General features: G+C 72.1%; 197 protein-coding genes, 1 tRNA gene, 4 pseudogenes and 1 riboswitch (2 of these 203 only partly in view). Of the genes and pseudogenes, 113 read left to right on the top strand and 89 right to left on the bottom strand.

From position 1 onward, the window contains the following. The 4 genes in view from ACIGXJ_RS01815 to ACIGXJ_RS01800 are tightly spaced (at most 57 nt apart) and all read left to right on the top strand, a layout consistent with a single transcriptional unit that may run on beyond the window. Positions 1-2,900: the 3' portion of a CHAT domain-containing protein gene (locus tag ACIGXJ_RS01815; RefSeq protein WP_399640211.1), read on the top strand. 832 nt of this gene lie to the left of the window's left edge; the window shows 2,900 of its 3,732 coding nt (coding positions 833-3,732); the start codon falls outside the window, past its left edge; the stop codon is at positions 2,898-2,900. A gap of 29 nt (positions 2,901-2,929) precedes the next feature. Continuing rightward, positions 2,930-3,286: a hypothetical protein gene (locus ACIGXJ_RS01810; RefSeq protein WP_399640208.1), complete on the top strand. Its 357-nt coding sequence runs from the start codon at positions 2,930-2,932 to the stop codon at positions 3,284-3,286. Positions 3,287-3,290: 4 nt separating this feature from the next. After that, positions 3,291-4,145 (top strand): hypothetical protein, encoded by an 855-nt coding sequence (locus ACIGXJ_RS01805; protein ID WP_399640206.1) that lies wholly within the window; start codon positions 3,291-3,293, stop codon positions 4,143-4,145. 57 nt (positions 4,146-4,202) lie between these two features. Continuing rightward, positions 4,203-5,198, top strand: a complete 996-nt coding sequence (locus tag ACIGXJ_RS01800) for a 2-hydroxyacid dehydrogenase (protein WP_399640203.1) — start codon at positions 4,203-4,205, stop codon at positions 5,196-5,198. On the opposite strand, the gene ACIGXJ_RS01795 is transcribed toward ACIGXJ_RS01800, so the two are convergent. Both ACIGXJ_RS01795 and ACIGXJ_RS01790 read right to left on the bottom strand, forming a co-directional pair. Continuing rightward, positions 5,150-7,030, bottom strand: a complete 1,881-nt coding sequence (locus tag ACIGXJ_RS01795) for an anthranilate synthase family protein (protein WP_399640201.1) — start codon at positions 7,028-7,030, stop codon at positions 5,150-5,152. The genes ACIGXJ_RS01800 and ACIGXJ_RS01795 overlap by 49 nt on opposite strands. A 104-nt stretch (positions 7,031-7,134) precedes the next feature. Then, positions 7,135-7,191 carry a trp operon leader peptide gene (locus ACIGXJ_RS01790; protein WP_399642122.1) on the bottom strand — a complete coding sequence of 19 codons (57 nt, stop codon included), beginning with the start codon at positions 7,189-7,191 and terminating at the stop codon, positions 7,135-7,137. A gap of 96 nt (positions 7,192-7,287) precedes the next feature. Between ACIGXJ_RS01790 and ACIGXJ_RS01785 the strand changes: the two genes are divergently transcribed. Then, the gene (locus tag ACIGXJ_RS01785) at positions 7,288-8,640 is read left to right on the top strand and encodes a class II 3-deoxy-7-phosphoheptulonate synthase (protein ID WP_399640199.1); all 1,353 of its coding nucleotides are present in this window, start codon (positions 7,288-7,290) and stop codon (positions 8,638-8,640) included. 153 nt (positions 8,641-8,793) lie between these two features. Then, positions 8,794-9,018, top strand: a complete 225-nt coding sequence (locus ACIGXJ_RS01780; RefSeq protein WP_399640196.1) for a bacterioferritin-associated ferredoxin — start codon at positions 8,794-8,796, stop codon at positions 9,016-9,018. 24 nt (positions 9,019-9,042) lie between these two features. Here ACIGXJ_RS01780 and bfr read toward each other — a convergent pair whose 3' ends face one another. After that, positions 9,043-9,519: a bacterioferritin gene (bfr, locus tag ACIGXJ_RS01775; protein WP_399640194.1), complete on the bottom strand. Its 477-nt coding sequence runs from the start codon at positions 9,517-9,519 to the stop codon at positions 9,043-9,045. A gap of 175 nt (positions 9,520-9,694) precedes the next feature. Between bfr and ACIGXJ_RS01770 the strand changes: the two genes are divergently transcribed. Continuing rightward, positions 9,695-10,327 carry a sulfite oxidase-like oxidoreductase gene (locus tag ACIGXJ_RS01770; RefSeq protein WP_399640191.1) on the top strand — a complete coding sequence of 211 codons (633 nt, stop codon included), beginning with the start codon at positions 9,695-9,697 and terminating at the stop codon, positions 10,325-10,327. A 31-nt stretch (positions 10,328-10,358) separates the two neighbouring features. Here ACIGXJ_RS01770 and ACIGXJ_RS01765 read toward each other — a convergent pair whose 3' ends face one another. The 6 genes from ACIGXJ_RS01765 to thiO all read right to left on the bottom strand — a co-directional run bounded on the left by ACIGXJ_RS01765 (position 10,359) and on the right by thiO (position 16,279). Further along, entirely contained in the window at positions 10,359-10,985 is a 627-nt protein-coding gene (locus ACIGXJ_RS01765) for a DUF4396 domain-containing protein (protein WP_399640188.1), read from the bottom strand. Positions 10,986-11,080: 95 nt separating this feature from the next. Further along, positions 11,081-11,965, bottom strand: coding sequence for a deoxyribonuclease IV (locus tag ACIGXJ_RS01760; RefSeq protein WP_399640185.1), 885 nt, complete (start codon positions 11,963-11,965; stop codon positions 11,081-11,083). Between the two features lie 62 nt (positions 11,966-12,027). Beyond that, positions 12,028-13,941, bottom strand: a complete 1,914-nt coding sequence (gene pknB / locus ACIGXJ_RS01755; RefSeq protein WP_399640182.1) for a Stk1 family PASTA domain-containing Ser/Thr kinase — start codon at positions 13,939-13,941, stop codon at positions 12,028-12,030. 173 nt (positions 13,942-14,114) lie between these two features. Then, positions 14,115-14,909, bottom strand: a complete 795-nt coding sequence (locus ACIGXJ_RS01750) for a thiazole synthase (RefSeq protein ID WP_399640179.1) — start codon at positions 14,907-14,909, stop codon at positions 14,115-14,117. Between the two features lie 3 nt (positions 14,910-14,912). Continuing rightward, positions 14,913-15,125, bottom strand: a complete 213-nt coding sequence (thiS, locus tag ACIGXJ_RS01745; RefSeq protein ID WP_399640176.1) for a sulfur carrier protein ThiS — start codon at positions 15,123-15,125, stop codon at positions 14,913-14,915. Continuing rightward, on the bottom strand, positions 15,122-16,279 hold the full coding sequence (thiO, locus tag ACIGXJ_RS01740; RefSeq protein WP_399640172.1) for a glycine oxidase ThiO: 1,158 nt from the start codon (positions 16,277-16,279) through the stop codon (positions 15,122-15,124). Before thiO ends, thiS begins: the two co-directional genes overlap by 4 nt. Beyond that, positions 16,277-16,388: riboswitch (TPP riboswitch) on the bottom strand. Its footprint overlaps the gene before it by 3 nt. Positions 16,389-16,442: 54 nt before the next feature. Here thiO and ACIGXJ_RS01735 point away from each other — a divergent pair. The 6 genes from ACIGXJ_RS01735 to ACIGXJ_RS01710 all read left to right on the top strand — a co-directional run bounded on the left by ACIGXJ_RS01735 (position 16,443) and on the right by ACIGXJ_RS01710 (position 21,483). Beyond that, positions 16,443-16,814 (top strand): hypothetical protein, encoded by a 372-nt coding sequence (locus ACIGXJ_RS01735; protein ID WP_399640169.1) that lies wholly within the window; start codon positions 16,443-16,445, stop codon positions 16,812-16,814. Between the two features lie 32 nt (positions 16,815-16,846). Beyond that, the gene (locus tag ACIGXJ_RS01730; RefSeq protein ID WP_399640167.1) at positions 16,847-18,097 is read left to right on the top strand and encodes an NAD(P)/FAD-dependent oxidoreductase; all 1,251 of its coding nucleotides are present in this window, start codon (positions 16,847-16,849) and stop codon (positions 18,095-18,097) included. 134 nt (positions 18,098-18,231) lie between these two features. Continuing rightward, a complete protein-coding gene (locus ACIGXJ_RS01725; RefSeq protein ID WP_399640164.1) occupies positions 18,232-18,597 on the top strand; it encodes an Rv2175c family DNA-binding protein in 366 nt (121 codons plus the stop codon). A 77-nt stretch (positions 18,598-18,674) separates the two neighbouring features. After that, complete coding sequence (gene thiE / locus ACIGXJ_RS01720; RefSeq protein ID WP_399640161.1) at positions 18,675-19,322, top strand: thiamine phosphate synthase; 648 nt, start codon at positions 18,675-18,677, stop codon at positions 19,320-19,322. A 227-nt stretch (positions 19,323-19,549) separates the two neighbouring features. Further along, positions 19,550-20,473 (top strand): methylenetetrahydrofolate reductase [NAD(P)H], encoded by a 924-nt coding sequence (gene metF / locus ACIGXJ_RS01715; protein ID WP_399640157.1) that lies wholly within the window; start codon positions 19,550-19,552, stop codon positions 20,471-20,473. Positions 20,474-20,529: 56 nt separating this feature from the next. Then, entirely contained in the window at positions 20,530-21,483 is a 954-nt protein-coding gene (locus tag ACIGXJ_RS01710) for a hypothetical protein (protein ID WP_399640154.1), read from the top strand. A gap of 10 nt (positions 21,484-21,493) precedes the next feature. Here the strand turns inward: ACIGXJ_RS01710 and ACIGXJ_RS01705 are convergent, their stop codons facing one another. From ACIGXJ_RS01705 to ACIGXJ_RS01690, 4 genes are all read right to left on the bottom strand, one after another. Continuing rightward, positions 21,494-23,002, bottom strand: a complete 1,509-nt coding sequence (locus tag ACIGXJ_RS01705; protein ID WP_399640151.1) for a phytoene desaturase family protein — start codon at positions 23,000-23,002, stop codon at positions 21,494-21,496. A gap of 431 nt (positions 23,003-23,433) precedes the next feature. Further along, positions 23,434-24,063 carry a TetR/AcrR family transcriptional regulator gene (locus ACIGXJ_RS01700; RefSeq protein ID WP_399640148.1) on the bottom strand — a complete coding sequence of 210 codons (630 nt, stop codon included), beginning with the start codon at positions 24,061-24,063 and terminating at the stop codon, positions 23,434-23,436. Between the two features lie 23 nt (positions 24,064-24,086). Further along, positions 24,087-26,219, bottom strand: a complete 2,133-nt coding sequence (locus tag ACIGXJ_RS01695) for a YhgE/Pip family protein (protein WP_399640145.1) — start codon at positions 26,217-26,219, stop codon at positions 24,087-24,089. Further along, positions 26,191-27,132 carry an ATP-binding cassette domain-containing protein gene (locus ACIGXJ_RS01690; RefSeq protein WP_399640142.1) on the bottom strand — a complete coding sequence of 314 codons (942 nt, stop codon included), beginning with the start codon at positions 27,130-27,132 and terminating at the stop codon, positions 26,191-26,193. Before ACIGXJ_RS01690 ends, ACIGXJ_RS01695 begins: the two co-directional genes overlap by 29 nt. Positions 27,133-27,333: 201 nt before the next feature. Here ACIGXJ_RS01690 and ACIGXJ_RS01685 point away from each other — a divergent pair, with 201 nt between their 5' ends. The 3 genes from ACIGXJ_RS01685 to ACIGXJ_RS01675 all read left to right on the top strand — a co-directional run bounded on the left by ACIGXJ_RS01685 (position 27,334) and on the right by ACIGXJ_RS01675 (position 29,542). Then, entirely contained in the window at positions 27,334-27,912 is a 579-nt protein-coding gene (locus ACIGXJ_RS01685; protein ID WP_399640139.1) for an SAV_6107 family HEPN domain-containing protein, read from the top strand. Positions 27,913-28,103: 191 nt separating this feature from the next. Next, positions 28,104-28,874, top strand: a complete 771-nt coding sequence (locus tag ACIGXJ_RS01680; protein ID WP_399640137.1) for a class I SAM-dependent methyltransferase — start codon at positions 28,104-28,106, stop codon at positions 28,872-28,874. Between the two features lie 278 nt (positions 28,875-29,152). Next, complete coding sequence (locus ACIGXJ_RS01675; protein WP_399640134.1) at positions 29,153-29,542, top strand: DUF3040 domain-containing protein; 390 nt, start codon at positions 29,153-29,155, stop codon at positions 29,540-29,542. 213 nt (positions 29,543-29,755) lie between these two features. Here the strand turns inward: ACIGXJ_RS01675 and ACIGXJ_RS01670 are convergent, their stop codons facing one another. The 4 genes from ACIGXJ_RS01670 to ACIGXJ_RS01655 all read right to left on the bottom strand — a co-directional run bounded on the left by ACIGXJ_RS01670 (position 29,756) and on the right by ACIGXJ_RS01655 (position 35,539). Next, the gene (locus ACIGXJ_RS01670) at positions 29,756-32,233 is read right to left on the bottom strand and encodes a DUF3488 and DUF4129 domain-containing transglutaminase family protein (RefSeq protein WP_399640132.1); all 2,478 of its coding nucleotides are present in this window, start codon (positions 32,231-32,233) and stop codon (positions 29,756-29,758) included. Beyond that, on the bottom strand, positions 32,230-33,657 hold the full coding sequence (locus tag ACIGXJ_RS01665; RefSeq protein WP_399640130.1) for a DUF58 domain-containing protein: 1,428 nt from the start codon (positions 33,655-33,657) through the stop codon (positions 32,230-32,232). Before ACIGXJ_RS01665 ends, ACIGXJ_RS01670 begins: the two co-directional genes overlap by 4 nt. After that, the gene (locus ACIGXJ_RS01660; protein WP_399640127.1) at positions 33,657-34,691 is read right to left on the bottom strand and encodes an AAA family ATPase; all 1,035 of its coding nucleotides are present in this window, start codon (positions 34,689-34,691) and stop codon (positions 33,657-33,659) included. Before ACIGXJ_RS01660 ends, ACIGXJ_RS01665 begins: the two co-directional genes overlap by 1 nt. Positions 34,692-34,987: 296 nt before the next feature. Next, positions 34,988-35,539 carry a beta-class carbonic anhydrase gene (locus ACIGXJ_RS01655; RefSeq protein ID WP_399640125.1) on the bottom strand — a complete coding sequence of 184 codons (552 nt, stop codon included), beginning with the start codon at positions 35,537-35,539 and terminating at the stop codon, positions 34,988-34,990. 269 nt (positions 35,540-35,808) lie between these two features. Between ACIGXJ_RS01655 and rsmH the strand changes: the two genes are divergently transcribed. The 16 genes from rsmH to ACIGXJ_RS01575 all read left to right on the top strand — a co-directional run bounded on the left by rsmH (position 35,809) and on the right by ACIGXJ_RS01575 (position 53,708). Next, a complete protein-coding gene (rsmH, locus tag ACIGXJ_RS01650) occupies positions 35,809-36,765 on the top strand; it encodes a 16S rRNA (cytosine(1402)-N(4))-methyltransferase RsmH (RefSeq protein ID WP_399640122.1) in 957 nt (318 codons plus the stop codon). 82 nt (positions 36,766-36,847) lie between these two features. Further along, the gene (locus ACIGXJ_RS01645) at positions 36,848-37,429 is read left to right on the top strand and encodes a hypothetical protein (RefSeq protein WP_399640119.1); all 582 of its coding nucleotides are present in this window, start codon (positions 36,848-36,850) and stop codon (positions 37,427-37,429) included. A gap of 163 nt (positions 37,430-37,592) precedes the next feature. Further along, positions 37,593-39,545, top strand: coding sequence for a peptidoglycan D,D-transpeptidase FtsI family protein (locus ACIGXJ_RS01640; RefSeq protein WP_399640117.1), 1,953 nt, complete (start codon positions 37,593-37,595; stop codon positions 39,543-39,545). A gap of 83 nt (positions 39,546-39,628) precedes the next feature. Next, entirely contained in the window at positions 39,629-41,284 is a 1,656-nt protein-coding gene (locus tag ACIGXJ_RS01635; RefSeq protein ID WP_399640114.1) for a UDP-N-acetylmuramoyl-L-alanyl-D-glutamate--2,6-diaminopimelate ligase, read from the top strand. A 4-nt stretch (positions 41,285-41,288) separates the two neighbouring features. After that, positions 41,289-42,704: a UDP-N-acetylmuramoyl-tripeptide--D-alanyl-D-alanine ligase gene (gene murF, locus ACIGXJ_RS01630; protein ID WP_399640112.1), complete on the top strand. Its 1,416-nt coding sequence runs from the start codon at positions 41,289-41,291 to the stop codon at positions 42,702-42,704. Continuing rightward, entirely contained in the window at positions 42,704-43,774 is a 1,071-nt protein-coding gene (gene mraY / locus ACIGXJ_RS01625) for a phospho-N-acetylmuramoyl-pentapeptide-transferase (protein ID WP_399642121.1), read from the top strand. The genes murF and mraY overlap by 1 nt, the downstream gene beginning before the upstream one ends. After that, a complete protein-coding gene (gene murD, locus ACIGXJ_RS01620; protein ID WP_399640109.1) occupies positions 43,756-45,174 on the top strand; it encodes a UDP-N-acetylmuramoyl-L-alanine--D-glutamate ligase in 1,419 nt (472 codons plus the stop codon). The genes mraY and murD overlap by 19 nt, the downstream gene beginning before the upstream one ends. A 20-nt stretch (positions 45,175-45,194) precedes the next feature. Next, positions 45,195-46,556 carry a putative lipid II flippase FtsW gene (gene ftsW / locus ACIGXJ_RS01615; protein WP_399640106.1) on the top strand — a complete coding sequence of 454 codons (1,362 nt, stop codon included), beginning with the start codon at positions 45,195-45,197 and terminating at the stop codon, positions 46,554-46,556. 6 nt (positions 46,557-46,562) lie between these two features. Continuing rightward, complete coding sequence (murG, locus tag ACIGXJ_RS01610; RefSeq protein ID WP_399640103.1) at positions 46,563-47,660, top strand: undecaprenyldiphospho-muramoylpentapeptide beta-N-acetylglucosaminyltransferase; 1,098 nt, start codon at positions 46,563-46,565, stop codon at positions 47,658-47,660. A 50-nt stretch (positions 47,661-47,710) separates the two neighbouring features. Continuing rightward, positions 47,711-48,502, top strand: a complete 792-nt coding sequence (locus tag ACIGXJ_RS01605) for a cell division protein FtsQ/DivIB (RefSeq protein WP_399640100.1) — start codon at positions 47,711-47,713, stop codon at positions 48,500-48,502. 288 nt (positions 48,503-48,790) lie between these two features. After that, positions 48,791-49,981 (top strand): cell division protein FtsZ, encoded by a 1,191-nt coding sequence (ftsZ, locus tag ACIGXJ_RS01600; protein WP_399640098.1) that lies wholly within the window; start codon positions 48,791-48,793, stop codon positions 49,979-49,981. Next, positions 49,978-50,709, top strand: a complete 732-nt coding sequence (pgeF, locus tag ACIGXJ_RS01595) for a peptidoglycan editing factor PgeF (protein ID WP_399640093.1) — start codon at positions 49,978-49,980, stop codon at positions 50,707-50,709. Before ftsZ ends, pgeF begins: the two co-directional genes overlap by 4 nt. A 6-nt stretch (positions 50,710-50,715) precedes the next feature. Beyond that, positions 50,716-51,435, top strand: coding sequence for a YggS family pyridoxal phosphate-dependent enzyme (locus ACIGXJ_RS01590; protein ID WP_399640091.1), 720 nt, complete (start codon positions 50,716-50,718; stop codon positions 51,433-51,435). A 128-nt stretch (positions 51,436-51,563) separates the two neighbouring features. Continuing rightward, positions 51,564-52,205: a cell division protein SepF gene (locus tag ACIGXJ_RS01585; RefSeq protein ID WP_399640089.1), complete on the top strand. Its 642-nt coding sequence runs from the start codon at positions 51,564-51,566 to the stop codon at positions 52,203-52,205. A 59-nt stretch (positions 52,206-52,264) separates the two neighbouring features. Continuing rightward, positions 52,265-52,552, top strand: a complete 288-nt coding sequence (locus ACIGXJ_RS01580) for a YggT family protein (protein ID WP_386380364.1) — start codon at positions 52,265-52,267, stop codon at positions 52,550-52,552. Between the two features lie 55 nt (positions 52,553-52,607). After that, positions 52,608-53,708 carry a DivIVA domain-containing protein gene (locus tag ACIGXJ_RS01575; protein ID WP_399640086.1) on the top strand — a complete coding sequence of 367 codons (1,101 nt, stop codon included), beginning with the start codon at positions 52,608-52,610 and terminating at the stop codon, positions 53,706-53,708. Between the two features lie 221 nt (positions 53,709-53,929). On the opposite strand, the gene ileS is transcribed toward ACIGXJ_RS01575, so the two are convergent. Beyond that, the gene (ileS, locus tag ACIGXJ_RS01570) at positions 53,930-57,073 is read right to left on the bottom strand and encodes an isoleucine--tRNA ligase (RefSeq protein WP_399640084.1); all 3,144 of its coding nucleotides are present in this window, start codon (positions 57,071-57,073) and stop codon (positions 53,930-53,932) included. Positions 57,074-57,658: 585 nt separating this feature from the next. On the opposite strand from ileS, the gene ACIGXJ_RS01565 reads away from it, so the two are divergent. The 6 genes from ACIGXJ_RS01565 (at position 57,659) to ACIGXJ_RS01540 (ending at position 63,392) form a co-directional block, all read left to right on the top strand. Beyond that, positions 57,659-58,744: a TraR/DksA family transcriptional regulator gene (locus ACIGXJ_RS01565; protein WP_399640082.1), complete on the top strand. Its 1,086-nt coding sequence runs from the start codon at positions 57,659-57,661 to the stop codon at positions 58,742-58,744. Between the two features lie 87 nt (positions 58,745-58,831). Further along, entirely contained in the window at positions 58,832-59,503 is a 672-nt protein-coding gene (lspA, locus tag ACIGXJ_RS01560) for a signal peptidase II (RefSeq protein ID WP_399640080.1), read from the top strand. A 50-nt stretch (positions 59,504-59,553) separates the two neighbouring features. Continuing rightward, a complete protein-coding gene (locus ACIGXJ_RS01555) occupies positions 59,554-60,498 on the top strand; it encodes an RluA family pseudouridine synthase (RefSeq protein ID WP_399640077.1) in 945 nt (314 codons plus the stop codon). Then, positions 60,495-60,959, top strand: a complete 465-nt coding sequence (locus ACIGXJ_RS01550; protein ID WP_399640074.1) for a GNAT family N-acetyltransferase — start codon at positions 60,495-60,497, stop codon at positions 60,957-60,959. Before ACIGXJ_RS01555 ends, ACIGXJ_RS01550 begins: the two co-directional genes overlap by 4 nt. Positions 60,960-61,037: 78 nt before the next feature. Further along, positions 61,038-62,612, top strand: coding sequence for a Na+/H+ antiporter (locus ACIGXJ_RS01545; protein WP_399640071.1), 1,575 nt, complete (start codon positions 61,038-61,040; stop codon positions 62,610-62,612). A gap of 39 nt (positions 62,613-62,651) precedes the next feature. Then, entirely contained in the window at positions 62,652-63,392 is a 741-nt protein-coding gene (locus ACIGXJ_RS01540) for an SDR family NAD(P)-dependent oxidoreductase (RefSeq protein WP_399640068.1), read from the top strand. 16 nt (positions 63,393-63,408) lie between these two features. Here the strand turns inward: ACIGXJ_RS01540 and ACIGXJ_RS01535 are convergent, their stop codons facing one another. Then, on the bottom strand, positions 63,409-64,509 hold the full coding sequence (locus ACIGXJ_RS01535) for a mechanosensitive ion channel family protein (RefSeq protein ID WP_399640066.1): 1,101 nt from the start codon (positions 64,507-64,509) through the stop codon (positions 63,409-63,411). Positions 64,510-64,602: 93 nt separating this feature from the next. On the opposite strand from ACIGXJ_RS01535, the gene ACIGXJ_RS01530 reads away from it, so the two are divergent. Next, entirely contained in the window at positions 64,603-65,190 is a 588-nt protein-coding gene (locus ACIGXJ_RS01530; RefSeq protein ID WP_399640063.1) for a dienelactone hydrolase family protein, read from the top strand. On the opposite strand, the gene ACIGXJ_RS01525 is transcribed toward ACIGXJ_RS01530, so the two are convergent. The 5 genes from ACIGXJ_RS01525 to ACIGXJ_RS01505 form a co-directional block, all read right to left on the bottom strand. After that, complete coding sequence (locus ACIGXJ_RS01525; RefSeq protein WP_399640060.1) at positions 65,175-66,161, bottom strand: zinc metalloprotease; 987 nt, start codon at positions 66,159-66,161, stop codon at positions 65,175-65,177. The two genes, ACIGXJ_RS01530 and ACIGXJ_RS01525, sit on opposite strands and share 16 nt — an antisense overlap. A gap of 322 nt (positions 66,162-66,483) precedes the next feature. Beyond that, positions 66,484-68,145 carry an alkaline phosphatase D family protein gene (locus ACIGXJ_RS01520; protein ID WP_399640057.1) on the bottom strand — a complete coding sequence of 554 codons (1,662 nt, stop codon included), beginning with the start codon at positions 68,143-68,145 and terminating at the stop codon, positions 66,484-66,486. A gap of 102 nt (positions 68,146-68,247) precedes the next feature. Next, the gene (locus ACIGXJ_RS01515) at positions 68,248-69,048 is read right to left on the bottom strand and encodes a thioredoxin domain-containing protein (RefSeq protein WP_399640054.1); all 801 of its coding nucleotides are present in this window, start codon (positions 69,046-69,048) and stop codon (positions 68,248-68,250) included. A 177-nt stretch (positions 69,049-69,225) separates the two neighbouring features. Further along, on the bottom strand, positions 69,226-69,921 hold the full coding sequence (locus ACIGXJ_RS01510; RefSeq protein ID WP_399640052.1) for a hypothetical protein: 696 nt from the start codon (positions 69,919-69,921) through the stop codon (positions 69,226-69,228). A gap of 69 nt (positions 69,922-69,990) precedes the next feature. Next, positions 69,991-71,340, bottom strand: coding sequence for a DUF2252 domain-containing protein (locus ACIGXJ_RS01505; RefSeq protein ID WP_399640050.1), 1,350 nt, complete (start codon positions 71,338-71,340; stop codon positions 69,991-69,993). 229 nt (positions 71,341-71,569) lie between these two features. On the opposite strand from ACIGXJ_RS01505, the gene dnaE reads away from it, so the two are divergent. Next, complete coding sequence (gene dnaE / locus ACIGXJ_RS01500) at positions 71,570-75,109, top strand: DNA polymerase III subunit alpha (RefSeq protein WP_399640048.1); 3,540 nt, start codon at positions 71,570-71,572, stop codon at positions 75,107-75,109. Between the two features lie 114 nt (positions 75,110-75,223). Here dnaE and ACIGXJ_RS01495 read toward each other — a convergent pair whose 3' ends face one another. Further along, on the bottom strand, positions 75,224-75,388 hold the full coding sequence (locus tag ACIGXJ_RS01495; protein ID WP_399640044.1) for a hypothetical protein: 165 nt from the start codon (positions 75,386-75,388) through the stop codon (positions 75,224-75,226). A 224-nt stretch (positions 75,389-75,612) separates the two neighbouring features. Here ACIGXJ_RS01495 and ACIGXJ_RS01490 point away from each other — a divergent pair, with 224 nt between their 5' ends. From ACIGXJ_RS01490 to ACIGXJ_RS01475, 4 genes are all read left to right on the top strand, one after another. Further along, positions 75,613-76,836 (top strand): NYN domain-containing protein, encoded by a 1,224-nt coding sequence (locus tag ACIGXJ_RS01490; RefSeq protein ID WP_399640041.1) that lies wholly within the window; start codon positions 75,613-75,615, stop codon positions 76,834-76,836. Positions 76,837-76,990: 154 nt separating this feature from the next. Next, positions 76,991-77,965, top strand: a complete 975-nt coding sequence (locus ACIGXJ_RS01485; RefSeq protein WP_399642120.1) for an ABC transporter ATP-binding protein — start codon at positions 76,991-76,993, stop codon at positions 77,963-77,965. Positions 77,966-78,047: 82 nt separating this feature from the next. Beyond that, a complete protein-coding gene (locus ACIGXJ_RS01480; protein ID WP_399640039.1) occupies positions 78,048-78,869 on the top strand; it encodes an ABC transporter permease in 822 nt (273 codons plus the stop codon). Positions 78,870-78,903: 34 nt separating this feature from the next. Next, complete coding sequence (locus tag ACIGXJ_RS01475) at positions 78,904-79,581, top strand: AAA family ATPase (RefSeq protein WP_399640037.1); 678 nt, start codon at positions 78,904-78,906, stop codon at positions 79,579-79,581. Positions 79,582-79,587: 6 nt separating this feature from the next. Here ACIGXJ_RS01475 and ybaK read toward each other — a convergent pair whose 3' ends face one another. The 4 genes from ybaK to ACIGXJ_RS01455 form a co-directional block, all read right to left on the bottom strand. Further along, complete coding sequence (gene ybaK, locus ACIGXJ_RS01470; protein ID WP_399640034.1) at positions 79,588-80,088, bottom strand: Cys-tRNA(Pro) deacylase; 501 nt, start codon at positions 80,086-80,088, stop codon at positions 79,588-79,590. 4 nt (positions 80,089-80,092) lie between these two features. Beyond that, positions 80,093-80,833, bottom strand: a complete 741-nt coding sequence (locus ACIGXJ_RS01465; protein WP_399640032.1) for an LON peptidase substrate-binding domain-containing protein — start codon at positions 80,831-80,833, stop codon at positions 80,093-80,095. Positions 80,834-80,844: 11 nt separating this feature from the next. Next, on the bottom strand, positions 80,845-81,894 hold the full coding sequence (locus ACIGXJ_RS01460; RefSeq protein ID WP_399640029.1) for a hypothetical protein: 1,050 nt from the start codon (positions 81,892-81,894) through the stop codon (positions 80,845-80,847). 99 nt (positions 81,895-81,993) lie between these two features. After that, entirely contained in the window at positions 81,994-83,562 is a 1,569-nt protein-coding gene (locus tag ACIGXJ_RS01455; RefSeq protein ID WP_399640026.1) for an oxidoreductase, read from the bottom strand. 161 nt (positions 83,563-83,723) lie between these two features. Between ACIGXJ_RS01455 and hisD the strand changes: the two genes are divergently transcribed. The 10 genes and pseudogenes from hisD (at position 83,724) to ACIGXJ_RS01405 (ending at position 91,436) form a co-directional block, all read left to right on the top strand. Beyond that, positions 83,724-85,049: a histidinol dehydrogenase gene (gene hisD, locus ACIGXJ_RS01450; protein WP_399640024.1), complete on the top strand. Its 1,326-nt coding sequence runs from the start codon at positions 83,724-83,726 to the stop codon at positions 85,047-85,049. Further along, a complete protein-coding gene (locus ACIGXJ_RS01445) occupies positions 85,046-86,164 on the top strand; it encodes a histidinol-phosphate transaminase (protein ID WP_399640021.1) in 1,119 nt (372 codons plus the stop codon). The genes hisD and ACIGXJ_RS01445 overlap by 4 nt, the downstream gene beginning before the upstream one ends. Beyond that, positions 86,161-86,754 (top strand): imidazoleglycerol-phosphate dehydratase HisB, encoded by a 594-nt coding sequence (gene hisB / locus ACIGXJ_RS01440; protein WP_062719038.1) that lies wholly within the window; start codon positions 86,161-86,163, stop codon positions 86,752-86,754. The genes ACIGXJ_RS01445 and hisB overlap by 4 nt, the downstream gene beginning before the upstream one ends. Next, positions 86,751-86,915, top strand: a complete 165-nt coding sequence (locus ACIGXJ_RS01435; RefSeq protein ID WP_399640019.1) for a hypothetical protein — start codon at positions 86,751-86,753, stop codon at positions 86,913-86,915. Before hisB ends, ACIGXJ_RS01435 begins: the two co-directional genes overlap by 4 nt. Continuing rightward, the gene (gene hisH / locus ACIGXJ_RS01430) at positions 86,906-87,556 is read left to right on the top strand and encodes an imidazole glycerol phosphate synthase subunit HisH (protein WP_399640016.1); all 651 of its coding nucleotides are present in this window, start codon (positions 86,906-86,908) and stop codon (positions 87,554-87,556) included. The genes ACIGXJ_RS01435 and hisH overlap by 10 nt, the downstream gene beginning before the upstream one ends. Positions 87,557-87,559: 3 nt before the next feature. Next, positions 87,560-88,285, top strand: coding sequence for a bifunctional 1-(5-phosphoribosyl)-5-((5-phosphoribosylamino)methylideneamino)imidazole-4-carboxamide isomerase/phosphoribosylanthranilate isomerase PriA (gene priA / locus ACIGXJ_RS01425; RefSeq protein ID WP_399640013.1), 726 nt, complete (start codon positions 87,560-87,562; stop codon positions 88,283-88,285). After that, on the top strand, positions 88,282-88,686 hold the full coding sequence (locus ACIGXJ_RS01420) for a Rid family hydrolase (RefSeq protein ID WP_399640010.1): 405 nt from the start codon (positions 88,282-88,284) through the stop codon (positions 88,684-88,686). Before priA ends, ACIGXJ_RS01420 begins: the two co-directional genes overlap by 4 nt. Beyond that, positions 88,683-89,438 (top strand): imidazole glycerol phosphate synthase subunit HisF, encoded by a 756-nt coding sequence (gene hisF, locus ACIGXJ_RS01415; RefSeq protein ID WP_399640007.1) that lies wholly within the window; start codon positions 88,683-88,685, stop codon positions 89,436-89,438. The genes ACIGXJ_RS01420 and hisF overlap by 4 nt, the downstream gene beginning before the upstream one ends. A 134-nt stretch (positions 89,439-89,572) precedes the next feature. Continuing rightward, the gene (locus ACIGXJ_RS01410) at positions 89,573-90,163 is read left to right on the top strand and encodes an ArsR/SmtB family transcription factor (RefSeq protein ID WP_399640004.1); all 591 of its coding nucleotides are present in this window, start codon (positions 89,573-89,575) and stop codon (positions 90,161-90,163) included. A gap of 10 nt (positions 90,164-90,173) precedes the next feature. Further along, positions 90,174-91,436 (top strand): annotated as a pseudogene (locus ACIGXJ_RS01405) (MFS transporter). A gap of 6 nt (positions 91,437-91,442) precedes the next feature. Here the strand turns inward: ACIGXJ_RS01405 and ACIGXJ_RS01400 are convergent. Further along, positions 91,443-92,078, bottom strand: coding sequence for a TIGR03085 family metal-binding protein (locus ACIGXJ_RS01400; RefSeq protein WP_399640002.1), 636 nt, complete (start codon positions 92,076-92,078; stop codon positions 91,443-91,445). Positions 92,079-92,177: 99 nt separating this feature from the next. On the opposite strand from ACIGXJ_RS01400, the gene hisI reads away from it, so the two are divergent. From hisI to lgt, 11 genes are all read left to right on the top strand, one after another. Continuing rightward, positions 92,178-92,558, top strand: a complete 381-nt coding sequence (hisI, locus tag ACIGXJ_RS01395; protein WP_399639999.1) for a phosphoribosyl-AMP cyclohydrolase — start codon at positions 92,178-92,180, stop codon at positions 92,556-92,558. Positions 92,559-92,569: 11 nt separating this feature from the next. Next, positions 92,570-94,063, top strand: coding sequence for an anthranilate synthase component I (locus tag ACIGXJ_RS01390; RefSeq protein WP_399639997.1), 1,494 nt, complete (start codon positions 92,570-92,572; stop codon positions 94,061-94,063). Positions 94,064-94,131: 68 nt separating this feature from the next. Beyond that, positions 94,132-94,773, top strand: a complete 642-nt coding sequence (locus ACIGXJ_RS01385) for a TIGR02234 family membrane protein (protein ID WP_399639994.1) — start codon at positions 94,132-94,134, stop codon at positions 94,771-94,773. Positions 94,774-94,922: 149 nt separating this feature from the next. After that, positions 94,923-95,204, top strand: coding sequence for an HGxxPAAW family protein (locus ACIGXJ_RS01380; RefSeq protein ID WP_399639991.1), 282 nt, complete (start codon positions 94,923-94,925; stop codon positions 95,202-95,204). A 197-nt stretch (positions 95,205-95,401) separates the two neighbouring features. Next, positions 95,402-95,869 (top strand): DUF2752 domain-containing protein, encoded by a 468-nt coding sequence (locus tag ACIGXJ_RS01375; RefSeq protein ID WP_399639988.1) that lies wholly within the window; start codon positions 95,402-95,404, stop codon positions 95,867-95,869. Positions 95,870-96,008: 139 nt separating this feature from the next. Then, positions 96,009-96,818 (top strand): indole-3-glycerol phosphate synthase TrpC, encoded by an 810-nt coding sequence (trpC, locus tag ACIGXJ_RS01370; RefSeq protein ID WP_399639985.1) that lies wholly within the window; start codon positions 96,009-96,011, stop codon positions 96,816-96,818. A gap of 25 nt (positions 96,819-96,843) precedes the next feature. Further along, the gene (gene trpM, locus ACIGXJ_RS01365) at positions 96,844-97,062 is read left to right on the top strand and encodes a tryptophan biosynthesis modulator TrpM (protein WP_399639982.1); all 219 of its coding nucleotides are present in this window, start codon (positions 96,844-96,846) and stop codon (positions 97,060-97,062) included. A 59-nt stretch (positions 97,063-97,121) separates the two neighbouring features. Then, a complete protein-coding gene (trpB, locus tag ACIGXJ_RS01360; RefSeq protein WP_399639980.1) occupies positions 97,122-98,405 on the top strand; it encodes a tryptophan synthase subunit beta in 1,284 nt (427 codons plus the stop codon). Further along, entirely contained in the window at positions 98,402-99,220 is an 819-nt protein-coding gene (trpA, locus tag ACIGXJ_RS01355; RefSeq protein WP_399639977.1) for a tryptophan synthase subunit alpha, read from the top strand. The genes trpB and trpA overlap by 4 nt, the downstream gene beginning before the upstream one ends. Positions 99,221-99,320: 100 nt before the next feature. Further along, positions 99,321-100,094 (top strand): DsbA family protein, encoded by a 774-nt coding sequence (locus ACIGXJ_RS01350; protein WP_399639974.1) that lies wholly within the window; start codon positions 99,321-99,323, stop codon positions 100,092-100,094. A gap of 82 nt (positions 100,095-100,176) precedes the next feature. Then, entirely contained in the window at positions 100,177-101,166 is a 990-nt protein-coding gene (gene lgt / locus ACIGXJ_RS01345; RefSeq protein WP_399639972.1) for a prolipoprotein diacylglyceryl transferase, read from the top strand. Between the two features lie 80 nt (positions 101,167-101,246). On the opposite strand, the gene ACIGXJ_RS01340 is transcribed toward lgt, so the two are convergent. From ACIGXJ_RS01340 to ACIGXJ_RS01310, 7 genes are read right to left on the bottom strand one after another with little or no spacing between them, the layout of a single operon-like run. Beyond that, positions 101,247-102,122 carry an HpcH/HpaI aldolase/citrate lyase family protein gene (locus tag ACIGXJ_RS01340; RefSeq protein ID WP_399639969.1) on the bottom strand — a complete coding sequence of 292 codons (876 nt, stop codon included), beginning with the start codon at positions 102,120-102,122 and terminating at the stop codon, positions 101,247-101,249. Continuing rightward, positions 102,119-103,336: a CaiB/BaiF CoA transferase family protein gene (locus tag ACIGXJ_RS01335; protein WP_399639966.1), complete on the bottom strand. Its 1,218-nt coding sequence runs from the start codon at positions 103,334-103,336 to the stop codon at positions 102,119-102,121. Before ACIGXJ_RS01335 ends, ACIGXJ_RS01340 begins: the two co-directional genes overlap by 4 nt. Next, positions 103,333-104,226, bottom strand: a complete 894-nt coding sequence (gene rbsK, locus ACIGXJ_RS01330; RefSeq protein ID WP_399639963.1) for a ribokinase — start codon at positions 104,224-104,226, stop codon at positions 103,333-103,335. Before rbsK ends, ACIGXJ_RS01335 begins: the two co-directional genes overlap by 4 nt. After that, complete coding sequence (locus ACIGXJ_RS01325) at positions 104,223-105,578, bottom strand: ADP-ribosylglycohydrolase family protein (protein ID WP_399639960.1); 1,356 nt, start codon at positions 105,576-105,578, stop codon at positions 104,223-104,225. The genes rbsK and ACIGXJ_RS01325 overlap by 4 nt, the downstream gene beginning before the upstream one ends. Beyond that, the gene (locus tag ACIGXJ_RS01320; protein ID WP_399639956.1) at positions 105,566-106,735 is read right to left on the bottom strand and encodes an ADP-ribosylglycohydrolase family protein; all 1,170 of its coding nucleotides are present in this window, start codon (positions 106,733-106,735) and stop codon (positions 105,566-105,568) included. The genes ACIGXJ_RS01325 and ACIGXJ_RS01320 overlap by 13 nt, the downstream gene beginning before the upstream one ends. Before the next feature lie 8 nt (positions 106,736-106,743). After that, positions 106,744-107,973, bottom strand: a complete 1,230-nt coding sequence (locus tag ACIGXJ_RS01315; RefSeq protein ID WP_399639954.1) for an ADP-ribosylglycohydrolase family protein — start codon at positions 107,971-107,973, stop codon at positions 106,744-106,746. Beyond that, the gene (locus ACIGXJ_RS01310; RefSeq protein ID WP_399639951.1) at positions 107,970-109,301 is read right to left on the bottom strand and encodes an ADP-ribosylglycohydrolase family protein; all 1,332 of its coding nucleotides are present in this window, start codon (positions 109,299-109,301) and stop codon (positions 107,970-107,972) included. The genes ACIGXJ_RS01315 and ACIGXJ_RS01310 overlap by 4 nt, the downstream gene beginning before the upstream one ends. A gap of 274 nt (positions 109,302-109,575) precedes the next feature. Between ACIGXJ_RS01310 and ACIGXJ_RS01305 the strand changes: the two genes are divergently transcribed. From ACIGXJ_RS01305 to ACIGXJ_RS01295, 3 genes are all read left to right on the top strand, one after another. Next, positions 109,576-110,307, top strand: coding sequence for a VIT1/CCC1 transporter family protein (locus ACIGXJ_RS01305; protein ID WP_399639949.1), 732 nt, complete (start codon positions 109,576-109,578; stop codon positions 110,305-110,307). A gap of 371 nt (positions 110,308-110,678) precedes the next feature. Further along, positions 110,679-115,271 carry a glutamate synthase large subunit gene (gene gltB / locus ACIGXJ_RS01300; protein ID WP_399639946.1) on the top strand — a complete coding sequence of 1,531 codons (4,593 nt, stop codon included), beginning with the start codon at positions 110,679-110,681 and terminating at the stop codon, positions 115,269-115,271. After that, positions 115,264-116,724, top strand: a complete 1,461-nt coding sequence (locus ACIGXJ_RS01295; protein WP_399639944.1) for a glutamate synthase subunit beta — start codon at positions 115,264-115,266, stop codon at positions 116,722-116,724. Before gltB ends, ACIGXJ_RS01295 begins: the two co-directional genes overlap by 8 nt. A 119-nt stretch (positions 116,725-116,843) precedes the next feature. Here ACIGXJ_RS01295 and ACIGXJ_RS01290 read toward each other — a convergent pair whose 3' ends face one another. After that, positions 116,844-117,743 (bottom strand): chitosanase, encoded by a 900-nt coding sequence (locus ACIGXJ_RS01290; protein ID WP_399639941.1) that lies wholly within the window; start codon positions 117,741-117,743, stop codon positions 116,844-116,846. Between the two features lie 22 nt (positions 117,744-117,765). Further along, the gene (locus ACIGXJ_RS01285) at positions 117,766-118,689 is read right to left on the bottom strand and encodes a rhomboid family intramembrane serine protease (protein WP_399639938.1); all 924 of its coding nucleotides are present in this window, start codon (positions 118,687-118,689) and stop codon (positions 117,766-117,768) included. A gap of 145 nt (positions 118,690-118,834) precedes the next feature. Here ACIGXJ_RS01285 and ACIGXJ_RS01280 point away from each other — a divergent pair, with 145 nt between their 5' ends. Further along, positions 118,835-119,563 carry a vWA domain-containing protein gene (locus tag ACIGXJ_RS01280; RefSeq protein ID WP_399639935.1) on the top strand — a complete coding sequence of 243 codons (729 nt, stop codon included), beginning with the start codon at positions 118,835-118,837 and terminating at the stop codon, positions 119,561-119,563. Between the two features lie 260 nt (positions 119,564-119,823). Here the strand turns inward: ACIGXJ_RS01280 and ACIGXJ_RS01275 are convergent, their stop codons facing one another. The 6 genes from ACIGXJ_RS01275 to ACIGXJ_RS01250 form a co-directional block, all read right to left on the bottom strand. Then, positions 119,824-120,804, bottom strand: coding sequence for a hydroxyacid dehydrogenase (locus ACIGXJ_RS01275; protein WP_399642119.1), 981 nt, complete (start codon positions 120,802-120,804; stop codon positions 119,824-119,826). A 38-nt stretch (positions 120,805-120,842) separates the two neighbouring features. Continuing rightward, positions 120,843-121,769, bottom strand: a complete 927-nt coding sequence (locus tag ACIGXJ_RS01270) for a carbohydrate ABC transporter permease (protein ID WP_399639932.1) — start codon at positions 121,767-121,769, stop codon at positions 120,843-120,845. Positions 121,770-121,771: 2 nt separating this feature from the next. Next, complete coding sequence (locus tag ACIGXJ_RS01265) at positions 121,772-122,770, bottom strand: carbohydrate ABC transporter permease (protein WP_399639929.1); 999 nt, start codon at positions 122,768-122,770, stop codon at positions 121,772-121,774. A 337-nt stretch (positions 122,771-123,107) separates the two neighbouring features. Beyond that, positions 123,108-124,418: an ABC transporter substrate-binding protein gene (locus ACIGXJ_RS01260; protein WP_399639926.1), complete on the bottom strand. Its 1,311-nt coding sequence runs from the start codon at positions 124,416-124,418 to the stop codon at positions 123,108-123,110. A 174-nt stretch (positions 124,419-124,592) separates the two neighbouring features. Then, positions 124,593-126,368 (bottom strand): beta-galactosidase family protein, encoded by a 1,776-nt coding sequence (locus tag ACIGXJ_RS01255; RefSeq protein ID WP_399639923.1) that lies wholly within the window; start codon positions 126,366-126,368, stop codon positions 124,593-124,595. Positions 126,369-126,414: 46 nt separating this feature from the next. Further along, positions 126,415-127,476 (bottom strand): LacI family DNA-binding transcriptional regulator, encoded by a 1,062-nt coding sequence (locus tag ACIGXJ_RS01250; protein ID WP_399639920.1) that lies wholly within the window; start codon positions 127,474-127,476, stop codon positions 126,415-126,417. Between the two features lie 221 nt (positions 127,477-127,697). Between ACIGXJ_RS01250 and ACIGXJ_RS01245 the strand changes: the two genes are divergently transcribed. After that, a complete protein-coding gene (locus ACIGXJ_RS01245; protein WP_399639918.1) occupies positions 127,698-130,112 on the top strand; it encodes a polysaccharide lyase 8 family protein in 2,415 nt (804 codons plus the stop codon). Positions 130,113-130,121: 9 nt separating this feature from the next. Here ACIGXJ_RS01245 and ACIGXJ_RS01240 read toward each other — a convergent pair whose 3' ends face one another. Next, entirely contained in the window at positions 130,122-131,033 is a 912-nt protein-coding gene (locus tag ACIGXJ_RS01240) for a hypothetical protein (protein ID WP_399639916.1), read from the bottom strand. Positions 131,034-131,137: 104 nt separating this feature from the next. Between ACIGXJ_RS01240 and ACIGXJ_RS01235 the strand changes: the two genes are divergently transcribed. The 6 genes from ACIGXJ_RS01235 (at position 131,138) to ACIGXJ_RS01210 (ending at position 138,553) form a co-directional block, all read left to right on the top strand. Next, the gene (locus ACIGXJ_RS01235) at positions 131,138-131,572 is read left to right on the top strand and encodes a GNAT family N-acetyltransferase (protein WP_399639914.1); all 435 of its coding nucleotides are present in this window, start codon (positions 131,138-131,140) and stop codon (positions 131,570-131,572) included. Positions 131,573-131,918: 346 nt separating this feature from the next. Next, positions 131,919-132,269 (top strand): chorismate mutase, encoded by a 351-nt coding sequence (locus tag ACIGXJ_RS01230; protein ID WP_399639911.1) that lies wholly within the window; start codon positions 131,919-131,921, stop codon positions 132,267-132,269. 42 nt (positions 132,270-132,311) lie between these two features. Beyond that, complete coding sequence (locus ACIGXJ_RS01225; protein WP_399639909.1) at positions 132,312-132,815, top strand: two-component system response regulator; 504 nt, start codon at positions 132,312-132,314, stop codon at positions 132,813-132,815. 155 nt (positions 132,816-132,970) lie between these two features. After that, positions 132,971-135,466: an aminopeptidase N gene (pepN, locus tag ACIGXJ_RS01220; RefSeq protein WP_399639906.1), complete on the top strand. Its 2,496-nt coding sequence runs from the start codon at positions 132,971-132,973 to the stop codon at positions 135,464-135,466. 301 nt (positions 135,467-135,767) lie between these two features. After that, a complete protein-coding gene (locus ACIGXJ_RS01215; RefSeq protein WP_399639904.1) occupies positions 135,768-137,135 on the top strand; it encodes a pyridoxal phosphate-dependent decarboxylase family protein in 1,368 nt (455 codons plus the stop codon). Further along, on the top strand, positions 137,132-138,553 hold the full coding sequence (locus ACIGXJ_RS01210) for a lysine N(6)-hydroxylase/L-ornithine N(5)-oxygenase family protein (protein WP_399639901.1): 1,422 nt from the start codon (positions 137,132-137,134) through the stop codon (positions 138,551-138,553). Before ACIGXJ_RS01215 ends, ACIGXJ_RS01210 begins: the two co-directional genes overlap by 4 nt. Positions 138,554-138,577: 24 nt before the next feature. On the opposite strand, the gene ACIGXJ_RS01205 is transcribed toward ACIGXJ_RS01210, so the two are convergent. Next, positions 138,578-140,389, bottom strand: coding sequence for a 5'-nucleotidase C-terminal domain-containing protein (locus ACIGXJ_RS01205; RefSeq protein WP_399639899.1), 1,812 nt, complete (start codon positions 140,387-140,389; stop codon positions 138,578-138,580). A gap of 169 nt (positions 140,390-140,558) precedes the next feature. Here ACIGXJ_RS01205 and ACIGXJ_RS01200 point away from each other — a divergent pair, with 169 nt between their 5' ends. Together ACIGXJ_RS01200 and pyk are read left to right on the top strand one after the other, a co-directional pair. Then, positions 140,559-141,302, top strand: coding sequence for an SIMPL domain-containing protein (locus ACIGXJ_RS01200; protein WP_399639896.1), 744 nt, complete (start codon positions 140,559-140,561; stop codon positions 141,300-141,302). A gap of 182 nt (positions 141,303-141,484) precedes the next feature. Beyond that, positions 141,485-142,915 carry a pyruvate kinase gene (gene pyk / locus ACIGXJ_RS01195; protein WP_399639893.1) on the top strand — a complete coding sequence of 477 codons (1,431 nt, stop codon included), beginning with the start codon at positions 141,485-141,487 and terminating at the stop codon, positions 142,913-142,915. Between the two features lie 7 nt (positions 142,916-142,922). On the opposite strand, the pseudogene ACIGXJ_RS01190 reads toward pyk, so the two are convergent. Then, positions 142,923-143,710, bottom strand: a pseudogene (locus ACIGXJ_RS01190) (helix-turn-helix domain-containing protein). Positions 143,711-143,789: 79 nt separating this feature from the next. Next, a tRNA-Leu gene (locus ACIGXJ_RS01185) sits at positions 143,790-143,872 on the bottom strand. A gap of 93 nt (positions 143,873-143,965) precedes the next feature. Between ACIGXJ_RS01185 and ACIGXJ_RS01180 the strand changes: the two genes are divergently transcribed. Continuing rightward, positions 143,966-144,634 carry an ANTAR domain-containing response regulator gene (locus ACIGXJ_RS01180; protein WP_399639891.1) on the top strand — a complete coding sequence of 223 codons (669 nt, stop codon included), beginning with the start codon at positions 143,966-143,968 and terminating at the stop codon, positions 144,632-144,634. 82 nt (positions 144,635-144,716) lie between these two features. Here the strand turns inward: ACIGXJ_RS01180 and ACIGXJ_RS01175 are convergent, their stop codons facing one another. From ACIGXJ_RS01175 to ACIGXJ_RS01145, 7 genes are all read right to left on the bottom strand, one after another. Continuing rightward, the gene (locus ACIGXJ_RS01175; RefSeq protein WP_399639888.1) at positions 144,717-145,433 is read right to left on the bottom strand and encodes an ABC transporter ATP-binding protein; all 717 of its coding nucleotides are present in this window, start codon (positions 145,431-145,433) and stop codon (positions 144,717-144,719) included. After that, entirely contained in the window at positions 145,430-146,296 is an 867-nt protein-coding gene (locus ACIGXJ_RS01170; RefSeq protein WP_399639886.1) for an ABC transporter ATP-binding protein, read from the bottom strand. The genes ACIGXJ_RS01175 and ACIGXJ_RS01170 overlap by 4 nt, the downstream gene beginning before the upstream one ends. 5 nt (positions 146,297-146,301) lie before the next feature. Further along, on the bottom strand, positions 146,302-148,116 hold the full coding sequence (locus ACIGXJ_RS01165; RefSeq protein WP_399639884.1) for a branched-chain amino acid ABC transporter permease: 1,815 nt from the start codon (positions 148,114-148,116) through the stop codon (positions 146,302-146,304). A gap of 4 nt (positions 148,117-148,120) precedes the next feature. Then, positions 148,121-149,050 carry a branched-chain amino acid ABC transporter permease gene (locus tag ACIGXJ_RS01160; protein WP_399639882.1) on the bottom strand — a complete coding sequence of 310 codons (930 nt, stop codon included), beginning with the start codon at positions 149,048-149,050 and terminating at the stop codon, positions 148,121-148,123. 112 nt (positions 149,051-149,162) lie between these two features. After that, positions 149,163-150,395, bottom strand: a complete 1,233-nt coding sequence (locus tag ACIGXJ_RS01155; RefSeq protein ID WP_399639879.1) for a branched-chain amino acid ABC transporter substrate-binding protein — start codon at positions 150,393-150,395, stop codon at positions 149,163-149,165. Positions 150,396-151,184: 789 nt separating this feature from the next. After that, entirely contained in the window at positions 151,185-151,673 is a 489-nt protein-coding gene (locus ACIGXJ_RS01150) for a hotdog fold thioesterase (RefSeq protein ID WP_399639877.1), read from the bottom strand. A gap of 106 nt (positions 151,674-151,779) precedes the next feature. After that, a complete protein-coding gene (locus ACIGXJ_RS01145; RefSeq protein WP_399639874.1) occupies positions 151,780-154,059 on the bottom strand; it encodes an FdhF/YdeP family oxidoreductase in 2,280 nt (759 codons plus the stop codon). 453 nt (positions 154,060-154,512) lie between these two features. Here ACIGXJ_RS01145 and polA point away from each other — a divergent pair, with 453 nt between their 5' ends. After that, positions 154,513-157,239 carry a DNA polymerase I gene (gene polA, locus ACIGXJ_RS01140; protein WP_399639871.1) on the top strand — a complete coding sequence of 909 codons (2,727 nt, stop codon included), beginning with the start codon at positions 154,513-154,515 and terminating at the stop codon, positions 157,237-157,239. A gap of 617 nt (positions 157,240-157,856) precedes the next feature. Beyond that, a complete protein-coding gene (locus tag ACIGXJ_RS01135; RefSeq protein WP_399639868.1) occupies positions 157,857-158,276 on the top strand; it encodes a hypothetical protein in 420 nt (139 codons plus the stop codon). Here the strand turns inward: ACIGXJ_RS01135 and ACIGXJ_RS01130 are convergent. After that, on the bottom strand, positions 158,206-159,051 hold the full coding sequence (locus ACIGXJ_RS01130) for a DUF4184 family protein (RefSeq protein WP_399639865.1): 846 nt from the start codon (positions 159,049-159,051) through the stop codon (positions 158,206-158,208). The genes ACIGXJ_RS01135 and ACIGXJ_RS01130 overlap by 71 nt on opposite strands. A gap of 374 nt (positions 159,052-159,425) precedes the next feature. Between ACIGXJ_RS01130 and ACIGXJ_RS01125 the strand changes: the two genes are divergently transcribed. Beyond that, entirely contained in the window at positions 159,426-161,174 is a 1,749-nt protein-coding gene (locus ACIGXJ_RS01125; RefSeq protein ID WP_399639862.1) for a lytic transglycosylase domain-containing protein, read from the top strand. Between the two features lie 208 nt (positions 161,175-161,382). Here the strand turns inward: ACIGXJ_RS01125 and ACIGXJ_RS01120 are convergent, their stop codons facing one another. After that, the gene (locus tag ACIGXJ_RS01120; RefSeq protein ID WP_399639859.1) at positions 161,383-164,109 is read right to left on the bottom strand and encodes an ATP-dependent RNA helicase; all 2,727 of its coding nucleotides are present in this window, start codon (positions 164,107-164,109) and stop codon (positions 161,383-161,385) included. A gap of 58 nt (positions 164,110-164,167) precedes the next feature. Next, the gene (locus tag ACIGXJ_RS01115) at positions 164,168-165,040 is read right to left on the bottom strand and encodes a class I SAM-dependent methyltransferase (protein WP_399639856.1); all 873 of its coding nucleotides are present in this window, start codon (positions 165,038-165,040) and stop codon (positions 164,168-164,170) included. A gap of 320 nt (positions 165,041-165,360) precedes the next feature. On the opposite strand from ACIGXJ_RS01115, the gene rpsA reads away from it, so the two are divergent. The 4 genes from rpsA (at position 165,361) to ACIGXJ_RS01095 (ending at position 169,228) form a co-directional block, all read left to right on the top strand. Next, positions 165,361-166,851 (top strand): 30S ribosomal protein S1, encoded by a 1,491-nt coding sequence (rpsA, locus tag ACIGXJ_RS01110; RefSeq protein ID WP_399639853.1) that lies wholly within the window; start codon positions 165,361-165,363, stop codon positions 166,849-166,851. Between the two features lie 239 nt (positions 166,852-167,090). Further along, a complete protein-coding gene (locus ACIGXJ_RS01105) occupies positions 167,091-168,029 on the top strand; it encodes a PAC2 family protein (RefSeq protein ID WP_399639850.1) in 939 nt (312 codons plus the stop codon). A 102-nt stretch (positions 168,030-168,131) separates the two neighbouring features. Next, a complete protein-coding gene (coaE, locus tag ACIGXJ_RS01100) occupies positions 168,132-168,746 on the top strand; it encodes a dephospho-CoA kinase (protein ID WP_399639847.1) in 615 nt (204 codons plus the stop codon). Between the two features lie 101 nt (positions 168,747-168,847). Further along, a complete protein-coding gene (locus tag ACIGXJ_RS01095; RefSeq protein WP_399639844.1) occupies positions 168,848-169,228 on the top strand; it encodes a tetratricopeptide repeat protein in 381 nt (126 codons plus the stop codon). Between the two features lie 43 nt (positions 169,229-169,271). Here the strand turns inward: ACIGXJ_RS01095 and ACIGXJ_RS01090 are convergent, their stop codons facing one another. Further along, the gene (locus ACIGXJ_RS01090) at positions 169,272-169,538 is read right to left on the bottom strand and encodes a DUF6343 family protein (RefSeq protein ID WP_399639842.1); all 267 of its coding nucleotides are present in this window, start codon (positions 169,536-169,538) and stop codon (positions 169,272-169,274) included. A gap of 200 nt (positions 169,539-169,738) precedes the next feature. Between ACIGXJ_RS01090 and ACIGXJ_RS01085 the strand changes: the two genes are divergently transcribed. Both ACIGXJ_RS01085 and ACIGXJ_RS01080 read left to right on the top strand, forming a co-directional pair. Beyond that, positions 169,739-170,449 carry a class I SAM-dependent methyltransferase gene (locus ACIGXJ_RS01085; protein WP_399639840.1) on the top strand — a complete coding sequence of 237 codons (711 nt, stop codon included), beginning with the start codon at positions 169,739-169,741 and terminating at the stop codon, positions 170,447-170,449. Positions 170,450-170,575: 126 nt separating this feature from the next. Continuing rightward, the gene (locus ACIGXJ_RS01080) at positions 170,576-171,049 is read left to right on the top strand and encodes a DoxX family protein (RefSeq protein ID WP_399639837.1); all 474 of its coding nucleotides are present in this window, start codon (positions 170,576-170,578) and stop codon (positions 171,047-171,049) included. Positions 171,050-171,084: 35 nt separating this feature from the next. Here the strand turns inward: ACIGXJ_RS01080 and ACIGXJ_RS01075 are convergent, their stop codons facing one another. Continuing rightward, positions 171,085-171,654, bottom strand: coding sequence for an RNA-binding S4 domain-containing protein (locus ACIGXJ_RS01075; protein WP_399639835.1), 570 nt, complete (start codon positions 171,652-171,654; stop codon positions 171,085-171,087). Positions 171,655-171,695: 41 nt separating this feature from the next. On the opposite strand from ACIGXJ_RS01075, the gene ACIGXJ_RS01070 reads away from it, so the two are divergent. Further along, entirely contained in the window at positions 171,696-172,595 is a 900-nt protein-coding gene (locus tag ACIGXJ_RS01070) for a uracil-DNA glycosylase (protein ID WP_399639833.1), read from the top strand. A 160-nt stretch (positions 172,596-172,755) separates the two neighbouring features. Here the strand turns inward: ACIGXJ_RS01070 and ACIGXJ_RS01065 are convergent, their stop codons facing one another. From ACIGXJ_RS01065 to ACIGXJ_RS01055, 3 genes and pseudogenes are all read right to left on the bottom strand, one after another. Next, entirely contained in the window at positions 172,756-173,190 is a 435-nt protein-coding gene (locus tag ACIGXJ_RS01065) for a GNAT family N-acetyltransferase (RefSeq protein ID WP_399642118.1), read from the bottom strand. A gap of 12 nt (positions 173,191-173,202) precedes the next feature. Beyond that, positions 173,203-173,604, bottom strand: a pseudogene (locus tag ACIGXJ_RS01060) (RidA family protein); the annotation flags it as partial. A 168-nt stretch (positions 173,605-173,772) separates the two neighbouring features. After that, positions 173,773-174,453, bottom strand: a complete 681-nt coding sequence (locus ACIGXJ_RS01055; RefSeq protein ID WP_399639830.1) for a hypothetical protein — start codon at positions 174,451-174,453, stop codon at positions 173,773-173,775. Between the two features lie 271 nt (positions 174,454-174,724). Between ACIGXJ_RS01055 and ACIGXJ_RS01050 the strand changes: the two genes are divergently transcribed. Both ACIGXJ_RS01050 and ACIGXJ_RS01045 read left to right on the top strand, forming a co-directional pair. After that, the gene (locus ACIGXJ_RS01050) at positions 174,725-175,510 is read left to right on the top strand and encodes a nucleotidyltransferase domain-containing protein (RefSeq protein ID WP_399639827.1); all 786 of its coding nucleotides are present in this window, start codon (positions 174,725-174,727) and stop codon (positions 175,508-175,510) included. A 217-nt stretch (positions 175,511-175,727) separates the two neighbouring features. Further along, entirely contained in the window at positions 175,728-177,545 is a 1,818-nt protein-coding gene (locus tag ACIGXJ_RS01045) for an FUSC family protein (protein WP_399639824.1), read from the top strand. Between the two features lie 101 nt (positions 177,546-177,646). On the opposite strand, the gene ACIGXJ_RS01040 is transcribed toward ACIGXJ_RS01045, so the two are convergent. Further along, positions 177,647-178,600, bottom strand: a complete 954-nt coding sequence (locus tag ACIGXJ_RS01040) for an endonuclease/exonuclease/phosphatase family protein (protein WP_399639822.1) — start codon at positions 178,598-178,600, stop codon at positions 177,647-177,649. Positions 178,601-178,687: 87 nt separating this feature from the next. Here ACIGXJ_RS01040 and ACIGXJ_RS01035 point away from each other — a divergent pair, with 87 nt between their 5' ends. From ACIGXJ_RS01035 to ACIGXJ_RS01025, 3 genes are all read left to right on the top strand, one after another. Beyond that, positions 178,688-180,061, top strand: coding sequence for an amidohydrolase (locus ACIGXJ_RS01035; RefSeq protein WP_399639820.1), 1,374 nt, complete (start codon positions 178,688-178,690; stop codon positions 180,059-180,061). Between the two features lie 67 nt (positions 180,062-180,128). Continuing rightward, complete coding sequence (locus ACIGXJ_RS01030) at positions 180,129-180,818, top strand: DUF899 domain-containing protein (protein ID WP_399639818.1); 690 nt, start codon at positions 180,129-180,131, stop codon at positions 180,816-180,818. 381 nt (positions 180,819-181,199) lie between these two features. Further along, a complete protein-coding gene (locus tag ACIGXJ_RS01025) occupies positions 181,200-181,373 on the top strand; it encodes a hypothetical protein (protein ID WP_399639816.1) in 174 nt (57 codons plus the stop codon). A 4-nt stretch (positions 181,374-181,377) separates the two neighbouring features. Here the strand turns inward: ACIGXJ_RS01025 and ACIGXJ_RS01020 are convergent, their stop codons facing one another. From ACIGXJ_RS01020 to ACIGXJ_RS01010, 3 genes and pseudogenes are all read right to left on the bottom strand, one after another. Continuing rightward, entirely contained in the window at positions 181,378-183,240 is a 1,863-nt protein-coding gene (locus ACIGXJ_RS01020; protein WP_399642117.1) for an ABC transporter ATP-binding protein, read from the bottom strand. Positions 183,241-183,483: 243 nt separating this feature from the next. Continuing rightward, positions 183,484-183,927: a hypothetical protein gene (locus ACIGXJ_RS01015; RefSeq protein ID WP_399639814.1), complete on the bottom strand. Its 444-nt coding sequence runs from the start codon at positions 183,925-183,927 to the stop codon at positions 183,484-183,486. Between the two features lie 395 nt (positions 183,928-184,322). Further along, a pseudogene (locus ACIGXJ_RS01010) lies at positions 184,323-184,841 on the bottom strand (ATP-binding protein); the annotation flags it as partial. Between the two features lie 279 nt (positions 184,842-185,120). On the opposite strand from ACIGXJ_RS01010, the gene ACIGXJ_RS01005 reads away from it, so the two are divergent. Further along, positions 185,121-185,981 carry a helix-turn-helix transcriptional regulator gene (locus ACIGXJ_RS01005; protein ID WP_399639812.1) on the top strand — a complete coding sequence of 287 codons (861 nt, stop codon included), beginning with the start codon at positions 185,121-185,123 and terminating at the stop codon, positions 185,979-185,981. Continuing rightward, entirely contained in the window at positions 185,982-186,257 is a 276-nt protein-coding gene (locus ACIGXJ_RS01000) for a DUF397 domain-containing protein (protein ID WP_399639810.1), read from the top strand. 181 nt (positions 186,258-186,438) lie between these two features. Here ACIGXJ_RS01000 and ACIGXJ_RS00995 read toward each other — a convergent pair whose 3' ends face one another. The 6 genes from ACIGXJ_RS00995 to ACIGXJ_RS00970 form a co-directional block, all read right to left on the bottom strand. Continuing rightward, on the bottom strand, positions 186,439-187,185 hold the full coding sequence (locus ACIGXJ_RS00995) for a dual specificity protein phosphatase family protein (RefSeq protein ID WP_399639808.1): 747 nt from the start codon (positions 187,183-187,185) through the stop codon (positions 186,439-186,441). Between the two features lie 151 nt (positions 187,186-187,336). After that, positions 187,337-188,263, bottom strand: coding sequence for a hypothetical protein (locus ACIGXJ_RS00990; protein ID WP_399639806.1), 927 nt, complete (start codon positions 188,261-188,263; stop codon positions 187,337-187,339). Further along, a complete protein-coding gene (locus ACIGXJ_RS00985; RefSeq protein WP_399639804.1) occupies positions 188,260-190,626 on the bottom strand; it encodes a PEP/pyruvate-binding domain-containing protein in 2,367 nt (788 codons plus the stop codon). Before ACIGXJ_RS00985 ends, ACIGXJ_RS00990 begins: the two co-directional genes overlap by 4 nt. Positions 190,627-190,889: 263 nt before the next feature. Beyond that, positions 190,890-192,380, bottom strand: a complete 1,491-nt coding sequence (locus ACIGXJ_RS00980; protein WP_399639800.1) for a glutamate synthase subunit beta — start codon at positions 192,378-192,380, stop codon at positions 190,890-190,892. A gap of 307 nt (positions 192,381-192,687) precedes the next feature. Next, positions 192,688-193,167 (bottom strand): DUF1772 domain-containing protein, encoded by a 480-nt coding sequence (locus ACIGXJ_RS00975; protein WP_399639798.1) that lies wholly within the window; start codon positions 193,165-193,167, stop codon positions 192,688-192,690. Positions 193,168-193,607: 440 nt separating this feature from the next. Next, complete coding sequence (locus ACIGXJ_RS00970; RefSeq protein WP_399639795.1) at positions 193,608-194,306, bottom strand: DUF2293 domain-containing protein; 699 nt, start codon at positions 194,304-194,306, stop codon at positions 193,608-193,610. 153 nt (positions 194,307-194,459) lie between these two features. Here ACIGXJ_RS00970 and ACIGXJ_RS00965 point away from each other — a divergent pair, with 153 nt between their 5' ends. Further along, positions 194,460-195,092 (top strand): uridine kinase, encoded by a 633-nt coding sequence (locus ACIGXJ_RS00965; protein ID WP_399639792.1) that lies wholly within the window; start codon positions 194,460-194,462, stop codon positions 195,090-195,092. Between the two features lie 260 nt (positions 195,093-195,352). Further along, positions 195,353-195,766 (top strand): CBS domain-containing protein, encoded by a 414-nt coding sequence (locus tag ACIGXJ_RS00960; RefSeq protein WP_399639790.1) that lies wholly within the window; start codon positions 195,353-195,355, stop codon positions 195,764-195,766. Between the two features lie 263 nt (positions 195,767-196,029). Here the strand turns inward: ACIGXJ_RS00960 and ACIGXJ_RS00955 are convergent, their stop codons facing one another. Continuing rightward, the gene (locus ACIGXJ_RS00955) at positions 196,030-197,157 is read right to left on the bottom strand and encodes a magnesium and cobalt transport protein CorA (protein ID WP_399639788.1); all 1,128 of its coding nucleotides are present in this window, start codon (positions 197,155-197,157) and stop codon (positions 196,030-196,032) included. 241 nt (positions 197,158-197,398) lie between these two features. Between ACIGXJ_RS00955 and ACIGXJ_RS00950 the strand changes: the two genes are divergently transcribed. Then, positions 197,399-198,337: a methyltransferase domain-containing protein gene (locus tag ACIGXJ_RS00950; protein WP_399639785.1), complete on the top strand. Its 939-nt coding sequence runs from the start codon at positions 197,399-197,401 to the stop codon at positions 198,335-198,337. Between the two features lie 136 nt (positions 198,338-198,473). Here the strand turns inward: ACIGXJ_RS00950 and ACIGXJ_RS00945 are convergent, their stop codons facing one another. The 3 genes from ACIGXJ_RS00945 to ACIGXJ_RS00935 all read right to left on the bottom strand — a co-directional run bounded on the left by ACIGXJ_RS00945 (position 198,474) and on the right by ACIGXJ_RS00935 (position 200,988). After that, positions 198,474-199,421, bottom strand: coding sequence for a carbohydrate kinase family protein (locus ACIGXJ_RS00945; protein WP_399639782.1), 948 nt, complete (start codon positions 199,419-199,421; stop codon positions 198,474-198,476). Beyond that, entirely contained in the window at positions 199,418-200,323 is a 906-nt protein-coding gene (locus tag ACIGXJ_RS00940) for a pseudouridine-5'-phosphate glycosidase (RefSeq protein ID WP_399642116.1), read from the bottom strand. The genes ACIGXJ_RS00945 and ACIGXJ_RS00940 overlap by 4 nt, the downstream gene beginning before the upstream one ends. A 110-nt stretch (positions 200,324-200,433) precedes the next feature. Further along, on the bottom strand, positions 200,434-200,988 hold the full coding sequence (locus ACIGXJ_RS00935; protein ID WP_399639779.1) for a methylated-DNA--[protein]-cysteine S-methyltransferase: 555 nt from the start codon (positions 200,986-200,988) through the stop codon (positions 200,434-200,436). Between the two features lie 239 nt (positions 200,989-201,227). Here ACIGXJ_RS00935 and ACIGXJ_RS00930 point away from each other — a divergent pair, with 239 nt between their 5' ends. From ACIGXJ_RS00930 to ACIGXJ_RS00900, 7 genes are all read left to right on the top strand, one after another. Then, a complete protein-coding gene (locus tag ACIGXJ_RS00930) occupies positions 201,228-202,064 on the top strand; it encodes an MHYT domain-containing protein (RefSeq protein ID WP_399639776.1) in 837 nt (278 codons plus the stop codon). 61 nt (positions 202,065-202,125) lie between these two features. Continuing rightward, positions 202,126-204,282 (top strand): excinuclease ABC subunit UvrB, encoded by a 2,157-nt coding sequence (gene uvrB / locus ACIGXJ_RS00925; protein ID WP_399639773.1) that lies wholly within the window; start codon positions 202,126-202,128, stop codon positions 204,280-204,282. A gap of 184 nt (positions 204,283-204,466) precedes the next feature. Next, on the top strand, positions 204,467-205,045 hold the full coding sequence (locus ACIGXJ_RS00920; protein ID WP_399639768.1) for a TerD family protein: 579 nt from the start codon (positions 204,467-204,469) through the stop codon (positions 205,043-205,045). A 56-nt stretch (positions 205,046-205,101) separates the two neighbouring features. After that, positions 205,102-207,240 carry a TerD family protein gene (locus tag ACIGXJ_RS00915; protein WP_399639765.1) on the top strand — a complete coding sequence of 713 codons (2,139 nt, stop codon included), beginning with the start codon at positions 205,102-205,104 and terminating at the stop codon, positions 207,238-207,240. Between the two features lie 279 nt (positions 207,241-207,519). Next, positions 207,520-208,509: a TerC/Alx family metal homeostasis membrane protein gene (locus tag ACIGXJ_RS00910; protein ID WP_399639762.1), complete on the top strand. Its 990-nt coding sequence runs from the start codon at positions 207,520-207,522 to the stop codon at positions 208,507-208,509. A 132-nt stretch (positions 208,510-208,641) separates the two neighbouring features. After that, a complete protein-coding gene (locus ACIGXJ_RS00905; RefSeq protein ID WP_399639759.1) occupies positions 208,642-208,947 on the top strand; it encodes a hypothetical protein in 306 nt (101 codons plus the stop codon). Between the two features lie 117 nt (positions 208,948-209,064). Next, complete coding sequence (locus ACIGXJ_RS00900; protein ID WP_399639756.1) at positions 209,065-210,165, top strand: calcium:proton antiporter; 1,101 nt, start codon at positions 209,065-209,067, stop codon at positions 210,163-210,165. A 91-nt stretch (positions 210,166-210,256) separates the two neighbouring features. Here ACIGXJ_RS00900 and ACIGXJ_RS00895 read toward each other — a convergent pair whose 3' ends face one another. Continuing rightward, positions 210,257-211,588, bottom strand: a complete 1,332-nt coding sequence (locus tag ACIGXJ_RS00895) for an MFS transporter (protein WP_399639753.1) — start codon at positions 211,586-211,588, stop codon at positions 210,257-210,259. 62 nt (positions 211,589-211,650) lie between these two features. Further along, positions 211,651-212,697, bottom strand: coding sequence for a S66 peptidase family protein (locus ACIGXJ_RS00890; RefSeq protein ID WP_399639750.1), 1,047 nt, complete (start codon positions 212,695-212,697; stop codon positions 211,651-211,653). A gap of 106 nt (positions 212,698-212,803) precedes the next feature. On the opposite strand from ACIGXJ_RS00890, the gene aroQ reads away from it, so the two are divergent. After that, a complete protein-coding gene (gene aroQ / locus ACIGXJ_RS00885; RefSeq protein WP_399639747.1) occupies positions 212,804-213,277 on the top strand; it encodes a type II 3-dehydroquinate dehydratase in 474 nt (157 codons plus the stop codon). A gap of 26 nt (positions 213,278-213,303) precedes the next feature. Here aroQ and ACIGXJ_RS00880 read toward each other — a convergent pair whose 3' ends face one another. From ACIGXJ_RS00880 to ACIGXJ_RS00860, 5 genes are all read right to left on the bottom strand, one after another. After that, positions 213,304-214,032, bottom strand: a complete 729-nt coding sequence (locus ACIGXJ_RS00880) for an amino acid ABC transporter ATP-binding protein (protein ID WP_399642115.1) — start codon at positions 214,030-214,032, stop codon at positions 213,304-213,306. Positions 214,033-214,055: 23 nt separating this feature from the next. Further along, entirely contained in the window at positions 214,056-214,985 is a 930-nt protein-coding gene (locus ACIGXJ_RS00875) for an amino acid ABC transporter permease (RefSeq protein ID WP_399639744.1), read from the bottom strand. Continuing rightward, entirely contained in the window at positions 214,982-215,866 is an 885-nt protein-coding gene (locus ACIGXJ_RS00870) for an ABC transporter substrate-binding protein (protein WP_399639741.1), read from the bottom strand. Before ACIGXJ_RS00870 ends, ACIGXJ_RS00875 begins: the two co-directional genes overlap by 4 nt. A gap of 356 nt (positions 215,867-216,222) precedes the next feature. Then, the gene (locus ACIGXJ_RS00865; RefSeq protein WP_399639738.1) at positions 216,223-216,879 is read right to left on the bottom strand and encodes an MBL fold metallo-hydrolase; all 657 of its coding nucleotides are present in this window, start codon (positions 216,877-216,879) and stop codon (positions 216,223-216,225) included. Positions 216,880-216,935: 56 nt separating this feature from the next. After that, the gene (locus tag ACIGXJ_RS00860) at positions 216,936-217,619 is read right to left on the bottom strand and encodes a maleylpyruvate isomerase family mycothiol-dependent enzyme (protein WP_399639736.1); all 684 of its coding nucleotides are present in this window, start codon (positions 217,617-217,619) and stop codon (positions 216,936-216,938) included. 222 nt (positions 217,620-217,841) lie between these two features. On the opposite strand from ACIGXJ_RS00860, the gene uvrA reads away from it, so the two are divergent. Continuing rightward, on the top strand, positions 217,842-220,898 hold the full coding sequence (gene uvrA / locus ACIGXJ_RS00855; RefSeq protein WP_399639733.1) for an excinuclease ABC subunit UvrA: 3,057 nt from the start codon (positions 217,842-217,844) through the stop codon (positions 220,896-220,898). Between the two features lie 63 nt (positions 220,899-220,961). Here uvrA and ACIGXJ_RS00850 read toward each other — a convergent pair whose 3' ends face one another. Next, positions 220,962-221,525, bottom strand: coding sequence for a YceI family protein (locus tag ACIGXJ_RS00850; protein ID WP_399639730.1), 564 nt, complete (start codon positions 221,523-221,525; stop codon positions 220,962-220,964). Positions 221,526-221,626: 101 nt separating this feature from the next. Here ACIGXJ_RS00850 and ACIGXJ_RS00845 point away from each other — a divergent pair, with 101 nt between their 5' ends. Further along, a complete protein-coding gene (locus ACIGXJ_RS00845) occupies positions 221,627-222,484 on the top strand; it encodes a helix-turn-helix domain-containing protein (RefSeq protein ID WP_399639728.1) in 858 nt (285 codons plus the stop codon). Between the two features lie 81 nt (positions 222,485-222,565). Here ACIGXJ_RS00845 and ACIGXJ_RS00840 read toward each other — a convergent pair whose 3' ends face one another. Continuing rightward, positions 222,566-223,483 carry a carbohydrate kinase gene (locus ACIGXJ_RS00840; protein ID WP_399639726.1) on the bottom strand — a complete coding sequence of 306 codons (918 nt, stop codon included), beginning with the start codon at positions 223,481-223,483 and terminating at the stop codon, positions 222,566-222,568. Continuing rightward, positions 223,480-224,559 (bottom strand): LacI family DNA-binding transcriptional regulator, encoded by a 1,080-nt coding sequence (locus ACIGXJ_RS00835; RefSeq protein ID WP_399639723.1) that lies wholly within the window; start codon positions 224,557-224,559, stop codon positions 223,480-223,482. The genes ACIGXJ_RS00840 and ACIGXJ_RS00835 overlap by 4 nt, the downstream gene beginning before the upstream one ends. Before the next feature lie 282 nt (positions 224,560-224,841). On the opposite strand from ACIGXJ_RS00835, the gene ACIGXJ_RS00830 reads away from it, so the two are divergent. Beyond that, positions 224,842-225,270 carry a Rieske (2Fe-2S) protein gene (locus tag ACIGXJ_RS00830; protein WP_399639721.1) on the top strand — a complete coding sequence of 143 codons (429 nt, stop codon included), beginning with the start codon at positions 224,842-224,844 and terminating at the stop codon, positions 225,268-225,270. A 17-nt stretch (positions 225,271-225,287) separates the two neighbouring features. On the opposite strand, the gene ACIGXJ_RS00825 is transcribed toward ACIGXJ_RS00830, so the two are convergent. Further along, positions 225,288-226,235: a hypothetical protein gene (locus tag ACIGXJ_RS00825; protein WP_399639718.1), complete on the bottom strand. Its 948-nt coding sequence runs from the start codon at positions 226,233-226,235 to the stop codon at positions 225,288-225,290. 599 nt (positions 226,236-226,834) lie between these two features. On the opposite strand from ACIGXJ_RS00825, the gene uvrC reads away from it, so the two are divergent. The 3 genes in view from uvrC to yvcK are tightly spaced (each overlapping or abutting the next) and all read left to right on the top strand, a layout consistent with a single transcriptional unit that may run on beyond the window. Beyond that, positions 226,835-228,919, top strand: coding sequence for an excinuclease ABC subunit UvrC (gene uvrC / locus ACIGXJ_RS00820; protein ID WP_399639716.1), 2,085 nt, complete (start codon positions 226,835-226,837; stop codon positions 228,917-228,919). Continuing rightward, positions 228,916-229,935 carry an RNase adapter RapZ gene (rapZ, locus tag ACIGXJ_RS00815; protein ID WP_399639712.1) on the top strand — a complete coding sequence of 340 codons (1,020 nt, stop codon included), beginning with the start codon at positions 228,916-228,918 and terminating at the stop codon, positions 229,933-229,935. The genes uvrC and rapZ overlap by 4 nt, the downstream gene beginning before the upstream one ends. After that, a protein-coding gene (gene yvcK, locus ACIGXJ_RS00810; protein WP_399639710.1) for a uridine diphosphate-N-acetylglucosamine-binding protein YvcK crosses the window boundary here: on the top strand, positions 229,932-230,010 show its beginning. The gene runs 989 nt beyond the window's last position; only the first 79 of its 1,068 coding nucleotides appear in the window; the start codon lies at positions 229,932-229,934; the stop codon falls past the right edge of the window. The genes rapZ and yvcK overlap by 4 nt, the downstream gene beginning before the upstream one ends.

Below are 230,010 nucleotides of genomic sequence, written 5' to 3'. Positions count from 1 at the left end.
TCGACGAGGCGCTCGCCCTCCAGCGGAGCATGCGCGAGCACCCCCTCTACCCGCGCATCGCGCCACAGGTCCACCACCTGCACGCCGACCTGCTCGCCCAGCGCTACGCCCGCCGCCGCGACGAGGAGATCCTCCAGCAGGCCGTCCAGGCCTATGCCGAGCTGTACGCCGGCGACCCCGCCCGCTACGCCGCCGACCTCGGACGGCACCTGCAGTACCGCTACCAGACGCACGGCGACCCGGCCGACCGGCGCCGGGCGCTGGAGCTGATGGCGCGGGGCCTCGCCGGACCGCACCCCTCGCACGAGGCCGCGACCTCCTTCTCGGCCGCCGCCATCCACGAGTACCGGGAGAGCGGCGACCCTGCCGGCATCCCGCACGCCCTGGCCCTGCTCACCCGGCTCACCGAGCCCGGCGCCCCCTACGCCGACGACTCCCGCGTGCTCGCCGCGCTCTTCGACCTGCACCTCGCGCACACCGAAGAGGACGCCCACGCCGACTACGGGCCGGCCGAGGCCGTGGCCCGGCGTGCCCTGGCGACCGCGGGCACCCCCGAGCACCGGGCCGCGGCGCTGGCCCGGCTCGGCGGTGTGCTGGTGTTCCGCTACCGCGCCACCGGCGACCTCGCCCTCCTCGACGAGGCCGTCGCCCGCTGCCGGGAGGGCCGGGCCGCGCTGCCGCCCGGTACCGAGGTGCCCGAGCAACTGCTCGGCAACCTGCTGCTCGCCCTCGGCGAGCGGCACTCGCGCACCCGGCACCGCGCCTCCCTGCGCGAGGCGGTCGACGCCGCCCAGCAACTGGCCGACCGCACCTCGCGGTTCGGCGCCGAGTTCCCCATCGCCCTGGCCAACCTCGTCACGCTGACCGTCGAGTACGCCCGCCGGACCGGCGACACGGCCGAACTCGACCGCGCCCGCACCCTGGTGGAGCGCGCCCTCGAAACCACCGCCCCGGGCCACGCCTGGCGGGCCGCCCTGCTCAACGCCCTCGGCTCGGTCCTGATCGCCCGCACCCGCCTCCCGGGCGCCCGGACCGAGGCCGCCGACACCGCCGTACGCCACTACGAACAGGCGCTGCGGGACGAGCCGGGGAACCCGCGGGCCAGGGTGATCCTGCGCGGCAACCACGCCTACGCCCTGTGGATGCGCCATCTGCTCGGCGGGGACCGGGCCGATCTGGACAGGGCGCTGGAGGAGGCGCGCGAGGTGCTGCGGACGCTGCCGCCCGGCGACCCGAGCCGGGGCGCCGCGCTGGCCGTGTTCTCCCGGCTCCTGACCGACGCGGCCCGCGCCGAGGGCGGTCACGACGGTCTGCGCGAGGAGGCCGTCGCCGTCAGCGCGGGCCTGGCCGCCGATGCGACCCAGCCCGTCACCCTGCGTACGGCCGCGGCGCTGCACATGGCCGTACTCGCCCAGGAGCACGGTGACTCCCGGCGGGCCCTGGACGCCGCCCGGCAGGCCGTCGAGCTGCTGCCGCTGCTCGCCTGGCGCGGTGCGGACCGCTCCGACCAGGAGGAACTGCTCGGCGGCTCGGCCCCGGCCGCGTCCTTCGCCGCGCAGCTCGCGCTGGCCGCGGGGGAGCCGGAGACCGCCCTGGAACTGCTGGAGGCGGGCCGCGGAGTGCTCGCCGCCCAGACCCTCGAACTGCGCGCCGAGGACCGGGAACTGACCGCCGCGCACCCGGCCCTCGCCGCCCGCCTGGACGAACTGCGCCGGGGCCTCGACGCGGCCGCCGCCGACGGCCTGTCCGGCGTGGAGGCCGACCGCCGCCACCGGCTGGCCCGCGAGTGGCAGGAGACCCTCGACGAGATCCGCGCCCACGACGGCTTCCACGACTTCCTGCGCCCGCCGCGCGCCGGCCGGCTGCTGCGGGCCGGCGCCGAGGGCTCGGTCGTGGTCGTCGTGGTCGGCCCCGCGTCGCACGGCGGCCACGCACTCCTGCTCGACGGCCCGGAGCTGAGGGTCTGCCCGCTGCCCGGCCTGAACGGAACCGAGGTCGAGGAACGCGGCGAGACGCTGTTCCGGGCGGCCGCGGCCGCGACCCGCTCCGGGCTGGCCCGCGCCTTCGCGGAACGCGCCGTCACCGATGTCCTGGACTGGCTGTGGCGGACGGTCGCGGAGCCGGTGCTGGACGCCCTCGGCATCACCGGCCCGCCCCCGCCGGGGGAGACGCCGCCCCGCCTGTGGTGGTGCCCCACCGGCGCGCTGGCCTTCCTGCCGCTGCACGCCGCCGGCGAGGTGCCCGACCGGGTCGTGGCGTCGTACACCCCGAGCGTCACGGCGCTGCTGCGCTCGAGGTCGGGCACCCCCGCCGCGGGCTCGGGCCCGCTGATCGTCGCCGTGCCCGAGGCGGCCAGCCTGACCCCGCTCCCCGGGGCCCTGCGGGAGGCCCGGCTCGCCCACGCCGCGGTCGGCGGCACGCTGCTCAGCGGCGAGGAGGCCGGGGCCGGCACCGTACGCGACGCACTGGCCCGCCACCCCTGGGTCCACTTCGCCTGCCACGGCGTCCAGGATCCGCGACGGCCCTCGCAGGGACGTCTGTTGCTGACGGGCGGCGCGCTGACCGTCCTCGACGTGGCCCGACTCGACCTGCCCGGCGCCGAGTTCGCCTACCTGTCGGCCTGCGAGACGGCCGTCGGCGGCACGGCCCTGCCCGACGAGGCGCTGCACCTGGCGGGCTCGCTCCAGCTCGCGGGCTTCTCCCAGGTGATCGGCACCCTGTGGCGGGCGGACGACACCGCCTCGGCGCTGATCGCGCAAGGGGTCTACGAGCAACTGGCCGCGTCCCGTGAGGGCCCGCCCCCGGCCGCCCGGGCCCTGCACAAGGCGGTCATGGCCCTGCGAGAACGCGACCCGGACCGCCCGCTGAGCTGGGCCGCGCATGTGCATTCGGGCGCGTGACCCGCGGACCGGGATCTACGATCGACGGCGTGGACTTACCTCAGGACGACGACCTGCACGCCCAGTTCTGCCGGGAGTTGGCGACCCTGCGGCTGCTGAGCGGACCGCGCCGGGCCGCCCTGGAACAGGCGGTACGGCGACTGCGCGAGGGCGCGGACATCGGCGAGGTGATCGCCGGGCTCGACGTCCCCCTCGTCGACCCGCTGCTGGCCCGGCAGGGCGAGGCCGGTCCCCCCACCGCGGTCGGCGCCCCCGGCCCACCGGTACGCGGCGCCTACCTCTGCCCGGTCGGCGCCTGCCGGCGCGTGGAGCGGCGCCGGGCCGGAGAGGGCCCGCCGGAGTGCCTGGTGCACGAACGGGTCCTGAGCTTCGTCCCGGACGCGTGAGCGGATGACGGGCTTCCTCGCCGAACTGGGCCGCAGACTGGCCGACCGCTGGTTCACCCTGCTGGTCCTGCCGGGCCTCGCCTACCTCCTGGTGACGGCGGCGGCCCTCCGCCTCGGCCACTCGGACTGGCACGACTGGCGGGACCTGTGGGACGGCTTCACCGCCCTCACCGAAGGCACCCGGGCCGCGGACCGGGACGCCCTGGTGGCCCGCACGGCCCTGCTGATCCTGGCGGCGGTCCCCGCCTCGGCCGCCCTCGGCGCCCTGGCCCAGTCCCTCGCGGCCCCGGTCGAACGCCTCCTCACCGGCGACTGGCCGTGGACGGGACTGGCCGGCCGTCTGACGGCCCGCCGGGCAGCGGCCTGGCGCGCGGCGAACGAGACCTACGAGCGCGACGACGACCCCGCCGGCGCCGCGCGCCGCAACGCCGTGTCCCTGATCCCCCCGCAGCACCCCACCTGGCTCGGCGACCGCCTCCACACCCCCGTGGTCCGGCTCTCCCAGGAGTACGGCATCGACCTCGCCGTCGTCTGGCCCCGCCTGTGGCTCCTCCTCCCGGCCCCGACGAGGGACACCCTCACGGCGGCCCGCACCCGCCTGGACACGGCGTTCACCTTGGGCGGCTGGGCGCTGCTGTACGCCGTACCGGCGGTGTTCTGGTGGCCGGCCGCGGTGATCGCGGTGGTGGTGGCCCTGACGGCCCGCCGCAAGGCGGCTCCCGCGGCGGAGGCGTACGCGGAACTGGTCGAGTCGGCGGTGGACCTGCACCTGGACCGCCTGCTGACCCGTCTGGCGGAGCCACGCCCGTCCCCCCAGCAGGGCCGCGCTCTCACGGAGCGTCTGCGCAGAGGGAGTTAGGGGCGCCCTACACTCGGCCGAAACCATCTCAGAGCAATACAGACCGGGAGGAACCCCTTGGAGATCTTGGCGCTGGGCGTGCAGGCGGACGAGAAACCCCTCCTGGAACGCGCCTTCACCGGCCACCACGCGCTCCGCTGCCTGGACGTCTTCCTGACGGAGGACACCGCCCCCATCGCCGCCGGCTACGAGGTGATCTCCACCAGCGTCAACGCCGACCTCGGCCCGCGCGTCCTCGAGACCCTCGCCGCAGGCGGCACGCGGATGGTCGCCCAGCGCTCCACCGGCTTCAACAACATCGACCTCGCGACGGCCGAGAGCCTGGGCCTGACCATCGCCAGGGTTTCGTACTACTCCCCGTACGCGGTGGCCGAGTTCGCCTGGACCCTCGCCATGGCCGTGAACCGCCGTATCGTCCGGGCCTCCACCCGGACCCGTGACTTCGACTTCCGCCTCGACGGCCTGATGGGCCGCGACATGCACGGCCGCACCGCCGGAGTCCTCGGCACCGGCAAGATCGGCACGGCCTTCGCCAGGATCGCGCACGGCTTCGGCATGCGTCTGCTCGGCTGGGACGTCGCCGAGAACCCGGCCTGCACCCAGCTCGGCATGCGCTACGTCTCCAAGGAGCAGCTGCTCGCCGAGTCCGACCTGGTCACCCTGCACGTGCCGCTGATGCCGGAGACCCGGCACCTCGTCGACGCGGCCGCACTGAAGGGGATGAAGGACGACGCGATCCTGGTCAACTCCAGCCGCGGCGGCCTCGTCGACACCGCCGCGCTGGTCACCGAGCTGCGCGCCGGCAGGTTCACGGGGGTCGGGCTGGACGTGTACGAGGCCGAGGCGGGCCTGTTCTTCCTCGACAAGTCCCTCTCGGCCGTCGAGGACGACACGCTGGCCCGCCTCGTCACGTTCCCGAACGTGCTGGTCACGTCCCACCAGGCGTACTACACCGTGGAGGCCGTCGGCCAGATCGTCGACGCCACGGTGAAGAACGTCCTCGACTACACGGCCGGCCGCCGCTCGGAGAACGTGCTGGTGCCGCGCAGCTGACCGACCAGCTCCCGCACGATCGCGGCGCCGTTCAGCGTGAGCACCGACTCGGGGTGGAACTGCACCCCCGCGAACCCGGGCCCGCGCAGCGCGTGCACCTCGCCCGACGTGCTGCGGCTGACCTCGACGCCGTGCGCGGCCAGCTCCTCGGCCGTCTCGGCGTCGCAGGCCGCCACGAAGCTGTTGTAGAAGCCGACGGTCTCCGGCCGCCCGAACAGGTCGACCGTCGTCTGCGCACCCTGGTAGGGCACGTCCTTCCGTACGATGTCCAGCCCCAGCTCCGCCGCGATCAGCTCGTGCCCCAGGCAGACCCCGAGGACGCCGTGCCGGTGCTCCCGGACGACCCGGGCGGTCAGCTCGCGCAGGAACCGCATCTTCGGGTCGGCCAGGTCCGACGGGTCGCCCGGACCCGGCCCGAGCACGAGCGGCCCCTCGTGCGCGAGCACCGCCTCACGCAGCCCCGGCTCGTCGTAGCGCCGCACGCTCACCTCCAGGCCGGCGGAGCGCAGCACATGGGCGAGCATCGCGGTGAAGGTGTCCTCCCCGTCGACCACCAGGGCGTGCCCCGCCAGCTCCGCCGAACGCTCCTGCATCCGCAGCCAGAACGGGGCGAGCCCGGCCCGGCGCCCGTCCAGCGCGGCCCGCACCCGCGGATCGTCGGCCAGCCGCGGCCGTACGGACCGCGCGCGCGGCCGTCCCGGACGTACGCCCAGGGCGGCCAGCACACCGGCCGCCTTCGCATGGGTCTCGGCGACCTCGCTCGCCGGGTCCGAGCCGCGCACGAGCGTGGCGCCGACGGGGACGCGCAGCCGGCCGTCGGCGGCGATGTCGGCCGTGCGGATGAGGATGGGGGAGTCCAGGGTCTGGGCCCCGCCGGAATCCCGGCCGAGCAGCGCGAGCGCGCCGGCGTAGTAGCCGCGGCCGCCGACCTCGTGGCGCTCGATCACCCGGCAGGCGTTCTGCACGGGCGAGCCGGTCACGGTCGCCGCGAACATGGTCTCCTTCAGCACCTCCCGCGCGTCCAGCGTGGACCTGCCGCGCAGCTCGTACTCGGTGTGCGCGAGGTGGGCCATCTCCTTCAGCCGGGGTCCGACCACGACCCCGCCCATGTCGCCGACCGTGCACATCATCTTGAGCTCCTCGTCGACGACCATCGACAGCTCCTCGATCTCCTTGCCGTCGGCGAGGAAGTCCAGCAGATGCTCCGGCGTCGGCCCCTCGTCCGGGTAGCGGTAGGTGCCGCTGATCGGGTTCATCACGACCGTGCCGCCGCTCATCCGCACATGCACCTCCGGGCTCGCGCCCACCAGCGTGCGGTCCCCGGTGTGCACGACGAACGTCCAGTACGCGCCCCGCTCGCCCTCCAGCAGCCGCCGGAACAGGGCCAGCGCGTCCGCCCGGCCGAAGCCCGGGACCACACCCTCGTACGTCCGCCGGATGACGAAGTTCGCGCCCTCGCCGCTGCCGATCTCCTCGCGCAGCACCCGCCCGACGATCCCGGCGTACTCCTCGTCCGCCACGTCGAAGCCGCCGCCCTCGACCCGCACGTCGTGCCCGGGGAGCCGGTCGAGGACCTCCGCCAGGGGCAGGGCGTGGGTCTCCTCGGGGACGAGTGCCGTCAGCGGCGTGCCGTCGTCGCGGACGTCGAAGCCCCGCTCGCGGATCTGCCGGAAGGGGATCAGGGCCAGGCCCTCGTCGGGCAGGTCGGCGAGACGGTCGTACGACGCCACCGGGCCGATCAGCAGCTCGACCGTGTCGTGGTCGTGGCCGGGGGTGCGGCGCCGGAGCAGGGCGAAGGGACGGGGATCGTGTAGGAGCTGCGCCAGGTCCATGGGTTCCTCTTCCGTCGAGTAAGTCGATGTCGGTGAGGAACGACCCCGGGAAACGCCGAAGGCCGCCCCTCGGGCGGCCTTCGCGAAGTCTTGCGTACGCGCAGTCAGTGGGCCGCCGGATGAGCGGGCCACCACCAGTTCTGGGTCGAGTGCGCGAACATGCCAGGCACCCTACCCCATGTCCGAGGCGTGTACCCCGTGTCTCAATTGCTGGGCATGGGGTAGGACGCCCGACACGACCCCGTAATGTTGAGGTCGTGACCGTGAACGCTAAGACCAGCGCGAGCGCTGGCAACACCTGGCGAAACCTGCCCGCGGCGCAGCAGCCCGAGTACCCCGACGCCGAGGCTCTGCGCGCAGCGATCGCGGACCTCGAGTCGTATCCGCCGCTCGTCTTCGCGGGCGAGTGCGACCAGCTGCGCGCCCGGATGGCGGCCGTCGCCAAGGGAGAGGCGTTCCTCCTCCAGGGCGGCGACTGCGCCGAGGCATTCGACGCGGTGTCCGCCGACCAGATCCGCAACAAGCTGAAGACGCTGCTGCAGATGGGCGCCGTCCTCACCTACGCGGCCTCCGTGCCCGTGGTGAAGGTCGGGCGCATCGCCGGCCAGTACTCCAAGCCGCGCTCCAAGCCGACCGAGACCCGTGACGGCGTCACCCTCCCGGTGTACCGGGGCGACTCCGTGAACGGCTTCGACTTCACCGAGGCCTCCCGCATCCCGGACCCGGAGCGGCTGAAGCGGATGTACCACGCGTCCGCCTCCACGCTGAACCTGGTGCGCGCCTTCACCACCGGCGGCTACGCCGACCTGCGCCAGGTGCACGCCTGGAACCAGGACTTCGTGAAGTCGTCCCCCTCCGGGCAGCGCTACGAGCAGCTCGCCCGCGAGATCGACCAGGCGCTGAACTTCATGCACGCCTGCGGGGCCGACCCGGAGGAGTTCAAGACCGTCGAGTTCTACTCCTCGCACGAGGCGCTGCTGCTCGACTACGAGTCGGCGCTCACCCGTGTCGACTCGCGCACGGGTCAGCTGTACGACGTCTCCGCGCACATGGTGTGGATCGGTGAGCGCACCCGGCAGCTGGACCACGCGCACATCGAGTTCGCCTCGAAGATCCGCAACCCGATCGGCATCAAGCTCGGCCCGACGACGACGGCCGAGGAGGCGCTGCAGTACATCGACCGCCTCGACCCGGACCGGGAGCCGGGCCGGCTGACCTTCATCGTCCGCATGGGCGCCGACAAGGTCCGCGACAAGCTCCCCGAGCTGATCGAGAAGGTCACGGCCTCCGGGGCCACGGTCGCCTGGGTGACCGACCCGATGCACGGCAACACCTTCGAGGCCGCCTCGGGCCACAAGACCCGACGCTTCGACGACGTGCTCGACGAGGTCAAGGGCTTCTTCGAGGTCCACAAGGCGCTCGGTACCCACCCGGGCGGCATCCACGTGGAGCTGACCGGCGACGACGTCACCGAGTGCGTGGGCGGCGGCGACGAGATCTTCGTCGACGACCTGCACCAGCGCTACGAGACGGCCTGCGACCCGCGGCTGAACCGCAGCCAGTCCCTCGACCTGGCGTTCCTCGTGGCGGAGATGTACAGGGACCAGTGACGGCTCTGCCCGGCACAGCGGCATGAGTGGGGCGCGGATCACATACGATCCGCGCCCCACTTCTCTTTTGCGGTTCCCGAGGGATGGGTAAGGTTAGGTTTGCCTCACCGATCAAGGGGAGGGCACTTTCGATCCCGGCGGGAGGTGAACCGCGTGTACGTCTGCTCCTGCTTCGGCGTCACCGAGCAGCAGGTCAAGCAGCACGCGGAGAACGGCGCCTGCACACCGCGCCAGATAGCCTCCGCCTGCAAGGCCGGCACCGACTGCGGTTCCTGCGTCCGCCGTATCCAGGCCCTCCTCGGCCGGGGCGCCTGCCCCCGCCGCGAGCTCGCCGACCAGGGCCGGCCGGTCCTCGCCGGGCTGGAGGAAGCCGCTTAGGTCCCGCTCCCGGCCCCTGCCGGATCAGCTGGGCTGCTCGATCTGCTGCGCGATGTAGAGCGCCTCGCCGATCTTGTCGATCAGCTCCAGCTGGGTGTCCAGGTAGTCGATGTGGTGCTCCTCGTCCTCGAGGATCGACTCGAAGAGGTTGGCCGACGTGATGTCGCCCTTGGAGCGCATCACCTCCACACCCCGCTTGAGGCGGTCGATCGCCTCCACCTCGATCTGCCGGTCGGCCTGGAACATCTCCGTGATCGTCTGGCCGACCCGCACATGGAACAGGCGCTGGTAGTTCGGCAGACCGTCCAGCATCAGGATGCGCTCGGTGATCTTGTCCGCGTGCTTCATCTCGTCGATGGACTCTTCACGCGTGTACTTGGCGAGCTTGGTCCAGCCCTTGTTGTCCTGGATCCGGTAGTGCAGCCAGTACTGGTTGATCGCCGTCAGCTCGCCGGTCAGCTGCTCGTTGAGGAATTCGAGGACCTCGGGGTCGCCCTGCATCGCAGAGGCTCCTTCCGCACGGGGGAACTGGCAGATAGCGCCGCATGATTGCACCGGCCGAGGAAGATCGTCCAGTAAGTGCGTACTTAGTAAGTAAGTGCATGCTTAGCGTCAGTTGTCCGAATACGGACCCACGTGGTCGGGTGCACCGTGCCGGGTCTGTCAGGATGGAGCCATGGGTCATCCGGTGGAGCGCGAATGGGGAGAAGCAGCACCGACCGAGCTCCCGCCGGGGCAGCGACTGCAGCGGGGCTGGCCGGTCACGCACTACGGGCCCGTGCCCAAGTTCCGCCCCGAGCGGTGGGAGTTCAGGGTCTTCGGGGCCACCGCCGACGGTGAGAAGCACTGCTGGAGCCACGAGGAGTTCACGGCCCTGCCGTACACCACCGTCGTGGCCGACCTGCACTGCGTGACGAAGTTCAGCATGCTCGGCGCGGAATGGGGCGGCATCCCCGCCCGGACCGTCCTGGAGATCGCCCCGCCCGCCGACGACGTCACCCATGTGATGGTGTGGGCGGAGTACGGGTTCAGCTCGAATCTGCGCCTCTCCGACTTCGCCTCCGAGCGCACCCTCTTCGCCACCCACAAGGACGGCGAACTGCTCACCGCCGAGCACGGCTTCCCGCTGCGCCTGATCGTCCCCCACCTGTACGCCTGGAAGGGCCCGAAGTGGGTGCGGGGCGTGGAGTACATGACCGCCGACCGCCGCGGCTTCTGGGAGGAGCGCGGCTACCACAACATCGGTGACCCCTGGAAGGAACAGCGCTACTCCTACCAGGAAGAGCCCGGGGAAGGCCCCGAGCTCTGAGTCCTGATCCCGTCCGCCGCTCCCGCCGGGGTCAGTGGTGGTACTGGTGCACCACCGCGTGGCCCTTGCCGCGGCCGATCATCCACTTGTTGACCGGAGTGGTGAGGATGAAGGCGGCCACGAGGGCGATGGCCAGCACCCACCAGAACTTCGCGTCGTCGAGGTGGGCGTCCATCGCGCCCGGCCACAGGGCGATCACGCCGTTGTCGATCAGCTCCATCACGGCGATCGAGAGGGTGTCGGCGGCCAGCGCGACCCGGATCGCGGCCTTGAGGTCGAGGCCCGCCTTGAGGACACCGCGCAGGGTGAGCGAGTAGCCGAAGAAGAAGGCCAGCACGATCGCCAGGATCATCGTGGGCATGTTGCCCCAGCCCAGCGCGGTGCCGATGATCATGCCGAGCACCTCGCCGATGGCGCAGCCGGTGAGGCAGTGCAGGGTGGCCTGCGCGGCCATCGCCCAGCTGGCGCCGCCGCCGGTGTGATGGGCGTGCCCCTGATGAGCGGTGTGGCCGGCGTGGTGACCCTCGTGGTGGCCTTCGTGGGCCGCGTGGCCCTCGTGCTGGTGGAGCTCGCCGTGGTGGCCCGCGTGCCCCTCGTGCGCCCCGTGACCTTCGTGATTGTCGTGCCGCGTGTGCGCCGCGTGTGCGTCGTGCTGCATCTCTGCCCCCAAAGCCGGACAACGGTTCCTGCGCGCTCTACAGGAACCGTATACCCCCCGGGGGTATTCCCGCCAGGGCTTTGTGGAGAGTGGATCTATCCGTCCCGGAGTTTCTTCAGCCGCTCCACGTCTCCCGCGTGCCCCTCTTTGCCGCCGGGAGTCTCGATGATCAACGGTACGCCCGCCGTCGCCGGGTGGGTCATGAGTTCCCGGAACGGGTCCTCCCCGATGTGACCGGCGCCGATGTTCGCGTGCCGGTCCTTGTGCGCGCCGGCCACGTCCTGGGAGTCGTTGGCGTGGATCAGCTTCAGCCGGCCCTCGCCGACGGTGTCCACCAGCAGGTCCAGCGTCCGGTGCGTGCCGCTCGGCCCGGTCAGATCGTGACCTGCGGCGAAGATGTGGCAGGTGTCCAGGCACACACCCAGCTTCGGATGGGCGTCCAGCGCCTCGAAGTACGGCCCGAAGTCCCAGGTCCGCGAGCACAGCGAGGAGCCCTGCCCGGCGGTCGACTCCAGCAGCAGGTACGGGTCGTCGTCATGGGTCAGCTCGTCCAGCAGCGGCAGCATGTGCTCCCGCACCTGCTTCAGCGCCACCGCCCGGTCCCGGCCGCCGGTCGCGCTGCCGGTGTGCACGACCACGCCGAGCGCGCCGATCTCCCGGCCCCGCCTGAGCGAGTGCCGCAGCGACTCCACCGACCTCTCGACGGTCGCCTCGGTGTGGGACCCGAAGTTGATCAGGTACGGCGCGTGCACGTACGCCGGGATCGACTCGGCCGCGCACGCCGCCCGGAACGCCTCGTCCTCGCGCGGGTTCCCGGCCGGGGTCGCCCACCCGCGCGGGTTGGCCACGAAGACCTGCACGGTCTCGGCCTTCAGATCACGGGCGTACGTCAGTCCTACGCGGCTCAGGCCCCCGGCGACGGGCACATGGCTGCCGACGGGGTTGCGGGACGGGCCGGGGAGGGGGTGTTCGACACTCACCCGTTCAGGGTGTCATGCCGTACGTCGTGCCCTGCCCGCCGGTGCCCGCCCCCTCCCGCCGCTCAGCGGATCTCGATGGTGATCGTCGAGCCCTTGGGGGCGGTCTCGCCGCCCTCCACGGACTGGCTCTTCACGGTGTCGCCGAAGAGACCGAGGAGACCGCGGTCCTCGTCGACCTCGAAGCCGGCGTCCTCCAGCTTGTCCCGGGCGTCGTCCACGCTGTCGCCGACCACGTCCGGCACCTCGACCATCACCGGGCCCTTGGACAGGGTCAGCGTCACCGTGTCGCCCTCGGCGGCCTCGCCGCCGGAGTCCGGCGACTGCAGGGCGACCTTGCCCTTGTCGATGTCGGAGTTGATCTGCGCCGACGCGACCTCGACCTTCAGGCCCGCCTCCAGCAGCTCCGCGCGGGCGTCCGCGAGGTCGTCCCCGACGACGTCCGGGATGTCCACCGGGCTGCCCTTGCTGACCACCAGGGCCACGGCGGAGCCCGCGCGGCGCTCCACACCGCCCTCCGGATCGGTGCGCAGCACCGCGCCCCTGGGCACCTCGTCGCTGAACTCGCGCGTGACCATGCCCGGCTCCAGGCCCTCGTCCTTCAGGGCCCGTCTCGCCTCGTCCAGCGGCTCGCCCCGCAGCGCCGGCACCCGCACGACCTCCGGGCCCCGGGAGATGGTGAGGGTCACCGAGTCGTTGGCCCGGATGCGGGCGCCCGGCTCCGGGTCGGTGCCCATCACCAGGCCGCGCTTGACGGTGTCGCTGTACGCCCGCTCGACCCCGCCGACCTCCAGACCGGCGTCGGACAGCCGGTCGCGGGCCTGCTCCTCGGTCTTCTCCAGCACCAGCGGCACCTTGGTGAACTGGCCGGAGTTGATGTACCAGACGCCCGCACCGACGCCGAGCACCAGCAGCACGGCCGCCACGATCGACAGCACCCCCCGCCGCGGCAGCGACCGGCGGCGCGGCGGCAGCGGAGGCGGGGAGGCCAGCCGGCTGGTGTGCCGGTCCTCGTCGTCGTTCACCGGCAGCGGCCGGGGCACGGTCAGCGAGCGCGGGATCACGCTCGTCCGGTCCTCCGCGTTGTCGTGCTCCGCCGCGATCGCCCGCGGCGGCACCGCGTCCAGCTCCGCCTCGGACAGCCCGGCGCGCGCCTCGCGGACCTGGGCGAGCAGCGCCACGGCGTCGTACGGCCGGATCTCCGGGGTGCGCGCGGTCGCCGAGGCGACCAGTTCGTCCAGCGCGTACGCCAGGCCCGGCACCGAGGCCGAGGGCGGCGGGACGTCGTCGTGGACGTGCTTGTAGAGGATCTGCGCGGGGGAGTCCCCGAAGTGCGGCTTGCCGCCGGTGAGCATCTCGAACAGCATCACCCCGCACGCGTACACGTCGACGCGCGGGTCGGCGGCGCCCCGCTCGATCTGCTCGGGGGCGAGATAGGCGGCCGTGCCGAGGACCGAGCCGGAGGTGCTGGTCACCGTGTCCACCGAGCGCACCAGCCCGAAGTCGGCGACCTTCACCCGGCCGTCGTCCCCTATGAGGACGTTCTCCGGCTTCATGTCGCGGTGCACGAACCCGGCCCGGTGGGCGGCGCCCAGCGCGGCCAGCACCGGCTCCAGGATGTCCAGCGCGGCCCGCGGCTGCAGCGCCCCGCGCTCGCGCAGCACGTCCCGCAGGGTGCAGCCGGCGATGTACTCCATCGCCAGATACACGTACGACCCGTCCGCGCCCTGGTCGAAGACCTGCACCACGTTCGGGTGCGCGAGGCGGGCCACGGACTTCGCCTCGCGGATGAACCGCTCGACGAAGGCCCCGTCGACGGCCAGCGCCTGGTGCATCACCTTCAGCGCGAGCACGCGGTCCAGACGGGTGTCCACGGCCCGGTAGACCGTGGCCATCCCGCCGACCGCGATCCGCGCCTCGACGCGATAACGCCCGTCGAGCACCTGCCCGACCAGAGGGTCCTGAAGGGTCGTGTCCACGCAGGTGAGTGTACGAGCCGGGACCGACAGCCCTGCCTCTTCCGACCGGATCGGGCAGGGACTGCAGCCGACCTGTGACGCACCCGACGACCGGACGGTCCGCCACCGTCGTGGCCACCGCCGTGGGCGGTCGGCCGGGGCGGGCGGCAACCCCCGCGCCGGCGAGCGGACCCTCAGAAGGCCGGCCGCTCCGGGTCCAGCCGTGCCAGCCCGTCCACCGGGGACGACGCCTCGGCAAAGTGCCGCTTCGGGATCCGCCCGGCCCGGAAGGCCAGCCGGCCCGCCTCCACGGCGCTCCTCATCGCGGAGGCCATCAGCACCGGCTCCTGCGCCCGCGTCACCGCCGAGGCGAGCATCACACCGGCGCAGCCCAGCTCCATCGCGAGCGCCGCGTCGGACGCCGTACCGGCACCCGCGTCCAGGATCACCGGCACCCGCGCCTGCTCGCAGATCAGCTGGAAGTTGTGCGGGTTGCGGATGCCGAGGCCCGAGCCGATCGGCGACCCCAGCGGCATGACCGCCGCGCAGCCCGCGTCCTCCAGCTTCCGGGCGAGGACGGGGTCGTCGTTGGTGTACGGCAGGACGGTGAAGCCGTCCTCCACCAGCGTCTCGGCCGCGTCCAGCAGCTCGATCGGGTCCGGCAGCAGGGTGCGCTCGTCGGCGATGACCTCCAGCTTGACCAGGTCGGTGCCGAGCGCCTCGCGGGCCAGCCGGGCCGTCAGCACGGCCTCCCCGGCGGTGAAACAGCCGGCCGTGTTGGGCAGGACGCGGATGCCGAGCCTGTCCAGCACGGACAGCACCGAGCCGTGCACCGAGGGGTCGACGCGCCGCATGGCGACGGTCGTCAGCTCCGTCCCGGACGCCACCAGCGCCCGCTCCAGCACCTCCAGGCTGGGCGCGCCCCCGGTCCCCATGATCAGCCGGGAGCTGAACGTCGTACCCCCGAGGACGAACGGATCGTCGGCCATGGGTCAGCCTCCCTGTACGGCGGTGAGGACTTCGACGCGGTCGCCCTCGGCGAGCGCGGTGGAGGACCACTGCGTGCGCGGCACGACGGTCTCGTTGAGCGCGGCGGCCACTCCGGAGGGCGCCGCGGTGAGGGAGCGCACGAGCGTGTCGAGAGCCGTCCCCGGCTCGATCTGCCGACGCTCGCCGTTGACCGAGATGGTGACCGAGAGGTTCATACGGGCTGCTCCGTGAGTGCGGTGGTGAAGCGCCGGGGCGTGAAGGGGCGGGCCTCGTCGGGCAGTTCACCGGTGGTCAGGACGTGGGCCATGGCGTCGCCGGTGACCGGCGTCAGCAGCACGCCGTTGCGGTAGTGGCCGGTGGCCAGCAGCAGGCCGTCCAGCTCGGTCGGGCCGAGCAGCGGCGCGTTGTCGGGTGAGCCGGGGCGCAGACCCGCGCGGGTCTCCGTCAGCGGCAGTTCGGTGATGCCGGGGACCAGTTCGTGGGCGTCGCGCAGCAGCTCGTACACGCCGCCCGCGGTCACCGTGGTGTCCCAGCCGAGTTCCTCGCTGGTGGCCCCGACGACCAGCTCGCCGTTCTCCCGCGGCACCAGATAGACCTGGCTGCCGCGCACCACCGCGCGGACGGTGCGGTGCAGGAAGGGCGCGTACCGCCCCGGCACGGTCAGCCGCAGCACCTGCCCCTTCACCGGCCTGACCGGCGGCAGTACGTCGTCCGGGACACCGGCGAGCCGCCCGCTGAGGCTGCCCGCCGCGAGGACCACCTGCCCGGCCCCCAGCAGCGCGCCCGCGCGCGTGACGACACCCGCGGCCCGCTCCCGTACGACGGTGAGCTGTTCGGCCCAGTCGCGGTGGAACACCACGCCCGCCTGCGCGCAGGCCGCCACCAGGGCCGCCGCGAGGCGCCGCGGGTCGATCTGGTGGTCGCCGTCCACCCGCAGCCCGCCGCGCACGCCCGGCGCCAGCATCGGCTCCAGGCGCCGGCACTCACGTCCGGACAGCCACTGCGAGTCCAGGCCCGACTGCTGCTGGAGCGCGTGCAGTTCGCGCAGGTGCGCGCGGTCGTCGGCGTCCAGCGCGACGGCGAGGGTGCCGCACTGCCGGTAGCCGAGGTCGTGCCCGGTGAGGCCGGTCAGCTCGGCGGCGAACTCCGGGTAGCGGCGCGCCGAGGCGAGGTTCAGGCCGAGCAGGGTCTGCTCGCCGTAGTGCAGTTCGGTGACGGCGGCCAGCATCCCGGCCGCCACCTGCGCGGCCCCGCCGCCCGGTTCCGGGTCCACGACAGCCGTGGCGAGACCGCGTTGCGCGGCCCGCCACGCCGTCACCAGACCGATGATGCCGCCCCCGACCACGAGGACGTCTGACGTACGCGACATGGGCGTCCAGCCCCTCCCTTCGCCGGCATGACCCGGATCAGGTTCGTACGGTCGGAGGCCGCCAGCCTCCCTCTCAGCCCGGTGCGTCCGGGCTCCCGCGAGTGCTTTACGTTTGCCCCACCCTAACCGCAGCCGCCACACCCTCGTAAGGGAGCCTTCAGCCGTGCCCCGTTCGCTCGACGGTCTCGTCCTCGCCCCGGTCGCCGACCAAGCCCCAGGTCAGGTGGGCACCCGCACCCGGTTCACGTACCACGAGAAGGACGGCGGGATCTGGGCCGAGTACGCGGGCGGCGATGTGGTGCGCGGCCGGCTGGTGGGAACCCGGGACGGAGACCGGCTGGACTTTCGGTATGTCCAGCTGCGGCTCGACGGCACGACGGCCTCCGGGCACTGCGTGTCACGGGTCGTGGAGCTGCCCGACGGGCGGCTCCGCCTGGAGGAGACCTGGGAGTGGGAGTCGCGGCCGGGCAGCGGGACCAGCGTGGTGGAGGAGGTCACGGACGTGGTGGGGGAGGTCACGGGACACGGCCGGTGACTGACGGATTGTCAGTTGTCTATGGTGATCAGGTGAGCGAGCAGACGCAGGAACGGGAAGCGCCGGGAGCGACCGTGCCGCGGCGTGTCGTCGTCGTGGGCGCGGGCATGGCCGGCGTGCAGACCGCGGTCGCCCTGCGCGAACAGGGCTTCACGGGCACCGTGACCCTGATCGGCGCCGAACCCCACCAGCCCTACGACCGGCCCCCGCTGTCCAAGGCCGTGCTGCTCGGCACCGCCGAGGGCTCCGCCTTCGACGTCGACTTCGAGGCGCTCGACATCGAGCTGCACCTCGGCCGCGAGGCCCTCGGCCTGCGCCCGGCCGACCATGAGCTGGACACCGAGCACGGCCCGGTGCCCTACGACGTCCTGGTCCTGGCCACCGGCGCCGAACCGGTGCATCTGGCCGGCGCCGAGGGCGTGCCCGGCGTGCATCTGCTGCGCACCCTGGACGACGCCGAGCGGCTGCGGCCCGTCCTGGCCCGCCAGCACGACATCGTGGTCGTCGGAGCCGGCTGGATCGGCGCCGAGTTCGCCACCGCCGCGCGCGAGGCGGGCTGCGCGGTGACCGTCGTGGAGGCCGCCGACCGGCCGCTCGCCGGGGCGCTGCCCGCCGAGGTCGCCGCCCCGATGGCCTCCTGGTACGCCGACGCCGGCGCCGATCTGCGCACCCACACGCGTGTGGCCCGCGTCGAGCCCGGCGAGGTCGTCCTCGACGACGGCACCCGGCTGCCCGCCGGCGCGGTCGTCGTCGGCATCGGCGCCCGCCCCGCCACCGCCTGGCTCACCGGCTCCGGCGTCGAGCTGGGCGCCCACGGCGAGGTCGTCGCCGACGCCCACCTGCACACCTCCGCCCCCGACGTCCACGCGGTCGGCGACTGCGCCTCCTTCCCCTCCGGCCGCTACGGCGAGCGACTGCTGGTCCACCACTGGGACAACGCCCTGCAGGGCCCGCGCACGGTCGCCGCCAACATCATCGGCGCCTCGACGGACGAGCCGCCGTCCGTCTACGACCCGGTGCCCTACTTCTGGTCCGAGCAGTTCGGCCGGTTCGTGCAGTACGCAGGCCACCACACCTCCGCCGACACGCTGCTGTGGCGCGGCGACCCGTCGGGTCCGGCCTGGTCGGTGTGCTGGCTGCGCGAGGGCCGCCTGGTGGCCCTGCTGGCGGTCGGCCGCCCGAGGGACCTGGCGCAGGGCAGGAAGCTGATCGAGTCGGGCGCCCGGATGGATCCGGACCTCCTGGCGGACCCGGCCCGCCCTCTGAAGGCGGCCGCGCTGTAGGGGGCGCGGAGCTGTCCCGATGTGCGGCTGCGCCGCGCGGGCGATCGGCCCGAAGGGCCCGGCAGACGTGATCACGCCCCCACCCGGGTGGCCTCGACTTCCGACTGTCAGTGCTGGATGGCAGGCTTGTCCCTGTGACCGAGATTGACGCAAAGATCGATGCTCTCGTCCCCGCCTGGCTCACCCTCCCCGACATCGCAGAAATGCTCGGTGTCGAGGTGACCCGCGTGCGGCAGCTGGTCAAGGAGGGCCAGCTCATCGCCGTACGCCGTGGTGAGAACCGCGCACTGCACGTCCCCGCCGCCTTCATCGACGGGGACAAGGTCGTCAAGGGCCTCACCGGCACCCTGACGCTCCTGCGGGACGACGGCTTCACCGACGAAGAGATGCTGGAGTGGCTCTTCACCCCCGACGACAGCCTGCCCGGCACCCCCGCGCAGGCGCTCAGCGAGAATCGCGGCACGGAGGTGAAGCGCCGCGCCCAGGCGCTCGCCGTCTGACCTGATCAGCACTCTGGAGGCACAGGGCCGGGGTACGTCCCCGGCCCGTGCGCCACCGACACCACGGGGGGACACGTATGCCCGCGACCGCACGCGCCCAGCTCGCCGACGCCCGGCTCTACCTCTGCACGGACGCCCGCAAGCGCCAGGGCGACCTGCCCGAGTTCCTGGACGCGGTCCTCGCCTCCGGCGTCGACATCGTGCAGCTGCGCGACAAGGGCATGGAGGCCGGCGAGGAGCTGGAGCACCTGAAGGTCTTCGCCGACGCCTGCGCCCGGCACGGCAAGCTCCTCGCGGTGAACGACCGCGCGGACGTCGCGCACGCCGCCGGGGCCGATGTCCTGCACCTCGGCCAGGGCGACCTGCCGGTGCCCGCGGCCCGCGCCATCCTCGGCGAGGACGTCCTGATCGGCCGCTCCACGCACGCCGAGGAGGAGGCCGCGGCGGCAGCGGTCCAGGAGGGCGTGGACTACTTCTGCACCGGCCCCTGCTGGCCCACCCCCACCAAGCCCGGCCGGTACGCACCCGGCCTGGACCTGGTGCGGTACACCGCCGCGCTCGGCACCGACCGGCCCTGGTTCGCCATCGGCGGCATCGACCTCGGCAACCTCGACGAGGTGCTGGAGGCGGGCGCCCGCCGGGTGGTGGTCGTACGGGCCGTCACCGAGGCCGACGACCCGGGAGCCGCCGCGGCCGAGCTCGCCAAGCGCCTGCGGTCCGCGTAGGACCGCGTGAGGCTCGCGTACGACCGTCCGGAGCCGTGTGGGTCCGCGGTGCGGGGGCTGGTGCGGCCGAGCGGCGAGACGCGTTCGGCCGCATGGCGAGACACTCATCCGCTCCAATCGGCTCATTTCGGGCACCCGCTGTCCACCCTTTGGACAGTAGCCGGGCAAATCGGGCAAATTTCCGTCATTCGGTTGGGGGACCGCCGACCCCTGGATAACCTGCGGGTATGGCCCTAGGAACCGCATCCACCAGGACTGATCGCGCACGCACCGTGCGTGACATCCTCGCCACCGGCAAGACGACGTACTCCTTCGAGTTCTCGGCGCCGAAGACCCCCAAGGGCGAGAAGAACCTGTGGAGCGCGCTCCGCCGGGTCGAGGCGGTCTCCCCGGACTTCGTCTCCGTCACCTACGGCGCCGGCGGCTCCACCCGCGCGGGCACCGTCAAGGAGACCCAGCAGATCGTCGTGGACACGACCCTCACACCGGTCGCCCACCTCACCGCCGTCAACCACTCCATCGCCGAACTGCGCAACATCATCGGCCAGTACGCCGACGCCGGCATCCGCAACATGCTCGCCGTGCGCGGCGACCCGCCCGGCGACCCCATGGGCGACTGGGTGCCCCACCCCAAGGGCCTGACCTACGCCGCCGAGCTCGTCCGGCTCATCAAGGAGTCGGGCGACTTCTGCGTCGGTGTCGCGGCCTTCCCCGAGATGCACCCGCGCTCCACCGACTGGGACACCGATGTCGAGCACTTCGTCGACAAGTGCCGGGCCGGCGCCGACTACGCCATCACGCAGATGTTCTTCCAGCCCGAGTCCTATCTGCGGCTGCGCGACCGGGTGGCGGCGGCCGGCTGCGACACCCCGGTGATCCCGGAGGTCATGCCCGTCACCAGTGTCCGGATGCTGGAACGGCTGCCCGCGCTCAGCAACGCCCACATCCCGTCCGAGCTGAAAGAGCGCATCCTCACAGCACAAGACGATCCCGCCGCTGTACGCTCCATCGGTATCGAGTTCGCCACCGAGTTCTGTGCGCGGCTGCTGGCCGAGGGAGTCCCCGGACTGCACTTCATCACGCTCAACAACTCCACGGCGACGCTGGAAATCTACGAGAACCTGGGCCTGCACCACCCCCCGCAGGCCTAGACCTGCCGCACCGGTATACGACACACTGCGTAGCGGTCACTGGGAGAGGGGCGTACATGGGCTGGGCGGTCCTCTACATCGCGTTCGGCGTCGTCGCACTGTGGCTGCTGGGCGAGGTGCTGCTGCAGTACAAGGCACGGCTGCGCTGGCGGCTGCTCGCCTTCGCGGGCTTCCTGGGCGTCGTCGCCGGTGTGCTGATCTCCTCGGTCGTCGTCATCGGCCTGGGCGCCTGTGCCTTCGCGGTCGGCCAGGTCTACGTCACGATGTCCTTCCGCCGCGGCTTCGCGGCGGGCTGGGCGGTCAAGCGGCCGGACGCCGGCGGAGGCGGTTCGCGCCGCGCCCGCGGTGAGCGCCGCGACCCCACCCTGGAGGTCTCCGGCCTGGAGGCGGCCGACGCGAGCGCCGACGACCACGGCACGGACGGTTACGACCGCCCCGGCTCCGCCTACGGCCAAGACGACGACTACGACCGCGACGACGTCTTCACCCCGGCCCGCGCCCACGACCCCGCCGCCGAGACCACCGCCGTCTACGAGCCCCAGCCCCTCCCCGAGGACACCGGCTCCTACGGCGTGTACGGCGACACCGGCGGCCACCCCCAGGCACCGCAGCCCCAGGACCAGTACGCGGCCACCGCCCAGAGCCCCGACCCGGCCTACGGCTACGACGCCTACTCCGGCTACGGCCAGCAGGGCTACGGCTACGACACCGGCGGCCAGCAGCAGTACGCCGCCTACTCCGACCCGTACATCGGCACCCAGACCTACGACGGAGCGTCCTACGACACCGGCTACGGCGGCCAGCAGCAGTTCGGCCAGCAGGCCTACGGTCAGGACCAGTACGGCACCGACGGCTACGGCCAGACCCCGGCCGGCGGTGTCTGGGTGCCGCAGCAGCGCACCGACGAGCAGTACGGAGAGTTTCCGCAGGAGCAGCCGTACCCGTACCAGGGCGACGGCCACGGCCAGGCCCAGGGCACCGGGTACGACGAGCAGCAGTACCGCTACTGAGCCGGGCTGCTCACTGCGAGCCCCGGAAGTCCGGCCCCTCCACGATCAGACCGGCCACCAGGGCGCCGGACATGCCCGCGTGGGGCAGGCCGCCGCCGGGGTGGGACCAGCCGCCGACGCGGTAGAGGCCGGGCAGCCGGGTGGCGTTCGCCGGGTGCAGGAAGCGGCCCTCGCCGGCGGCGAGCGCGGGTGCGGGCACGGAACCGGACCCTGTCTCCGCCGCCGTGTGCGCCGGGGTGCGCACCTCATGCCACAGCACCCGCTCCCGCAGCCCGGGTATCGCGGGTCCGGCCGCTTCGAGGAGCAGGCCCGCGTACTGCCGCAGCCTTTCCTCCTGCTCCCACCCGGCGTCGGCCGGGACGACCGCGGAGACCACCACGGCCTCGTGCCCGTCGTCCGGGACGAGGGCGGGGTCGTCGGGACGCAGCACGGTCACCGTGGGGCGCGGCGGCTCGTCGCCACCGGGGGACGCGAGGAAGTCCAGCTCTCTCTCGCGGTCCGGCGTGTGAACGACCGTGCGGTGCGCCACGCCCGGCTCGCGCCCGCCCACCAGGGCCAGCAGGAGGGTGAACCGGCCCGACGCGGCCGAGGCGGCGGGGCCGGGGCGCACATCGCCGTCCGCGTCCAGCGGATGCCCCGTCAGGGCGCGCAGCCGCGCCGGGTCGACGTCCGCCACGACATGGTCCGCCTCGGCGACGCTGCCGTCGGCCAGCTCCACCCCGGCCGCCCGGCCGTCCTTCTCCACGATGCCCGTGACCTCGGCGCCGAAGACGAACTCGACCCTGCGCCGCACACACCGCTCGTACACCGCGCGGGCCAGCTCCCGCAGGCCACCGCGCACGTACCAGGTGCCGAAGGCGTGCTCCATGTACGGCAGCACGGCCGCGCTCGCCGGAGCGGTCCGGGGATCGAGTCCGTAGGCGAGGACCTGGGTCTCCAGGAGGTCGGCCAGGCGCTCGTCGCGCAGCTCCCAGGCGCCGATCTCGCGCAGCGTGCCCGCGCGGCGGGTGCGCAGCAGCCTCTTGTGCGGGACGGACGGGTACGGCTCACGCTCCGCCAGCACCTCCCAGTCGGGCCACAGCGGCTCCTCCAGCAGAGGCCGGCGCGTGCGGTCCCAGGCCTCGCGGGCCCGCACCAGGAAGTCGCCCCAGCGGGCGCCCGTACCCGCGCCGAGAGCCTCGTCGAGCGCGGCGACCACGCCCGCGCGGGACGCGTTCGGCAGGGGCACGGTGGTGCCGTCCGGGAAGACATGGCAGGACGACGGGTCGATCTGGACCAGCTCGACGCAGGACTCCAGGGGCTCCTTGCCGGTCTTGATGAACAGGTCGCGCCACACGGCGGGCAGGGGCAGCAGACCCGGCCCGGTGTCGAAGCGGAAGCCGTCCCGCTCGAAGCGGCGCACCGCTCCGCCGTAGGTGTCCGTCCGCTCGTACACCGCCACCCGGTGGCCCGCGACGGCCAGCCGGGCGGCGGCCGCCATCGCGCCCATCCCGGCGCCGATCACCGCAATCCGTGCCATGCCTGCGACTTTATCGGCCACCGCTGACAATCCGGCCTCGGGGCCGTCCCGCACCGGGGGCGGGCACCCAGGCGTGAGTACCCGTACCTAGGCGCCGAGATGAGTACGCGCACGGATGGGGCACGCCCCGTCCGGACGGGAGAGTGGAGGCACGGAAAAGGGCAGGGCGCCGGCACCGCCGACACGGGGCGGCGGAACGGCGCCGCCCTGGACCGCTCCTTCCGCCGGCCCGGTCGGCGGGAGCGAGGCCCGGAGGAACCCGGGGGACGACCGGACGGGGGCCCGACGGGGGAGACACGGGGGAGACACGGGGGAACGGGGGGAAACACGGGGGAACGGGGGAGCACGGGGGGAGCGCCGGTTCAGGTCTGGCCCGCGGGGGACGCGGCCAGCCCGGACCGGCGCTTTCCTGTGTGTACGGCGGTGCCCGGTCAGCCCCGCCCGCTGACCCGCCCCTGGAGCAGCCGGGACAGCGCCGCGTGCACGTCGTCCAGGGAGCGCTCCGGCTGGAACGCCTGCCAGTCCAGGGCGGCCACCAGCACCATGCCGACGAGTGCGGCGGCCGTCAGCGGGATGTCGATCTCCTCGCTCAGCTCGCCGTTCGCCACGCCCTGGCGCAGCACGCCCTCGACGACGGCCACGGCCTGCTGCCGGACCACCATCAGCGTGGACTGCCAGGCCCGGTTGGTGCGCCACAGCTCGGCGACGTACAGCTGGGTGAAGGCCGGATAGCGGTCGATGAAGACCAGGCCCGCGCGGATCATCGCGTCCAGGGCGTCCACCGCGCCGCCGCCCTCCCGCGCGGTGTGCTCCGCGGCCTGACGCAGCGAGGCGGTGAGGAGCCCCACACCGTGCCTCAGCAGCTCCTCGAAGAGCACGGACTTGCTCGCGAAGTTGTAGTAGACGGTGCCCTTCGCGACCCCGGCCCGCTCGGCGATCTCGTCCACGGTGGTGGCGGAGAAGCCCTGCTCGGCGATCAGGGTGACGGCCGCCTCGTAGAGCTTCTGCCGGGTGGCCTCGCGGCGGGTGCGGGCGCCCGACGCGGCGCTGCTGCTTTCCATGGTCATGATTGTCCCGCGTCCGCTCACAGGCTCAGCTCCGGATGCAGCCGGTCCAGCGTCCACACCTGCCTGCGCCGAGCCGACAGGGCGGTCAGCGCGAGCGCCCCCAGCGTGAAGGCCGCCAGCACGGCACACGCCTGCCACACCGGGCCGAGCCCGCCGCCGGTGACGAGGCGCCGCAGCGCCTGGACGACGTAGCTCATGGGCAGGTACGGGTGGATCGCGTTGAAGAAGCCCGGGCTGGTCTGCACCGGGTAGGTGCCCCCCGCCGAGGTCAGCTGGAGCATCAGCACGGCGAGGACCAGGATGCGGCCGGCCGCGCCGAAGCGGGCGTTGAGCCACTGCACGATCGCCGCGAAGCAGGCCGCGACCAGGCACAGGAACGCCACCGTCCCGGCCGCCCGCACCGGCTGCAGGCCGACCCCCCAGCGCAGCACCGCCATCAGGGCGGCCGTCTGCAGCACCCCGATCGCGACGACCGGCAGCCAGCCCGCCAGCGCGATCCGCCACGCCGAGGCGCCCGCCGCCAGGGCCCGCCGGTTGAGCGGCGTGATCAGCATGTAGGCGACCATCGCGCCGACCCACAGCGACAGCGGGATGAAGTAGGGCGCGAATCCGGTGCCGTAGTTGGGCGCCTTGTGCAGAGCCTGGTCGGCGAGCTGCACGGGGTCGGCCATCACGGCGGTACGCGCGTGGCGCTCGTCCTCGTCGTAGTCGGGGATGCGCGCGGCGCCGTCGTGCAGGCCGTCCGCGAGCTTCCCCGACCCGTCGACCAGCTTGAACAGGCCGCCGTTGAGGTCGGTCGCGCCCGACTTCAGCTTGCCGACGCCCTCGTCCAGGTCCACCGCGCCGGTGCTGGCGGTGCCGAGCCCGGAGTGCAGCTTCTTGGCGCCTGCGGCGACCTTGGCGGCACCCGCGTTCAGCTTGTTGACCTTGCTGACGGCGTCGTCCAGGTCCTCCGACAGGTGCGGGGCCCGGTCGGCGAGCGCCTGCGCCTGCTTCTGCAGGGTCGCCAGGTGCCGGTCGAGCTCCTTCAGCGTGCCGTCCTGGTCGGCGGCCAGGGTCTCCAGATCCCCGGCGACCGCGGTGACCTCGGCGGCCGCCTCCTTCGCCAGCTTCAGATCCGGACAGGCCGGATCCGGCCCGGCCGTGGGCAGGACGTCGTCGAGGGGGCCGGAGGGGGAGGGCGCGGCCGTGGGGCTCTCGCAGCGCGCGTGGTAGACGCCGGCCAGCCGGTCGGAGGCGTCCCGGGCGTCCCGCGCGGCGGCGGGCGCGCGCTCCACCATGTCGTCCAGGTTGTCCCGTACGGCCCCCGCGGCGTCCGCGACGAACTGGGCCGTCTCCCCGATGGTCTTCTCGTTCTTCCTCAGGAAGGGGCCCACCTCGTCCGCGAAGCCGTTCACCTTGTCGGCCAGCGCCCGGGTGCCGTCGGCGACCTTCGCGGAGCCGTCCTCCAGGTCGCCCGCGCCCGTGTCGAGCTTCTTGACGCCCTTGGACAGCGAACCGCTGCCGCTCTTGGCCTCCTTCAGGCCGTCGGCGAGTGCCTTGGAGCCCTTCTCCGCCTTCCCGATGCCGCCCTTGAGCCGGTCGGCGCCGCCCGCGGCCTTCTCGGTCGCGCCGTGGATGTCGGAGAACGAGATGAAGATCTTGTCCAGGAACGACCGCGAGGTCTTCGTGGACGCCGCCGTGCGCACCTCGCTGAACACCGTCCGGGAGATCTGCCCGACGATGTAGTTGTTCGCGTCGTTGGTGTGCACCTGGAGGGCGCCGGTCTCCGGGGAGTCGCCCGCACTGGAGGCGACGCGCTCGCTGAAGTCGGCCGGCATGGTCAGCGACAGGTAGTACCTGCCGTTCTCCACGCCCGCGCGTGCCTCCTCGGCGCTCACCTCCTTCCAGTCGAAGACCTCGCTCTCGCGCAGCCCCTCGGTGATGTCGTCACCCGCGCGGATCTTCTTTCCGTCCGCGACCGCGCCCTTGTCGTCGTTCACCAACGCCACCGGGATGCGGTCGAGGCGGCCGTACGGGTCCCAGAACGACCACAGGTACAGCGCGCCGTAGAGCAGCGGCAGCAGCAGAAGCGCGACGAGCGCCGCGCGCGGCAGCTTGCCGCGGCCGAAGCGCCGCAGCTCAAGAGCGGCCAGTTTCGGCGAGCGCATCGGCCGCCTCCTTCGCGTCGTCGGGGCGGTCGTGGCCGTCGTGGCCGTCGTGGCCGTCGTCGTGGGCCTTCGCGTCTGCCCTCGCCTCGCTCGCCGTATCGGCCTTCGCGTCGGTCTTCGCGTCCGAGGTGACCCCGTCGTCGGTGGCCGTGTCCGCCGGGGCGCCCCCCGGAGCCGTCCCGGTGGACACGACCACCGCCCCCTCGGGGGCCTCGCTGCACACGGCCAGCACGGTCGTGCCGGACGCGGCCAGCGAGCCGAGCAGCGACCACACCTCGGCCCGCTCGGCGTCCGACAGCTTCAGGTCGGTGTCGTCGACGCCCAGCAGCCGCGGCCGGCCGAGCAGCGCCAGGGCGAGCGACAGGCGCAGCGCCTCCAGCCGTTCCAGATCGCGTACGGCGGTGCGGGAGCCCTTGGGCAGGGCCGCGAGGTCGAGCCCGGCGCGGGCCAGCGCCCTGTCGATGCTCAGCTTCCGCTCGGTGACGCGCTCCCGGCGCGGCCGCAGCAGGGCCCGTACGGAACCGGTGAAGCGGCGCTGCAGCAGCGCCCGCTCGTGCAGGTGCTCGCCGACGGTCAGCGCGGGGTCCAGGTCGGTGACCCCGGGGACGTGCGCGAGGGCGCTGATCCGGCGCACGGCCGCCATCCGCTTCGGCAGGTCCAGGCCGCCGACGGCGGCGGTGCCCTCCGTGGGCTTCATCCGGCCCGTCAGCGCGAGCAGCAGACAGGTGCGGCCCGAGCCGGACGGTCCCTGGACCGCGATCAGCGCACCGGGCGGCGCGTCGACGCCGACCCCGCGGAACGCCCATCCGCGGGGGCCTCGGAGGCCGAAGTCCCGGGCGACGACGGCGAGCCCCGTGCCGCCGCCCGCGTCCGACGTCCCGCCTCCCGTGGTGGCCGCCTTCGCTTCCCCCATGCCCTTCCCCTCGCCGCGCCCGGTTGCCGTGCGCCCCGGGCCGCCGTTTTTGAACTGACTGGTCAGTTTAAAAACTAGCCCGAACCTTCGATCAAAGCAAAAGCCCAGGTCAGAACGGATTGTCAGTGGCATACCTCACGATGGGGACATACGGCAGCCCGTATGCGGATGTGCCGTCACACAGACGACAGGAGGTTCGTCATGGCCAGCTACCCCGCAGCCGCCGCCCGTCGGCGCCGCGCCACCGGCCCTGCCCCCTCACTGACCGGCCCGGCGAGCGACGTGCACCCCGTGCTGCGCCGGTCCTCGGCCCCGCCCGCCGCCCTCGACCTGCTCGCCCAGGCCCGCGCCGGACTCGACGAGGCAGCCGTCCTGGAGACCCCGAACGAGCAGTACGCCACCGCGCACCTCGCCGCGCTGCGCACCGCCGCCGCCGTGCTCGCCGCCCGCGGCAGGCCCGAACCCACCCCCAGGCGCCGGGCCCGCATCCGGAGCGCCTGGGAAGTGCTCCCCGAGATCGCGCCCGAGCTCACCGAGTGGAGTGCCCTCTTCGCCTCGGGGGCCCGCCGCCGCGCCCGGGCCGAGGCGGGCATCCAGGGTGCGGCCAGCCGCCGCGACGCCGACGACCTGATACGCGACGTGGCCATGTTCATCCGCCTCGTCGAGCGCATGCTGCTCCTCCAGCCGGTGCTGCCCCAGCCCCGCGCGGACGCGGACCCGCCCGCCGCCGCGCCCGAGCCGCCGGGCCCGGCCCGCCGGGACATGCCGGACGCGGGGTGAGGGGGCGAGCGCCCATGCGCGAGGGCGGACGCACCTGAAACGGGCCGCGGACCGCGATGACCTGCCACGGCGTCCGAGGCAATAGGGTGGAGGCGCCTGATGTTCTCCCTCCCCGTCACCCCGGGGGCGCCGGGAGGACGACCGTTCGCCCCGCCGCGCAGAGGCGGTGCCACGCCGAGGAGTCAACTGCCGTGTCGGACCCGATGCGCCCCCGCGCTTCTCTCCGTACCGCCGTGGTCTGGGAGGTCCTGCGGGACGCCCTGGACCGCCGGGTCAAGGCCACGGGCCGGGAGTCGCTGGACGTCCTCGACACCGGGGGCGGCAGCGGCAACTTCGCGGTGCCCGCGGCACGCCTCGGCCATCGCGTCACCGTCGTCGACCCCAGCCCCAACGCCCTCTTCGCGCTGGAGCGCCGCGCCGCCGAGGCCGGCGTGGCCGACCGGGTGAAGGGCGTACAGGGCGACGCGCACGGCCTGTTCGACGTGGTCGAGCGGGGCGGCTACGACGTCGTGCTGTGCCACGGCGTGCTGGAGTACGTCGACGACCCGGCCGAGGGCGTCCGCAACGCGGTCGCGGCCCTGCGCTCCGAAGGCGTCCTCAGCGTGCTCGCGGCCGGAGTCGGCGGTGCCGTCCTGGCCCGCGCGCTCGCCGGTCACTTCAAGGAGGCCAAGCAGGCCCTTCAGAACCCGGACGGCCGCTGGGGCGAGGGCGACCCCATGCCGCGCCGGTTCACCGCCGAGCAGCTCACCGACCTCGTCACGGGCGCGGGCCTCACCATCGGGGCCGTGCACGGCGTGCGGGTCTTCGCCGACCTCGTGCCCGGCGTCCTCGTGGACACCGAGCCCGGCGCGCTGGAGGCGCTGCTGAAGCTGGAGGAGGCCGCGGCCGAGCTTCCGGCCTTCCACGCCGTGGCCACCCAGCTCCATGTGCTCGGTGAGACCGCAGGGGCCCACGAGGCCTGAGCGGCCGCCTGTGACACCGCGCTGATCAGCGGGGCGGCCCGCGCATGGAGTCCGCCACAGGCCACCCGATCGGGCGGTTCCCGCCGTATGATCGAGGGAGACCGCTCCGGCATGACGGGTCGGCCGCCGGGGAATGGAAGCCTCAGCGAGCCGGTACGCCCATGGCGGGACCGGTTGGCCAATTGGCGCAGAGGGGCGGGTTTCACGGGGGCGATTCCCTGCCTATCCTGAAGGGACCCCCCGGGTCGCCCCGGCGACTGCACGATGAGGAGGACTCCGTGCCGCTCTCGGAGCACGAGCAGCGCATGCTCGAGCAGATGGAGCGAGCGCTGTACGCCGAAGATCCCAAGTTCGCGACAGCGCTTGAGGGAAGCGGGCTGCGTACGTACACCCGGCGACGGGTCTACCAGGCGGTCGCGGGCTTCCTCGTAGGTATCGCGCTCCTCATGACCGGAATGGTCCTTCAGCAGGTATGGCTGAGCGTGGTGGGCTTCCTCGTCATGCTCGGCTGTGCGGTACTCGCGGTGACCGGCTGGCGCAAGGCCCCGAGGCCCGGCGAACAGCACGCGGCCGGCCCGCAGGGCCGTCGGCAGGGTCATCAGCGGCGTTCCATGATGGACCGCATCGAGCAGCGCTGGCAGCGGCGCCGTGACGAACAGGGCCACTGAGCCGCACCCTCGCTCCTCACACCGCATACACAGACACGCGTGAGGGGGTTGCCGCCCGGGCGGCAACCCCCTCACGCATGCGCTCGGCCCGAGCCCAGTGGCCCGCACCGGCGCGCAGACCGAAGAGCCGGCCCCGGCACGGACACTCCGTGCCGGGGCCGGCTCTGTCTCGCGACTCGGGCGCTGCCCCGACCGCGGTCGGCCGCCGGGCTGTCAGCCGCCGCGCTGTCCCGACGGCCTGCGGACCAGGGCCGTGAGGCGCTCGGCCAGCCGCTCCCGGAACGCCGCCCAGCGGTCGCCGAGCTCCCACACCGCCCGGACGGCCGAACGCGGCGCGACCACCGCACGCACCCGGGTCGACCGGCTGACCCGCGACCGCAGCGCGGCCCTCAGCCCACGCACCTCGTCGGCGAGCCCGGACACGGCCCGCGGCCGGGGCGCGAACAGCACCTGCTCCACCGCGCCCGCCACCCGGTGCACGCCCTGCGCCGCCGCCTCGTCCAGCTGCCCGAGCCGCACGATCCGCTCGGCCGCCTTGCGCGGGGTGAGCGCGTCGTCCGGCGGGATGCCGTAGTCCCAGGCGGTGTCCGTCAGCTCACGCCACACCGCCAGCACATGGCCGGCGGCCGCCTCGGCCGTCTGCGGCGGTGGCACCTGCCCGGGCGACGGCGCCGTCACATCCACGCCGTCGCCGGACGGCCCGGGCGCGGACGAGGCGGTGTGCCGGGCGGACGACAGCCGCACCGCACGCCGTCTGAGCCGGTACAGCATCGGCGCCAGTGGCAGCACGACCAGCGCGAGACCCAGCAGCACCCACCCGGTGACCTGGTACCAGAACGGCCCCTCGCCCTCGGTCGTGCCCGGGTCCAGCGGCAGTGCGCCCGCGCAGGCCTCCAGCCGCTTGTCCTCCGCCGAGCAGCTGGAGCTCTCCGACGGCTCCGCGGACGGCGCCGCGCCACTCGGCCGGGCGTTGTCCGGCAGCTCGGGGTCACTGCTGTCGGGCGCGTCCGGGACGGTGTACGGCGGGGTCGACCCACGGGTCGGGGTCGGCTCGAAGCGGGTCCAGCCCACGCCCTCGAAGTACAGCTCCGGCCAGGCGTGCGCGTCCCGCAGGCCCACCGTCACCGTCCGGTCGGCCTGCGGGGTGCCCGGCGCGAAACCGACCGCGACACGGGCCGGGATGCCCAGCGAGCGGGCCATCGTGGCCATCGCGAAGGAGTAGTGCACACAGAAGCCCCGCTTGTCCCGCAGGAAGCGGGCGAGGGCCTCCCGGTCGTCGCCGACCTCGACCTCGGTGTCGTACTGGAAGCCGCCCGTCAGGGCGAAGTACTCCTGGAGCGCGACCGCCTGCTCGTACGGGTTCCTCGCGTCCGCGGTGACCTCCTGGGCCGTGCTCTCCACCACCGACGGCAGCGAGTCGGGCAGCTCGGTGTACTGGCGCTCGATCGAGGACGGCGGCTCGGGGGACTCGGCCAGCTGGCGGGCCGTGGGACGCACCTCCAGGCTGCGCACCTCGTACGTCTTGCCCTGGGTGTTCTCGCTGCGGTCGCCGACCACCGTCATCCCGATCGGCTCGTAGCGCCAGCGCCCGTCGATGTCGACGCCGCTCGGCGGGTACGGCATCGGCAGCCAGTCCTGCGCGTACCAGTCGGCGGCGGCGATCCGGGTGCGCACCTCGGTGCGCGGGATGTCCGGGCGCAGACCGGTCGGAGCGGGGAACTCGTCGGGCACGTCGACGACCCGTCGCTTGGCGGGCCGCCAGGTGGTGCCGTCGAACTCGTCCAGGGACACGATCCGCAGATACATGCTGGACACGTCCTCGGAGTCGGTGCGCAGCACCAGTACCGTGCGGTCCTCGTCCACGTTCAGGCTGTCGCGCAGCGACACCAGGGGGTTGACCGCGGAGATGGTGCCGCCGCCCCCGCCGCCGGAGCCCACGCCCGCGCCGGCCGCGTCCAGCAGGCCGCCGTTCATCGCGGGCAGCGCCAGCGGCACCACCAGGGCGATGCCCAGCGCGACGGCGCCGATCCGCCGGCCGGTGCGCACCGGGGCCACCGCACCTCCGGCGTCGGTGAGGGTGCCGGGGGAGCGCGGGGCGCCGGTGAAGACCCGGCCCCACTGGGAGAGCCGGTCGCGGCCCTCGGCCAGCAGCAGCGTCAGATAGCCCAGCGCGGCGAGCACGAACCACACCCAGCCGCCGGCGCCGTCCGCGAGGCCCGCCGCCACCGAGTACAGCGCCAGCAGCGGAAGACCGGCCGGGGCCGCGCTGCGGAAGGTCACCGCCAGGGCGTCCACCATCAGGCCGATCAGCAGCACCCCGCCGACCAGCATCAGCTGGATGCCGTCCGACAGCGGCGCCGGGATCGCGTACCGCTCGACGTCCTGTGTGCCCTGCTCGAGGAGGTCGGCGAAGCGCTGGAACGCCTGCGGGCCCGGGACGAACCCGGCGAGGGCCTGGGCACTCGCGAAGGACAGGGTGAGCAGCAGCAGGGAGGCGAGTGCCTGCGCGGCGACGGTCAGCGCCCGCGCGAGCGGCACCCGCCGCGCGAGGGCGCCGACGCCCGACTGCACCGCCAGCAGCAGCGCCGCGTGCATCAGCCAGGCCGGTGTGTCGACCAGCGGCAGCAGGGCGCAGGACGTCAGCAGGGTCGCGGCGAGGGCGCACAGGGCCATGCGAGCGCGGCTGCTCATGAGCGCACCTCCCCGTGGGCGCTTCGCACCGGATGCGGGTCGTCGTGCGCTCGGCGCGCAGTTCCGGGTGTCCCCGGGGGCGCCGCCCCGAAGCCGCCCGAACGGGCCTGGTCGGCCTGGCGCCACAGGTCGGCCGGCGTCACGCCGCGCGGTACGGCGACGGCCGTCCAGCCGGACTCGCGCAGGAGGCGCAGGCGCTCCTCGGTGCGGTCGGCTGCGGCCGGGACGTCGTACGGCTCGCGGGTCCAGGTGCCGCTGTCCAGCACGAAGGCGAGGGCGCCGCCGCTGCGGCGGCTCATCTTGGCGGCGACGGCTGCCTGCGCCTCGTCCAGGTCGCCGAAGAACGCGACCAGCAGACCCTCGTTCCCGCCGCGCAGCACGTCGTAGGCGCGGGACAGGCCGGTGCCGTCGGAGTGGTCGATCACCGCGAGGGTGTCCATCATCAGCCCGGCCGCGTCCGCCGACTCCTGGCTGGCGCCCGCGAAGCCGTCGGCGCCCTCGCCCGGGACGGAGCTGCCGGTGTCCGTGAGCAGCCGGACCGAGAAGCCCCGCTCCAGCATGTGCACCAACACCGACGCGGTGCCCGATACGGCCCACTCGAACGCGGAGTCGGGGCCCGCGCCGCGGAAGGCGAGCGCGCGGGTGTCCAGCAGGACCGTGCAGCGGGAGCGCTGCGGCTGTTCCTCGCGGCGCACCATCAGCTCGCCGTAGCGGGCGGTGGAGCGCCAGTGGACGCGGCGCAGGTCGTCGCCGTAGCGGTAGCCGCGCGGGATGACGTCGTCCTCGCCGGCCAGCGCCAGCGAGCGCTGCCGCCCGTCGCCGTACCCGGTGGCCTCACCGGTGAGCCGCACAGGCGGCAGCGGCTCCACGCGCGGGATGACCGTGAGCGTGTCGTACGTCGAGAAGGAGCGGGTCAGTTCGCACATGCCGAACGGGTCGGTCAGGCGCAGCTGGAGCGGGCCCAGCGGGTAGCGGCCGCGCAGGTCGGAGCGGACCCGGTAGGACACCTCGCGGCGGCCACCCGCCTCGACCCGGTCGAGGACGAAACGCGGGCGCGGGCCGAGGACGTAGGGGACCCGGTCCTGGAGCATCAGCAGGCCGGTGGGCAGCCGCGAGACGTTGTCCATGCGCAGGTGGACGCGGGCCTCGGAGCCGGCCGGCACGCGTGCGGGGGAGAGCCGGCGGCTGCCGGCCACCCGGTAGCGGGTGCGGTAGAGGACGGTCGCGCACACCAGCGGCAGCACGGCGAGCAGCAAACCGACGCGCAGCAGGTCGCTCTGGCCGAGGACGTAGGCGCACACGGCGGCCGCGACACCGGCGGCCAGGAAGGACCGCCCGCGGGTGGTCAGCCCGGCCAGCGCGGTGCGCATCGCGCCCTTGCCGCCGTTCTCCGCCTCCGCGTGGCTCATCCCCGTCGCGGTCATCACAGCCTCCGCGGCGGCTGCTGCGGGTAGGCCGGAGCGGCGCCGCCCAGGCCGTAGCCGTGCTGCTGGGGAGCCTGGGGCACCGGGGTGTGCTGGAGGATCTCCTGGACGACCTGCTCGGCGGTACGGCGGTTCAGCTGGGCCTGCGCGGTCGGCAGCAGTCGGTGCGCCAGGACGGCGACGGCGAGGGCCTGGATGTCGTCCGGCAGCGCGTACTCCCGGCCACTCAGGGCGGCGGACGCCTTCGCCGCGCGCAGCAGATGCAGCGTGGCGCGCGGGGAGGCGCCGAGTCTGAGGTCGGGGTGGGTGCGGGTGGCGGCGACCAGGTCGACGGCGTAGCGCCGGACGGTGTCGGCGACGTGGACGCCGCGCACGGCTTCGACCAGCTTCACGATGTCGTGCGCGTGGGCGACCGGCTGGAGGTCGTCCAGCGGGCTCACCCCGCCGTGGATGTCGAGCATCTGCAGCTCGGCCTCGGGGCTGGGATAGCCGATGGAGACCCGGGCCATGAACCGGTCGCGCTGGGCCTCGGGCAGCGGGTAGGTGCCCTCCATCTCGACCGGGTTCTGGGTGGCCACCACCATGAAGGGGCTCGGCAGCTCGTAGGTCTGGCCGTCGATGGTGACCTGGCGCTCCTCCATGGACTCCAGGAGCGCCGACTGGGTCTTGGGCGAGGCGCGGTTGATCTCGTCGCCGATGACGATCTGCGCGAAGATCGCGCCCGGCTTGAACTCGAAGTCCCGGCGCTGCTGGTCCCAGATGGACACACCGGTGATGTCGGAGGGCAGCAGGTCGGGCGTGAACTGGATGCGCCGCACCGAGCAGTCGATGGACCGGGCCAGTGTCTTGGCCAGCATCGTCTTGCCCACGCCGGGGACATCCTCGATCAGCAGATGTCCCTCGGCGAGCAGCACGGTCAGCGAAAGCCGGACGACCTCGGGCTTGCCCTCGATCACCTCTTCCACCGAGCGGCGCACCCGATCCACGGTGGCAGTCAGATCAGTGAGGCTCGCTCGATCGTCATAGGTCGTCACCCGGCCCTCCTCGGCCCGTTTCTTTGCCCGGGCCGACGCTTCTCGACGCGAGACCGGCCCCACCCGAAACACGGACGGCGCGCTGGAAAAGTTCCGCGTGACGTCACAACGGCATTCTTGTTGCCGTTACCGGTTCGTGTCACTCGACTGTGGACAACTGGCCGCGATATGTCGGTTCTTAGGAGCTTTTGTGCCCGGAAGAACCTGGAATCGGCGAAGAACGGGCCTCCGGCTCCGGATCAGTGCGTCCGGCTCCGGATCAGCCCTCCGGCCGCGGATCAGGCATCCGTCCCGGATCAGGCCCCGGGGTCGATCTCGCGCAGCAGGCCCGTCTTCACGTCGAACACGAAACCGCGCACGTCGTCGGTGTGGAGCAGGAACGGCGAGGTGCGCACCTTCTGCATCGACTGACGGACGTCCTGGTCGACGTCGCGGAACGCCTCCACCGCCCACGCGGGACGCTGGCCGACCTCCATCTCCAGGTCGTGCCGGAACTCCTCGGTGAGGGTCTCCAGGCCGCACCCGGTGTGGTGGATCAGGACCACGCTGCGGGTGCCGAGGGCGCGCTGGCTGATGGTGAGCGAGCGGATCACGTCGTCGGTGACCACACCGCCGGCGTTGCGGATGGTGTGACAGTCACCGAGCTGCAGGCCGAGTGCCGCGTGGAGGTCGAGACGGGCGTCCATGCAGGCCACGACGGCGACCTTGAGGACGGGGCGGGCGTCCATCCCGGGGTCGGTGAAGGCGGCGGCGTACTGCTCGTTCGCCTCGACCAGACGGTCGGTGACCGTACCGACGCGGGTTATGGAGCCCTCGGAGCCGGCGGGGAGCGATGCAGAAGTCGTCATGGGGACGACGTTACTGGTCACCTGTGGCCGGGGCCTGTTGTGAGAGCGGACAAAGAACGCCATTGAGTTCTTGTTGTGAGGCAATGCACAGCCGGCGCGTGAGCCGGTCCGCAGGGCTCCGCCGCCACGCGCGGGCCGGTTGATTGACCGCCACACGGGGTGGACTAAAGTGACGCGAAGCGGGAGGCGAGTCTTTCCCTGCTTTTTTCCGTCACGAGAGGGCGGGGACCCGGCGGTGCGTACGGCCCCGCCGACCTGAGAGGGCCCCCTTGAGCAACAGTCGACACGTCCCGGTGATGCTCCAGCGGTGCCTGGACCTGTTGGCCCCCGCCCTGCAGCAGCCCGGAGCGGTGGTCGTCGACTGCACCCTCGGTCTCGGCGGCCACAGCGAGGCGCTCCTGACGCGGTTCCCCGAAGCCCGGCTCGTCGCGCTCGACCGCGACAAGGAGGCGCTGCGGCTGTCCGGCGAGCGCCTCGCGCCCTATGGGGAGCGCGCCACCCTGGTGCACGCCGTCTACGACGAGCTGCCCGAGGTGCTGGGCCGGCTCGGCATCCCGCGCGTGCAGGGCGTGCTGTTCGACCTCGGCGTCTCCTCCATGCAGCTCGACGAGGCCGACCGCGGCTTCGCCTACGCGCAGGACGCGCCGCTCGACATGCGCATGGACCAGACGACCGGGATCAGCGCCGCCGAGGTCCTCAACACCTACCCGGCCGGTGAACTCGTCCGGATCCTGCGGGCGTACGGCGAGGAGAAGCAGGCCAAGCGGATCGTGGCGGCCGTCGTGCGCGAGCGCGAGAAGGAGCCCTTCAGCAACAGCGCCCGGCTGGTGGAGGTCATCCGGGACGCGCTGCCGCAGGCCGCCAAGCGCACCGGCGGCAACCCGGCCAAGCGCACCTTCCAGGCGCTGCGCATCGAGGTCAACGGCGAGCTGTCCGTCCTGGAGCGGGCGATCCCGGCCGCGGTGAAGGCCCTCGCACTCGGCGGGCGTGTCGCCGTGCTGTCGTACCACTCGCTGGAGGACCGGCTGGTCAAGCAGGTCTTCGCGGCCGGCGCCGCCACCACCGCCCCGCCCGGACTGCCCGTCGTGCCCGAGCGCTACCAGCCCCGGCTCAAGCTGCTCACGCGCGGTGCCGAACTTCCCACCGAGGAGGAGGTCGCCGAGAACAAGCGGGCGGCCCCGGCGCGACTGCGCGGTGCCGAGCGCATCAGGGAGGACGTGGAGTGAGTCGGGCGAAGGGGCGGGCGCCTGGGTTGGAGAGTCCAACTCACCAGGCCGGCGGGGTCAGCACTGGCGGACGGGAGGCCCGGTGAGCAGGAAACCCGAGCTGAAGGGCCGGGCCGCCCGGCTCGCGCGGCTGCTGCCCTCCGGGTCCGGGCAGGCCGCGCGCACCCCCTTCGTCCTGCTGGTGGTGCTGCTGCTCGGCGGCGGCCTCATCGGCCTGCTCGTGCTGAACTCCGCGCTCAGCGAGGGCTCCTTCCGGCTGGACGACCTGCAGAAGGCCACCAAGGACCTCACCGACCAGGAGCAGGCCCTCCAGCGCGACATCGACGCCTACTCCGCCCCCGACGCGCTCCAGCGCCGCGCCCGTGAGCTGGGCATGGTCCCCGGCGGCGACCCGGCCTTCCTCAACCCCGACGGCACGGTCAAGGGCGTCCCGTCCCCGGCCCCCACCCCGGAGGAAGCCGTCGCCGGCAGCCCGCTGGTCCTGGCGCCGGAGGCCATGCCCGTGGCAGGCCCCTCCGTGTCCGGCACGTCCGCCGACACGGCCCCTGCGTCGGACCTCTCCGGCACGTCCGCCGACACGGCCCCTGCGTCGGACCTCTCCGGCACGTCCGCCGACACGGACGCGCCGTCGGACGCGCAGACCCCGGCAGGTGCGGGGTGGTGACGCGGAACGGGCCCTCGGCCCGCCGCACCCGGCCCGGACCGCCAAGCCCGGTGACGGCGGCGCCCGCCCGCCCGCCGCGGCGCCGCACCGCGCGCGGCACCCACGACCTCGGGGCCCCGCTCATCGGCCCCCTCACGCCCTCGACCCCCGGCAGGTGACGGAAGTGACCGACAGGGAACCGCCGCGTCGACGGGTGCCCGGGCCCGCACGGCCCGTACGGCCCGCGGGGCGCAGGCCGGCGGGTGCCGGAGCGCGCGCCGGGCGTCCCGTGCGCCGCCCGGCCGTGCCGCGGCCGCTGAGGCTCGGCAGCCCCCGGCCCCGGCTGCGGATGGTCGGGCTGGCGCTGACGCTGGTCATGGCCGCCTTCGTCGTACGGCTGCTGCAGGTGCAGGCCGTGGACGCGAGTACGTACGCCGCGAAGGCCGAGCAGAACCGGTATGTGGGGCAGGTGCTCGCCGCCGAGCGCGGCGAGATCACCGACCGGACCGGCGTGGCGCTCGCGACCAGCGTGGACGCGTACGACATCACGGCCGACCCCACGCTGTTCAACCGCGAGGCGCTCAAGATCGACGACGGGCCCGAGCAGGCGGCCGCGCTGCTCGCGCCGATCCTCGGCCAGGAGCAGGCGGACCTCGTCGCGAAGCTGCGGCCCGCGAACAAGGAGCTGCGCTACGCGCTGCTTGCCCACCGGCAGACCCCGCTGGTCTGGCAGCAGATCAAGGACCTGAAGTCGGCGCTGGCCACGAAGGCCGAGACCGACCCGGCCACCGTCAACGTGCTGGCCGGTGTCCTGGCCGTGCCCAGCAGCAAGCGCGTGTACCCCAACGGGGACCTCGCCGCCGGGATACTGGGCTGGGTCAACGCCGAGGGCAAGGGCGGCGGGGGCATCGAGCAGCAGCTGGACGAGCAGCTCGCCGGCAAGGACGGCAAGATCCGCTACGCCCAGTCCGGCGGCCGTCAGGTGCCCACGGCCGGCTCCACCGAGACCCCGGCCGTGCCCGGCTCGGACATCGAGCTGACCATCGACCGCGACATCCAGTGGGCCGCGCAGAACGCCATCAGCGAGCAGGTGAAGAAGTCCAAGGCCGACCGCGGCTACGTCATCGTCCAGGACACCCGCACCGGCGAGATCCTCGCCATGGCCAACGCGCCCGGCTTCGACCCCAATGACCTCAGCAAGGCCGACCCGGACGCCCTGGCCAACGCGGCCCTCCTCGACGCCTACGAGCCCGGCTCCACCGCGAAGGTCATCTCCATGGCCGCCGTACTGGAGGAGGGCGTGGCCACCCCCGAGACGCATGTGATCGTGCCGAACCGGCTGCACCGCGGCGACCGCCTGTTCAAGGACGACATCGACCACGAGACCTGGTACCTCACGCTGAACGGCGTGCTCGCCAAGTCCAGCAACATCGGCACCATCCTCGCCACCGGCCAGCTCGGCAAGACCCAGCCGGAGGCCAACGAGGTCCTCTACTCCTACCTGCGCAAGTTCGGCCTCGGCAGCTACACCGGGCTCGGCTTCCCCGGCGAGACCAAGGGCATCCTCGCCCCTCCGGACAAGTGGTCCACCTCGCAGCAGTACACGATTCCTTTCGGCCAGGGCGTGTCCATCAACGCCATGCAGGCCGCCTCCGTCTACTCGACCATCGCCAACGGCGGCGTCCGCGTCGAGCCGACACTGGTGCGCGGCACCAAGGGCGCGGACGGACGCTTCACGCCCGCTCCCGAGCCCGCGAAGAAGCGGGTCATCAGCGAGAAGACGGCGAAGACGCTCGCCCGGATGCTGGAGTCGGTCGTCGACGACGAGGAGGGCACCGGCAACAAGGCGCGCATCCCCGGCTACCGGGTGGCGGGCAAGACCGGCACGGCCAACCGCGTGGATCCGGCCACCGGCCAGTACCGCGGGTACACGTCCTCCTTCGCCGGGTTCGCGCCCGCCGACAAGCCTCGTATCACCGTCTACTGCGCGATCCAGAACGCCACCGAGGGCGACTACTTCGGCGGCCAGATCTGCGGACCGATCTACAAACAGGTCATGGAGTTCGCGCTGAAGACGCTCCAGGTGCCGCCCACCGGAGCCGCCCCCGCCAGACTGCCCGTCTCCTACGCGCCCTGACGGGCACCCGACCCGCATCCGACCCACGACCCGCCCCGCACCCGACGCCATCTGATCAGCACTGAACAGCCAGGAACGAGCTCGTGACAACGATCACCCCCGATCCCGGGAACCAGAGCGCCCCCCGCCCCTCGCTTCGCCCCGGAGCGGGTGAGCCCGGTACGCTCACCGCCGTGCCACACGCTGATCAGTCCCGAACCACCCAGAAGGGCGCTCCCGTGACCTACCCGGGACCGCCGCGACCGGCCCAGGTGCCCGCAACACCCCTCGCGGACCTCGCCGGCCGGCTGGGTGCCCCCGCGCCCGACGGCGCCGCCGAGGTCACGGGCATCACCCACGACTCGCGCGCCGTCCGCCCCGGCGACCTGTACGCCGCCCTGCCCGGGGCCCGGGCGCACGGCGCCGACTTCGTCGCGCAGGCGGCCGGGCTGGGCGCCGCGGCCGTGCTGACCGACCCGTCCGGCGCCGAGCGCGCCGCCGCGACGGGCCTGCCGGTGCTGGTGGTGGACGACCCGCGGGCCCGGATGGGCGAGCTGGCCGCCGAGATCTACGGCCGCCCCGGCGAGGACCTGCTCCAGATCGGCATCACCGGCACCTCCGGCAAGACCACCACCGCCTACCTCGTCGAGGGCGGTCTGCGCACGGCCCGCTCCACCGGCCTCATCGGCACGGTCGAGATGCGCATCGGCGACGAGCGCATCAAGTCCGAACGCACCACCCCCGAAGCCACCGACCTGCAGGCCCTGTTCGCGGTGATGCGCGAACGCGGCGTCGAGGCGGTCGCCATGGAGGTCTCCAGCCACGCCCTGGTGCTCGGCCGGGTCGACGGCTGCGTGTTCGACATCGCCGTGTTCACCAACCTCAGCCCGGAGCACATGGAGTTCCACTCCGACATGGAGGACTACTTCCGGGCCAAGGCGCAGCTGTTCACGCCGAAACGCAGCAAACGGGGCGTCGTCAACCTCGACGACGAGTACGGCCGCAGGCTCGCCGTGGAGGCGACCGTCCCGGTCGTCACCTACTCCGCCGAGGGCCACCCCGACGCCGACTGGCGCGCCGAGGGCGTCGAAGTCGGCCCCATGGACTCCACGTTCACCGTGACCGGCCCGAACGGCGAGCGCCTCACCGCCAGGTCGCCGCTGCCCGGCACCTTCAACGTCGCCAACACCCTCGCCGCGATCGTCGCCCTGGCCACCGCCGGCCTGGACCCGCAGACCGCCGCCGACGGCGTCGCCGCCGTGCCGGGCGTGCCCGGCCGCCTGGAGCGGGTGGACGCCGGACAGGGCTATCTCGCCGTCGTCGACTACGCCCACAAGACCGACGCCGTCGAGTCGGTGCTGAAGGCGCTGCGCAAGGTCACCAAGGGCCGGCTGCACGTCGTCCTCGGCTGCGGCGGCGACCGCGACACCACCAAGCGCGCCCCGATGGGCGCCGCCGCGGCCCGGTTCGCCGACACGGCCGTACTGACCTCCGACAATCCCCGCTCCGAGGACCCCCTCGCGATCCTCGCGACCATGCTCCAGGGCGCGGCGTCCGTGCCGGCGCACGAGCGCGGCGAGGTGCTCCTCTTCGAGGACCGCGCGGCCGCGATCGCCGCCGCCGTCCAGCGCGCGCACCCCGGGGACACCGTGCTCGTCGCGGGCAAGGGCCACGAGCAGGGCCAGGACATCGCCGGGGTGGTCCGTCCCTTCGACGACCGCCAGGTGCTTCGCGAAGCTATCCAGAAGACCCAGGGATGAACTTGTGATCGCCCTCTCTCTCGCCGAGATCGCAGAAGTCGTCGGCGGGCAGACGTACGACATACCGGATCCGGCCGTCCAGGTCACGGGACCCGTCGTCCGGGACTCCCGTGAGGTGGTGCCCGGCAGCCTGTTCGTCGCCTTCGTCGGCGAACGCGTCGACGGCCACGACTTCGCGGCCGCCGTCGTCGAGGCGGGCGCCGCCGCCGTACTGGCCTCCCGGCCGGTCGGGGTGCCCGCGATCGTCGTCGACGACGTGCAGGCCGCGCTCGGTGCTCTCGCCCGTCATGTCGTGACCCGCCTCGGCGCGACCCTCGTGGCCCTCACCGGCTCCGCGGGCAAGACCAGCACCAAGGACCTGATCGCCCAGGTGCTCCAGCACAGGGCGCCGACCGTGTGGACGCCGGGCTCGCTCAACAACGAGATCGGGCTGCCGCTGACGGCGCTGTCCGCCACCGAGGAGACGAAGTTCCTCGTGCTGGAGATGGGCGCCCGCGGCATCGGCCACATCCGCTACCTCACCGAGCTGACGCCCCCGAGGATCGGCCTGGTGCTCAACGTCGGCACCGCCCACATCGGCGAGTTCGGCGGCCGCGAGCAGATCGCCCAGGCCAAGGGCGAGTTGGTGGAGGCCCTGCCCACCGCCGAGGACGGCGGCACGGCCGTGCTCAACGCCGACGACCCGCTGGTGCGCGCCATGGCCTCCCGTACGAAGGCGAAGGTGCTCTTCTTCGGCGAGAGCGACGAAGCGGACGTACGCGCCGAGAACGTACGACTCACGGACACCGGACAGCCCTCCTTCACCCTTCACACACCCTCCGGGTGCAGCGATGTGACCATGCGCCTGTACGGTGAGCACCACGTGTCGAACGCGCTCGCCGCGGCCGCCGTCGCCCATGAGCTGGGCATGTCCGCGGAAGAGATCGCCACCGCGCTCTCCCAGGCGGGCTCCCTCTCCCGCTGGCGGATGGAGGTCACCGAGCGCCCGGACGGCGTGACGATCGTCAACGACGCCTACAACGCGAACCCCGAGTCCATGAAGGCCGCCCTGCGCGCGCTGGCGGCGATGGGCAGGGGGCGTCGCACGTGGGCGGTGCTCGGCAAGATGGCCGAGCTGGGGGACGAGGCGCTCGCCGAGCACGACGCGGTCGGACGGCTCGCCGTCCGGCTCAACGTCAGCAAGCTCGTCGCGGTCGGGGGGATCGAAGCCTCCTGGCTGCAACTGGGCGCATATAACGAGGGTTCGTGGGGTGAGGAGTCGGTGCACGTGTCCGACGCACAGGCGGCGGTCGACCTGTTGCGCAGCGAGCTGCGCCCGGGGGACGTCGTACTCGTGAAGGCGTCCCGTTCGGTCGGGCTCGAGAGCGTTGCCCAGGCGCTGCTCGAGACCGGTGCCGAGGGTGAGGTTGCCGCCCGATGATGAAGCAGATCCTGTTCGCCGGCGTCATCGGTCTGTTCCTGACGCTGGTCGGCACGCCGCTGCTGATCAAGCTGCTGGCCCGCAAGGGCTACGGCCAGTACATCCGTGACGACGGCCCGCGCGAGCACGCCAGCAAGCGCGGTACGCCGACCATGGGCGGTATCGCCTTCATCCTGGCCACGGTCGCCGCCTACTTCCTGTCCAAGGTCATCACGGGCTACTCGCCGACCTTCTCCGGTCTGCTGGTGCTCGGTCTGATGGTCGGCATGGGCCTGGTCGGCTTCCTGGACGACTACATCAAGATCGTGAAGCGGCGTTCGCTGGGTCTGCGGGCCAAGGCGAAGATGGCCGGACAGCTGATCGTCGGCATCGCCTTCGCGGTGCTGTCGCTGCAGTTCGCCGACAACCGCGGCAACACCCCGGCCTCCACCAAGCTGTCGTTCATCACCGACTTCGGCTGGACGATCGGCCCGGTGCTGTTCGTGGTCTGGGCGCTGTTCATGATCCTGGCGATGTCGAACGGTGTGAACCTGACGGACGGTCTGGACGGTCTGGCCACCGGCGCCTCGGTGCTCGTCTTCGGCGCCTACACGTTCATCGGCGTGTGGCAGTTCCAGGAGTCGTGCGCGAACGCCCAGACGCTCACGAACCCAGGTGCCTGTTACGAGGTGCGCGACCCGCTCGACCTCGCGGTGGTCGCCTCGGCGCTGATGGGCGCCTGCCTCGGCTTCCTGTGGTGGAACACGTCGCCGGCCAAGATCTTCATGGGTGACACCGGTTCGCTGGCGCTCGGCGGTGTGCTCGCCGGTCTGGCGATCTGCTCGCGCACCGAGCTTCTGATCGCGATCCTCGGTGGTCTGTTCGTCCTGATCACCATGTCGGTGGTCATCCAGGTCGGCTCGTTCCGCCTGACCGGCAAGCGCGTCTTCCGGATGGCGCCGCTTCAGCACCACTTCGAACTCAAGGGCTGGTCCGAGGTCCTCGTGGTGGTCCGTTTCTGGATCATCCAGGGCATCTGTGTGATCGTCGGACTGGGCCTCTTCTACGCGGGATGGGCAGCGGACAAGTGACCGACTGGCAGGGGAAGAACGTCACCGTCGCCGGGCTCGGCGTCTCCGGCGTCCCGGCGGCCAAGGTGCTGCACGGGCTCGGCGCGCAGGTCACCGTCGTCAACGACGGCGACGACGAGCGGGCCCGCGCCCAGGCCGCCGAGCTCCGGGCGCTGGGCGTCACCGTGCGGCTCGGTGACGGCGACACCCTGCCCGAGGGCGCCGAGCTGGTCGTCACCGCGCCCGGCTGGAAGCCGGACAAGCCGCTGTTCGCGGCGGCCCACGAGGCCGGCGTCGAGATCTGGGGCGACGTCGAGCTGGCCTGGCGGCTGCGCGGCCCGGACGCGGCGCCCTGGCTGTGCGTGACCGGCACCAACGGCAAGACCACCACCACGCAGATGCTGGCGTCGATCCTGAAGGCCGCCGGGCTGCGCACGGCCGCCGTCGGCAACATCGGTGTCTCCCTGCTGGACGCGGTCCTCGGCGAGGAGAAGTACGACGTGCTCGCCGTGGAGCTCTCCAGCTACCAGCTGCACTGGGCGCCCTCCCTGCGCGCCCACTCCGCCGCCGTCCTGAACCTCGCCCCGGACCACCTCGACTGGCACGGCTCGATGGAGGCGTACGCGCGCGACAAGGGCCGGATCTACGAGGGCAATCGCGTCGCCTGCGTCTACAACGTGGCCGACAAGGCCACCGAGGACCTGGTGCGCGAGGCCGACGTCGAGGAGGGCTGCCGGGCCATCGGCTTCGCCCTCGGCACGCCCGGCCCCTCCCAACTCGGCGTGGTGGACGGCATCCTGGTCGACCGCGCCTTCGTGGAGAACCGGCAGAAGAACGCCCAGGAGCTCGCCGAGGTCTCGGACGTCGACCCGCCGGCCCCGCACAACATCGCCAACGCCCTTGCCGCGGCGGCCCTCGCGCGCGCCTTCGGGGTGCCCGCCGGGGCCGTACGGGACGGTCTGCGGGCCTTCACCCCGGACGCCCACCGCATCGCGCACGTCGCCGACGTGGCCGGCGTGGCGTACGTCGACGACTCCAAGGCCACCAACACGCACGCCGCGCAAGCCTCGTTGGCGTCGTACCCGTCGATCGTGTGGATCGCGGGCGGCCTCGCGAAGGGCGCGACCTTCGACGAGCTGGTCGCGGGGGCGGCCGAGCGGCTGCGGGGCGTCGTGCTGATCGGTGCCGATCGGGCGCTGATCCGCGAGGCGCTGACGCGACACGCCCCGGAAGTACCCGTCGTCGACCTCGACCGGACCGACACTGGGGCGATGCTCCAGGCCGTCCAGGAGGCCCAGCGGCTCGCGCAGCCCGGCGACACCGTGCTCCTCGCCCCCGCCTGCGCCTCGATGGACATGTTCACCAACTACAACAAGCGCGGTGACGCGTTCGCGGAGGCGGTTCGCGAACTCGGCTCCTGACCGACGCAGCGGAGGCGCTGATGCCCAGTAGCCGTACCGGCCGCCGGCCCGCCCCCCGGGCCGCCGTGCGGCCCGCCGCCCCCCGCCCCCCGCGCGAGAACCCGGTCCTACGGCTCTACACGCGCGCGCGCAAGGCGTGGGACCGGCCGCTGACGGCGTACTACCTGATCCTCGGCGGCAGTCTGCTGATCATCGTGCTGGGTCTGGTGATGGTCTACTCGGCCTCCCAGATCAAGGCGCTGCAGATGGGCCTGACGGGCTCCTGGTTCTTCCGCAAGCAGCTGCTCGCCGCGGTGATCGGCGGGGGGCTGCTGCTCGCCGCCTCGCGGATGCCGGTGAAGCTGCACCGGGCGCTGGCCTATCCGATCCTCGCGGGCGCGGTCTTCCTGATGGCGCTGGTGCAGGTGCCGGGGATAGGGATGTCGGTCAACGGCAACCAGAACTGGATCTCCGTCGGCGGCCCCTTCCAGCTCCAGCCCAGCGAGTTCGGCAAGCTCGCGCTGGTGCTGTGGGGCGCCGATCTGCTGGCCCGCAAGCAGGACAAGAAGCTGCTGACGCAGTGGAAGCACATGCTGGTGCCGCTGGTGCCGGTCGCGTTCCTGCTGCTCGGGCTGATCATGCTCGGCGGGGACATGGGCACGGCGATCATCCTGACGGCGATCCTGTTCGGCCTGCTGTGGCTGGCCGGGGCGCCCACCCGGCTGTTCGTCGGGGTGCTGTCGGTGGCGGCCCTGATCGGTGTGGTGCTGATCAGGACCAGCCCCAACCGGATGGCCCGGCTGCAGTGCCTCGGTGCCACCGACCCCGGCCCGGGCGACGCGTGCTGGCAGGCCGTGCACGGCATCTACGCCCTCGCCTCCGGCGGAATCTTCGGGTCCGGGCTCGGCGCGAGTGTGGAGAAATGGGGCCAACTCCCCGAAGCGCACACCGACTTCATCTTCGCCGTCACCGGTGAGGAACTGGGCCTGGCGGGGACGCTGTCGGTGCTCGCCCTCTTCGCCGCTCTAGGCTATGCGGGTATCCGCGTGGCCGGACGCACGGAGGACCCCTTCGTGAGGTACGCCGCGGGAGGTGTGACCACCTGGATCACGGCCCAGGCCGTGATCAACATGGGTGCGGTGCTCGGTCTGCTGCCGATCGCCGGTGTCCCCCTCCCGCTGTTCTCCTACGGGGGTTCCGCCCTGCTGCCGACCATGTTCGCCATCGGGCTGCTGATCGCTTTCGCGCGCGACGAGCCCGCTGCGCGGGCGGCGCTTGCGATGCGGCAACCCCGCTTTGGTAGAAAGCGGGGGGCTGGGGGCACCCGTTCAGGTCGGAGTCCCCGGAGATGGAACACGATGCGACGGCGCACCTCGGCGGTGCGCTCGTCCGGAGAGCGGTGAATTTCGGTGCATGTCGTACTCGCCGGCGGGGGCACCGCGGGCCACATCGAGCCCGCGCTCGCCCTCGCGGACGCCCTGCGCAGGCAGGACCCGACCGTGGGCATCACGGCCCTGGGCACGGAGCGCGGCCTGGAGACCAGGCTGGTTCCCGAGCGCGGCTACGAGCTGGCGCTGATCCCTGCGGTACCGCTGCCCCGTAAGCCGACCCCCGAGCTGATCACCGTCCCGGGCCGGCTGCGCGGCACGATCAAGGCCGCCGAGCAGATCCTGGAGCGCACCAAGGCCGACTGCGTCGTCGGCTTCGGCGGCTACGTGGCGCTGCCCGGCTATCTGGCCGCCAAGCGGCTCGGCGTGCCGATCGTCATCCACGAGGCGAACGCCCGGCCCGGTCTGGCCAACAAGATCGGCTCGCGGTACGCCGCCCAGGTCGCCGTCTCCACGCCGGACAGCAAGCTGCGCGGCGCCCGCTACATCGGCATCCCGCTGCGCCGCTCCATCGCCACCCTGGACCGGGCCGCCATGCGCCCCGAGGCCCGCGCCGCCTTCGGGCTCGACCCGAACCTGCCGACCCTGCTCGTCACGGGCGGCTCGCAGGGCGCCCGGCGGCTGAACGAGGTCGTGCAGCAGGTCGCGCCGTGGCTGCAGCAGGCCGGAATCCAGATCCTGCACGCGGTCGGCCCGAAGAACGAACTGCCGCAGGTGCACCAGATGCCGGGGATGCCCCCGTACATCCCGGTAAGTTACCTGGACCGGATGGATCTCGCGTACGCCGCGGCCGACATGATGCTCTGCCGCGCGGGCGCGATGACCGTCGCCGAGCTCTCCGCCGTCGGACTGCCGGCCGCCTATGTCCCGCTGCCCATCGGCAACGGTGAACAGCGGCTGAACGCCCAGCCGGTGGTCAAGGCCGGCGGCGGTCTGCTGGTCGACGACGCGGACCTCACCCCGGAGTGGGTGCAGCAGAACGTGCTGCCCGTGCTCGCCGATCCGCACCGGCTGTACCAGATGTCCCGCGCCGCCGGTGAGTTCGGCCGGCGCGACGCCGACGACCTGCTCGTCGGCATGGTGTACGAGGCGATCGCCGCCAGTCGTGCACACCGGTAGGAACCGTAGGCCCGCGTAGGCGTTTCCGTGCGGGCGGGAAGGCAGGAAGCGTGGCCGGTACGACCACCGCCGAGCGCGGTGAACGCCAGCAGGAGTCGTCCGGCCCGCCCCCCGCTCGGCGGTTCGCCCGGCGCCGCCTGCGCCTCCTGCTCGCGGGCGCCGCCCTCGTGCTCGTCTCGGCGGGCGGCGTCTGGCTGTCGTACGGCTCGCCCTGGCTGCGCGTGGAACGGGTCGGCGTCCTCGGCACCGCGGTGCTGACGCCCGCTCAGGTGCGCGAGGCGGCCGACGTGCCCGTGGGGGACCCGCTGGTCTCGGTGGACACCGATGCGATCGAGGCGCGACTGCGCCGGGAACTGCCCCGGATCGACACGGTCGAAGTCAGTCGTTCCTGGCCGCATGGAATTGTCCTGAAAGTGGTTGAACGCACCCCTGTGCTCTTGGTGAAAAAGGGCGGAAAGTTCATCGAAGTGGACGATGAAGGCGTCCGTTTCGCCACGGTTTCCGAGGCCCCCAAAGGCGTGCCCGCACTGGAATTGACCGTTTCCCGAACCGGTTCGGCCGCTCCCAGTCTGCGCCGCTTCGGCGAGGGCCGGCTGACGCGCGAGGCGGTCCGGGTGGCGGGCGCGCTCCCGGCCGCCGTCGCCCGTGACACCCGGGTGGTCCGGGTGCGCTCCTACGACGCCGTCTCGCTGGAGTTGAACGACGGCCGGACCGTCGCCTGGGGCAGCTCCGAGAAGGGGCGCGCGAAGGCCCGTACGCTCACCGCTCTCATGAAAGCGGCCCCCGGTGCACGGCACTTCGACGTGAGCGTCCCCACGGCCCCTGCGTCATCGGGGAGTTGACGCACATACGCGCAGGCCAGCACCCTGGTTGGGCAGCGCTACGGCTGATCACATAGGGTGAAAAGAAAAACGGGAGGTTCGGCGTGTTCGTTGAACGCGCGCCACTTGTCGACTTAGTGTCTCGTTCAGAAGACTCCAAGGAACAGACATACTGGTAACCCTAAACTTGAGCTTTAGGGTTCGGGTCGGCGAAACGGACCGTCCCATTCGGCATCAGTCGTCTGATCGCGGGACGCGGCGCGTCCCGGTGATCCGTCGACACGTAACTCGAGGCGAGAGGCCTTCGACGTGGCAGCACCGCAGAACTACCTCGCAGTCATCAAAGTCATCGGTGTCGGCGGCGGTGGTGTCAATGCCATCAACCGGATGATCGAGGTCGGTCTCAAGGGCGTCGAGTTCATCGCCATCAACACCGACGCGCAAGCTCTGTTGATGAGCGACGCCGACGTCAAGCTCGACGTCGGCCGTGAACTCACCCGCGGACTCGGCGCCGGAGCCAACCCGGCCGTCGGCCGCAAGGCCGCCGAGGACCACCGCGAGGAGATCGAGGAGGTCCTCAAGGGGGCCGACATGGTCTTCGTGACAGCCGGTGAAGGCGGCGGCACCGGCACCGGCGGCGCGCCCGTCGTGGCCAACATCGCACGCTCGCTCGGCGCGCTCACCATCGGCGTGGTCACGCGCCCGTTCACCTTCGAGGGACGGCGCCGCGCGAACCAGGCCGAGGACGGCATCGCCGAACTCCGCGAAGAGGTCGACACCCTCATCGTCATCCCGAACGACCGGCTGCTGTCCATCTCGGACCGCCAGGTCTCGGTCCTGGACGCCTTCAAGTCCGCCGACCAGGTCCTGCTCTCCGGTGTTCAGGGCATCACCGACCTCATCACCACGCCCGGCCTGATCAACCTGGACTTCGCCGACGTCAAGTCGGTCATGTCCGAGGCCGGTTCGGCCCTCATGGGCATCGGCTCGGCCCGCGGCGACGACCGTGCGGTGGCCGCGGCCGAGATGGCGATCTCCTCCCCGCTGCTGGAAGCCTCCATCGACGGCGCCCGGGGGGTGCTGCTCTCCATCTCCGGCGGCTCCGACCTCGGCCTGTTCGAGATCAACGAGGCCGCCCAGCTGGTCAGCGAGGCCGCCCACCCCGAGGCCAACATCATCTTCGGCGCGGTCATCGACGACGCCCTCGGCGACGAGGTGCGCGTCACCGTCATCGCGGCCGGCTTCGACGGGGGCCAGCCCCCTGCCCGCCGGGACAACGTCCTCGGCTCGGCCTCGGCCAAGCGCGAGGAGCCGGCCCCGGCCCGGCAGACCGAGTCCCGCCCGACCTTCGGCTCGCTCGGCAGCGTCACGCCGAAGGAGGAGCCGGAGCCCGCGCCCGAGCCGGTGGCCGACCTCCCGGTCGCCCCGCCCGTACCGCCGTCGCGGACCTACGACAGCAGCGCGGCCGAGGAGCTGGACGTGCCGGACTTCCTCAAGTGATAGGACAGCGCGAGAGCGTGAGCGGCGCGCACTTCGCCTTCACCGACAGGTGGGGCGGGGTGAGCGCCGCTCCGTATGAGGAGCTCAACCTGGGCGGCGCCGTCGGCGACGACCCGGAGGCGGTCCGCACCAACCGGGAGCTGGCCGCCAAGTCGCTGGGGCTGGACCCCGCCTCGGTCGTCTGGATGAACCAGGTGCACAGCGCGGACGTGGCCGTCGTCGGCGGACCCTGGCCGGCCGGCGCCGAGATCCCGCAGGTCGACGCGGTGGTCACCGCCCGGCGCGGACTGGCCCTCGCCGTACTGACCGCGGACTGCGTGCCCGTACTGCTGGCCGACCCGGTCGCCGGTGTCGCCGCCGCCGCCCACGCGGGCCGGCCCGGCATGACCGCCGGGGTGGTCCCCGCCGCCGTACGGGCCATGACCGAACTCGGCGCCGATCCCGCTCGGATCGTCGCCCGCACCGGGCCGGCGGTGTGCGGCCGGTGCTACGAGGTGCCGCAGGCCATGCGCGCCGAGGTCGCCGCGGTCGAGCCGGCGGCGCACGCCGAGACGAGCTGGGGCACCCCCGCGGTGGACGTCGCCGCCGGAGTGCACGCGCAGCTGAACCGGCTCGGGGTCGCCGACCGGGCGCAGTCGCCGGTCTGCACGCTCGAGTCGGGGGACCACTTCTCGTACCGCCGGGACCGCTCCACAGGGCGGCTCGCCGGCTATGTCTGGCTGGACTGATGGGGCATGACGGACCGTAGGGACGAACTCGCCGCGAACCTGGCGAAGGTGGAGGAGCGCATCGCCGCGGCCTGCAAGGCCGCCGGGCGTGAGCGCGACGAGGTGACGCTGATCGTGGTCACCAAGACCTACCCGGCGAGCGATGTACGGATCCTGTCGGAACTCGGTGTGCGCCATGTCGCCGAGAACCGTGACCAGGACGCGGCACCCAAGGCCGCGGAATGTGCGGATCTGCCCCTGAATTGGCACTTCGTCGGTCAGTTGCAGACCAACAAGGTGCGTTCCGTGACCGGTTACGCGGACTTCGTGCAGTCCGTCGACCGGGCCCGGCTCGTGACGGCGCTCTCCAAGGAGGCCGTGCGGGCGGAGCGCGAACTGGGGTGTCTGATCCAGGTCGCGCTGGACGCGGGGGAGCGGGGCAGAGGGGAGCGGGGCGGTGTCGCCCCCGGCGGAATCGAAGAGTTGGCCGACCTCGTCGCCGGCTCGCCGGGACTGCGGCTCGACGGGCTGATGACCGTCGCTCCGCTGACCGGCGAGTACGCGGGGCGCCAACGGGCGGCGTTCGAGCGGTTGATGGATTTGTCGACTGACCTGCGCCGAGCCCATCCGGCTGCGAACATGGTCTCCGCAGGGATGAGTGCGGACCTCGAGGAGGCCGTGGCGGCCGGAGCGACACATGTACGCGTCGGCACCGCGGTACTCGGAGTCCGCGCCGGGCTCGGGTAACGTCGCCAGGAAGTCGGACCACAGCAGAAAATATGGTCATTGCCGCCGAAAGGGGGCACAAGGACCACGTGGATCGCGGGCACTTGGCGGTCGTCAGCGGATCCACCACAGAGCGGAGGACTCAGAGCATGGCCGGCGCGATGCGCAAGATGGCGGTCTACCTCGGCCTCGTGGAGGACGATGGGTACGACGGCCGGGGATTCGACCCCGATGACGACTTCGAGCCCGAACTCGACCCGGAGCCCGAGCGTGACCACCGACGGCACGAGCCGTCGCATCAGCAGCACATCGCACATCAGCCCGAAAGGGACGAAGAGGTGCGAATCGTGCAGGCGCCCATGCCTCGCGAGCCGGTCGCCCGATCCGCTTCGCCCGTCGCGGAATCCGGCCGTCCGGCGCGTATCGCGCCCGTGGCGTCCATCACACAAGAACGTCAGTCCCTGGAGAAGAACGCACCGGTGATCATGCCCAAGGTCGTGTCCGAACGAGAGCCTTACCGGATCACCACGCTTCACCCGCGGACCTACAACGAGGCCCGTACCATCGGGGAACACTTCCGTGAGGGCACCCCGGTGATCATGAATCTGACTGAGATGGACGACACAGACGCGAAGCGACTTGTCGACTTTGCGGCAGGTTTGGTGTTTGGTCTTCACGGCAGCATCGAGCGGGTGACGCAGAAGGTGTTTCTGTTGTCGCCTGCTAACGTCGATGTCACGGCGGAGGACAAGGCCCGCATCGCAGAGGGCGGGTTCTTCAACCAGAGCTGAGACGCACCACCGGCAAGAACAGCACGGAACAGGGAACAGGGGAGAGGGAAGCACCAGTCATGAGCGTGGCCTTGCAGGTTCTTTACATCGCGCTGATGGTGTTCCTCATCGTGCTGATCTTCCGACTGGTCATGGACTACGTCTTCCAGTTCGCCCGCTCGTGGCAACCCGGCAAGGCGATGGTGGTCGTTCTGGAGGCCACCTACACTGTCACCGATCCACCGCTCAAGCTTCTGCGGCGGGTGATCCCGCCGTTGCGTCTCGGGGGCGTGGCGCTCGACCTGTCCTTCTTCGTACTGATGATCATCGTCTACATCCTGATCACGCTCGTGCGGAGCGCGATGTGAGCGATGTGACAGATACGGTCTTGCCGACTGCCGACGACAACGTTGAGGTGAAGAGATGCCGTTGACCCCCGAGGACGTGCGGAACAAGCAGTTCACGACCGTCCGCCTCCGAGAAGGCTATGACGAGGACGAGGTCGATGCCTTCCTCGATGAGGTCGAAGCCGAACTGACGCGCCTGCTCCGCGAGAACGAGGACCTGCGCGCCAAGCTGGCCGCGGCCACGCGCGCTGCTGCGCAGAACCAGCAGAACATGCGCAAGCCGCCGGAGCAGCAGGACCAGCAGCAGCCGCCGCAGGGTATGCGAGGACCCGGCGCTCCGGTGCCGGCCGGCATATCGGGCCCGCCGCAGCAGCAGATGGGTGGCCCCATGGGTGGCCCGCCCCAGCTGCCGAGCGGTGCCCCGCAGCTGCCCGCCGGCCCCGGCGGTCAGGGTCCGCAGGGTCCCGGTCCGATGGGTCAGGGTCCCGGTCCGATGGGCCAGCCCCCGATGCCGCAGCAGATGGGCGGCCCCATGGGCGGTCCGATGGGCGGCCCCGGCCCGATGGGTCAGGGTCCCGGTGGTGACAGCGCCGCGCGTGTCCTCTCGCTGGCCCAGCAGACCGCCGACCAGGCGATCGCCGAGGCCCGCTCCGAGGCGAACAAGATCGTCGGTGAGGCCCGCAGCCGCGCCGAGGGTCTCGAGCGTGACGCCCGTGCCAAGGCCGACGCCCTGGAGCGGGACGCGCAGGAGAAGCACCGCGTCGCCATGGGCTCCCTGGAGTCCGCGCGCGCCACGCTGGAGCGCAAGGTCGAGGATCTGCGCGGCTTCGAGCGCGAGTACCGTACGCGCCTGAAGTCCTACCTGGAGTCCCAGCTGCGTCAGCTGGAGACCCAGGCCGACGACTCCCTCGCGCCGCCGCGCACCCCGGCGACCGCGTCGCTGCCGCCGTCCCCGGCGCCCTCCATGGCCCCGGCCGGCGCGAGCGCCCCGTCGTACGGCGGCAACCAGCCGATGGGCGGTGCCCCGGGTCCGTCCGCGCCGTCCTACGGTGGTCAGCAGCAGATGTCCCCGGCGATGACCCAGCCCATGGCTCCGGTCCGCCCGCAGGGCCCGTCCCCGATGGGTCAGGCGCCGTCGCCGATGCGTGGCTTCCTCATCGACGAGGACGACAACTGACGGCCGGTAGTACGCCTTAGGCGTCGGCAGCGTTCAATAGGGGCGGGCCCCGGATTCCAGATCCGGGGCCCGCCCCTTTTACGCGCGTTGCGGGCAGTGCCCTCGGGGCGCGGGGAACTGCGCAAGTAACTGCGCGAGGACACACGCACGACCCGCAGCCGGAGACGTCCGGACATGCCGACGGCGGCCGCCCGCGAGGACGGCCGCCGTCGGTGCGCGGGTTACGCCTTGCGCAGGCGGAACGTCAGCGACAGCCCCTCATCGGTGAACGGCGACCCGAACGTGTCGTCCGCCTCACCTTCGGCGAAGTCCGTCGCGAGGACCTCGTCGGCGATGAGCCCGGCGTGCTCGGTCAGCGCCGACGTCACCGCCGGGTCCGTGGACGACCACCGCAGCGCGATCCGGTCGGCCACGTCCAGCCCGCTGTTCTTACGGGCCTCCTGGATCAGCCGGATGGCGTCCCGCGCGAGGCCGGCCCGCCGCAGCTCCTCCGTGATCTCCAGGTCGAGCGCGACGGTGGCACCCGAGTCGGAGGCCACCGACCAGCCCTCGCGCGGCGTCTCGGTGATGATCACCTCGTCCGGGGCGAGGGAGACGGTCTCGCCGTCGACCTCCACCGAGGCCGTGCCCTCACGCAGGGCCAGCGACAGCGCTGCCGCGTCGGCGGCGGCCACGGCCTTGGCCACGTCCTGCACCCGCTTGCCGAACCGCTTGCCCAGCGCACGGAAGTTGGCCTTGGCGGTGGTGTCCACCAGCGACCCGCCGACCTCGGACAGCGAGGCGAGCGACGAGACGTTCAGCTCCTCGGTGATCTGCGTGTGCAGCTCCGGGTCGAGGCTCTCGAAACCCGCGGCCGCCACCAGGGCACGGGACAGCGGCTGACGGGTCTTGACGCCCGACTCCGCGCGCGTGGCACGCCCCAGCTCCACCAGGCGCCGCACCAGCACCATCTGCCTCGACAGCTCCGGGTCGATGGCGCCCATGTCCGCCTCCGGCCAGGAGGCGAGGTGCACCGACTCCGGGGCGCCCGGGGTGACCGGCACGACCAGGTCCTGCCAGACCCGCTCGGTGATGAACGGGGTCAGCGGGGCCATCAGCTTGGTGACCGTCTCGACGACCTCGTGCAGCGTGCGCAGCGCGGCCTTGTCGCCCTGCCAGAAGCGGCGCCGCGAGCGACGGACGTACCAGTTGGAGAGGTCGTCGACGAACGCGGACAGCAGCTTGCCGGCGCGCTGGGTGTCGTACGCCTCCAGCGCCTGCGTCACCTGGTCGGTGAGCGCGTGGAGTTCGGACAGCAGCCAGCGGTCGAGCAGCGGACGCTCGGCCGGGGCCGGGTCGGCCTCGGAGGGCGCCCAGTTCGACGTACGGGCGTACAGGGCCTGGAAGGCGACCGTGTTCCAGTAGGTGAGGAGTGTCTTGCGGACGACCTCCTGGATGGTGCCGTGGCCCACGCGGCGGGCCGCCCACGGGGAGCCGCCGGCCGCCATGAACCAGCGCACCGCGTCCGCGCCGTGCTGATCCATGAGCGGGATCGGCTGCAGGATGTTGCCCAGGTGCTTGGACATCTTGCGGCCGTCCTCGGCGAGGATGTGGCCGAGGCAGACGACGTTCTCGTAGGACGACTTGTCGAAGACCAGCGTGCCGACCGCCATCAGGGTGTAGAACCACCCGCGCGTCTGGTCGATGGCCTCGGAGATGAACTGCGCCGGGTAGCGGCTCTCGAACAGCTCCTTGTTCTTGTACGGGTAGCCCCACTGCGCGAACGGCATCGAGCCCGAGTCGTACCAGGCGTCGATGACCTCCGGCACGCGCACCGCTTCGAGGGAGCAGCCCTCGTGGGTGCAGGTGAACGTGACGTCGTCGATGTACGGGCGGTGCGGGTCCAGCTCCGACTGGTCGGTGCCGCTCAGCTCGGTCAGCTCCGCGCGGGAGCCGACGCAGGTGAGGTGGCCCTCCTCGCAGCGCCAGATGGGCAGCGGGGTGCCCCAGTAGCGGTTGCGGGAGAGCGCCCAGTCGATGTTGTTGCTCAGCCAGTCGCCGAAGCGGCCGTGCTTGACGGTGTCCGGGAACCAGTTGGTCTTCTCGTTCTCCTGGAGCATGCGGTCCTTGACCGCCGTCGTACGGATGTACCAGGAGGGCTGCGCGTAGTAGAGCAGCGCGGTGTGGCAGCGCCAGCAGTGCGGGTAGCTGTGCTCGTACGGCAGGTGCCGGAAGAGCAGGCCGCGCGCGCCGAGGTCCTCGGTGAGCTTCTCGTCGGCCTTCTTGAAGAAGACGCCGCCGACCAGGGGGACCTCGGGCGAGAAGGTGCCGTCCGGCAGGACCGGGTTGACCACCGGCAGGCCGTAGGCGCGGCAGACCTTGAGGTCGTCCTCACCGAAGGCGGGGGACTGGTGGACCAGACCGGTGCCGTCCTCGGTGGTGACGTACTCGGCGTTCACCACGAAGTGGGCCTCGGCCGGGAACTCGATGAGCTCGAAGGGGCGCTGGTACGTCCAGCGCTCCATCTCGGCGCCGGTGAAGGACTGGCCGGTGGTCTCCCAGCCCTCGCCGAGTGCCTTGGCGAGCAGCGGCTCGGCGACGACGAGCTTCTCCTCGCCGTCGGTGGCGACGACGTAGGTGACCTCGGGGTGCGCGGCGACGGCCGTGTTGGACACCAGCGTCCACGGGGTGGTCGTCCAGACCAGCAGCGCGGCCTCGCCGGCCAGCGGGCCGGAGGTCAGCGGGAAGCGGACGTACACCGACGGGTCGACGACCGTCTCGTAGCCCTGGGCCAGCTCGTGGTCGGACAGGCCGGTGCCGCAGCGGGGACACCAGGGGGCGACGCGGTGGTCCTGGACGAGGAGGCCCTTGTCGAAGATCTCCTTCAGCGACCACCAGACCGACTCCACGTACTCGGGGTCCATGGTCCGGTAGGCGTCGTCCAGGTCGACCCAGTAGCCCATGCGGGTCGTCAGCTCGGCGAAGGCGTCGGTGTGCCGGGTCACCGACTCGCGGCACTTGGCGTTGAACTCGGCGATGCCGTAGGCCTCGATGTCCTGCTTGCCGGAGAAGCCCAGCTCCTTCTCCACCGCCAGCTCCACGGGCAGGCCGTGGCAGTCCCAGCCGGCCTTGCGGGCGACGTGGTAGCCGCGCATGGTGCGGAAGCGGGGGAAGACGTCCTTGAAGACACGCGCCTCGATGTGGTGGGCGCCGGGCATGCCGTTGGCGGTGGGCGGGCCCTCGTAGAACACCCACTCGGGGCGTCCCTCGGACTGCTCCAGGCTCTTGGCGAAGATCTTCTGCTCGCGCCAGAAGTCGAGCACCGCGTGCTCGAGAGCGGGCAGGTCGACCTGGGCGGGTACCTGGCGGTACGTAGGCGATGTCATCAGCGAGCTTCCTCCGGCGGACTTGCTGCCTTCCGTCCGGAGGGACGAGAGCCCTGCGCCGGTTTCGGCGCGCTCCCGCGGTACCACCCTCCTTGGCCCTCCGGTGCCGGGTGCGGCGCCGGTGAGCCCCCTCATTGGGGTCGCGATGCCGGGTCTACTCGCCCGCTGGGGGCTTTCTTCCGGCGGCTCCGGGGTGATCTTCACGTCGCGCTCGCCCCCGGGCTCCCACCGTCCCCGGGTCGCTCTGGGCTGCGTACGCCGCTACTCGTCCCCATCCACGCTTTTCGCTCCGCCCAGTGTACGGCGCCCCGCCGACAGCGGCCGACCGGATTTCCGGGGTCCGCGGCGTGGCCCTGGGGGGTGTCCGGGATGACCCGAATGGTCAGGTGTGCCCGTTCGGATTCCGGGACGATCGACCGGTCGGATTACCCGGCGGGGAGCTGGGCACAACGCATGCATGCCGGCCTCGCGGCACGCGCGGGGTGGGCGAATCGGGCGGCGTGCCCCGTTGCCGCGGGACTCGAGTCGATTTATCGTCCCAGCACGATTCGCGAGCAAGATCACAATATGTGAAGGGGCCGCGGCATGGTGGCGAAGAAGACCGCCGAACAGTCGGCGTCCAGCGGGGCCACGCATGCCTCCGGCGGTGGCGCCAAGGACGTCGGGGGGAAGAAGAGCACGGCCTCGAAGCAGGCCGCGGCGAAGCGGACCGCGGCCGGGAAGGCCGCCGCGAAGAAGGCCACCTCATCCGTGGAGGCCGTCCCCCGGGAGGCGGGGGCAGCTCTCCAAGGGGCGGAGGCCGCTTCCCGCGAGGCGGAGGCCGCCTCCCGGAACGCGGTCGACGGGGAGGGGGCGGCAGCGGCGGCCGGGAAGGCCCCCGCCAGGAAAGCCCTGGCCAAGAAGGCACCTGCCGACAAGGCCCCGGCCGGCAAGGCCCCGGCCAAGAAGGCCGCCGCCGACAAGGGGAGTGCCGCCGGCAGGGCCGCCGCCAAGAAGGCGCCGGCCAAGAAGGCGCCGGCCAAGAAGGCCGCCCCCACCGGAAGCAGCACCACCTCCGCCAGGAGCGCGACGAGGAAGACCGAGACGGCGAAGAAGTCCGACGCGGCGAAGAGCACGGCCGCGGCGGCGAAGAGCACGAGCAGGGCGAAGAAGGCGGGCGCGGCCGAGGCCGCGGAGCAGACGGGAGCCACGACGGTGGTTGCGAAGAAGACTCCAGGCACGGCCACGGCGGCCACGACGGCCGTCCCCAAGGCGCGCGGCGCCGCGGTGGAGCCGGGTGAGCTCGCGGTACGCCCCGGCGAGGACCCCTGGACGACGGAGGAGGTCGAGGAGGCACGCGCGGAGCTCACCGGGGAGGCGGAGCGGCTGCGGGCCGAGATCACCTCCTCCGAGGAGTCGCTGGCCGGCCTGATGCGGGACTCCGGCGACGGCGCCGGCGACGACCAGGCCGACACCGGCACGAAGAACATCACGCGCGAGCACGAGCTGGCGCTGGCCGCCAACGCGCGCGAGATGCTGCTGCAGACCGAGCGCGCCCTGGACCGGCTGGACGCGGGAACCTACGGCCTGTGCGAGAACTGCGGCAAGCCCATCGGCAAGGCCCGGATGCAGGCCTTCCCGCGGGCCACGCTGTGCGTGGAGTGCAAGCAGAAGCAGGAACGCCGGTACTGAACGCCGGTACTGAACGCCGGTACTGAGCGGTCGGGGAGGCGTGCCGTACCCTCGTCCTCAGTCAGGCACCTAGGTTGAGGGACTCACGTGGCAGAGGCGGAGCGCATCATCGGTACGCCGGACATCCCCGAGGCGGCACAGACCGCCCAGGAGCGGGATGACAACGGCACGCAGGAGCGGTCGGACGCCTCCGCGGACGCCGGCGCGTCCCGTGACGCCGGCGCGCCCGGGGAGTCCCCGCAGTCCCCGGAGGCCGCGGCCGAGCGGCCCAGGGGGCGGCGCCGGATCGCCGTCCTGTTCGCGGTGGCCGCGTTCGCCTACCTCGTCGACCTGGTCAGCAAGATGCTCGTGGTGACGAAGCTGGAGCACCACGAGGCGATCGAGATCTTTGGCGAGTGGCTGAAGCTCGACGCCATCCGCAACAAGGGCGCGGCCTTCGGCTTCGGCCAGGCCTTCACGATCATCTTCACCGTGATCGCGGCGGCCGTGATCGTGGTGATCTTCCGGCTGGCCCGCAAGCTCTACAGCCTGCCCTGGGCCGTCGCCCTCGGCCTGCTGCTCGGCGGCGCGCTCGGCAACCTCACCGACCGGATCTTCCGCGCCCCGGGCGTCCTGGAGGGCGCGGTCGTCGACTTCATCGCGCCCAAGCACTTCGCCGTGTTCAACCTCGCCGACTCCGCCATCGTGTGCGGCGGCATCCTCATCGTGCTGCTGTCGTTCCGCGGCCTGGACCCGGACGGCACCGTCCACAAGGACTGAGCGGGGCCCGCGGCGACGGGGCTGTCGGTGGCGTCCGGCATACTCGACGGGTGAGCACGATTCCCGAGATCCGTACCCTGCCCGTGCCGGACGGCCTGGAGGGCGAGCGCGTCGACGCCGCCATCTCCCGCATGTTCGGCTTCTCCCGTACGAAGGCGGCGGAGCTTGCGGCCGCGGGCAAGGTGCTGGTCGACGGCGCGGTGGTCGGCAAGTCCGAGCGCGTGCACGGCGGGGCCTGGCTGGAGGTCGAGATGCCGCAGGCGGCCGCTCCGGTGCAGGTGGTGGCCGAGCCGGTCGAGGGCATGGAGATCATCCATGACGACGACGACGTCGTGGTCATCGTCAAGCCCGTCGGTGTCGCCGCGCACCCGTCGCCCGGCTGGACCGGCCCGACCGTCATCGGCGGTCTCGCGGCGGCCGGCTACCGCATCTCCACCTCCGGCGCCGCCGAGCGCCAGGGCATCGTGCACCGCCTCGACGTGGGCACGTCCGGCCTGATGGCGGTGGCCAAGTCGGAGCGCGCGTACACCTCGCTCAAGCGCCAGTTCAAGGAGCGCACGGTCGACAAGCGCTACCACACGCTCGTCCAGGGCCACCCGGACCCGACCAGCGGCACCATCGACGCGCCCATCGGCCGCCACCCGAACCACGACTACAAGTGGGCGGTCACCGCCGAGGGCAAGCCGTCCGTCACGCACTACGACCTCATCGAGGCCTTCCGCGCCGCCTCCCTGCTGGACGTGAAGCTGGAGACGGGCCGCACCCACCAGATCCGCGTCCACATGGCGGCCCACCGCCACCCCTGCGTCGGCGACCTGACGTACGGCGCCGACCCGACGCTCGCCAAGCGGCTGCGGCTGACCCGCCAGTGGCTGCACGCGGTCCGGCTCGGCTTCGAGCACCCGGGGGACGGCAGCTGGGTGGAGTTCGAGAGCGACTACCCGGCCGACCTGCAGACGGCCCTCGACCAGGTCCGCGAGGAGACCTACAAGTGAGCCCCTACAGCGTCCGGGTCGCCGAGGACCCCGCCGACCGCGAGGCGTGCTTCGCCGTGCGCAAGCAGGTCTTCGTCGTCGAGCAGGGCGTCCCGCAGGAGATCGAGTACGACTCCTACGACGCCGGCGCGCTGCATGTGCTGGCGGTGCGGGACGACGGCACCCCGCTCGGCACCGGGCGGCTGCTGCACGGCGGGACCGCCGCTGCCAAGACCGGCGGCGACCCGTCGGCCGGCTCGCTCGGTCGGCTGGCCGTGCTCCAGGAGGCCCGCGGCCTGGGCGTCGGCGTCGCCCTGGTGCGCGCCATCGAGGACGCGGCACGCGCGCGTGGCCTGGCCGCCGTCGACCTGCACGCGCAGACCCACGCGCTGGGCTTCTACGAGCGGCTCGGCTACGAGGCGTACGGCCCGCAGTACATGGAGGCCGGCATCCCGCACCGGGCGATGCGGCGCGCGCTGTAACGCAGCCGCTGCGGGGAAGGAGATCATGGCAGGCTGGCAGCCTGCCGTGTGATCGTCCGACCTTGCGGAGCGCCCTGCGTGGAACAGTTGGCCCTGGTCTTCCTGCTGCTGCTCGGGGCGGTGCTGAGCGTCCCGCTCGGTGACCGGCTGGGACTGCCGTCGCCGGTGCTGATGACGCTGTTCGGCGTCGTCCTCGCGCTGCTCGACTTCGTGCCGAACGTCGACGTACCGCCGGACCTGATCCTGCCGCTGCTGCTTCCTCCGCTGCTGTACGCGGCCGTACGGCGCACCTCCTGGCGGCAGTTCGCGGCGAACGTGCGGCCGATCCTGCTGCTGGCCGTGGCGCTCGTGTTCGTCACCATGCTCAGCGTGGCCGCCGTCGCGCACATGATCGTGCCCGGGCTGCCGCTCGCCGCGGCGTTCGCGCTGGGCGCGCTGGTGGCGCCGCCCGACCCGGTCGCCGCGACCGCCGTCGCCGGACAGCTGGGGCTGCCCCGGCGGCTGGTGTCGATCCTGGAGGGCGAGGGGCTCTTCAACGACGTGACGGCCATCGTGCTCTACCACGTGGCGATCGCCGCCGTCGTCAGCGGCAGCTTCTCCGCCTGGGAGGCCGGTCTCGACCTGGTGCTGTCCGCCGTGGTCGCGCTCGCCGTCGGGCTGGTGCTCGGCTGGGGCGCGAACCGGCTGCTGGACCTGCTCGGCGACCCGACGCTGCAGATCGGGCTGACCCTGCTGGTGCCGTACGCCGCCTACGTACTGGCCGAGGAGCTGCACGGCTCGGGGGTGCTGGCGGTGCTGACCTGCGCCCTGTTCCTCGCCGAGTACGCCGCCGACGCCGACGACGTGATGACCCGGCTCGCCGGGCACGCCTTCTGGGACATCGTCGACACGCTGGTCACCGGGGTGGCGTTCGGGCTGATCGGGCTGGAACTGCACATCGCGGTGCGGACCGCGTCCGGGCGGTGGGGCGAGATGCTCGGCTGGGCGGCGGCGATCGCGGCCGTGGTCGTCCTGGTGCGGCTCGCGTGGCTGCTGCCGGCGACCTGGCTGACCAAGCGGCTGCACGCCCTGCGCGACCACGACGAGGACATCCCTACGAGCTGGCGGGAGACCGTCGTCATGTGGTGGTCGGGGATGCGCGGGGTGGCGTCGGTGGCGCTGGCGCTGGCGATTCCGCTGAAGACCGACGCCGGGACGCCGTTCCCCGACCGGGACGAGATCATCTTCATCGCCTTCGGGGTGATCATGGCGACGCTGGTGCTCCAGGGGCTGACCCTGCCGTGGCTGGTGAAGCGGCTGGGGGTGCAGGCCGACACCGGGCGGGAGAAGGAGTTCGAGAGGGCGCTGGCGCTGCGGGCCGCGAAGGCCGCCAAGCGCAGGCTGCGGGAGATCGAGGAGGTCGAGGAGCTGCCGGAGGAGGTGTCCGAGCGGATGCTGCGGCGGGCCCATGACATCGGGGTGCGGATCGCGCCCGAGATCGGCGAGGAGGAGCGCCGGGAGGCGCTGCGCCGGGTGAAACACGTGCGGCGGATCGAGGGCGAGATGCTCAGCGCCGCACGGCACGAGGTGCTGGCGGCGCGCAGCGAGCCGGGCGCCGACCCGGAGGTGGTCGACCGGGTGCTCAGGCAGCTGGACGTGCGCAGTCTGCGGTGACCGCCTGCGCCGCCCCCTCCGCGTTCGTAGGGTGTGATCATGACTCGTAACGTTGTGATCAGTGGGGGCGGCACCGGGATCGGGCTCGCCGCCGCGCATGCCTTCGCCGCGGACGGGGACCGGGTCCTGCTGCTCGGGCGGCGCGCCGCGGTGCTGGAGAAGGCCGGGGTGCCCGGCGCGCTCACCTGCGCCGCCGACCTCGCCGAGCCCGCGGACGTGCGGCGGGTCGCTCAGTTCGTACGGCAGGAGCTCGGCACCGTGGACGTGCTGGTGCACTCCGCGGGCGGCCACGGCGGGCTGGAGCCGGGAGCCGCGGGCGAGGACCCGCTGGACGCCGTGCTGCACGACTGGAACGTCAACTTCCGGCTGAACGTCCTGACCGCGGTCCTGCTCACCGAGGCCCTCAAGGAACGGCTCGCCGAGCCCGGCGGGCGGGTGCTGTTCCTCAGCTCCATCGCCGCCTACCGGGGGTCGGGCAGCGGGGCGTACGCGGCGTCCAAGGCCGGGCTGCACCCGTACGTCCACGATCTGGCGCGGCAGCTCGGCCCGCGCGGCATCACCGTGAACGCGGTCGCGCCCGGCTACATCGAGGACACCGAGTTCTTCGGCGGAGCCGTCGCCGAGGAGCGCCGCGAGCGGCTGATCGGCGAGACCTCCACCGGCCGCGCCGGGACGCCCGGGGACGTCGCCGCCACCCTGCACTGGCTGGCGTCCCCGGGCGCCGGGCACATCACGTCCCAGATCCTCCAGGTCAACGGCGGCGCCGAGCGCGGCCACTGAGAGCGGGAGGAGCGGGTCAGCGCTCCGAGCGCTGCGCGTCCACGGCGCGCCGCGGGCGGACCCCGTCGGGGGACAGCCGCGCGCCGGGCAGCGTCGCGTCCGCGGTGTTGACCCGGGGCAGGGCGTAGGGGTGGTGGGTGACCAGCCAGCGGATCATCGCCTCGCGCACGGCGACGCGTACCGTCCACACGTCGTCGGCGTCCTTCGCGGTCACCAGCGCCCGCACCTCCATGGTGTTGGGCGTGGTGTCCGTGACGTCCAGGGAGTAGGCGCGGCCGTCCCAGGCCGGGCACTCGCGCAGGATGTCGCGCAGCTTCTCGCGCATCGCGTCGACCGGCGCCGAGTGGTCGAGGTGCCAGAAGACGATGCCGGTCATCTGGGGGGTGCCGCGCGACCAGTTCTCGAACGGCTTGGACGTGAAGTACGACACCGGCATGGTGATCCGGCGCTCGTCCCAGGTGCGCACGGTCAGGAAGGTCAGGGTGATCTCCTCGACCGTGCCCCACTCGCCGTCCACCACGACCGTGTCGCCGATGCGCACCATGTCGCCGAAGGCGATCTGCAGCCCGGCGAACATGTTGCTCAGCGTGGACTGCGCGGCCACACCGGCGACGATGCCGATGATGCCGGCCGAGGCCAGCAGCGAGGCACCGGCCGCGCGCATCGCCGGGAACGTCAGCAGCATCGCGGCCACGGCCACCACACCGACGACCGCGGCCACCACGCGCGTGATGAGCGTCACCTGGGTGCGCACCCGCCGGACGCGCGCCGGGTCGTGGTGGGCGCGTGCGTAACGGCTGTACGTCGTCTCGACCACGGCGCCCGCGATCCGGATCACCAGCCAGGCCGTCGAGCCGATCAATACCAGCGTCAGTGTGCGGCCTATGCCGACATGGTGCTCCTGGAGCAGCCGGGCCTCGTCGTAGGAGCCTCTGAGCAGCGCGGCGCACAGAGCGAGTTGGTAGGGCACCCGGGCACGGCGCAGCAGACCCCACAACGGGGTCTCGCCGTGCCGTCCGTCTGCCTTGGACAGCAGGCGGTCGGTGGCCCAGCCGATCACCACAGTGAGCAGAACCGAGCCGCCGACCACGATCAGTGGTCGGAGTACGTTCTCCATGCCAGAGAACGTAACCGGATCAGGCCGCGGTGAACACGTGGTGCCCTGCTGATCGATGTGAGCCCTGTCCCATCCGGCTGGCACCATGGCCTCATGAACATCATGCTCTTTCACTCGGCCTACGGACTGCGGCCCGCGGTGCGCACCGCCGCCGACCGGCTGCGCGCGGCCGGTCACGAGGTGTGGACGCCCGACCTCTTCGAGGGGCGCACGTTCGACACGGTCGAGGAGGGCATGGCCTGCAAGGACGAGATCGGCAAGGACGAGCTGCTGAGGCGGGCGGTCCTGGCGGCCGCGCCCTACTCCGAACGCGGGCTGGTGTACGCCGGGTTCTCGCTCGGCGCGTCCATCGCGCAGACCCTCGCCCTCGGCGACGACAAGGCACGCGGGCTGCTGCTGCTCCACGGCACCTCGGACATCGCGCCGAACGCCACGGCGGACGAGCTGCCGGTGCAGCTGCATGTCGCCGAGCCCGACCCCTTCGAGACCGACGACTGGCTGAGCTCCTGGTATCTGCAGATGGGCCGTACGGGAGCCGATGTGGAGATCTACCGGTACGCCGGGGCCGGCCATCTGTACACCGACCCCGACCTGCCGGACCACGACGCCGAGGCGGCCGAGGCCACCTGGCGGGTGGCGCTCGGCTTCCTCGACGACCTCGGGGCTCAGCCCGCGCGGTAGGCGGTCCAGCTCTGCTGCATGCGCGTCACCTGGCCGGCGGTGAACTGGTACATGCAGTTGTCGTACGTGTAGTCCATGAAGTTGTGGATCGGGTCCACGCCCGCCTTGCTGGCGCACGAGTCACGGCCCGTCGGGCACTGGTACGCGGCGCTCTTCTCGGCCGGGGTGTCGGTGACGTAGTCGCCGTTGCCGTTACAGCCGCCCTGGAAGGTGTGGTACAGGCCCATCCAGTGGCCGACCTCGTGGGTCGCGGTGTCGCCCTCGTCGTAGTTGGCGGCCGTTCCGCCCGGCAGGGACGCGTCGAGGACGACGACGCCGTCCATGGACGGGTTGGAGCTGTAGGAGCTGGGGAAGGTGGCCCAGCCCAGCAGACCGCCGCCGAGGTTGGCGGTGTAGATGTTCAGCGCGTTCGCGCCGCCCTTGCGCAGAGCCGTCTTCATCGCCTTCTCGGCGGTGGAGCCGGAGCTGAGGTTGTACCAGGTGGCGTTGTCGGTGTAGTCGGTTCCGGCCAGGGTGAACTGGAAGCCGGAGTCGGTGTTTCCGGTGCCCTGGCCGGCGTAGGCCGCGTTCAGGACGTTCATCTGGGCGTTGATGTCGGCCGAGCTGAGCTGGCCCTTGGTGCCGTCGTGGATGACGTGGAAGTACACCGGGACGGTGGCCGAGGCGGCCGCGGCGGAGAGGCGGCCGCTGGAGCGGAGCTTGTCCAGCTTCTTCTTCAGGTCCGCGTCCATGGCCTGGGCCTTGGCGGCGGTGACCTCGTTGGGCTCGGCGATCTGCTGGCCCGCGCCCGGCTTGGCCTCACGGGCGGTGGCGCTCGCGTGCGTGTCCTCGACGCACTCGGTGGCGGGGGTGCTGGCGGCCGCGATGCCGGTGGGGGCCGACACCGGGGCGAGCAGCAGGGTTCCGGCCACGGCTGCCGTGCCGAGAAGGCGTCTGCGCAGAGAGGGAGATATCGGGGCGAGCGCACGCATGCTGACTCCTGTGGGGAGACGGTGGGGAGTTCGCGGGCCAGGGATCTTCCTGGCCGCCGCCCGGAGATTACGTGGACATGCCGACCCGACAAGAGCACTGTTCAGGCCCAAACAAAATTCCGGCGAACGCGGAGGATTGGGAACGTGAACTGGCGAGGTGTCCGGAGTTTGGGACTCGGATGTAACAAGAGCGGTGACCGGCGCGGGTGGTGTGTCCGGATTAGAACCACGGCTCACACCACCCGCCGTAGCGATGTGATCTCGCCTTAACCGCTCAGTAGCAAACGGCTGATGGCTGAAAATCGCCCCTCGGGTGTCCGGCTCACACCGGGCTGTAGGTCCGCTCGACCTTCTGCGTGCCGCTGCGCGTGCGGTACGAACGCGCCCAGGCGGAGGTCGCGTCGGGCTTCGTGCGGTCGGACAGCACGTAGTAGTCCATCTGCGCGCGCTCGGCGGTGATGTCCAGGACGCCGTAGCCGTGGCGGTCGGTGTCGACCCAGTGGACGTGCCGGTTGGCGGCGCGGATCACCGGCGCCGCGACGGCCGAGACCGTGCCCTCGGGGACCTTCACCAGGTCGTCGAGGTTGTCCGAGCTCACCGAGGTGACCACGAACTCCGTGGCCGCCGAGGCCGACAGCGGATACGTGCCGGCGTTCACCGGCACGTCGTTGGCCCACGCCATGTGGATGTCGCCGGTCAGGAACACCGTGTTCCTGATGGCGTTGGAGCGCAGATGCGCCAGCAGTTCACGGCGATCGTCGGTGTAGCCGTCCCACTGGTCGGTGTTGATCGCGAGGCCCTCCTTGGGCAGACCCAGCAGCTCGGCCAGCGGCTTGAGGAGCTCTGCGGACAGCGAGCCGATGGCGAAGGGGGCGATCATCACCGAGTTGCCGACCAGCCGCCAGGTCGTGTCGGAGGACTTCAGGCCCGCTTTCAGCCAGTCCAGCTGGGCGCGGCCGGTCAGCGTGCGCTCCGGGTCGTCGACCTCGCCGTTGCCGAACTTGACCTGCTGCGAACGGAAGGAGCGCAGGTCCAGCAGCGACAGGTCGACGAGCTTGCCGAAGCGCAGCCGGCGGTAGGTGGTGCCGGCGATGGCCGGACGCACCGGCATCCACTCGAAGTAGGCCTGCTTGGCCGCGGACTGCCGGGCCGCCCAGGCGCCCTCCGCGCCCTCGGTGTGGTTCTCCGCGCCGCCGGACCAGGTGTCGTTGGCGAACTCGTGGTCGTCCCAGATCGCCACGACCGGCGCCTTGGCGTGCAGGGCCTGGAGGTCGGGGTCGGTCTTGTAACGGCCGTGCCGGGTGCGGTAATCGGCCAGGCTCACGATCTCGTGGGCCGGGGCGTGCGGCCGTACGACCGTGTCGCGGGTGCCGTACTGGCCGGTGCCGTACTCGTAGATGTAGTCGCCCAGGTGCAGCCAGGCGTCCAGGTCGCCGCGGGCCGCGAGATGGCGGTACGCGGCGAAGTGGCCGGCCTCCCAGTTGGCGCAGGAGACCACGCCGAAGCGCAGGCCCGCGACGGCGGCGTCGGCGGCGGGCGCGGTGCGGGTGCGGCCCGTCGGCGAGTCGGTGCCGCCCGTGGAGAAGCGGAAGAAGTAGTCGGTGGCGGGGGCGAGGCCGCGTACGTCCGCCTTGACCGTGTGGTCGGAGGCGGCCGTGGCGGTGACGGAACCCTTGGCGACGATGTTCGTCAGCGCCTTGTCGGTGGCGACGACCCACTCCACCGGCGTGTCCGGGCCGAGCCCGGATCCGGGCACCGCGTCGGCGGCCGGGGTCACCCGGGTCCACAGCAGGACACCGTCGGGCAGCGGGTCGCCGGAGGCGACGCCGTGCAGGAAGGCGGGGGCCGACTCGGCGGCGCGTGCGGGCAGGGATGCGGCGAGCGGAGCGGCGAGGACGGCTCCGGCAGCGGCGGCCTTGACGACCGAACGGCGGCGCGGAGCAGGCGTGTTGGGATCTATGTGAGATCTGTGGCGACTGGTCACGGCCGATCAGATTACTGATCGGTAGTCCAACATGTAAGACATTCGGACGGCGAGAGCGGGCGAACTCCCCAGAGTTCGCCCGCTCTTCGGCCGCGCGTCGCCCTACTTGGTCACGCCGGCGTCCTTCAGTGCCTTCTGCCAGTCGGCGACGGAGCCCGGGTTCTTGACCACCTTGTCGTTGATCTTGATGGTCGGGGTGGACTCCACGCCCTCGGCGTCCTCGAAGGACTTGCTCATCCGCATCGCCCAGGCGTCGTAGGTGCCCTTCTCCACGGCGTCCTGGAACTTCTTGTTGTTCTTCAGCGCGTCCACCGTGTTCGCCACCTTGATCAGGTAGCTGTCGTCGGCGAGGTCGTCGCTGGTCTCCTCGGGGTGGTACTTCGCCGAGTACAGCGCGGCCTTGTAGTCGAGGAACGCCTCCGGGCCGACGTTGAGCGCGGCGCCGAGGGCGCTGAGGGCGTTCTTGGAGCCCTCGCCGCCGAGGTTGCCGTCGAGGAAGGTGCCGATCGTGAAGGAGAGCTTGTAGTCGCCGTCCTCCATGCCCTTGTTCACGCTCTCGCCGACGGTCTGCTCGAAGCTCGCGCAGGCCGGGCAGCGCGGGTCCTCGTAGAGGTGGACCACGTTGTCGGTCTTGGAGTCGCCGATGACGAGCGTGGTGCCGTCCTTGCCGGAGGTGTTCGCCGGGGCGACGACCGTGGCCTTCGCGGCCTCCTCCCACTTGCCGGGCTGGTTGGCCTGGACGACGGCGAAGCCTATGCCGCCCGCCGCGGCCAGCACGCCGACGATCGTGCCCGCGACGATCAGCTGCCGCCTGACCTTCGCCTTCTTCGCCTCGCGCTCGCGCTCGACACGCAGCCGCTCCCGGGCCGCCGTCTTCGCCGCCTGGCTGTTCCGCTTGCTCATGCTGATGATCTCCATGTGGGACGCGCACATGTCGTACGCGGGATACGTAGGGGGGACTGCCTGCGCTCAAGGCAGAGCTGTGCTCACGGCAGAGCTGTGCTCAGGAGAGGGCTGCGCTCGGGGGAGAGCTGCGCTCAAGAGAGCTGCGCTCGGGGAGAGCCCGGGCCGTCGCGTCGTTCAGGCGGCGGCGGGGGCGGGGGAGCACGGCGGTCCACGCCGTCCCAGGGAGTGGGCGAACAGCAGATCGCGTACCGGGGCCGTACGGCACACCGGGCGCGGTCGGCGGAGGCGGGCCGGGACGCGCCGGGCGCCGACCGCGGCGACCGCGAGGAGCAGGGGCCGGAACGTCGTGGCGCCGGCGGCACGCACCAGCTGGGCCAGCGCCCGCTCGCCGCGCCGCAGCCAGGCCGCGGCCAGCAGCCCGACACCGGCATGGGCGGCGAGGAGCAGCCAGGCGGTGGCGGGGCCGGCCTGCGCGAGCAGGGCCCCGACGCGGTCGCCGCCCGCGCCACCGGTGACCCGGGCGAGCGGGCCGCCCACCTCGCCGGCGCACAGCAGGTCCAGGCCGACCGAGCGCAGCGGCCCGGTGACCGGGCCGCCCGCGGCGCCGTAGCAGGTGTGCTGGCCGGTGGTGAAGACGGTGTCGGCGGCCAGCTCCAGCGGGATCAGCAGGGCGGCGATCCGGCCGAAGCCGCGCTCGCCGCCCGCCAGGGCGTAGGCCACGGCGAACACGGCGGCGGTGACGACCGCGACCGTGCCCAGCGGCAGCGGGGCCCCGGACAGCAGCACGTGCGACGCGGTGCTGAGCGTCACGACAACCGCCGTGAACAGCGCCGCGCGCACGGCTCTGAGCTGGGTCCCTGAGATGTCCATCGCCCAAAAGTGTGGCATGCGCCGCGGTAAGGGACTCCTAAAGGAATCCTGTGAACCTCGCGTCGCGCGTCACAGCCCCGGGATGCGGCCGTTGCGGAACAGGTCGACGAAGATCTGGTGGTCGGCACGCGCGCGTGCGCCGTAGCGGTGCGCGAAGTCCACCAGCAGCGGAGCGAAGCCCTCCTCGTCGGCGGCGATCGCCGCGTCGATGGCCCGCTCGGTGGAGAACGGCACCAGCGACTCTCCGGACTGGTCGTCGGCCGCGGAGTGCATCGAGGCGGTCGCCCGGCCCAGGTCGGCGACGACCGCCGCGATCTCCGCCGGATCGTCGATGTCGCCCCAGGCCAGGTCCACCGCGTAGGGCGAGACCTCGGCGACCAGCTGGCCCGCGCCGTCCAGCTCGGTCCAGCCCAGCCACGGGTCGGCGTGCGCCTGCAGGGCGCGCTGGGAGATCACCGTGCGGTGGCCCTCGTGCTGGAAGTACTCCCGGATCGCCGGGTCGGTGATGTGCCGGGAGACCGCCGGGGTCTGGGCCTGCTTGACGTAGATCACCACGTCGTTCTCCAGGGCGTCGCTGTGCCCCTCCAGCAGGATGTTGTACGACGGCAGCCCGGCCGAGCCGATGCCGATGCCGCGGCGGCCGACGACGTCCTTGACGCGGTAGGAGTCCGGCCGGGCCAGTGAGGTCTCCGGCAGGGTCTCCAGGTAGCCGTCGAAGGCGGCCAGCACCTTGTAGCGGGTGGCCGCGTCCAGCTCGACGGAGCCGCCGCCCGCGGCGAAGCGCCGCTCGAAGTCGCGGATCTCGGTCATCGACTCCAGCAGCCCGAAGCGGGTCAGCGAGCGGGCGTCGCGCAGGGCGTCGAGCAGCGGGCCCTCGGCGGTGTCCAGGGTGAAGGGCGGCACCTCGTCGCGCTTGGCGCCGGTGGCCAGGGCGTGGACGCGCTCGCGGTAGGCGGCCGCGTAGATCCCCACCAGCTCGGAGATCTGCTCGTCGCTGAGGGCCTTGGCGTAGCCGATGAGGGCGATGGAGGCCGAGAAGCGCTTGAGGTCCCAGGTGAAGGGGCCGACGTACGCCTCGTCGAAGTCGTTGACGTTGAAGATCAGACGGCCCGTGGCGTCCATGTACGTGCCGAAGTTCTCCGCGTGCAGATCGCCGTGGATCCACACGCGTGAGGTGCGCTCGTCCAGGTACGGGCCGCTGCATATGCTCCCGTCGCCCCGCCCGGCGTTCTCCGCGTCCAGGTCGTGGTAGAACAGCGCCGCCGTCCCCCGGTAGAACGCGAACGCCGAGGCCGCCATCTTGCGGAACTTCACCCGGAACGCGGCCGGGTCGGCGGCCAGGAGCGCGCCGAAGGCGGTGTCGAAGACGGCGAGGATCTCCTCGCCGCGCTGCTCGTCGCTGAGCTGGGGAACCGACATCGCTGGGGGCCTCCTGGTGCATGACATGTACGACAGCGTTTCTGTCGTATCCAACGGTCGAGGGCCCCGGGAAGTGCCCCGCGCGGGGTGATCTCCGGCGGGCCCGCGACCCTCTGGTGAAGGTACGCGGGGATCCGGGCCGAGTGTCAGTGCCGAGGCATAGACTTCGACGCTGACCCCACAACCGTCCGCCAGCCCGTCGCCGAGTGTTTCCCCTGGAGGGCCCACCGTGTCAAAGCCGCCGTTCACGCACCTGCACGTCCACACCCAGTACTCGCTGCTGGACGGTGCCGCGCGGCTGAAGGACATGTTCAACGCGTGCAACGAGATGGGCATGACGCACATCGCCATGTCCGACCACGGCAACCTCCACGGGGCGTACGACTTCTACCACTCCGCGAAGAAGGCCGGAATCACCCCGATCATCGGGATCGAGGCGTATGTCGCCCCCGAGTCCCGGCGCAACAAGCGGAAGATCCAGTGGGGTCAGCCGCACCAGAAGCGCGACGACGTCTCCGGTTCGGGTGGTTACACCCACAAGACGATCTGGGCGGCGAACGCGACCGGTCTGCACAACCTCTTCCGGCTCTCCTCCGACGCCTACGCCGAGGGCTGGCTGCAGAAGTGGCCCCGTATGGACAAGGAGACGATCTCCAAGTGGTCCGAGGGGCTCATCGCCTCCACCGGCTGCCCCTCGGGCGAGCTGCAGACCCGGCTGCGCCTCGGACAGTTCGACGAGGCCCTGAAGTCGGCCGCCGAGTACCAGGACATCTTCGGCAAGGACCGCTACTTCCTTGAGCTGATGGACCACGGCATCGAGATCGAGCGCCGGGTCCGCGACGGCCTGCTGGAGATCGGCAAGAAGCTCGGCATCCCGCCGCTGGTCACCAACGACTCGCACTACACCTACGCCCATGAGGCGGGCGCGCACGACGCGCTGCTGTGCATCCAGACCGGCAAGAACCTCTCCGACCCGGACCGCTTCAAGTTCGACGGCACCGGCTACTACCTGAAGTCCACGGACGAGATGTACGCCATCGACTCCTCGGACGCCTGGCAGGAGGGCTGCCGCAACACCCTCCTGGTCGCCGAGCAGGTCGACACCACCGGCATGTTCGAGAAGCGCGACCTGATGCCCAAGTTCGACATCCCGGAGGGCTACACCGAGGTCAGCTGGTTCCGCGAGGAGACCATGCGCGGCATGCACCGCCGCTTCCCGGACGGCATCCCGGACGACCGCATGAAGCAGGTCGAGTACGAGATGGACACCATCATCTCGATGGGCTTCCCCGGCTACTTCCTCGTCGTCGCCGACTTCATCATGTGGGCCAAGAAGCAGGGCATCGCGGTCGGCCCCGGCCGAGGCTCCGCGGCCGGCTCGATCGTCGCCTACGCCCTCGGCATCACCGACCTCGACCCCATCCCGCACGGCCTGATCTTCGAGCGGTTCCTCAACCCCGAGCGCATCTCGATGCCCGACGTCGACATCGACTTCGACGAGCGCCGGCGCGTCGAGGTGATCAGGTACGTGACCGAGAAGTACGGCGCCGACAAGGTCGCCATGATCGGCACCTACGGCACCATCAAGGCCAAGAACGCCATCAAGGACTCCGCGCGCGTGCTGGGCTACCCGTACGCGATGGGCGACCGTCTCACCAAGGCCATGCCGCCGGACGTCCTCGGCAAGGGCATCCCGCTCTCCGGCATCACCGACCCCGGCCACCCGCGCTACTCGGAGGCGGGCGAGATCCGGGCGATGTACGAGAACGAGCCCGATGTGAAGAAGGTCATCGACACCGCGCGCGGTGTGGAGGGCCTGGTCCGGCAGATGGGCGTGCACGCGGCCGGCGTGATCATGTCCAGCGAGACCATCACTGACCACGTCCCCGTCTGGGTCAGGCACACCGACGGCGTCACCATCACGCAGTGGGACTACCCGAGCTGTGAGTCGCTCGGCCTGCTGAAGATGGACTTCCTGGGCCTGCGCAACCTCACGATCATGGACGACGCCGTCAAGATGGTGAAGGCCAACAAGGGGATCGACATCGATCTCCTGAGCCTCCCGCTCGACGACCCCACGACCTTCGAGCTGCTCCAGCGCGGCGACACCCTCGGTGTCTTCCAGTTCGACGGCGGGCCCATGCGCTCGCTGCTGCGGCTGATGAAGCCCGACAACTTCGAGGACATCTCCGCCGTGTCGGCCCTGTACCGGCCGGGCCCGATGGGCATGAACTCCCACACGAACTACGCGCTGCGCAAGAACGGCCAGCAGGAGATCACGCCGATCCACAAGGAGCTGGAGGAGCCCCTCGAAGAGGTCCTCGCGGTCACCTACGGCCTGATCGTCTACCAGGAGCAGGTGCAGAAGGCCGCCCAGATCATCGCCGGCTACTCGCTCGGCGAGGCCGACATCCTCCGCCGCGTGATGGGCAAGAAGAAGCCGGAGGAGCTGGAGAAGAACTTCGTCATCTTCCAGGCCGGCGCCCGCAAGAACGGCTACAGCGACGAAGCCATCCAGGCGCTGTGGGACGTGCTGGTCCCGTTCGCCGGCTACGCCTTCAACAAGGCGCACTCCGCCGCGTACGGCCTGGTCTCCTACTGGACCGCCTACCTCAAGGCCAACCACCCCGCCGAGTACATGGCGGCGCTGCTGACGTCCGTGAAGGACGACAAGGACAAGTCGGCGGTCTACCTCAACGAGTGCCGCCGCATGGGCATCAAGGTCCTCCCGCCGAACGTCAACGAGTCCGAGGCCAACTTCGCCGCCCAGGGCGACGACGTGATCCTCTTCGGCCTGTCCGCCGTGCGCAACGTCGGCACCAACGTCGTCGAGTCGATCATCAAGTGCCGCAAGACCAAGGGGAAGTACGCCTCCTTCCCCGACTACCTCGACAAGGTCGAGGCGGTGGTCTGCAACAAGCGCACCACCGAGTCGCTGATCAAGGCCGGCGCCTTCGACACCATGGGCCACACCCGCAAGGGCCTGATGGCGCAGTACGAACCGATGATCGACAACGTCGTCGCGGTCAAGCGCAAGGAGGCCGAGGGCCAGTTCGACCTCTTCGGCGGCATGGGCGACGAGGCCACCAGCGAGCCGGGCTTCGGCCTCGACGTGGAGTTCTCCCCGGACGAGTGGGAGAAGACCTATCTGCTCGCCCAGGAGCGGGAGATGCTCGGCCTGTACGTCTCCGACCACCCGCTCTTCGGTCTGGAGCACGTGCTGTCCGACAAGGCCGACGCGGGCATCGCCCAGCTCACCGGCGGTGAGCACGCGGACGGCGCGGTCGTCACCATCGGCGGCATCATCTCGGGCCTGCAGCGCAAGATGACCAAGCAGGGCAACGCCTGGGCGATCGCCACCGTCGAGGACCTCGCCGGCTCCATCGAGTGCATGTTCTTCCCGGCCACCTACCAGCTGGTCTCCACCCAGCTCGTCGAGGACGCCGTGGTGTTCGTCAAGGGCCGCCTCGACAAGCGCGAGGACGTGCCCCGGCTGGTGGCGATGGAGCTGATGGTCCCCGACCTGTCGGCGGCCGGCACCAACGCGCCGGTGATCCTCACCATCCCGGCGACCCGGGTCACCCCGCCCATGGTCAGCCGGCTCGGCGAGATCCTCAGCCACCACAAGGGCGACAGCGAGGTCCGCATCAAGCTCCAGGGACCCACGAAGACCACGGTGCTGCGCCTGGACCGGCACCGGGTCAAGCCCGACCCGGCGCTGTTCGGCGATCTCAAGGTGCTGCTCGGCCCGTCCTGCCTGGCCGGCTGAGCCGCCGACGAGGACACCGCCGGGCGGCGGGAGACCTCGACGCGCGTGAGGGGCGTACCCGGTACCTGGTACGCCCCTCACGCACGTGTGGGGTCACAGTCCGTCACACGGACGTCAGTTGTGGCCGAAGCTGCGCTTCCGCTTGTGGGTCGCCACGTCGCCGGGGGTCATCTCGGCCTCGGGCTGGGGCTCTGCCTCCGCCGTGGGACGACGGTCCGCGCGCTGCCCGCGCTCGGTCGGACGCTGCTGCTTACGGTCACGGTTCTTGTTCTTGGCCATGGTGATCTGCCTCCTGAGGGGGATCTAGGGGCCAGGGCCGCGACCAGATTCACATACGCCGACAACAAGCGCATTTCGTACAATTACCGTGCGTGAAGGGCGCGGTCGTCGCGCCGCGTCCCGAAACGCCACGCCGAAGATCGAGTTCCGGCCGTTAACCCACGCGCCGTCGGGCAGACTCGAAGGAAGCCCGAAGCAAACCTCCCAGGAAGAGGGTGAGTCGTGTGGACCGCTGCATCGTCCTGGTGGACGCCGGGTATCTGCTGGGGGCCGCCGCCAGCCTCCTCGCCGGGGAGCCCTCCAGGTCCCGCATCACCGTCGACCACGCCGCTCTCATCCAGGGCCTGCGCGAGCGCGCCGAGTCCGACACCGAGCGCCCCCTGCTGCGCATCTACTGGTTCGACGGCGCCCCCGACCGCGTCCCCCAGCCCGAACACCGCCGGCTGCGCGTCATGCCCCGGGTCACCGTCCGGCTCGGCGCCCTGACCCGCAGCGACGGACGCTGGGCGCAGAAGGGCGTCGACGCCGCCATGCACGCCGAGCTCACCGAACTGGCCCGCAACCGCGCCTGCTCCGACGTCGTCCTCGTCACCGGCGACGGCGATCTGCTGCCCGGCATGATGGCCGCCAAGGAACACGGCGTGGCCGTCCACCTGTGGGCCGTCCAGGCCGCCGACGGCGACTACAACCAGTCCGAGGACCTCGTCGCCGAGGCCGACGAGCGCCGCGTCCTGGACCGGACCTGGATCACCAAGGCCGTCCGGGCCAAGGAGCTGACCGGCATCTGCGCGCCGCCGCCCGCGCCCCGCCCCGAGATCGCCGCGATCCTCTCCGCTCCGCTGCCCGACTCCGCGCTCGCCGGCACCGAGCGCCCGACCGACGAGGCCCCGCACCGGCACCCCGGCGCCCCAGCCCCCGCGCCCGCCACGGCCGAGGAGCGCGTCCCCGCGCCCAAGGGAGTGCCCACGCCCAAGGACCTCGCCGCGCTGCGCGCCCCCGGCACCCAGGCCGCCCCGCACCCGGCGAACGCGACCCTGCGCTGGTCCTCCGACAAAGGCTGGGTCGACCGGCCGGGCGTCACCGCCGAACCCCCCGAGGCCGCCTCCATGCCCACACTGGCCCAGCTGACCACGGCCGAGCAGCGGTGGGCCGACCGCGAGGAGGACATCACGACCGTCGGCGGGGACCCGTACGAGGTCGGGCAGGTCTTCGCCCGGCGGTGGATGGCACGACTGGGCGACCAGGGGCATCTGCAACGGCTGTCGGGCATGTACCCGCGCATCCCGCACCGCATCGACGGCGAGCTGCTGCGCTACGCCGCCCGGTTCGGGCTGCTCGCGCACAAGGACGACCAGATCGACGAGCACGACCGGTACGCGATCCGGGCGGGCTTCTGGCGCGAGATCGACGTACGGACGGCCGCGGAGCACGCGCCCGCGGCGGAGTGAGCCGCCGGCACCGCGCGGTTCGCCGGACCGCGACGGCGAGCCGCCCCTTTGCGGCGAGTGACCGCCCCCGCGGCAAAAGCGGCTCACCGACCCCGTAGTCTCGTCCCTTGTGAGTACGCGCGCGGCACAGGCACCAGGACACACCGGTGATGTCGTGTGCGCGGTGCGCGGACTGACCAAGACCTATCCCGCGGTACGGGGCCGGCGCGGCGTGGCCGCCACGCCCGAGGTGCGGGCCACCGACGACGTGGCGCTGGACATCCGGCGCGGCGAGATCTTCGGTCTGCTCGGCCCGAACGGCGCCGGCAAGACCACCCTCGTACGGCAGCTGACCGGGCTGATGCGGCCCGACCGCGGCAGCGTGCAGATCCTCGGCCACGACATCGTGCGCCACCCGGAGCGGGCCGCGCGGATCCTCGCCTACCTCGGGCAGGAGTCGTCCGCCCTGGACGAGCTGACTGTGTCCCTGGCCGCCGAGACGACCGGGCGGCTGCGCGGCCTCGAGGTACGGCGGGCACGCGCCGAGCGGGACGCCGTGCTGGAGGAGCTGGGCCTGACCGCGATCGCCTCCCGGCCGCTGAAGAAGCTGTCCGGCGGGCAGCGGCGGCTGGCCTGCTTCGCCGCCGCGCTGGTGGGGGAGCGGCCGCTGCTCGTGCTCGACGAGCCGACCACCGCCATGGACCCCGTCGCCCGGCGGGCCGTGTGGTCCGCGGTGGACCGGCGGCGCGCCGAGCGGGGCACGACGGTGCTGCTGGTCACCCACAACGTGATCGAGGCCGAGACGGTCCTGGACCGGGTCGCCGTCCTCGACAAGGGCCAGGTCATCGCCTGCGACACGCCCACCGGGCTGAAGGAGCGGGTGGCCGGCGAGGTGCGCGTCGAGCTGGTGTGGCGTGAGCGGGCCCCGCTGGAGGTGCCCGAGGTCGCCGCGCTGCGCGAGGGGGCCGTGGAGTCCGGGCGCCGCTGGACGCTCAGGCTCGCCCCCGAGGAGGCCCGCGCGGTGGTGGCCACCGTCACCGGCGGGGCCGCGTTCGCCGCGCTGGACGACTTCACGCTGGCCACGCCCAGCCTGGAGGACGTCTACCTGGCGCTGGGCGGGGCGGCACGGCAGGGACTGGTGAAGGCGTGAGCAGGACGACCGCCGGGTCCGTACGGAACACCGGGAGAGGCGACACCGGGACACGGAACCCCGGGAAGGGGAGCAGCGCGAGGTGAGTGTCGTACCCGCAGAGGTGCTGCCGGGCAGTGCCCTGGAGGCGCAGGAGCCGGCCGCCGGCGCGGCCGAGCTCGGGCCGCGGGCGCGGCTGTGGCCGTCGCTGGCGGCCGTGTACCGGGCGCAGCTGTCCCGGGCCAGGGTGGCGCGCATCCCGCTGCTGTTCGTGGCGACCTTCCAGTCCATCGGCATCCTGATCATGATGCGCGGGGTCGTCGACGACGGCAGCCAGGCCCAGTCGGTCGTGGCCGGCTCCGCGGTGCTGGTCGTCGCGTTCGTCGCGCTGAACCTGCTCGCGCAGTACTTCGGGCAGCTGCGGGCGACCGGGGGCCTCGACCACTACGCGACCCTGCCGGTGCCGCCCGCGGCCGTGGTGCTGGGCGCGGCCGGCGCCTACGCCTCCTTCACCGTGCCCGGGACCTTCGTCACGGCCGCCTTCGGGTGCGCGCTGTTCGGGCTGCCGCTGAGCAATCTGTGGATGCTGCTCGCCGTGGTGCCGCTGGCCGGGGCCGCGCTGTCCGGGCTGGGCGCGGCGCTCGGGCTGCTCGCGCCGCGGCCGGAGCTGGCGACCGTGCTGGGCCAGCTGGGCATGTCGGCGGCGCTGCTGCTCGGCGTGCTGCCGCCGGAGCGGATGCCCGGCTTCGTGCGGCTGGCCCGCGACCTGCTGCCCTCCACCTACGGCGTCGAGGCGTACACGCGCACCTTCTCGGCGCACCCCGACTGGGCCGTGGTGGCCGTGGACCTCGCCGTGTGCGCGGGGGTCGGCGTGTTCTCGCTGGCCGTGGCGACGTGGGCGTACCGCCGGGCCGCCGTCCGGTGACGCGCCGGCCGGGCGGGCCTGGCACGATGTGAGGGTGACCGCACCGTTGACTCCGCCTCCGCCGCCCCACGACCACTCGGCGCACAGTCAGTCGCCCTCGCCGCACGCCGGATGGCCGCCGCGGTCGGACGGGGCCGGGAGCGCGCACGGGCACGGGCACGGGCAGGCGTACGGGTACGCACAGGACGGTCCCGGCATGAAGACCGAACTGCGCGAGGCCGCCGTGATCACGGTCGCGGTGGCGGTCTGCGGTGTGCTGCTCGGCGTGCTGTGGAACTGGCTGGCGCCGCGCATACCGCTGGTCGGTGACATGACCGACGGCGGCTGGGTGGTCTACGTCAAGGACACCGAGGGCGAGCAGGCGATCGGCGTCGACGGAACGTTCACCCTGCTGGCCCTCGCCTTCGGCGCGGTGACGGCCCTCGCGGTGTTCCTCTGGCGCCGCGGCGGAGGCGTCCCCCTGGTCGTCGCGCTGGCCCTCGGCGGCCTCCTCGGCTCCCTCCTGGCCTGGCGCCTCGGCATGTGGCTGGGCCCCGCCGACGACGTCCTCGCCCACGCCAAGGAGGTCGGCAAGGGCGTCACCTTCTCGGCCCCGCTGGAGCTGGGCGCGAAGGGCGCGCTGCTGGCCTGGCCGATCGGGGCGTTGCTGGTCCACCTCGGCCTGACGGCACTGTTCGGCCCGAGGGACCCTGAGGTCCAGCAGGCCCCTTGACCGGCCCTACGGTCGCCCGACAGCCGCGACCACGGCCCCCGTGAGGGACACCAGATCCCCCGGAGCCAGCTCCACCTCCAGCCCCCTGCGGCCGGCCGAGACGCAGATCGTGGCGTGGGAAGAGGCCGACTCGTCGAGCACCGTCGGCAGCTTCTTGCGCTGCCCCAGCGGGGAGATCCCGCCCCGGACGTACCCCGTCGTGCGCTCGGCCAGCGCCGGATCGGCCATCACCGCCTTCTTGCCGCCCAGGGCGGAGGCCAGCGCCTTCAGGTCCAGCGACCCCGCGACCGGCACGACCGCCACGGTCAGGGAGCCGTCGACATCCGCGACCAGCGTCTTGAAGACACGGTCGGGAGACACCCCCATCGCCTCCGCGGCCTCCTCGCCGTACGACGGGTGCGAGGGGTCGTGCTCGTAGGAGTGGACCGTGTACTCCACACCGGCCGCGGTCAGCGCCACCGTCGCCGGCGTCCCACCGGGCTGCTGCTTCTTCGACTTCTTGGCCATGTCCTCAGTTCAGGCTCGTAGGTCCGCGCGTCAGATCCTGTGACGGCAACGACGGCAGGCTACGGATGATCGCCGTCTCCGCGCGCAGGAGTTTCAGCTCGTCGCGCAGCCGGGACGCCGTGTCCGGGGCCTGCAGCAGCCGCTGCTTGGTCGGCGTGTCCAGCACCATCGCCGCGGCCACCAGGTACGACACCACCGACGGCTCGTCGGGCAGGTCCGCGCCGGACGACAGCGACCGCTCGCGCGCGCCCGCCAGCCGCTTCTGGTACTGCCGGAACGCCCGCAGCACCCCCTCGGCCAGCGCCCCCGCCTCGTCGCCCGGCTCCTCCTCCAGCGGCTCCAGCTCGGCCATGAGGAACGGCCCGGAGGCGTCCACCGACAGCAGCCGCACCCGGGTCGTGCCGGTGGCCAGCACCTCGAACGTGCCGTCGGCGCGCTCCCGGATCGTCGCCGCGTCCGCGATGCAGCCGATCGCGTGGAACGCCTTCGTCGGGTCGTCGCCGAAGCCCGCGGTGGGCCCGCGCTCGGGCAGCGCCGTCGGGTCCGGCATCCCGGCCTCGCTCGGCGCCACCTCGTGGCCGTCGCGGATCGCCACGACGGCGAACCGGCGCGGTTCCTCCTCGGGTGTCTTCGCAAGGGTGCGCATCATGGCGCGATAGCGCTCCTCGAAGACGTTCAGCGGGAGTACGAGCCCCGGGAACAGAACCGAGTTCAGCGGAAAGAGCGGCAGCCGGACGGTGGTCACGGCGCCAAAGCCTAATGGTCGGCGGAGCGGGCAGGTCCGCCGTGCCCACGGTGCGGATGCCCGCGGCCGCCCACGTCCACCGCGGCCGCACCCGCCAGCAGCCCCGCCCGCACCCGCAGGAACAGCCCCAGCGGGTCCTCCCCGGCCCGGTCCCACGGGAACGACGTGGCGTACGGGCCGGTCAGCCGCAGCTGGTCCAGGGCGTCCGCGCGACGGTCCAGCCGCACGAGCACCCAGGCCAGCAGATTGCGGATCTGCGCCGGCCACGGGTCGGCCGCCGGGAACCGCGCCGACAGGGCGACGGCCCGGTCCGCCGCCGCGTCCAGCCGGGCACGCGGCACCACGGGTCCGCAGCCGTCGGTGAGGTACGCGAAGGCCGCCCGCACCGGCAGGGCCTGCACCAGCGAGTCCTCGGGGGCGTCCTGCGCGGCGCGGTCGGCGAAGTCGAAGCACTCGCGGTGCGAGCCGTGCCAGGAGGCGGCCAGATAGCGCAGGGCCGCCACATGGCAGCCGTAGTGGTGCGGGGCCCGCCGCACCGCCGCCTCCCACAGCTCCCCGAAGTACTTGTGCCCGGCCCGCGAACCGCGCGCGTGGTCCAGCGCCAGCCGCCACGGCACGGGATCGCGGTGGTCGCCGCGCGCGGTGGCCGTGATCGCCGGGCTCACCTCGCGCAGCAGCTCCTGCCGGGCCGGCGACCCCCACGCCCGGTCGACCGCGAGCTGCGCGCCGACCAGCAGCGCGTCGGGGTCGTGCGGGGCGGCCGTACGCCACTCCTCGAACCACTCCGGGCGCGAGTGCGCGAAGAACGCCAGCCGGACGACGTAGCGGTCGCGCAGCTCCCACTCGCCGAGCGCGCGCGTCGCCGCGAGCAGCGCGGCGGCGGGGCCGTGCTCGCCGCGCCCGGCGGCGACCAGGGCCGGGCCGAGGCGGTCGTCGGGCGCGTCGAGGAGCACCTCGTCGTCGGCCGGCAGGCCGGGGACGGGGCGCGCGACCCGCGCGGGCGCCTTGGCCGTCCGTGCGGCGCGGATGAAGGGGGGCAGCAGAGCCATGGTGTCGACCATTGAAAGTCGGCGGCTCGGGCCCGCGCCAGACCCTTCACGGAACCCGCCGATGGTTGTACGAACCGCGGTCAAGGGCGGGTAAAGAGCGGTCACCGTGCGTCACGTCGGCCTCAGCAGTCGGGTCGCCCCCGCCGCCACCGTCGTCGCCAGGACCCAGCCGGCGAGCACCAGGGCCGCGCTCAGCCACTGCCAGCCGCCCTGCAGCTGCCAGACGCCGACCTGGCCGAGGTCGATCACCGGGAGCAGCAGGTCGAGGGCGAAGAGGGCCGGGTTCCACGGCGGCCGGCCCGCGCCCGCCCCCGCCGCGGGACGGCCGGCGTAGGCGAAGGCCAGGGAGCCCGCCGCCCACAGCACCGCCATCCACAGCGCGGCCCGCCCCGGCCGGTAGCCGTAGGCCACCGTCAGGTCCTGGACCCAGCCCCACAGCTTCGGGCCCAGCGGCAGCGTCTCGCGGCGCCTGCGCTGCTTGGCGAGGAGCACCTCGCGGGCGTCCTCGTCCTCGCCGCCCGCCCGCAGCACGGCGGCCAGCCGCTCGTAGGGCTCCGGGCTGTACTCGGCGGTCGCCGCCGCCACCCACTGAAGGCGCTGCGCCGGGGAGAACGGGCCGTGCGGGACCAGGTTCTCGTAGGTGAACCCCCCGATGTGCAGCCGGCCCGGGCCCGGCCAGCTGCTCGCCCGGTCGATGAGGTTCACGATCCGCGCCCCGGACAGCACCACCCGGCCCAGCCGGGGCGCCTCGCCCAGGAAGCGCAGCTCGGGCGTCTGCACCCGGCGCAGCGACAGCTCCTGGTCCTCGGTCAGCTCCAGGCGGGCCCGCTCCAGGTCGACGGCGTCGCCGAACCGGCCGTCGTCCAGCCGGGCCCCGCCCACGCACGCGAAGGGCTGGATGCGCGTCCCGCGCGGCGGAGTCACCCCGGTCGGCCACCCGGAGCCCACCGCGGCCGGGGTCATGTACAGCGTGCGCCCCACGGTCAGCTGGGGCGCGTTCAGCGCGAGCCGCGCGTCCGGGTTGACCAGCCGCGCCCCGCGCAGGCTCAGCGACTGGCCGACGGCCGCCCCGCGCAGACTCAGCTCGCCGTACGACTCCAGCAGCTCGGCCTGCACGTCCTGCCCCACGTTGATGCCGTCCCCGGCGATGGAGCGGCCGCGCCGGTCGGAGTGCACGACGGCCTGGTTGAGCATCAGGTCGGTGCCGATCTGCGCGTCGGTCAGCCGGATGCCGCGGTCGAAGCGGCAGCGCGGCAGATGCAGATCGCCCTCGGTGTGCACCCGGGCCGCCTCCAGCCGCGGCACCGCGCAGTCCACCATCCGCACGGTCGTGAAGCGGGCCTCCGGCAGCAGCACCTCGCGCTCGAAGCGGCAGCCGCGCAGCTCGACGTACGGCACCACGATCCCGCCCGCCAGCTCCAGGGCGTCGCTGATCTGCACGCCCGCGAGCTTCAGCGCGGACACCCGCCCGGCCAGCGCGGGCGGCCCGTCCAGCAGCAGCCAGCACACGATCCGCGCCCGCACGGTCCGCTCCGGACCCCACGGATGCGCCCCGTGCGGATCGTCCACCGCCGGATCGCCGCTGCTCAGGTCGTACACGGTGCCGTTGCGGAACGCCTGCCACATGCCCACCTCGGCGGCCGTCAGATCCTCCGGCGGCTCGCCGTCCCCCAGGGTCACGGGTGGTTGCCTCCCTCCCTGCTCGCCCGGTCGTCTCGTACGATCGTCATGCCCGGTGGGTGACGCTCCGAACGCCGATGGTGAGGGAGTTGTCCCAGGGGCTGTATCAGCCATTGATACGCGCGGACGGTCCGGGACGGCGGTCTGGGACAATGGGGACCGTGATCTCCCGAATCGATCTGCGCGGCGACGCCCTCCCCGAGGGCCCCGCCCTGCGCGACCTGCTGCCCCGAGCCGACTTCGACGTCTCGGCCGCCCTGGAGAAGGTGCGTCCGATCTGCGAGGCCGTGCATCATCGTGGCGACGCGGCGCTGATCGACTTCGCGGAGAAATTCGACGGAGTCCGGCTGGAGCAGGTGCGCGTCCCCGCCGAGGCCCTCACCAAGGCCCTCGACGAGCTGGACCCGGCCGTCCGCGCGGCCCTGGAGGAGTCCATCCGCCGCGCCCGGCTCGTGCACCGCGCCCAGCGCCGCTCCACGCACACCACCCAGGTCGTCCCCGGCGGCTCGGTCACCGAGAAGTGGGTGCCGGTCGACCGGGTCGGGCTGTACGCCCCCGGCGGCCGGTCCGTGTACCCGTCGTCCGTGATCATGAACGTGGTCCCGGCCCAGGAGGCCGGCGTCGAGTCCGTCGCGCTCGCCTCGCCCGCCCAGGCCGAGTTCGGCGGCCTGCCGCACCCGACGATCCTCGCCGCGTGCGCGCTGCTGGGCGTCGACGAGGTGTACGCCGCCGGCGGCGCGACCGCCGTCGCGATGTTCGCGTACGGCACCGAGTCCTGCCCGCCCGCCAACATGGTCACCGGCCCCGGCAACATCTGGGTCGCCGCAGCCAAGCGCTACTTCACCGGCAAGATCGGCATCGACGCCGAGGCCGGCCCGACCGAGATCGCGATCCTGGCCGACGAGACGGCCGACCCGGTCCACGTGGCCTCCGACCTGATCAGCCAGGCCGAGCACGACCCGCTCGCGGCGGCCGTGCTGGTCACCGACTCCGTGCGGCTCGCGGAGGCGGTCGAGAAGGAGCTGCAGACCCAGGTCGCGGCCAGCAAGCACATCGACGACCGGATCGTCCCTGCCCTCACGGGCAAGCAGTCCGCGATCGTCCTCGTCGACGGCGTCGAGGAGGGCCTCAGGGTCGTCGACGCGTACGGCGCCGAGCACCTGGAGATCCAGACCGCCGACGCGGCCGCGGTCGCCGACCGGGTCCGCAACGCCGGCGCGATCTTCATCGGCCCCTGGGCGCCCGTGTCCCTCGGCGACTACGCCGCCGGGTCCAACCACGTGCTGCCCACCGGCGGCTGCGCCTGCCACTCCTCCGGCCTGTCCGTGCAGTCCTTCCTGCGCGGCATCCACATCGTCGACTACACGCAGGACGCGCTGGCCGAGGTCGCGCACCACGTGGTGACGCTGGCGGAGGCGGAGGACCTGCCCGCGCACGGCGCGGCGATCAAGGCGAGGTTCGGCTGGAAGGTACCGACGAGCAAGTGAACTTCGGAATCGACGATCTCCCCGTACGGGACGAGCTGCGCGGCAAGTCCCCCTACGGCGCGCCCCAGCTGGACGTCCCCGTACGGCTGAACACCAACGAGAACCCCTACCCGCTGCCCGAGCCGCTCGTCGAGCGGATCACCGAGCGGGTCCGTGAGGCGGCCCGGCACCTCAACCGCTACCCGGACCGGGACGCGGTCGAGCTGCGCACCAGGCTCGCCGAGTACCTGACCGACACGTCCGGGTACGAGGTCGGCCCGGCCAACGTGTGGGCGGCGAACGGCTCCAACGAGGTCATCCAGCAGCTGCTGCAGACCTTCGGCGGACCGGGCCGTACGGCCATCGGCTTCGAGCCGTCGTACTCGATGCACGCGCTCATCGCGCGCGGCACCGGCACCGGCTGGATCTCCGGTCCGCGCGGCGAGGACTTCACGATCGACCTCGCGGCGGCCGAACGGGCCGTCGCCGAGCACCGGCCCGACGTCGTGTTCGTGACGACCCCCAACAACCCGACCGGCAACGCGGTCCCGCCCGAGACCGTCCTCGCGCTGTACGAGGCGGCCCAGGCGGCCAAGCCGTCGATGGTGGTCGTGGACGAGGCGTACATCGAGTTCAGCCACGGCGACTCGCTGCTGCCGCTGCTTCAGGGCCGCCCGAACCTGGTGGTCTCCCGCACGATGTCGAAGGCGTTCGGCGCGGCCGGCCTCCGGCTCGGCTACCTCGCCGCGCACCCGGCCGTCGTGGACGCCGTGCAGCTCGTACGGCTGCCGTACCACCTCTCGGCGGTCACCCAGGCGACCGCGCTGGCCGCGCTGGAGCACACCGACACGCTGCTCGGGTACGTCGAGCAGCTGAAGGCCGAGCGGGACCGGCTGGTGGCCGAGCTGAGGGCGATCGGCTACGAGGTGACCGCCTCGGACGCCAACTTCGTGCAGTTCGGGCGCTTCCCCGGCGCGGGCGGCGCCCACGCGGCCTGGCAGAAGATCCTCGACCGGGGCGTCCTGGTCCGGGACAACGGCGTACCGGGGTGGCTGCGGGTCACCGCCGGCACGCCGGAAGAGAACGACGCGTTCCTCGACGCGGTCCGTGAACTGAAGAAGGAGCAGAGCGCATGAACCGCGTAGGACGCATAGAGCGGGTGACGAAGGAGACCTCGGTCCTCGTCGAGATCGACCTCGACGGGTCCGGCAAGGTCGACGTGTCGACCGGTGTCGGCTTCTACGACCACATGCTCGACCAGCTCGGCCGGCACGGTCTGTTCGACCTGACCGTGAAGACCGAGGGCGACCTGCACATCGACTCGCACCACACCATCGAGGACACCGCCCTCGCGCTCGGCGCCGCCTTCAAGCAGGCCCTCGGCGACAAGGTGGGGATCTACCGCTTCGGCAACTGCACGGTCCCGCTGGACGAGTCCCTCGCCCAGGTCACCGTCGACCTCTCCGGCCGCCCGTACCTCGTGCACACCGAGCCCGAGAACATGGCGCCGATGATCGGCGAGTACGACACCACGATGACCCGGCACATCCTGGAGTCCTTCGTGGCGCAGGCGCAGATCGCCCTGCACGTGCACGTGCCCTACGGGCGCAACGCGCACCACATCGTGGAGTGCCAGTTCAAGGCGCTCGCCCGCGCCCTGCGGTACGCCTCCGAGCGCGACCCGCGCGCGGCGGGCATCCTTCCCTCCACGAAGGGCGCGCTGTGAACGGCCTGTCCACGGTCCTGATCGTCGTCGGCCTGTTCCTGCTCGGCGGCATCATCTCCTTCGTCAAGCAGCAGATGCCGAAGAGCCTGATCGTGCTGCTGTCCATCGGTGCCGCGATGTGTCTCACCGCGGGCGTCCTGCGGCTGGAGGTGTGGAATTGACCGCCGCATCCAAGAAGGTCGTGGTCTTCGACTACGGCTTCGGCAACGTCAGGTCCGCCGAGCGTGCCCTCGCGCGCGTCGGCGCCGACGTCGAGATCACCCGTGACTTCGACCGGGCGATGAACGCCGACGGCCTGCTGGTGCCGGGGGTCGGCGCGTTCGCCGCCTGCATGAAGGGCCTCAGGGAGGCGCGCGGCGACTGGATCGTCGACCGGCGCCTGTCCGGCGGGCGCCCGGTGATGGGCATCTGCGTCGGCATGCAGATCCTCTTCGCGCGCGGCATCGAGCACGGCGTGGAAACCGAGGGCCTCGACGAGTGGCCCGGCACGGTCGAGCCGCTCCAAGCCGAGGTCGTGCCCCACATGGGCTGGAACACCGTCGACGCGCCCGCCGGCACCCAGCTGTTCGCCGGGCTCGACGCCGACGCGCGCTACTACTTCGTGCACTCCTACGCCGTCCAGGACTGGACGCTGGAGATCCACAACCCGCGCATCGACGCCCCCAAGGTCACCTGGACCACCTACGGCAAGCCCTTCGTGGCCGCCGTGGAGAACGGCGCCCTGTGGGCCACCCAGTTCCACCCCGAGAAGTCCGGCGACGCCGGAGCCCAGCTCCTCACCAACTGGATCGGAACCCTGTAGACCATGGCCAAGCTCGAACTCCTCCCCGCCGTCGACGTCCGCGACGGCCAGGCCGTCCGCCTCGTGCACGGCGAGTCCGGGACCGAGACCTCCTACGGCTCCCCGCTGGAGGCCGCCCTCGCCTGGCAGCGCTCCGGCGCCGAGTGGCTGCACCTGGTCGACCTGGACGCCGCGTTCGGCACCGGCGACAACCGTGCGCTGATCGCCGAGGTCACCAAGGCCATGGACATCAAGGTCGAGCTGTCCGGCGGCATCCGCGACGACGCCTCGCTCGCCGCCGCCCTCGCCACCGGCTGCACCCGCGTGAACCTCGGCACGGCCGCCCTGGAGACCCCCGAGTGGGTCGCCAAGGTCATCGCCGAGCACGGAGACAAGATCGCCGTCGGTCTCGACGTACGCGGCACGACCCTGCGCGGCCGCGGCTGGACCCGTGACGGCGGCGACCTCTACGAGACGCTGGAGCGCCTCAACGAGGAGGGCTGCGCCCGCTACGTGGTCACCGACATCGCCAAGGACGGCACGCTGCAGGGCCCGAACCTGGAGCTGCTGAAGAACGTCTGCGCGGCCACCGACCGCCCGGTCGTGGCGTCCGGCGGCGTGTCCTCGCTGGACGACCTGCGGGCCATCGCGGAGCTGACGCCCCTCGGGGTCGAGGGCGCGATCGTCGGCAAGGCGCTGTACGCGAAGGCGTTCACCCTGGAAGAGGCCCTGGAGGCTGTGGCGTCATGACGTCCGACGGCGTTCGGCGGGTGCAGAGCGGGAGCCCCTGGGAGGAGTCCTTCGGTTTCGCACGCGCCGTCGCGGCGGGCGACCGGGTGCTGGTGGGCGGCACGACGTCCTTCAAGGGCTCGGTGCTGTACGGGGAGGGCGACCCGTACGAGCAGGCGAAGGTGGCGTTCGCCGCCGCGCTGGAGGCGATCGCCGAGTTCGGGCTCGGACCCGAGTCGGTGATCAGGACCCGGATGTACCTGACCCATCAGCGGGACGTCGACGAGGTGGGCCGGGCGCACCACGAGTTGTTCGACTCCGTGCGGCCGGTCACGACCCTGGTGGTCGTGGAGGGCTTCGTCGACCCGCGCATCCTGGTCGAAGTGGAACTAGAGGCATTCAGAGGAGCCGAGCAGTCATGACCCTGGCGGTCCGAGTCATCCCCTGCCTGGACGTGGACAACGGCCGGGTCGTCAAGGGCGTCAACTTCCAGAACCTGCGCGACGCGGGTGACCCCGTCGAGATGGCCAAGGTGTACGACGCCGAGGGCGCCGACGAGCTGACGTTCCTCGACATCACCGCCTCCTCGGGCGACCGCGAGACGACGTACGACGTGGTGCGGCGCACGGCCGAGCAGGTGTTCATCCCGCTGACGGTCGGCGGTGGCGTCCGCACGGCCGAGGACGTGGACAAGCTGCTGCGCGCGGGCGCGGACAAGGTCGGCGTGAACACCGCGGCCATCGCCCGGCCCGACCTGATCCGGGAGATCGCCGAGCGGTTCGGGCGGCAGGTGCTGGTGCTGTCGGTGGACGCGCGGCGCACCGCGTCGGGTGGCTTCGAGGTGACGACGCACGGCGGCCGCAAGGGCACCGGCATCGACGCGGTCGAGTGGGCGCACCGGGCGGCCGAGCTGGGCGCGGGCGAGATCCTGCTCAACTCCATGGACGCCGACGGCACCAAGGACGGCTACGACATCGAGATGATCGAGGCCGTCCGCAAGCACGTCACCGTCCCGGTGATCGCCTCCGGAGGCGCCGGCAAGCTCGCCGACTTCGCCCCGGCCGTCGCCGCCGGCGCGGACGCGGTGCTGGCGGCGTCGGTGTTCCACTTCGGTGATCTGCGGATCGGCGAGGTGAAGGACGCGCTGCGGGAGGCGGGACACCCGGTGCGGTGACGCTCCGAAGGGTGCGAGGTAAGCCCGAGTGAGCCCCGGTCTCCTGGAGGCCGGGGCTTACTCATGGCCAGAAAGGAAAGAGAAGTTGCGCAAAGTTTGTTGTGCAAGTTTTCTTTCGTATCTACGGTGAGCGCATGACGGGCAAGGAGAGAGACCGCCGGATCACCGACCTGGGCACGCTCAAGGCGCTCGCCCACCCCCTGCGGCTGAGGCTGTACCGGGGCCTGACCATCGCCCGGGCCGCGACCGCCTCACAGCTCGCCGAGCAGGTCGACGAGGCCGTGTCACTGGTCAGCTACCACCTGCGCAAGCTGGCCGAGCACGGGCTGATCGAAGAGGCCGAGGGCCGCAGCGCGGACGGCCGGGAACGCTGGTGGCAGCCCGCCTCGGACGGCATCAGCATCCGGGACGAGGACTTCCGCGACGCACCCGAGAAGGCCGCCGTGCACACCGCTGCGAGCCGGCTCTTCTTCGAGCAGCGCGCCGACATGTTCCGCCGGTGGATGGACGAGCGCGCCCACTGGGGCGACGCGTGGAACGCGGCCGCGAACTCCTCCGAGTCCACCCTCCGGCTCACGGCGGACGAACTGACCGAGCTGAGCACAGAGATGCTCGCCCTGCTGCGCCGCTACGACGAGCGGGGCCGGGCCGCCGACGCCGCGGGCGACACCGAGGGCCGGGAGAACGTCGCGGTGCACACCTACGCGTTCCCCTTCCGGATCTGAGATGACCGACATGCCCGCCGACACGCCCGCCACCCGGACCGGCGCCGCGGACACCACCGTCGAGGAGCGCCCCGCCCACCGGAATCCCCACGTGCTGCGCTAGCTGGGCGGCTACACCGCCTCCGCCGTCGGCGACAACGTCTACTACCTGGCCCTGTCCTGGGCCGCCCTCCAGATCGGCACTCCCACCCAGGCCGGCCTCGCGACCGCGATGAGCGCCGCCCCGCGCGCCCTGCTGATGCTCGGCGGCGGAGTGATCGCCGACCGCTACGGACCGCGCCGGGTGGTGCTGGGCAGCACCGCCGTGCGCTGCCTGCTCGTCGCCCTCGCGGCCGGACTGCTGCTCGCGACGAACCCGGGGCTGTGGGGGCTGGCGGCGGTGGCGGTCGTCTTCGGTGTCGTCGACGCGGTCTTCCTGCCCGCCGCGGGCGCCCTGCCCGCGCGGATCGCCGGGCCCGGACAGCTCGCCCGGGTGCACGGCATGCGGGGCCTCGCGGTCCGGCTCGCCGGCGTCGTCGGCGGCCCCCTCGGCGGCCTCGGCGTCGCACTGGGCGGCACCGCCGGGGCGTTCGGCCTCGCCACGCTGCTGATGGCGGTGTCACTGCCGCTGCTGCTGGCCGTCCGCGTCCGGCCCCTGCCCCCGGACGACGTGCCGGCCGAGCGCCGCCCCGCCCTCGCCGAACTGCGCGACGGGCTGCGGCACATCCGCCGGGACCCCGTGCTGCGCCCGCTGGTCGTCGCCATAGCGCTCGGCGACCTCGGCTTCGTCGGCCCCATGAACCTCGGGCTCACCGTCCTCGCCCAGCAGCGCGGCTGGGGCGCCACCGGCATGGGCTGGGTGCTCGCCGGGTTCGGGACGGGCGCCGCGGCCGCCTCCCTGCTGCTCGCCTGGCGCGGCCGGGTCCCCCGCGCGGGACGGGTCGCCGGGGCGGCGGCCCTCACCGGTGCCGTGGCGATCGGCATGCTCGCCCAGGTGCCGTCCGTCGCCGGGGCGGCCGGTGTCGCCCTGCTCGTCGGCGTGTCGGCCGGGCTGGCCGGGGCGCTGTGCGGGGCCCTGGTGCAGGCCCGCGCGGGAGCGGCCTACGTCGGCCGCGTCACCTCCGTCTGCGCCCTGGTCGGCTTCGGCATCGCCCCGCTCACCTTCCCGCTCGTCGGCGGGGCGATCGACCTGTGGGGGTCCGGCCCGGTCTTCGCGGCCTGCGCCGCGGTGAGCGGCCTGGGCGGGCTGGTGTCGCTCGGAGCGACCGGCCTGCGCAGGGCCGAGCTTCCCTGACGCCCCTCAGATCCCCAGCTGCTTGCCCTCGTGCAGCTTGGTGATCGCCGCCTCCTCGCCGTCCAGGTCCACCTTGGCCGCGCTCTGCCGGCCGTAGAGGAACAGCAGCAGCTCCGACGGCTCGCCGGTGACCGTGACCACCGGTGTGCCGCGGTGGGCGACCACCGTGCGGCCGTCGGGGCGGCGCAGGACCAGCCCGGTGGGGGCGCCGCGGCCCATCAGGCGGGCGGTGCGCTCCAGACGCGACCACAGGGCGTCCTGGAACACCGGGTCCAGGCCACGCTGCGACCAGTCAGGCTGCGCGCGGCGCACGTCCTCGGCGTGGACGTAGAACTCGACCGTGTTGGACGCCTCGTCGAGCTGCTTGAGGCTGAAGGGGGAGAAGCGCGGCGGACCGGTCCGGACGAGCCGGATCAGTTCCTCGTACGGCTTGGCCGCGAACTCCTCCATCGCCTTGTCCAGGCGCGGCGCGAGCTGCTTGATCAGCAGGCCCCCGGCCGCGTCCGGCCGGCGCTCGCGCACCACCACATGAGCGGCCAGGTCACGGGTCCGCCAGCCCTCGCAGAGGGTCGGCGCGTCGGGACCGGCGGTTTCCAAGAGGTCGGCGAGGAGGAGCCGTTCACGCTTGGCGAAGGTCGACATGCGGCAAGCCTACGACCGCGCGCCGCCGTGTGTCCGTACCGAGGTCCGTCCAGTGGACATGCGCCGTCACTGTCGGTGCCGCACGGCACAATGGCACCCATGAGCAGCAAGCCCACCAGCCTCGACCCCGAGATCGCCGCGCGCCTCAAGCGCAGCCCGGACGGCCTCGTGCCCGCGATCGCCCAGCAGTACGACACCGGAGAGGTGCTCATGCTCGGCTGGATGGACGACGAGGCGCTGCACCGCACCCTGACCACCGGCCGGGCCACCTACTGGTCCCGCAGCCGCCAGGAGTACTGGGTCAAGGGCGACACCTCCGGCCACTTCCAGTGGGTCAGGTCCGTGGCCCTGGACTGCGACGCCGACACCGTGCTGGTCAAGGTCGACCAGGTGGGCGCCGCCTGCCACACCGGCGCGCGCACCTGCTTCGACGCCGACGTACTGCTCGAGGACTCCGGCGTCGCCGCCGGAGATCAGTAAGGTCGGCCGCCATGGACCTCGAGACGTTCCGCAAGCTGGCCGTCGACCGCCGCGTCATCCCGGTCACGCGCAAGCTCCTCGCCGACGGCGACACCCCGGTCGCGCTCTACCGCAAGCTCGCCGCCGAGCGCCCGGGCACCTTCCTGCTGGAGTCCGCGGAGAACGGCCGTTCCTGGTCCCGCTACTCCTTCGTCGGCGTCCGCAGCGCCGCCACCCTCACCGCCCGCGACGGCCGGGCCCACTGGCTCGGCACCCCGCCCGTCGGCGTCCCCACCGACGGCGACCCGCTCGCCGCCCTGCGCGCCACCGTCGAGACGCTGCACACCCCCCACCAGGAGGGCATGCCCCCCTTCACCGGCGGCATGGTCGGCTACCTCGGCTACGACATCGTGCGCCGCCTGGAGAAGATCGGCCCCGGCGAGCGCGACGACCTGCGGCTGCCCGAGCTGACCATGCTCCTGACCAGCGACCTCGCGGTGATGGACCACTGGGAGGCCTCGGTCCTGCTGATCGCCAACGCGATCAACCACAACGACCTCGACACCGGAGTCGACGAGGCATACGCCGACGCCGTCGCCCGCCTCGACGCCATGCAGGCCGACCTCGCCCGCCCGGTCGCCCAGCCGCCGGCCGTGCTGCCGCCCTCCGAGCTGCCCGACTACACCGCGCTGTGGGGCGGCGCCGACTACCGGGCCGCCGTCGAGGACATCAAGGAGCGCATCCGCGCGGGCGAGGCCTTCCAGGTCGTGCCCTCCCAGCGCTTCGAGACGCCGTGCACGGCGAGCGCGCTGGACGTGTACCGGGTGCTGCGGGCGACCAACCCGTCGCCCTACATGTACCTGTTCCGATTCCCCCACGGGGACGGAGGCGCCTTCGACGTGGTGGGCTCCTCTCCCGAGGCGCTGGTCAAGGTGGAGGACGGCCGCGCCATGGTCCACCCCATCGCCGGCACCCGGCACCGCGGCGCCACCCCGCAGGAGGACCAGGCCCTCGCCGACGAGCTGCTCGCCGACCCCAAGGAGCGCGCCGAGCACCTGATGCTCGTCGACCTCGGACGCAACGACCTCGGGCGGGTCTGCGAGCCGGGCTCGGTGGAGGTCGTGGACTTCATGTCCATCGAGCGGTACTCCCACGTCATGCACATCGTCTCCACGGTCACCGGCAAGGTCGCCCCCGGCCGCACCGCCTTCGACGTGCTCACCGCCGTTTTCCCGGCAGGCACCCTCTCCGGGGCGCCCAAGCCGCGCGCGATGCAGATCATCGACGAACTGGAGCCGTCCCGGCGCGGCCTGTACGGCGGCTGCGTCGGCTACCTCGACTTCGCGGGCGACTCCGACACCGCCATCGCCATCCGCACCGCCCTGCTGCGCGACGGCACGGCGTACGTCCAGGCGGGCGCCGGCGTCGTCGCCGACTCCGACCCGGCCGCCGAGGACCAGGAGTGCCGCAACAAGGCCGCGGCGGTCCTGCGCGCGGTGCACACCGCGAACCGGCTGGGCGGATAGCCGGGCCGGGGAAGTGGGGCGCTTCTCACGTCGCCCCGGGTGACGGCCCACCCGGGGCTCGGGCGATAGTGGAGTACGTGACAGCTGTTCCTCACCCCCGTACCGAAGCCGTACGACCCGCCCGCCCGGGACGCCGCAGCCTCGCCCTCGCCCTGCTCTCCGGGGCGCTCGGCGCGGCCGTGGTGCTGCTCGGCACCCGGCAGCTGTGGTCGGAGGGCACCGCGACGGTGGCCGGCGGCGCCTTCCCGCTGACCGCGAAGGGCAGCGACGTCACCGGCGTACCCGCCGCCCTCGCCGTGGTGGGCCTGGCCGCGCTGGTCGCCGTCTTCGCCGTCCGCAGGGCCGGCCGCCTGCTGGTCGCCGCGCTGCTCGCGCTCTCCGGCGCCGGCACCGTCGTCGCGGCCCTGGCGGGCGCCTCGGACAGCTCCGCGCTCGACGAGAAGGCCGCCCAGGTCTCCGGCGACACCTCCGCCACGGTCGGCTCGCTCACCCACACGGCCTGGCCCTACGTCGCCGCAGCCGGCGGCCTGCTGATCCTTCTCGCAGGGCTCCTCGCCCTGCGCTACGGCCGGCACTGGCCCGCCATGTCCGGCCGCTACGAGCGCACAGGAGCCCCGCGCCCGCGCCGCGACCGGCAGACCACCGACCCCGACCGGCCCGAGGACCTGTGGAAGGCCCTGGACCGCGGCGAGGACCCCACGGGCGCCTAGGAGGGGCCCCGCCCAGGAGGGGGGGCCCTCCCGATGTGGCGAAGCCGACGCCGTCGGAAGCCACCCCCGCGTCCCGCACGCGCCCGCGTACGGGACAATGGACGACGAGCGTCAGGCTCACACACGCACACAGCTACGAGGAGCAAGCAATGGCGGGCAGCAGCCACGGTCACGGTCACACCCCGGCCGCCTGGACGGGTGTCATCATCGCCTTCATCGGTTTCTGTGCCGCGGGCGCCTTCATGGTGATGGCAAACCCGCTCGCCTTCTGGGGCGGCATGGCGGTCGTGGTGCTCGGCGGTGTCGTCGGCCTCGTCATGCGCGCCATGGGCCTGGGCGCCCCCAAGGCGGAGCCCCTGGCCATGGTCGAGGCCCCCGCGGCGAAGAAGACCCCCGCCGTCACGCGCAAGCCGGTGGCCGCGGAGAGCTGAGCCCCCGTACTGCCGCGTGACGACGCTCGCGGAACAGCACCCCGAAGGGGCGGCCCGGCACCGGGCCGCCCCTTCGGCGTACCCGTGACCGCTGTACCCGTACGCGGCAGTGCCCCTGGCGGCCGCGCCCGTGCGCCGGACGGTGGCCCTGCCCGTACGGCGTCCAGCGCGCGCCCGCGCCGCCTCCAGGCGGCACAATGCGAGGCGTGAACGCCGACGGCCGGACCCCGGCACCCACCGCGCCCGCCGCCCCCGCACACCGGGGCAGGCCGCTGCCGCGCCGGCTCGCCGTGCCCGCGGGGATCCTCGCGGCCGTCGCCGGGGCCTTCGCCTACGTCGGCGCGGTCGACCCCAACGAACCCGGCCACTACCCGGTGTGCCCGCTGCTGCGCTTCACCGGCCTGTACTGCCCCGGCTGCGGCGGACTGCGCAGCGCGCACGCCTTCGTGCACGGCGACCTGCCGGCCGCACTCCACGCCAACGCGCCGGCCGTCGTGGCCTACGTGGGCTTCGCCGTGCTGTGGACCGTCTGGGTGGTCCGCGCGGCCCGCGGCAGACCGCTGCGCATCGACCCGCGCCCGGCGCACCTGTGGGCCTTCGGGGCGTTGTTGCTGGTCTTCACGGTTGTCCGGAACCTTCCCTTCGGCGGCTGGCTGCATCCTTGATCCGTGGCGGAATGTCCAGGTAGTGGGACCGCCGTCAACCGGATGCGGGGCCTACGCCTTCCTCCGGATACCATCGCAGTGACCATTGCCTCGACCCTGGTCGCAGGAACTGCCAACCGTCTGGAAGGGGGCCGCTCGCGTGAGTGTGCTCGACGAGATCATCGACGGAGTCCGTGCCGACCTCGCGGAGCGGCAGGCGCGCGTCAGCCTCGACGAGCTCAAAGAGCGCGCGGCGAAGGCTCCCGCGGCCAAGGACGGCGTGGCCGCCCTGCGCGGCGACGGCGTCAAGGTGATCTGCGAGGTCAAGCGCTCCAGCCCGTCCAAGGGCGCGCTCGCCGCGATCGCCGACCCGGCCGGACTCGCCGCGGACTACGAGGCGGGCGGCGCCGCCGTCATCTCCGTGCTGACCGAGCAGCGCCGCTTCGGCGGCTCGCTCGCCGACCTGGAGGCCGTCCGCGCCCGCGTGGACATCCCCGTCCTGCGCAAGGACTTCATCGTCACGTCGTACCAGCTGTGGGAGGCGCGTGCGTACGGCGCCGACCTGGCGCTCCTCATCGTGGCCGCCCTGGACCAGCCGGCCCTGGAGTCGCTGATCGAGCGGGCCGTCTCCATCGGCCTCACCCCGCTCGTCGAGGTGCACGACGAGGACGAGGTCGAGCGAGCGGTGGACGCGGGCGCCAAGATCATCGGCGTCAACGCGCGCAACCTGAAGACGCTGGAGGTCGACCGCGGCACCTTCGAGCGGGTCGCCCCGGAGATCCCCGGCCACATCGTCAAGGTCGCCGAGTCCGGCGTCCGCGGCCCCCACGACCTGATCGCCTACGCCAACGCCGGCGCCGACGCGGTCCTGGTCGGCGAGTCCCTGGTGACCGGCAAGGACCCCAAGGGCGCCGTCGCCGACCTGGTGGCCGCCGGCGAACACCCGGCACTGCGGCACGGCCGCGGCTGATCACCGAGTAGTAGTCTTTGCTGCGATGACTCCGACGACTCCTGCGACGACACCGGACCGGTACGCGCGCCTGGCGCGCGGCTGCCGTCCGCGTGGCTGCCGTGCGCCTGCGCGCCGGGTGCACGGACGTCGTGTCCGCTATGTCATCGGAGACGAGCCCGGGCAGGTGAACGGCCGCCGATGGCGTGCTTTCAGGGGCGCGGGGAACTGCGCGACCGGCCACGACGGGCCCGCGGCCAACTGACCACCCCCCGCCCCACGGCGATCAGTGTCTATTCCACGCACTCACCGTGAGGTTCTGGCATGCCCAGCGCTTTCTTCATTCCCGACCCGCAGGGTCAAGTCCCCAACTCCGAAGGCTACTTCGGCGCCTTCGGCGGCAAGTTCATCCCGGAAGCCCTCGTCGCGGCGGTCGACGAGGTCGCCGTCGAGTACGACAAGGCCAAGAACGACCCCGAGTTCGCGCGTGAGCTCGACGACCTGCTGGTGCACTACACCGGCCGGCCCAGCTCCCTGACCGAGGTGCCCCGGTTCGCCGAGCACGCCGGTGGCGCGCGTGTGTTCCTCAAGCGCGAGGACCTCAACCACACCGGCTCGCACAAGATCAACAACGTGCTGGGCCAGGCCCTGCTCACCAAGCGCATGGGCAAGACGCGCGTGATCGCCGAGACCGGCGCCGGACAGCACGGCGTCGCCACCGCGACCGCCTGCGCGCTGTTCGGCCTGGACTGCACGATCTACATGGGTGAGATCGACACCCGGCGCCAGGCCCTGAACGTGGCCCGGATGCGCATGCTCGGCGCCGAGGTCATCGCCGTGAAGTCCGGCAGCCGCACCCTCAAGGACGCCATCAACGAGGCGTTCCGCGACTGGGTCGCCAACGTCGACCGCACGCACTACCTGTTCGGCACGGTCGCGGGCCCCCACCCCTTCCCGGCGATGGTCCGCGACTTCCACCGCGTCATCGGCGTCGAGGCCCGCCGCCAGCTCCTGGAGCGGGCCGGCCGCCTGCCCGACGCGGCCATCGCCTGCGTCGGCGGCGGCTCCAACGCCATCGGCCTCTTCCACGCCTTCATCCCCGACACGGACGTACGCCTCATCGGCTGCGAGCCCGCCGGGCACGGCGTGGACACCGGCGAGCACGCGGCGACCCTCACCGCGGGCGAGCCCGGCATCCTGCACGGCTCCCGCTCCTACGTCCTGCAGGACGAGGAGGGCCAGATCACCGAGCCGTACTCCATCTCGGCCGGCCTGGACTACCCCGGCATCGGCCCGGAGCACTCCTACCTCAAGGACAGCGGCCGCGCCGAGTACCGCGCGGTCACCGACGACGCGGCCATGCAGGCCCTGCGTCTGCTGTCCCGCACCGAGGGCATCATCCCGGCCATCGAGAGCGCGCACGCGCTGGCCGGCGCCCTGGAGGTCGGCCGGGAGCTCGGCCCGGACGGGCTGATCGTGGTCAACCTGTCCGGCCGCGGCGACAAGGACATGGACACGGCCGCGCGCTACTTCGGCCTGTACGACACCGACGCCGAGGTCGCGGCCGACGCCGCCGACGTCGCGGAGATCGAGGGGGACGCCAAGTGAGCGGGAACATCCAGCTGTTGACGGACACCCTCGCGTCGGCGAAGGCCGAGGGCCGGTCCGCTCTCATCGCCTACCTCCCGGCCGGGTTCCCGACCGTGGACGGCGGCATCGAGGCGATCAAGGCCGCCCTCGACGGCGGCGCCGACGTCATGGAGGTGGGCCTGCCGCACAGCGACCCGGTCCTCGACGGCCCCGTCATCCAGACCGCCGACGACATCGCCCTGCGCGGCGGCGTGAAGATCGCCGACGTGATGCGCACCGTCCGCGAGGCGTTCGCCGCGACCGGCAAGCCGATCCTCGTCATGACGTACTGGAACCCCATCGACCGCTACGGCGTCGAGCGGTTCACCGCCGAGCTGGCCGAGGCGGGCGGCGCGGGCTGCATCCTGCCCGACCTGCCCGTGCAGGAGTCGGCGCTGTGGAGGGAGCACGCCGAGAAGCACGGTCTCGCTACGGTCTTCGTCGTGGCGCCCAGCAGCAAGGACGAGCGGCTCGCCACGATCACCTCGGCGGGCAGCGGCTTCGTCTACGCCGCCTCGCTGATGGGCGTCACCGGCACCCGTGAGTCGGTGGGCGCGCAGGCCCAGGACCTGGTGGAGCGCACCCGCGCCACCGGCACCGACCTGCCCGTCTGCGTCGGCCTCGGTGTCTCCGACGCCGTCCAGGCCGCCGAGGTCGCCGGCTTCGCCGACGGCGTGATCGTCGGCTCCGCCTTCGTCAAGCGGATCCTGGACGCCCCGGACACCGCGGCCGGCCTCGAGGCCGTCCGGGAACTCGCGGGCGACCTCGCCAAGGGCGTGCGCGGCCGGGCGTAACACCGCGGCACGGACGACACGCACGGAAGAACCGGTCACTCGAACGGGTGGACCTGGGACCGGGGAGGCGCGCTGCGCCTCCCCGGTTCGTTTCCGGGGTGTGAGCGAGAAGAATCGTGACGGAAAGCGCACGGCCCGGGAGCGGCTCTCGGCCGAGCGGGAGAAGCAGAAGGCCGCCGAGAAGCGACGGCGCGCGCTGATCGTGGGCGCGAGCGTGGTCTGCGTCCTGGGCCTCGCGGCGGTGATCGGGGTCGTCGCGGCCAACGCGGGCAAGGACGACGGAAGCGACAGCGCGGGCCCGGTGGTGGTGCCCTCCGGAGCCCAGGGCAAGGACGGCCTCGCCCTCCCGGTCGGCAAGGAGAGCGCCAAGTCGACGCTCACCATCTGGGAGGACTTCCGCTGCCCGGCCTGCAAGGGCTTCGAGACGGCGTACCGCCCGACGATCCACGAACTGACCGAGGCCGGAAAGCTCAAGGTGGAGTACCACCTGGCCACGATCATCGACGGCAACATGGGCGGCAGCGGCTCCCGCAAGGCGGCGAACGCCGCGGCCTGCGCCCAGGACGCCGGGAAGTTCACGCCGTACCACGACGTGCTCTACGACAACCAGCCCGCCGAGACCGACGACGCCTTCGCCGAGGAGGACAAGCTCATCGAGCTCGCCGGCAAGGTCGAGGGACTGGACACGCCCGCCTTCCGCGCCTGCGTCAACGACGGCCGGCACGACAGCTGGGTCGAGAAGTCCGCGGCGGCCTTCCGCAACGGCGGCTTCAGCGGCACGCCGACGGTCCTGCTGGACGGCCAGAACATCTACCAGGACCAGGCGATGACCCCGGCCAAGCTCAAGCAGATGGTGGAGGCGGCGCAGGGATGAGCGGGCCGGACCGGCCCGTTATGGAGCCGTAGCCGGGCCGCCCGTCGTCGGGCCCGCCCGGCACGGTAGCGTCGACCTTGCCATGGAACTTGCCTACATTCCCAGCCCGTCGCGCGGGGTGCTGCACCTCGGTCCCGTCCCGCTGCGCGGCTATGCCTTCTGCATCATCATCGGCGTCTTCGTGGCCGTCTGGCTCGGCAACAAGCGCTGGATCGCCCGCGGCGGGCGGGCCGGCACCGTCGCCGACATCGCGGTCTGGGCGGTGCCGTTCGGCCTGCTCGGCGGCCGGCTCTACCACGTGATCACGGACTACGAGCTGTACTTCAGCGAGGGCCGTGACTGGGTGGACGCCTTCAAGATCTGGGAGGGCGGGCTCGGCATCTGGGGCGCGATCGCGCTCGGTGCCGTCGGCGCCTGGATCGGCTGCCGCCGCCGTGGCATCCCGCTGCCCGCCTACGCCGACGCCGTCGCGCCCGGCATCGCGCTGGCGCAGGCCATCGGCCGCTGGGGCAACTGGTTCAACCAGGAGCTGTACGGGCGGGCGACCGACCTGCCCTGGGCCCTGCACATCACGTCCTCCACGGACGGACGGGAGCCCGGCTACTACCACCCCACGTTCCTGTACGAGTCCCTCTGGTGCATCGGCGTCGCGCTGCTGGTCATCTGGGCCGACCGGCGCTTCGAGCTGGGCCACGGGCGGGCGTTCGCGCTGTACGTCGCGGCGTACTGCGCGGGGCGGTTCTGGACCGAGTACCTGCGCGTCGACGACGCCCACCATGTGCTCGGCCTGCGGCTGAACAACTGGACCGCGCTGCTCGTGTTCCTGCTCGCCGTGGTCTACATCGTGGTCTCCGCGAAGAAGCGGCCCGGGCGGGAGCCGGTGGTCGAGCCCGGCGCCCAGCCGGCTTCCCCGGAGGGGGAGTCGGAGGAGCCCGAGGCCCTGGCGGAGGGCGACGTGAAGGACGAGGCTTCGGAGACCGAGACCGAGACCGAGACCCGGACCGGGGCGAAGGGCAAGGCCGCGGCCGGGGACAAGGTCGACGCCGAGTCCGAGTCGGCGAAGAAGGGCTGACGGCGGATTCCGCGACGCGAAGGGCGCCCGGGTTGTCCGGGCGCCCTTCGCCGTTCCAGGCTCTGTAGGGGGCGTCTCGCCTAGCGGCGCCGGGCCAGGGCGAGAGTCGCCTGGGCGGCCTTGAGCACCGCGGCGTCGACGAACGTGCCGTCGTCGAGGGCCTGGGCCCCCTCCTGCACGGCGGCCGCCTTGACGATCCGCTCGGCCTGCTCGATCTCGTCGCCCGTCGGCAGGTAGGCCCGTTCGATGACCGGGAGCTGGCGCGGGTGGATCGCGGCCCGTCCCATGAAGCCGAGGGCGCGGCCGTGGGCGCAGGTGGCGGCGAGGCCGTCGAGGTCGCGGATGTCGGGGTGGACCGACTGGGGCGGCGCCGCGAGGCCCGCCGCGCGTGCGGCCACGACGATCCGGGAGCGGCACCAGTCCAGGCCGCTGTCCCCGCGCACGCCCAGGTCGGCCCGCAGGTCGGCCTCCCCGAGGCCGATGCCCCGCAGGGCCGGGTGCGCGGTCGCGACGGCGTGGGCGCGTTCCACCCCGAGGGCCGTCTCCAGCAGCGCGTACAGCGGGGGTGTGCTGCCCGTCGCGAGGGTCGTGCGGGTGGCGACGTGGACGACCTGCTCGCGGGAGGTGACCTTGGGCAGGCGGAGCCCGGCCAGGCCCGGCAGGCCGGCCAGGGACCGCAGGTCGGTCTCCGCCCAGGGGCCGTCCAGGGCGTTGACCCGGACGTGGACGGGGACCTCGCGGGGCTCGGTGAGCAGCTCGGCCGTGGCGGCGCGGGCATAGTCCTTGCGGTCGCGGGCCACCGCGTCCTCCAGGTCGACCACCACCACGTCGGCGCCCGCGGCCAGGGCCTTCGCCACCACCTCGGGCCGGTCTCCGGGGACGTAGAGCCAGGTCAGCGGGATCGGCGGGCCGGGTGCGGGGTCGGGTGCGAGGTCGGGTGCCGGGCCGGGGGTCACAGGGCGCCCTCCGTGCGCAGTGCGGCCAGCTCGCTCGCGGTGAGGCCGAGTTCGGTGAGGACGGCTTCCGTGTCGGCGCCGTGGGGGCGGCCGGCCCAGCGGATCGCGCCGGGGGTCGCGGAGAGGCGGAAGAGGACGTTCTGCATGCGCAGCGGCCCGAGTTCGGGGTCGTCGACCGTGGTGACGGTGTCCAGGGCCGTGTACTGGGGGTCGGCCAGCACATCGCGGACGTCCTGGACGGGGGCGATCGCCGCGTCCGCCTTCTCGAAGGCCTGGAGGACCTCGGTGCGGGTGCGGGCGGCGATCCAGGTGCCGACGGCCTCGTCGAGGACGTCGGCGTGGCGGGCCCGGTCGGCGCCGGTCGCGAACCACGGCTCGTCGATCAGCTCCGGGCGCCCGACCAGGCGCATCACACGCTCGGCGACCGACTGGGCGGAGGTGGACACGGCGACCCAGCTGCCGTCGGCGGTGCGGTAGGTGTTGCGCGGGGCGTTGTTGGCCGAGCGGTTGCCGGTGCGTTCCTGGAGGTAGCCGAGCTGGTCGTACCAGGTGGGCTGGGGGCCCAGCGCGGCGAGGATGGGCTCGATGAGCGCGAGGTCGACGACCTGGCCCCGGCCCGTGCGGTCGCGGGCGGCCAGGGCGGTCATGACCGCGTACGCCGTGGCCAGTCCGGCGATGGAGTCCGCCAGCCCGAACGGCGGCAGGGTCGGGGGCGCGTCCGGTTCACCGGTGAGGGCGGCGAAGCCGCTCATCGCCTCGGCGAGGGTGCCGAAGCCGGGGCGGCGGGAGGAGGGACCGAACTGGCCGAACGCGGTGACCCGGGTCAGGATCAGCCGCGGATTGACCGCCGACAGCTCCTCCCAGCCCAGATCCCACTTCTCCAGGGTGCCGGGGCGGAAGTTCTCGATGACGACGTCCGCGGTCGCGGCGAGCTTCAGGAGGGTCCTGCGGCCGCCGGGCCTGGACAGGTCCAGGGTCATCGTGCGCTTGTTGCGGCCGAGGACCTTCCACCACAGGCCCACCCCGTCCTTGGCCGGGCCGTGGCCGCGGGACGGGTCGGGTCTGGTGGGGTGCTCGACCTTGACGACCTCCGCGCCGAAGTCGCCCAGCATGGTCGCGGCGAGCGGCCCGGCGAAGAGGGTGGCTAGGTCCAGTACACGCAGGCCGGCCAGCGGGGCGGACGTCCCCGGGGCGGTCTCTTCCGGCGCCGTCATGAGCCGAACTGCGTGTCGATCTCGGAGCGGTACGGCATCGACGTCGACGCGCCCTCCCGCTGCACGGACATCGCCGCCGCCTCGGCCGCCCAGCGCAGCGCCTCCGGCATGGGGCGGCCCTCGCCGAGCGCCACCGCGAGCGTACCGACGAAGGTGTCGCCGGCGCCGGTGGAGTCCACGGCGGTGACCTGCGGCGCGGGCACGGTCACCGGGTCGGCGCCGCGGGCCGCGTACAGACAGCCCGCGGAGCCCAGGGTGACGACGACCTCCGGGACCTCCTCCAGCAGGGCGACGGCAGCCGCCCGGGCGTCGGTGCGGCCGGTGAGGGTGGCCGCCTCGTGCTCGTTGGGCACCAGCAGGTCGGTCGCCGCGAGGAGTTCGATGGGCAGCGGCTGGGCGGGGGCGGGCGTGAGGATCGTACGGACGCCGTGGGCCCGGGCGGCCTGGGCTCCCGCCAGGACGGCGGCCAGCGGGATCTCCAGCTGGAGCAGCAGTGCGTCGGCGCTGGCGATCAGGCCCTCGTCGCCGGGGGAGAGGTGGTCGACGGTGCCGTTGGCGCCGGGGATGACGACGATGGAGTTGCCGCCTTCGTCGTCGACGACGATGTGCGCGGTGCCCGAGGGTCCCTCGACCGTGCGCAGGCTGTCGGTCTCGACGCCGGAGTGCTCCAGGGTGGAGCGCAGTTTCGCACCGAAGGAGTCGTTGCCGACCGCGCCGATCATCGAGACGGTGGCGCCTGCGTGTGCGGCGGCGATGGCCTGGTTGGCGCCCTTGCCGCCGGGGATCGTGCGGAACTCCCGGCCGGTCACGGTCTCCCCGCGCTGCGGGGCCTTCTCGACGTACGCGACGAGGTCCATGTTCGTGCTGCCGAGGACGGCGATGTGCGTCATGGGCGGGATGCCTCCAGGTGGGTGAGCTGGGCGAGGGTGTCGAAGCCGGTGCCGTCGAAGTCGGCGACGGAGCTGGCCAGTCGGTTCTTCAGCGGGGCGGTCCAGCGGGCGGGCAGGGCGGCGGGGGAGCCGGCGAGGAGGGCGGCGACGCTGCCGGCCGTGGCGCCGCTGGAGTCGCTGTCCCAGCCGCCGGACACCGCGCGGGTGACGGAGCCGGCGAAGTCGCCGTCGGCATGGGTGAGGGCGGCGGCGATCAGGGCGGTGTTGGGCACGGCGTGGACCCAGTGGGTGCCGCTGTGGTGTGCCTGGAGCTCGTCCGCCACGTCGTCGAAGTCGGGTGTGCGGGCGGCGAGTTCGACGGCGTGGGTGACGGCCTGCGCCAGCCGGGAGCGGGGCGGGACGACGGAAAGGCCGGTGCGCAGGCAGGTGTGCACGTCGTGGGTGCCGGTGGCCGCCGTCGCGATGACGGCCGCCGTGAACATGGCCGCGTAGACGCCGTTCGCCGTGTGGGTGAGCGTCGCGTCGCGGTGGGCCTGGACGGCGGCGGCCGCGGGGGCGCCGGGGTTGGTCCAGCCGTGGACGTCGGCGCGGATGAGGGCGCCGATCCATTCGCGGAAGGGGTTGCGGTGGCGCGCGGTGTGCGGGGGTTCGATGCCGGTGAGGAGGTTGCGGTAGGCGAGGCGTTCGGCGGTGAAGGTGCGGCCCGCCGGGAGTTCGTCGAGCCAGAGCCGCGCCACGTCGGGGGTGGTGAAGCCCCGGCCGTGGCGTCGCAGCAGGAGGAGGTTGAGGAGCGGGTACTCGAGGTCGTCGTCCTCGGGCATGCCGTCGATGTTCTCGGCGAGGGAGGTGGCGGCCGAGCGGCGGTTCCAGGGGTGCTCGGCGAGGAGGTCCTCGGGGACTCCCCGGGCGGTGAAGTAGGTGGTGAGGGGCCAGTTGCCGGTGGCCCGCGCGAGGCGGCGGACGGCGTCGAGCGGCAGCTTCTCCACGGGCTTGCCCAGCAGACAGCCGACGGCCCGGCCGAGCCAGGCGGCCTCCAGGGCGGCCGGCCGCGTCACGGTCCCGTGGTCCGCCGGCCAGTCCGGGCACAGCGCCCTGATCCTCGCGAGGTCCGTCGGCTCCCGGTCCGCCAACGCGCTCGGCAGGTCCGCCAGTTCGTCCAGCAGGTCCTCGGCCAGGGTGCGCAGATAGCGGGAGGCCGGCTGCGGGGAGGCGCCCGCCCGGGGCGGTGCCTGCCGCCCGCCCGCCGCGCGCCAGCGCGCCGCGATCGCCGACGGCGCGCGGCCGTCCTGGGCGGCCTGGGCGAGTTCGTGGCCGATCAGGTCCTCGGGCTGGACCCAGGTCAGTCGGAGCACGGCGTGCCTCCCAGTGCGGCGAAGGCGCGTTCATGGGCGCGGCGGCGGTGTACGTCCCGTTCGAAGATCTCACGGGTGACCTCGGTGAGGGCCGTGGCCGGGGCCCACAGGTCCAGACGGCTGGCCTCGGCGACCGTCTTGGCCCAGTCCTCGGGGGCGGGTGAACCGAGCGCGCCGGCGAGGGCGCCCGCCATGGTGGCGATGGAGTCGCAGTCGCGGCCGTAGTTGACCGAGCCGAGGACCGCGTGGCGGAAGTCCCCGCCGGAGACCAGCAGCATGCCCAGCGCGACCGGGAGTTCCTCGATGGCGTGCAGCCGGGAGGGGCGGCGGGCGCCCAGGGAGGGGGCGCGGTAGTCGGGGCCGACCGTGTCGTACGGGGCGACCGCCTCGCGCAGCGGGGTCAGGGCCGACTCGAAGTCGCTGTGCCGGGCGGCGGTTTCGCAGACCCGCTCGATCGCCTCCCGGGTGCCGTCCTTCGCCAGGGACAGGCAGGTCTCCACGACCGACTCCGGGGTGGCGCCCGGTGCGCAGGCCGCCGCGACCGCCGCCGCGAACACGCCCGCCGCCTCGCGGCCGTACGACGACTGGTGCGCGCCGGCGACGTCCAGCGCCTCGGCGTACGCCGCCCTCGGGCCGGCCGCGTTGACCAGGCCGACCGGGGCCATGTACATCGCCGCCCCGCAGTTGACGATGTTGCCGACGCCCGCCTCGCGCGGGTCGACATGGCCGTAGTGAAGCCGTGCGACGAGCCACTTCTCCGCGAGGAAGATCCGCTGCAGGGGGAGGGCCTCGGCCTGGAGCTCCGGAATCCAGCGGGGGGTGGTCATCAGGTCCGGGACCAGGTGCTCGGCGATCGCGTGGGCGTCGAGGTGGTCGCGGACGCGCGTGTACACCCGGACCAGGGCGTGCGTCATCAACGTGTCGTCGGTGACGTGCCCGTCGCCCTTGTGGTACGGCGCGATGGGGCGGGCCGTGCGCCAGTCGTCGCCGTGCCAGGGGCCGACGATCCCGTGGACGCGACCGCCGTGCCGCTCCGTGATCTGCTCGGGGGTGTACCCCTCGACGGGGCCGCCGAGGGCGTCGCCGACGGCCGCGCCGACCAGGGCGGCGGTGATGCGTTCGTCCAGGGTGCGGGCTTCTTCTCCTTTGGGCGTCATGCCCCGAATCATCCTCCTGGTGGGGCCGGTTGCGCGGCTTCCAGGAGTCCGGCGAGTTCCACCAGGTCGGTGCCGGTGAGGCGGGGGAGGACACAGCCGGAGAGGGTGCGGCAGGCGTCCCGCCAGGGCGCGGGGACGCTTCCGCCGCCGCCGAGCGCGCCGGTGAGGGCGCCGGTCAGGGCCGGGGCGGAGTCCGCGACGCGGGAGAGACAGGCCGCGGCGGGGACGGCCTCGGCGATACGGCCCTTCGCCGCCACGGCCAGGGCCAGCGCGACGGGGACCGTCTCGGCGGCGGCGATGCCGTAGCTGTAGACGTGGTCGACGATCTCGTGCTCCAGGAGGGGGATCAGGCCGAACGCGCCGCCGGCGTCCCGGGCCAGCTTCAGGGCGTGGCGGGCGTTGCGGCCGATCTCGGTCACCGGGGGGAGCTGGCCGAGGGCCGCCCGGGCGCAGGCCGCGGCGTCCGCTCCGGCCAGGGCCGCGGAGAGGGCCGCCGCCATCGCCCGCGCGCCGTGTACGCCGTCGTCGTCCTGGGTGTAGCGGGCGTCGAACTCGGCGAGAGCCGCGGCGCGTTCGGGGTCGCCGGGGTGGACCGTGGCCAGGACGCAGGCCCGTACGCAGGCCGCGTCGTCGAAGTAGTGCGGGTTGTCGTGCCCGGTCGCGGGCGGGCGCAGACCGGCGGCGAGGTTGGCCAGTCCGGCCCGCACCGAGATACGGGCGCGCAGGCCGGTCGCCTCGGCGGCGAGGGTGTTCCAGCCGAGGTCGATGGCAGCCCTCGTACGACGCTCCCGGTCGAGGTCGGTCGGGGTGGTGTCGTCGCCGGCCCGCAGCAGGGCCTGTGCGGTGAAGGCCGCCCATTCGGCGTCGTCGGAGGGGCCGAGGCGCAGCGGCGCCGGGGGCTGGTTGAGCGCGACGGGGACGGGGAGGGTGGTGGTGGCGTGCTGTTCGGCGAAGGTGTCCAGCTCCCGGGTGAGGCGGCGGGTCCAGTCGGGGAGCCGCGCGGCGCGGTGCCGTCCGGCGGGCCAGCCGGCGGCGTCGCCTGCGGCAAGGCCCAGCAGCAGGCCCGCGATCCGGGCCTCGGCTCGCCGTCTCCCACCCGCGCCGTCCGTGCTGCTCTCGTCGCCGGGCGCGGGCGGCCCCTGTGGGGCGCCCCCGCCGTCGGCGACAGTACAGCCGTCCGGCTGCGCCCCCACCGTCGCCGGGAGCGAGCCGTCGTCCCAGGGGGCGGGGGGCTTCATCGTGAGCCGCCGGGGGTGTCCGGCGCGAGGGTGAACGCCTCCCTGGCGGGGGCGGGCTCGGCGGACGCGTCCGGCACCGGGGCGGAGTCGGGCTCGGGCGGGGGCGGGCCGGTCAGGGTGAGGGTGGCTGGGGCGGGCTCGGTCGAGGTGAGGGTCGCAGGGGTTGGCTCGGCCAAGGCGGGGGTCGGCTCGGTCGAGGCGAGGGCGGGCCCGGTCGAGGTGAGGCCGGGCTCGGCCAGGGCCTCCGTTGTCAGGGTGAAGGCGTTTTGGTCGGGAGTCGGGGTGGGCTCGCCCGAGACGAGGACGGCCGGGGTCGGCCCGCCCGAGGTGAGGACGGCCGGGGCCGGCTCCGCCGAGGCGGCAGGCGTGGGGGTCGGTTCCGGTGGGGTCAGGAGGTCGGCCACCTCCAGGACGTGGTGGCCGGACATCGAGGGCAGGCAGGTGCCCCGGGCCGGGCCGATGGCTGCCGCCCAGTCCGGCGGGATCGACGAGGCGCCACGGGTCGCGCCGGCCAGGGCGCCCGCCACCGCGGCTGTCGTGTCGGCGTCCCGGCCCATGTTCACCGCCGTGAGCACCGCCTCGCGGAAGTCGCCGTCGGCGGCCGCGTACGCGCCGAAGGCGAGGGCGACGGCCTCGGGGGCCAGGTCGGTCCAGGGGTAGCCGCCGATCACCACCGCGGAACGGACCGCGCGTTCGCCGCGGTGCGCCACCGCCACGGCTCTTCTCAGCGACCGGGCCGTCCAGGAGTCGTCGGGGACGGCCGCGAGGGCGGAGGCGATCACCGTGCCCGGCGGGGCGCCCGCCATCGCCGCGGCCACGCCCGCCGCGACCGCCTGGCCGCCGTAGATGCCCTCGCCGTCGTGGCTGACCGAGCCGTCGATCGCCACCAGGCGGGCCGCCTCGGCGGGGCGGCCCGCCGCGAACACGCCGAACGGGGCCGCGCGCATCGCCAGGCCGTCGCTCCAGGCGTGCCGGTGCTGGGCCGAGACCGGTGCCGCGAGGCCCCTGCGCAGGTTCTCCAGGGTGCCGCGCTCGCTGAAGCCGGCGCCGCGGAAGGAGCCCTCGTCGCGGTCGGCGATCCACTCGTGCCAGGCCGCCTCCACATGGGCCGGGGTGAGGGCCGAGCCGTGCCGGGCCAGCAGCAGGCCCGAGAAGATCGCGTACTCCGTGTCGTCCGTGCCGGACGGGTTCTCGGCGACGTAGCCGGTGATACGGCCCCAGCGGGCGCGGATCTCCGAGGGCCTGAGGTTCTCGGCCGGGGCCCCGAGGGCGTCTCCGACGGCCAGGCCGAGCAGGGCGCCGCGGGCCCGCTCGCGGAGGGATGCCATACGCGGCCTCCGTTCCTGAAGGGGGTCCGTGCAGGGCGGGACCCTTTGCGCATGTGTCCCACCGACAGCGGTTGACCCGAGCCTCATCGGTCTCACTGTCACCCGGTCGACATATGTGTAAGTCGACGCTCGGATGAGCTTTCGAAGGCAAAACTGCAGGTTAGCCCAGCCTTTCCTTGCTGGCGAGGCGGAATTCCGCAGCGTAGTGTGCTTGTTGTCGAAAAGTAGAACACGTCCAAAGTTAGCTTTGGCTAAGCTCAATTGGGGGGCTCCGATGGCCATCATCGAGACCGAGGCGGCGCTGCACGAGGCGCACCGGGACAACCACACCCACCGTGACGTCAACGGCGGCTGGCTGCGCCCCGCGGTGTTCGGCGCGATGGACGGCCTGGTCTCCAACCTGGCGCTGATGACCGGTGTGGCCGGCGGGTCCGTGGGCCAGCAGACCGTGGTGCTGACCGGGCTCGCCGGTCTCGCGGCCGGCGCCTTCTCCATGGCCGCCGGTGAGTACACCTCCGTCGCCTCCCAGCGCGAGCTGGTCGAGGCCGAGCTGGACATCGAGCGGCGTGAGCTGCGCCGGCACCCCAAGGACGAGGAGGCCGAGCTGGCCGCCCTGTACGTGTCGCGGGGCGTGGAGCCGGAGCTGGCCCGCCAGGTTGCCCGGCAGCTGTCGAAGGACCCCGAGCAGGCCCTGGAGATACACGCCCGCGAGGAGCTCGGCATCGACCCCGGCGACCTGCCCTCGCCCACCGTCGCGGCCGTGTCGTCCTTCGGGTCCTTCGCGCTGGGCGCCCTGCTGCCCGTCCTGCCGTATCTGCTCGGCGCCACCGCACTGTGGCCGGCCGTGCTGCTGGCGCTGCTCGGACTGTTCGGGGCCGGGGCCGTGGTCGCCAAGGTGACCGCGCGCAGCTGGTGGTTCAGCGGGCTGAGGCAGCTCGCGCTCGGCGGTGCCGCGGCCGGTGTGACGTACGTCCTGGGCAGCCTGTTCGGAATCGCCGTAGGATGACGCGGCTGGAACTTATGCGTTGGGCCGCATAAGTAGCCGTTACCCGCTGGTTTCGACCGCATGACCACCGGGCATGAGCCGTAAGCGCTGTGGGCAATGACGCCTGGGGCGTACTCGCGGGACGGGCGAAGGAGCCCCACCCGCCCCTCGGACCGGGGAACACGGATCTGTTCCCGTCGGTCCCCACACACATCGACCGCCGAGCGCGGTACCTGCGCCGATACCCGCGGCGTCCGCATGGTGGAACGGACTATCCCGGTTCCCGAGAACCGCTCCATCATGTAACCTGCACGAAATTTTGCATCCCACGCAGAGGGCCAACGTCGTCCCTCGGCACTTGCACATGCCACATGACGACGACGGGAGAGCCGATGCGTACGCCGCGCCAGCCGTCCCAGCACTCCGCGAATGGCCAGAACTGGTCCTTCATGGATGCTCGCCCTGCTGCGCAGGGTATGTACGACCCCCGCAACGAACGCGACGCGTGCGGCGTCGGTTTCGTCGCCACCCTCACCGGCGAGGCGTCCCACACCCTGGTCGAGCAGGCCCTGACGGTCCTGCGCAACCTGGAGCACCGCGGTGCCACCGGCTCCGAGCCCGACTCGGGCGACGGCGCGGGCATCCTCTCCCAGGTGCCGGACGCCTTCCTGCGCGAGGTGGCCGGATTCGAGCTGCCCGAGGCCGGTGCCTACGCGGTCGGCATCGCCTTCCTGCCGGAGGAGGGCACCCAGGACGCCGTCTCGAAGATCGAGACGATCGCGGCCGACGAGGGCCTGACCGTCCTCGGCTGGCGTGAGGTCCCGGTCGCGCCCGAGCTGCTCGGCGCCACCGCCCGCTCCACCATGCCGGTCTTCCGGCAGATCTTCGTGACCGACGGGGCGTCCACGGACATCGCCCTCGACCGCAAGGCGTTCGTGCTGCGCAAGCGCGCCGAGCGCGAGGTCGGGGTGTACTTCCCGTCACTGTCGGCGCGCACCCTCGTCTACAAGGGCATGCTGACCACCGGCCAGCTGGAGCCGTTCTTCCCGGACCTGTCCGACCGCCGCTTCGCCTCCGCGATCGCGCTCGTGCACTCCCGGTTCTCCACGAACACCTTCCCGTCGTGGCCGCTCGCACACCCGTACCGGTTCGTCGCGCACAACGGTGAGATCAACACCGTCAAGGGCAACCGCAACTGGATGGTCGCCCGCGAGTCGCAGCTCGTCTCCGACCTCTTCGGCGGCGACAAGCTCGAGCGGGTCTTCCCGATCTGTACGCCCGACGCGTCCGACTCGGCGTCCTTCGACGAGGTGCTCGAACTGCTGCACCTCGGTGGCCGCTCGCTGCCGCACTCCGTGCTGATGATGATCCCGGAGGCGTGGGAGAACCACGACTCCATGGACCCGGCCCGGCGCGCCTTCTACCAGTTCCACTCCACGATGATGGAGCCCTGGGACGGCCCCGCCTGTGTCACCTTCACCGACGGCACCCAGGTCGGCGCGGTCCTCGACCGCAACGGTCTGCGCCCGGGCCGCTACTGGGTCACCGACGACGGCCTCGTCGTCCTCGGCTCCGAGGTCGGCGTCCTCGACATCGACCCCGCGAAGGTCGTCCGTAAGGGCCGCCTCCAGCCCGGCAGGATGTTCCTCGTCGACACCGCCGAGCACCGCATCATCGAGGACGACGAGATCAAGGCCCAGCTCGCCGCGGAGAACCCGTACGCGGAATGGCTGGAGACCGGCGAGATCGAGCTCTCCGACCTGCCCGAGCGCGAGCACATCGTGCACACCCACGCCTCGGTGACCCGCCGCCAGCAGACCTTCGGGTACACCGAGGAGGAGCTGCGCGTCATCCTCGCCCCGATGGCCCGCACCGGCGCCGAGCCGATCGGCTCCATGGGCACGGACTCGCCGATCGCGGCCCTGTCCGAGCGCCCGCGGCTGCTCTTCGACTACTTCACCCAGCTGTTCGCGCAGGTCACCAACCCGCCGCTGGACGCGATCCGCGAGGAGCTGGTCACCTCCCTGCGCAGCTCGCTGGGCCCGCAGGGCAACCTGCTCGACCCGAGCGCCGCGTCCTGCCGTTCCGTCGTGCTGCCCTTCCCGGTCATCGACAACGACGAGCTGGCCAAGCTCATCCACATCAACGCCGACGGCGACATGCCCGGCTTCAAGGCCGCGACCCTGTCCGGCCTGTACCGGGTGCACGGCGGCGGTGAGGCCCTCGCCGCCCGCATCGACGAGATCTGCGCCGAGGCCGACGCCGCCATCGAGAACGGCGCCCGGCTGATCGTGCTGTCGGACCGCCACTCCGACGCCGAGCACGCGCCGATCCCGTCGCTGCTGCTCACCGCGGCCGTCCACCACCACCTCATCCGCACCAAGCAGCGCACCCACGTGGGCCTGCTGGTCGAGGCCGGCGACGTCCGCGAGGTCCACCACGTCGCCCTGCTCATCGGCTACGGCGCCGCCGCCGTCAACCCGTACCTGGCGATGGAGTCCGTCGAGGACCTGCTGCGGGCCGGCACCTTCCTGAACGGCCTGGAGCCCGAGAAGGCCATCAAGAACCTGATCTACGCCCTCGGCAAGGGCGTGCTGAAGGTCATGTCCAAGATGGGCATCTCCACCGTCGCCTCCTACCGCGGCGCCCAGGTCTTCGAGGCCGTCGGTCTCGAAGAGGCCTTCGTGGAGAAGTACTTCAACGGCACCGCCTCCAAGATCGGCGGCGTCGGCATCGACGTCATCGCCAAGGAGGTCGCCGCCCGCCACGCCAAGGCCTACCCCGCCTCCGGCATCGCTCCCGCGCACCGCGCGCTGGAGATCGGCGGCGAGTACCAGTGGCGCCGTGAGGGCGAGCCGCACCTGTTCGACCCGGAGACCGTCTTCCGCCTCCAGCACTCGACCCGCACCAAGCGCTACGACATCTTCAAGCAGTACACGGAGCGGGTGAACGAGCAGTCCGAGCGCCTGATGACGCTGCGCGGCCTGTTCGGTTTCAAGTCCGACCGCCCGTCCATCTCCATCGACGAGGTCGAGCCGGTCTCCGAGATCGTCAAGCGTTTCTCCACCGGCGCCATGTCGTACGGCTCCATCTCCAAGGAGGCGCACGAGACCCTCGCCATCGCCATGAACCAGCTGGGCGGCAAGTCCAACACCGGTGAGGGCGGCGAGGACCCGGAGCGCCTGTACGACCCGGCGCGCCGCAGCGCCATCAAGCAGGTCGCCTCCGGCCGCTTCGGCGTGACGAGCGAGTACCTCGTCAACGCGGACGACATCCAGATCAAGATGGCCCAGGGCGCCAAGCCCGGCGAGGGCGGCCAGCTGCCCGGCCACAAGGTCTACCCGTGGGTCGCCAAGACGCGTCACTCGACGCCGGGCGTGGGCCTGATCTCCCCGCCGCCGCACCACGACATCTACTCGATCGAGGACCTGGCCCAGCTGATCCACGACCTGAAGAACGCGAACCCGCAGGCGCGGATCCACGTGAAGCTGGTCTCCGAGGTCGGCGTCGGCACGGTCGCGGCCGGTGTGTCCAAGGCGCACGCGGACGTGGTGCTGATCTCCGGCCACGACGGCGGTACGGGTGCCTCCCCGCTGACCTCGCTGAAGCACGCGGGCGGTCCCTGGGAGCTGGGTCTCGCCGAGACCCAGCAGACGCTGCTGCTCAACGGCCTGCGCGACCGGATCGTCGTACAGACCGACGGCCAGCTGAAGACCGGCCGAGACGTGATCATCGCCGCGCTGCTCGGCGCCGAGGAGTTCGGTTTCGCGACCGCGCCGCTCGTCGTCTCCGGCTGCGTCATGATGCGCGTCTGCCACCTGGACACCTGCCCGGTCGGCATCGCCACCCAGAACCCGGTGCTGCGCGACCGCTTCGCCGGCAAGGCCGAGTTCGTGGTGAACTTCTTCCAGTTCATCGCGCAGGAGGTCCGCGAACTCCTCGCCGAGCTGGGCTTCCGCTCCATCGAGGAGGCCGTCGGCCACGCCGAGGTGCTCGACGTCGAGCGCGCGGTCGACCACTGGAAGGCCCAGGGCCTCAACCTGGAGCCGCTGTTCCACGTGCCCGACCTGCCCGAGGGCGCCGTACGCCACCAGGTCATCGCGCAGGACCACGGCCTGGAGAAGGCCCTCGACAACGAGCTGATCAAGCTGGCCGCGGACGCGCTGGCCGCCGACAGCGCGACGGACGCACAGCCGGTCCGCGCCCAGGTGGCCATCCGCAACATCAACCGCACGGTCGGCACCATGCTCGGCCACGAGGTGACGAAGAAGTTCGGTGGCGCGGGCCTGCCCGACGACACCATCGACATCACCTTCACCGGCTCGGCCGGCCAGTCCTTCGGCGCCTTCGTCCCGCGCGGTGTCACGCTGCGTCTGGAGGGCGACGCCAACGACTACGTCGGCAAGGGCCTGTCCGGCGGCCGGATCGTCGTCCGCCCGGACCGCGGCGCCGACCACCTCGCCGAGTACTCGACCATCGCGGGCAACACCATCGCCTACGGCGCCACCGCCGGCGAACTGTTCCTGCGCGGCCGTACCGGGGAGCGGTTCTGCGTCCGCAACTCCGGCGCGCTGGTGGTCTCCGAGGGCGTGGGCGACCACGGCTGCGAGTACATGACCGGCGGCCACGCGGTCGTCCTCGGCGAGACGGGCCGCAACTTCGCGGCCGGTATGTCCGGTGGCGTCGCGTACGTCATCGACCTGGACCGCGACAACGTCAACGCCGGCAACGTCGACGCCGTCGAGGCCCTCGACGAGGCCGACAAGCAGTGGCTGCACGACGTGGTGCGCCGTCACCAGGAGGAGACCGGCTCGACGGTCGCCGAGAAGCTGCTCGCCGAGTGGGACACCGCCGTGGAGCGCTTCAGCAAGATCATCCCCAGCACGTACAAGGCAGTGCTCGCCGCCAAGGACGCCGCCGAGCGAGACGGTCTCTCCGAGTCCGAGATCACCGAGAAGATGATGGAGGCGGCGATCAATGGCTGACCCGAAGGGCTTTTTGAACCACGGCCGCGAGGTCGCCAAGTCCCGCCCCGTCGAGGAGCGCGTCAAGGACTGGAACGAGGTCTACGTCCCGGGCTCGCTGCTGCCGATCATCAGCAAGCAGGCGTCCCGCTGCATGGACTGCGGCATCCCGTTCTGCCACAACGGCTGTCCGCTCGGGAACCTCATCCCCGAGTGGAACGACTACGCCTACCGCGAGGACTGGTCGGCCGCGCAGGAGCGCCTGCACGCCACCAACAACTTCCCGGAGTTCACCGGCCGCCTCTGCCCGGCGCCCTGTGAGTCGGCGTGTGTGCTCGGCATCAACCAGCCGGCCGTCACCATCAAGAACGTCGAGGTCTCCATCATCGACAAGGCGTGGGACACCGGGGACGTCGCCCCGCAGATCCCGGAGCGCCTGTCCGGCAAGACCGTCGCCGTCGTCGGCTCGGGCCCCGCGGGCCTGGCCGCCGCCCAGCAGCTGACCCGCGCCGGGCACACCGTCGCCGTCTACGAGCGCGCGGACCGCATCGGAGGCCTCCTCCGCTACGGCATCCCCGAGTTCAAGATGGAGAAGCGGCACATCAACCGCCGTATCGAGCAGATGCGCGCGGAGGGCACCAAGTTCCGCACCGGCGTCGAGATCGGCCGCGACATGCCCGCGACCGCACTGCGCAAGCGCTACGACGCCGTCGTGCTGGCCGTCGGCGCCACCACGGCCCGCGACCTGCCGGTGCCGGGCCGCGAGCTCAAGGGCATCCACCAGGCCATGGAGTACCTGCCGCTGGCCAACAAGGTGCAGGAGGGCGACTTCGTGGCGCCCCCCATCACGGCCGAGGGCAAGCACGTCGTCGTCATCGGCGGCGGCGACACCGGCGCGGACTGCGTCGGCACCGCCCACCGCCAGGGCGCGGCCTCCGTCACCCAGCTGGAGATCATGCCGCGGCCGGGCGAGGACCGGAACGCGGGCCAGCCGTGGCCGACCTTCCCCATGCTGTACAAGGTCACCTCCGCGCACGAGGAGGGCGGCGAGCGGGTCTACTCCGTCTCCACCACCCACTTCGAGGGCGACGAGGACGGCAACGTCCAGTGGCTGCACCTGGTCGAGGTCGAGTTCGTCGACGGCAGGCTGACCCAGAAGCCGGGCACCGAGCGCAAGATCCCCGCCCAGCTGGTCACCCTCGCCATGGGCTTCACCGGCACCGACCGGGAGAACGGCCTGGTGGAGCAGTTCGCACTGGAGCTCGACGAGCGGGGTAACATCGCTCGCGACGCCGAGTTCCAGACGAACGTCCCGGGGGTGTTCGTCGCCGGTGACGCCGGCCGAGGCCAGTCCCTCATCGTGTGGGCGATCGCGGAGGGCCGCTCGGCCGCCCGCGGCGTCGACCGCTTCCTGACCGGAGCCAGCGACCTGCCGGCGCCGATCCGCCCGACGGACCGTGCGCTGACGGTCTGAGCCGGCCCGTAGAAGACGTCCCGTACAAAGGCGTACGGAACACTGGTGGCGCCTGCCCTGTCCCCGACCGGACTCTGGGCGGGCGCCGCCGCATTTCCCGGCGGCGCTGCTGCGGCCCTCTACGGCACCCGGAACGTCTCGCCGTAGACCTGCCAGGTCAGCGGGGTCCTGAGGTCGAGGTTGCCCGACTCGAGGAAGCGGCGCTGGGCCGTGTCGATGCGGCTGGTGTCGGCGTTCGGCTTCTTGGCCAGCATGGCCGCGCGGCGGACGTCCAGGAAGGCGTCCAGGTACGCGCGCTCGTCGCCGCCCCCGGAGGGCAGCCCGGCCTTCTTCAGGGCCCGCTCGCGCATCCCGTAGAAGCCGTTCGGGCTGGAGTCGGGGCCGTGGTAGATCATGGCGTCGTAGTAGATGAACTGGCCGAGGGTGCCCAGGCCGTCCAGCTTGGCCATGCGTACCGCCGGGTCGAAGTAGACGTTGTCGCGCTCGGCGTCCTGGGCCGCGCGGAACGCCGGGACCTTCGCCTCCGCCTTCCACGCCGCGACGAAGCCGGGGTCGAGGCCCTCGTGGGACGGCGTGCCGTCGACCTTGCGCAGGGCCGGCAGATAGCGGGCCAGGCCGTTGCCGGGGTGCGCCTTCGTGTAGTTCTCCACCAGCACGAGCAGGTCGTGCGTGCCGGTGCAGAAGCCGACGATGCCCGCCGTGTAGCCCTGGCCGTCGCCCGGGTCCTCGATGGCGCCGTAGGAGCTGCGCCAGTCCAGCGAGGAGATCGCGGACGTGGACACGATCTGCTGCGCCAGCTCCTTCTTCGCCGGCGCCGCGAGACCCGGCGGCAGGGCGGCGATCGCCTTGTCGTCCGCCGCGCTCTCCCCCTCGGCCTTCGCCTTGGCCTCCTCACGGGCCAGCTGCTCCACCGACGTCCGGTCCTGCGCGGAGGCGTCCGAGTCGGAGGGCGCGAGGAAGTACACCCCGGCCGTGATCAGCACCGGCACAGCGGCGAACAGCAGACCCACTTTTCTCATGACACTCACCGTACGGCCCGTTTCAGGCCGCCCCTCCCGTCAGTTCCGTCACTCTCGCCCACACCGCCACGAGAAGCGCCACCAGTATGACCGCACACGCCGCCGCCTGGATCGCCGTACGCCGTGGCCCGCGCGGGGCGTAGGCGAACGCCGCGGCGACCGCGCCGCCCGCGAGGAGGCCGCCGAGGTGGCCCTGCCAGGAGGTGAGCCGCGCGGAGACCACCAGCCACACCAGCAGGAACACCATCATGCGGTGCGCCTCGGACAGGTCCGAACCAAGCCGGCGGGCCATGACGTACGCCGCTACGGTCAGCCCGAAGACCCCGCCGGACGCGCCGACCGACAGCTGACCGGGGTCGGCCAGCAGCAGCTCGAACACCGAGCCGCCCAGCGTCGACAGCAGGTAGAGGGCGAGGAACCGGCCCCGGCCGAGCTGCGGCTCCACCATCGGGCCGAGCCGCCACAGGGCGAGCATGTTCAGCACGATGTGCGCGATCCCGAAGGTGCCCTCGGTCGGCATCAGGTGCAGGAACCCACCGGTGATCAGCCGCTCCCACTGCCCGGCGGCCACGCCCTCGGCCCGGAACCCGGCGGGTACGTCACCCTCGTGGAGATAGTGCAGGCCGTCCGGGCCGATCAGCCCGGACCCGAGCATCGCGAACCGCTCCACCAGCTCGGGCCGCGCCAGCTCGGCCAGGTACGCGAGGACGTTGAGCGCGATCAGGGCGTACGTCACCACGGGCACCGCCGTGACGGTGCCGCCGAACACCGTCCGGGCCCGGCGCACCGACCGCGCGCCCTCCTTCACACACTCCGGGCACTGGTGGCCGACGGCCGCCTCGCGCATGCAGTCGGGGCAGATGAACCGCTCGCAGCGGGTGCAGCCGACGTAGGACTCCACCTTGGGATGGCGGTAGCAGGTGGTCACAGCGGATTCGGCATCCACGCCGGCTCCTCGACGGGAAGGGGACATTGGCGAGCCGGTGGGGACGGCGGCGAACAAAATAGCGAACAGCGCCGCGGGCAGGGGGAAGTGGGGCCGTGCTTGGCGTAGCCTCGGGCTCCGGTCCTGGAACGAGGGGAGCTTGTGCATGGCGGCGATCAGTCTCAGCAAGGTGGAGGAGACCGCTCCGAAGCTGGTCAGCCTGTACAAGACCGCCGGAGCCTCGGTGGCCCGCAACGGCCTGGCCGGGCAGCGCGCCGCCGTCTACCTCGTCGTCGACTACTCCGGCTCCATGAAGCCGTACTACCAGGACGGCAGCGTCCAGGCGCTCGCCGACCGGGTGCTGGGGCTCGCCGCGCACTTCGACGACGACGGCCGGGTGCCGGTGGTGTTCTTCTCCACCGACGTCGACGCCGTCACCGACATCTCGCTCGCCGACCACCACGGCCGGATCGACCGGATCGTGGCCGGGCTCGGGCACATGGGCAAGACCAGCTACCACCTGGCCATGGACGCCGTCATCGACCACTACCTCGACAGCGGCTCGCGCGCACCCGCCCTCGTGGTGTTCCAGACCGACGGCGGCCCGATCAACAAGCTCGCCGCCGAGCGCTATCTGTGCAAGGCGGCCCGGCTCCCGCTGTTCTGGCAGTTCATCGGCTTCGGGGACCCGAACAGCCGGCAGTTCGAGTATCTGCGCAAGCTCGACGAGCTGTCCGTGCCGGACAAGCGGGCCGTCGACAACGCGGGCTTCTTCCACGCCGGCGCCGACCCGAGGAAGGTGTCCGACGCCGAGCTGTACGACCGTGTCGTCGGCGAGTTCCCGAAGTGGCTGGTCGCCGCGCGGGCGCAGGGGATCGTCCCGCCGGGCGCCTGAACCGCACGGCGGCTTCCCGTGCGGTAGCGGTGGGGGGTGCCGTGCGGTGGTGGTGAGGGTGCCGTGAGGCGGGGTGCCGTGCCGTGCACCGGGGCCCGGCGGTGGCGGGGGAGCGGGCCCGCGGAGTGCCGGCTGGCGGGGGAGCGGGCCCGCGGAGTACCGGCTGCGGCGGAGAGGCCGGGGCCGCTGTACGGGGCCCGCTCCCCAGCCTTCCCGGGGCCGGTGCCAGCCGCGCGGCCCGAGGGTGTCTGCTGTCGCTCTCACGCCGAGCGCGTCAGGTCCTCCGCGCTGACCGGGTCCGCGAACGGCAACCCGCGCGCGTAACGCTCCAGTTCGTCCAGCGCGGCATGGGCCATCCGTCCCAGCTCGTTGCCGAGGGAGCCGGCGACATGCGGGGTCAGCAGGACGTTCGGCAGGTCGTAGAGCGGGGAGGAGGCGGGCAGCACCTCCGGGTCGGTGACGTCGAGGACCGCGTTCAGGCGGCCGGTGAGCAGCTCCCGCGTCAGCGCGGCCGTGTCGACGAGAGACCCGCGCGAGGTGTTGATCAGCGTGGCCCCGTCCGGCAGCAGCGCGAGCCGCGCACGGTCGAACAGATGGCGGGTCTCGGGGAGTTCGGGCGCGTGGACGGTCACGATGTCGCTGGAACGGGCCAGCGTGTCCAGGGAGACGGACCGCACCCCCAGAACCGCCGCCTGCTCGGCGTCGACGTACGGGTCGTGGAGGAGGACGCGCAGGTCGTACGGCCGCAGCAGCTCGATGACCCGGCGGCCGATCCGCGACGCCCCCACGACACCCACGGTCCGCCGGTGGTTGCCGCCCGAGCCGATCACGTCGATCGGGTTCACCCAGGACCGCTTCTCGCGGTACACGCGCGCGGAGTGCAGCACCCGCTTGCCGGAGAAGAGGATCGCGGCCACCGTGTACTCGGCCACCGGCAGCGCGTTCGCCCCGGCCGCCGAGGCGACCGTCAGGCCCCGCTCCCAGCAGGCTGCGGTGATGTGGTGCTTGACCGAACCCGCCGCGTGCACGACCGTCCGCAGCTTCGGCATACGGGCGAGTGCCTCGGCGGTCAGCGGCGGACAGCCCCAGCCGGTCAGCAGCGCCTCCGCCCCGGCCAGGGCCTCGGCCGCCGCCGGGTCCGCGAAGTCCCCCACGACGAGGGCGGGGTCGGTGTCGGCGACGGCCGTGAGGCGTTCGAGCGCGGCCGCGTCGAACAGGGACTCGCGGACGGGGGCGTCCATGGCGAGGACGGTGCGCGGACGGCGGACGGACGGAGAGGTCACTTGACGGCTCCCGCGGTCAGGCCGGAGCGCCAGTGGCGCTGCAGCGAGAGGAAGGCGACGGCGAGCGGTACGACGCTCAGCAGCGAGCCCGTGATGACGAGCGCGTACAGCTGCGGTTCCTGCGGCAGGATCGCGTTCCAGCCGAACAGGCCCAGGCCGACCGGATAGAGGGACGAGTCATTGAGCATGACGAGCGGCAGGAAGAAATTGTTCCAACTGCCCGTGAAGGTGAACAAGAAGATGGTGACGAACGCGGGGGAGAGCATCGGAAGCGCGACTGACCGGAAAACGCGCAACTCGCCGGCCCCGTCCATCCGAGCCGCCTCCAATGTCTCGCCCGGCACATACGCCTCGCAGAACACCCGCGCGAGATACACACCGAACGGGTTGACCAGGCCCGGGATCAGCACCGCCCAGTAGGTGTTCACCAGACCCGCCTCGGACGCCAGCAGATACATCGGCAGCGAGATGACCGTGTGCGGCACGAGGATGCCCAGCAGGACCAGACCGTACAGCTTCTCCCTGCCCGCGAAGTCGTACGTGGCGAAGGCGTACCCCGCCAGCAGCGAGACCAGCGTGGAGGCGAGCGCCCCGACCCCGGAGTAGAGGAGGCCGTTGGCGAGCCAGCGGCCGAAGACGCCGTCCTGGTACGCGAAGAGGTCGGCGATGTTCGTGAACAGGTTGAACTCACCGAGCCGGAACCCGGGCCGGCCGAACAGATCGCCGTTGTCCTTGGCGGCGTTCACCAGCAGCCAGCTCAGCGGCATCAGGGTGTAGACGGCGACCACGGCCAGCAGCGTGTTGACGGCGACCCGTGAGGACCAGCCGGACGTACGACGGCGGCGCGCGCGCCCCGTCCGTTCTGCCTGCCTCGCCGCACGCGCGGTCGTACGGGTCGCCACGGGGGCGGTGTCGACGGCCATGCTCACGCCTCCTTCCAGCGGTTGCCCAGACGGGTGATGACGAACGACAGCGCGGCACCGAGCACCGCCAGCAGGAGCGAGGCCGCCGCGGCGAGGCCGTAGTCGTGCTCGGTGAACGCGGACTGGTAGATGAACATCACCGGGCTCCACTCCGGGGAGATCGAGGACGCGCGCGCACGCAGCACCTCGGGTTCGTTGAACAGCTGGATCGAACCCACCGCGGTGAACAGCACGGTCAGCACGACCGAGGAACGGATCATCGGCACCTTCACCGACCACGCCGTGCGCAGTCCGCCCGCGCCGTCCATGACGGCCGCCTCCAGCGTCTCGCGCGGAACGGCCTGCAGCGCCGCGTAGAAGATCACCATGTTGTAGCCGAGCCACTGCCAGGTGGCCGCGTTGGCCATCGAGAAGATCACAGCATCAGGTCCGAGCAGATCCCAGTCCGAACCGAACACGGACAGGAGATCGATCACAGGACTGAGCCCCGGTGTGTAGAGGAACCCCCACACCATCGCCGCGATCAGACCGGGCACCGCGTGCGGAAGGAAGTACGCCAGCTGGAAGAACCGTCTCGCCCGCGCGAGCGCCGAGTCCAGCAGCAGCGCCAGCGCCAGCGCGCCTCCCACCATCACCGGGATGTAGATCACGCAGTACAGCGCGATATGCGCGAAGCCGCGCCGGAAGCCCGGGTCGTCCAGTGCGCGCAGGTAGTTGTCCCCGCCGACGAACAGCGTCTTGGTGCCGCCGAAACCCAGCCCGGAGGAGGCCTGCTCACGGAACAGGCTCATCCACACCGCGTAGCCGACGGGTGCCAGGAGCGTGGCGAAGAAGAGGACGAGGAACGGGGCGAGGAAGAGCGCCGGGGCGGTACGCCGCGTCCGGCTGAGGCGGCGCCCGGCGGGCCCGGCCTTCACCGGTGCCGGCTGGACCGGCGCCCCTGCGGGCCGGGCCGACGCCTGAGCGGGCCGCGGTGCTGTCGGGGCCGGTGTGGATGTCATGGGTGGGACTCCTGAGGCCGTTCGTTCGGATCGGGTCGGCCGAAAGGGACTGTGCTTCACTGCCGCGTCGCCGGGCCGATCCAGCCGATCCCGACGACAGGCCGTGAGGGCCGGGCGCTCGGGAAGGGCGGTGCGGGTGAGGCGCGTGCGCCCGTGCGGCGGGAGGAGGGGGCGAGGGGGGAGAGAGACGGCCGCTTCCGTGGGGGCGGGGTGGGTCCTTCGAGGCGGCGGCCGGCTTCCGCCCGGTGAGCTCCGGGGCGCGGCCAGGCACCCGCGGCCCACCCCCGACGAGGTACACCCACCCCAGGCGGGCCACGACGTGCGCCCTGTCAGAAGGTCACTCCGCGAGCTTCAGTCCACGGTCGGTGATCGCCTTCTCGGCCGCGCGCTGTCCTGCCTGGAACGCCGCCCAGAAGTCACCGCTGTCGTTCACCTTGCCGAACTCGGTCTGCAGGGTGAGCGTCGTGGAGTTGTGGACCGGGCTCCACACCCAGCCCTCGGCGATCTTCGGCACCTCGGCGCCCGCGACGGCGTAGATGTCCTGGCCGCCGAAGAAGGCGGCGTCGAAGGACTGCTTCGCGGTGGCGCGCAGTTCCTCGGCGGCGGGCAGGCCGCTCGAGGTGCCGGCGGCGAGACGGGCTTCGACTGCGGCCTTGTCCGTGGTGGCCCAGAGGGCGAACTCCGCGGCCGCGGCGGCGTTCTTCGTGTCCTTGCTCAGCGCGAAGGAGGAACCGCCGACGGCACCCGTGGCGGGCGTGCCCCAGTGCGGCAGTGGCGCCTCGGCCCACTTCCCGGCCTGCTTCGGGTACGTGGTCTTGATGCCGCCGGCGCTCCAGGAGGCGCCGATCAGGGCGATCGCCCTGGCGTCGGTGACGGCCTTGGTGGACTCGGGGCTCCATGCCTTGTGGTTGAGCACCAGGTCGTCCTGGACGAGGTTCTTCCAGTAGTCGGCGACCTTCCTGGTGGCGGGGTCGGTGATGTCCACCGTCCAGGCGTCGCCCGAGGAGCCGTACCAGCGGGCCCCGGCCTGCTGAGCGAGCCCGGCCCAGGTGGCGGTGTCGTCGCCCCAGAAGTCGAGGATGCGGGCCTCGCCCTTGGACGCGGTCCTCACCTTGCGCGCCGCGGCCTCGAACTCCGCCCAGGTGGTGGGCACCTCGATGCCGTACCGCGCGAACAGGTCCTTGCGGTAGTAGAGGGTCTGCGGACCCACGTCGTAGGGGGCGGCCCAGGTCCTGCCGCCGAGCGTGACCAGGCCGCGGACGGAGGCGGGGGCGTACTCCTCGACCCGGCCGGCGAACTCCGCGGAGGAGTCGCGCAGCAGGCCCTGCGTCACCAGGTCGGGCAGCGCCTGGTACTCGACGTTGACGACGTCCGGGGCGTTGCCCGCCTTGACCGCCTTCGCGAGCTTGTCGTAACCGCCGTTGAGACCGGCCGGGATCTCGGCGAACGTCACCTTGATGTTCGGGTGCGTGCGGTTGAACTCGGCGGTCATGTCCTTGGTGCCGGGCATCCAGGACCAGTACGTGATCTCGACGGGCTCGTCGGCGGTGCCGGTGCCCGCCTGGGTGTCGTCGGCGCCACCGCAGGCGGTGGCGAGGACGGCGAGACAGGCGAGCGCGGCGGCGAGCGCGGGGGAGGACGGCTTCATGACGGTGACTCCAAACGGAAGACCGATCAGCGGGGGCGAATGACGCACATCTTTCGCGCAGGTCCGATCAGAGTCAATAGAAACGAACAATCAATCACGGTAAACGCTCTGATCGATCAGAGAATGGTCGTTCGATGTTCGTTTCTTCTGGGGAACCGGAGAAACGAACACGGCTCAACCGAGATCGGGCGTCTCCCGGATCTCCAGCGCCGCCGGGACCGTCCCCGCGTCGGCGTCCAGCTCCAGGACCACGACCTCGTTGCGCCCCGCCCGCAGCAGCGGCCACGGCAGATACAGCGTGCGCTGAGGGCCGCGGGCCTCCCAGTACCGGCCCAGGCAGAAGCCGTTGACCCACACATAGCCCTTGCCGCCGCCGGGCAGCGCCAGATGCGCGTCGGCAGGCTCGGCCACCTCCAAGGACCCGCGCAGGAACACCGGGCCCCGCCCCTCTCCGCCCGCACGCCCCCAGTCCAGCCGCTCGGGGACGCCGTGCCCGAGTTCCACGGCCCGTGCACGCCAGCCGTGCACCTGCTGCTGGGTGTGCAGCACCCGTCGGACGCCCTTGCTCTCGCCCAGCGCTGACCCGTAGTTGACCCGGCCCATGGACTCCACCAGGAGTTCCAGCCGCGCCCCCGCTCCCGGCACCGTGACATCCGCGACCACTTCGGCGGCGTCCCGCTCCAGGACGCCCACGAAGACGCCGTCCAGGTAGACATGGGCACGGTCGGCCAGGCCCTGCGCCGACAGCGGGTAGGGGCCGCGGGGGCCGGGGACGCGCCCCTCGTACAGCACCAGCCCCTGCCCGATGCCGAGTTCCTCGAAGGACGGCGGTTGCGGGGCGGCGCGCTCCGGGCCGGCCAGGGTGTCCAGCACGTCGAACAGCCGCAGCGCCTCCCCGAGGCCGATCCGCGCGGGCGGCAGCAGGGGCGCGGCGGGCTCCGGTTCGGGCAGCGGACCGTCCGCGTAGGGGGCCAGCACCTCGCGGAACGCGCGGAACTTCTCCGTAGCCGCGCCGCGCTCGTCGATCGGGGCGTCGTAGTCGTAGGAGGTGACCGTCGGCCGGTAGCGCTCGCCGGTCGCCGGGTCCTCGGTGTTGGCGCCCGCCCAGGTGGAGAAGTTCGTTCCGCCGTGCGCCATGTAGACGTTCACCGACGCGCCCGAGCGCAGGATCTCCGCGAGCGTGGCCGCGGCGTCCGCAGGCTCGCGAACGACGTGCTCGGTGCCCCAGTGGTCGAACCAGCCGCACCAGAACTCCATGCACATCGGCGGGTCCTCGGGCCGCAGCCGCGCGAGCGAGGCGAACGCCTCCGTGGCCCTGCTGCCGAAGTTCACCGTCGCCAGGGTGTCCGGCAGCATGCCGCCGGTCAGGAAGAAGTCGTCGGGTCCGTCGGAAGTGAACAACGGCACGTCGATCCCGCGCGAACGCAGCGAAACGGCCAGATGCTCCAGGTGGGCGGTGTCGCAGCCGAACGAGCCGTACTCGTTCTCCACCTGCACCATCAGCACGTTCCCGCCACGGGTCACCTGGTGTTCGGCCAGCAGCGGCACGAGCCGGTCGTACCAGCGGTCCACTTGCGCGAGGTAGGCGGGATCCGAGCAGCGCAGCGCCCGCACCCCGGGGTCGGCGAGCAGCCACCACGGCAGCCCGCCGTTGTCCCACTCCGCGCAGATGTACGGGGATGGACGAACGATCGCGTGCAGACCGGCCTCGTGTGTTTCGCGCAGGAAGCGATCGAGGTCGGCGATTCCCTCGAAGTCGAACACGCCGGGGCGCGGCTCGTGCAGGTTCCACGGCACATACGTCTCGACCGTGTTCAGTCCCATGGCCCGCAGCTGCCGCAGCCGCTGCGGCCACTGCTCGGGCAGCACCCGGAAGTAGTGCAGCGCGCCCGAGAGCAGGCGCAGGGGACGGCCGCCGAGGGAGAAACCCTCGGTTGACATCTCGAACATGAGGGTCTCTCCAGTCGGGGAGCCGGGGGTGAGGAGGAGCCGCGCGCTATGTGCTGGACGCGCGTACGTGCAGCTCGGGGATGATCTCGACGCGGTGCCGGGGCCGAGCGGGGTCCGCGAGCCGCTGCGCGAGGAGCTCCACGGCCGCGGCGCCGACCGCGTGCTTGGGCGGCGCGACCGCGGTCAGCGGCACGTCGGCCAGCGCGGCGACCTCGTCGTCGTACGCCACGATCGCCATGTCCTCGGGCACCTGGATGCCACGCGAGCGAAGCCGCTGGAGCACGACGATGGCGTCGTGGTCGTTGTGCACCAGGGCCGCGTCCAGGCGTCCGCCCGCGACCGCGTCGGTGAACCGGGTCAGCACCCGCTCGCGCTCGGCCGCGTCACCGCCCGGCGGCGGCAGCCGGAACAGTGCCCTGTCGTCGGCCGGAAACTCCGCCTCGGCGAGCCCGGCGCGGTAGCCCTCCAGGACGAGCGCGCTGTGCGGGCTGTCCTCGCGCAGCAGCAGCCCCACCTGCATCCGGTCGGCGTCGCACAGGTGGCGCACGGCGATACGGGCGCCGTGGGCGTGGTCGGTGACGACGCGTTCGGCGCCGGTGTCGTGGTCGGGGCGCCGCTCCACCAGGACGTAGGGGACGTCGAGTTCCGCCGCCGGCCAGTCGCGGTCGCCCGGTGGGCCGCACGGCGTGATCAGCAGCCCGTCGATGCCGTCGGCGAGCATCTGCCGGACCTGGGCGCGCTCTTCCTCGGGGCTGTACTGCGAGATCCCCAGCACCAGACGCAGCCCGTGCTCGGCCGCGGCCTCGCGGGCGCCCTTGATGACCTCGGGGTAGTAGTAGTCGGCGGCCGGGACGATCAGGCCCACGACGAAGTCGCGTCCACCGCCGCGTGGCGCGGGGCGCACCGCGCCCGGCTGCTCCGTCCGGTCCTCGGGCAGGACCGCGCCGCCGTGCACCCGGGTGACCAGCCCGCGTTCGGCGAGGGATTCCACGTCTCTGCGGACAGTGATGGGGGAGACGTTCAGCTCCGCGGCCACGTCGGTGACTCTGATCGATCCCCTCTCGCGCACCCTGTGGAGGATCTCCTGATGCCTTTCTTCGGCGTGCACGCTGACCGGGCTCCCCTCGTCGTCGGTCGTCGTCCGGGCTGGCTGACCTGGAGTCTAGCGCCCGTCTGATCGAATGTGAACGTTTATGCTCGAACAACCATTCCGAGCGCGGAATGCTCACTTCATTGCCGCACTGTGTGCGGTTGTGTTAGAAACCGCTCACCTTAGCGCGGAATCGGGCCCGACGACGCACCCCCATCCCTCTTCGGAGGTACTTGCGCATGCCCTCCCCCCTGTCCCGCCGCACGCTCCTGCACGCGGCCCTCGCCACCGCCGCACTCACCTCCCTGCCCCTGACGGCCGCGGGCACCGCCCACGCCGCCGACGCCTACGACACCCTGCGCCTGAAGTGGCGCGACCTCCTTCTCGGCACCGGCTACGACCCGGCCGCCGAGCCCTACCGCAGCAGGCTCGCCACCCTCGGCGCCACCGCCGCCGACCTGCGCGCCACCATGAACCCCCTCCCCGGCTCCCTGTGGCCCGACCTCGTCTACGCCGACCCCGAACCCGACACCGACACCGAGTCCTACACCTACTCCGGCAACCTCGGCACCAGCTACAACCGCCTGCGCACCCTCGCCGAGGCCTACGCCCAGCCCGGCACCGGACTCACCGGCGACGCGGGCCTGCTCGCCGACCTCCTCACCGGCCTCGACCACCTCCACGACGAGGCCTACAACGCCGGCCAGGCCCGCTACGGCAACTGGTACAACTGGCAGATCGGCATCCCCCAGGCGCTCCTCGACATCAGCGCCCACCTCTACGACCACCTCGGCGCCACCCGCATCGCGAACTGGACCGCCGCCGTCGACCACTTCGTCCCCGACAGCGCGGTCGCCACCTACTCCGGCACCTCCACCGGTGCCAATCGCGTCGACCTGTGCCGCGTCCTCGCCCTGCGCGGCGTCATCGGCAGGACCTCCGCCAAGATCACCCTCGCGAGGGACGCCCTGAGCCCCGTCTTCCCGTACGTCACCACGGGTGACGGCCTCCACGCCGACGGCAGCTTCATCCAGCACACCTACGTCCCCTACGCCGGCACCTACGGCGCGGTCATGCTCGGCGGCCTCTCCCTGCTGTTCGTCCTGCTGAAGGACTCGGCCTGGGAGGTCACCGACCCGGGCCGGCAGATCATCCTCGACTCGGTCGAAAAGGCCTACGCGCCGTTCCTGTTCAACGGCCTCGCCATGGACGGCGTCTCCGGCCGGGCGATCAGCCGCGGAGTGCAGAAGAGCGACACACGCGCGATCCTCCAGGACGACCACACGCGCGGTCATTCGGTCATCGCCTGCATCGCCCTGCTCGCCCAGAGCGCCTCCACCACCGAACGAACACGATGGGAAGGAATGATCAAAGGCTGGATCGCCCGCGACTACTACCGGCCCGTCCTCGCCTCCGACACCCTCGGCGTCGCCCCGCTCGCCCGCCTCAAGACCATCGCCGACTCCACGGTCACCGCCACCGCCGAACCCACCGGCCACCGCCTCTTCCCCGCCATGGACCGAGCGGTCCACCGCAGACCCGGCTGGGCCGCGGCCCTCTCCATGGCCTCCCACCGCATCACCCACTACGAGAACGGCAACGGCGAGAACCTGCGCGGCTGGCACACCGGTTCCGGAATGCTCTCCTGGTGGGGCGACACCTACGGGAACGGCCAGTACAGCGACAACTTCTGGCCCACCGTCGACCCCATGCGCCTGCCCGGCACCACCGTCTCCCGCAAGACCCTCGCCGACGGCGAAGGCGGCGCCTGGGGCGCGCCCCGGCCCGACGTGCGCTGGGTCGGCGGCGCCACCGACGGCACCTACGCCGCCGTCGGCCAGTACCTCAAGGGCCTGTCCTCCACCCTGCTGGCCAAGAAGTCCTGGTTCTTCCTCGACGACACGATCCTCTGCCTGGGCGCCGGCATCCACGGCCGTGACGGCACCGGCGTCGAGACGATCGTCGACAACCGCAACCTCGGCGCGAGCGGCACCCACACCCTCACCGTCGACGGCACCGCCCAGCCCGCCACCCTCGGCTGGACGGCCACCCTCACCGGCACCCGCTGGGCCCACATCGCGGGCTTCGGCGGCTACGTCTTCCTCGGCGGCGCCACCGTCAAGGCCGTACGCGAGGCACGTACCGGAGCCTGGTCCGACATCAACACCGGCGGCAGCACCACCCCCGTCACCCGCCGCTACCTCACCCTCCGGCTCGACCACGGCACCGACCCCACCTGGGCCGACTACGCCTACGCGATGCTGCCCGGCGCCGGCACCGCGCAGACCGCCGCCCGCGCCGCCGACACCGGCCGGATCACCGTCCTCGCCAACACCGATGACCAACAGGCCGTCCGCGTCCCCGCCCTCGGCTACACCGGCGCCAACTTCTGGCTCGCGGGCACCGCCGGAGACCTCACCGTCACCGCACCCGCGAGCGTCATGATCCGCGAAAGCGGCGCCACGGCCACCCTCTGCGTCTCCGCACCCCTGCGCGACGGCGCGACCATCGACCTCACCTGGAACCGCCCCGTCTCCGCGGTGACCTCCAAGGACCCCACCGTCCAGGTGCTCTCGACCGGCACCGCCCTGGCCCTGCGCATCACCCCCGGCACCCTCGGCGCCGTGCACAAGGCGGTGATCACCCTCGCCTGACCACGGGCCCTACGTGTCGCACTCCAGCACCGTCCGGCACAGCCCGCACCGCGCCTTCACCCGGCCCCGCACCGGAACCCTGATCCGCTGATGACACGTCGGACACGGGAACGACACCCGCAGCGGACCCGGCTCCTGCGGGGTGAACGCGTACGGCACGTCCGGCGCGGCGGCCGGCACCTGCTCCCGGCCGGGCCGCCGCTCCTGGGCATGGCGCCGCTCACGCGCGTAACGGCGCCGGCCCGCCCACCCCGCCGCCGTCAGCGGCGGCTGCTGCTCGTCGTACCGCGCCCGCGCCATGCCCTTGCCGTACGCCGTGTACGCCTGAGGACTCGTGAACCACGTCGACGGATCCTCGCCGAACACCAGCGACCGCTTGGCCAGGACGTACCCGAACTCCTCCGGCGTGAGATACCCCAGCTTCTGCGACGACGCCCCGTCCTCCCGATAGGCGTCCAGCAGCAGCCAGCCCGCGCCGAGATAGGTGGTCGCGGTGTCCGTGAGGATCTCGTTGTCCCGCGTCCCGGCGAACGACAGATCGAGCCGGTGCAGATACACATGCATGATCTCGTGCGCGAGCGCCGCCCCGATGTCCCGCCGATGCGTACGGAAACGATCGTTCAGCTCGACGAAGTACTCCGGCCCGGCGGTCAGTTCGACATTGGCCGCATGAGTCATCTCCCGGAAACTCACGATCATTCGAGCATCCGGCAGTCGATAGTGCCGTACCAGCTCATGCGCCACCCGCTGCGTGCCCAGATACAGATCGTCGGTGTCGCAGAACGCCACATCGGCCGGGGCCACACTCGTCTCGAACGTCCGCACCGTGTCGTACGACAGCCTGCGATACAGCGCGGTGATCGCGTCCCGCACCGTCTCCAGATGTGGGTAGCCGTGCTCGACCGGCCCGCCGTTCGCCACGCCCGCACCCCCAACGCCTGAACCCGATTCCCACTCTACGAGGAAAAGAACGGATTCCTCCCGGTCGGGTTGCCTGCCGGTCCCTCCTGGCATACTGCGGCACCATGACCGGCGATCACGACTTCGCGCTCCGCGTGGGCGGCCAGGACGACGCACTCGCAAAGCTCCTCGACAAGGAACTCACCGCCTTCAACGCCCGGGCCACCGGCGCCGGCACGCCCGAGGAGTTCAGCGTGGCCGTCACCGACTCCGACGGTCAGACAGCCGGCGGGCTCACCGGATGGATCTGGGGCAGCCTGTGCGCCGTCGACATGCTGTGGGTACGCGAGGACGCGCGCGGCACCGGCCTCGGCGGCCGCCTCATGCGGGCCGCGCAGGAGGAAGGGGTACGGCGCGGCTGCACCGACATGATCGTCTCCTCCTTCACCTTCCAGGCCCCCGACTTCTACCGCGGCCTCGGCTTCCGCGAGACCGGCCGCACGGACGGCATCCCCGGCGGACACCAGGACGTCCACCTGCACAAGAAGATCGGAAGCTGAACAGAACCGATCAGACACGCGGGACCTGACCGAACGGCCCCGGCGATGAGCTGCACCACCGGGGCCCCGACCGGGCCGCGCCCCCGGCCCCAGCCCGCACCGACCGGTCCCCGCCCCAGCCCCGGCCGGACCGCGCGGCCCCGGGTCCGGCCCCCGCGCGCCCGCCCGTGCGCCCGTCCCCGAGCGCCCCGCGGGATCCGGCCACAGCCCGCCACGCCCCGGCACCTCGCCCTCTTGCCGGGCCTCCCGCCCGCGCGTCCGTCAGGCACCCGATCCGGCCAGCGGCCCCGCGCTCGCCCCGTGCGCCGGTGATCCGACCCCGGCCCGCCACGTAGGGTGGACGCTCATGACCACCAGCAACACCGGAACCGGTGACGTCGACCCCGCCGTGCGCGAGGAGCTCGCACGGCTGCGCGACAGCATCGACAACATCGACGCGGCCGTCGTCCACATGCTCGCCGAGCGCTTCAAGTGCACCCAGCAGGTCGGTCACCTCAAGGCCGTCCACCAGCTGCCGCCCGCCGACCCGGCCCGCGAGGCACGCCAGATCGCCAGGCTGCGCACCCTTGCCGAGAACGCCAAGCTGGACCCGGCCTTCGCCGAGAAGTTCCTGAACTTCATCATCGCGGAGGTCATCCGCCACCACGAGAGCATCGCCGAGGACACCGTCAACGGACAGGCGTCCCCGGCGCACTGACCCGGCCCACCCCGGCCGTCCCAGCGGGAGGGAGGTCCGGCCATGGCGCCGGATGCCAGGATCCTCGTCGTCGGCGACCACGCCGACACGCTGTACGCACTGGAGAGCGCCCTCGCCCCCCTCGGCCGCCGGCTCACCCGCGCCACCAGCGGCGACGAAGCCCTCAAACAGCTCCTGCGCGGCCGGGTCGGCCTGGTCCTCCTCGACGTCGGCGAGCCCGGCCCCGGCGGCCTGGAGGTCGTGCGCTACATGCGCCGCCTGGAACAGACCCAGCACATCCCCGTCGTCCTGCTCACCGGATTCGGCCCCGACCAGGAACTCGCCGCCGCCGCGTACGGACTCGGCGTCGCCGACCTGATCACCAAACCCGTCGATCCCTGGTCCCTGCGCACCAAGGTCCGCTACCTCTACGACGCCCACCAGCGCCACGTCGCCCTCCAGCGGCAACTGCGCGACCTGCGCGCCCGCACGGCCACCACCCCCGCGCCCGGCCGCGTACCCCAGCAACGCGAACCACGCGGCACGCCCGCGCAGGAACGAACGTAGACCAGCCGAAGCCGATGTGACGGACACGCCGAACGCACAACGAACACACACGAACCCCAGCCGAGCACACCCGGCGCCCGCACAGGGCGTCACCGACCGCTCACGAACCGAACCGCCCCTGTGCGCTGTCCCGGGCATCAGGCAGCATGTCGTCCATGTCCGTACTCACGCGCGACGAAGCGCAGACCCGTGCCCAGCTCCTCGACGTCCACCGCTACCACGTCGACCTCGACCTCACCACCGGCGACGACACCTTCGACTCCCGCACCCGCATCAGCTTCACCGTGCGCGAAGGACAGGACCGTACGGACACGTTCGTCGAGCTCAAGCCGGACCGACTGCGCTCCGCCAGCCTCGACGGACAGCCCCTCGACCCCGACAGCCTCGACGGCAACCGGCTGCCCCTGAAGAACCTCACACCCGGCGAACACGAACTGCGCATCGACACCGCCATGCGCTACTCGCGCACCGGCGAGGGCATGCACCGCTTCACCGACCCCACCGACGGCGAGACGTACCTCTACACACAGCTGTTCATGGACGACGTCCAGCGCGTCTTCGCGGCGTTCGACCAGCCCGACCTCAAAGCGGTCTTCGAACTGACCGTCACCGCACCCGAGGACTGGACCGTCCTCGCCAACACCGTCACCGAACCCCTCGGCGGCGGCCGCTGGCAGGCCGCCCCCACCCCGCTGATCTCCACCTACCTCGTCGCCGTCGCCGCCGGCCCCTGGCACTCCGTGCGCACCGAGCACCGCGGCCTGCCCTTCGCCCTGCACTGCCGCCGCTCCCTCGCGCCCTACCTGGACGCCGACGCCGACGAGATCCTCGACGTCACGCGCGCGTGCTTCGACCGCTACCACGAGAAGTTCGACGAGCCGTACCCCTTCGACTCCTACGACCAGGCGTTCGTCCCGGAGTTCAACGCCGGCGCCATGGAGAACCCCGGCCTCATCACCTTCCGCGACGAGTTCGTCTACCGCTCCGCCGTCACCGACGCCGAACGCCAGACCCGCGCGATGGTCATCGCGCACGAGATGGCCCACATGTGGTTCGGCGACCTCGTCACCCTCAAGTGGTGGGACGACATCTGGCTGAACGAGTCCTTCGCCGAGTACATGGGCTACCAGACTCTCACCGAAGCCACCCGATTCACCGACACCTGGACCGACTTCGGCGTCGTCCGCAAGGGCTGGGGCTATGACGCCGACCAGCGGCCCTCCACCCACCCCGTCGCCCCCGAAGCCGTCGACGACACCGCCTCCGCCCTGCTCAACTTCGACGGCATCTCCTACGCCAAGGGCGCCTCCGCCCTGCGCCAGCTGGTGGCCTGGCTCGGCGAGAAGGACTTCCTCACCGGCATCAACCGCCACTTCACCCGCCACAAGTTCGCCAACGCCACCCTCGCCGACTTCATCGACTCCCTCGCCGCCGCCACCGACCGCGACGTCCACGCCTGGGCCGACGCCTGGCTGCGCACCACCGGCGTCGACAAGCTCACCCCCCGCATCACCCCCGGCGAGAACGGCACCTGCACCCTCACCGTCGACCGCACCGGCAGCCGCCCCCACCACATCACCGTCGGCCTCTACGACCGCGACCTCACCGACAACGGCCGCCTCGCCCTGCGCGAACGCCTCGCACTCGACATCCCCCACACCACCCCTCTGCCCATCGGCAAGCGCCCCGCCCTGCTCCTGCTCAACGACGGCGACCTCACCTACGCCAAGGTCCGCTTCGACCCCGAGTCCTTCGACACCCTGCGCGCAGGCCTGTCCGGACTGCCCGAACCCCTCACCCGCGCGGTCGTCTGGAACGCCCTGCGCGACGCCGTACGCGACGGCGAACTCCCGCCCGCCACCTACCTCGACACCGCCCGCGCCCACCTCCCGCACGAGACCGACCTCGCCCTCGTCCAGGGCGTCCTCGGCTTCGCCACCACCCACATCACCGACCGCTACCTCACCCCCGACGCCCGCCCCGTCGCCCAGTCCACCCTCAGCGCCCTGTGCCGCGACCTCATCCGCCGCACCGAGGACGGCGACCACCCCGGCCTGCGCCTGATCGCCGTACGCCACTTCATCGACGTCGCCGCCCAGCCCGACACCATCGCCGCCTGGCTCGCCGAGGGCACCGTGCCCGGCGGCCCCGAACTCGACCCCGAACTGCGCTGGCGCGTCCTGGAACGCCTCGCCGTCCTCGGCGCCATCGACGAGGACACCATCGCCGCCGAACTCGAACGCGACCCCAGCGCCACCGGCCAGGAAGGCGCCGCCCGCTGCCGTGCCGCCCTGCCCGACACCGAGGCCAAGGCACGCGCGTGGGAGGCGATGTTCAGCCGCGACGACCTGTCCAACTACCTGTTCACCGCCACCGCCCAAGGCTTCTGGCAGCCCGAACAGACCGACCTCGTCAGCGCTTACGTCCCCCGCTACTACCGCGACGCCGTCGCCCTCGCCGAACGCCGCGGCCCCGCCATCGCCGAAGCCGCCGGCCGCTGGGCGTTCCCCGCGCACGCCGTCGACACCGAGACACTGCGCCTCGGAGAGCAGTGCCTGAAGGACGCCGAACCCATCCCCGCCCTGCGCCGCAAGCTCGTCGACCAGCTCGACGACCTCGCCCGCGCACTGCGCGTCCGCGGCGAGGCGTAACAGACACCCCGGGCGTCACAAGCACCCACCCCGAGACGCCACCCACGGGTGCGTACACCGACCACCGGACGACACCCGCGCACGACGGTGGCGGGCCGAACCCCAAGCACCCCGGCCCGCCACCCGACGCCACCCCACCCCCGGCCACCCCTCCCCGGGACACCGCCTTACACCCGAAACGCCCTCCCCGCACGGAAGTACCCCCTTTCGGGTTCCGATCCCCGGGCTCACCGGACGCGCCGCACCCGCCCCCTACAAGCTGGGAATCCCCCCGCAGCGCGCCCGAGGAGGAAGCCCGGCCATGAGCACGCCACCCCTCGCCTCAGGCCCCCACGGCACCGACGCCCTGAGGCCGCTGCTCGACACCGTCCTCGACGCGCTCGACACCGGCCGCCGCGCCCGCGGCGGACCCCTCCCCGCCGGCGGCCCCCACACCACCGCCGCACGCCTGCGTACCGCCGTCGGCGACGTCCTGCCCGACCACGGCGACCCCGAAGCCCTCGGCACACTCGTCCACGCCCTCGCCGAAGGCGCCGCCGACCCCGCCGACCCGCTGTGCGCCGCCCACCTGCACTGCGCGCCGCTCGCCGTCGCCACCGCCGCCGACCTCGCCGCCTGCGCCCTCAACCCGTCACTGGACTCCTGGGACCAGGCCCCGGCCGCCTCCGAGCTCGAAACCCTCGTCACTCGCGCCCTGGCCGACCAGGTCTTCCCCGGCCGCAGCGGCGACGCCCTCGTCACCACCGGCGGCACCGAGGCCAACCACCTCGCCCTTCTCCTCGCCCGAGAGGCACACGGCGGCAACACCCGACTCATCTGCGGAGCGAACGCACATCATTCGCTCAAGCGCGCAGCATGGCTGCTCGGCCTGCCCGAACCGGTCATCGTCCCCGCACCCGCCGGCACCCTCGACCCCGCCGCCCTCGCCGCCGCCCTGCACCACCTCACCGGCCCCCGCCTCGTCGCCGCCACCGCCGGCACCACCGACGCAGGACTCATCGACCCCCTCCACGACATCGCCGCACTCTGCCGCGTCCACGGCGCCCGCCTGCACATCGACGCCGCCTACGGCGGACCACTGCTGTTCAGCGACCGCCGCCGCCACCTCCTCGACGGCCTCGACACCGCCCACACCGTCGCCCTCGACCTGCACAAACTCGGCTGGCAACCAGTCGCCGCCGGACTCCTCGCCGTACGCGACACACACGACCTCACCGCCCTGCACCAGCGTGCCGCCTACCTCAACGCCGACGACGACAGCCGAGCCGGCCTCCCCGACCTCCTCGGCCGCTCCCTGCGCACCACCCGACGCCCCGACATCCTCAAGATCGCCGTCACCCTGAAAACCCTCGGCCGCAGCGGACTCGGCACGCTCGTCGACACCGTGTGCGAACGAGCAGAACAGCTCGCCGACCTGATCACAGCGCACCCCGGCTTCGAGCTGTACGACCGGCCCACCATCAGCACCGTCCTCTTCAGACCCGCACACGCCGACGACGACACCGTCGCCGCCGTACGCCGCAGGCTCCTCACCGACGGCCGCGCCGTCCTCGGCCGGGCCCACCAAGGAGGCCGCCTCTGGCTCAAGGCCACCCTCCTCAACCCCCACACCCGGCCCGACGACCTGGCCGCACTGCTCAAGCTCGTGGAAGGACACACCACCCCATGAACCGCCTCCCACACCCCGACACCGACACCCCACGCGACCTCGTCGGCATCGGCATCGGCCCCGCCAACCTCTCCCTCGCCGCCCTCGCCCACCCACTCGCCGAACTCGACGCCGTCTTCTACGAACAACGCCCCACCTTCGACTGGCACCCCGGACTGCTCATCGACGGCGCCACCATCCAGGTCCCCTTCCTCGCCGACCTGGTCACCCTCACCGACCCCACCAGCCCCTGGACCTTCCTCAACTACCTCAAGACCCGCCGACGGCTCTTCCCCTTCTACTTCGCCGAGCGCTTCCACATCCAGCGCGCCGAATACGACGCCTACTGCCGCTGGGTCGCCGAGAACCTCCCCGGCCTCCACTTCCGCCACCAGGTCGACGCCGTCCGCTTCAACCCCGAACGCGACGTCTTCGAAGTCGACTACACCCAACTCGACGCCGACGGCGAAGCCGAAGCCCTCGGCCGCACCACCACCAAGAACATCGCCCTGGGCATCGGCACCGAGCCCTACGTCCCCGAACCCCTCAAACCCCTCGCCGACGCCCCCGGCGTCCCCGTCCTGCACGCAGCCCACTACCGCGACCACCGCGACGCCCTCCTCAAAGCCGACCACGTCACCGTCATCGGCTCAGGACAGTCCGGCGCCGAAATCTTCCTCGACCTCCTCCGCCACCGCCCACCCGGCCACGAACGCCTCCACTGGCTCGGCCGCACCCCCGCCTTCGCCCCCATGGAGTACTCCAAGCTCGGCCTGGAACACTTCACCCCCGACTACACCCGCTACTTCCACGCCCTCGCCGAACCCGTCCGCGACAAACTCGTCGCCGCACAATGGCAACTGCACAAAGCCATCGACGCCGACACCCTCGCCGCCATCCACGACGAGCTCTACCGCCGCAGCCTCCACGGCGGCTGGCCCGACACCGTCCTCACCCCCGGCGTCCACGTCCGCACCGCCGGACGGATCGCCACCACCAAAGTCGAACTCCACCTCGAACACCTCGAACAAGGCACCCGCAGCCGCCTCACCACCGACGCCGTCGTCCTCGCCACCGGCTACCGCGAACGCCCCCTCAGCCCGCTCCTCGCCGCCCTCGACCCCTACCTGCGCCGCGACAGCAGCGAACGCCCCCGCATCGACGAACACTTCCGCCTGGTCCTCGACCCCTCCGTCAGCGGCGCCGGCTGCACCATCTACGTCCAGAACGCCGAACGCCACACCCACGGCGTCGGCGCCCCCGACCTCGGCCTCGCCGCCTGGCGCAGCGCCGACATCCTCAACACCCTCACCGGAAAAGAGCCCTACCCCCAGCCCGACCGAACCGCCTTCACCACCTTCGGCCTGGAACAACGACAGCCCCAGATCCCGCCCGCACGACAGCCGAGGGAACTCATCCCCCTCGCGGACGGAACCTGAGGCCGTCACACCTCAGCGCAAGACTCAGAACACCGGCGTGCCCTCACGCGTCAGCTTCCAGTCCACCGACGCGAAGTCCTTCGGATCCAGCACACCCTTCGCGGTCACCCACTCCGCGATCCGCGTCCGGATCTCCGTCGACTCCGACCACAGCTCCTGCGCCGACGCCACATGCGGGAACGCCCCACCACCGTTCGCACGGTAGTTGTTCACCGCGAACACGAACCTCTGCGCATCGTCCAGCACGCCACCGTCGTACGTCAGATTCCTGATCCGCGAACCGGCCGGCTGGGCGATGTCGATCTCGTAGGACAACCCCGACACATAGTCGTAGTTGTAGTCCGGCCGGTTGTTCGCGTTCGTCAGCTTCTCCACATCCACCGGCGCACCGGCCGGCGTCTGCACGAAATACTCCGCCGAATACTCCAGGTACGCCTTCAGCTGCGCACCCGTCATCAGCTTCGCCACCAGCGTGTTGTCATACACGTACAGACTCGACAGATCCCGGATCGTCACCTCGCCCGCCGGAATCTCCGACGTCCGCGAGAACGGCGACGCCTGCGAGATCACCGGCAGCGACGCGTACTCCGTGCCCGCGAGCGCCGCACGGACCACGTCCTCCTGAACCCTCGTGATCAGATCGATGATCGGAGCGTCCTTGTACCGCGCTTCGACCGTCGTGAGCGTCTCAGTGGCCGTACCGACCACCTGGTTGACGTACTCCACGACCTTCGCGTGCTCGTCGTCCAGCAGCTTCGAGATCTCCGGGTCGTCCGCCACCGAGTTCGAGTTGCGCAGCGACGCCGCCACCGACTCGACCACCCAACGCCCCTTGCGGAACACTAGATCGATGTCGAACAGGGTCAGCCGCTCCGCGTAGCACAGCGGCTCCGACAGCACGACCGTCTTCCCGGTCTGCTCGTTGACGACCCTCAGCTCCGGGATCTCCACATGCGCGTGACCCACCAGGATCGCGTCGATGTCCGGCACCAGCCGCGCCACGTTCGCCGCCGCGTTCTCCACGTACGGCAACTGGTCACCGTACGACGACGTACCCGACGAACCACTGTGCGCCGACACGATCACCACGTCCGCGCCCATCGACTTCAGCTTCGGCACCCACTTGGCCGCCTGCTCCTCCAGCCCCGGGAACGCCAGCTTGCCCTGCACGTACGCCTTGTCCCAGATCGCGATGCCCGGGTTCGTCAGCCCCAGCACCGCCACCTTCACCGGCCGCGCACCCTTCACGGGGAAGGTCTTCATGAAGTACGGCGGGAACGCCGGCCGCAGCGTCTTCGCGTCCACCGCGTTCGCACCCAGCAGCGGGAAGTCGCACTGCTCCTCGAACTTGCGCAACGTCTCGATGCCGTAGTTGAACTCGTGGTTGCCCAGCGCCACCGCGTCGTACCCGATCGCGTTCATCGCCTGCGCCATCGGATGCACCGGACCACCCTCGGCGGTGATCGGGTCCACCTTCGCGTAGTAGTACGTCAGCGGAGTGCCCTGGATCGTGTCACCGGCATCCAGCAGCAGGGTGTTGCAGCGGCCCTTCTCCTCACGCACCTGCTCCACCAGCGTCGAGATCCGCGCCAGACCCTTGGCGTTGCCCTTCGCGTCGGAGTACTCCGTGTCCTTGAAGTAGTCCCAGTTGAAGACGTTGCCGTGCAGATCGGTCGTGCCCATGACCGTCAGCGAGTACCGCTTCTCCCGGCCCCCCCTGGCCGCCGGCACGCTCTCCGCCGCCTGCGCGGCGGGAACCGCCGCCGTACCGGCCAGCGCCACACCGGCCCCGGTCACAGCGGACTTCTTCAGAAACTTCCGGCGGTCCAGCCCCATGTTCGAACTCTCCTCAGGCCACGCGAAACGGTCACAACGCGCGTAGATAACGCGCGTAGATTCTGACCCGCCCACAGCAAGCAGCAATAGACCCAGCAGGTTGCGATTGAGTGACCCGACCGCTGAACGAACAACCACGACCGGTCCGATCGGTGACAGAGTAGGACGTATGACCACACCCGAGGCCGCCGACCCCCACCCGCCCACCACCCAACTGCCCGGCCCCCACCCGCCCTACGGCACACCCGACGCACCCCGCATCGCCGTCCGCGGCGAAGCCCACCTCGAAGTCGACCCCGAGATCGCCCGCCTCGGCATCACCGTCACCGCCCGAGGCCGCGACCGCCGCACCGCGCTCGACGACCTCACCCGCCGCAACACCACCGTCCTCGACCTCGTCAAGAACTACGGCGACGCCGTCGAACGCCTCGAGACCGGCGCCTTCTCCATCACCCCCGAACTCACCCGACACGGCCGCGGCGAACGCATTCGCACCTACCACGGCGCCGTCCGCATCACCGCCGAACTCGCCGACTTCACCGCCCTCGGCGAACTCACCACCCGCCTCGCCGACCTCGACCTCACCCACATCGACGGCCCCCGGTGGACCCTGCGCCCAGGCTCACCCGCCCACCGCGACGCCCGCGCGCAAGCCGTCCGCGAAGCCGTCCAGCGCGCCCGCGAATACGCCGAAGCCCTCGGCACCACCCTCGCCGCACTCGTCGAACTCGCCGACATCGGCGCCGAGAGCCCCACCGCCCACCCACCCGCCCCCGGCCGCATGCGCTCCGCCGCCTACGCCATGGCCGCGGAAGCCGACACAGGCGCCGCCCCACTCGATCTGGAACCCGAACGCCAGCACGTCTACGCCGCCGTCAACGCACGATTTACCATGCACCCGCCCCGGCTGTAGAAAATCATTCACAGAAGCGGAATTCGAATACCGGACGGAAATCCCGTCGGGACACCCGCGAAATGCTCATCAGAGCGGGCCACCGCACAATGCAACACTTGTCAACACCCCTTCATTCAAAGGTTGTTGAGTGGTCACGCCCGACCAATTCTCTACCCACCGGTAAGGCATAGGCTCAGGCCATGCGCCGAGCGAAGATCGTCTGTACCCTGGGCCCCGCCACCGACACCTACGACCAGATCAAAGCCCTGGTCGAAGCCGGAATGGACGTCGCCCGATTCAACCTCAGCCACGGCACCCACGCCGAACACGAGGAGCGTTACCGGCACGTCCGCAAGGCCGCCGACGAGACCGGCCGCAGCGTCGGCCTCCTCGCCGACCTTCAGGGCCCGAAGATCCGCCTCGGCCGATTCACCGAAGGACCCGTGCTCCTCGAACGCGGAGACACCTTCACCATCACCGTCGACCACGACGCCACCGGCGACCGCGAACACTGCGGAACCACCTACAAAGGCCTCGCCGCCGACGTCACCCCCGGCGAACGCATCCTCGTCGACGACGGCAAAGTCTGCCTCGAAGTCACCTCCGTCGACGGACCCCGCGTCCACACCACCGTCATCGAAGGCGGCATGGTCTCCGACCACAAAGGCCTCAACCTCCCCGGCGCCGCCGTCTCCGTCCCCGCACTCTCCGACAAGGACGAGGAAGACCTCCGCTGGGCCCTGCGCACCGGCTTCGACGTCATCGCCCTCTCCTTCGTCCGCAGCGGACGCGACGCCGACGACGTCCACCGCATCATGGCCGAAGAAGGCCGCCGCCTCCCCGTCATCGCCAAGGTCGAGAAACCCCAGGCCGTCGACGCCATCGACGACATCGTCGCCGCCTTCGACGGCATCATGGTCGCCCGCGGCGACCTCGGCGTCGAAATGCCGCTCGAACAAGTGCCGCTCGTCCAGAAGCGCGCCATCAAACTCGCCAAGCGAAACGCCAAGCCGGTGATCGTAGCGACACAGATGCTCGACTCGATGATCGACAACTCACGCCCGACCAGGGCCGAGGCCAGCGACGTCGCCAACGCCGTCATCGACGGCACCGACGCCGTGATGCTGTCCGGCGAGACCAGCGTCGGCAAGTACCCGATCGAAACGGTCAAGACGATGGCCCGCATCGTCGAAGCGGCCGAAGAAGACATGCTCGCCAAGGGACTGCCACCGCTCAACGAACGCAACAAGCCCCGCACCCAAGGCGGCGCCGTCGCCCGAGCCGCCGCCGAGATGGGCGACTTCCTCGGCGCCAAGTTCCTCGTCGCCTGCTCCCAGTCCGGCGACACCGCCCGCCGCCTCTCCCGCTACCGCTCCCCGATCCCCGTCCTCGCCTTCACCCCCGACCCGGCCACCCGCTCCCAGCTCAGCCTCACCTGGGGCGTGGAGACGTACCTCGGCCCGAGCGTCGACTCCACCGACGCGATGGTCGACCAGGTGGACGAACTCCTCCTCAAGTACGGCCGCTGCCGGCCGGGCGACATGGTCGTCATCACGGCCGGCTCCCCGCCGGGGGTGTCCGGCACGACCAACATGGTCCGGGTGCACCACATCGGAGAGGCGTCCCGGTAGGCGGGGCTCAGTGTTTGGGGCCCACGTGGGCGTCGAGGAGAGCTACTGAGGCTTTGCGGGCGACTGAGATGTTCCATGGGTTGGCCCCGCGTGCCAGTACCGTCCACTCGACGCCCACCTTGTCGAGGGTGTCGGTGAACAGCTTCCGGATGTCGTCGGACTTGTTGGTGAAGAAGTACCGGGGGTACTCGTAGCGCTTGCGCTCGCCGCCGACCATCCTGGTCGTCCAGTTGTGATACGGCAGCCGTCGGAGTGAATGAGGCCGCGGATGAAGTCCCAGGGGTGGGCGTCGACGATGGCCTGCTGCCAGGGTTCGAGGGCGATGAGGCGCTCGTGTTTCCGGCCTGGGCCGTGCTGGGGGAAGAGGCACTGGAGGTGCTGAGAGTAGACCTTGACGTTGCTGCACCCGGTCCTGCGGACTCGACAGACGCTGTTGTCGGGGAACACTGCGCGCATGGCCTTTTCACAGGCGTCCATGAGACCAGGCCATGACTGGGTGCAGGCGATCATCAGGCTCGGTACGCGATGCTGCGAGTAACGGCTGATGTGCCCGTCGCCGAGGTACAGGCCCAGAAGGTAGCTGTAAGAGGGCTCGTTCAGGTCGCGCCCGTCGCACCGCGGGCATGGGGGGTCATGCCTGCCCGGACACTCGCCGCGCTTCGCTCGGTCCTGGTGCTTCCAGTAGCCAATCGTCCCCATGGGGATGTTCAGTTCGCGGGCTACGTCCGCGTTCCTTACGCCGTTGCGTAGCAGCGTGAGCGCCTTCTGTCGCACGTTTGTGCCGTGGAAGTTCATGCGACAACACTGCGTTACTGATCGACGCGCTGTGCAACAAAAAGCGGAGGTTCACGAGAACGTGAGCCTCCGCTTACGGTGCCGGGTGCGGGATTCGAACCCGCACGTCCTTTCGGACAGATGTGTTTGAGACATCAGCGTCTGCCATTCCGCCAACCCGGCTGACAACCCCAGAGGAGTGTACCGGGTGACCTTACTGCGCCGCAGCTAGGTAGGCTCTTGTCAGCAGTACCCCTGCCTGAACAAGGAGCCCCCGTGACCGCCCCCGAGTCGCCCCAGCCCGTAGACGCGCCCGACGACGACAAGTCGCACGTGCCTCCGCTGACGACCCGTGTCGTCATCGCCGAGGACGAGGCCCTCATCCGCCTCGACCTCAAGGAGATGCTCGAAGAGGAGGGTTACACGGTCGTCGGTGAGGCCGGTGACGGCGAGCAGGCCGTCGAGCTGGCCCGTGAGCACAAGCCGGACCTCGTGATCCTCGATGTGAAGATGCCCAAGCTCGACGGCATCTCCGCGGCGGAGAAGATCACCGAGGAGTCGATCGCGCCCGTCCTGATGCTCACCGCCTTCTCGCAGCGCGACCTCGTCGAGCGTGCGCGGGACGCCGGCGCCATGGCGTACCTCGTGAAGCCCTTCAGCAAGAGCGACGTCGTCCCGGCGATCGAGATGGCCGTGTCCCGGTACACGCAGCTGAAGGAGCTGGAGAAGGAGGTCGCCGACCTCACTCTGCGCCTGGAGACGCGCAAGCTGGTGGACCGGGCGAAGTCGATCCTGCAGACGGAGTACGGCCTGACCGAGCCGGCGGCGTTCCGGTGGATCCAGAAGACCTCGATGGACCGGCGCATGTCGATGCAGCAGGTCGCCGAGGCGGTCATTCAGGACGCCGAGGAGAAGAAGGCGGCGAAGGCCTCCGACAAGGGCTGAGTCCCGCGACGGCGGATGTGGCTGAGGCCCGCGCCCCCTGCGAAGGCAGGGGACGCGGGCCTCATTCACGTACGGGACCCTTTTAGTCCTCGCCGAGGTACGCCTTGCGGACGGACTCGTCGTGGAGCAGGTCGCGGCCCGTGCCGGAGAGGACGATCTTGCCGACCTCCATGACGTGGCCGTGGTCCGCGAGGGACAGGGCGGCCTGGGCGTTCTGCTCGATGAGCAGGATGGTGGTGCCCTGGGACTTGAGTTCCTGGATGGTGGCCATGATCTTCTGCATCATGATCGGTGACAGGCCCATGGAGGGTTCGTCGAGCATCAGGAGCTTGGGGCGGGACATGAGGGCGCGTCCCATGGCGAGCATCTGCTGTTCGCCGCCCGAGAGGGTTCCGGCGGCCTGCTTTCTGCGTTCCCCGAGGATGGGGAAGAGGTCGTAGGCGCGCTGGATGTCCTTTTCGATGCCTTCCTTGTCGTTGCGGAGGAAGGCGCCGAGGCGGAGGTTGTCCTCGATCGTCATGCGGGGGAAGATGTGCCGCCCCTCGGGGGAGTGGGCGAGTCCCAGGGAGACGACCTTGTGGGCGGGGACCTTCTTGAGCGACTTGCCGTCGAAGCGGATGTCGCCGGAGAGGGGCTGGAGCAGTCCGGAGAGGGTGCGCAGGGTCGTGGTCTTGCCGGCGCCGTTGGTGCCGATCAGGGTGACGACTTCGCCTGCTTCGACCTTGAAGGAGATGCCTTTGACGGCTTCGATCTTGCCGTAGGCGACCCTGAGGTCTTCGACCTCGAGCAGTGCGGTCACTTGTCGTCCCCTTCCGTGGTGCTCTGCGCGTCGGTCTCCGCGGCCTGGACTTCGGCGGCTTCCGCGGTGCCCGGTTCGCCCTCGAAGGGGGTGCCGAGGTAGGCGGCGATGACGCGTTCGTCGGCCTGGACGACTTCGGCGGGGCCTTCGACGATCTTCTCGCCCTGGACGAGCACGGCGACGCGGTCGCAGAGGTTCATGATGAACCGGATGTCGTGCTCGATGACGAGGACGGCGATGCCCTTGTCCCGGATGGCGAAGATGAGTTCTTCGGCCGCCCGGGTCTCCTGCGGGTTCATGCCGGCGGTGGGCTCGTCGAGGAGGAGCAGGCCGGGCTCGCTCGCCAGTGCGCGGGCGATCTCCAGCTTGCGCTGTTCGCCGTAGGGCAGGTTGCGGGCGAGGTGGTCGGCCTTGGCGGCGAGTCCGGTGAACTCGAGGAGTTCCATGGCGCGTTCGCGGGACTCCTCCTCGGCCTTCTTGAAGCCGGGGAGGCGCAGGAGGGCGGACCAGAGGCCTTCCTTGGTGCGGGTGTGGCGTCCTACGAGCACGTTTTCCAGGACGGTCATGTTGGCGAAGAGCCGGATGTTCTGGAAGGTGCGGGCGATGCCGGCCTGGGTGACCAGGTGCGGCTTGGGCGGCAGGACGGTGTCCTTGTACCTGACGGTGCCCTCGGTCGGGACGTACAGGCCGGTGAGGCAGTTGAAGAAGGTGGTCTTGCCGGCGCCGTTGGGTCCGATGAGGCCGACGATCTCGCCGGTGTTGACGGTGAGGTCGACGGAGCGTACGGCGGTGAGGCCGCCGAAGCGCATGGTGACGTCGGTGGCGTCGAGGACCTTCGTGGTGGTGGTTGCGGTGGTGGTCATGGCGGTCAGGCACCTGCCTTCGCGACGCCGGTCGCGCCTTCGGGCAGCGGTTTGTCCTCCGGTACGTCGAGCTGTCCGGTCTCGTGGAATTCGAGCTGCTTCCTGCGGTCGGCGACCAGGCCCTCGGGGCGGAAGCGCATGAGGAGCATGAGCGCGACGCCGAAGAGGAGGAGCTGGTACTCGGCCATGAACTGGAGCTTGGCCGGGATGAGGTAGAGCAGGGCGGCGCCGATGAGGGGTCCGCTGATGGTGCCCATGCCGCCGAGGATGACGGCGGCGAGCAGGAAGGCCGAGTTGGGCGGCACGGAGCCGGCGAACTGGTACTGCTCGGGGGTGACGCTGTAGGAGACGTGGGCCTGGACCGTGCCGGCGAGGCCGGCGAGGGAGGCGCCGAGGGCGAAGGCGAGGAGCTTGAGGCGGAAGCCGTTGATGCCCATGGCGGTGGCGGCGGTCTCGTCCTCGCGGATGGCGACCCAGGCGCGGCCGATGCGGGATTCCGCGGAGCGGCGGAAGACCATGACGACGATGGCCGTGCACAGGAGCATCAGCAGGTAGTAGTTGCCGGAGCGGGTGAGCTCGTGGCCGAGGACGTCGTGCGGCAGGCCGAGGTTGAACCCGAGGATCTCGAGGTCGGGGATGTTCGGGATGCCGTTGGAGCCGTTGGTGACGTCGGGTCCGCTGTTGCCGTTGAGGTTGTTCATGGTGATGCGGAAGATCTCACCGAAGCCGAGCGTGACGATGGCGAGGTAGTCGCCGCGCAGTCGCAGGGTGGGTGCGCCGATCACCACGCCGAAGATCAGCGAGGCGAGGGCGCCGGTGAGGACGGCCGCCCAGAACGGGAAGTGGACGCCGATGGTCGACTGGGGGGAGCCGGAGACCAGGGCGGCGGCGTAGGCGCCGACGCCGAGGAAGGCGACGTATCCGAGGTCGAGGAGGCCGGCGAGGCCGACGACGACGTTCAGGCCCAGGGCGACGGTGGCGAAGATGAGGATGTTCGCTCCGATCAGGGCGAACTGATCGTTCGTCTGGGTGAACGGGAAGCAGATCGCTGCGACGAAGGCTGCTGTCATGGCGACGTTGCGGTGCTTGGCGGTGAGGGCCGAGAGCCGCTTGAGCAGGCCTGCGCGGGAGATGGCGGCGAAGCCGAAGGCGGCGACGACGAGGAAGCCGATGAAGAGTTCGGAGTACTCGGTGCTGATGCCGTAGGCGAAGACGTACAGGCCGATGCCGAAGCCCGCGGCGATGAGCAGGATCTCGGCCCAGGAGGGGAGTTCCTTGGCGCGGCCGGGTTCGGGGGCGCTGAGTACGTGGCGCAGGACGGTCCAGGGGCTGGGGTCGGGGTCCTGGCCGGTGTAGGGCTGGTCTGCGGGGAGGCAGAAGGCGCCGATGACCGCGAGGAGGGCGCCGGTGCCGGAGACGTAGGCGCCGGGTTCGAGGTTGACGATGCCGCCGAGTTCGTAGCTGATGGCGCCGATGGCGTAGCCGGTGGTGCCGAGGACGCCGAGGGCCATCAGTCGGACGGGGCTGTTGGTGCCGCCGGGGGTGAGCCAGCGCAGGCCTCGGATGCCGTAGCCGGAGAGGGTGAGGAGCAGCGTGAGGAGTGCTCCCACGAGCGTGAGCACCTGCAGGCCGCCCGGGTATCCGGTGACGGTGAGGTTTCCGGGGAATTCCTCGGTCCAGGTCCAGGCGAGGAAGGTGCCCGCGAGGGCGATGGCGGAGCCGGCGAGGGTGATCGCGCGGGCCGCGGTGGGCGGCATCGGGATGAGCGCGGTGGCTTCCGATGCGGGCACTTTGGTGGTGTTGATCGTTTCGTTGGTCATGTGATCACGCCCGATCCGCGACGCGTTCGCCGAGCAGGCCCTGTGGCCGGAAGAGCAGAACGAGGATGAGCAGGGCGAAGGCCCAGACGTCCTTCCAGGCGCCGCCGCCGAAGAGGTCCATGCCGGGGATGTCGCCGATGTAGCCGGTGGCGAGGGATTCGGCGACGCCGAGGACGATGCCGCCGAGCATGGCGCCGTAGATGTTGCCGATGCCGCCGAGGACGGCTGCGGTGAAGGCCTTGAGGCCCATCAGGAAGCCCATGCGGAAGCCGACCTGGCCGTTCTTGAGGCCGTAGGCGACGGCGGCGACGGCGGCGAACGCGGCACCGATGGCGAAGGCCATGACGATGATGCGGTCGGTGTTGATGCCCATCAGCTTGGCGGTGTCGGGGTCCTGCGCGGTGGCCTGCATGCCGCGCCCGGAGCGGGTCTTGGTGACGAAGAAGCCGAGGGCGACCATGCAGAGCGGGGCCGCGATCAGGACGAAGACGTCGCCGCGCTGGATGGTGGCACCGAGGAATTCGAAGGGCTCGCCCTGGAACTGCGGGAAGGGGTGGTCCTTCTTGGCGTTCGGGTACCACATCCATACGGCCTGCTGGAGGACGATGGACAGGCCGATGGCGGTGATGAGGGGTGCGAGTCGTGGTGCGGTGCGCAGCGGCCGGTAGGCGAACCGTTCCGCCGCGGTGGCGACGGCGACCGAGACGACGATGCCGCCGACGATCATGAGGGGTACTGCTGCGCCGAGGCCGAAGCCGTCGGGGAGTACGAGCCAGACGGTGAGGGCCCCGAAGCCCCCGACCATGAAGATCTCGCCGTGGGCGAAGTTGATGAGCTGGACGATGCCGTAGACCATCGTGTAGCCGATCGCGATGAGTCCGTACATCGCGCCGAGGATGAGTCCATTGGCCAGCTGTTGCGGCAGTTCGTTCACCGCAGGGCCTCCGTGGAGTGGTTCGGATATGGCGCCGCGCGGGAGCGCTGGTGGGCGCTCCCGCGCGGCCTGGATCAATGTGTGAGGTGGGGTCTCTTCACTCGTCCCCTGGTCAGCCCACCTTGGGGGCGCCGCTGTACTCGGGCGCCCAGGCGCCCTTGGTGACCTTGTAGGCGGTCATCAGCGTGTTGGTGGTGTCACCGAACTCGTCGAAGGAGATGGTGCCGGTGACGCCGTCGAACTTGACCTTGGCCATGGCGTCGAGGACCGCCTTGCGGCCGTCGTCGGGGAGCTTGCCGTCGTTGCCCTCGACCGCCAGCTTGACGGCCTCGATGATGGCCCAGGTGGCGTCGTAGGTGAGGCCGCCGTAGGCCTCGTAGGCGTCCTCGTAGTTGCCGGCCTCGTAGTTCTTGATGAACTCCTTGGCGGAGTCGAGCTGCTCGACGGGCTTGCCGACGGAGGTGGCGAGGTCGCCCTCGGCCTTCTTGTTGAGCTTGGGGTATTCGCCGGAGTAGATGCCGTCGCCGCCCATGAGCGGGATGTTCTGGCCGCTGTCCTTGAGCTGCTGGCTCAGGGGTGCGGCGGCCGGGTACTCGCCGCCGTAGTAGAGGGCTTCGGCGCCGGTCTTCTTGATCTTGGCCACGACGGAGTTGAAGTCGCGGTCGTCGGGGTTGATGTGGTCGCTGCCGACGATCTTTCCGCCGAGCTTGGTGAAGTTCTCCTTGAAGGAGGCGGCCAGGCCGGCGCCGTAGGTCTTCTGGTCGTCGATCAGGTAGACCTTCTTCTTGCCGGCCTTGGTGTAGAGGTACTCGGCGGCGAAGGCACCCTGGATCTCGTCCGTGGTGGCGGTGCGGAAGAACGTCTTGAACTGGCGGACCGAGTTGCCGGTCTTCCAGCCGTCGCCCTGGGTGAGCTCCGTGCCGGTGTTGGCGGGGGAGATCTGGGTGAGGCCGGCGTCGCTGAAGGGCTTCTGCATCTGCTGGGAGACGCTGGAGTTCAGCGGGCCGACGACGCCGAGGACGTCCTTGTTGCTGATGAACTTCTGGGCGTTCTGCTGGCCGACGGAAGGCTGGGCCTGGTCGTCGAGGGGCTCGATCTTGAACTCGATGCCCTTGACGTACTCCTGCTTGTTGGCGGTCTTGGCGGCGAGGTCGGCGGAATTGCGCATGCCGAGGCCGAGGGCCGAGAGGTCACCGGTCAGAGGAGCGTCGAGGCCGATCACTACGGTGGTCTTGTCGCCGCCGCCACTGCCGTTGCTGTTGTCGTCGCGCGACCCACAGGCGGTAAGGGTCAGCGCTCCCGCCGCGAGAGCGGCGGTGATGGCTATGAGCGAACGTTGACGCACGAGTCAGTCCTTTCCCTGGCACGGCGGCCCCCCATGGAACGCGCCGAGTCGAGCGCTGGACCGAAGTGGCTTCGAATCCGGTGGCGCGGTGACTGGCCGTGACTCTAGGCGCGTCGACGGAATTCCAGGAGTGGTCTGGCCAAGGCTGTGACGCTCTTGTTATGCCGCGCTGTATCGCAGAGCGCGACGCGGAGGGCGGAAGGGGGGAATTCCAGCCGGTTCGCCGTGTCCGCATAGTGAGAATGCCCAGGGTGTGCCTTCGGAGAATGCAGGACCGTTCCTTTGTTTTGGTCCTGACATCACTTGTTGCCGGAGGCTACTTCGGAGGGGAGAGGGCGGGGGATTATGCCACGTTCGGTAGGAAAAGGAACCCGTGGTGGAGGTTCAGCTTCCGCTTCTCTTGATTGCTTGTGAATTACGCAGGGTTACGGGTCGGAAAGAGACTCCGGCGTTCTGGGGCACTTTTTCGTTTTCGATCAGCGGGTGCGGTGAGCGTGCGCGCGTCGGACGATCGATCCGGTGACGGTCCGCGTCCACCCGCACGCGGCCGACGATACGTCAAGAGGGCGTGCACTGTGGGGAGTTGAGGCTCATGGGGCGCGCCGCACTCCATGCGGCGCGCTCGTGTCTCATGGCGGCCGGACGGACCTCATGGAACGCGAGAGGGGGTGGTCGCAGCGTCTGCGACCACCCCCTGCACTGCCGTCCCGCCGCGCCGCGCCGCGCCTCGCCGCGCCTCGCCTGGCCGCGCCTCGCCTGGTCGCGCCTCGCCTGGTCGCGCCGTGGGGCTCAGTCGGCCGCGGCCACCTGCTCGGCGTCCTTGGGGCCGACGTCGCGCAGCATGCAGGTCAGACGCGCGCTGCACACCCGCCGCCCCTCCTCGTCGCTGATCACGATCTCGTACGTCGCCGTGGACCGGCCGCGGTGCACGGGCGTGGCCACGCCGGTGACCAGCCCGGAGCGCACCCCGCGGTGATGGGTGCAGTTCAGGTCGACTCCGACGGCGATCTTGGAGACGCCGCCGTGCAGCATGGAGCCCACCGAGCCGAGAGTCTCGGCCAGTACCGCGGAGGCCCCGCCGTGCAGCAGGCCGTAGGGCTGGGTGTTGCCCTCGACCGGCATCGTCCCGACGACCCGCTCCGCGGACGCCTCCAGGATCTGCACACCCATGCGCGTGCCGAGGTGCCCGGCGGAGAACAGAGCGGGCAGGTCGACACCGAGCGCCGCGTACTCGTCGATGACCTCCTGCGGGAACTTCACATGCTGCTGCTCGCCCATGGGCCCGGCTCCGTTCGTTCGCTCAGTACGGCTCGTGCTGACGAGCCGACCGGTGCGGCTCGCCGGGGTGAGTCGATCAGCACCGCCCACCCCGCTGAGCAAACGCTCAGTCGGTGGCCGATTGTTCCAGACGGACCACCACGGACTTGCTGGCCGGGGTGTTGCTGGTGTCCGCGGTGGCGTCCAGGGGGACCAGCACGTTGGTCTCCGGGTAGTAGGCGGCGGCGCAGCCCCACGCGGTCGGGTAGTGCACCACGCGGAAGCCGGGCGCCCGGCGCTCCACCCCGTCCCTCCACTCGCTCACCAGGTCCACGTACACGCCGTCGGCCAGCCCGAGGGCGCGTGCGTCCTCCGGGTTGACCAGGACCACCCGGCGGCCGCCCCGGATGCCGCGGTAGCGGTCGTCCAGGCCGTAGACGGTGGTGTTGTACTGGTCGTGCGAGCGCAGCGTCTGCAGCAGCAGCCGCCCCGCGGGCAGGTGCGGGTACTCCACCGGCGCGGCGGTGAAGTTGGCCTTGCCGGTCGCCGTGGGGAAACGGCGCTCGTCGCGCGGCGCGTGCGGCAGCGTGAACCCGCCGGGACGCGCCACGCGCGCGTTGAAGTCCTCGAAGCCGGGGATCACGCGCGCGATGCGGTCGCGGATCGTGCCGTAGTCCTTCTCGAACTCCTCCCACGGCGTGTTCGACCGCTCGCCGAGGATCCGGCGCGCGAGCCGGCACACGATCGCCGGCTCGGACAGCAGATGGCGGCTCGCGGGCTCGAGCCGGCCGCGCGAGGCGTGCACCATGCCCATCGAGTCCTCGACCGTCACGAACTGCTCGCCGCCGGCCTGCAGATCGCGCTCGGTGCGGCCCAGCGTCGGCAGGATGAGGGCCCGCGCGCCCGTGACGGCGTGCGAGCGGTTCAGCTTCGTCGACACATGCACCGTCAGCCGGGCCCGGCGCATGGCCGCCTCGGTGACCTCGGTGTCGGGGGACGCGGCCACGAAGTTGCCGCCCATGGCGAAGAAGACCTTCGCCTCACCGTCGCGCAGCGCCTGGATGGCGCGTACGACGTCGAAGCCGTGCTCGCGCGGGGGCGTGAACCCGAACTCCTTCTCCAGGGCGTCCAGGAAGGCGGGGGCGGGCCGCTCGAAGATGCCCATCGTGCGGTCGCCCTGGACGTTGGAGTGGCCGCGCACCGGGCACACGCCCGCGCCCGGGCGGCCGATGTTGCCGCGCAGCAGCAGGAAGTTGACCACCTCACGGATGGTCGGCACCGAGTGCTTGTGCTGCGTCAGGCCCATGGCCCAGCAGACGATGGTGCGCCGGGAGGCGAGGACCATGCGCAGGGCTTCCTCGATCTGCGCGCGCGTGAGACCGGTCGCCTCGAGGGTCTCGTCCCAGTCGGCGGCGCGCGCGGTCCTCGCGAACTCCTCGAAGCCGTGCGTGTGCTCGCCGACGAACTCCTCGTCGACGGCGCCGTCGGTCTCCAGGATCAGCTTGTTCAGCAGACGGAACAGGGCCTGGTCGCCGCCGATGCGGATCTGCAGGAACAGGTCGGTGAGCGGGGCGCCCGTGGTCAGGCCCTTGGCCGTCTGCGGGTTCTTGAAGCGCTCGAGGCCCGCCTCCGGCAGCGGGTTGACGCTGATGATCCGCGCGCCGTTCGCCTTCGCCTCCTCCAGGGCCGAGAGCATGCGCGGATGGTTGGTGCCCGGGTTCTGCCCGGCCACGATGATCAGGTCCGCCTTGTACAGGTCCTCCAGCAGGACGCTGCCCTTGCCGATGCCGATGGTCTCGCTGAGCGCCGAGCCGGAGGACTCGTGGCACATGTTGGAGCAGTCCGGCAGGTTGTTGGTGCCCAGCTCGCGCGCGAAGAGCTGATAGAGGAACGCGGCCTCGTTGCTGGTGCGGCCCGACGTGTAGAAGACGGCCTCGTCGGGGGAGGAGAGCGCGTCGATCTCCTGCGCGACGATGTCGAAGGCACGCTCCCAGGTGACGGGTTCGTAGTGCTCGCCGCCCTCGGGGAGGTACATGGGGTGCGTGAGCCGGCCCTGCTGGCCCAGCCAGTAGCCGCTGCGCCCGGCGAGGTCGGCCACGGAGTGCGCGGCGAAGAACTCGGGGGTGACCCGGCGCAGGGTGGCCTCCTCCGCGACCGCCTTCGCGCCGTTCTCGCAGAACTCCGCCTTGTGCCGGTGGTCCGGCTCGGGCCAGGCGCAGCCGGGGCAGTCGAAACCGTTCTTCTGGTTCACGCTGAGCAGGGTCAGTGCGGTCCGCTTGACGCCCATCTGCTGCTGGGCCATGCGCAGGGTGTGCCCGATGGCCGTCAGCCCCGCCGCCGCGTGCTGCGGCTCCGCGACCTGGGGCGCGTCCTGGACCGGGTCGGCCTTCGGCGGCTTCGTCGCCATCGCACGGTCTCCTTCGACTGCGTGTGTGAGGTACGTCTCCGATCCTCGCACGGGGCACGGACAGTGATGAGTGACGGGGCGTGCCCCTCCCCTGACAGGGGCCTCGGTACGGGCCCTCCGCTACGCCCTCCGCCCCGGGGCCCTCCTCCCCAGGGTCCTTCCACGCAGGCGTCGGCCCGGCCGCGGGCCTTCGCGGGGCGGCGGGCACCGGCCTGGGGCCGAGAGTCAGCCGTGGGGGCGGCGGGCACCGGCCTGGGGCCGAGAGTCAGCCGTGGGGGCGGCGGGCACCGGCGTGGGGCCGAGGGTCAGCCGTGGGGGCGGCGGGCACCGGCGTGGGGCCGAGGGTCAGCCGTGGGGGCGGCGGGCACCGGCGTGGGGCCGAGAGCCAGCCGTGGGGGCGGCCCGGCACCGGCGTGGGGCCGAGTGTCAGTGGGGCGTGGCAGGATCGGGGGCGTGGCAGAGACAGCACCGAAGAAGACCGAGAAGACCTCCGGCGGCGACCGTCCGCGGCTGATGCTCATGGACGGGCACTCGCTGGCCTACCGCGCGTTCTTCGCGCTGCCCGCGGAGAACTTCACCACCGCGACCGGCCAGCCGACGAACGCGATCTACGGCTTCGCGTCGATGCTGGCCAACACGCTGCGCGACGAGGCGCCCACGCACTTCGCCGTGGCGTTCGACGTGTCGCGCAAGACCTGGCGCTCGGAGGAGTTCACCGAGTACAAGGCGAACCGCTCCAAGACCCCGGACGAGTTCAAGGGCCAGGTCGAGCTGATCGGCGAGCTGCTCGACGCGATGCATGTGTCGCGCTTCGCCGTCGACGGTTACGAGGCGGACGACGTCATCGCCACCCTGGCCACCCAGGCCGAGGCCGAGGGCTTCGAGGTGCTGATCGTCACCGGCGACCGCGACTCGTTCCAGCTGGTCAGCGAGCACACCACGGTGCTGTACCCGACCAAGGGCGTCTCCGAGCTGACCCGCTTCACCCCGGAGAAGGTTTTCGAGAAGTACGGCTTGACGCCCGCGCAGTACCCCGACTTCGCCGCGCTGCGCGGCGACCCGTCCGACAACCTGCCCGGCATCCCGGGTGTCGGCGAGAAGACCGCCGCGAAGTGGATCAACCAGTTCGGTTCGTTCGCCGAGCTGGTCGAGCGCGTCGAGGAGGTCAAGGGCAAGGCCGGGCAGAACCTGCGCGACCACCTGGAGGCCGTCAAGCTCAACCGCCGGCTCACCGAGATGGTCCGCACCGTCGAGCTGCCCAGGACGGTCGCCGACCTCGCGCGCGCCCCGTACGACCGCAAGGCCGTCGCGATGATCCTGGACACCCTGGAGATCAGGAACCCGTCCCTGCGCGAGCGGCTGCTGGCCGTCGACCCGGGCGCCGAGGAAGCGGAGACCACCCCGGTCGTCGCCGACGGCGTCGAGCTGGACGGCACCGTCCTGGGCACCGGCGAGCTGGCCGGCTGGCTCGGGGAGCACGGCAGCGGGGTGCTCGGTGTGGCCACCGTCGACACCTGGGCGCTGGGCTCCGGCTCCGTCGCCGAGGTCGCCCTTGCCGCGCCCGGCGGGGCCGCCGCCTGGTTCGACCCGACCGAGCTGGACGAGGCCGACGAACGGGCCTGGGCGGCCTGGCTGGCCGACGAGGCCCGGCCCAAGGTGCTGCACAACGCCAAGGGCGCCATGCGCGTCTTCGCCGAGCACGGCTGGAGCGTGGCCGGCGTCGGCATGGACACCGCGCTCGCCGCCTACCTCGTCAAGCCCGGCCGCCGCTCCTTCGACCTGGACGCGCTGTCCATGGAGTACCTGCACCGCGAGCTGGCACCCGCGGCCGCCGCCGACGGCCAGCTGGCGTTCGGCGCGGACGACGGTGCCGAGGCCGAGGCGCTGATGATCCAGGCCCGCGCGATCCTGGACCTCGGCGAGGCATTCGAGGGCCGGCTGAAGGACGTCGGCTCCGCCGAGCTCCTGCGCGACATGGAACTCCCGACCTCGGCCCTGCTCGCGCGCATGGAGCGGCACGGCATCGCGGCCGACCGCGCCCACCTCGAGGCGATGGAGCAGATGTTCGCGGGCGCCGTGCAGCAGGCGGTGAAGGAGGCGCACGCGGCCGCGGGCCACGAGTTCAACCTGGGCTCGCCCAAGCAGCTGCAGGAGGTCCTCTTCGGCGAGCTGGGCCTGCCCAGGACGAAGAAGACGAAGACCGGCTACACCACCGACGCCGACGCGCTGGCCTGGCTCGCGAGCCAGACGGACAACGAGCTTCCGGTGATCATGCTGCGCCACCGTGAGCAGGCGAAGCTGCGGGTCACCGTCGAGGGCCTGATCAAGACGATCGCGACGGACGGCCGGATCCACACCACGTTCAACCAGACGGTCGCCGCCACCGGCCGGCTGTCCTCCACGGACCCGAACCTGCAGAACATCCCGGTCCGCACCGACGAGGGCCGGGCCATCCGCCGCGGCTTCGTGGTCGGCGACGGCTTCGAGTCCCTGATGACCGCGGACTACAGCCAGATCGAGCTGCGGGTGATGGCCCACCTGTCCGAGGACGAGGGCCTCATCGAGGCGTTCACCTCCGGTGAGGACCTGCACAACACCGTCGCCTCGCAGGTGTTCTCCGTCGAGCGTTCGGCGGTGGACGCGGAGATGCGCCGCAAGATCAAGGCCATGTCGTACGGCCTGGCGTACGGTCTGTCGGCGTTCGGGCTGTCCCAGCAGCTGAACATCGAGGCGGCCGAGGCGCGCGCCCTGATGGACACCTACTTCGAGCGCTTCGGCGGAGTGCGCGACTACCTGCGGCGGGTCGTCGACGAGGCCCGGGCGACCGGCTACACGGCCACGCTGTTCGGCCGCCGCCGCTATCTGCCCGACCTCAACAGCGACAACCGCCAGCGCCGCGAGGCCGCCGAGCGCATGGCCCTCAACGCGCCGATCCAGGGCACGGCCGCCGACATCGTCAAGATCGCCATGCTCAACGTGGACCGCGCGCTGCGCGAGGCCGGCCTGAAGTCGCGCATGCTCCTACAGGTGCACGACGAAATCGTCCTGGAGATCGCCCCCGGCGAGCGTGCCGCGGCCGAGGAACTCGTCCGCCGCGAAATGGCCGGCGCGGTGCACCTGCGCGCGCCCCTGGACGTCTCGGTGGGCGTGGGCCCGGACTGGGAGTCGGCGGCGCACTAGCGCACCGCACCAGCGGCTACGACGGCGTCGTCCGTCCCCGGTCGGCACCTTCAGCCGACCGGGGAGGGCGCGGCTCTGGCGGCCGGTTCCGAGGGGCCGCAGGGTGTTTGCCGACCGGGCTTTGGCGTGGCTCTGCTGCCAGGGCTCGTCCATGGGCCCGAGAGGCGGCCCGGGCGCCCGCCGTTAGGGCGTGACCGCTCTCCTGCCGTCCCGCGCCGCTTCCCGGTGCCCACCCATCAGGTCGGCGTACGCACCCCGGATCAGGAGACCGTCAGCCCCACGACCCGCCCCCGGCTCAGGTCTCACGCCACCCCCCACTCCCCGCCCTGGCCGTCCGTCCGGCGGCGACCGTCAGAGAGCACCGTCGACGCCCCCGCCCAGCAGCGGTGCCGCGCCTGCCCGGCCTGCGGTGCCGCCGCCCGCCCGGCCTGCGGTGCCGCCGCCCGCCGAGCCCGCAGTGCCGCCGTCCGCCGTGCCTCCGCCTCCCCGGCCCGCGGTACTGACGCCCACCAGCCCGCTGCACTCCCGCCCCGCCCACCCCTGCCCCCCAGAAGGCCGTCACCCGCCTGGCCCCCGCGGGAAAGCAGGCCGGGGCGCTTGGCCCTGAGGATGCGGGCATGGGTATACGCATGCTCAACCGCCGGCCGGCGCATCCGCCGCTCGCGCCGGTCCCGGCCTTCGCGGTCGGTGCAAGCACCGCCCGTCTCGTCCTCGGCCCTGCCGAGACCGTGCGCCACGCCGCCGTGGACCTGGGGTGCACGCTGATCCACTGCCGGCCTGTCAGCGCGCTCAGCCGATGTCGTCCCCTGCGAGGGACCCTCGCCGTCGTGGGGCGTACCCGTGGCACGGCCCGCTGGCGGCTGTGGGCCGACCTGGTCCGCGGCTATCTGGCCCTGCTGATCACGCTGCTGCACCGCACCCGCCCGGCCGGCACCCTGACCGTGTTCGTCGTGGGCGTGCCCGCGCTCAGCGGGCCACCGGACGGCTCGGCTCCCTGCTGGTGGGGCCGGGAACCGGGGCCGGGCGCCACACCCTGACCGCGACGGCGTACAGCAGGACGCCCAGGAACAGCCCTGCGCCCGCCCCGAAGCACAGGGTCGGGATGAGCTCCCACGGCTTGGCCACGGACTTCCAGTGGGCCCACCACCGCGTCGCCCGCTGCGCCGCGGCGACCAGGGCGCAGGCGCCGATCAGCAGACCGGCCGTCCAGCGGTCGCGCGGGGACAGCAGGGGGACGCCCACCGGCTCGGCCGCCGGTGCGCGCCGCAACGCCCGCACCAGGAACACCGAGATCAGTACGGCGGCCACCGCGGAACCGCCGTACTGCAGATACCAGTACAGGGGCGAGCCCGCGATCTCCCGGTCCAGTACGGGAAAGAGCCTCATGCCCCACCGGTCGAGGTGCGTGAAGGCGTCCCACACGACATGCGTCAGCGCGCCGAGCACCGCGGAGGCGTACCACCAGGCCACCGCCGACGGCCGGACGCGTGCGCGAGGTGTCCCGCAGCGCAACAGTGTGGCCGTGCGGTGCTGCCGGTTCCGGGGCAGCAGAGCCACCAGCGGTTCCCGCACCAGCAGCCACAGTCCGACCAGCGCCCAGGAGATGAGCACGTCGATCGTGAACACCCCGGGGAAAGAGTGCGTCACATCACCGAACTGCATCGCACCCGACAGCACACTCGCCGCGTAATAGGTCAAGTCGGGCGAAAACGTTCCTGCGACCAAGGCGGAGGGAACCAGGGGCCCTCGGCCGGTTCCGTCGGTGCGTACGAGGGGCAGCGCGGCCGCCGCATGGCTCAAGGTGAACGGCAAGTGGTCTCCCCGTGACGGGCGTTGAACGGGCTGCTCCCCGATGATCGTCTGAGTGGTTCAGTATGCGCGAACGAAGCACCCCGGCCGCCGGCACTGCTCCGACACCACGATCCGAACATCGGTTGACGCCATGTGGCCAAGCGGTGAAAACGGGGCGTGAACCGGTCCCGGTCGTGGGCAAGTTGTCGTAGGGTCACGAAGGGCCACATGCGGGAACGTGCGGCTGATCGGACGCACAGACCCGACGTGCGAACGAACAGAACACTGAAAAACGGGCGCTGATGCAACCGACCCCGGGCGTCGGCAGTCACAACAGTGGCGAGCAGCAACAAGCGGAGTCGGGCGCTCGGGCGTCCACGGGAGGGGTTCACTTCATGGCGGCGCAAATCGGCAGGCGTCTGCGCAAGGGAGCGGCGACGACCGCCGTGGCCGCGGCGGCGGTCGCGGCACTGTCCGCGTCCCAGGCTCCGGGAGTGACGACCGACCACGACGGCAGACAGACCACCGCCGACTCCCAGCCCACACCGGACGTCGTCGCCGACGACAGCGCCACCGGCAACTCGCCGTACTACACGGACCTGCCGCCGCTGAACAGCCCGACGCCCGCGCCCACGCCGAGCGCGTCGGGTGCGCCGACCGGCGTCGGCCACGCCGAGGCGGGCATACCCGCGACGGTCCTGGACGCCTACAAGAAGGCGGCCGCCCGGCTGAACGCGGCCAAGCCCGGCTGCAACCTGCCCTGGCAGTTGCTCGCCGCGATCGGCAAGGTCGAGTCCGGCCAGGCCAGCGGCGGCCGTGTCGACGCCGACGGCACGACGTACACGCCGATCCTGGGCCCGCAGCTCGACGGCAACGGCTTCGCGCTCATCAAGGACACCGACAACGGCGCCTACGACGGCAACGCGAGCTACGACCAGGCCGTCGGCCCGATGCAGTTCATCCCCTCCACCTGGGAGTGGGCGGGCCGGGACGGCAACGGCGACGGCCTGCGCGACCCCAACAACATCTACGACGCCGCCCTCGCGGCCGGCCACTACCTGTGCCGCTTCGACTGGGACCTGTCCACCCAGGACGACCTCGACCGCGCGATCCTCAGCTACAACAACTCGCGCGACTACCTCAACACCGTCCTGTCGTGGCTGGAGTACTACCGCAAGGGCACCCACGAGATCCCGGACGGCACCGGCGCGCTGCCCGACAACCGCAGCGACAGCCGGCCGGACTCGCGACCCTCCTCCCGGCCGTCGGCGGGCCCGGACCCGAAGCCGTCCCCCAAGCCGCCGACGAACACCCCGGGTGGCGGGACGCAGACCCCGACCCCGATCCCGACGCCGCCGCCGACCACCCAGCAGCCCACGCCCACCGACACGGTGGACCACCTGGAGGACGCGGGCACCGCGAAGCTCACCGCGACGGCGGGCGAGGCGTTCACCAAGAGGATCAGCACCAGGGCGGAGACGAAGGCCGGCCAGGCCGTCGGCAAGGTCCGCATCCGGTTCACGATCACCGGCGACACCGACACCACCTTCACCGGCGGCGAGAGCGTCGCCACGGTCGTCACCGACAGTGCCGGTGTCGCTGTCGCGCCCCGGCTGACCGCGGGGGAGAAGACCGGCACCTTCACCGTCCGCGCCACCGTCGTCGGCCGTTCCCTCCCGGGCGTCGACTACACCGCCACGGTCACCGCCCGCGCCGCCGACGCCCTCACCCGTGTCGGCGCCACCCCGCTGACCTGTCCGGCGGGCGGCGAGTTCGCCGAACAGGTCCAGGTGAAGGCGACGTACAAGGACGCCGTCGCGGACCGCGTCGCCGCCACCGCGACCCTCGTCAAGACGGCCGACGACCCGACCGTGAACGACAAGGGCCCCTACTTCAAGGACGCCGACGGCAAGGCCGTACGCACGCTGACGGAGCTGGAGACGGACGCGAACGGCCTGCTGACGCTGCCGAAGCTGTACGCGGACGACACCGCCGGCACGTTCCTGCTGCGCATCACCACCACCGGCGGCGCCATGCTCACCGTCGAACTGACGGTGGAGGCCACCTCCTCGCCGACGCCCACCCCGACGGCCGAGGAGTCGACGAGCCCGTCACCGACCCCTTCGGCGACACCCACGGCCTGACCGCCCACCGCACGGCCCGCATGGACGAGGGCGCCCTTTCCGTCACGGCGGCAGGGGCGCCCTCGTTCGTGCGCGCGACGTGCTCTCGTCCCACGCGCCCTCGCTGCCGGCGCCGAGACCTGACAGCGAGTCAGCTCCCAGCCGGTCTCCAGCAGGCCCAGGACGCGCACCCTCGTCGCTGTCGCGAGCGACAGTGTGGAGGCGCGCATCAGCGCCTGAGCGCCGCGTTGGTGCGCCGTGTCGGCTCCGCGGTGGCCGGGTCCTCGGGCCAGGGATGCTTCGGATAACGGCCGCGCAGCTCGGCCCGCACCGCCTTGTAGCCGTCCCGCCAGAAGGAGGCCAGGTCCGCCGTCACGGCGGCCGGGCGCCCGGCGGGGGACAGCAGATGCACCAGTACCGGGATCCCGGCGAGTGCGGGCGACTCGTGCAGCCCGAACATCTCCTGCAACTTCACCGCCAGCACCGGCCGCTCCGGGTCCCGGTAGTCGATCCGGATCCTGGACCCACTCGGTACGGTGATCCGCTCCGGCGCCAGCTCGTCCAGGCGCGCGGCGTCCCCGCTCGCCCAGGGCAGCAGCCGCCCGAGCGCCTCACCCGCGTCGATCCGTGCGAGGTCCGACCGGCGGCGGGCCCGGCTCAGCTCCGGCTCCAGCCACTCGTCCACGCGCGCGTGGAGCGCGGCATCGGAGACGTCCGGCCACGGCTCACCCAGGTGCAGCCGCAGGAACGCCAGCCGCTGCCGCAGCACCTCGGCGTCGGGGGACCAGCGCAGCATCCCGAACCCCTCCTGCCGCAGCCCCGTCACCAGAGCTTCGCGTACGAGGCCGGGGTCGGCGTCCCGCAGGGTGCGCGCCGCGCACTCGATCGCCCCGAGCCGCTCCACGCGGCGCGCGACGACGTCCCCGTCGGCCCAGTGCACCTCCTCGGTCTCGCGGTACAGCGGCGCCGCGGCCGCCCTCGCCGTGTCCTCGTCGATCACGGCGGCGAGCTGCACACGCGCGTGGCCCTTGCCGACCGGCCGATCGGCCACCGCGACGGCGAGCCAGGGCGCACCGCGCAGCGGCGACCCTTCCGGCAGTTCGGCGCGAGTCCCGGACGCCATGACGTACGAGCCGCCGTCGAGCTTGGCGACCCGCTCGGGAAAGGCGAGCGCGGCGACGAGCCCGGCGAGCCGCTCCTCGCCGCCGGGGACATCGCCCCCGAGGCCGGCCTGGCCCGAACGGCCGCCGGCAAACGCTCCGGCGCCACCCTGGGCGACCTCCGCCGCGCGACCACGGCCGACTGATCCGGCGCGGGAGCCGGCGGCCTCACCGTCATGACCGTCGGCAGCGTCCCGGGCACGCGCGTGGCCGGGACTTCCGGCGTGACCGTCGGCAGCGCCCTCGGCCCGCCCGCAGGCGGTGTCCCCGGCACGCGGGTCCGAGACCCCTCCGGAACGGTCGACGACCTCCCCGGCAACAGCTCGCAGCCGCCGGACCTCGCGCCGCCACCTGTCCGCGTACCCGTCGCCGCCGCGCCGAGCGGCCCGCAGAGCGGCGGCCAGGTCGTCGCCGTACTCGCGCGGCGCCTCCTCGGACAGCAGCGCCACCGCCTCGGCGCCCGCGCCGCCGGTGTCCAGCAGTGCCCGCCCCAGCCGGGGGTGCAGTCCCAGCCGGGCCAGCCGCAGCCCCCGCTCCGTGGCCCGGCCCGCCGGGTCCACCGCTCCCATCGCCGTCAGAGCGTCCCGCGCCGCCGCCATGGCCCCGGCGGGCGGCGGGTCGAGCAGCGCCAGCCCCGACGCTTCCGGGTCGCCCCAGCAAGCCGCCTGGAGGGCGAACGCCGTCAGGTCGGCCACCTTGATCTCGGGGGACGGGAACCTCGGCAGCCGCGCGTCCTCGGCCTCCGCCCAGCAGCGGTACACCGCGCCCGGCGCCTCACGCCCGGCGCGGCCCGCCCGCTGCCGCGCGGCCGCCTGGGAGGCCCGTACCGTCGTCAGGGCGCTCAGCCCGCGCGTGTGATCCACCCGCGGTTCGCGCGCCAGGCCCGCATCGACGACCACGCGCACCCCGGGCACCGTCAGCGACGATTCCGCCACCGCCGTGGCCAGCACCACCCTGCGCCGCGCTCCGGGCGAGAGCACCGCGTCCTGCACGGCCGCCGGGGCCCGGCCGTGCACCTGGAGCACCTCCACGTCCCCCGGGGCGCCGAGCTGCGCGGCGACCCGCGCGATCTCGCCCACGCCGGGCAGGAAGCACAGCACGTCCCCGTCCCGCTCGGCCAGCGCGCGACGCACCAGCGACGCCACATGTGCCAGCAGAGCGGGATCGACCCGCATGCCGTGCGGCGGCCGTACCGCACGCGCGGGTGGCGCCCAGACCACCTCCACCGGATGGGACACGCCCGGGGCCTCCACCACGGGGGCGCCGCCCAGCAGCCGCGCCCAGCCCTGTGCGTCCGTCGTCGCCGACGCCGCCACGAGGCGCAGCTCCGGCCGGAGCGTCTCGCGCACGTCCCACAGGAACGCCGCCGCCGTGTCCGCGTCCAGATGCCGCTCGTGGCACTCGTCGAGCACCACCACGTCCACGCCCGCCAGCTCCTGGTCGCGCTGCAGCCGCTGCAACAGGACACCGGTCGTGACGACCTCCACGCGCGTGTGGCGCCCCACGACCCGCTCGCCGCGCACGGTGTGGCCGATGCTCTCGCCGGGCTTCTCGCCCAGCAGCCAAGCCATCCGCCGGGCCGCCGCGCGGGCCGCGATCCGCCGTGGCTCGGCCACGACCACACGCCGCGCGGGGCCCTCTCCGAGCAGCCCCGCCAGCGCCAGCGGCACCAGCGTCGTCTTGCCGGTGCCGGGCGGTGCCTCCAGCACGGCGGTGCCGTGGCCCTCCAGGGCGTCGTGCAGACCGGGCAGGGCGCTGCGCACGGGCAGCGCGTCCAGGGCGTCGTAGCGGATCACGACCACAGTGTCGTACGGGAGAGGTCGTACGAGCACGAACGGTCAGGCGATGGTCCGGTCAGTCGCGTTCGCACACGAAGATCGCCGTGCCCGGGATCAGGTTCCCGCGCAGGGGCGACCAGCCGCCCCATTCGGAGGAGTTCCACGCCGGCCACTCCGGCTCGACGAGGTCCACCAGGTGGAAGCCCGCCGCGACGATGTCGCGCACGCGGTCGCCGAGCGTCCTGTGGTGCTCGACGTAGACCGCGCGGCCGTCCTCGTCCTGCTCGACGTAAGGAGTGCGGTCGAAGTAGGAGGAGGCCACGCTCAGCCCCTCGGGGCCGGGCTCGTCCGGGAACGCCCAGCGGATCGGGTGGGTCACCGAGAAAACGAAACGGCCGCCGGGCCGCAGCACGCGACGCACCTCGCGCAGCACCTGGACGGGGTCGGCGACGAACGGCATCGCGCCGTAGGCCGAGCACGCCAGGTCGAACGAGGCGTCCGCGAACGGCAGGGCGCCGGCGTCGGCGCACACCAGAGGGAACGTTCCGCCGATGCGCAGCGCGTGCTGCAGCTGGCGGTGCGACAGGTCCAGGGCGACGGGGCGGGCGCCCTGTGCGGCCAGCCAGCGCGCGCACTGGGCCGCGCCGGCGCCGATCTCCAGCACGTCCCTGCCCTTGAGCTCCTCCGCGGGGCCCAGCAGCTCCGCCTCCACCTCGTCGAGGCCCTCGGGGCCCCACACGAAGCGGTCGTCGCCGAGGAAGGTGCCGTGCTCGATCTGGTACTCGTCGGCGTTGCGGTCCCACCAGCCGCGGTTGGCGCGGCTGCTCTCCGCCGTTCCGGCCTCGCGCCGGGTGGCCTCCGGTTCGGCGGCGGACTCAGAAGAAACGGGCTCTTGGATGATCGGCTCCCTCGTCGTACTCTTCCGTCCAGCCCGTCCCGGTGGCGTCACAAGACGGGCGCTCCGGGCCCGACGTGGCCGCAGAAGACATGAATTCTGCCGGATATGCGGCGTTCTGCCCCGGGTGTGCGCCTTCGCGCATTGACCCTGCCCGGCTGCCCCCGTATGCTACAAGTTGCGCTGCGGGCCTGCGCACCTCAGACCTAGCAGGCTGCGCTCGCATCTGTTGTATGTCCCCTCGGTTGTCGAGGCGCACCACCGGTTTTCGCAGGTGGGGCGCTTCCTTGGCTGTCCGGCTTCTGCAGAGCGAAACGGGCTCCCGGCGTAGCAGTACCTACGACTTCAATGTCCGTACCGGAGCCCTTTCCCACATGACGAGCAGCACCGAGACCACCGCCACCACCCCGCAGGTAGCGGTCAACGACATCGGTAACGAGGAAGCCTTCCTCGCCGCGATCGACGAGACGATCAAGTACTTCAACGACGGCGACATCGTCGACGGCGTCATCGTGAAGGTCGACCGGGACGAGGTCCTGCTCGACATCGGTTACAAGACCGAAGGTGTGATCCCGAGCCGCGAGCTCTCGATCAAGCACGACGTCGACCCGAACGAGGTCGTCGCCGTCGGCGACGAGATCGAGGCCCTCGTCCTCCAGAAGGAGGACAAGGAAGGCCGCCTGATCCTCTCGAAGAAGCGCGCCCAGTACGAGCGTGCCTGGGGCACCATCGAGAAGATCAAGGAAGAGGACGGGATCGTCACCGGTACCGTCATCGAGGTCGTCAAGGGTGGTCTCATCCTCGACATCGGCCTCCGTGGCTTCCTCCCGGCCTCCCTGGTCGAGATGCGCCGCGTGCGCGACCTCCAGCCCTACGTGGGCAAGGAGCTCGAGGCCAAGATCATCGAGCTGGACAAGAACCGCAACAACGTGGTCCTGTCCCGCCGTGCCTGGCTGGAGCAGACCCAGTCCGAGGTCCGCCAGACGTTCCTCACGACCCTCCAGAAGGGTCAGGTCCGCTCTGGTGTGGTCTCCTCGATCGTCAACTTCGGTGCCTTCGTGGACCTGGGTGGCGTCGACGGTCTGGTCCACGTCTCCGAGCTGTCCTGGAAGCACATCGACCACCCCTCCGAGGTCGTCGAGGTCGGCCAGGAGGTCACGGTCGAGGTCCTCGACGTCGACATGGACCGCGAGCGCGTCTCCCTGTCGCTGAAGGCGACCCAGGAAGACCCGTGGCAGCAGTTCGCCCGCACCCACCAGATCGGCCAGGTCGTGCCCGGTAAGGTCACGAAGCTGGTTCCGTTCGGTGCGTTCGTCCGCGTGGACGAGGGCATCGAGGGTCTGGTCCACATCTCCGAGCTGGCCGAGCGCCACGTGGAGATCCCGGAGCAGGTCGTCCAGGTCAACGACGAGATCTTCGTCAAGGTCATCGACATCGACCTCGAGCGCCGCCGCATCAGCCTCTCGCTGAAGCAGGCCAACGAGTCCTTCGGTGCCGACCCGGCGTCGGTCGAGTTCGACCCGACCCTGTACGGCATGGCCGCGTCGTACGACGACCAGGGCAACTACATCTACCCCGAGGGCTTCGACCCCGAGACCAACGACTGGCTCGAGGGCTACGAGAAGCAGCGCGAGGAGTGGGAGCGCCAGTACGCCGAGGCGCAGTCCCGCTTCGAGCAGCACCAGCAGCAGGTCATCAAGTCCCGCGAGGCCGACGCCGCTGCCGCGGCCGAGGGCGGCGAGGCTGCGGCTCCGGCCGCGACCGGTGGCTCGTACTCCTCCGAGGGTGGCGACACCTCCGGCGCCCTGGCGTCGGACGAGGCGCTGGCTGCCCTGCGTGAGAAGCTGGCGGGCGGCCAGAGCTGAACGCTCGCCGCTGGGCTTAGCAGCTGATGTGAGGGGCCGTACCTTTCGGGGTGCGGCCCCTTCGTCGTTCGCCCGTTCCGTGATCGTTCGGCCGCGCGTTTCCTGATCGTTCGACCGCGCGTTGTTCGTGGCTGATCGCGCCGTTCCCCGCGCCCCTCGCGGGACGCTGTTCTTGATCTCGGGAATGAGCACAGCTTGTACCTCGTTGTTCACTGTGAACACGAGGAGGAGCGGTCACTGTGCTTGATCCGCAGAGTCTGTACACATGGGAGCCGAAGGGCCTGGCCGTCGTCGACATGGCGCTCGCCCAGGAGTCCGCCGGCCTTGTCATGCTCTACCACTTCGACGGATACATCGACGCGGGCGAGACCGGCGACCAGATCGTCGACCGGCTCCTCGACTCGCTGCCCCACCAGGTCGTGGCGCGTTTCGATCACGACCGGCTCGTGGACTACCGGGCCCGCCGCCCGCTGCTGACCTTCCGACGCGACCGCTGGACCGACTACGAGGAGCCCACGCTCGCCGTGCGCGTGGTCCAGGACGCCACCGGAGCCCCGTTCCTGCTGCTGTCGGGCCCCGAGCCGGACGTGGAGTGGGAGCGCTTCGCAGCCGCCGTCGAGCAGATCGTGGAGCGGCTCGGCGTCCGGCTCGCCGTGAACTTCCACGGCATCCCCATGGGCGTGCCGCACACCCGCCCCGTCGGCCTCACCCCGCACGGCAACCGCACCGACCTGATCCCGGGCCACCGCAGCCCCTTCGACGAGGCCCAGGTGCCGGGCAGCGCCGAGTCGCTCGTCGAGTACCGGCTCATGGAGGCCGGCCACGACGTCCTCGGCGTCGCCGCCCATGTCCCCCACTACATCGCCCGCTCGGCCTACCCGGACGCCGCCCTCACCGTCCTGGAGGCCATCACGGGCGCCACCGGACTGGTCCTGCCCGGCATCGCGCACGCCCTGCGCACGGACGCGCAGCGCACCCAGACCGAGATCGACCGGCAGATCCGGGAGGGCGACGAGGAGCTCACCGCGCTCGTCCAGGGCCTTGAGCACCAGTACGACGCCGTCGCGGGGGCCGAGACCCGCGGCAACATGCTCGCCGAGCCGGTGGACATCCCGTCCGCGGACGAGATCGGGCGAGAGTTCGAGAAGTTCCTCGCCGAGCGGGAGGGCGACCTCTGAGGCCGGCCTCCCCGGCCGGTACGGGATGCCGTCTGGGCGGCCGTCGGCGGCCGGCCGGTCCCGGCGGGCCGGCTGTCAGTGGCAGGGCCTAAGCTTCCGCTCATGCTGACAGTGGGGCTGACCGGCGGCATCGGCGCCGGCAAGAGCGAGGTGTCGCGGCTGCTCGTGGAGTGCGGAGCCGTACTGATCGACGCGGACCGCATCGCGCGCGAGGTCGTCGCGCCCGGAACCCCGGGTCTCGCCGCCGTCGTCGAAGCCTTCGGCGACGAGGTGCTGGCCGAGGACGGCAGTCTGGACCGGCCCAAGCTGGGCTCCATCGTCTTCAGCAACCCGGACAAGCTGGCCCTGCTCAACGGTATCGTCCATCCGCTGGTCGGCGCCCGCTCCCGCGAGCTGGAGGACGCCGCCCCCGCGGACGCCGTCGTCGTCCATGACGTGCCCCTGCTCTCCGAGAACGGCCTGGCGTCGCTGTACGACCTCGTCATCGTCGTCGACGCCGCACCGGAGACCCAGCTCGACAGGCTCGTACGGCTGCGCGGCATGACCGAGGACGACGCCCGCGCGCGCATGGCCGCCCAGGCCACCCGCGAAGAGCGCCGGACGATCGCCGACATCGTCATCGACAACGACGTGCCGCTTCCGGAACTCCGTCGCCGGGTACACGAGGTGTGGGAGGACCTCGCGGGGCGGGCCCGCGACCGCGCCGGTTCTTCCTAGACGCCCCGAGGGGTGTCGGCGCAGCGGGGCGGAGGGAACGGCCGGGAATAGCGCTGTCCGCCGCGGGCGTTGGAACGCTGCAGCGTGGGAAGGACTGTGCCGTGCCCGAGACCAGCGGTTCGACCGGACGTACTCCGGAGACGCACGTCATCGACTTCCGTGCCGCTGAGCAACTGCTCGCCGCACGGGATCCTCGTGGCGCCGTGAAGCTGCTCGACCGAGTCATCGCCGCCCACCCGGAGAACACCGCCGCCCGGCTGCTGCGGGCCCGCGCCTTCTTCGCCGCCGCGCAACTGCGGCCCGCCGAGCTGGAGTTCACCGTCGTCCTGGAACGCGAGCCGGACAACGCCTTCGCCCACTTCGCGCTCGCCCGCACCTACGAACGCCAGGGCCGTCCCGACCAGGCCAAGCGCCACTTCCGCCTTGCGGCCGCGCTCGACCCGAACCCGCAGTACCTGAAGGCGGCGCGGTTCGACTCATGAGCGGGCGGCCTCGAGGCGCTCATGGATGCGGACTCCCGGCCGCTCAAGGGCCGCGGTTCTCCGGTGGCCGGTACGGCGGGACATCGGGACCCGGCTGGTAGTGGGGACCCTGCCGGATGTGCCGGAGTACGACGAACAGGTCGATCGTGGCCACCAGCCACAGCACACCGCAGGCGACCGCCCAGCCGACCCGGTCGGCCAGCGCGAACGCGGCAGTCCCGAAGATCGCCCAGGCGATACCCCAGATGCTCAGCCAGAACCGCGCCCGCAGTGCACTGCGCGCGGTCACCGGCTCACTGCCTGTACGCATGGCTTTCATCGCTCCTGCTTGAAACGTACTCCGGCGCCGGGTGTTCGCCAAAGGGCCGCTGAAAGCCTGGAAGGCGGCTGAGCCGACCCGGTCGGCCGCGGCGGACCTTCGAACGGTTGCCTCGCCCGGGCGTTCCCACACGAACGAGTGAACGACGCCGAGGGCGGAACGGTCTTACCGGAGCGGGCCGTTGAACGGGCATGAAGCGGGAGACACGAGCGGGACACGAAGGTACGGGACCGGGTGCGATCACCCCTGACGGGTGTGCGGTGGAGCTCTACGCCCGGCTGCCGATCGGGGACGAGCCGGACATCATCGCCGGGGCGGTCCCGGCAGGGGCGCACATCCTGGAGCTGGGCTGCGGGGTGGGCCGCATGACCCACCCGCTGCTGGAGCGCGGTTTCACGGTCACCGCGGTCGACGAGTCACCGGAGATGCTCGCCCGCGTCCGCGGAGCGCGCACGAGATGCGGGTCCATCGAGGACCTCGACCTCGGCGAGACGTTCGACGTGGTGATGCTGGCCTCGTTCCTGGTCCACGCCGGGGATGTCGAAGTGCGGCGCGCCCTGCTGCGTACCTGCGCACGGCATGTCGCCGACAGCGGTTGTGTGCTCATCCAGCGGGAGGGGGCGGACTACCACACGAACGTGCCCCGTGAGCGGGTCGACCCCCGCGGCTTCACCGTGCGGATCCTGTCTTCGGAGCCGGTCGGCGACGGAGTGGACTCCGTTCGCGCCGAGTACGAGTTCCCGGACGCGGTCTGGACCCAGACCTTCCTGTCCCGACCGCTGACCGCGGAGCAGTTCGAGGAGGCGCTGGGGGAGGCCGGCCTGAGAGTGGACAAGTACCTGACGCGGGACGGGATATGGGTGAGGGCGGTGCGGGACGTGGAGAGGGCCTGGGAGGAGTAGGAGAGGACAGGGGAGCGGAGTTGGGATAAGCGATGGAGAAAGTCCGCCCAGGGGCGATGAGTTCGGGCAGGCGTGCCGGTCCATCTCTGTGACCGCAGAACGGACCACTGCACACCGGAGGACCTCATGTCCGAGAGCACCGCAGCCATGACCAGCCCCCGCACCGGCACCAACGCCGCTGCTGCCGGCAACAACGCCGCCGCTGCCGGCGCTCGCAGCCGCTGGGCCCGCATCACCCTCCGGGGCCTGCAGATCGTGCTCGCGCTGTTCTTCGGCGTCGCGAGCGCCCTGCCCAAGCTCATCGGTCACTCGAGCGCTGCCGAGGTCTTCGACGAGATCGGGTGGGGCAGCCTCGGGATGTACAGCATCGGAGTGCTGGAACTGGCCGGTGCGGTGGCGCTGTTGGTGCCGGTGCTCCAGTCCGTGGCTGCGGTGGCGCTGAGTGGCCTGATGGCGGGGGCGTTCGTCTTCCAGATGACCGTCTTCGACGGGGAGAACGCGGCGACCCCGCTCATCCTCATCGTGCCGCTCGCGCTGATCGCCTGGGCGCGGCGGGGCCACAACGCGGAGTTGCTGCGGCTGGTCCGACGCAACGCGTGAGAGATGACAGAGCCGCCCTCTTTCAGAGGTCCTGCTCACTCATCCGCGGGAGGCGAGTGCCGACGCTCCTGCGGGGGTCGGCCGCCTGGGAGGAAGCCCAGGCCGCCGAGGCTGCGGAGGCGTTCCAGTTCACGGCGGTCGCGCTTGGTGGGGCGGCCGGCTCCGCGGTCGCGGAGGCCCACGGGGACGAGGGCCTCGCGGGGCGGCGGGGGCGGGCTGTTGTCGACGTAGCACTGGACGGCGACCGGGGCGCCGACCCGCTTGCGGATCAGGCGCTTGACGATGACGATCCGCTCCCGGCCCTCGTGCAGGACCCGGACCTCGTCTCCGATACGCACGGAGTGCGAGGGCTTGACCCGCTCGCCGTTGACGCGGACGTGGCCGCCCTTGCAGGCCGTGGCGCCGACGGACCTGGTCTTGACCAGCCGGACGGACCAGATCCAGCTGTCGACGCGCACGCTCTCACCGTTGCCCGGACCGGCCGCCTCGGCCGCGGCGACCGCCGCGGCGATCTTCGGGTCGGCGATCTTGGGGTCGGGCCCGGTGGTGGCGCCGTCGTCGGCGGCACCGGTGTGCTGCGTGTCGTCCGCGTCCTGGGAAGCCATGGCATCGACCTTAACTCCCTCACCCGTCCTACCGTGGAGAGATGAGTCCCGCCCGACGCCCCACTGACCGCACAGACCTCACAGACCTCACAGACCTCAACGAACCCATAGACCCGACAGACCCCACAGACCCCACAGACCCCACGGACCCCACGAAGGGATCAGGCCCCGGCAGCCGCGCGAGAACCGCCGTCGGCGGGCGCTCGCAGGCCCGCGACCCGCTACCGCCCGACCTTGCCGACCTCCCCGCCCTGGACCACCGCATCGCCGCCTGTCGTGCCTGTCCTCGGCTGGTGGAGTGGCGGGAGGAGGTGGCGCGGACCAAGCGGGCGGCGTTCGCGGAGTGGACCTACTGGGGGAGGCCGGTGCCGGGGTTCGGGCCGGGGGACGCTCGGCTGCTGGTTGTGGGGCTCGCTCCGGCGGCGCACGGGGGGAATCGGACGGGGCGGATGTTCACGGGGGACCGGTCGGGAGACGTGCTGTATCAGGCCTTGTACGACGTCGGGCTGGCGTCGCAGCCGACCTCGGTGGAGGCCGGCGACGGGCTGGAGCTGTACGGGGTGCGGGTGACCGCGCCGGTGCACTGTGCTCCGCCGGCGAACCGGCCCACCCCGGAGGAGCGGGACATGTGCAGGCCGTGGCTCGTGCGGGAGCTGCGACTGCTCAGGCCGACGTTGCGGGCGGTGGTGGTGCTGGGGGCGTTCGGCTGGCAGGCGGCGATGCCGACGCTGGCGGAGGCGGGCTGGACGGTGGCGCGGCCGCGGCCGGCGTTCGCGCACGGCGCGCGGGTGAAGTTGCGGGACGGGGAGGGTGGCGAGGGCCTGGAGGTGTTCGGCTGTTTCCACGTCAGCCAGCGCAACACGTTCACCGGCCGACTGACGCCCGAGATGCTGCGAGAGGTACTGGGCGCGGCGGCCGGGGCGGCGGGCTTGCCCCGGTGACGGGGTGCAACGGGACGCGCAGACAGACGGCTCGGACGAGCGGCTCGGACGAGCGGCCCGGACGGGCGGCCCGGACGGGCGGCTTGGACTGGCGGCTTCCACGGGCGGCTTGACTGGCTGCTCGGACAGACGGCGCCGGCCTGATGCCGGCGATCGGCGATCAGGGCCGCCACTCGTACCGTACGTCCGGCTCGCGCTCCTCGTTGCCGCTGCCGTCGGTGTGCTCGACGGCGCGGAATCCGTGGCGTTCGTAGAAACGGTGGGCGGGCTTGTTGACCTGGAAGGTCCACAGGCTCAGCCCTCCTGGAGCGCGTTCCTTGGCGAGCGTGACGAAACGGTCGCCGATGCCCCGCCCCCGCCAGTCGGGGTGGAGGTACAGCTGCGAGATCTCCTCGTCGGCGAGGACCATCAGCCCCACCACGACGCCGTCCGCCTCCGCCACCCAGGTCTCCCGCTGGGGCACGACGGCGTCGCGGATGTAGGCGCGTACGGCGTCGTCGGTGTGGGCTCGGACCACCGTCGGCAGGGCGGCGTCGTACGAGCGCAGGTACACCTCGGCCACCGCCTCCGCGTCGGCGGCGACCGCGCGGCGCAGAGTGACCTCCGGCGGGTCGGGGACGACGGCCGTGGCTGTGATCTCCACCAACTGTCCGGTGTATCCGAGGCAGTTCACACCGAGCAGTGTCGACGAGTGCGGTCCGGTGCTCAGTCCGGACGCCTCGACGACGTCCCACACGGCTGACAGCGCGGCGGTCTCGCCGCTGACGACGTATACGTCGGTGTACACCACGTGTGAGAAGTCGCTGCCGATCGCCCGCAGTTGCGCTCCGAGGTTCGCGATCACCTGTTCCGCCTGCCGGACCGGGTCCCCTTCCCCGACGAGCTTGCCGTCGGCGTCGAGAGGCACCGAGCCGGCGAGGAAGGCGAGCCGGGTGCCCGCTTCGACGACGGAGGCGTGGGAGTAGGTGGGCGGCGGGAAGAGGGTGGGTACGGTGACGCGCCGGATCATGCGGGGCAGCTCCTCGTGAGGGTCGGTCCTCCGGGTGTGTGGGTGCTCGGCTCGGCACGCCGGCCCACGATCCTCCAGGAGGGACCCGACCTCCGCATCCTTATTTCTCTGCGGCCGTCACCGGCGCGCGCGTCAGCTCGGCCGGCTGTGGAGGTCCACCCCGGCATGTCATCCCGGCGGCGGACCGAACTCCCTCTCTCGAAGCTGCCGTTCGCATTCCTCTGCAAGGTCGGGGTATGCCGTCGCGATGGCGGCGTAGAGCCGGCGCCGCAGCAGTTCCTCGGCTGCGGTGCGGCCGGTGCGTCCGGAGAGGTCGTCGAGGATGTCGTCGTAGCGGGTCAGCCGATGGCGCAGGTAGTCGACCTTCCAGCGGTTGAGCGTGGAGGGCTCGGCACTGTCGACCGTGGCGGGAGTCGCGACATGGCCCCAGCGCCACGACGTCCGCTCCTCGTCCTGGCGATTGCGATGCTCGACCGCCGACGCCGCCAGTCGGGCCGGGGCCAGCCGGGGGACTTCGATGGGCTCCGCCGCGATCCGGGCCAGTACCTCCCTCCGCTTGCGCAGTGCGGCGGCCCGGGCGGCAGCGGACCGTCTCGCCGCGACCGCCGAGGCGGCCCGGAACTCCTCGCTTCGCTCTGCGGCTTCGACCCGCTCGATGCTGTAGAGACGTGTCTTCGGGGCCGAGCGGAAGTGCGGGTGGGACCGCAGCAGATCCGGCTCTCCGAGCAGCTGGCGCACCATCGCGGGTGTCCATCCCCGGGCCCGGAGACCGGCTGCCGAGAGGTGTGTCCGGGCCTGCTCCGGCCGCTCCGGGTTCTGATCCTCGGGCCTCTCGTCGTGCGTGGACATCGCTCTTCCCCCCGTCGTCGCCGTTACGCTGAGTGACGACTTCATTGATAGCGCGCGGCACTGACAATCACGCACAACCGGGGCGGTGGTTGCCGGCAGCTGATGCCGGACGGCTGAGCCGCCCGCTTGCGGAAGCCCGCTTGCGGAACGTCGGCACGAGAGCGGTGCGGCGCCCTCAGGCGGCGCCGATGACGTCATCCGGCGCGGAACCGGACCACGACCAGGCGCGAAATAGGTGGAGGCGGTCGACACGGCTTCCTAGGCTGCCCGCATGTCATCCGCCGACATCTCCTTCCTGGACGCGACGGCCGACCGTCTCGCCGCCCTCCCCACCGTCCGGGCCGTCGCCCTCGGCGGCTCGCGCGCCCAGGGCACCCATCGCCCCGACAGCGACTGGGACATGTCCGTCTACTACCGCGGTCCTTTCGACCCCGACGACCTGCGCGCCCTCGGCTGGGAGGGCGAGGTCTCCGACGTGGGCGGCTGGGGCGGCGGAGTCTTCAACGGCGGCGCCTGGCTGACGATCGACGGACGGCGCGTCGATGTGCACTACCGGGACCTGGACGTCGTCGAGCACGAGCTGGCGGAGGCGGAAGAGGGGCGGTTCCGGGTGGAGCCGCTGCTGTTCCATCTGGCCGGGATCCCGAGCTATCTGGTCGTGGCCGAGCTCGCGATCAACCAGGTGCTGCGAGGGGACCTGCCCAGGCCCGCGACGTACCCCGAGAAGCTGCGAGCCTGCGCCCCCGAACGCTGGCACGGCACCGCCCGCGCCACCCTGGCGTACGCGAAGGCCAACCACGCCCCCGCCGGCCGCCTCACCGAGGTCGCCGGCGCCATCGCCGTGGCTGCCGCGCAGACCGCGCACGGCGTGCTGGCGGCGCGGGGGGTGTGGGTGACCAACGAGAAGCGGTTGTCGGAGCGGGCGGGACTGCGAACCGTGGACGGCGTCCTCGCGTCGCTCTCCGCAGGACCGGACCCGGACATCCTGGAGCAGGCGATCAGCCAGGCCCAGGAGCTCTTCGAGAACGCAGCCCGGGAACCGGTGGCAGACGTCTAGGCGAGAAGGAAGCGCGCCTGGTGCGGGTGCTCACCGATCAACCCGCCGTCCCGGCCACCCGTCACACACCGGAAATACGAGCGTACTTTTCCCGCCAAGAACGGGATCTACGCTGGAGACACACCCACCTCGGCCACCGTCGCCCGAAGGCGCACCCCGCCCTCGTCCGGACAGGAGCCCCGTGTCGCGCGTCGCAGCACCCGTACTTCCGCCTTGGATGGCCCATACCCTGCGTGTGCGGCGTGAGCCCGTGCCCTGGAGTGCCGTGGCGCGGGGGGCCCTGGCGGCGGGGCCGCTGCTGTCGGTCGCCGTGCTGGGCGGGCGGACCTCGCTGGGGGTGGTGGCCGCGATCGGGGCGATGCTGGCCGGGATCAACGACCGGCCGGGGAGCCGGCGTTCGGCGGTGTGGCGGCTGGGGATGCCCGCGCTCGCGGGGGCGGCGGGGCTGGCCGCGGGGACGTACGCCGGGCAGTGCTCGGGCGTCGTCGTGCTCAGCCTGGTGCTGCTCGTGCTCGGACTGCTCGCCGGGTGCGTCAGTGCCGTGGGGCCGGTGGCGTCCTCCGCCGGTACGCAGGTGCTGGTGGCCGCGGCGGTGGGGGCCGGGATGCCGCTCGGCGAGCCAGGCTGGCTGGGGGCGGTCGCCTTCGGCGCCGGGGCCGGGTGGCTGCTGGTGCTGCGGCTCGCGCTGCCGACGCCCGGATCGCTCGCCGGCGACTTCCGCTTCGACGGCGAGCGGGCGGCCGTCGCCCGGGTGTACGACGCCACGGCCGACCTGCTGGAGGCCGTGGGCACCCCCGAGGCCGCCGGCCGCCGTGCCGCGCTGACCGACGCGCTGGACCAGGCCCAGGACGCCCTCGCCGGGCCACGGCTGCGCCGGTACGCCGCCTCCGCGGCCGAGCGGCGGCTGCACGCCCGGTACGCCGCCGCCCTGCCGCTCGCCGAGGCCGCCACAGCGCTCGCCTGGACCGGGCGCAAGCTCACGCCACGCGCCTCCGCCGGGCCCAGGCGGCTCGCCGCCGCCGTACGCGGCGCCACCACCCACACCGGCCCGCTGCCCGCCCCCAGCCGCTCCGCGCCCGCGCTGCGCGCTCTCGACGACGCCCTCCTCGCCGCCGCCGAGGCCTTCGACCAGGGGGACGGCGGGGATCTCCACACCCGTCGGCGCGGCCCCCGGGAGCTGCTGCGGACGGCGTTCGGGCCGGTCGGGCGCGAGTACGGGTTCCGGGTCGGGCTGTCGTTCGGGGTCAGTGCCGGCGTGGCGCAGTGGCTGCACCACGCCCAGTGGTACGGGGCGCATCCGCACTGGTACTGGCTGCCCGCGACCGCCGTGTTCCTCGTCAAGCCCGATCTCGGACCACTGGTCTCCCGGGTGCTGTGCCGGGCGGCGGGGACCGTGCTCGGGGCGCTGGCCTTCGCCGGTGTCGTCGCCGTACTGCCGAGGCCCGCCGGGCTCGTCGCCCTCGTCGCCGTGTGCGGGGCGCTCATTCCCGTCGCCACCCGGCACTTCGCCGCGCAGACCGCCGTAGTGACCGTGCTGGTGCTCGCGCTGGTGATGGTCGGGGGCGAACCGCAGGCCTCCGCGGGGCGGATCGGAGAGACGCTCCTGGCCTGCGCGATCGTGCTCGTCGTGGGGCATCTGCCGGTGCCGGGGGAGCGGGGCGGCGGGGTACGGGGGCGGCTCGCCGTGGCGGCCCGGGCGGCCGAGCGCTACCTCGCGCACGTCCTCGGCGGCTCCGACGACCGCGCCCGGCGCTGGATCCTGCGCCGCGAGGCCTACCGCACCCTCGCCGAGGCCCGCACCGCCATCGCCCTGGCCGCCGCCGAGCTGCCCGCGCTCGCCCGGCACGCCCACGGCGCGGACGAGGTCGCCGCGCTGCTGGAGCGGCTCGTCGACACCGCCACCGCCTGCGCGGTCCACCTCGACGACACCGGCCGGCTGACTCCACGCCACACCCGCCGCCTCACCGACCTGCTGGACCGGCTCACGGCCCACCCGGCAGCAGGACGCCTCACCGAGCACGCGGCGGCCGGGTAGCGGACCACACGGGTCATGGCCCGGGCCTCAGTGGTCCAGCCCGGCAGCAGGACGGCCCCGGTCCTCAGTCGTTCACCCCGCGGCACGATGGCGCCCGGCCCTCAGTCGTCCACCCGGACCCACACCGGCGCGTGGTCCGACCCCGGTGCGCCCCGTCGGCGGGTCGGGTCCTCGCCCACCGACGGCAGCCGCGGCGGGCCCGCGGCAGGGAGGCCGGTGCCCGCGGCTGTCACGCGGCGGATCAGGCGACGGCTGAGCAGGACGTGGTCGATCAGCTCGCGGCGGCCGGCCCGGACGCGGGAGAAGCGCTCGTCGGCGGGAATGTGCCCGGCCACGCTCCACAGCCGCTCCCCGTCGTGCCGGTCGGGACGGTCGAAGCCCGCCGTGGTCGGCTCGGAGCCGGGCGGCCCGAGCAGCATCCGGGTGGTCACGGCCTCCTCGCCGTCGTTGAGGTCGCCCAGCACCGCCACGTCCCTCACCCGGCCGTCGCCCGCCAGCAGCTTCCCCGCCAGCTCGCGCAGCGCCGCCGCCTCGGCGGCCCGGCGGAAGAGGGCGTAGGCGGCGAAACGGGCCCGCTCACCCTCGTCGCGCGGACGGAAACGACCGTTCGGATACGTCAGCAGGCCCGACTTCAGGTGCGCCACCGCCACCCGCAGCGTCCCCGCGTCCCCGTCCGTCTCCACCGCCAGCAGACCACGCCCCGCCGTGCCCGCCGTGGCACCCCTGTCGTCCCCCTGCACCGGCCGCAGCCGCGCCGAGAACGCCTTCGTGTCGGCCAGCACCCTGAGCGGCGTACGGCTGAGGACGCCCACTCGGATGCCGCGGGGGTCCGGGTGCTTCGACAGTACGGTGTGCCAGTCGCCGCCCACCGTCGCGACCAGGTCGGCAAACGCCGCGGGCTCCCCGACCTCCTGCACACCGAGCAGCGCCGGGTCCAGCTCCGTGATCACCGCGGCCAGCGCGGCGAGCTTCGTCTCGTAGGACGGCTTGTCCTCGGGCCCGAACGGCCCACCCGGCCGGTAGAGGTTCTCCAGGTTCCAGGTGCCCAGGAGCAATGCCGGCTCCTTCCGTAGAGCCACACGGCCCGGCGTGCACCGGCGAGAACGCCCAAACGTTCCGCCCGCCGCGCGTACGTTGGCGTGGTGAGCCAGACTCCCGCCGACCTCATCATCACCGGATGCACCGTGCTCGTGCACGACGATCAAGAGCGGATCGGATTCCAGGAGGACGCCGCCGTCGTCGTACGGGACGGGGTCATCGCCTCCGTCACGACCGCCGCCGCGACCACCCGCACCCCCGCCGCCGAGCGCATCGACGCGCGCGGCCAGGTGGCCATGCCCGGCCTGGTCAACTGCCACACACACGCCCCGATGGTCGCCCTGCGCGGGCTCGCCGAGGACCTGCCGACCGAGGAGTGGTTCAACGACGTCGTCTGGCCGGTGGAGGTCAACCTCACCGAGCGGGACGTGGCGCTCGGCGCCCGGCTGGCCTGCGCCGAGATGATCCGCGGCGGCGTGACCTGCTTCGCCGACCACTACTTCGCGATGGACGCGGTCGCCGACGTCGTCGACGAGTGCGGGATGCGCGCCCACCTCGGTCAGGCGTACTTCTCCTCCCAGGGGCCCGAAGGACGCCAGGTCTCACTGGAGTTCGCGCTGCGGCACCGCGGCGGCGCGGGCGGCCGGATCACCACCACGCTCGCCCCGCACGCCCCCTACACCGTCACCGACGACGACCTCGCCGCCACCACCGCCCTCGCCCACGAGCACGGCCTGCCCGTGCATCTGCACGCCGCCGAGAACCGGGACCAGGCGGAAGCGAGTCTGGCCCGGCACGGTGTCACGCCCATCGAGGTGCTGGAGCGCACCGGCCTCCTCGGCACCGATCTGCTCATCGCCCACGGCACGGGCATCCTGGACCGCGACCTGCCCGTCCTGGAGCGGGCATGCGGCCGGATCGCCGTCGCGAGCGCGCCCCGGGGCTATCTGAAGTTCGCCTGGCCCACCACCACGCCCGTCCGCGCGCTGCGCGCCCTCGGCATCCCCGTCGGCCTCGCCACGGACGGCGCCGCCTCCAACAACTCACTCGACGTGTGGGAGTCCATGGCGCTCACCGCGCTCGTCCAGAAGTCCACCGAGGGCGACCCGCGCTGGCTGACCGCCCGTCAGGCCCTGCACCACGCCACGGTGCAGAGCGCCCGGGCCGTCGGACTCGGCGACCGGGTGGGCCGTATCGCACCCGGTCTGCGCGCCGACATCGTCCTCGTCGACCTCACCGGACCGCACACCCAGCCCGTCCACGACCTCGCCGCCACCCTGGTGCACAGCGCCCGCGCGGCCGACGTGACCACCACGATCGTGGACGGCCGCGTCCTGATGCGCGACCGCGAGCTGCTGACGGTCGACGTCCCCGCCGTCGTGGGGGAGCTGAGCGCACGACTGCCCGCCCTCGTCGACCGGGGGCACGGCACACGCATCCAGGAGTACGACGCCTGGAAACCCGGAAAAATCTTGTGAGCGAGCGATGAGTTCCGCCCCTCCCCCCGGTCACCACCCCGAACGGGACCGTTGCACAGGAGGGGCCATGTCGCTTCCGGAGATCGTCTCGCGGGCTCAGTGGCGCGCGCGGCGCGAGGAACTGCTGCTCAAGGAGAAGGCGGTGACACGCGCGCGGGACGTGCTGAACGCCGACCGGCGCAGACTGCCCATGGTCGAGGTGGACGAGGAGTACGTCTTCGTGGGCGGCGACGGCAAGGCCACCCTCCTCGACCTCTTCGAGGGGCGGGACCAACTCGTCCTGTATCACTTCATGTTCGGGCCGGACTGGGAGGCCGGCTGCCGCAGCTGCTCCGCGTTCCTGGACCAGATCGGGCATCTCGCCCATCTGCATGCCCGCAACACCTCCTTCGCGGCGGTGTCCCGGGCGCCGTACACCCGGATCCTGCCGTTCAAGGCGCGGATGGGGTGGACCCTGCCCTGGTACTCGTCGTACGAGAGCGACTTCAACCAGGACTTCGAGGTGACCCTGGAGCGGGACGGGGAGCTGGTGGAGCGGCCCGGGATCAGCTGCTTCCTACGGGACGCCGACCGGGTGTTCCACACCTACTCGGCCTTCGAGCGCGGCCTGGACGGCCTCGGCTCGACGACCAGCCTGCTCGACCTGACCGCGCTGGGCCGCCAGGAGGAATGGGAGGAGCCGAAGGGGCGCGCGTCGGTCTTCGGGGCGCCCGCGGGGAGCGAGAGGATCCGGTACCACGACGAGTACGAGGACTGACGAGGACTGCGAGGTCTGACGAGGACTGCGAGGTCTGACGAGGACTGCGAGGTCTGGCGAGGACTGCGAGGTCTGGCGAGGACTGCGAGGTCTGGCGAGGACTGCGAGGCCTGGCGAGGACTGCGAGGCCTGGCGAGGACGGCGAGGCCTGGCGAGGGCTGCGGAGACTGGCGAGGTCCGAAACAAGGGCACCGACAAGGAATGACACGGAACGTACGGCCGCGGGCGCGAGCGGTGACCGAGATCCGGACGTTCGCGAGTTCCGGCTCACATTCGGCGGTGAACGAGTGTCAACTATGTCTCAGTCCCGTCACTGAACGGGCCCTTTCCCCTTTCACAGGCGTTAACTCGTATCAGTTCGACGCTTTGTGGAGGTGCAGGATGGTGAACGGGCGAAAGGTGCTCGAGCGCTTTCCCGCAGGCGGGCCCCGTGGATCCTGGCCCGCCGAGGAGTTCGCGCAGGCCCGCCGCATGGAGGGGCTGCCCGCCGAGGTCGTGATGGACCTCGCCACGGACACGTTCCTGGTGATCGTCCGCGGCGACGGCACGGACTGAGCGATCAGCCCGCCTTCGGTGCGGGCAGCCGCGTGCTGAACTGCTCGGCCTGCAGGCCGTACAGCTCCGCGTAGACACCGCCGGAGGCCAGCAGCTCGTCCGGGGTCCCGGACTCCACGAGCCGGCCCTCCTCCAGGACGTGCACCACGTCGGCGTGGCGTACGGACGCCAGGCGGTGCGTGATCAGGACGACCGTCTGGCCCGTTCCGGCCAGTGCCCGGATCTTGTCGAACACCTCCAGTTCGGCCCGCGCGTCCAGCGCGGCGGTCGGCTCGTCGACGATCAGGATGCCGCCCTGCCGGTAGGCGGCCCGCGCGATGCCCAGGCGCTGCCACTGGCCGCCCGAGAGCTCGTGCCCGCCGCTGAAGTTGCGGGCCAGCAGGGTGTCCAGGCCGTGCGGCAGGTCCGCGACCACGTCCTCGGCGCCCGCCTGGGCGACCGCCGCCGACAGCCGCTCCTCGGTCAGGGGCGCGGCGGGGCGCCCGATACCGACGTTGACCTTCGCGGTGAACGGCCAGCGCTTGAAGTCCTGCGCGACCATCGCGATGCGCTCCGCGAGCTGCCGGCGGTCGGCGCCCGCCGCGTCCACGCCGTCCCAGAGGATCTTGCCCGCGTCCGGCATGTACAGCCCGGCGAGCAGCTTGACCAGGGTCGTCTTGCCCGAGCCGTTCTCCCCGACGAGCGCGATGATCCGGCCCATGGGGAGGGTGAGGCTGACGTCGTCGAGGGCCGGACGGGTCGCGTCCCCCGGGTAGCCGAAGGTGACGTGCTCGAACCTGATCTCCTTCGGCTCCTGAGGCAGCGCGGTCCCGCCGACCGGGATCGCCCGCTCGCCCGCCTCCCGGTACAGCCGCTGGAGGTCGCCCACGAACAGCGCCTCCTCGTGCAGCTGGTTCACCTCCAGGACCAGGCTGTCCAGGCTGCCCGAGCCGGTGCGGATCGCGATCACCGCCGTGCCCGCCACCGACAGCGCCATCGCGCCGGCCAGCAGCAGTCCGCCCAGCGTGGCGTACGTCGCGACGGTCGCCAGGCCCGTCCACGCCGCCGCGATCAGCCCCGTACGGGCGGCGAGGCGCGCGAGGCGGGCCTGCTCGGCCTCCGCGGTCTCCGACATCGAGCGGAAGTGCCGCAGCAGGAACGGGCCCACGCCGTGCAGCCGGATCTCCGGGGCCGCGGCCGGCTCGGTCAGCAGGCCCTGCAGCAGGTAGCCCGCCCGCGCGTGCTGCACCCAGGCGTGGAAGGACTCGTAGCGGCGGCGGGCGTTGGTCAGCGCGCCCCAGGCGCTCGGGAGGGTCATCGTGACCAGCAGCGGCAGCAGGGCCGGGTGCAGCACGGTCAGCACGCCGGCCGCCGCGATCAGCGAGATCATCGCGTTCACGAGCCGGGTCGCGTGCCCGATCATGCGGCGGGACGCGGAGGCGCCGTACTGGGCCGTGTCCAGCAGCTTGTGGAAGGCGTGGTCCTCGATCGCGGCCAGCTCCACGGCCGCCGCCCGCTCCAGGTACCGCTCGGTCGCCAGCCGCTCCACCTTCGGCTCCAGCCGGCCGGTGGCGTACGTCGACGCGGCCCGCAGCAGCGCGCCGAGCAGCAGCACTACGGCCATGACGGCCAGCGCGGGCACGGCGTCACCCAGCCTGTCCTCGATCGGGCCGCCCGCCATCAGCCGGGCCAGCACGCCGTTCACCGCGAGCAGGCCCACCGCCTGGGCGAGGCCCCGGCCCGCCTCGGCGCCCAGCACGATCCGCGCGGCTCGGCGGTCGGCCTGCCAGGCCAGGGCCAGGCTGGAGCCGAGCAGGGCGGGCAGCCGGGTGATCATGGCCCGGAAACTCAGCTCCAGGAAGGCGTCCGCGTGCTGGTTCCAGCCCATGTCGTAGCGCAGCGGACCGCCGAACAGCAGCCGCTCCGACTCGGACACCTCCTCGTGCCCCACCTGGTGTTTCCGCCGCGCCTTCCCCACCGGTGACCTCCGCGTGATCGTGGCCGGAGGGCCACTATCGCGGCGCCGTCGCCGTGGTGGCAGGGCGCAGAGCCGCTCGGCGGGGATGCGCGGGCGTGCGCCCGCTTCGTTCGCGTACGGCGGTGGGGGCGGGGGCGTGGAGGGCCGAAGGGCCTATGCGCTGACGGGCCGGGACCAGGCCGGTGTCGTCCCCGTCAGGCGGCACAGCGCGAGATAGAGGGGGATCGGCGGGGTGTACGGGAGGGTGCCCTCGGGGCGGTGGATCAGGCGCGGCCGGCCGGCCGTGAGGGCCTCGGGGACGAGGGCGCCGCGGGCGTAGTGCGCGGGGGCGGGCCAGTCGAGGGCGTAGTCGGAGTCGGAGGGGAGCAGCCACCACCAGCGCGCCTCGTCGGCGTAGACGCAGCCCACCCGGGGCAGGCGCGGCATCAGCTGCGGGCCCAGCCGGGCGGGTGTGGCGACCGCGTCGCAGCCGAGCGGGGCGGTCATGCCCGCGGGGACGGACAGCTGCCGGGACGTGTGCCCGAGGTGGGCGCTGCGGCCGAGGCGGACCAGCGTGTCGAGGCTGAGCAGCTGACCGGCGCCCGGGGCGGCACTCACTGGCCCCTCCGCGCGGCGTCGTACGGCTCGGCGGCCTCTTCGTCCTCGCGGGGGTCGGGGCCGTCGGGGCCGGGACCGCCGGGAGCGGGGCCGGGCTTGGGAGGCGCGCCCCAGCCGAGGTCGCCGCGGGGCTCGGCGATGCGGGCGCGGTCCAGCTCGGCGCGGGGCTCGGCGGTGCCGCCGCGGTCCAGCTCGCCGCGGGAACTGGTGGTGCCGGCACGCTCCAGCTCGCCGCGGGGCTCGACGATGTGGGCCCGGCCGAGGCCGTCGTAGGACTCGGTGAGAGCGACCCGGTCGAGGCCGTCGTAGGGCTCGGTGAGAGCGGTCCGGTCGAGGCTGCCGTAGGGTCCGGCGACATCGGCCCCGGCAAGGCCCCCGCAGGGCTCGGCGTCGGTCCAGTCCAAGTCGCCGAACGGGTCGGCGGGTTGTGCTTGGCGCGGCAGGTCCGCCCAGACGAGCAGCCCGGTGCCGTGCTCCTGGGCGCCCCAGGAGCGACAGAGGGCCTCCACGAGAAGCAGTCCCCGCCCCTGCTCCTCCTCCGTGCGCTGGGCGCAGGGGTGGGGTTCGGTGGGCGCGCAGCCCTCGTCGCGCACGGCTATGCGCAGCAGCTCGTCGCCGTCCTGGAGCTCGCAGACCACGACGGAGCTCGCCGTGTGCACGATCGCGTTGGTGACCAGCTCGGATATGACCAGGGCCGCGGTGTCGCAGGTGTCCTCGCACACCGACCACCCGGTCAGCCGTGCCCGCGCCAGTCGTCTGGCCTGGGCGGGGGAGCCCGGGTGTGCGGCCAGCTCGAAACGGAACCGGCGCTCGGGCCCGCCCCCGAGGGGACCGGCTCCCGAGGCGGCGCCGAGGCCGAGAGGGCCCGTGGCGGCGTCTGTTCCTAAGGGCGCGGACGGAATCACGCTTGCCACTATCTCCCCGCCGTGAACACTTGGCAAGTGTCACTCTGAAAATTGCAGAGTGCTGTGTGACGGTGTGGAAGGGCGTGGCACACTGCTCGCAACAGCACGTCGAGCGGCGCCACTTGGGATCGCCGAGACCTTGGCCGGATATGTCCGGCCCGGCCTGATCTGTTCGGAAGTGAGCGGATCAGGCCATTTTGGCGGGCGTCGACGACGACGTCCCGGGGTTTCGAACGGGTCTTCGGATGGCGCCGCAGGGCTGTCGGGATTCTTCGGTGGAGGTGGAGGGTGAGCGAGCCGCGGTCCGCTCCGACGGTGGGGCAGCTCGTCCTCGGCAGGCGCCTGCTGGACCTGCGGGAACAGGCGGGGCTCAAGCGCGAGGAGGCCGCCCGCGTGCTCCGCGTCGCACCGGCCACCGTGCGCCGGATGGAGATGGCCGAGGTCTCGCTCAAGATCCCGTACCTCCAGCTGCTCCTGAAGGCCTACGGCGTCCCCGACGACGAGGCAGAGGCGTTCGTGCACCTGGCCGAGGAGGCCAACAGGCCCGGCTGGTGGCAGCGCTTCCACGACGTCCTGCCGGGCTGGTTCTCCATGCACGTCAGCCTGGAGGGGGCCGCGAGCCTCATCCGCAGCTACGAACCCCACTTCGTCCCCGGTCTGTTGCAGACCGAGGACTACGCGCGCGGGGTGATGCTCTCCGGCGCCGTCGGCCAGACCCGGCCCGACGACATCGAGCGGCATGTCGCCCTGCGCATGCAACGCCAGGGGCTGCTCACCCGGGAGGGTGCGCCGCGTTTCTGGGTCGTGATGGACGAGACCGTACTGCGCCGCCCGGTCGGCGGCCCGGAGGTGATGCGTGCCCAGATCGACAGACTGCTCGAAGCGACGAAGCTCCCCAACGTCACGCTGCAGGTCGTCCCGTTCGCCACGGGGCCGCACCCCGGCACGTACGGGCCCTTCGTGCTGTTCCGATTCGCCGTGCCCGAACTGCCGGACATGGTCTACAGCGAGTACCTGACCGGGGCCGTCTATCTCGACGCGCGCACCGAGGTGGCCACTCATCTCGAGGTCATGGACCGCATGGCGGCGCAGGCCGCCACGGCACATCGCACGAAGGAGATCCTCCGGGATCTCCGCAAGGAGCTGTGAATGGATCGCATCGACCCCCAGTCCACGCCGCGGATCCGCGGGCAGCGGATCTACAACGGCATGCCCGCCAGGGAGTTGGGCAGCGAGGGCTGGCACAAGCCGTGGAGCGGCGGGAACGGCGGCAACTGCCTGGAGGCGATGAAACTCGCGGACGGCCGGATCGCCGTCCGGCAGTCCACCGACCCCGACGGGCCGGCGCTGATCTACACCTCCGACGAGATGACGGCCTTCATCGAGGGCGCCAAGGCGGGGGAGGCGGACTTCCTGCTGTCCTGAACGACGTTGCCTGGCAAGGTTTTTGAGCGTGTGCTGAGAGCAGGACGCCGGTGCGCGGCCGCCCTCCCGAGGCGACCGCGCACCGGCATGTCCAGGGTCTTGCCCGTCTGTCGCGGTGTTGTCCTTGACGCCTTGCAAGGTCGTGCAGGTCTTTGACGCCTTGCGAGGTCGTGCAGGTCTCTTACAGGTACGACCAGATCCTGCGCGGCGCGTCCACCAGGCGGCTCAGCGCCTCCACACCGGCCGGCGGCTGCTCGGCCTTGTCCTTGCCCAGGTGCAGCCCGTACCAGATCTGCTCGATCGAGGGCGGACCGACTGAGAGGTTGCGCCGTACGGCCGCCGAGGCCGACTCCTCGCCGCTCTGCACCAGGTAGGCCGCGGCCATCGTGCCGGTACGGCCCACGCCCGCGCCGCAGTGGACGAACACCGGCCCGGCCGAGGACGTCACCGTGTCCATGAACTGCCTGACCTGGTTCGGGGTCGGCGTCTGCCCGTCCCGGACGGGCATGCGCACGACCTCGAGACCGGCCTTCTCCGGCCCGGCGAGCTGCGCCGCGCTCAGTTTCTCGGCGCGCAGGTCCACCACGGTCGTGATGCCCATGTCGGCGAGGCCTCGGTAGCCGGTGGGGGAGGGGGCGCCGCCTCGCCACAGGTGCCCTGCGGAGTCGACGGGCTGGAAGTTGTGCACGCCCTGGACCACACGCGTCCCGGCGGGCGCGGGCGTCTCCGACTTGATCCACTGGTGGGCGACCAGGATGCTCAGCGAGCCGACGGCCCACAGGATCAGATAGCCGATCACGACGGCGACCAGGGCCCGGACGACACGCCGCTTGACGCTGCGCCGGCGGCGGGGGGGAGCAGGGGTTGAGGCGGGGGCTGGGGTGTTGACGGGGGCGGGCGGCGGGGAAAGGGTTTCGGCGACAGCCATGGGCGGCCCAAAGGGCTAGGGGACGGGAGATGTCTGAAATCGTATCCCGGCCCGATATGTCCGTTAAAGATGGATATGACCTATCTCACATTTGGTATAACGAGTACCGCGCCCCGCGCCTGGTACACATTCCGGCCACGCTGCGGCGCCCTCAGTTCTCGTATGCCTCCGTGTCGCCCATCCCCACCACCGTCAGACGGGCCCGCTCCAGCGCCGTGTCCTCCAGGCAGCCGCGCAGCCGCAGCCGGTCGTGCTCGGTCAGCGCGGGCCGTACGACACCGGCGAACAGGCCCTCTCCCAGATCGCCCAGCGTCGCCCGGTGCAGCGCCATGGACGTGGAGTCCCGGCAGCCCTCCCACAGCTGCCGCGCGGCCAGCGCCCGCCGCTCCGGTGTCATGCTCCCGTCCCGTACGTCGATACGGACCAGGACCGACGTCGCCGCGGAGTCGTCCTCGCTGTCGTGCCGGGTCTGGGTGAGGTCGGCGAGCCCCACGATCAGCGCGGCCAGCACCGCCGTGCCCAGCACACCGGTGACCGTCAGGCGCGCCGTGCGGGCCCGCGTCCGCCGCGCCGCCGGGGGCGGTACGTCGTCCAGGTCGAGGCCGGCCGCCGGGTCCGGCGCGGCGAGCACGGCCAGCCGCCCCGCCAGCTTCCGCTCGGCCGGACGGGCGGCCGAGACCGCCACCCGCTGCACCAGCCAGGCGATGCCCGACAGCAGCACACCGGTGACCATCAGGACCGGCACGAAGACATACGTCCGCTCGGCCGGCTCCTCCAGCCACCGGAACCGAGCCGCCCGGGGCGCCTCCTCGGGCCGCTGCTCCTGGCGCAGCCGGGCCAGGACGTCCCGCTGGCGCTCGGTGAACTCCCGCTGGCGCAGGTCGTAGTCGTGCATCCGCTCCTCGACCCGGCCCAGCCGGCCCACCAGCACCAGCCCGAGCAGCAGCACCTCCACCACCAGCAGCACCACACCGCACAGCACCGCGCGCTGCCACTGCCAGCGGTAGAGGTACACGATGAAATAGATCGCCGCGCCCGCGGCGGCCGAGGCCCCGAAGAAGTACGCCAGGCGCCTCATCGGGGGCCTCCCTGAGCGCGCTCGACCGGTGGCGTGTCCGAGGGGGCGTCCGACGGCGCGTCTTCCCCTGCCGTGTCCCCTGCCGTGTCCGCTGCCGTGTCCGGTGGCCTGTCTTCCGGTGGCGCGTCCTGCGGTGGTGCGTCCTCGGCCGCCGGGTCCGGGCGTGTCTCGCCGGTCCTGCCGTCGAGCGTCAGCCGGGTGCCGGGCGGGAAGCGGCGGACCGCGTCGGCGGCGCCGACGACCGCGGGCAGCCCGTACTCACGGGCCAGCACGGCGAGGTGGGACAGCGGGCTGCCGGTCTGCGCGACCAGCCCCGTCAGCCGGGGCAGCAGCGGGGCGAGCCCCGGATCCAGGGTGCGGACGACCAGCACCGCGTCGGCGGGGCACGGTCCGGTGCCGTCCCACGCCGTTCCCACGGCCCGGCCGCCGGACACCCCACGCCCGCCGCCGTCGCCGGTTCCGTCGCCGTCTCCGCCGCGGGAACGGCCGGTGCTGCGGCGCTCGGCCCGGCGGGACCGCGCCCGCCCGGCGACGGCCGTGCCGTCCGCCACGATCGTGCCGTCCGCGGCGATCCGGAAGGCGTCCGGCAGCGGGGCCGACAGCGGCCCCGGCACCCGCTCCCGTAGGTCACCGGGGAGCGGACCGCCCTCCAGCGCCGCGATCAGCTCGTCCCACCGCAGCAGACCGACCCGCGCGGGGTCGTCCAGCGCACCGCGCACCTCCAGCCGGTACGCCGCCTCCCGTACGAGCCGCACCTGGAGTTCCTGCACCCATCTGATCCGCAGACGCAGGGCCTCGCGGGGCGGCAGGGCGGGGAAGGTCGCGGCCGGGGGAGCGGCGCGGTCGGCCGGCGCCCGGCGGGGCCGTACGAGGTCGACGACGCCGGCCCGAGCGCCGGCTGTCCCGGGCTCCGGCGGCAGGTGCGGCCGGCTTCGCAGGCTCGGTGCGGTGAGGGCGAGGACGACCGGCTCGGTGCCGAGCACCCGGTCGTCGGGTACACGGCGGGCGCGGGCGTCAGCGAGGACGGCGAGGGCCGCGCCGGCGGCGGTGGTCCGGGGCGTGTCGCGCAGCAGGGCGCCCGCGAGGCTCTCCTGCGCGTGCAGGGAGACCAGGGCGGTGCGCGACCAGCGCAGCGTGGACACGAGCGAGGATCCGGGCAGTTCGTCCGGGCGGGGTGTCTCGGTGAGGTGCCGGTCGATGTCGGCGACGAGGTCCACGGCCAGCCCCGGCAGCGCCGCCGTGAGCCGCCCCACCCGCCAGGCCGCGGTCAGCCGACGCGCGCCGGGTGCCGGGTTGAGCAGCGCCAGCCAGGGGTGCCTCGGCGGCAGCGCGCCGAGCAGCCGCAGATCGGCGGCCGCCCGCCCGCCGACGGACGTCACCACCGGCACCGTACGCAGCAGCCGGCGCGGCGCCGTCCCGCCGATGTCGAGCGCGGCGGCGAGGCCGCGGGCCATCGGCGCCACCCAGAGGTCCTCCTCGAGGGGTGCCAGCTGCCCGGGCAGGGTCTCCGCGACCGGGCCGGGCCCCAGCAGCCGGGCCCCACGCGCCGGTGGCGCGGCCATCGCCGTGATCGGCCGGCTCTGGAACAGCCACAGCCGCCCGTCCTCGTCGAACCCGAACTCGATGTCCTGCGGCCCGCCGAACACCCGCCGCGCGCGCCGGGCCAGCCGCGCGAGCCGGCTCAGCTCGGCACGGCCGAGCACCGCGCCGCCCTCGCTCGGCGGGTCGGCCCGCAGCAGGCGCCCACGCGGGCTCAGCCAGTGGTCCGTGCCCGTCCGCACCCCGCTGACCAGCGTGTCCGGCCCGCCTGACACCGCGCTCACCAGCATCCGGTCGGTACGTCCCGCGACCGGATCGGCCCCGAACATCACCCCGCCCACCCGGGCCGCCAGCATCGGCTGCACCAGCACGGCCATGGGCGCCGTCGTCCCGTCGGGCAGCTCCGCCGAGGCCCGCACGGCCCGTACCGCCGTACGGAAGTCGTCGAGGCCACGGACGTCCAGCACCGAGTCGAAGCGGCCCGCCTGGGAGGACTCGCCGGTGTCCTCCTGCGCGGACGAGGACCGCACGACCAGCGGCCGTGTGCCGTCCTCGGACAGCTCGCGCCAGGCCTCGCGCAGAGCGGGGGAGTCGTCGGGTACGCCGGCCGGGATCACGAAACCGGGAAGGACGGGCAGCCCGGCACGGGCGGCGCGGGCGAGGTTCGCGGCCTTGGAACCCGCCAGGCCCGGGTCCGCCGCGGCCGGCCGGTCCAGCGGGACGACCTCGGGACCGTGCGCCTCCGGCGCCGCACCGGGCGCACGCCTGCCCGGGCCCTCCCCCTCGTACGCGCCTTCTCCGTGCCGTTCGACAAGAGTCGTCATCGAGCACCCTCCAGTACCGGCCGCCAACAGGGGGGACGCGCTGGGGTGGCCCTGCGCCTGACGGCGGGACGAAGGATGGGGCGGCCGCCGCCGGGGCCGTTTCACGGGCGACGACGACGAAACACCTCCTGGGACAAAATCGTCCCACTTTATTCCTCAGAACACCTCCGTCCGCCGTCTCATTCCGGCCGATCCGGGCGGGGAGAGTACGGCCCGGCCCCGGGTGGCTCCTCCTCGACCGCCGGCCCCGGCGGCACCATCCGCTACACCGACATGGGCCGGTCGTGCGGCGACACCGGGGCCGCCAGCTGTGTGGTGCCGGTCAGGTGGCGGTCGACCGCCGCTGCCACCGCCCGGCCCTCCGCGATCGCCCACACCACGAGCGACTGCCCGCGCGCGGCGTCCCCCGCCGCGAACACACCGGGCACGTTCGTGGCGAAGCCCGCGTCCCGCGCGAGCGTGCCGCGCGGCTCCAGCGCGAGCCCGAGCTGGTCCACCAGACCGTCCTCGCGGTCCGGCCCGGAGAAGCCCAGCGCGAGCAGCACCAGGTCGGCGGGCAGCGCGCGCCCCGTGCCGGGAAGTGGCCGGCGCCGCTCGTCGACCTCCGTGAGGTGCAGCGCCCGCACCCGCCCGGCCGTGTCCCCGGTGAACCGCAGGGTCGACGCCGCGAACAGCCGCGCGTCCGCGTCGGCGGCGGGCGCCGTCCGCAGCTCACGCGCCTCCTCGTGCGCGGCCGACAGCCGGTAGACCCGCGTCGGATACGTCGGCCACGGCTCGGCGTCCTCGTCGCGAGCCTCGCCCGGCTGGGCGTAGATGTCCAGCTGGGTCACGGACGCGGCGCCCTCCCGGATCGCGGTGCCGAGGCAGTCCGCCCCGGTGTCACCGCCACCGACGATCACCACATGCCGCCCCGCCGCCGACAACGGCGACCGCTCCAGGTCTCCCTCGCACACCCGGTTGGCCAGCGGCAGATACTCCATCGCCTGATGGATTCCCGCCAACTCCCTTCCTGGCACCGGCAGTTCACGCCACGCCATCGCCCCGGTGGCGACGATCACCGCGTCGTAGCGCGCCCGCAGCTCGTCCGCCCCGATGTCCCGCCCGACCGCCGTCGAGGTGCGGAACCGCGTCCCCTCGGCCCGCATCTGTTCCAGCCGCCGCTCCAGATGACGCTTCTCCATCTTGAACTCGGGGATGCCGTAGCGCAGCAGCCCGCCGATCCGGTCGTCCCTCTCGAACACCGCGACCGTGTGCCCGGCCCGGGTCAGCTGCTGCGCCGCCGCGAGACCCGTCGGCCCGGACCCGACCACCGCGACCGTCCTGCCCGACAGTCGGTCCGGCGGCCTGGGCGGCGCGAACCCCTCCTCCCACGCCCGGTCGGCGATCGCGCACTCCACGTTCTTGATCGTCACCGCCGGCTGGTTGATCGCCAGCACGCACCCGGTCTCGCACGGCGCCGGACACAACCGCCCCGTGAACTCGGGGAAGTTGTTCGTCGCGTGCAGTCGGTCCGCCGCCGCCCGCCAGTCGTCCCGCGCGACCAGGTCGTTCCACTCCGGAATCAGATTCCCGAGCGGACAGGCCTGGTGACAGAACGGGATCCCGCAGTCCATGCACCGATCCGCCTGCAACCCGATGATCGGCAGCAACGCCCCCGGCACATACACCTCGTCCCAGTCGCGCACCCGCTCCTCGACCGGCCGCCGGGGCCACTCCCGGCGAGGTGTGGTCATGAACCCCTTGGGATCTGCCATGGCCGTCTTCCTTGCCTGCGCGTACGACCGGCCGTGCCCCGTTCGACGGCACCGTTCCGCAACCCTTCCGCACCCTTCCGGCAACGATACGTCCCATTCGTCCTACCCGCAGGGGGTGTGGGAAGGGGGTATGGGGGGCTGGGCGCCCCCTGTGCGGCGGGATGTCAGGGGCCCTTCGGGGGCCGGTCGCGGGTGTCCGGGCCCTTCCGGAGGCCGGGCTCGGGTCCGGACGTGCTCTCGCGGTCGGAGGGGCTCCGGGATGCTGACGAACGCGGCGGCGGCTCCCGCTCGGCTCAGCCGTGGCCGGTCAGGCGAGTGCCAGTACGTAGAGCACCGCGGCCGCCGCGGAGGCGCCCATCCGTATGTGGTTCCACCGCGTCCACTCCCGTACATATCCGGGCCAGTACGCGTCCGCCTGCGCACTCCCCGGCTCCAGTCGGAGCAGCGCGTCATTGCGCGGCACATTGGCGGCGGCCGTCACCCCGAACGAGCCGCACACATACAGCGCGCTTCCCAGCAGCAGTTCCACCATCCCGTCCTCGGGCCGCACCACGAGCGTCACCACGCCCACCGCCACGGCCACCACCGCCGTGCCCAGGAACACGGCCATGAACGCCGGTCTCGGCGCAGCCCTGTTGATCGCGTTCATCGCCGCCACGCCCTGCGCCGGCGGCAGCGCGGCCAGCGCCCGCATCACGAACGCCGAGAACGCGCATAACACCCCCGCCGCGAGCCCCGTCCCGAGCACCCCCGCGACGGTCAGCCAGAAGAACGGCCCTTCGATCATGCCCACCCACCTGCTTCCGCTTCTCGTCCCCACTGCCCTCAGTCAATGCCACCGCGCCCGGGCGGCCCATGGCCGATCCACGCGAGGGCATAAGCGAGCGTCCAGAGCCCGCAACCGGCCGCCGCATCTGCCACCCGCCGGGGCCCCTCGCAGCCGACCGCACCCCCGACGGGGTGGAGCTCATCTCGGCCCCCCGCGGCCGCTCCGAGCCGACAGCCCCCTCCGGCGGGCCGCAGCCGGTTCCAGCCGACAGCACCCCCGCGCACCGCAGCCGTTTGCAGTCAGCCGCATGTCCAGCGGGGCTCCTGCCGTTTCCAGCGGCCGCATCCCCGGCGGGCCGCAGCCGCTCCCAGCCGGCCGCGTCTGACCAGGCGGGTCCGTCCACGTCGGGTCGCAGCGACCATCCGCCTCCGCAGCCGCGCCCTCCCGCAGCCCTCACATCACCCGGCCGCGTCGGCACCTGCCTGCCGCCAGCCCCGCAGCACCGTCTCCACGGCCGGCATGATCCGACGCCGCGCCTCAAGACGTGGCACGCCGCTCATCAGCAGCACGTCGTACGGCGTGTCCACATGCCGCACCGACGCCACCACCGCCGAGATCACCGCCCCCTCGGACAACGCCCGCCCCGCGGCGCTGCGGCCCACCCGCCCGCTGCCGCGCACCGAGGCGTGCCCGGCGATCTCCCGGGCCCGGTCGGCGGGGCAGCCTGGGAGCAGCCGCCGAATCTCCGCCGCGAACGCCTCCGCGAACCGCGCGTCCTCCACCGCCCTGCGCCGCGCGTCCCGGGCCCGGCGTCGTCGTCGTGCCTCGGCGTCCGCCAGGCATCTGGCCTCGGCCCGGGCGAGCGCCTGCTCCTCGACGAGCACGCCCTGGCGCTCGTAGCGGCTCTTGCGCCGGTTGAACCGCACCACCACCGCCGACAACCCGCTCTCCTCCCGAGACCTGCGCGTCAACGCCGTGTCGCCGCGCGGCAGGAACACCAGATGCCCGAGGTCGGCGCAGTCGAGGCAGCGGGGCGCGGCCTCCTCCAGGACGAGCAGGGACAGCGGCCCGCGCCGGCACACGGAGCAGCGCTTCCTCTTCAGAGGCTGGACGACGACAAGTCCGTTCCGGTTCTGGTGCGTTGCGGGTACGGCCATACCCGCTTCATGCCCCCTGGACCCCTGCCGATCCACCCCTCCCGCTCCCCGTGCCGTTACGGCCGGACAGCCACGGCGCGCCCGGCCACGGGCCGTGATCCGGATCCCCGCCCGCCGCCGAGGACGGGGCCGGGCACGCGGCATGATGGCGGTGTGCGACTCGAAGCGATCACCTGGGAGCGGCTCGGCGACGCCCTGGCCGACCGTCTGCTCGACCTGGAGCCGGCCGACGGCAGCCCCTGGCCGCGCGTCGCCTTCGACGGCGCCCCGGCCGCGCACCCCGCAGAGTTGGCCGAACGCGTGTCGGAGGCGCTGAGGCTGCGCGGCCGCCCCTCGCTCGTCGTGCCCGCGGAGGGCTTTCTGCGCCCCGCGTCGGTCCGCCTGGAGTACGGCCACCAGGACGTGGAGGCGTACTACGGCGGCTGGTTCGACACCGCGGCGCTGTGGCGCGAGGTGTTCGGGCCCCTCGAACCCGGCGGTAGCGGACGCGTCCTGCCCGATCTGTGGGACCCGGTCACCGACCGCGCCACCCGCAGTCCCTACGTCCAACTCCAACCCGGGGCCCTGCTGTTGCTCCATGGACCGCTCCTTCTGAAGAACTGGTTCCCCTTCGATCTGACCGTGCACGTCCTCCTCTCCCCGGGCGCCCTGCAGCGCCGTACCCCCGAGGCCGAGCGCTGGACGCTGCCCGCCTTCGAGCGCTACACGCACGAGACCGATCCGGTCGGCGTCGCGGACGTCGTCGTGCGTGCCGACGATCCGCGGCATCCCGCGTGGAGCGGCTGATCACCTCTCCGATCTCGTCGCCCGGGATCTCGGCTCCGGATCTCGTCCCGGGGTCTCGTCTCTGGGTCTCCTCCCTGGATCTCGGCTCTGGATTCGCGTCTGGATTTCGTTCGCGTCCCCGGCCGGGCCCGTGCCGAGGGCCTGCCGGGTGCCGCGGCGCTCCGGGTGCGAGGGTTCCGTGCCGCGGCGAGAATGAAGGGCGCCGGGACTAGCGGTGCGTCCTGCGCCGCGCCGGCCGTCCGGCCATGGGAGGTACCTTCATGACCACCGCCGGAGACATCATGCACCGCGGTGCACAGTGGATCCCCGCCCACGAGACCCTCGACCGGGCCGCGCAACTGATGCGTGACCTCAACGTCGGCGCCCTGCCCATCAGCGACGAGAACGAGCGGATGTGCGGCATCGTCACCGACCGCGACATCGTCGTCCGCTGTGTGGCCATGGGGCACGACCCGGCCAAGATCACCTGCGCTGAGATGGCCCAGGGCACACCCCGCTGGATCGAAGCCGACGCCGATGTCAGCGACGTCCTGCGGGAGATGGAGGACCACCAGATCCGTCGGCTGCCCGTCATCGAGAACAAGCGCCTCGTCGGCATGATCAGCGAGGCCGACCTGGCCCGTTACCTGTCGGACGACCAGATGGCGGAGTGGACGGAACGGGTCTACGCGTAGCGGCGAACCTCACCGCACCGGCGCCACCCTCCACCCTTCGGCCGCCCTTCGTCGCGCCTCGTCGCGCTTCGTTCCGCGGTCTTTCCCCTCTGCCCCCTCTGCCCCCTGCGCCCCCTTCCCCGCTTTGCTCTCCCTTCGTCCCCGCCCGGTCCGTCGTGCCGGGCGGGGGCTCGGTCTGCCTGGGCCCCCGCCCCCGGGGCCGATCCGGAGCCCCGGGGGTGCGGATCGGAGTTCCCGGGTAGGGCCGGTGTCCAGGTGCCGCCTCAGAGCCAGCCGTTGCGCCGGAAGCCGCGGTAGACCGCCACACAGGCCAGGGCTATGACGCCGATGACCATGCCGTAGCCGTAGCGCCAGTGCAGTTCCGGCATGTGCTCGAAGTTCATGCCGTAGATCCCGCACACCATCGTCGGTACGGCGACGATCGCCGCCCACGCCGTGATCTTCCGCATGTCCTCGTTCTGCGCCACGGTCACCTGGGCGAGATGCGCCTGCAGGATGGAGTTGAGCAGCTCGTCGAACGACGCGATCTGCTCCGTCGCCCGTATGAGGTGGTCGGAGACGTCGCGGAAGTAGGCCTGTATCTCCGGATCGACCACGCGCACGGGCCGGTCGGCCAGGTCGAGCAGCGGGCGGCCCAGCGGGACCACGGCACGCTTCAGCTCCAGGAGTTCACGCTTGAGCTGGTAGATGCGGCCGGGGTCGGCCCGCGCGCCGTTCTCCGCGAAGACGTCCGTCTCCACCTGGTCGATGTCCAATTGCACCGACTCGATGACATTGAGGTAGTCGTCGACCACGTGGTCCGCGACCGCGTGCAGGACCGCGGAAGGGCCCTTGGTGAGCTGACCGGGGTCGGACTCCAGTTCCTCGCGCAGCGGACCGAGCGAGCCGTGCCGGCCGTGCCGCACCGTGACGACGAAGTCATGACCGACGAAGACCATGATCTCGCCGGTGTCGACGACCTCGCTCGTGGCCGTCAACTCCTCGTGCTCGATGTAGCAGACGGTCTTGAACACGGCGAACAGCGTCTCGCCGTAGCGCTCGACCTTCGGGCGCTGATGAGCCTCGATCGCGTCCTCGACGGCCAGCGGATGCAGGTCGAACAACTCGGCCACGCCCGCGAACTCATGGTCCGTCGGCTCATGCAGCCCCAGCCACACGAAGCCGGAGCCGCTCTTGCGCACCCGCCGCACCGCGTCGGCAAGATCCCCCTCGACCGGAAGCCGGGCTCCGTCCTCGTACGCGACGCAGTTGACGACCGAGGAGCCCAGCGGGGACCGGGCGGGGTGACTCAGGTCGACCGGGCGCCTGCGTCGGGCCAGCCGCGCCACTCTGCGGAGGCCGTCGACCGTGCCGAGGCTCGTGACCTTCCGCAGATTCCCTGCCATGGACATCGGGACTCCTTGCGTGGTTCTCCTTGCGCCGCCTTCCCGCGCCTTGGCCCGCCAGTCTGCCAGCAAGGCAAGAGCCACGGACCGGCCTGTGGGTAGCGCGGATTCCGCTTGGTTCCCGCCTGTGGACGACGGGGCGGGAGCTGTCGAACTGCCTTCTTCCCCCGCATACGGAGGAGGACTCCTGAAGCCGCGCCGAGCGTCGTCACATCCCGACAACCGGGACAACTGGGATGATCCCGGCATGACGCAAACCGACGGACACCTGCTCGACGACCTCGATCACCGCGACCATCGCCGGCCTCCGTCCGACGACCTCCCCGACCGGCACGACCACCCGGCCGAGCTCCTCGGCCATCTGACCCCGCGCGACTCCCGCGAGCAGTGCGAACCCGACCCCCGCCGGGAGGAACTCGCCCGTCGGCAGGCCGATGCCGCGCAGTGGCGCGACGCGTTCGCCTCGCTCTTCGACGCCGTGACGTTCCGCCACTTCGAGGCATTCGGCGTCGGACCCGGCTGGCGCTGCTGGGAGGCCGGCGCCGGAGGGACCACCGTCGTGTCCTGGCTGGCCAAGCGAGTGGGCCCCACCGGCAAGGTCGTCGCCACCGCCGCGGACACCTCCTGGGCCGACTCGCCCGCCCGTCCGCCGGTCGAGGTGCGCGTCCACGACATCGCCGCACAGGAGCCCCCCGGGGAGGGGTTCGACCTCGTCCACGCTCGCCTCGTCCTCGGCCGCGTGCCCGACCGCGAGCGGGCGCTGCGCTCCTTGGTCAAGTCCCTGCGCCCCGGCGGACGCCTCCTCGTCGAGGACACCGACGCCGCCCTGCAGCCACTGATCTGCCCCGACGAGTACGGCCCCGAGCAGCAGTTGGCGAACCGGCTGCGGCACGGCGTGCGCACGCTCCTCGCCGACCACGGCGTCGATCTCGCCCACGGCCGCACCCTGCCGCGTCTGCTGCGCGCGGCAGGACTTCGGCAGGTGGAGGCCGACGCCTGTTTCCCCATCACTTCCCCGGCCTGCGTCGGACTCGAAGCGGCGACGATCCGTCAACTCCGCAGGCGGCTCGTCGCCTCGGGCCTCGCCACCGACCACGACATCGACCGCCACCTGTCCCACATCTCCTCCGGCAGGATGGACCTGGCCGCACCCGCGCTGATCTCGGCGTGGGGCCGTAAAGCGTAAGGGGTGGACGTGGTCGGCGACCGCGGGCGCGACGTGGTGTCCCGCGTAGTTCTCCCGCGCCGGTGACTGACGCGCACCGCAGGAACCTCGAGGAGCGGTCCGTCGCGGTCCGCCCCCGTCCTGTGCCGCCCCGGGCTCATCCTCCTTCGGCCCATCCCTCCTCTACGCGCTGGTCGCCTCGCGGGGGCCGGCCGCCCACCCGCTCCACCGCCCGGGCCCCGGCCCGCGTGCCCTCCGTCGCCGCGTCCTCGGGCCCCGCGCCCCTGAGGAGCGCGGCGAGGAAGGCGCCGGTGAAGGCGTCGCCGGCGCCGGTGGTGTCACGGGGTGTCGCCGGCGCGGCCGGCACCCGGGCGCACACCGTGCCCGACCGGGCGACGAGCGCACCGGCCGCGCCCTGCTTGGCGACGACCAGCGGGACATGGCGGCTGAGCTCGGCCGCGGCGCCCTCGGCGTCCGCCACACCCGTCAGCAGGCTCGCCTCGTCCCGGCTCGGCAGCAGCACGTCGACCCCCTCGACGAGCGCGAGGAATCGCTCCACACCCAGCCCCTTCAGAAACCCCGCCGACGCCGGGTCCAGGCTGACCGGCACCCCCTGCGCGCGTGCCGACCCGATCGCCCGGGCCACCAGGGCCCGGCTCTGCTCCGAGAACAGCAGGTAGCCCGACAGATGCAGCCACGCGACGCCGTCCAGCAGCGCGTCCGACCAGTCGTCGGGCCCCAGCCGCAGGGACGCGCCGCTGTCGGTGAGGAAGGTGCGCTCGGCGGACGCCTCGGAGTCCACCAGGCACACCACCGTCCCGGTCGGTGCCCGCGGATCGACGACCAGCAGCGGACGGACCCCGTCCGCGGTCAGCTCCCGCTCGTGCCAGGCGGCAGCGTCCGCGCCGACCCGCCCCAGCATGCGCACGTCCGCACAGCCCCGGTGCGCCGCCCAGCAGGCCACGTTCGCGCCCGCCCCGCCCGGCACCAGGCGGATGGTGGCGGCCGTGTCCGTGCCCGACGCGAGCGGGCCACGATGACGGGCGACCACGTCCGTGACCACGTCCCCCGCCACCAGCAGCGCGCCGTCCCGCGGCCGGATCACCTCCCGGCCCAGGCCGCCGCGATCCGCGCGGCCAGCCGCACATTGCCACGGACCACCGCGAGGTTGGCGCTCAGCGAGGCCCCGTCGGTGTGTCGCACGAGGTAGTCGAGCAGGAACGGCGTGACCGCCTGGCCGCTCACCCCTTCCGCCTCGCACGCCCGCAGCGCGTCCGCGAGCACACGCGCGTGCAGCTCCGGATCCAGCTGCTCCGCCTCGGGAACCGGGTTGGCGACGATCAGCGCCGACTCCGGTCCGCCCAGCGCGTCCTGCGCCCGCATCACCCCCGCCACCTGCTCGGGGCTGTCCAGCGTCCACTCCACCGGATGGCCCGAGTCGGACAGATAGAAGCCGGGGAAGCGGTCCGTGCCGTATCCGGCCACGGCCACGCCCAGGGTCTCCAGCCGCTGCAGCGTCGCCGGCACGTCCAGGATCGACTTCACCCCCGCGCACACCACCGTGATCCGCGTACGGGCCAGCAGGCCCAGGTCGGCCGACTCGTCCTGCGTCACCGTCCACTCCCGGTGCACTCCGCCCAGCCCGCCCGTCGCGAACACCCGCACGCCCGCCAGCGCCGCGAGTGCCGCCGTCGCCGAGACGGTCGTGGCGCCGCTCGCCCTCGACGCCAGAGCCGGCGCCAGGTCCCGGTGGCCGAGTTTGCGGATCCCGTCCTCGTTGGCGACGCGCTCCAGCTGCTGCTTGTCCAGCCCGACCAGCGGCCTGCCGTCGAGCACCGCGATCGTGGCCGGGACGGCACCCTCCCGCCGTACGGCCGCCTCCAGCTCCAGCGCCACCTCCAGGTTGCGCGGACGCGGCAACCCGTGCGCGATGATCGTGGACTCCAGGGCCACCACCGGGCGACGCCCCTCGACCGCCTCCCGGACCTCTTCCGACACCACCAGCACCACGCGCCCGCCTCCTGTCTGTCGGTCTCCTCTCATCCCTGGCGGCCCGCACCCCCGGTCAAACCCTGTGCCGGCTCCGGGTGCGCGCCCCTCGGACGGGAGGGGGACTCTCAGAACAGCGGCTGCGGCAGCACGCCCTCCAGCGCGAGCAGCCTCCGCTTGGTCTCCAGACCGCCGCCGAACCCGCCGAGGCCGCCGTCGCTCTCCACCACCCGGTGGCAGGGCACCACCACGGGCAGCGGATTGGAGCCCATCGCGGCCCCCACCGCCTGCGCCGCGCCCGGCTGGCCGACCCGCTCGGCGAGGTCGCCGTAGCCGACCACCGTGCCGTACGGGACACCAGAGGCCAGCTCGCGCAGCACCTGCCGGTTGAAGCCCGAGATCAGCGACCAGTCCAACGGCAGCTCGAAGGCGTGCCGCTCGCCCGAGAAGTAGCTCTCGACCTGGCGTATCGCCTCGGCCAGCAGCGGGGAGCCGGGATCCTCCACCGGCTCGGCACCGAGCCGGGACGCCAGCCGCTCCAGCGCCTTCCCGCGCACCGCGTCGCCGGCGTGGAAGACGACGTTGACCAGGCCCTCACGGGTCGCCGCCAGCAGCAGCGGGCCGATGTCGGTGCCGACGACGGCCCACACGACCTGCTGCTCGTACCGCCCATGGCTGTTCATGCGCCCACCGTACGACCCGCCACTGACAACGCCGCCGCCCCCGCGGACGACGGCGGCGGGCGACGGCAGGCCATTCACGAAGGACACATTGGGTGAGGGCCGTGTTTCTTTGCGGAAAATCGTTCGACCATTCCGGTGCGGGTCATACTCTCTGCACTCGACCCGACCGCCCGCGCGGTTGTGGGAGGGGGCGCATTTCAGGAATTTGCGGGACGCACAGGGCGGAAGGGCAGCCGCGCATGCAAGGCACGGTCGACGGATTCAGCTATGGCCTGGTCACCCCCGTGGTGGCCTATCTGATGGCCTGCCTCGGCGGTGCCCTCGGCCTGCGCTGCACCACCAGGTCCATGCTGGTCGCCCAGTCCTGGCGACCCGGCTGGCTCGCCCTGGGCTCCGCGGCCATCGGCTCCGGCATATGGACCATGCACTTCATCGCCATGATGGGCTTCACGGTCGCGGAGGCCCCGATCCGCTACGACCGCGCCACAACCTACGCCAGCCTCGGCGTCGCCGTCCTCATGGTGGGCATCGGGATCTTCATCGTCGGTTACAAGGGCGCGCGCGGAGCGGCCCTCTTCACCGGCGGCACGATCACCGGCCTCGGCGTCGCCTCGATGCACTACCTGGGCATGGCGGGCATGCGGCTGGACGGGCGCCTGCAGTACAACACCCTCACCGTCGCCGCCTCCGTCGTCATAGCCATGGCCGCCGCGACCGCCGCCCTGTGGGCCGCCGGACAGGTCCGCGGCTTCGCCTGGAGCATCGGCGCGAGCCTCGTCATGGGCCTCGCCGTCAGCGGCATGCACTACACGGGCATGGCCGCGCTCAGCGTCCATCTGCACGGCACCGCCGTCCCGGGCAGCGGGGAGTCCCCCGCGGCCCTGCTCGCACCGATGCTGATCGGCCCGCTGGCCTTCCTGTGCCTGGCCGGCGTCGTCGTGCTGTTCGACCCGCTCGTGGTCATGGGCCGCTCGCACTGGCCCCGCCCCGAGCAGAAGCCCGGCGTCCCCGCCCGCACCCCCGCCGAACCCCCCGCCCGCCGTCCCGTGACCACCCGCGGCCCGCAGAGTCGCTAGCCCGCCACCGCGAAACCCCTGATCGCACGCCGTTGTCAGTGGTGGGTCGTACGGTGGATCCATGCGGCCCGTTTCCCACATCGAACGCACGGTGGCGCCCTTCGAGGTCGTCAGCCCCTACCAGCCCAGCGGCGACCAGCCGGCGGCCATCGCCGACCTGGCCAGGCGCATCCAGGCCGGTGAGAAGGACGTCGTCCTGCTGGGCGCGACCGGCACCGGCAAGTCAGCCACCACCGCGTGGATGATCGAGAAGCTCCAGCGCCCCACCCTCGTGATGGCGCCGAACAAGACGCTGGCCGCCCAGCTGGCGAACGAGTTCCGCGAGCTGCTCCCGAACAACGCGGTCGAGTACTTCGTCTCCTACTACGACTACTACCAGCCCGAGGCGTACGTCCCGCAGTCGGACACCTACATCGAGAAGGACTCCTCCATCAACGAGGAGGTCGAGCGGCTCCGGCACTCGGCGACCAACTCGCTGCTCACCCGCCGCGACGTCGTCGTGGTCGCCTCCGTCTCCTGCATCTACGGCCTCGGCACCCCGCAGGAGTACGTCGACCGCATGGTCCCGCTCCGCGTCGGCGACGAGATCGACCGCGACGAGCTGCTGCGCCGCTTCGTGGACATCCAGTACACGCGCAACGACATGGCGTTCAGTCGCGGCACCTTCCGGGTGCGCGGCGACACCATCGAGATCTTCCCGGTCTACGAGGAGCTCGCCGTCCGCATCGAGATGTTCGGCGACGAGATCGAGGCGCTGTCCACGCTGCACCCCCTCACCGGCGAGATCATCAGCGACGACCAGCAGCTGTACGTCTTCCCGGCCTCCCACTACGTCGCAGGGCCCGAGCGCATGGAGCGGGCGGTCAACGACATCGAGAAGGAACTCGGCGAGCGCCTCGCCGAGCTGGAGAAGCAGGGCAAGCTCCTGGAGGCCCAGCGCCTGCGCATGCGCACCACCTACGACATCGAGATGCTCCGCCAGATCGGCACCTGCTCCGGCGTGGAGAACTACTCGATGCACTTCGACGGCCGCCTGCCCGGCTCCCCGCCGAACACCCTGCTGGACTACTTCCCGGACGACTTCCTCCTGGTCATCGACGAGTCCCACGTGACCGTGCCGCAGATCGGCGCCATGTACGAGGGCGACGCCTCCCGCAAGCGCACCCTCGTCGACCACGGCTTCCGCCTGCCCTCGGCCCTGGACAACCGCCCGCTGAAGTGGGAGGAGTTCCAGGAGCGCATCGGCCAGACCGTGTACCTGTCCGCGACGCCCGGCCAGTACGAGCTCTCCCGCGCGGACGGCGTCGTCGAGCAGATCATCCGCCCCACCGGCCTGATCGACCCCGAGGTCGTCGTCAAGCCCACCGAGGGACAGATCGACGACCTGGTGCACGAGATCCGCATCCGCGTCGAGAAGGACGAACGCGTTCTGGTCACCACCCTCACCAAGAAGATGGCCGAGGACCTCACCGCCTACTTCCTCGAACTCGGCATCCACGTCCGCTACCTGCACAGCGACGTCGACACCCTGCGCCGCGTGGAGCTGCTGCGCGAGCTGCGCAGCGGCGAGTTCGACGTCCTGGTCGGCATCAACCTGCTGCGTGAGGGCCTCGACCTGCCCGAGGTGTCCCTGGTGGCCATCCTCGACGCCGACAAGGAGGGCTTCCTGCGCTCCGGGACCTCCCTGATCCAGACCATCGGCCGCGCGGCGCGCAATGTCTCCGGCCAGGTCCATATGTACGCCGACAAGATCACCCCGGCGATGGCGAAGGCCATCGACGAGACCAACCGCCGCCGCGAGAAGCAGGTCGCCTACAACAAGGCCAACGGAGTCGACCCGCAGCCGCTGCGCAAGAAGATCAACGACATCGTCGCGCAGATCGCCCGCGAGGAGGTCGACACCGAGCAGCTCCTCGGCAGCGGCTACCGGGCCAAGAAGGACGGCCGGGGCACCAAGGCGCCGGTGCCCTCGCTCGCCGAGCACTCCGTCAAGGGCGCGAAGGCCGCCAAGTCGGCCAAGGGAGCCAAGGGCAAGGCCAAGGAGACGGTGCCGACGGACCGGCCCGCCGCGGAACTCGCCGAGCAGATCGAGGAGCTGACCGCGCGGATGCGGGCCGCAGCCGCGGACCTGCAGTTCGAGATCGCGGCACGGCTGCGCGACGAGGTGTCCGAGATGAAGAAGGAGCTGCGTCAGATGCGGGAGGCGGGGCTGGCCTGACGGGGCCGACGGGGCGCCGGCCGGGCCCGCGGCCGGCGCCGGAGCCGTCACGACGTACGCGCTGTGTTGCAAGACCGACACAAAGCAGGGGCCGGGGGTCGGCAGTGTCAGTGCTCCTGCGTAGGGTTTCGATCAGCCGCGTACATCGCGGCAACAGGGGACTGTTCGAGAGGGGAATCAGCGCGTGACCGTCAACATGACCAAGGGTCAGGCCATCAGTCTGCAGAAGAACGACGGCGGCAGCCTGACCGCGGTGCGCATGGGTCTCGGCTGGCAGGCGGCCCCCCGGCGTGGCCTGTTCGGCTCGCGGACGCGGGAGATCGACCTGGACGCCTCCGCGGTCCTGTTCGCCGACAAGCAGCCGGTCGACGTCGTCTTCTTCCGCCACCTGGTGAGCGACGACGGCTCGGTGCGGCACACCGGCGACAACCTGGTCGGCGGTGTCGGCCAGGGCGGCGACGACGAGGCCATCCTCGTCGACCTGTCGCGCGTCCCGGTCCACATCGACCAGATCGTCTTCACCGTGAACTCCTTCACCGGCCAGACGTTCCAGGAGGTGCAGAACGCGTTCTGCCGTCTGGTCGACGAGACCAACGGCCAGGAGCTGGCCCGCTACACCCTCGCCGGTGGCGGCGCCTACACCGCGCAGATCATGGCCAAGGTGCACCGCAACGGCGCCGGCTGGACGATGACGGCCCTGGGCACCCCGGCCAACGGCCGGACCTTCCAGGACCTGATGCCGGCCATCCTGCCGACCCTGTAGGGCCTGCGGCCGGCGGCACACCACATCACCACGAGCGACACAGGGGGACGAAGGCGATGACGGCCGAGCTGGTGCGGGGGCAGAATCACCCGCTCTCCCAGAACCGTCTGGAGATCCGGATCTCGGCCGGCACGCCGATCGTGGCCGGCGTCACGCTGGGCGACGAGCACGGCAAGGTGCACGGCGTCGAGTGGGTGGCCCACCCGGGCGCACCGACACTGCAGGGGCTCGAGGTCTCCCGGCAGGCGGCCGCCCAGCACCGCCTGGCGGTGGATCTCGACGCCGTGCAGGACGAGGTCCACCGGGTCAACGTCCTGCTCGCACTCCCGACCGGCGGGGCCGGCCCGGTCCGCTTCGGCGCCGTGGCCGCCCCGTTCGTCGCCGTCACGGGCCTCGACGGCACCGAAGTCGCCACCTTCACCCTCACCGGCCTCGAAGCCGAGTCGGCGGTCGTCGCCCTGGAGCTCTACCGCCGGCAGGGCGCGTGGAAGGTGCGCGCCGTCGGCCAGGGCTACGCGGGCGGCCTCGCCGACCTCCTCGCCGACCAGGGCCTGGGCGAGGCACAGCAGCTCGCGAGCACGATCAACGACGCCGTGGCCCAGGGCGTGGCCCGCTCCGTCGCCGCACCCCCGCCGCGCCCGGCGGACGGTGACCGGGCCCACCAGACCACGGCCCCGGCGCCCGGCGCCGACCCGAGCGGCGGCACGTCGTACGGCGGCGCCACCCCGCACACCGGCACGCCCGCCGGCTCCTCCTACGGCGGCGCCGTCCCGCCCGCCAGTCCCTCCTACGGCGCCTCGGGCCCGCACACCGGCCAGGCGCCCCTGCCGGACGCCCAGCCTCCGCAGCACACCCACGGCACTCCGACGCCGCCCCCGGGCCACGCACCACAGACCGGCGCGGGTCACCTCGGTGGAGCGGCCCCCGCCGACCCCGCCGCGGTCACCCAGCCCTCGACGCCCAGCTCCGGTGGGCCGATCGACTACCACCACCCCCGGCGGCAGCACACGGCCCCGCCACCGCCTGCGCCCACGGCACCTCCGGCCCAGCCCGGGCAGCCGGCCACGCCGGTGGCCGGTGACGCCAGTGGCTGGTCCATGGACGAGCGGCTCTACAACCAGGTGTGGGGCATGTTCGAGGACCTGGCCCGCACCACGGCCGCGTACCGCAGCGCCGTCGACTTCGCCGACTCCCGCATGGAGAAGGAACTCGACCAGGTGCTGTCGGACCCGCGGGCCCGGGTCGGCGGCCACGGCGACGCCGCCCGTGAGGCCGCCCGGGCCAAGCACGCGCAACTCGTCGACCAGGCCCGCCAGGCTCTCGACCGCGATCTCGCTCAGTTGACGGCCGAGTCGGACGTCGTCGAGCCCGCGCTGCCGGCCGCGTACGCCCGCTGGGACAACCCCGTCTGGCACGGTTACCGGGTGCCGACGGAGATGCCGATGGCGGTGCGCCTGGGCGATCTCCATCTGCCGGAGTGCCCCGAGCTGCGCGTACCGATGCTGGTCAGGCTGCCGCTGGAGCGCGGCCTGTGGATCGACAGCGGACGGACGGGAGCGGGTGACGGCTCCGTCGCCGACGCCCACGATCTGCGGCGACTCGGGATGGAGACGGCCGTGGCCCATGTGGCGCGGCTGCTGGCCGTGCATTCGGTCGGCGAGTTCACGGTGCATGTCATCGACCCGGCCGGGTCCGCCGCCCAGCCGCTCGCCCCGCTCGTGCAGACCGATGTGCTGGCGAGCCCGCCCGCCACGGGTGCCGCCGGGGTCGCGGACGTGCTGGCCCGGCTGACCCAGCGGGTCGACCTGGTGCAGATGGCGGTGCGCGGGGGAGCGGCCGACGCGCTGCCGCCCGGCTTCGACACCTCGCAGCAGCTGCTGGTGGTCAACGACTTCCCGCACGGCTTCGACGACCGGGCGGTCAACCAGCTGCGTTATCTGGCGGACGAGGGCCCGGCCGTCGGTGTCCACCTGATGATGGTCGCCGACCGCGAGGAATCGTCGGCGTACGGCCCGTTGCTGGACCCGTTGTGGCGTTCGCTGATGCGACTGACGCCCCTGCCCGACGACCATCTGGCCGACCCCTGGGTCGGGCACTGCTGGACGTACGAGCCGCCGCTCGTGCCGCCCGGCAGTCAGGTGCTCCAGCAGGTGCTCACCCAGGTCGCCGCGGCCCGGCGGTCCTGGAACCGCTGACCCGGCCAGCGGCCGAGTAAAGCCCAAGCTCAAGTAAAGCGCCACTGACCAGCACATTTGTACTTTCCTTTACCTAGCTCTTTACCTTTCCTTGGTGGTTGGGTACTCTTTTCCGTACGGAGGGGAGTACTCCCTGCCATTTGCGGCGACCCCGTCAATACGGATCAGGCCAGATCCCGGGGCGTCGGCCTGAGCTCGTACGGAGCCTCGGGTGGAAGAGACCTCCGGCAGCGACGACGCTGGCTGAACTGTTTGCCGTTACGTACTGCCGGAGGCGCAGTGGATGTTTCCCTGACCCTGTGGGTCCTGACGATCGTGGGCCTCGCCGCCCTGATCGCGGTCGATTTCCTGATCGGCCGCAAACCCCATGACGTGTCGATCAAGGAAGCCGGAATCTGGACGGTCGTCTGGATCGTCCTGGCCGGCCTCTTCGGACTCGGCCTGCTCGTCTTCGGCGGCGGACAGCCCGCCGGTGAGTTCTTCGCCGGCTTCATCACCGAGAAATCGCTCAGCGTCGACAACCTCTTCGTCTTCGTCCTGATCATGGCGAAGTTCGCGGTGCCGTCGCAGTACCAGCAGCGGGTGCTGCTGGTCGGCGTCCTGATAGCCCTGGTCCTGCGAGCGATCTTCATCGCCGCCGGAGCCGCGATCATCGCCAGCTTCGCCTGGGTGTTCTACCTCTTCGGCGCTTTCCTGATCTGGACCGCCTGGAAGCTCATCCAGGAGGCCCGCGCTGAGGAGCAGGACGAGGAGTTCGAGGAGAACAAGCTGCTCAAGGCGGCCGAGCGCCGCTTCGGTGTCGCCGACCGCTACCACGGCACCAAGCTGTGGATCCAGCAGAACGGCAAGCGGGTCATGACCCCGATGCTGGTCGTGATGCTCGCCATCGGCTCCACCGACGTGCTGTTCGCCCTCGATTCGATCCCCGCGATCTTCGGCCTCACGCAGGACCCGTACATCGTCTTCACGGCCAACGCGTTCGCCCTGATGGGTCTCAGGCAGCTGTACTTCCTGATCGGCGGTCTGCTGAAGAAGCTGGTCCACCTGTCGTACGGGCTGTCGATCATTCTGGGCTTCATCGGCGTCAAGCTCGTGCTGCACGCACTGCACGAGTCCGGTGTCCACGTCCCGGAGATCAGCATCCCCGTCTCGCTGGGCGTGATCTGCGCGGTCCTGATCGTCACCACGATCACCAGCCTGATGGCGTCGAAGAAGCAGGCGGCGCACGCCGGCAGCGAAGGCGCTCCGAAGGACAGCGTCGACGCCTGACCACGTCCGGCGTACTGACAACCAGCACCGGGAGGGAGCCCGTGTCGCATTGCCGAGTTTCTCTCCCGGTGCTTGCTTGGGAGCCGAACGTGCTCCCGGCCCAGGGGGCGCCACGGCCGCTGGGAGGCAGCCATGAAGTTCGTACAGATCCTCGACTTCGAGACCGAGCGCATCGACGAGATGGAGCAGCTGCTCCGTGAGGCCGGTGAGCGCAGCTCGGGCGGGACGGGTGACGGCCCCACCCACCGCATGCTCCTGAAGGACCGGGACACCCCGAACCGCTACCTGGCGGTGATCGAGTTCGAGTCCTACGAAGGGGCCATGCGCAACAGCGAGGCCCCGGAGACCACCAAGTTCGCCGAGCAGCTGGCCGCGATGTGCACCAGGGCACCCCGCTTCACCAACTGCGACCTGCTGGACTCGCGCGACCTCGGGTAGCCGCGCGGACAGGGGACGCACGCCGCGGACGGGGGCCTGCGCGTCGGTGTGTCCCGCGAACGGCCGTCCGCACTCGGCCGGAGTGCGGGGCCCGTTCTTCATTGGGAGGATCACCGCATGATCGTCAGGCTCCGGTCGCTCGTCGCTCGTTGGACGTCCCTGGTGCCGGTGCTCGCGGTGATCCTCCTGGTCTTCACCTGGGGGCGGGATCTGCCCGGCGCGGTGGTCGCGCTGGTGACCGTGGTCCTCGCCGGCGCGGTACTGGCCGCCGTCCACCATGCCGAGGTGATCGCCCACCGGGTGGGTGAGCCGTTCGGCTCGCTGGTCCTGGCAGTCGCCGTGACCGTCATCGAGGTCGCCCTCATCGTCACTCTGATGGCGGACGGCGGCGACAAGAGTTCCACGCTGGCGAGAGACACCGTCTTCGCCGCCGTGATGATCACCTGCAACGGCATCGTCGGCATCTCCCTGCTGGTGTCGTCGCTGCGGCACGGCACCGCCGTGTTCAACCCGGAGGGCACCGGGGCCGCCCTCGCCACGGTCGCCACGCTCGCCACGCTCAGCCTGGTGCTGCCGACCTTCACCACCAGCAAGCCCGGCCCCGAGTTCTCGGCCGTGCAGCTGACCTTCGCCGCGCTGTCGTCGCTGGTCCTTTACGGGTTGTTCGTGACGACCCAGACCGTGCGCCACCGCGACTACTTCCTGCCGATCACCCGGCAGGGCGAGGTCATCACCTCCGAGGACCACGCCTCCGCCCCCTCCGCGCGGGCCGCGCTGTTCAGCCTCGGGCTGCTCGGCCTGGCCCTGATCGGGGTCGTCGGCCTCGCCAAGGGGGTGTCGCCGACCATCGAGTCGGGCGTCGAGGCGGCCGATCTGCCGCATGCCGTCGTAGGCGTGGTCATCGCGCTGCTGGTGCTGCTCCCCGAAACCATCGCGGCGCTGCGGGCGGCGCGCCGGGACCGCGTGCAGACCAGCCTCAACCTGGCGCTCGGCTCCGCCATGGCCAGCATCGGCCTGACCATCCCGGCGGTCGCCCTGGCGACGATCTGGCTCTCGGGACCGCTGGTGCTCGGCCTCGGCGCCACCCACATGGTGCTGCTCGCCCTCACCGTGGTGGTCGCCTCGCTCACCGTGGTGCCGGGCCGGGCCACCCCGCTGCAGGGCGGAGTGCACCTCGTGCTGTTCGCGGCCTACCTGGAGCTGGCGATCAACCCGTAGCGGACCGACACCGGTCACCTGTGGCCGACCGACACCGGTCACCCGTGGCCGACCGACCGCCGGCGGTCGCCCGTAGCTGACCCACCCCGGGTCACGCCGCAGGGACGGCATCCGCCCGCACCCGCACAGGCCGCGTCTCCGGCAGCAGCGCGAAGCAGCCCAGGCTCAGCAGCGCGATGCCCGTGAGATACGCGGCCACACCCCACGGCACCCGGCCGCCCTGCTCGGCGAGGGCCGTCGCCACGATCGGGGTGAGGGCGCCGCCGAGGACGCCGCCGAGGTTGTAGCCGACGGCCGCGCCGGTGCACCGTACCCGCGGCTCGTACAGCTCCGGCAGATACGCCGCGATCACCGCGAACATGGTGATGAACGCCAGCATCGCGCCCAGGAACCCGAGGAACATCAGCAGAGGCTCCCCGGTCGACAGCAGGGCCACCATCGGGAACATCCACACCGCGGCCGCCGCACAGCCGGAAAGGCACATCGGGCGCCGCCCGTACCGGTCGCCCAGCAGCGCGGCGAACGGCGTGAGAGCCCCCTTGACCACCACCGCGGCCATGATGCAGACCAGCATGACGGTACGGCTCACCCCGAGCCGTTCGGTGGCGTAGGCGAGGGACCAGGTCGTCACGGCGTAGAAGATCGCGTACCCGACGGCGAGGCCGCCGGCCGTCAGCAGCACCAGCCGCCAGTGGTCGCGCACCACCTCGGCGAGCGGCACACGCGCGTGCTCGTCGAGCTCCAGAAAGCTGGGGCTCTCGGTGAGGGACGAGCGCAGCCACAGCCCCAGCAGGGCCGGCACTCCGGCCGCCCAGAACGGCACCCGCCAGCCCCACTGGGCGAACTGGTCCTCGGACAGCGAGGCGGCCAGCGCCAGCGTCACGCCGTTGGCGAGGACGAAACCGACCGCGGGCCCCACCTGCGGAAAGCTCGACCACAGCGCGCGCCGCTCGGCCGGGGCGTGCTCGGCGGTCAGCAGCACCGCCCCGCCCCACTCCCCGCCGAGCCCCAGCCCCTGCAGAAACCGCAGCACCAGCAGCAGCACGGGCGCGGCCACCCCGAGGGTGTCGTACGCCGGGACGCAGCCGACCGCGACGGTCGACGCGCCGGTCAGCAGCAGCGACACGACGAGCACCGGCCGTCTGCCGTGCCGGTCCCCGATGTGCCCGAACAGCACCGAGCCCAGCGGCCGCGCGACGAAACCCACGCCGAACGTCCCGAAGGCGGCGAGCGTCCCGGCGACCGGCGAGAAGGTCGGGAAGAACAGCGGGCCGAGGACGAGCGCCGCCGCCGTCCCGTAGACGAAGAAGTCGTAGAACTCGATGGCCGTCCCGGCGAGCGAGGCGGCGGCGAGCCGCAGCATGCCGGGCGGCCCGGGCGGCCCGGGCGGCCTGGCTGTTTTCACGGTGCGTACGTCGTGCATGCCGCGTCAACTACCCGGCGTGACCACGGGTTACGGGGGCGTGCGGAAGCGCCGCGGGCGCCTCAGTAGGTGACCGTGATGCGCCGGGCCGGCCCGTCGACGCGGACGAAGCCGCCGTACGGCAGGACGAGCTGTGGATCGGTGTGTCCGAAATCCACGTCGAAGACGATCGGGGTGTTGGGGGCATACACCCGCATGGCGCGCAGCACGGCCTCGCGCTGCTCGGCGGCGTAACGAGCGGCCTCCTCCGGGCTGTTGGGCTGCTCGAACGACCACGTCTTGGCGCGCCCCATCAGCAGCGCCGAGAAACGGCTCAGCAGCCCGCGCTCGCCCATGTTGCGCAGGGTGCGGAAGACCTCCTCGCTGCTCGGCAGTTCCTCTGTGGTCTCCAGGAGCAGCACGCCACCGTCGTACTGAGCGAGGTCGGGCGCGATCTCCCGGTTCGCCATCAGCAGCCAGCCGAGGATCTCCAGACAGCCGCCCCAGCTGCGGCCCTCCACGACACGGTCGGCGTTCACCCAGGTCCAGCCGTCGCCGGGGCGCATCTCAGGCTCCGACTCGAAGGTCGCCGGGTCCGCCCAGTCGCGGTTCACGTCGTTCCAGAACTCGGCCGGCTCCAACTCGTAGGTGCCCGAGGTGAACAGCGCCGCGCGCAGCGAGTCCGCGGTCAGCGCGTCCATGGCGACCGGGCGGCCCAGAGCGGTCATCACGGTCGCGCCGTGGTAGCCGACGATGCCCGTGTTGTAGAGGTACGCCAGCAGGTTGGTGTTGTCGCTCATCCCGAAGAACGGCTTCGGGTTCGCCCGGATCAGCTCGCGGTCCAGCTGCGGCAGCACGGTGATCTGGTCGTCGCCGCCGATCGACGCCATGACCGCCTTGATGTCGGGATCGGCGAAGGCGGCGTGGATGTCGGCGGCCCGCTCCTGCGGTGTGGCGCCCATCTTCCGGGTCGTCGGGTACTCGACCGGTTCGAGGCCGAAGTCCTTGCGCAACCGCTCCAGGCCAAGTTCGAACGGCTGGGGGAAGAGCCCCGGCAGCCCGGCGCCGGGGGAGATGACGGCTATACGGTCGCCCGGTACGGGCTTCGGGGGATAAGCAGGCTCGATCATGACGGGGATGCTAGGGGCGGACCCGGTCCCCGCGCACCGTGATAAACCGGGTCCGAACAGCGGTCCCCGGCGGGCCGCCCCACCCCCGAACGGACCGGAGGAAGCCGTGCCCCGCACCCTGGCCAACGCCCCGATCATGATCCTCAACGGCCCCAACCTGAACCTGCTCGGGCAGCGCCAGCCGGAGATCTACGGCTCCGACACCCTCGCCGACGTGGAGGCGATGTGCGCCGAGGCGGCGGCCGCGCACGGCGGCACGGTCGATCTGCGCCAGTCCAACCACGAGGGCGAACTGGTCGACTGGATCCACGAGGCCCGGCTGAACCACTGCGGCATCGTCATCAACCCCGCCGCCTACTCGCACACCTCGGTCGCGATCCTGGACGCCCTCAACACCTGCGACGGCATGCCGGTGATCGAGGTGCACATCTCCAACATCCACCAGCGCGAGTCGTTCCGGCACCACTCCTACGTCTCCCTGCGCGCGGACGGGGTCATCGCGGGCTGCGGGGTGCAGGGGTACGTCTTCGGCGTGGAGCGTGTCGCGGCGCTGGTGGGAGCGGCCCGGGCCGACACGTAAGGACCGGCCTCCTGGGCGCGCGCCCCTTACAGCCGGCCCGCGTCCACGATCCGCCGCAGGAACTGCCGCGTGCGCTCCTGCTGCGGATCGCCGAAGATCTGCTCCGCGGTGCCGTGCTCCAGCACCACGCCCGAGTCCAGAAAACAAACCTGGTCGGCGACCTCCCGCGCGAACGCCATCTCGTGCGTGGCGAGCACCATCGTCATGCCGTCGTCCTTCAGGTCGCGCACGACGGACAGCACCTCACCGACCAGCTCCGGGTCCAGCGCCGCGGTGATCTCGTCGAGCAGCAGCAGCCGGGGACGTACGGCCAGGGCGCGCACGATCGCCACGCGCTGCTGCTGGCCGCCGCTGAGCCGGTCCGGGTACTCCCCGGCCCGAGCACCGAGCCCGAGCCGCTCCAGCAGCTCACGCGCGTGTGCCTCGGCCTGCGCGCGCGAGACCCCGTGCACCCGGCGCGGGGCGAGGGTGATGTTGTCCAGGACCGTCATGTGCGGGAAGAGGTTGTACGCCTGGAAGACCACGCCGATACGGCGCCGTACCGCGTCCTGGTCGACGCGCGGGTCGGTGATCTCCTCGCCGTCCAGCCAGATCGCGCCGTCGTCGATGTCCTCCAGCAGGTTGGCGCACTTCAGCAGTGTGGACTTGCCGGAGCCCGAGGCGCCGATCAGCGCGGTGACGGTGTGCGGGGCCACCTCCAGACCGACGTCCCGCAGCACGACCGAGTCGCCGAACGTCTTGCGCACGGCCTCCATGCGCAGCACGGGAGCGGTGTCGTTCACAGGGTGCCTCCCTGGGCGCGGCGGCGGTCCGTCCGGGCCGTCACCCAGTCGGTGAAGCGGGTCATCGGGATGGTCAGCGCCACGAAGACGAGACCCGCGACGATGTACGGCGTGTAGTTGAGGCTGCGTCCCACGATGATGTCCGCCGCCCGTACGGCGTCCACCGCGCCGCCGATCGACACCAGGCCGGTGTCCTTCTGCAGCGACACCAGGTCGTTGAGGAGCGGCGGCACCTGGCGGCGCACGGCCTGCGGGAGCACCACATGGCGCAGCGCCTGACGGTTGGTGAGGCCCAGCGAACGGGCCGCCGCCCGCTGTGAGGGGTGCACGGACTCGATGCCCGCGCGGAACACCTCGGCGACGTACGCGGAGTACGTCAGTGTCAGCGCGGTACCGCCCAGCACCACCGGGTCCACGGTGACGCCCTGCAGCCGCAGGGCGGGCACGCCGAGCACCACGATCATCAGGTTGATGATCAGTGGCAGCCCGCGGAAGAAGTCGGTGTACGCGGCGGCCAGCGCGCGCAGCGGGAAGAACACCGGCCCGCGCAGGGTGCGGGCGACGGCGATCAGCATGCCGAGGACCAGCACGGCGGCGCCGCAGATCAGCAGCAGCCGTACGTTGAGCCACAGCCCTTCCAGGACCTTGGGCAGCGCCTCACGCGCGTAAGCCCCGTCGAAGAACGTCTCCTTGGTGCGCGGCCAGCCGGGCGCGTTCACCACGACCAGGTACAGGACGACGCCCGTGACCAGGGTCGACAGCGCGGCGATCGCGGTGGCGCGACGCGCGCGTGCGCGCTTGTGGCGCTCACGGTCCAGACGGCGCTGCGAGGGGACGTAACCGTCGTCCGCCCCCACCGCGCCGCCGGGCATGTCGCCCTTGCCGTCCGCGCTCTCCCGGCCCGACTCGCCCTTGGTGACCGTCACTTCAGCACCGGGGCGTCGACGGCCTCGGACAGCCACTCCTGCTCGATCCCGGCCAGCGTGCCGTCCTCGCGCAGGGCGTCGACGGCGTCCGACACGCACGCGGTGAGGGCGCTGCCCTTGTCCAGGACGAGGCCGAACTGCTCGGGCGTGCCGCCCCGGTTCTCGAACTGGCCGACGATCCGGGCGTCCGGCACCTCGGCCGCGGTGATGTAGAAGGCGGTGGGCAGGTCGACCACGATGGCGTCGACCTGGCCGTTCTTCAGCGCGGACTTGGCCTGGTCGTTCTTGGCGAACGCCGCCGCCGGCTGCTCGGGCTTCACCACGTCGTCGATGTAGTTCAGGCTGGTCGTGCCGACCTGGGCACCCAGCTTGACCTTCCTGAGGTCCGCGATCGTCCTCGCCCCGGCGGCCTCGGAGTCCTTCAGCGCGATGACGGCCTGACGGACGTCGTAGTACCCGGACGAGAAGTCGACGGCCTTCTTGCGCTCGTCGCTGATGGACACCTGGTTGATGTCGAAGTCGAAGGTCTTCTCGCCGGGCGCGAAAGCCTTGTTGAAGGGAACCTTCTGCCAGACGACGGCGTTCTTGTCATAGCCGAGCCGCTCGGCGACGGCGTAGGCGACCGCCGACTCGAAGCCCTTGCCGTTGGACGGCTCGTCGTCCTTGAACCACGGCTCGTAGGCCGGCTCGTCGGTGGCGACGGTCAGCTTGCCGGGGGTCCGCGTGGCCAACTCGCCCTTCACGCAGACGCCGCCGGCCGATCCCGACGGCTGGTCCGACGCCGTCTCCTCCGGCTGCGGGGCACAGCCGACGGCGGTGGCGAGCAGGGCGATGGTCGCGGTGGCTACGGCGCGGCGCAGCGCGCTGGGGGCGAGAGACATGGCGGGAGAGTGACAGCGAACCGCGCGTTTGTCGAGGTCACACCAGCGCATGTCCGCATGGTGGGAACGGGTGTTGCGGTTTCGTGAACACCACGCGGCGTTCGCCCGGGCCGCCGGCCGAGGGCGGGGACCGGAAGACCGGCGGCCCTGCCGCACAGGAGCCGTCATCCCGCGCGGGGCTGTCTCCAGTGGACCGCGCGGTCGTCCGCACCGGGAGCGCGCGTGCGGCCCCGGCGCGTGCACGTGGTTCACACAGGGCGCGCGTTGAGCGCCGCGCGCCCTTTCGACGAGCCGGTTCACCACCCGTGGGCCCGGTTCACCACCCGTGGGCCCGGTTCACCGCCCGCAGGCGCGCTTCACCACCCGCGCGCGTGCCACTCCGGCAGCTGCGGACGCTCGGCGCCGAGCGTGGTGTCGTTGCCGTGCCCCGGGTACACCCAGGTCTCGTCGGGCAGTACGTCGAAGATCTTCGCCTCCACATCGCCGATGAGGCGGGCGAACGCCTCGGGATCCTCACGGGTGTTGCCCACGCCTCCGGGGAACAGGCAGTCCCCGGTGAACACATGGGGATGCCCGTGCGGGTCGTCGTAGACGAGGGCGATCGAACCGGGTGTGTGGCCGACCAGATGGCGCGCGGTCAGTTCCACCTGGCCCACGCGGACGACGTCCCCGTCGTCGACCAGAACGTCGGTCGGTACGGGGATGCCGTCGGCGTCGTCCCGGCCGGCGTAGGTGCGGGCGCCGGTGGCCGTGACGACCTCGGCGAGCGCCTGCCAGTGGTCGGCGTGCCGGTGGGTGGTGACGACGGACGCGATCCCGTCGTCACCGATCATGCCGAGCAGCGCGTGCGCGTCGTTGGCCGCGTCGATCAGCAGCTGCTCGTCCGTGGCCCGACAACGCAGCAGATAGGCGTTGTTGTCCATCGGGCCGACCGCGATCTTGGTGATCATCAGGTCCTTGAGCTCGTGCACGTCCGCCGGGCCGCCGACCGTCACCTGTCCGCTGTACGTCATGGCGGCAGCCTATCGCCGCGGATGCGGGCGGGCCCGTGGGCGAGCCCCTCCGGCCCCTACAGCGGGGGCAGCTTCGGCAGGCTGTCGCCCTTCACCGTCAGGGACGTGCCGTCGCGGCGGCCGGCCAGCCAGCCGAGGAGGTCGGCCGGTGTGCCGGTGACCGTCACCTCGGGCTCGTCGGACGCGCGGCCGGTGCGCCAGGTGCGGGTGCCGTCGGTCAGCAGGGTCGGCGGCACGTCGCCGCCGGAGAACCGGGCGGCGAGGAAGCCGATGTACCGCTCCACGAAGTCGGCGGGCACGTCCTCCAGCTCGTAGCCGGTCCCGAGGTCGACGTGGTGCAGCTCCACCTCGGCCCACCGCCGGAACGGCACCCGGGCCGCGGAGTCCGTGACGCCGTTGCGCAGCTCCACCGTGCGCGACCAGTCGGCGGGGGCCTCACCGGCCGCCCGGAACCGGGCCGCGCTCTCCCGCAGGTCCGCGACCTGCGCCTTGAGCGGGCGGGGCGCGTCCCGCTCGATGTCGCCGTCGCGGGCCTCGGCGGAGACGTACATGGGACGGCCCTCGAGGACGTTCACGAGGGCGTCCGCGTTCCGGGCGAGGTGGGCGAGCACATGGCCCCGGCTCCAGCCGGGCAGGCGTGACGGTTCGGACACATCGGCGTTGTCCAGCTCGGCGACCGCGCTGAGCAGCCGTTCGGTCGCGTCCTGTACAGAGGCCAGGTCATGAGCGTGATCAATCATGCTGCTGACCTTAGCTCCGCCACTCCTTCGGGTGAAGGATTCCGACCGTGCCCGCAAATCGAATGCACGTGCTATATGGTCGGTGGCGGCGTCGGGCATGCTGGAAGGCCGGGGATTGTTTGGAACCGGTGAATCCGACCGGCGTTGTCAGTGGCTCCCCCTAGTCTGAGAAAGACGGGGGCCCCGCCCCTGTCACTTCTCTCAAGAAAGGTGCGGACCGGCGTGGCCGACCGTCTCATCGTCCGTGGCGCGCGCGAGCACAACCTGAAGAACGTCTCGCTCGACCTGCCCAGGGACTCGCTCATCGTCTTCACGGGCCTGTCCGGTTCGGGCAAGTCCTCTCTGGCCTTCGACACGATCTTCGCCGAGGGTCAGCGCCGCTACGTGGAGTCGCTCTCCTCGTACGCGCGCCAGTTCCTCGGCCAGATGGACAAGCCGGACGTCGACTTCATCGAGGGCCTCTCCCCGGCCGTCTCGATCGACCAGAAGTCGACCTCGCGCAACCCGCGCTCCACGGTCGGCACCATCACCGAGGTCTACGACTACCTCCGCCTGCTCTTCGCGCGCATCGGCAAGCCGCACTGTCCCGAGTGCGGCCGCCCCATCTCGCGCCAGTCGCCGCAGGCCATCGTCGACAAGGTCCTGGAGCTGCCGGAGGGCAGCCGCTTCCAGGTGCTGTCGCCGCTGGTGCGCGAGCGCAAGGGAGAGTTCGTCGACCTCTTCGCCGACCTCCAGACCAAGGGCTACTCCCGCGCGCGGGTGGACGGCCGGACCATCCAGCTGTCCGAGCCGCCGACGCTGAAGAAGCAGGAGAAGCACACCATCGAGGTGGTCGTCGACCGCCTCACGGTGAAGGACTCCGCCAAGCGCCGCCTGACCGACTCCGTCGAGACCGCCCTCGGCCTGTCCGGCGGCATGGTCGTGCTCGACTTCGTCGACCTCCCCGAGGACGACCCAGAGCGCGAGCGCATGTACTCGGAGCACCTGTACTGCCCCTACGACGACCTGTCCTTCGAGGAGCTGGAGCCGCGCTCCTTCTCCTTCAACTCGCCCTTCGGCGCCTGCCCGGAGTGCACCGGCATCGGCACGCGCATGGAGGTCGACCCGGAGCTGATCGTCCCCGACGAGGACAAGAGCCTCGACGAGGGCGCCATCCACCCCTGGTCGCACGGGCACACCAAGGACTACTTCGGCAGGCTGGTCGGCGCCCTCGCCGACGCCCTCGGCTTCCGCACCGACATCCCCTTCGCGGGTCTGCCCCAGCGCGCCAGGAAGGCCCTGCTGTACGGCCACAAGACCCAGATCGAGGTCCGCTACCGCAACCGGTACGGCCGTGAGCGTGTGTACACGACCCCCTTCGAGGGCGCCGTGCCGTTCGTCAAGCGCCGGCACAGCGAGGCCGAGTCCGACGCCAGCCGGGAGCGCTTCGAGGGCTATATGCGCGAGGTGCCCTGCCCCACCTGTGAGGGCACGCGCCTGAAGCCGATCGTCCTCGCGGTCACGATCATGGGCAAGTCCATCGCCGAGGTCTCCGGCATGTCCATCAGCGACTGCGCCGACTTCCTGGGCGAGCTGAAGCTCAACGCCCGCGACAAGAAGATCGCCGAGCGTGTGCTGAAGGAGGTCAACGAACGGCTGCGCTTCCTCGTCGACGTCGGCCTGGACTACCTCTCGCTCAACCGCGCGGCCGGCACCCTCTCCGGCGGCGAGGCCCAGCGCATCCGCCTGGCCACCCAGATCGGCTCCGGCCTCGTCGGCGTGCTCTACGTCCTCGACGAGCCGTCCATCGGCCTGCACCAGCGCGACAACCACCGGCTCATCGAGACCCTCGTCCGGCTGCGCGACATGGGCAACACGCTCATCGTCGTCGAGCACGACGAGGACACCATCAAGGTCGCCGACTGGATCGTCGACATCGGCCCCGGCGCCGGCGAGCACGGCGGCAAGGTCGTGCACAGCGGCTCCCTGAAGGAGCTGCTCGCCAACGCCGAGTCGCAGACCGGTCAGTACCTGTCCGGCAAGAAGTCGATCCCCGTGCCCGACATCCGCCGCCCCCAGGACCCGTCCCGTCGGCTCACGGTGCACGGCGCGCGCGAGAACAACCTCCAGGACATCGACGTCTCCTTCCCGCTCGGCGTGTTCACCGCCGTCACCGGCGTCTCCGGCTCCGGGAAGTCGACGCTGGTCAACGACATCCTGTACACGCACCTGGCACGCGAGCTCAACGGCGCCCGCAACGTCCCGGGGCGGCACACCCGCGTGGAGGGCGACGACCTCGTCGACAAGGTCGTGCATGTCGACCAGTCGCCCATCGGCCGCACCCCGCGCTCGAACCCGGCGACGTACACCGGCGTCTTCGACCACGTCCGCAAGCTGTTCGCCGAGACCACCGAGGCGAAGGTCCGCGGCTACCTGCCCGGCCGCTTCTCCTTCAACGTCAAGGGCGGCCGCTGCGAGAACTGCGCCGGCGACGGCACCATCAAGATCGAGATGAACTTCCTCCCGGACGTCTACGTCCCGTGCGAGGTCTGCCACGGCGCCCGGTACAACCGGGAGACCCTGGAGGTCCACTACAAGGGCAAGTCCATCGCCGAGGTCCTGAACATGCCGATCGAAGAGGCCATGCACTTCTTCGAGGCGGTCCCGGCGATCAACCGCCACCTCAAGACCCTCCACGACGTCGGTCTCGGCTACGTCCGCCTCGGCCAGTCCGCGACGACCCTGTCCGGCGGCGAGGCGCAGCGCGTCAAACTCGCCAGCGAGCTCCAGAAGCGCTCCACCGGCCGCACGGTCTACGTACTGGACGAGCCGACCACCGGTCTGCACTTCGAGGACATCAGCAAGCTGCTGAAGGTCCTGTCCGGCCTGGTCGACAAGGGCAACACGGTCATCGTCATCGAGCACAACCTCGACGTGATCAAGACCGCCGACTGGATCGTCGACATGGGCCCCGAGGGCGGCGCGGGCGGCGGCCTGGTCGTCGCCGAGGGCACGCCCGAGGAGGTCGCCGCGGTGTCGACGAGCCACACCGGCAAGTTCCTGCGGGAGATCCTCGACCCGCAGAAGCTCAGCGACGCCACGATCCCGCGTGCCCGCACGAAGGCGCCCGCGAAGAAGGCCGTGGCCGCCAAGTCCACGGCCCGCAAGACGGCCACCAAGACGGTGAACGACACCGCCGCCAAGAAGGCCACGACCGCAAGGAAGACCGCCACCAAGACCGCCACCAAGACCGCCACCAAGGCGGCCGCCAAGAAGACGACCAGGTCCACCAAGGCCTGACCGCGGTACGCCGCGCGCCCCACGGGACCATCCCGTGGGGCGCGCGGCGTACTCGCGTCCTTCTCAGACGCCCTGCGGCTCGACGAACTGCATGTCGAGCTGGATCTTCACCACGTCCCCGAGCACACCCGGCGCGAAGCCCAGCCCGAAGTCGCTGCGCCGGATCTCGCCCGTCGCCTCGAACCCGGCGTGCCGGCTGCCGTCCATCGGCACGTCGACCAGCCCGCCGAACTCCACCGCGAGCGTCACCGGCCGGGTCACGTCGCCGATCGTCAGCTCGCCCTCCATCGTCCAGTCCTCGCCCCCGCCCCACACCCGGGTCGAGCGGTACGTCATCGTCGGGCGCTTCTCCACGTCGAGCAGGTCGGACGCCCGGACATGGGCGTCCCGGTCGGGGTTCCCCGTGTCGACCGAGGCCAGATCGATGGTCGCGGACACCCGGATGTCCTCGGCGGTCTCACCGACGTACAGCTCGGCCCGCACCGAGTCGAAACGCCCCCGCACCTTGGAGATGCCGAGGTGGCGGATGGTGAAGTTCACGGCGGAGTGCAGCGGGTCAAGCGCCCAGTTCCCCGGGGCGATCGGCAGGGCGGAAGGGACGGCGGTGGTGGCGGTCTCATTCGTCATGCGTCCACCCTGCGGGGTGGACCGCTCCGGAGGGAGACCGGCCCGAGCCTGGTAGTGACAGGGCCACCCTCCGCCGCGCGAGCGTTGGTACGTTCGACGGTGTGAGCGACAACGAGCTGGGCACCTTCCTGCGCACCTGGCGTGAGGCCGTCACCCCCGCCGAGGTGGGACTGCCCGCCGGCCCCCGCCGACGCACCCCGGGCCTGCGCCGCGCCGAGCTGGCCACCCTCGCCGGCATCAGCGTCGAGTACCTCACCCGGCTGGAACAGGGCCGCGACCGCAACCCCTCCCCGCAGGTGCTCGGTGCGCTCGCCGACGTCCTGAACCTGTCGCTGAAGGAACGCATCCTGCTGCGCCGGCTGACCAAGGAGACCGGCGACCCGCTGGTGTGCGCGGCCGCGCCGCCGCTCAGCCGTGCGGCGCGTCCCACGGTGCAGGCCGTCCTGGACCGGCTGGAGCCCGCCCCCGCCGCGGTGCTCAACTGGATCGGCGACGTCCTCGCCCACACCGACGGCTACGCCCGCCTGTTCGGCCCGCTCGGGCTGTTCGAGGCCGAGCAGCCCAATCTGCTGCGCCACCTGTTCACCGACCCGCGCGCCCGTACCGCCTTCACCGACTGGAGCCGCGTCGCCGACGACATCGTCGCCCGGCTGAGGCACTCCGTCCCGTTGCACGATCCCTATCTGACCGAGCTGGCCGAGGAGCTGACGGTGACGGCCGGTGCCGAGTTCGCCGACCGGTACGCGGACCTGGCCGTCACGCCCCGCAGCGTCGGGTCGCAGCAGGTGGAGCACCCGGAGGCGGGGCCGCTGCGGCTGCTGTACGAGACGCTCGCGCTGCCGGAGGACGGCCAGCAGATGGTGGTGCACCTGCCCGCCGACGACGCCACGGCCGTCGCCCTCGACCGCCTCAGCGGCCTGCGCCCCGGCGCCCTGCGGGCCGTCGGCAGGGCGGGCTGAGCGGCGTCGGCGGGGCGCGACCGGGCATCGTACGGCCGGTCGGTGCGGTCGTGCGGTCGGCCCGGTAGGGGACGGACGGGCTCAGAACCGCGCGTCCGCCAGCTCATGGGCGTACGGCGGTTCCGCCCCGGCACGCGAGCAGGTCACGGCCGCCGCGCGGGCCGCGAACCGCAGCAGCTCGCTCCAGCCGGCCGGGCCGAGCCCGTCGAGTGCCTCGGGGGACAGGGCGTCCCGTACGGCGAGGCCGTGCAGCAGCGCCGCGTTCACCGTGTCCCCGGCGCCGATGGTGTCCACGACGTCGACCGGTTCGCCCGGCACGGTGTGCACACCGCCGTCCCGGGTGAAGGCGCTCAGCCCGTCGCCGCCATGGGTGATCACCACGGCCGACGGCCCGGCGGCGAGCCACTCCTTCGGGTCGCCGCCCAGCCAGCGGGCGTCCTCCTCGGACATCTTCAGCAGCGACACCGACGGCAGCCAGCTCCTGAAGCGGGCCCGGTAGGCGTCCGCGTCAGGGATCAGCCCGGGCCGGACGTTGGGGTCCAGGGCCGTGAACACGCCCTGCGCGGCCGCCGTCCGCATCAGCTCCTCGTACGCGCTGGCCCCCGGCTCCAGCACCAGCGAGCAGGTCCCGAAGGACACCGCGCGGGTTCCGGCGGGCAGTGCGGCGGGCGCGGTGAAGAGACGGTCGGCGGTGCCGTCGACGTAGAACGAGTACGCGGCCGAACCGCCGTCCCCGATCGTGGCGACGGCGAGCGTGGTCGGCTCCGGGCCGCGCTGGACGCCCGAGACGTCCACCCCGGCCCGCCGCAGCCCGTCGAGCAGCGCCTCGCCGAAGGCGTCCCGCGAGGTACGCGAGCAGAAGGCGGTGGGGGAGCCGAGACGGCCGAGCGCCACAGCCGTGTTGTACGGGCCGCCGCCGAGGGCGGGCCGCAGGTCGGCGAGGGCACCGGGGCCCTGCGGTACCAGGTCGATCAGGGCCTCACCGGCGACGACGATCACGAGGGGGTTCCTTTCGCGGGGTGCTCGGGGTGCTCGGGGTGCTCGGGGTGCCGAGGTGTCTGTTCCGGGCAGCCGCACGAGGTGCGGTGCACGAAGGCGCAGGGGAGCCGCACGGTCCGGGCGGGCAGCTCCGGTGCGGCGAGCCGGTCCAGCAGGACACGGACCGCCTGGGCGCCGATCTCCTTGCTGGGCTGGGCGATCGCGGTGAGCCGGGGCGAGAACAGGTCCGCCCAGGCGAAGTCGTCGAAGCAGCACAGGGCCATGTCATCGGGCACCGACAGCCCGCGGTCGCGCAGGGCGCGCAGTGCGCCGATGGTCATCGCGTTGTTGGCGGTGACGAGCGCGGTCGGCGTCGCGGCGAGGGAGAGCAGCGCGGCGGTGGCCCGTTCGCCCCCGGCGGCGGCGGAGTCGCCGTGGACCACGAGCCGCTCGTCGTAGGGGAGCCCGGCAGCCGCGAGTCCGTGCCGGTAGCCGGTGATCCGCTCGCTGGTGGTGCTGAGCCCGGCCAGCCCGGCGACCAGCGCGATACGGCGGTGACCGAGACCGGCGAGGTGCGTGACCAGCTCCGCCACCGGCCCGGCGCTCTCGGCGCACACCTGGTCGAAGGGCGGGTCGTCCTCTCCGCACGTGTCGACCAGCCGGTCGAGGAACACCGCGGGTACGGCGTGCCGGCGCAGGTAGGCGACGAGGGCGCGCGGGTCGGCGGAGGGCGCGACGATCATGCCGTCCACCCGCCGCTCGTGCAGCAGCTGGACGACCTTGCGCTCATGCTCGGGGTCGTCGTGCGGGTCGGCGATGAGGAGGCTGTAGCCGTGTTCCAGGGCGCCCGCCTCGACGCCCTGGAGGATCTCGGTGAAGTACGGGTTGCTGATCGCCGACACCGCGAGGCCGATCGAGCGGGTGCGGGAGGTCACCAGGGAGCGGGCGAGCGTGTTCGGCGTGTACCCGAGCCGCTCGACCGCGTCGAGGACGGCCTGACGGGTGTGGGGCAGCACGGGCCGGGTGTCGTTGAGCACGTGCGAGACGGTCGCCACCGAGACGCCGGCGTGCCGGGCGACGTCGGCCATGGTCGGCATGGCGCACCCCTTCCTGGACAGGGCCTGCGCGGGAAGGTAGCGCATGCGGTGGTGCCGCGTAAACGCTTGCGCAAACGTTTACGTCCGGAGGGTGCCCGTGGGCGCCCGGTGAGCCCCCGGCCCGATCCTCACCGCACCGGCCCCGGTATCCTCGGCGTCCGTCCCGCACCGCACCGGCCCCGGTATCCTCGCGTCCGTCCCGCACCGCGCCCGGCCCACTCACCCCGGCGCCGCCCGGTGCATCGCCCAGCGCCCGCCGCCCCCAGACCCGTGGAGCCCCGCATGTCCGGCCGACCCTCCGCCAGCCGCCGTACCGTCCTGCGCGGAGCGGCGCTCACCCCTGCCGTGGGGCTCGGGCTCGCCGCGTGCGCGCCCGGCGGGGGAGCGGGGTCGGCGTCCGGGGCGCCCACGGCTCCGGTGGACCTCGGCGCCGAGGGCGAGGTCGCCGAGGGCGGCGCGCACCTGGACCAGGAGAACAACGTGGTGGTCAGCCGGGCCGCGGACGGCTCGCTGAAGGCGTACAGCACGATCTGCACCCACGGCGGCTGCCCCATCAACGCCCTGGAGGGGACGACCCTGATCTGCCCCTGTCACGGCAGCAGGTTCGACGCGACGACCGGCGAGGTGCTGCAACGCCCTGCGACGACACCGCTGAGCGAGCTGCCGGTGCGGGTGGAGAACGGCAGGGTGGTGGCGGGCCCGAAGGCCTGAGCCCCAGTCCAGCGCCCTCAGTCCCAGTCCCAGCCGATCCCCACGATCCCGGAGCGTACGCGGGGCTCGACGAGGTGGACGGTGTGGTGGCGGGCTGTGAGGGGGAGGGCCTGGCGCCCGCTGCGGGGGGCCGCCGCCGAGTGCTGGGTGAAGCGGTGGCAGTGCAGCGGCAGGGCGTGCTCGTCGAACCGCACCTGGAGCACGTACTGGCCGCCCGGCGGGCCGAAGCCGCGCACGCACTCGTAGGAGACGCCGGCCGTGCCGTCCTCGACGGCGTAGCGGAAGAGGAAGGTGTCTCCCGCGCGCAGGCGGGTGTCGAAGAGCAGCTCGGCGACGACGATGCCGGTCTCGTGATGCCGGCGGACGCGTCCCGTGCGGCAGTTCTCCAGCGCGTGCACGGACATGCGCTCGGGCACGCACCCGGGGTCGCCGTGGTGGACGGCGACGAAACGGTCGACCCCGTCCTTGTGGGCGCGCACGATGTGGTGCGACTCGCGGCCGAGCAGCTCCCGGTGCGCCCCGACGCGGACCTGTTCGTGATGGCCGAGCATGTGCAGCCCGCCGTCGCGTGGGGACTCCAGTTCGAGCAGCAGGCGCTCCAGGACGCCCGAGGCCTCGACCAGCGAGCGGTAGGAGCGGGCGGCGGGGTGCTGTCCCGGGGGGCCGTCGTCGGCCTTGGCGAGGAGGCGGATCAGCGACTCGTCCGGCAGCTGGAGTATCTCCTCCAGCGCGCGCACCGCACGAAGGGACTCGGGGCGCTGCGGCCGGCGGGCGCCCTGCTGCCAGTAGCTGAGGCTGGTGACGCCGACCTTCACACCGTGGCGCGAGAGATGGTGCTGCACGCGTTGCAGCGGCAGACCGCGGGCGGCGATGGCGGCGCGCAGGGCGACGTGGAAGGGGCCGCCGCGCAGAGCCGTGTCCAGTTGCGCGGTGGCGACGTCCGCGTGCTGTGTGGCGTGCGGCATGCAGGGGCCTTTCTGTGTGGTTCACAACGGCTGGTCAGACCGTTCACGCGGGTGCTGCCGGGGCCACCCCGTCGGCGGCGGGGGATGGGTCACGTCCGTGCGCCGTCGTGCACGGCCCCGAGTTCCCCCGCATTGAAGCGTGTTGACCTAGTCCCGACAACACCACGGGCCGGACTGCGGCGTACTCCGCGCCACGCGGTGGGGCGAGGGTCCAAGTCGGCACGGGGACCGGCCGATTGAGGAGGGCCGGCGGGGATGGCCGACTTTCGCAGGTGCCACGGGAGAGGGGCCTGCGGCGGCCGTGGGGGGGCGTACCGCGGGGGCGGGCCCCGAGTCCGGTGGCCGGTCGTGGGCGGCGGGGCCTGGAGCTCGGCGTCCGGCCACCGGGGCGGACTCCGGCGGCCGGCGTCCGCCCTCTCTCTCCGGCCGCCGGTCTCCCGCGCTCGTCCCCCACCCCTGTCACCCCCCGCTGACCGCCGTCCCCCGTCGCCCCCTCGCCGTCCACCGTCCGTCGCCGTCCCCGCGTCCACCACCCGCCGTCCCCCCCCGCTGTCCACAGGCCCGCCGGACTGTCACTGCTCGCCAGTAGGGTGTGAGACATGGCCGACCCCTCCAGCTACCGCCCCAGGCCGGGTGAGATCCCGGACTCCCCGGGGGTGTACAGGTTCCGTGACGAGCACCGCCGGGTGATCTACGTCGGAAAGGCGAAGAGCCTGCGCCAGCGCCTGGCGAACTACTTCCAGGACCTGGCGAACCTGCACCCGCGCACCCGGACCATGGTCACCACGGCCGCGTCCGTGGAGTGGACCGTGGTGTCCACGGAGGTCGAGGCGCTGCAGCTGGAGTACTCCTGGATCAAGGAGTACGACCCCCGGTTCAACGTCAAGTACCGCGACGACAAGAGCTACCCGTACCTCGCGGTGACGATGAACGAGGAGTTCCCCCGCGTCCAGGTCATGCGCGGCCACAAGAAGAAGGGCGTCCGCTACTTCGGGCCGTACGCGCACGCGTGGGCGATCCGGGACACCGTCGACCTGCTGCTGCGCGTCTTCCCGGTGCGCACCTGCTCGGCCGGTGTCTTCAAGAACGCCGCCCGCACCGGCCGGCCCTGTCTGCTGGGCTACATCGGCAAGTGCGCGGCCCCGTGCGTCGGCCGTATCCCGCCAGAGGACCACTGGGAACTGGCCGACGAGTTCTGCGACTTCATGACCGGCCGCACCGGCACCTACCTCCGCCGTCTGGAGAAGCAGATGATGGAGGCGGCCGAGGACATGGAGTACGAGCGGGCCGCCCGGCTGCGCGACGACATAGGGGCCCTGCGCAAGGCCATGGAGAAGAACGCCGTCGTGCTGGCCGACGCCACCGACGCCGACCTGATCGCGGTCGCCGAGGACGAGCTGGAGGCGGCCGTCCAGATCTTCCACGTCCGCGGCGGGCGGGTGCGCGGCCAGCGCGGCTGGGTCACCGACAAGGTCGAGGAGATCACCACCGGCGCCCTCGTCGAGCACGCCCTGCAGCAGCTCTACGGCGAGGAGACAGGCGACAGCGTCCCCAAGGAGGTCCTCGTCCCGGCCCTGCCCGAGCCGGTGGAGCCGGTCCAGCAGTGGCTCACCGAGCGGCGCGGTTCGGCCGTCTCGCTGCGCATCCCGCAGCGCGGCGACAAGAAGGCCCTGATGGAGACCGTGCAGCGCAACGCCCTCCAGGCGCTCGCCCTGCACAAGACCAAGCGCGCCTCCGACCTCACCACCCGCTCGCGCGCCCTGGAGGAGATCGCCGACGCCCTCGACCTGGACAGCGCCCCCCTGCGCATCGAGTGCTACGACATCTCGCACCTCCAGGGCGACGACGTCGTGGCCTCCATGGTCGTCTTCGAGGACGGACTCGGGCGCAAGAGCGAGTACCGCCGCTTCCAGATCAAGGGCTTCGCCGGGCAGGACGACGTCCGCTCCATGCACGAGGTGATCACCCGCCGCTTCCGGCGCTACCTCGCGGAGAAGGAGCGCACCGGGGAGTGGGCCGAGGCCGCGGACGCCGTCGCCGAGCCGGAGGAGGGGGAGGTCTCCCTCAGCACCCTCACCGAGGACGACGGCCGCCCCAAGAAGTTCGCCTACCCGCCCCAGCTCGTCGTCGTCGACGGCGGCCGGCCCCAGGTCGCCGCCGCCCGGCGCGCGCTGGACGAACTCGGCATCGACGACATCGCGGTGTGCGGCCTGGCCAAGCGGCTGGAGGAGGTCTGGCTGCCCGGCGAGGACGACCCGGTGGTGCTGCCCCGCACGAGTGAGGGCCTGTATCTGCTGCAGCGGGTCCGTGACGAGGCCCACCGCTTTGCGATCACCTACCAGCGCACCAAGCGCGCCAAGCGGTTCCGTGCGGGCCCCCTGGACGACGTACCGGGGCTCGGCGAGACCCGCAAGCAGGCGCTGATCAAGCACTTCGGTTCGGTGAAGAAGCTGCGATCCGCGACAATCGACCAGATCTGTGAGGTACCGGGCATCGGCCGTAAAACGGCCGAGACGATCGCCGTGGCCCTCGCCCAGGCGGCCCCGGCCGCGCCCGCCGTGAACACGGCCACTGGAGAGATCATGGAAGACATGGAGGACGGGGTGGACGAGACGACGGCGGACACCCCGGGGGAGCCCGTAGCCATGGGCGCCCCGGACGAGCGACGGGGGCAGGAGACATGACCGATCACGAGACGCAGCCGACAGGCGATCATGAGCAGGAACCGCGGTCCGTGTCGGGCCGCGAGCACCAGGAGGCCGCCGAGGACCGGCAGGCACTCCCCGACAACGGAGCACAGGTGAGCCAGGACATCGCGGGCCCCGGGATCCCCGACGCCGCCATCCCCGAGCTGGTGATCATCTCCGGCATGTCCGGAGCGGGCCGCTCCACGGCCGCGAAGTGCCTGGAGGACCTCGGCTGGTTCGTCGTCGACAACCTCCCGCCCGCCCTGATCCCCACCATGGTGGAGCTGGGCGCGCGCTCCCAGGGCAACGTGGCGCGGATCGCGGTCGTCGTCGACGTGCGCGGCCGGCGCTTCTTCGACAATCTGCGCGAATCCCTCGCGGACCTGGAGGCCAAGCACGTCACCCGGCGGATCGTCTTCCTGGAGTCCTCCGACGAGGCGCTGGTGCGCCGCTTCGAGTCGGTGCGCCGCCCGCACCCGCTGCAGGGCGACGGCCGCATCGTCGACGGCATCGCCGCCGAGCGCGAGCTGCTGCGCGAGCTGCGCGGCGACGCCGACCTGGTGATCGACACCTCCAGCCTCAACGTCCACGAGCTGCGCGCCAAGATGGACGCCCAGTTCGCCGGCGAGGAGGAGCCCGAGCTGCGGGCCACCGTGATGTCGTTCGGCTTCAAGTACGGCCTGCCGGTCGACGCCGACCTCGTCGCCGACATGCGCTTCCTGCCCAACCCGCACTGGGTCCCGGAGCTGCGCCCGTACACCGGCCTGAACGACGAGGTCGCGGCGTACGTCTTCAACCAGCCCGGCGCCAAGGAGTTCCTCGACCGCTACGCCGAGCTGCTGCGGCTGATCGCGGCCGGCTACCGGCGCGAGGGCAAGCGGTACGTGACCATCGCCATCGGCTGTACGGGCGGCAAGCACCGCTCGGTGGCCGTGTCGGAGAAGCTCGCCGCGCGCCTCGCGGCGGAGGGCGTGGAGACGGTGGTCGTGCACCGGGACATGGGACGGGAATGACGGGACGTACTCCGCGGCTGGGCCGTCTGCGCCGGGCGGTGCCCGAGGCGCGGGCGGGCCGGCCGGTCGAGGCCC

It is taken from the genome of Streptomyces sp. NPDC053367 (assembly GCF_044545925.1).
Classification (GTDB): domain Bacteria; phylum Actinomycetota; class Actinomycetes; order Streptomycetales; family Streptomycetaceae; genus Streptomyces.
Note: the sequence above shows the minus strand (reverse complement) of the source record. Positions and strands in the feature narration are given on the sequence as shown.

Bases quoted from the DNA above. Each gene is read 5' to 3' on its own strand.
- ACIGXJ_RS01205 (WP_399639899.1), bottom strand. From the start codon at position 140,389: ATGGGGCTGGACCGCCGGAAGTTTCTGAAGAAGTCCGCTGTGACCGGG.
- ACIGXJ_RS01380 (WP_399639991.1), top strand. From the start codon at position 94,923: ATGGCGGGCAGCAGCCACGGTCACGGTCACACCCCGGCCGCCTGGACG.
- ACIGXJ_RS01655 (WP_399640125.1), bottom strand. From the start codon at position 35,539: ATGACGACTTCTGCATCGCTCCCCGCCGGCTCCGAGGGCTCCATAACC.
- ACIGXJ_RS01670 (WP_399640132.1), bottom strand. From the start codon at position 32,233: ATGAGCAGCCGCGCTCGCATGGCCCTGTGCGCCCTCGCCGCGACCCTG.
- ACIGXJ_RS01565 (WP_399640082.1), top strand. From the start codon at position 57,659: ATGGTGGCGAAGAAGACCGCCGAACAGTCGGCGTCCAGCGGGGCCACG.
- coaE (WP_399639847.1), top strand. From the start codon at position 168,132: ATGCTGACAGTGGGGCTGACCGGCGGCATCGGCGCCGGCAAGAGCGAG.
- ACIGXJ_RS00930 (WP_399639776.1), top strand. From the start codon at position 201,228: ATGCAAGGCACGGTCGACGGATTCAGCTATGGCCTGGTCACCCCCGTG.
- ACIGXJ_RS00995 (WP_399639808.1), bottom strand. From the start codon at position 187,185: ATGGCTGTCGCCGAAACCCTTTCCCCGCCGCCCGCCCCCGTCAACACC.
- ACIGXJ_RS01235 (WP_399639914.1), top strand. From the start codon at position 131,138: ATGACCGGCGATCACGACTTCGCGCTCCGCGTGGGCGGCCAGGACGAC.
- ACIGXJ_RS00905 (WP_399639759.1), top strand. From the start codon at position 208,642: ATGAAGTTCGTACAGATCCTCGACTTCGAGACCGAGCGCATCGACGAG.
- ACIGXJ_RS01805 (WP_399640206.1), top strand. From the start codon at position 3,291: ATGACGGGCTTCCTCGCCGAACTGGGCCGCAGACTGGCCGACCGCTGG.
- thiE (WP_399640161.1), top strand. From the start codon at position 18,675: ATGCCCGCGACCGCACGCGCCCAGCTCGCCGACGCCCGGCTCTACCTC.
- ACIGXJ_RS00935 (WP_399639779.1), bottom strand. From the start codon at position 200,988: ATGAACAGCCATGGGCGGTACGAGCAGCAGGTCGTGTGGGCCGTCGTC.
- ACIGXJ_RS00870 (WP_399639741.1), bottom strand. From the start codon at position 215,866: ATGTCTCTCGCCCCCAGCGCGCTGCGCCGCGCCGTAGCCACCGCGACC.
- ACIGXJ_RS01200 (WP_399639896.1), top strand. From the start codon at position 140,559: ATGACCACACCCGAGGCCGCCGACCCCCACCCGCCCACCACCCAACTG.
- ACIGXJ_RS00880 (WP_399642115.1), bottom strand. From the start codon at position 214,032: ATGGAGGCCGTGCGCAAGACGTTCGGCGACTCGGTCGTGCTGCGGGAC.
- ACIGXJ_RS01495 (WP_399640044.1), bottom strand. From the start codon at position 75,388: ATGGCCAAGAACAAGAACCGTGACCGTAAGCAGCAGCGTCCGACCGAG.
- ACIGXJ_RS00825 (WP_399639718.1), bottom strand. From the start codon at position 226,235: ATGCCGCACGCCACACAGCACGCGGACGTCGCCACCGCGCAACTGGAC.
- ACIGXJ_RS01420 (WP_399640010.1), top strand. From the start codon at position 88,282: ATGACGTCCGACGGCGTTCGGCGGGTGCAGAGCGGGAGCCCCTGGGAG.
- ACIGXJ_RS01230 (WP_399639911.1), top strand. From the start codon at position 131,919: ATGACCACCAGCAACACCGGAACCGGTGACGTCGACCCCGCCGTGCGC.
- ACIGXJ_RS01515 (WP_399640054.1), bottom strand. From the start codon at position 69,048: ATGAGCAAGCGGAACAGCCAGGCGGCGAAGACGGCGGCCCGGGAGCGG.
- ACIGXJ_RS01045 (WP_399639824.1), top strand. From the start codon at position 175,728: ATGGCCCATACCCTGCGTGTGCGGCGTGAGCCCGTGCCCTGGAGTGCC.
- pyk (WP_399639893.1), top strand. From the start codon at position 141,485: ATGCGCCGAGCGAAGATCGTCTGTACCCTGGGCCCCGCCACCGACACC.
- ACIGXJ_RS01255 (WP_399639923.1), bottom strand. From the start codon at position 126,368: ATGTTCGAGATGTCAACCGAGGGTTTCTCCCTCGGCGGCCGTCCCCTG.
- ACIGXJ_RS00835 (WP_399639723.1), bottom strand. From the start codon at position 224,559: ATGCCGACCATGGCCGACGTCGCCCGGCACGCCGGCGTCTCGGTGGCG.
- gltB (WP_399639946.1), top strand. From the start codon at position 110,679: ATGCGTACGCCGCGCCAGCCGTCCCAGCACTCCGCGAATGGCCAGAAC.
- ACIGXJ_RS01580 (WP_386380364.1), top strand. From the start codon at position 52,265: ATGAGCGTGGCCTTGCAGGTTCTTTACATCGCGCTGATGGTGTTCCTC.
- ACIGXJ_RS01070 (WP_399639833.1), top strand. From the start codon at position 171,696: ATGAGTCCCGCCCGACGCCCCACTGACCGCACAGACCTCACAGACCTC.
- ACIGXJ_RS00860 (WP_399639736.1), bottom strand. From the start codon at position 217,619: ATGATTGATCACGCTCATGACCTGGCCTCTGTACAGGACGCGACCGAA.
- ACIGXJ_RS01505 (WP_399640050.1), bottom strand. From the start codon at position 71,340: ATGTCGGTTCCCCAGCTCAGCGACGAGCAGCGCGGCGAGGAGATCCTC.
- ACIGXJ_RS00865 (WP_399639738.1), bottom strand. From the start codon at position 216,879: ATGACGTACAGCGGACAGGTGACGGTCGGCGGCCCGGCGGACGTGCAC.
- ACIGXJ_RS01705 (WP_399640151.1), bottom strand. From the start codon at position 23,002: ATGGCACGGATTGCGGTGATCGGCGCCGGGATGGGCGCGATGGCGGCC.
- ACIGXJ_RS01590 (WP_399640091.1), top strand. From the start codon at position 50,716: ATGACGGACCGTAGGGACGAACTCGCCGCGAACCTGGCGAAGGTGGAG.
- ACIGXJ_RS01050 (WP_399639827.1), top strand. From the start codon at position 174,725: ATGTCATCCGCCGACATCTCCTTCCTGGACGCGACGGCCGACCGTCTC.
- ACIGXJ_RS01320 (WP_399639956.1), bottom strand. From the start codon at position 106,735: ATGACGCCCAAAGGAGAAGAAGCCCGCACCCTGGACGAACGCATCACC.
- ACIGXJ_RS01765 (WP_399640188.1), bottom strand. From the start codon at position 10,985: ATGCAGCACGACGCACACGCGGCGCACACGCGGCACGACAATCACGAA.
- ftsW (WP_399640106.1), top strand. From the start codon at position 45,195: ATGCCCAGTAGCCGTACCGGCCGCCGGCCCGCCCCCCGGGCCGCCGTG.
- thiS (WP_399640176.1), bottom strand. From the start codon at position 15,125: ATGAACCTCTCGGTCACCATCTCGGTCAACGGCGAGCGTCGGCAGATC.
- ACIGXJ_RS01750 (WP_399640179.1), bottom strand. From the start codon at position 14,909: ATGGCCGACGATCCGTTCGTCCTCGGGGGTACGACGTTCAGCTCCCGG.
- ACIGXJ_RS00985 (WP_399639804.1), bottom strand. From the start codon at position 190,626: ATGACGACTCTTGTCGAACGGCACGGAGAAGGCGCGTACGAGGGGGAG.
- ACIGXJ_RS01375 (WP_399639988.1), top strand. From the start codon at position 95,402: ATGCGAGGCGTGAACGCCGACGGCCGGACCCCGGCACCCACCGCGCCC.
- ACIGXJ_RS00970 (WP_399639795.1), bottom strand. From the start codon at position 194,306: ATGGCCGTACCCGCAACGCACCAGAACCGGAACGGACTTGTCGTCGTC.
- ACIGXJ_RS01025 (WP_399639816.1), top strand. From the start codon at position 181,200: ATGGTGAACGGGCGAAAGGTGCTCGAGCGCTTTCCCGCAGGCGGGCCC.
- ACIGXJ_RS01710 (WP_399640154.1), top strand. From the start codon at position 20,530: ATGGGCTGGGCGGTCCTCTACATCGCGTTCGGCGTCGTCGCACTGTGG.
- ACIGXJ_RS01165 (WP_399639884.1), bottom strand. From the start codon at position 148,116: ATGACCAACGAAACGATCAACACCACCAAAGTGCCCGCATCGGAAGCC.
- ACIGXJ_RS01390 (WP_399639997.1), top strand. From the start codon at position 92,570: ATGGACCTCGAGACGTTCCGCAAGCTGGCCGTCGACCGCCGCGTCATC.
- ACIGXJ_RS01535 (WP_399640066.1), bottom strand. From the start codon at position 64,509: ATGGAGAACGTACTCCGACCACTGATCGTGGTCGGCGGCTCGGTTCTG.
- ACIGXJ_RS01170 (WP_399639886.1), bottom strand. From the start codon at position 146,296: ATGACCACCACCGCAACCACCACCACGAAGGTCCTCGACGCCACCGAC.
- ACIGXJ_RS01030 (WP_399639818.1), top strand. From the start codon at position 180,129: ATGTCGCTTCCGGAGATCGTCTCGCGGGCTCAGTGGCGCGCGCGGCGC.
- ACIGXJ_RS01795 (WP_399640201.1), bottom strand. From the start codon at position 7,030: ATGGACCTGGCGCAGCTCCTACACGATCCCCGTCCCTTCGCCCTGCTC.
- metF (WP_399640157.1), top strand. From the start codon at position 19,550: ATGGCCCTAGGAACCGCATCCACCAGGACTGATCGCGCACGCACCGTG.
- ACIGXJ_RS01575 (WP_399640086.1), top strand. From the start codon at position 52,608: ATGCCGTTGACCCCCGAGGACGTGCGGAACAAGCAGTTCACGACCGTC.
- ACIGXJ_RS00830 (WP_399639721.1), top strand. From the start codon at position 224,842: ATGTCCGGCCGACCCTCCGCCAGCCGCCGTACCGTCCTGCGCGGAGCG.
- ACIGXJ_RS01290 (WP_399639941.1), bottom strand. From the start codon at position 117,743: ATGAGAAAAGTGGGTCTGCTGTTCGCCGCTGTGCCGGTGCTGATCACG.
- ACIGXJ_RS01020 (WP_399642117.1), bottom strand. From the start codon at position 183,240: ATGGGCTGGAACCAGCACGCGGACGCCTTCCTGGAGCTGAGTTTCCGG.
- ACIGXJ_RS01150 (WP_399639877.1), bottom strand. From the start codon at position 151,673: ATGGGCGAGCAGCAGCATGTGAAGTTCCCGCAGGAGGTCATCGACGAG.
- hisI (WP_399639999.1), top strand. From the start codon at position 92,178: ATGAGCAGCAAGCCCACCAGCCTCGACCCCGAGATCGCCGCGCGCCTC.
- ACIGXJ_RS01540 (WP_399640068.1), top strand. From the start codon at position 62,652: ATGACTCGTAACGTTGTGATCAGTGGGGGCGGCACCGGGATCGGGCTC.
- ACIGXJ_RS01525 (WP_399640060.1), bottom strand. From the start codon at position 66,161: ATGCGTGCGCTCGCCCCGATATCTCCCTCTCTGCGCAGACGCCTTCTC.
- ACIGXJ_RS00990 (WP_399639806.1), bottom strand. From the start codon at position 188,263: ATGAGGCGCCTGGCGTACTTCTTCGGGGCCTCGGCCGCCGCGGGCGCG.
- ACIGXJ_RS00895 (WP_399639753.1), bottom strand. From the start codon at position 211,588: ATGCACGACGTACGCACCGTGAAAACAGCCAGGCCGCCCGGGCCGCCC.
- ACIGXJ_RS01690 (WP_399640142.1), bottom strand. From the start codon at position 27,132: ATGGGGGAAGCGAAGGCGGCCACCACGGGAGGCGGGACGTCGGACGCG.
- ACIGXJ_RS01210 (WP_399639901.1), top strand. From the start codon at position 137,132: ATGAACCGCCTCCCACACCCCGACACCGACACCCCACGCGACCTCGTC.
- ybaK (WP_399640034.1), bottom strand. From the start codon at position 80,088: ATGGCCAAGAAGTCGAAGAAGCAGCAGCCCGGTGGGACGCCGGCGACG.
- ACIGXJ_RS01260 (WP_399639926.1), bottom strand. From the start codon at position 124,418: ATGAAGCCGTCCTCCCCCGCGCTCGCCGCCGCGCTCGCCTGTCTCGCC.
- rapZ (WP_399639712.1), top strand. From the start codon at position 228,916: ATGACCGATCACGAGACGCAGCCGACAGGCGATCATGAGCAGGAACCG.
- ACIGXJ_RS01055 (WP_399639830.1), bottom strand. From the start codon at position 174,453: ATGTCCACGCACGACGAGAGGCCCGAGGATCAGAACCCGGAGCGGCCG.
- rbsK (WP_399639963.1), bottom strand. From the start codon at position 104,226: ATGACGCACATCGCCGTCCTCGGCAGCACGAACATGGACCTCGTCGCG.
- bfr (WP_399640194.1), bottom strand. From the start codon at position 9,519: ATGCAGGGCGACCCCGAGGTCCTCGAATTCCTCAACGAGCAGCTGACC.
- pepN (WP_399639906.1), top strand. From the start codon at position 132,971: ATGTCCGTACTCACGCGCGACGAAGCGCAGACCCGTGCCCAGCTCCTC.
- ACIGXJ_RS01125 (WP_399639862.1), top strand. From the start codon at position 159,426: ATGGCGGCGCAAATCGGCAGGCGTCTGCGCAAGGGAGCGGCGACGACC.
- murD (WP_399640109.1), top strand. From the start codon at position 43,756: ATGGGCAGCGGACAAGTGACCGACTGGCAGGGGAAGAACGTCACCGTC.
- trpB (WP_399639980.1), top strand. From the start codon at position 97,122: ATGCCCAGCGCTTTCTTCATTCCCGACCCGCAGGGTCAAGTCCCCAAC.
- ACIGXJ_RS01135 (WP_399639868.1), top strand. From the start codon at position 157,857: ATGGGTATACGCATGCTCAACCGCCGGCCGGCGCATCCGCCGCTCGCG.
- ACIGXJ_RS01080 (WP_399639837.1), top strand. From the start codon at position 170,576: ATGTCCGAGAGCACCGCAGCCATGACCAGCCCCCGCACCGGCACCAAC.
- ACIGXJ_RS01145 (WP_399639874.1), bottom strand. From the start codon at position 154,059: ATGGCGACGAAGCCGCCGAAGGCCGACCCGGTCCAGGACGCGCCCCAG.
- ACIGXJ_RS01335 (WP_399639966.1), bottom strand. From the start codon at position 103,336: ATGACGGCGCCGGAAGAGACCGCCCCGGGGACGTCCGCCCCGCTGGCC.
- uvrC (WP_399639716.1), top strand. From the start codon at position 226,835: ATGGCCGACCCCTCCAGCTACCGCCCCAGGCCGGGTGAGATCCCGGAC.
- ACIGXJ_RS01295 (WP_399639944.1), top strand. From the start codon at position 115,264: ATGGCTGACCCGAAGGGCTTTTTGAACCACGGCCGCGAGGTCGCCAAG.
- ACIGXJ_RS01700 (WP_399640148.1), bottom strand. From the start codon at position 24,063: ATGGAAAGCAGCAGCGCCGCGTCGGGCGCCCGCACCCGCCGCGAGGCC.
- ACIGXJ_RS01400 (WP_399640002.1), bottom strand. From the start codon at position 92,078: ATGTCGACCTTCGCCAAGCGTGAACGGCTCCTCCTCGCCGACCTCTTG.
- ACIGXJ_RS01090 (WP_399639842.1), bottom strand. From the start codon at position 169,538: ATGCGTACAGGCAGTGAGCCGGTGACCGCGCGCAGTGCACTGCGGGCG.
- rpsA (WP_399639853.1), top strand. From the start codon at position 165,361: ATGACGAGCAGCACCGAGACCACCGCCACCACCCCGCAGGTAGCGGTC.
- ACIGXJ_RS01310 (WP_399639951.1), bottom strand. From the start codon at position 109,301: ATGGCATCCCTCCGCGAGCGGGCCCGCGGCGCCCTGCTCGGCCTGGCC.
- ACIGXJ_RS01280 (WP_399639935.1), top strand. From the start codon at position 118,835: ATGGCGGCGATCAGTCTCAGCAAGGTGGAGGAGACCGCTCCGAAGCTG.
- ACIGXJ_RS00975 (WP_399639798.1), bottom strand. From the start codon at position 193,167: ATGATCGAAGGGCCGTTCTTCTGGCTGACCGTCGCGGGGGTGCTCGGG.
- thiO (WP_399640172.1), bottom strand. From the start codon at position 16,279: ATGTCGCGTACGTCAGACGTCCTCGTGGTCGGGGGCGGCATCATCGGT.
- priA (WP_399640013.1), top strand. From the start codon at position 87,560: ATGGCCAAGCTCGAACTCCTCCCCGCCGTCGACGTCCGCGACGGCCAG.
- ACIGXJ_RS00960 (WP_399639790.1), top strand. From the start codon at position 195,353: ATGACCACCGCCGGAGACATCATGCACCGCGGTGCACAGTGGATCCCC.
- trpM (WP_399639982.1), top strand. From the start codon at position 96,844: ATGACTCCGACGACTCCTGCGACGACACCGGACCGGTACGCGCGCCTG.
- ACIGXJ_RS01075 (WP_399639835.1), bottom strand. From the start codon at position 171,654: ATGGCTTCCCAGGACGCGGACGACACGCAGCACACCGGTGCCGCCGAC.
- ACIGXJ_RS01770 (WP_399640191.1), top strand. From the start codon at position 9,695: ATGGGTCATCCGGTGGAGCGCGAATGGGGAGAAGCAGCACCGACCGAG.
- ACIGXJ_RS01510 (WP_399640052.1), bottom strand. From the start codon at position 69,921: ATGGACATCTCAGGGACCCAGCTCAGAGCCGTGCGCGCGGCGCTGTTC.
- ACIGXJ_RS00915 (WP_399639765.1), top strand. From the start codon at position 205,102: ATGACGGCCGAGCTGGTGCGGGGGCAGAATCACCCGCTCTCCCAGAAC.
- ACIGXJ_RS01275 (WP_399642119.1), bottom strand. From the start codon at position 120,804: ATGGACGCCCCCGTCCGCGAGTCCCTGTTCGACGCGGCCGCGCTCGAA.
- ACIGXJ_RS01665 (WP_399640130.1), bottom strand. From the start codon at position 33,657: ATGACCGCGACGGGGATGAGCCACGCGGAGGCGGAGAACGGCGGCAAG.
- ACIGXJ_RS01460 (WP_399640029.1), bottom strand. From the start codon at position 81,894: ATGGTCGACACCATGGCTCTGCTGCCCCCCTTCATCCGCGCCGCACGG.
- mraY (WP_399642121.1), top strand. From the start codon at position 42,704: ATGAAGCAGATCCTGTTCGCCGGCGTCATCGGTCTGTTCCTGACGCTG.
- uvrB (WP_399639773.1), top strand. From the start codon at position 202,126: ATGCGGCCCGTTTCCCACATCGAACGCACGGTGGCGCCCTTCGAGGTC.
- ACIGXJ_RS00900 (WP_399639756.1), top strand. From the start codon at position 209,065: ATGATCGTCAGGCTCCGGTCGCTCGTCGCTCGTTGGACGTCCCTGGTG.
- ACIGXJ_RS01685 (WP_399640139.1), top strand. From the start codon at position 27,334: ATGGCCAGCTACCCCGCAGCCGCCGCCCGTCGGCGCCGCGCCACCGGC.
- ACIGXJ_RS01000 (WP_399639810.1), top strand. From the start codon at position 185,982: ATGGATCGCATCGACCCCCAGTCCACGCCGCGGATCCGCGGGCAGCGG.
- ileS (WP_399640084.1), bottom strand. From the start codon at position 57,073: ATGACATCGCCTACGTACCGCCAGGTACCCGCCCAGGTCGACCTGCCC.
- ACIGXJ_RS01215 (WP_399639904.1), top strand. From the start codon at position 135,768: ATGAGCACGCCACCCCTCGCCTCAGGCCCCCACGGCACCGACGCCCTG.
- ACIGXJ_RS01695 (WP_399640145.1), bottom strand. From the start codon at position 26,219: ATGCGCTCGCCGAAACTGGCCGCTCTTGAGCTGCGGCGCTTCGGCCGC.
- ACIGXJ_RS01315 (WP_399639954.1), bottom strand. From the start codon at position 107,973: ATGAAGCCCCCCGCCCCCTGGGACGACGGCTCGCTCCCGGCGACGGTG.
- ACIGXJ_RS01305 (WP_399639949.1), top strand. From the start codon at position 109,576: ATGGCCATCATCGAGACCGAGGCGGCGCTGCACGAGGCGCACCGGGAC.
- ACIGXJ_RS01265 (WP_399639929.1), bottom strand. From the start codon at position 122,770: ATGACATCCACACCGGCCCCGACAGCACCGCGGCCCGCTCAGGCGTCG.
- hisF (WP_399640007.1), top strand. From the start codon at position 88,683: ATGACCCTGGCGGTCCGAGTCATCCCCTGCCTGGACGTGGACAACGGC.
- ACIGXJ_RS01530 (WP_399640063.1), top strand. From the start codon at position 64,603: ATGAACATCATGCTCTTTCACTCGGCCTACGGACTGCGGCCCGCGGTG.
- ACIGXJ_RS01585 (WP_399640089.1), top strand. From the start codon at position 51,564: ATGGCCGGCGCGATGCGCAAGATGGCGGTCTACCTCGGCCTCGTGGAG.
- ACIGXJ_RS01245 (WP_399639918.1), top strand. From the start codon at position 127,698: ATGCCCTCCCCCCTGTCCCGCCGCACGCTCCTGCACGCGGCCCTCGCC.
- ACIGXJ_RS00950 (WP_399639785.1), top strand. From the start codon at position 197,399: ATGACGCAAACCGACGGACACCTGCTCGACGACCTCGATCACCGCGAC.
- lgt (WP_399639972.1), top strand. From the start codon at position 100,177: ATGGAACTTGCCTACATTCCCAGCCCGTCGCGCGGGGTGCTGCACCTC.
- ACIGXJ_RS00890 (WP_399639750.1), bottom strand. From the start codon at position 212,697: ATGATCGAGCCTGCTTATCCCCCGAAGCCCGTACCGGGCGACCGTATA.
- ACIGXJ_RS01410 (WP_399640004.1), top strand. From the start codon at position 89,573: ATGACGGGCAAGGAGAGAGACCGCCGGATCACCGACCTGGGCACGCTC.
- ACIGXJ_RS01225 (WP_399639909.1), top strand. From the start codon at position 132,312: ATGGCGCCGGATGCCAGGATCCTCGTCGTCGGCGACCACGCCGACACG.
- ACIGXJ_RS01270 (WP_399639932.1), bottom strand. From the start codon at position 121,769: ATGGCCGTCGACACCGCCCCCGTGGCGACCCGTACGACCGCGCGTGCG.
- hisB (WP_062719038.1), top strand. From the start codon at position 86,161: ATGAACCGCGTAGGACGCATAGAGCGGGTGACGAAGGAGACCTCGGTC.
- ACIGXJ_RS00850 (WP_399639730.1), bottom strand. From the start codon at position 221,525: ATGACGAATGAGACCGCCACCACCGCCGTCCCTTCCGCCCTGCCGATC.
- ACIGXJ_RS00955 (WP_399639788.1), bottom strand. From the start codon at position 197,157: ATGTCCATGGCAGGGAATCTGCGGAAGGTCACGAGCCTCGGCACGGTC.
- ACIGXJ_RS01085 (WP_399639840.1), top strand. From the start codon at position 169,739: ATGAAGCGGGAGACACGAGCGGGACACGAAGGTACGGGACCGGGTGCG.
- ACIGXJ_RS00980 (WP_399639800.1), bottom strand. From the start codon at position 192,380: ATGGCAGATCCCAAGGGGTTCATGACCACACCTCGCCGGGAGTGGCCC.